The 230,686-nt window shown below is 64.6% G+C and carries 139 protein-coding genes and 28 pseudogenes (1 of these 167 only partly in view); 56 read left to right on the top strand and 111 right to left on the bottom strand.

Going from position 1 to position 230,686, the window contains the following annotated elements; all coding sequences use genetic code 11:
• The 5 genes from AADZ78_RS28800 to AADZ78_RS28780 form a co-directional block, all read right to left on the bottom strand.
• Window positions 1-4,050 carry the 5' portion of a hypothetical protein gene (locus tag AADZ78_RS28800; RefSeq protein WP_341343666.1) on the bottom strand. Its footprint begins 1,431 nt before the window's first position, so the window shows 4,050 of its 5,481 coding nt (coding positions 1-4,050); the start codon lies at window positions 4,048-4,050; its stop codon lies beyond the left edge, outside the window.
• The gene (locus AADZ78_RS28795; protein ID WP_341343665.1) at window positions 3,959-4,555 is read right to left on the bottom strand and encodes a PE family protein; all 597 of its coding nucleotides are present in this window, start codon (window positions 4,553-4,555) and stop codon (window positions 3,959-3,961) included. The genes AADZ78_RS28800 and AADZ78_RS28795 overlap by 92 nt, the downstream gene beginning before the upstream one ends.
• A gap of 272 nt (window positions 4,556-4,827) precedes the next feature.
• Window positions 4,828-5,220: a transposase gene (locus AADZ78_RS28790; protein ID WP_341343669.1), complete on the bottom strand. Its 393-nt coding sequence runs from the start codon at window positions 5,218-5,220 to the stop codon at window positions 4,828-4,830.
• Window positions 5,221-5,374: 154 nt separating this feature from the next.
• Window positions 5,375-5,788 carry a hypothetical protein gene (locus AADZ78_RS28785; protein WP_239656863.1) on the bottom strand — a complete coding sequence of 138 codons (414 nt, stop codon included), beginning with the start codon at window positions 5,786-5,788 and terminating at the stop codon, window positions 5,375-5,377.
• 34 nt (window positions 5,789-5,822) lie between these two features.
• On the bottom strand, window positions 5,823-6,104 hold the full coding sequence (locus AADZ78_RS28780; RefSeq protein WP_239656862.1) for a transposase family protein: 282 nt from the start codon (window positions 6,102-6,104) through the stop codon (window positions 5,823-5,825).
• 220 nt (window positions 6,105-6,324) lie between these two features.
• Here AADZ78_RS28780 and AADZ78_RS28775 point away from each other — a divergent pair.
• Window positions 6,325-7,619, top strand: a pseudogene (locus AADZ78_RS28775) (transposase).
• An 888-nt stretch (window positions 7,620-8,507) separates the two neighbouring features.
• Entirely contained in the window at window positions 8,508-10,043 is a 1,536-nt protein-coding gene (locus AADZ78_RS28765; protein ID WP_085253053.1) for a phospholipase C, read from the top strand.
• Between the two features lie 188 nt (window positions 10,044-10,231).
• On the opposite strand, the gene AADZ78_RS28760 is transcribed toward AADZ78_RS28765, so the two are convergent.
• Window positions 10,232-10,618, bottom strand: coding sequence for a hypothetical protein (locus tag AADZ78_RS28760; protein WP_169726415.1), 387 nt, complete (start codon window positions 10,616-10,618; stop codon window positions 10,232-10,234).
• 75 nt (window positions 10,619-10,693) lie between these two features.
• On the opposite strand from AADZ78_RS28760, the pseudogene AADZ78_RS29390 reads away from it, so the two are divergent.
• The 3 genes and pseudogenes from AADZ78_RS29390 to AADZ78_RS28740 all read left to right on the top strand — a co-directional run.
• A pseudogene (locus tag AADZ78_RS29390) lies at window positions 10,694-11,568 on the top strand (transposase); the annotation flags it as partial.
• A gap of 259 nt (window positions 11,569-11,827) precedes the next feature.
• Entirely contained in the window at window positions 11,828-13,210 is a 1,383-nt protein-coding gene (locus AADZ78_RS28745; protein ID WP_204903556.1) for a hypothetical protein, read from the top strand.
• Window positions 13,211-13,360: 150 nt separating this feature from the next.
• Window positions 13,361-13,489 carry a hypothetical protein gene (locus AADZ78_RS28740; protein ID WP_275579216.1) on the top strand — a complete coding sequence of 43 codons (129 nt, stop codon included), beginning with the start codon at window positions 13,361-13,363 and terminating at the stop codon, window positions 13,487-13,489.
• Window positions 13,490-15,354: 1,865 nt separating this feature from the next.
• On the opposite strand, the gene AADZ78_RS28730 is transcribed toward AADZ78_RS28740, so the two are convergent.
• On the bottom strand, window positions 15,355-19,326 hold the full coding sequence (locus AADZ78_RS28730) for a PE family protein (RefSeq protein ID WP_423752189.1): 3,972 nt from the start codon (window positions 19,324-19,326) through the stop codon (window positions 15,355-15,357).
• A 225-nt stretch (window positions 19,327-19,551) separates the two neighbouring features.
• Between AADZ78_RS28730 and AADZ78_RS28725 the strand changes: the two are divergent.
• Window positions 19,552-19,783: pseudogene (locus AADZ78_RS28725) on the top strand (IS1634 family transposase); the annotation flags it as partial.
• A gap of 9 nt (window positions 19,784-19,792) precedes the next feature.
• On the opposite strand, the gene AADZ78_RS29385 reads toward AADZ78_RS28725, so the two are convergent.
• The 5 genes from AADZ78_RS29385 to AADZ78_RS28705 form a co-directional block, all read right to left on the bottom strand.
• Window positions 19,793-22,936, bottom strand: coding sequence for a hypothetical protein (locus AADZ78_RS29385; RefSeq protein ID WP_423752195.1), 3,144 nt, complete (start codon window positions 22,934-22,936; stop codon window positions 19,793-19,795).
• A complete protein-coding gene (locus AADZ78_RS28720) occupies window positions 22,834-27,078 on the bottom strand; it encodes a PE family protein (RefSeq protein WP_341343663.1) in 4,245 nt (1,414 codons plus the stop codon). Before AADZ78_RS28720 ends, AADZ78_RS29385 begins: the two co-directional genes overlap by 103 nt.
• A gap of 63 nt (window positions 27,079-27,141) precedes the next feature.
• A complete protein-coding gene (locus tag AADZ78_RS28715; protein ID WP_204903554.1) occupies window positions 27,142-27,318 on the bottom strand; it encodes a hypothetical protein in 177 nt (58 codons plus the stop codon).
• Window positions 27,319-27,604: 286 nt separating this feature from the next.
• Window positions 27,605-37,642, bottom strand: a complete 10,038-nt coding sequence (locus AADZ78_RS28710) for a PPE domain-containing protein (protein WP_341343662.1) — start codon at window positions 37,640-37,642, stop codon at window positions 27,605-27,607.
• A gap of 32 nt (window positions 37,643-37,674) precedes the next feature.
• Window positions 37,675-41,994, bottom strand: a complete 4,320-nt coding sequence (locus tag AADZ78_RS28705) for a PE family protein (RefSeq protein WP_264033415.1) — start codon at window positions 41,992-41,994, stop codon at window positions 37,675-37,677.
• A gap of 552 nt (window positions 41,995-42,546) precedes the next feature.
• On the opposite strand from AADZ78_RS28705, the gene AADZ78_RS28700 reads away from it, so the two are divergent.
• From AADZ78_RS28700 to AADZ78_RS28680, 5 genes and pseudogenes are all read left to right on the top strand, one after another.
• A complete protein-coding gene (locus AADZ78_RS28700) occupies window positions 42,547-43,527 on the top strand; it encodes a DUF3419 family protein (RefSeq protein WP_249044860.1) in 981 nt (326 codons plus the stop codon).
• A 60-nt stretch (window positions 43,528-43,587) separates the two neighbouring features.
• On the top strand, window positions 43,588-44,280 hold the full coding sequence (locus AADZ78_RS28695) for a TenA family transcriptional regulator (protein ID WP_085249053.1): 693 nt from the start codon (window positions 43,588-43,590) through the stop codon (window positions 44,278-44,280).
• 6 nt (window positions 44,281-44,286) lie between these two features.
• Window positions 44,287-45,264: a GNAT family N-acetyltransferase gene (locus tag AADZ78_RS28690; RefSeq protein ID WP_239656858.1), complete on the top strand. Its 978-nt coding sequence runs from the start codon at window positions 44,287-44,289 to the stop codon at window positions 45,262-45,264.
• Window positions 45,265-45,370: 106 nt separating this feature from the next.
• Window positions 45,371-48,208: an RND family transporter gene (locus AADZ78_RS28685; protein ID WP_085249055.1), complete on the top strand. Its 2,838-nt coding sequence runs from the start codon at window positions 45,371-45,373 to the stop codon at window positions 48,206-48,208.
• 173 nt (window positions 48,209-48,381) lie between these two features.
• Window positions 48,382-48,963, top strand: a pseudogene (locus AADZ78_RS28680) (IS1634 family transposase); the annotation flags it as partial.
• 118 nt (window positions 48,964-49,081) lie between these two features.
• Here AADZ78_RS28680 and AADZ78_RS28675 read toward each other — a convergent pair.
• From AADZ78_RS28675 to AADZ78_RS28665, 3 genes are read right to left on the bottom strand one after another with little or no spacing between them, the layout of a single operon-like run.
• Window positions 49,082-50,080, bottom strand: a complete 999-nt coding sequence (locus AADZ78_RS28675) for a tyrosine-type recombinase/integrase (protein WP_085251883.1) — start codon at window positions 50,078-50,080, stop codon at window positions 49,082-49,084.
• Window positions 50,077-51,030 (bottom strand): tyrosine-type recombinase/integrase, encoded by a 954-nt coding sequence (locus tag AADZ78_RS28670; RefSeq protein ID WP_204080055.1) that lies wholly within the window; start codon window positions 51,028-51,030, stop codon window positions 50,077-50,079. Before AADZ78_RS28670 ends, AADZ78_RS28675 begins: the two co-directional genes overlap by 4 nt.
• Window positions 51,027-52,019, bottom strand: coding sequence for a tyrosine-type recombinase/integrase (locus AADZ78_RS28665; RefSeq protein WP_085251881.1), 993 nt, complete (start codon window positions 52,017-52,019; stop codon window positions 51,027-51,029). The genes AADZ78_RS28670 and AADZ78_RS28665 overlap by 4 nt, the downstream gene beginning before the upstream one ends.
• A 189-nt stretch (window positions 52,020-52,208) precedes the next feature.
• Here AADZ78_RS28665 and AADZ78_RS28660 point away from each other — a divergent pair.
• Window positions 52,209-53,141: pseudogene (locus AADZ78_RS28660) on the top strand (IS1634 family transposase); the annotation flags it as partial.
• A gap of 31 nt (window positions 53,142-53,172) precedes the next feature.
• On the opposite strand, the gene AADZ78_RS28655 reads toward AADZ78_RS28660, so the two are convergent.
• The 4 genes and pseudogenes from AADZ78_RS28655 to AADZ78_RS28640 form a co-directional block, all read right to left on the bottom strand.
• Window positions 53,173-54,354, bottom strand: a complete 1,182-nt coding sequence (locus AADZ78_RS28655; protein ID WP_204903558.1) for an IS110 family transposase — start codon at window positions 54,352-54,354, stop codon at window positions 53,173-53,175.
• 135 nt (window positions 54,355-54,489) lie between these two features.
• Complete coding sequence (gene ltrA / locus AADZ78_RS28650; RefSeq protein ID WP_085253361.1) at window positions 54,490-55,920, bottom strand: group II intron reverse transcriptase/maturase; 1,431 nt, start codon at window positions 55,918-55,920, stop codon at window positions 54,490-54,492.
• Window positions 55,921-57,582: 1,662 nt separating this feature from the next.
• A pseudogene (locus tag AADZ78_RS28645) lies at window positions 57,583-57,873 on the bottom strand (transposase); the annotation flags it as partial.
• A gap of 95 nt (window positions 57,874-57,968) precedes the next feature.
• Window positions 57,969-59,375, bottom strand: a complete 1,407-nt coding sequence (locus AADZ78_RS28640) for a WS/DGAT/MGAT family O-acyltransferase (protein WP_085248992.1) — start codon at window positions 59,373-59,375, stop codon at window positions 57,969-57,971.
• A 145-nt stretch (window positions 59,376-59,520) separates the two neighbouring features.
• Between AADZ78_RS28640 and AADZ78_RS28635 the strand changes: the two genes are divergently transcribed.
• Window positions 59,521-59,961: a hypothetical protein gene (locus AADZ78_RS28635; protein WP_085248991.1), complete on the top strand. Its 441-nt coding sequence runs from the start codon at window positions 59,521-59,523 to the stop codon at window positions 59,959-59,961.
• Window positions 59,962-60,445: 484 nt separating this feature from the next.
• Here the strand turns inward: AADZ78_RS28635 and AADZ78_RS28630 are convergent, their stop codons facing one another.
• The 15 genes and pseudogenes from AADZ78_RS28630 to AADZ78_RS28570 form a co-directional block, all read right to left on the bottom strand.
• Entirely contained in the window at window positions 60,446-61,996 is a 1,551-nt protein-coding gene (locus tag AADZ78_RS28630; RefSeq protein WP_085248990.1) for a PecA family PE domain-processing aspartic protease, read from the bottom strand.
• Window positions 61,997-62,172: 176 nt separating this feature from the next.
• Window positions 62,173-62,877 (bottom strand): aspartyl/asparaginyl beta-hydroxylase domain-containing protein, encoded by a 705-nt coding sequence (locus AADZ78_RS28625; RefSeq protein ID WP_169726219.1) that lies wholly within the window; start codon window positions 62,875-62,877, stop codon window positions 62,173-62,175.
• A 49-nt stretch (window positions 62,878-62,926) separates the two neighbouring features.
• Window positions 62,927-83,374, bottom strand: a complete 20,448-nt coding sequence (locus AADZ78_RS28620; protein ID WP_341343668.1) for an amino acid adenylation domain-containing protein — start codon at window positions 83,372-83,374, stop codon at window positions 62,927-62,929.
• A gap of 22 nt (window positions 83,375-83,396) precedes the next feature.
• Window positions 83,397-83,627 (bottom strand): MbtH family protein, encoded by a 231-nt coding sequence (locus AADZ78_RS28615; RefSeq protein ID WP_085249902.1) that lies wholly within the window; start codon window positions 83,625-83,627, stop codon window positions 83,397-83,399.
• A gap of 289 nt (window positions 83,628-83,916) precedes the next feature.
• A pseudogene (locus AADZ78_RS29380) lies at window positions 83,917-84,006 on the bottom strand (hypothetical protein); the annotation flags it as partial.
• Between the two features lie 31 nt (window positions 84,007-84,037).
• Window positions 84,038-85,192 (bottom strand): virulence factor Mce family protein, encoded by a 1,155-nt coding sequence (locus AADZ78_RS28610; RefSeq protein WP_085249903.1) that lies wholly within the window; start codon window positions 85,190-85,192, stop codon window positions 84,038-84,040.
• Window positions 85,189-85,470: pseudogene (locus AADZ78_RS28605) on the bottom strand (mammalian cell entry protein); the annotation flags it as partial. The gene AADZ78_RS28610 and the pseudogene AADZ78_RS28605, both read right to left, overlap by 4 nt.
• A gap of 44 nt (window positions 85,471-85,514) precedes the next feature.
• Window positions 85,515-85,613 (bottom strand): annotated as a pseudogene (locus AADZ78_RS29375) (hypothetical protein); the annotation flags it as partial.
• Entirely contained in the window at window positions 85,610-86,650 is a 1,041-nt protein-coding gene (locus AADZ78_RS28600) for a virulence factor Mce family protein (protein WP_085249904.1), read from the bottom strand. The gene AADZ78_RS28600 and the pseudogene AADZ78_RS29375, both read right to left, overlap by 4 nt.
• Before the next feature lie 698 nt (window positions 86,651-87,348).
• A complete protein-coding gene (locus AADZ78_RS28595; protein ID WP_085249915.1) occupies window positions 87,349-88,131 on the bottom strand; it encodes a DUF4239 domain-containing protein in 783 nt (260 codons plus the stop codon).
• A gap of 431 nt (window positions 88,132-88,562) precedes the next feature.
• Window positions 88,563-88,730 carry a hypothetical protein gene (locus tag AADZ78_RS28590; protein WP_169726265.1) on the bottom strand — a complete coding sequence of 56 codons (168 nt, stop codon included), beginning with the start codon at window positions 88,728-88,730 and terminating at the stop codon, window positions 88,563-88,565.
• A gap of 91 nt (window positions 88,731-88,821) precedes the next feature.
• On the bottom strand, window positions 88,822-91,047 hold the full coding sequence (locus AADZ78_RS28585) for an MMPL family transporter (protein ID WP_085249906.1): 2,226 nt from the start codon (window positions 91,045-91,047) through the stop codon (window positions 88,822-88,824).
• A gap of 144 nt (window positions 91,048-91,191) precedes the next feature.
• Window positions 91,192-91,398 (bottom strand): ferredoxin, encoded by a 207-nt coding sequence (locus AADZ78_RS28580; RefSeq protein WP_085249907.1) that lies wholly within the window; start codon window positions 91,396-91,398, stop codon window positions 91,192-91,194.
• A 14-nt stretch (window positions 91,399-91,412) separates the two neighbouring features.
• Window positions 91,413-92,678, bottom strand: a complete 1,266-nt coding sequence (locus AADZ78_RS28575; protein ID WP_341343661.1) for a cytochrome P450 — start codon at window positions 92,676-92,678, stop codon at window positions 91,413-91,415.
• Between the two features lie 5 nt (window positions 92,679-92,683).
• Window positions 92,684-93,040: a hypothetical protein gene (locus AADZ78_RS28570; RefSeq protein WP_085249909.1), complete on the bottom strand. Its 357-nt coding sequence runs from the start codon at window positions 93,038-93,040 to the stop codon at window positions 92,684-92,686.
• A gap of 691 nt (window positions 93,041-93,731) precedes the next feature.
• Between AADZ78_RS28570 and AADZ78_RS28565 the strand changes: the two genes are divergently transcribed.
• Window positions 93,732-95,300 (top strand): NAD-dependent epimerase/dehydratase family protein, encoded by a 1,569-nt coding sequence (locus AADZ78_RS28565; RefSeq protein WP_169726266.1) that lies wholly within the window; start codon window positions 93,732-93,734, stop codon window positions 95,298-95,300.
• 158 nt (window positions 95,301-95,458) lie between these two features.
• Window positions 95,459-95,531 (top strand): annotated as a pseudogene (locus tag AADZ78_RS29370) (hypothetical protein); the annotation flags it as partial.
• A gap of 79 nt (window positions 95,532-95,610) precedes the next feature.
• Here the strand turns inward: AADZ78_RS29370 and AADZ78_RS29365 are convergent.
• Window positions 95,611-95,772, bottom strand: a pseudogene (locus AADZ78_RS29365) (DUF1778 domain-containing protein); the annotation flags it as partial.
• Window positions 95,773-96,277: 505 nt separating this feature from the next.
• On the opposite strand from AADZ78_RS29365, the gene AADZ78_RS28555 reads away from it, so the two are divergent.
• Entirely contained in the window at window positions 96,278-96,475 is a 198-nt protein-coding gene (locus AADZ78_RS28555) for a hypothetical protein (RefSeq protein WP_341343660.1), read from the top strand.
• Between the two features lie 133 nt (window positions 96,476-96,608).
• On the opposite strand, the gene eutC is transcribed toward AADZ78_RS28555, so the two are convergent.
• From eutC to AADZ78_RS28520, 7 genes and pseudogenes are all read right to left on the bottom strand, one after another.
• Window positions 96,609-97,382, bottom strand: a complete 774-nt coding sequence (gene eutC / locus AADZ78_RS28550) for an ethanolamine ammonia-lyase subunit EutC (RefSeq protein WP_085249913.1) — start codon at window positions 97,380-97,382, stop codon at window positions 96,609-96,611.
• Window positions 97,382-98,788 carry an ethanolamine ammonia-lyase subunit EutB gene (locus tag AADZ78_RS28545; protein ID WP_085249914.1) on the bottom strand — a complete coding sequence of 469 codons (1,407 nt, stop codon included), beginning with the start codon at window positions 98,786-98,788 and terminating at the stop codon, window positions 97,382-97,384. Before AADZ78_RS28545 ends, eutC begins: the two co-directional genes overlap by 1 nt.
• 214 nt (window positions 98,789-99,002) lie before the next feature.
• A pseudogene (locus AADZ78_RS28540) lies at window positions 99,003-99,435 on the bottom strand (ethanolamine permease); the annotation flags it as partial.
• 344 nt (window positions 99,436-99,779) lie between these two features.
• Window positions 99,780-100,112, bottom strand: a pseudogene (locus AADZ78_RS28535) (FAD-binding dehydrogenase); the annotation flags it as partial.
• Between the two features lie 20 nt (window positions 100,113-100,132).
• Window positions 100,133-100,729: an IS5 family transposase gene (locus AADZ78_RS28530; protein ID WP_249044900.1), complete on the bottom strand. Its 597-nt coding sequence runs from the start codon at window positions 100,727-100,729 to the stop codon at window positions 100,133-100,135.
• 85 nt (window positions 100,730-100,814) lie between these two features.
• Window positions 100,815-100,943: pseudogene (locus tag AADZ78_RS28525) on the bottom strand (transposase); the annotation flags it as partial.
• 278 nt (window positions 100,944-101,221) lie between these two features.
• Window positions 101,222-101,452, bottom strand: a pseudogene (locus AADZ78_RS28520) (FAD-binding protein); the annotation flags it as partial.
• A 179-nt stretch (window positions 101,453-101,631) separates the two neighbouring features.
• On the opposite strand from AADZ78_RS28520, the gene AADZ78_RS28515 reads away from it, so the two are divergent.
• From AADZ78_RS28515 to AADZ78_RS28465, 11 genes and pseudogenes are all read left to right on the top strand, one after another.
• Entirely contained in the window at window positions 101,632-101,904 is a 273-nt protein-coding gene (locus AADZ78_RS28515) for a hypothetical protein (protein ID WP_169726397.1), read from the top strand.
• A gap of 68 nt (window positions 101,905-101,972) precedes the next feature.
• Window positions 101,973-102,410: a transposase gene (locus AADZ78_RS28510; protein ID WP_169726398.1), complete on the top strand. Its 438-nt coding sequence runs from the start codon at window positions 101,973-101,975 to the stop codon at window positions 102,408-102,410.
• 92 nt (window positions 102,411-102,502) lie between these two features.
• Window positions 102,503-103,519 (top strand): annotated as a pseudogene (locus AADZ78_RS28505) (IS256 family transposase); the annotation flags it as partial.
• Between the two features lie 124 nt (window positions 103,520-103,643).
• A pseudogene (locus AADZ78_RS28500) lies at window positions 103,644-104,749 on the top strand (site-specific integrase).
• A gap of 50 nt (window positions 104,750-104,799) precedes the next feature.
• A pseudogene (locus tag AADZ78_RS28495) lies at window positions 104,800-106,962 on the top strand (tyrosine-type recombinase/integrase); the annotation flags it as partial.
• 21 nt (window positions 106,963-106,983) lie between these two features.
• A complete protein-coding gene (locus AADZ78_RS28490; RefSeq protein WP_420891273.1) occupies window positions 106,984-107,403 on the top strand; it encodes a DUF6262 family protein in 420 nt (139 codons plus the stop codon).
• Between the two features lie 139 nt (window positions 107,404-107,542).
• Window positions 107,543-109,321, top strand: coding sequence for an IS1634 family transposase (locus AADZ78_RS28485; protein ID WP_276063204.1), 1,779 nt, complete (start codon window positions 107,543-107,545; stop codon window positions 109,319-109,321).
• Between the two features lie 184 nt (window positions 109,322-109,505).
• Window positions 109,506-109,742 (top strand): annotated as a pseudogene (locus AADZ78_RS28480) (transposase); the annotation flags it as partial.
• Complete coding sequence (locus tag AADZ78_RS28475; RefSeq protein WP_139829001.1) at window positions 109,739-109,933, top strand: hypothetical protein; 195 nt, start codon at window positions 109,739-109,741, stop codon at window positions 109,931-109,933. The pseudogene AADZ78_RS28480 and the gene AADZ78_RS28475, both read left to right, overlap by 4 nt.
• A gap of 388 nt (window positions 109,934-110,321) precedes the next feature.
• Window positions 110,322-110,486, top strand: a pseudogene (locus tag AADZ78_RS28470) (IS3 family transposase); the annotation flags it as partial.
• A 294-nt stretch (window positions 110,487-110,780) separates the two neighbouring features.
• Window positions 110,781-112,532 carry a PE family protein gene (locus AADZ78_RS28465; protein ID WP_085252747.1) on the top strand — a complete coding sequence of 584 codons (1,752 nt, stop codon included), beginning with the start codon at window positions 110,781-110,783 and terminating at the stop codon, window positions 112,530-112,532.
• 137 nt (window positions 112,533-112,669) lie between these two features.
• Here the strand turns inward: AADZ78_RS28465 and eat are convergent, their stop codons facing one another.
• The 8 genes and pseudogenes from eat to AADZ78_RS28425 all read right to left on the bottom strand — a co-directional run bounded on the left by eat (window position 112,670) and on the right by AADZ78_RS28425 (window position 119,199).
• On the bottom strand, window positions 112,670-114,043 hold the full coding sequence (eat, locus tag AADZ78_RS28460) for an ethanolamine permease (protein ID WP_341343659.1): 1,374 nt from the start codon (window positions 114,041-114,043) through the stop codon (window positions 112,670-112,672).
• Window positions 114,044-114,278: 235 nt separating this feature from the next.
• Window positions 114,279-115,049 carry an IclR family transcriptional regulator gene (locus AADZ78_RS28455; protein WP_204805819.1) on the bottom strand — a complete coding sequence of 257 codons (771 nt, stop codon included), beginning with the start codon at window positions 115,047-115,049 and terminating at the stop codon, window positions 114,279-114,281.
• Window positions 115,046-115,867, bottom strand: a complete 822-nt coding sequence (locus AADZ78_RS28450; RefSeq protein ID WP_085252625.1) for a 3-keto-5-aminohexanoate cleavage protein — start codon at window positions 115,865-115,867, stop codon at window positions 115,046-115,048. Before AADZ78_RS28450 ends, AADZ78_RS28455 begins: the two co-directional genes overlap by 4 nt.
• Window positions 115,864-116,214, bottom strand: coding sequence for a cupin domain-containing protein (locus AADZ78_RS28445; protein WP_085252624.1), 351 nt, complete (start codon window positions 116,212-116,214; stop codon window positions 115,864-115,866). The genes AADZ78_RS28450 and AADZ78_RS28445 overlap by 4 nt, the downstream gene beginning before the upstream one ends.
• Window positions 116,215-116,216: 2 nt before the next feature.
• The gene (locus AADZ78_RS28440; RefSeq protein ID WP_085252623.1) at window positions 116,217-117,056 is read right to left on the bottom strand and encodes a cyclase family protein; all 840 of its coding nucleotides are present in this window, start codon (window positions 117,054-117,056) and stop codon (window positions 116,217-116,219) included.
• Between the two features lie 2 nt (window positions 117,057-117,058).
• Window positions 117,059-117,810: pseudogene (locus tag AADZ78_RS28435) on the bottom strand (3-hydroxyacyl-CoA dehydrogenase family protein).
• Complete coding sequence (locus AADZ78_RS28430) at window positions 117,804-118,610, bottom strand: SDR family NAD(P)-dependent oxidoreductase (RefSeq protein ID WP_239656856.1); 807 nt, start codon at window positions 118,608-118,610, stop codon at window positions 117,804-117,806. Before AADZ78_RS28430 ends, AADZ78_RS28435 begins: the two are co-directional and overlap by 7 nt.
• 256 nt (window positions 118,611-118,866) lie before the next feature.
• Window positions 118,867-119,199, bottom strand: a complete 333-nt coding sequence (locus tag AADZ78_RS28425) for a hypothetical protein (RefSeq protein ID WP_139828979.1) — start codon at window positions 119,197-119,199, stop codon at window positions 118,867-118,869.
• Between the two features lie 330 nt (window positions 119,200-119,529).
• Here AADZ78_RS28425 and AADZ78_RS28420 point away from each other — a divergent pair, with 330 nt between their 5' ends.
• Together AADZ78_RS28420 and AADZ78_RS28415 are read left to right on the top strand one after the other, a co-directional pair.
• A complete protein-coding gene (locus AADZ78_RS28420) occupies window positions 119,530-121,221 on the top strand; it encodes a PE family protein (RefSeq protein ID WP_204079884.1) in 1,692 nt (563 codons plus the stop codon).
• A gap of 102 nt (window positions 121,222-121,323) precedes the next feature.
• On the top strand, window positions 121,324-122,451 hold the full coding sequence (locus AADZ78_RS28415; RefSeq protein ID WP_085248193.1) for an NDMA-dependent alcohol dehydrogenase: 1,128 nt from the start codon (window positions 121,324-121,326) through the stop codon (window positions 122,449-122,451).
• A gap of 257 nt (window positions 122,452-122,708) precedes the next feature.
• On the opposite strand, the gene AADZ78_RS28410 is transcribed toward AADZ78_RS28415, so the two are convergent.
• Window positions 122,709-122,939 (bottom strand): hypothetical protein, encoded by a 231-nt coding sequence (locus AADZ78_RS28410; protein ID WP_204080097.1) that lies wholly within the window; start codon window positions 122,937-122,939, stop codon window positions 122,709-122,711.
• A gap of 418 nt (window positions 122,940-123,357) precedes the next feature.
• Entirely contained in the window at window positions 123,358-123,816 is a 459-nt protein-coding gene (locus AADZ78_RS28405; protein ID WP_085248191.1) for a hypothetical protein, read from the bottom strand.
• A 369-nt stretch (window positions 123,817-124,185) separates the two neighbouring features.
• Here AADZ78_RS28405 and mobF point away from each other — a divergent pair, with 369 nt between their 5' ends.
• Window positions 124,186-130,089 (top strand): MobF family relaxase, encoded by a 5,904-nt coding sequence (gene mobF, locus AADZ78_RS28400; protein WP_085248199.1) that lies wholly within the window; start codon window positions 124,186-124,188, stop codon window positions 130,087-130,089.
• Window positions 130,090-130,223: 134 nt separating this feature from the next.
• On the opposite strand, the gene AADZ78_RS28395 is transcribed toward mobF, so the two are convergent.
• From AADZ78_RS28395 to AADZ78_RS28345, 11 genes are all read right to left on the bottom strand, one after another.
• Window positions 130,224-131,576, bottom strand: coding sequence for a PPE domain-containing protein (locus tag AADZ78_RS28395; protein ID WP_169726196.1), 1,353 nt, complete (start codon window positions 131,574-131,576; stop codon window positions 130,224-130,226).
• Window positions 131,577-131,708: 132 nt separating this feature from the next.
• Window positions 131,709-132,527: a DUF2637 domain-containing protein gene (locus AADZ78_RS28390; protein ID WP_169726195.1), complete on the bottom strand. Its 819-nt coding sequence runs from the start codon at window positions 132,525-132,527 to the stop codon at window positions 131,709-131,711.
• Window positions 132,528-132,605: 78 nt separating this feature from the next.
• Window positions 132,606-132,971 carry a hypothetical protein gene (locus AADZ78_RS28385; protein ID WP_085248186.1) on the bottom strand — a complete coding sequence of 122 codons (366 nt, stop codon included), beginning with the start codon at window positions 132,969-132,971 and terminating at the stop codon, window positions 132,606-132,608.
• Window positions 132,968-133,735: a hypothetical protein gene (locus tag AADZ78_RS28380; RefSeq protein WP_085248184.1), complete on the bottom strand. Its 768-nt coding sequence runs from the start codon at window positions 133,733-133,735 to the stop codon at window positions 132,968-132,970. The genes AADZ78_RS28385 and AADZ78_RS28380 overlap by 4 nt, the downstream gene beginning before the upstream one ends.
• Window positions 133,732-134,547: a DUF4326 domain-containing protein gene (locus AADZ78_RS28375; RefSeq protein ID WP_085248183.1), complete on the bottom strand. Its 816-nt coding sequence runs from the start codon at window positions 134,545-134,547 to the stop codon at window positions 133,732-133,734. Before AADZ78_RS28375 ends, AADZ78_RS28380 begins: the two co-directional genes overlap by 4 nt.
• 49 nt (window positions 134,548-134,596) lie before the next feature.
• Window positions 134,597-136,624 carry a hypothetical protein gene (locus tag AADZ78_RS28370; RefSeq protein WP_085248181.1) on the bottom strand — a complete coding sequence of 676 codons (2,028 nt, stop codon included), beginning with the start codon at window positions 136,622-136,624 and terminating at the stop codon, window positions 134,597-134,599.
• Window positions 136,621-139,452, bottom strand: coding sequence for an ATP-binding protein (locus AADZ78_RS28365; protein WP_239656898.1), 2,832 nt, complete (start codon window positions 139,450-139,452; stop codon window positions 136,621-136,623). The genes AADZ78_RS28370 and AADZ78_RS28365 overlap by 4 nt, the downstream gene beginning before the upstream one ends.
• 32 nt (window positions 139,453-139,484) lie before the next feature.
• Complete coding sequence (locus AADZ78_RS28360) at window positions 139,485-139,760, bottom strand: hypothetical protein (protein WP_139828454.1); 276 nt, start codon at window positions 139,758-139,760, stop codon at window positions 139,485-139,487.
• A 43-nt stretch (window positions 139,761-139,803) separates the two neighbouring features.
• Window positions 139,804-140,772: a conjugal transfer protein gene (locus AADZ78_RS28355; protein WP_085248177.1), complete on the bottom strand. Its 969-nt coding sequence runs from the start codon at window positions 140,770-140,772 to the stop codon at window positions 139,804-139,806.
• A gap of 31 nt (window positions 140,773-140,803) precedes the next feature.
• Window positions 140,804-141,790, bottom strand: coding sequence for a hypothetical protein (locus AADZ78_RS28350; protein WP_085248176.1), 987 nt, complete (start codon window positions 141,788-141,790; stop codon window positions 140,804-140,806).
• Window positions 141,787-142,221, bottom strand: coding sequence for a hypothetical protein (locus AADZ78_RS28345; RefSeq protein ID WP_085248173.1), 435 nt, complete (start codon window positions 142,219-142,221; stop codon window positions 141,787-141,789). Before AADZ78_RS28345 ends, AADZ78_RS28350 begins: the two co-directional genes overlap by 4 nt.
• Before the next feature lie 64 nt (window positions 142,222-142,285).
• Between AADZ78_RS28345 and AADZ78_RS28340 the strand changes: the two genes are divergently transcribed.
• A complete protein-coding gene (locus AADZ78_RS28340) occupies window positions 142,286-143,077 on the top strand; it encodes a hypothetical protein (protein WP_139828452.1) in 792 nt (263 codons plus the stop codon).
• A gap of 90 nt (window positions 143,078-143,167) precedes the next feature.
• On the opposite strand, the gene AADZ78_RS28335 is transcribed toward AADZ78_RS28340, so the two are convergent.
• The 24 genes from AADZ78_RS28335 to AADZ78_RS28220 form a co-directional block, all read right to left on the bottom strand.
• Complete coding sequence (locus AADZ78_RS28335) at window positions 143,168-144,538, bottom strand: type IV secretory system conjugative DNA transfer family protein (protein WP_249044851.1); 1,371 nt, start codon at window positions 144,536-144,538, stop codon at window positions 143,168-143,170.
• A gap of 153 nt (window positions 144,539-144,691) precedes the next feature.
• Complete coding sequence (locus tag AADZ78_RS28330) at window positions 144,692-145,051, bottom strand: hypothetical protein (protein ID WP_139828451.1); 360 nt, start codon at window positions 145,049-145,051, stop codon at window positions 144,692-144,694.
• Between the two features lie 295 nt (window positions 145,052-145,346).
• A complete protein-coding gene (locus tag AADZ78_RS28325; protein ID WP_085248165.1) occupies window positions 145,347-145,703 on the bottom strand; it encodes an alpha/beta fold hydrolase in 357 nt (118 codons plus the stop codon).
• Window positions 145,704-146,214: 511 nt separating this feature from the next.
• Window positions 146,215-146,619 carry a hypothetical protein gene (locus AADZ78_RS28320; protein WP_085248163.1) on the bottom strand — a complete coding sequence of 135 codons (405 nt, stop codon included), beginning with the start codon at window positions 146,617-146,619 and terminating at the stop codon, window positions 146,215-146,217.
• A 55-nt stretch (window positions 146,620-146,674) separates the two neighbouring features.
• On the bottom strand, window positions 146,675-147,457 hold the full coding sequence (locus tag AADZ78_RS28315; protein ID WP_085248161.1) for an AAA family ATPase: 783 nt from the start codon (window positions 147,455-147,457) through the stop codon (window positions 146,675-146,677).
• Between the two features lie 117 nt (window positions 147,458-147,574).
• On the bottom strand, window positions 147,575-148,873 hold the full coding sequence (locus AADZ78_RS28310) for an integrase catalytic domain-containing protein (RefSeq protein ID WP_204080106.1): 1,299 nt from the start codon (window positions 148,871-148,873) through the stop codon (window positions 147,575-147,577).
• Window positions 148,755-149,909: a hypothetical protein gene (locus AADZ78_RS28305; protein ID WP_341343658.1), complete on the bottom strand. Its 1,155-nt coding sequence runs from the start codon at window positions 149,907-149,909 to the stop codon at window positions 148,755-148,757. The genes AADZ78_RS28310 and AADZ78_RS28305 overlap by 119 nt, the downstream gene beginning before the upstream one ends.
• Window positions 149,906-151,618, bottom strand: coding sequence for a type VII secretion protein EccE (gene eccE, locus AADZ78_RS28300; RefSeq protein ID WP_239656895.1), 1,713 nt, complete (start codon window positions 151,616-151,618; stop codon window positions 149,906-149,908). Before eccE ends, AADZ78_RS28305 begins: the two co-directional genes overlap by 4 nt.
• Window positions 151,615-153,021 carry a type VII secretion-associated serine protease mycosin gene (gene mycP / locus AADZ78_RS28295; RefSeq protein WP_085253194.1) on the bottom strand — a complete coding sequence of 469 codons (1,407 nt, stop codon included), beginning with the start codon at window positions 153,019-153,021 and terminating at the stop codon, window positions 151,615-151,617. Before mycP ends, eccE begins: the two co-directional genes overlap by 4 nt.
• Entirely contained in the window at window positions 153,021-154,556 is a 1,536-nt protein-coding gene (gene eccD / locus AADZ78_RS28290) for a type VII secretion integral membrane protein EccD (protein ID WP_085253193.1), read from the bottom strand. The genes mycP and eccD overlap by 1 nt, the downstream gene beginning before the upstream one ends.
• Window positions 154,553-156,067 (bottom strand): MinD/ParA family ATP-binding protein, encoded by a 1,515-nt coding sequence (locus AADZ78_RS28285; protein WP_239656893.1) that lies wholly within the window; start codon window positions 156,065-156,067, stop codon window positions 154,553-154,555. Before AADZ78_RS28285 ends, eccD begins: the two co-directional genes overlap by 4 nt.
• A gap of 135 nt (window positions 156,068-156,202) precedes the next feature.
• Window positions 156,203-157,093, bottom strand: coding sequence for an ESX secretion-associated protein EspG (locus tag AADZ78_RS28280; RefSeq protein ID WP_139829069.1), 891 nt, complete (start codon window positions 157,091-157,093; stop codon window positions 156,203-156,205).
• A gap of 153 nt (window positions 157,094-157,246) precedes the next feature.
• Complete coding sequence (locus AADZ78_RS28275; RefSeq protein WP_085253191.1) at window positions 157,247-157,534, bottom strand: WXG100 family type VII secretion target; 288 nt, start codon at window positions 157,532-157,534, stop codon at window positions 157,247-157,249.
• Window positions 157,535-157,602: 68 nt separating this feature from the next.
• Window positions 157,603-157,914 (bottom strand): hypothetical protein, encoded by a 312-nt coding sequence (locus AADZ78_RS28270; RefSeq protein ID WP_085253190.1) that lies wholly within the window; start codon window positions 157,912-157,914, stop codon window positions 157,603-157,605.
• A gap of 68 nt (window positions 157,915-157,982) precedes the next feature.
• Window positions 157,983-159,188, bottom strand: coding sequence for a PPE family protein (locus AADZ78_RS28265; protein WP_085253189.1), 1,206 nt, complete (start codon window positions 159,186-159,188; stop codon window positions 157,983-157,985).
• A 30-nt stretch (window positions 159,189-159,218) separates the two neighbouring features.
• Window positions 159,219-159,512 (bottom strand): hypothetical protein, encoded by a 294-nt coding sequence (locus tag AADZ78_RS28260; RefSeq protein WP_239655439.1) that lies wholly within the window; start codon window positions 159,510-159,512, stop codon window positions 159,219-159,221.
• Window positions 159,513-159,726: 214 nt separating this feature from the next.
• Entirely contained in the window at window positions 159,727-162,693 is a 2,967-nt protein-coding gene (eccCb, locus tag AADZ78_RS28255) for a type VII secretion protein EccCb (protein ID WP_085253187.1), read from the bottom strand.
• Window positions 162,693-163,856, bottom strand: a complete 1,164-nt coding sequence (locus AADZ78_RS28250) for a cell division protein FtsK (RefSeq protein ID WP_264033337.1) — start codon at window positions 163,854-163,856, stop codon at window positions 162,693-162,695. Before AADZ78_RS28250 ends, eccCb begins: the two co-directional genes overlap by 1 nt.
• Complete coding sequence (eccB, locus tag AADZ78_RS28245) at window positions 163,856-165,370, bottom strand: type VII secretion protein EccB (protein ID WP_085253185.1); 1,515 nt, start codon at window positions 165,368-165,370, stop codon at window positions 163,856-163,858. Before eccB ends, AADZ78_RS28250 begins: the two co-directional genes overlap by 1 nt.
• 13 nt (window positions 165,371-165,383) lie before the next feature.
• Window positions 165,384-166,502, bottom strand: coding sequence for a C40 family peptidase (locus AADZ78_RS28240; RefSeq protein ID WP_085253184.1), 1,119 nt, complete (start codon window positions 166,500-166,502; stop codon window positions 165,384-165,386).
• Window positions 166,502-167,698, bottom strand: coding sequence for a capsid assembly protein (locus tag AADZ78_RS28235; protein WP_139829068.1), 1,197 nt, complete (start codon window positions 167,696-167,698; stop codon window positions 166,502-166,504). Before AADZ78_RS28235 ends, AADZ78_RS28240 begins: the two co-directional genes overlap by 1 nt.
• 89 nt (window positions 167,699-167,787) lie before the next feature.
• Window positions 167,788-169,305 carry a DUF4226 domain-containing protein gene (locus AADZ78_RS28230; RefSeq protein ID WP_085253183.1) on the bottom strand — a complete coding sequence of 506 codons (1,518 nt, stop codon included), beginning with the start codon at window positions 169,303-169,305 and terminating at the stop codon, window positions 167,788-167,790.
• Window positions 169,306-169,320: 15 nt separating this feature from the next.
• Window positions 169,321-169,632: a hypothetical protein gene (locus AADZ78_RS28225; RefSeq protein WP_085253182.1), complete on the bottom strand. Its 312-nt coding sequence runs from the start codon at window positions 169,630-169,632 to the stop codon at window positions 169,321-169,323.
• Between the two features lie 239 nt (window positions 169,633-169,871).
• Window positions 169,872-171,545: a hypothetical protein gene (locus AADZ78_RS28220; protein ID WP_139829067.1), complete on the bottom strand. Its 1,674-nt coding sequence runs from the start codon at window positions 171,543-171,545 to the stop codon at window positions 169,872-169,874.
• Between the two features lie 339 nt (window positions 171,546-171,884).
• Here AADZ78_RS28220 and AADZ78_RS28215 point away from each other — a divergent pair, with 339 nt between their 5' ends.
• Window positions 171,885-172,322, top strand: coding sequence for a hypothetical protein (locus AADZ78_RS28215; protein ID WP_139829066.1), 438 nt, complete (start codon window positions 171,885-171,887; stop codon window positions 172,320-172,322).
• A gap of 81 nt (window positions 172,323-172,403) precedes the next feature.
• Here AADZ78_RS28215 and AADZ78_RS28210 read toward each other — a convergent pair whose 3' ends face one another.
• The 5 genes from AADZ78_RS28210 to AADZ78_RS28190 all read right to left on the bottom strand — a co-directional run bounded on the left by AADZ78_RS28210 (window position 172,404) and on the right by AADZ78_RS28190 (window position 176,032).
• Window positions 172,404-172,718 (bottom strand): hypothetical protein, encoded by a 315-nt coding sequence (locus AADZ78_RS28210; RefSeq protein WP_085253178.1) that lies wholly within the window; start codon window positions 172,716-172,718, stop codon window positions 172,404-172,406.
• Window positions 172,719-173,024: 306 nt separating this feature from the next.
• The gene (locus tag AADZ78_RS28205) at window positions 173,025-173,264 is read right to left on the bottom strand and encodes a hypothetical protein (protein WP_085253177.1); all 240 of its coding nucleotides are present in this window, start codon (window positions 173,262-173,264) and stop codon (window positions 173,025-173,027) included.
• A gap of 153 nt (window positions 173,265-173,417) precedes the next feature.
• A complete protein-coding gene (locus AADZ78_RS28200; RefSeq protein ID WP_085253176.1) occupies window positions 173,418-173,780 on the bottom strand; it encodes a hypothetical protein in 363 nt (120 codons plus the stop codon).
• A gap of 29 nt (window positions 173,781-173,809) precedes the next feature.
• Window positions 173,810-175,510 carry a hypothetical protein gene (locus tag AADZ78_RS28195; RefSeq protein WP_139829065.1) on the bottom strand — a complete coding sequence of 567 codons (1,701 nt, stop codon included), beginning with the start codon at window positions 175,508-175,510 and terminating at the stop codon, window positions 173,810-173,812.
• A 207-nt stretch (window positions 175,511-175,717) separates the two neighbouring features.
• On the bottom strand, window positions 175,718-176,032 hold the full coding sequence (locus tag AADZ78_RS28190; protein ID WP_085253174.1) for a hypothetical protein: 315 nt from the start codon (window positions 176,030-176,032) through the stop codon (window positions 175,718-175,720).
• Window positions 176,033-176,913: 881 nt separating this feature from the next.
• On the opposite strand from AADZ78_RS28190, the gene AADZ78_RS28185 reads away from it, so the two are divergent.
• Together AADZ78_RS28185 and AADZ78_RS28180 are read left to right on the top strand one after the other, a co-directional pair.
• A complete protein-coding gene (locus AADZ78_RS28185; RefSeq protein WP_341343657.1) occupies window positions 176,914-177,939 on the top strand; it encodes a helix-turn-helix domain-containing protein in 1,026 nt (341 codons plus the stop codon).
• 176 nt (window positions 177,940-178,115) lie between these two features.
• On the top strand, window positions 178,116-178,613 hold the full coding sequence (locus tag AADZ78_RS28180; protein WP_239655436.1) for a hypothetical protein: 498 nt from the start codon (window positions 178,116-178,118) through the stop codon (window positions 178,611-178,613).
• A gap of 6 nt (window positions 178,614-178,619) precedes the next feature.
• On the opposite strand, the gene AADZ78_RS28175 is transcribed toward AADZ78_RS28180, so the two are convergent.
• From AADZ78_RS28175 to AADZ78_RS28160, 4 genes are all read right to left on the bottom strand, one after another.
• Window positions 178,620-178,982 (bottom strand): hypothetical protein, encoded by a 363-nt coding sequence (locus AADZ78_RS28175; protein WP_085253171.1) that lies wholly within the window; start codon window positions 178,980-178,982, stop codon window positions 178,620-178,622.
• Window positions 178,975-179,772 carry a ParA family protein gene (locus tag AADZ78_RS28170; protein ID WP_085253196.1) on the bottom strand — a complete coding sequence of 266 codons (798 nt, stop codon included), beginning with the start codon at window positions 179,770-179,772 and terminating at the stop codon, window positions 178,975-178,977. The genes AADZ78_RS28175 and AADZ78_RS28170 overlap by 8 nt, the downstream gene beginning before the upstream one ends.
• Window positions 179,773-181,500: 1,728 nt before the next feature.
• A complete protein-coding gene (locus AADZ78_RS28165) occupies window positions 181,501-181,644 on the bottom strand; it encodes a hypothetical protein (protein ID WP_239655435.1) in 144 nt (47 codons plus the stop codon).
• 457 nt (window positions 181,645-182,101) lie between these two features.
• Window positions 182,102-182,245 (bottom strand): hypothetical protein, encoded by a 144-nt coding sequence (locus AADZ78_RS28160; protein WP_239655434.1) that lies wholly within the window; start codon window positions 182,243-182,245, stop codon window positions 182,102-182,104.
• A 467-nt stretch (window positions 182,246-182,712) separates the two neighbouring features.
• Here AADZ78_RS28160 and AADZ78_RS28155 point away from each other — a divergent pair, with 467 nt between their 5' ends.
• On the top strand, window positions 182,713-183,426 hold the full coding sequence (locus AADZ78_RS28155; protein ID WP_085253170.1) for a ParA family protein: 714 nt from the start codon (window positions 182,713-182,715) through the stop codon (window positions 183,424-183,426).
• Window positions 183,426-184,268, top strand: a complete 843-nt coding sequence (locus AADZ78_RS28150; protein ID WP_085253169.1) for a ParB/RepB/Spo0J family partition protein — start codon at window positions 183,426-183,428, stop codon at window positions 184,266-184,268. Before AADZ78_RS28155 ends, AADZ78_RS28150 begins: the two co-directional genes overlap by 1 nt.
• Window positions 184,269-184,407: 139 nt before the next feature.
• Here the strand turns inward: AADZ78_RS28150 and AADZ78_RS28145 are convergent, their stop codons facing one another.
• Window positions 184,408-184,848 (bottom strand): hypothetical protein, encoded by a 441-nt coding sequence (locus tag AADZ78_RS28145; RefSeq protein WP_085253168.1) that lies wholly within the window; start codon window positions 184,846-184,848, stop codon window positions 184,408-184,410.
• Window positions 184,849-185,036: 188 nt separating this feature from the next.
• Between AADZ78_RS28145 and AADZ78_RS28140 the strand changes: the two genes are divergently transcribed.
• The 4 genes from AADZ78_RS28140 (at window position 185,037) to AADZ78_RS28125 (ending at window position 192,739) form a co-directional block, all read left to right on the top strand.
• Window positions 185,037-185,198: a hypothetical protein gene (locus tag AADZ78_RS28140; RefSeq protein ID WP_169726419.1), complete on the top strand. Its 162-nt coding sequence runs from the start codon at window positions 185,037-185,039 to the stop codon at window positions 185,196-185,198.
• A 397-nt stretch (window positions 185,199-185,595) separates the two neighbouring features.
• The gene (locus AADZ78_RS28135) at window positions 185,596-186,462 is read left to right on the top strand and encodes a helix-turn-helix transcriptional regulator (protein ID WP_341343656.1); all 867 of its coding nucleotides are present in this window, start codon (window positions 185,596-185,598) and stop codon (window positions 186,460-186,462) included.
• Between the two features lie 83 nt (window positions 186,463-186,545).
• Window positions 186,546-187,148 carry a hypothetical protein gene (locus AADZ78_RS28130; protein WP_239656889.1) on the top strand — a complete coding sequence of 201 codons (603 nt, stop codon included), beginning with the start codon at window positions 186,546-186,548 and terminating at the stop codon, window positions 187,146-187,148.
• 236 nt (window positions 187,149-187,384) lie between these two features.
• A complete protein-coding gene (locus AADZ78_RS28125) occupies window positions 187,385-192,739 on the top strand; it encodes a helicase-related protein (protein WP_139829063.1) in 5,355 nt (1,784 codons plus the stop codon).
• 454 nt (window positions 192,740-193,193) lie between these two features.
• Here the strand turns inward: AADZ78_RS28125 and AADZ78_RS28120 are convergent, their stop codons facing one another.
• The 4 genes and pseudogenes from AADZ78_RS28120 to AADZ78_RS28105 form a co-directional block, all read right to left on the bottom strand.
• Window positions 193,194-193,496 carry a hypothetical protein gene (locus AADZ78_RS28120; protein ID WP_139829062.1) on the bottom strand — a complete coding sequence of 101 codons (303 nt, stop codon included), beginning with the start codon at window positions 193,494-193,496 and terminating at the stop codon, window positions 193,194-193,196.
• Between the two features lie 35 nt (window positions 193,497-193,531).
• Entirely contained in the window at window positions 193,532-194,374 is an 843-nt protein-coding gene (gene istB, locus AADZ78_RS28115) for an IS21-like element helper ATPase IstB (RefSeq protein ID WP_085253164.1), read from the bottom strand.
• Window positions 194,371-195,746 (bottom strand): annotated as a pseudogene (locus tag AADZ78_RS28110) (IS21/IS408/IS1162 family transposase). Before AADZ78_RS28110 ends, istB begins: the two are co-directional and overlap by 4 nt.
• 608 nt (window positions 195,747-196,354) lie before the next feature.
• Window positions 196,355-197,287 (bottom strand): annotated as a pseudogene (locus AADZ78_RS28105) (IS1634 family transposase); the annotation flags it as partial.
• Window positions 197,288-197,476: 189 nt separating this feature from the next.
• Between AADZ78_RS28105 and AADZ78_RS28100 the strand changes: the two are divergent.
• Genes AADZ78_RS28100 through AADZ78_RS28090 form a run of 3 tightly spaced genes read left to right on the top strand, consistent with a single transcriptional unit; the run spans window position 197,477 to window position 200,414 of the window.
• The gene (locus AADZ78_RS28100; RefSeq protein WP_085251881.1) at window positions 197,477-198,469 is read left to right on the top strand and encodes a tyrosine-type recombinase/integrase; all 993 of its coding nucleotides are present in this window, start codon (window positions 197,477-197,479) and stop codon (window positions 198,467-198,469) included.
• A complete protein-coding gene (locus tag AADZ78_RS28095) occupies window positions 198,466-199,419 on the top strand; it encodes a tyrosine-type recombinase/integrase (protein ID WP_204080055.1) in 954 nt (317 codons plus the stop codon). The genes AADZ78_RS28100 and AADZ78_RS28095 overlap by 4 nt, the downstream gene beginning before the upstream one ends.
• Window positions 199,416-200,414 carry a tyrosine-type recombinase/integrase gene (locus AADZ78_RS28090; RefSeq protein WP_085251883.1) on the top strand — a complete coding sequence of 333 codons (999 nt, stop codon included), beginning with the start codon at window positions 199,416-199,418 and terminating at the stop codon, window positions 200,412-200,414. The genes AADZ78_RS28095 and AADZ78_RS28090 overlap by 4 nt, the downstream gene beginning before the upstream one ends.
• A gap of 118 nt (window positions 200,415-200,532) precedes the next feature.
• Here AADZ78_RS28090 and AADZ78_RS28085 read toward each other — a convergent pair.
• From AADZ78_RS28085 to AADZ78_RS28060, 6 genes and pseudogenes are all read right to left on the bottom strand, one after another.
• Window positions 200,533-201,117, bottom strand: a pseudogene (locus AADZ78_RS28085) (IS1634 family transposase); the annotation flags it as partial.
• 291 nt (window positions 201,118-201,408) lie between these two features.
• A complete protein-coding gene (locus tag AADZ78_RS28080; protein WP_085253332.1) occupies window positions 201,409-202,509 on the bottom strand; it encodes a methyltransferase in 1,101 nt (366 codons plus the stop codon).
• A gap of 9 nt (window positions 202,510-202,518) precedes the next feature.
• Window positions 202,519-203,856: a cytochrome P450 gene (locus AADZ78_RS28075; protein ID WP_085253331.1), complete on the bottom strand. Its 1,338-nt coding sequence runs from the start codon at window positions 203,854-203,856 to the stop codon at window positions 202,519-202,521.
• Complete coding sequence (locus tag AADZ78_RS28070; RefSeq protein WP_085253330.1) at window positions 203,853-205,076, bottom strand: DUF6545 domain-containing protein; 1,224 nt, start codon at window positions 205,074-205,076, stop codon at window positions 203,853-203,855. Before AADZ78_RS28070 ends, AADZ78_RS28075 begins: the two co-directional genes overlap by 4 nt.
• The gene (locus tag AADZ78_RS28065) at window positions 205,073-205,570 is read right to left on the bottom strand and encodes an ImmA/IrrE family metallo-endopeptidase (protein ID WP_085253329.1); all 498 of its coding nucleotides are present in this window, start codon (window positions 205,568-205,570) and stop codon (window positions 205,073-205,075) included. Before AADZ78_RS28065 ends, AADZ78_RS28070 begins: the two co-directional genes overlap by 4 nt.
• Window positions 205,571-206,032, bottom strand: coding sequence for a helix-turn-helix domain-containing protein (locus AADZ78_RS28060; RefSeq protein WP_085253328.1), 462 nt, complete (start codon window positions 206,030-206,032; stop codon window positions 205,571-205,573).
• Between the two features lie 765 nt (window positions 206,033-206,797).
• Between AADZ78_RS28060 and AADZ78_RS28055 the strand changes: the two genes are divergently transcribed.
• The 11 genes and pseudogenes from AADZ78_RS28055 to AADZ78_RS28005 form a co-directional block, all read left to right on the top strand.
• On the top strand, window positions 206,798-207,334 hold the full coding sequence (locus AADZ78_RS28055; RefSeq protein ID WP_085253327.1) for a hypothetical protein: 537 nt from the start codon (window positions 206,798-206,800) through the stop codon (window positions 207,332-207,334).
• Window positions 207,335-207,359: 25 nt separating this feature from the next.
• Window positions 207,360-209,174: a PE domain-containing protein gene (locus tag AADZ78_RS28050; RefSeq protein ID WP_204805651.1), complete on the top strand. Its 1,815-nt coding sequence runs from the start codon at window positions 207,360-207,362 to the stop codon at window positions 209,172-209,174.
• 432 nt (window positions 209,175-209,606) lie between these two features.
• Window positions 209,607-210,071 (top strand): hypothetical protein, encoded by a 465-nt coding sequence (locus AADZ78_RS28045; RefSeq protein WP_204805636.1) that lies wholly within the window; start codon window positions 209,607-209,609, stop codon window positions 210,069-210,071.
• A 269-nt stretch (window positions 210,072-210,340) separates the two neighbouring features.
• On the top strand, window positions 210,341-210,586 hold the full coding sequence (locus AADZ78_RS28040; RefSeq protein ID WP_169726425.1) for a hypothetical protein: 246 nt from the start codon (window positions 210,341-210,343) through the stop codon (window positions 210,584-210,586).
• Between the two features lie 6 nt (window positions 210,587-210,592).
• Window positions 210,593-211,165, top strand: a complete 573-nt coding sequence (locus AADZ78_RS28035; protein WP_169726424.1) for a hypothetical protein — start codon at window positions 210,593-210,595, stop codon at window positions 211,163-211,165.
• A 684-nt stretch (window positions 211,166-211,849) separates the two neighbouring features.
• Window positions 211,850-212,233 (top strand): ATP-binding protein, encoded by a 384-nt coding sequence (locus tag AADZ78_RS28030; protein ID WP_139829082.1) that lies wholly within the window; start codon window positions 211,850-211,852, stop codon window positions 212,231-212,233.
• Window positions 212,234-212,349: 116 nt separating this feature from the next.
• On the top strand, window positions 212,350-213,432 hold the full coding sequence (locus tag AADZ78_RS28025) for an IS630 family transposase (RefSeq protein WP_085251828.1): 1,083 nt from the start codon (window positions 212,350-212,352) through the stop codon (window positions 213,430-213,432).
• Between the two features lie 36 nt (window positions 213,433-213,468).
• The gene (locus AADZ78_RS28020) at window positions 213,469-214,191 is read left to right on the top strand and encodes a MarR family transcriptional regulator (RefSeq protein WP_085253218.1); all 723 of its coding nucleotides are present in this window, start codon (window positions 213,469-213,471) and stop codon (window positions 214,189-214,191) included.
• Window positions 214,192-214,584: 393 nt separating this feature from the next.
• Window positions 214,585-216,504: a hypothetical protein gene (locus AADZ78_RS28015; protein ID WP_085253217.1), complete on the top strand. Its 1,920-nt coding sequence runs from the start codon at window positions 214,585-214,587 to the stop codon at window positions 216,502-216,504.
• 222 nt (window positions 216,505-216,726) lie between these two features.
• The gene (locus AADZ78_RS28010) at window positions 216,727-219,615 is read left to right on the top strand and encodes a helicase-related protein (protein WP_085253216.1); all 2,889 of its coding nucleotides are present in this window, start codon (window positions 216,727-216,729) and stop codon (window positions 219,613-219,615) included.
• A 9-nt stretch (window positions 219,616-219,624) separates the two neighbouring features.
• Window positions 219,625-221,124: pseudogene (locus AADZ78_RS28005) on the top strand (class I SAM-dependent DNA methyltransferase); the annotation flags it as partial.
• Window positions 221,125-221,632: 508 nt separating this feature from the next.
• Here AADZ78_RS28005 and AADZ78_RS28000 read toward each other — a convergent pair.
• The 4 genes and pseudogenes from AADZ78_RS28000 to AADZ78_RS27985 all read right to left on the bottom strand — a co-directional run.
• Complete coding sequence (locus AADZ78_RS28000; protein ID WP_204080106.1) at window positions 221,633-222,931, bottom strand: integrase catalytic domain-containing protein; 1,299 nt, start codon at window positions 222,929-222,931, stop codon at window positions 221,633-221,635.
• A gap of 307 nt (window positions 222,932-223,238) precedes the next feature.
• Window positions 223,239-224,225 (bottom strand): annotated as a pseudogene (locus tag AADZ78_RS27995) (IS110 family transposase); the annotation flags it as partial.
• Between the two features lie 20 nt (window positions 224,226-224,245).
• Window positions 224,246-225,883 carry an IS1634 family transposase gene (locus tag AADZ78_RS27990; protein WP_085248516.1) on the bottom strand — a complete coding sequence of 546 codons (1,638 nt, stop codon included), beginning with the start codon at window positions 225,881-225,883 and terminating at the stop codon, window positions 224,246-224,248.
• Window positions 225,884-225,989: 106 nt separating this feature from the next.
• A pseudogene (locus tag AADZ78_RS27985) lies at window positions 225,990-226,837 on the bottom strand (IS110 family transposase); the annotation flags it as partial.
• 246 nt (window positions 226,838-227,083) lie between these two features.
• Between AADZ78_RS27985 and AADZ78_RS27980 the strand changes: the two are divergent.
• Together AADZ78_RS27980 and AADZ78_RS27975 are read left to right on the top strand one after the other, a co-directional pair.
• Window positions 227,084-227,477 (top strand): annotated as a pseudogene (locus AADZ78_RS27980) (transposase); the annotation flags it as partial.
• Window positions 227,478-228,870: 1,393 nt separating this feature from the next.
• Complete coding sequence (locus AADZ78_RS27975) at window positions 228,871-230,169, top strand: integrase catalytic domain-containing protein (RefSeq protein ID WP_204080106.1); 1,299 nt, start codon at window positions 228,871-228,873, stop codon at window positions 230,167-230,169.
• Window positions 230,170-230,686 lie beyond the last annotated feature (517 nt).

Here is a 230,686-nt window from a genome sequence, read left to right as displayed (position 1 = left end):
CAGGGCAGCAGCGGCGCCGGTGCCGCCGGTGCCGCCGGTGCCGCCGTTACCGGCGTTACCGCTGCCGGATGAGGTGCCGCCGGTGCCGCCGTTGCCGCCGGTGCCGCCGGTGCCGGCGATGCTGCCGGCACCGCCATCGCCGCCGTTACCTCCGGTGCCGCCGTCGCTGGCGTTGCCGCTGCCGGATGAGGTGGCGCCATCACCGCCATCACCGCCGTCACCGCCGTCGCCGCCCTTACCGCCTGAGGCGGTGCCGCCGTTGCCGCCGGCGCCTCCCGTGGCGCTGGTGCCCGCGTCGCCGTCGACCCCGCCGCCGTTACCGGCGCCGCCGTCCCCGCCGCTACCGCCGGTGCCGCCGGTGCCGCCTTTGCCGCCATCAGCGAAGGCGCCGGCACCTGCGCCGCCGGTGCCGCCGCTACCCCCGTCGGAGCCGGCGCCGCCGGTGCCGCTGTTGCCTCCGTCGGTGCCGGCGCCGCCGGTCCCGCCGTTACCGCCTTGGCCGCCGGTGCCGCCGGTGCCGCCGGGGCCCGTGCCCAAGCCGATGCCGCCTTGGCCGCCGTTGCCGCCGGCGCCGGCGTTGCCGCCGGCCCCGCCGGTGCCGCCGCCGCTGCCGTTGATGCCGGCCCCGCCGGCCCCGCCGTGGCCGCCGGCCCCGCCGGTGCCGCCGGTGCCGCCGTCGAAGCCGGCCAGCGAACCATCGGCGCCGGTGCCGCCGTTACCGCCGGTGCCGCCTTTGCCGCCGGTGCCGCCGTCACCGGCGGTGCCGTTGGTGCCGGTGTTGCCGCCGCTACCGCTGCCGGCGGCCCCACCGGCACCGGCCGCGCCGCCGGTGCCGCCGTTACCGCCGTTACCGCCGGCGGTGCCGTCACCGCCGACGCCGCTGGTGGAGCTGCTGCCGTCGGTGCCGTTGCCGCCGGTGCCGCCGTTGCCGGCCTTGGCCCCGTTACCGCCGGCGCCGCCGTTGCCGGCGGTCCCGCCGTTGGCTGCCCCGCCATCGCCGCCGGTGCCGCCGGCCCCGCCGTTGAAGCCATCACCGCCGGTGGTGCCGGTGGCGCCGTCGCTGCCGGCAGCGCCGGTCCCGCCGTTGCCGCCGGCCCCGCCGTTACCGCCGACACCGGCGCTGCCGGCGGTGCCGGCACCGGAGGCGGTTCCCCCGATGCCGGCGTCGCCTCCGGTGCCGCCGTGACCGCCGTCGCCGCCGGCGGTGGCGCTGCCATCGCCGCCGTTGGCGCCCTGTCCGCCGGTGCCGCCGTTGCCGCCGTTGCCGCCGTTAGCGCCGGCGCCGACACCGGCCCCGGCGTCACCACCGCCGCCACCGGCGCCGCCTTGGCCGCCGTAGCCGCCGGTATTGCCCGCGGTGGCGGCCCCGCCCTGCCCGCCGTCGCCGCCGTTACCGCCGTGACCGCCGGCACCGTTGGTGCCGCCGGCGCCGGCGGTCCCGCCGGCCCCGCCGGCGCCACCGCCACCACCGGCGCCGCCGGTGTAGCTGTCGGGGTACCCGCTGCCCCCGTTACCGCCGTTACCGCCGGTGCCGCCAGCCCCGGCGACCCCGGAGACCCCGCCGGTGCCGCCGGTTCCGGCCGCGCCGGCGTCCCCACCGACCCCGCCGGCCCCACCAGCCCCGCCGGCCCCGGCGCCGGTGGTGTCGCCGTCGGCGGCGTTACCGGCGTTACCGCCGACCCCGCCGGCCCCGCCGTTCCCGCCGCTGCCGTTGATGCCCCCAGCAGCGCTGTTGCCGCCGGCCCCGCCGGCCCCGCCGGCCCCACCGGCCCCGCCGGTATAACCGGCGCCGCCCGGGGTGGTGTTGTCATCACCGACCCCACCCTTACCCCCGGCCCCGCCTTGGCCGCCGACACCGGCGTTGCCGGCGACACCGGCGCTACCGGTGCCGGCGCCGGCGGCCCCACCGTTACCGCCGGCCCCGCCAACCCCGCCGGCCCCACCGTCACCGCCGGCGCTGTTGGCGCCGGTGCCGCCGGTGCCACCGGTGCCGGCGGCGGCGCCGTTACCGCCTTGGCCGCCGTTGCCGTTGGTGCCGCCGGCCCCGGCGGCCCCACCCGCCCCGCCGGTACCGCCGGCCCCGCCCGCGTAGCCGTCACCGCCGGCGGCCGCGCTGGCCCCGGCCGCGCCGTTATCGCCGGTCCCGCCATCACCACCAGCACCGCCGGTGCCGCCGACACCGGCGTTCCCGGCGACACCGGCGCTGCCGGCACCGCTGCCCGCGGCCCCACCGGCACCGGCGGCCCCGCCGTCACCGCCGGTGCCGCCGTTTCCGCCGTTGCTGTTGGCGCCGGCCCCGCCGGCGCCTCCGGTGCCGCCGGTGGCGCCGTTGCCGCCTTGACCGCCGTTACCGTTGGTGCCGCCGGCCCCGGCCGCCCCGCCAGCACCGCCAGCGCCGCCGGCCCCGCCCGCGTAGCCGTCACCGCCGGTGGCCGCGGTGGCCCCGTCGGTGCCGTTATCGCCGGTCCCGCCATCACCACCGGCCCCGCCTTGGCCGCCGACACCGGCGTTGCCGGCCACACCCGCGCCGCCGGCACCGCTGCCCGCGGCCCCACCATTGCCGGCGGTGCCGCCGTCACCGCCGGTACCGCCGGTGCCGCCGTTGCTGTTGTTACCGGCCCCGCCGTTGCCGCCGGCCCCGCCGGCCCCGCCGTTACCGCCTTGACCGCCGTTGCCGTTGGTGCCGCCGGCCCCGGCGGCCCCGCCGTCACCGCCGGTACCGCCGGCCCCGCCCGCGTAGCCGTCACCGCCGGTGGCCGCGGTGGCCCCATCGGCGCCGTTATCCCCGGTCCCGCCGTCACCACCGGCCCCGCCTTGGCCGCCGGTGCCGGTGGTGCCGGTGTGGGCGCCCCAGCCGGCCCCGGCCGCACCCCCAGCACCCGCGGCCCCGCCGGCCCCGCCGTTACCGCCGGTACCGCCGGCGCTGCTGGCACCGGCCCCACCGGTCCCACCGGCACCGCCGCTGCCGCCGTTACCGGCGGTGCCGCCGTTACCGGCGATCCCGATCAGCGCCTTGCCCCCGGCCCCCCCGGCCCCGCCGGTACCGCCGGTACCGCCGGCCCCACCGGCGCCACCGGCGGTCGAGGTGTCGCCGCCGGCCCCGCCGGCACCGCCGGTGCCGCCGGCCCCGCCATGGCCGCCCAGCCCGATCACTCCCGCGGCCCCGCCGGCCCCGCCGGCCCCGCCGTTGGCGCCGTCACCACCGGCCCCGCCGCTAGCCCCGGTGGTCCCGTCGTAGCCGGCCGCCCCGACACCCCCGTTACCGCCGTTACCGATCAGCAGTCCGGCATCGCCGCCGCGGCCGCCGTCACCGCCGTAACCGCCGCCCACACCACCGGCCCCCCCGGACCCGATCAAGACGGCGGCCCCGCCGGACCCGCCGGACCCGCCGACACCATCAACCCCGTTACCGGCCCCACCGGCCCCACCGGCCCCGCCCGAACCATAGAGCCACCCGCCGCGGCCGCCGCCCCCACCGTGACCGCCGTCACCGCCGGCGTTGCCGCCACCGGCCCCACCAGCCCCACCGGCTCCGAATAATCCGGTGTTGCCGCCCAGACCACCAGCCCCGCCGGTACCCGCGGTCGCGGCGGCGGTCCCGCCGGCCCCACCGGCCCCGCCCGAGCCATACACCAGCCCGCCATCACCTGCCCCACCACCAGCACCGCCGCTGTGGCCACCCGAGCCGCCCGCGCCGCCGCCGCCACCAGCGCCGAGCACCGACGCCGACCCACCACCGCCGCCACCACCACCGGTACCGCTGAGGGGATCGCCGGCCCCGCCGGCCCCGCCGGCCCCGCCGTCACCGATGAGCCAGCCGCCGCGCCCACCGGCGGCCCCGTCCCCGCCGTGACCGCTGAGGCCGGCCCCACCGACCCCGCCAGCCCCGCCATGGCCGATCAACCCGGTCGCACCACCAGCACCGCCCATCCCGCCGGTGCCCCCCACCGCCGTCGAGCTACCCCCGGCCCCACCGGTCCCACCCGAACCCCACACCCAGCCACCGCGCCCCCCGGCCCCCCCCAACCCCGCCGGCCCCCCCGGTCCCACCAGCCCCGCCGTTGCCGATCAACCCCGCCGACCCGCCCGCACCCCCGGGTGTGCCCGCATCACTGCTACTACCCCCATTGCCGCCGCTACCCAACAACCAGCCGCCATCACCACCAGCCTGACCCACCCCACCACTGGCCCCGTTGGCGCCGTTGCCGATCAACGCCCGCCCCGTCACCGCCACACTCGGCGCGTTCACCGCATCCAGCAGGCTCTGCGCCGCGGAAGCCTCCGCGCCCGCATACCCCCCCGCGCTGGCGGCCAACACCGCGCTGAACTGCTCATGAAACCCCGCCACCCGCCCCGCCAACACCTGATACTGCCGCCCATGCTCAGAAAACAACCCCGCGATCGCCGCCGACACCTCATCCTGTGCCGCACTAGCCACCGCTGTCGTCGCGCTTGCCGCCGCCGCGCTGGCCGCGCTGATCGTCGACCCCAACACCGACAAATCCGCCGCCGCCGCCAACACCACCTGCGGAGACACCACCACAAACGACGACATGACAACCCTCCCACCACACCGGCGCCACCGCCACCGACAACGACCCACCAACCCTACGACCCACACCCACCCCACCCAGCACAAACAGCGCACAACCAAGGATCTACACACCCCCCACACCACCCCCACCCCAACACCTGTACAACACCACAACCCCAACCCCCACCCACAGTCACCAACCACAACCAACACCCCCACAAAACCCCCACCACCACACCCACCAACCAACATCACCCGCTACCTAATCCGGCCGTTTGACTTTGACCGGGTAATCAATCCCCAAATGAAAACTGGGTTGCGGTCCGCTGTTTGCTGGTGCAGTGGAATGGTGTCCGGCGGGCCGAGTTGTTGGGGTTTCGGAATCCGCAAGCGGCGCGTTTGACGTGTTTGACTAGCCGGTTGTAGCCCTCGCTGCGGGCGTTGGTGATGCCGGTGGCGACGAAGCCCTGGATTTCGGGCCACCAGGCGTCGACGGTGGCGGCCAGGGTGAGCAGTTCGGGGATCTGCGAGTCGATGCACCAGGACAAAACCGGTGTAGCCGATGCCGAGTCAGGTGTGGATCGCCGCCGAGGCGAACGGTGGAGAGCAGGGTGCGTAGTTCTTCCTTGGCGATCCAGGCCGACAGGATCTGTCCACTGCATTGTGGCGAAGCTCTTGCGCGACAGGCGTTCTCGCGCCCGCAGCAGGCGGCGCCGGTTGGCCCATTCCGGATCCAGTTTGCGGCCACGACGCTCGCGCAGCTCCCAGGTGACCGTCGGCGCACCCTGGTCACAGCATCGTTGGCGAGTTTGACCAAGTGGAAATGATCGACCACGACCGCTACGTTGGGGTGCGGATCGCCGTGGCGTAGACCGCGGCCGGGTCGATGGCCACGAACTTGCCCCCGGCCCGAAATTCCTCGCTTTGTGCGGCCAGCCAGTCAATCACCTCCGCACCGGTGCGACCTTCGCGCTGTCCCAACAGGCCCTGATCTCCGACCAAATCGACAAACCCGGTATCCCACGGGTCAACCCGCATCCACCGACAGGTGGCCGGGTAGTGCTGCCAGCGGGGCTTACCGCGGCGGGTCTCGTCGATGCCGAGGGCCGGCGTGAGCGCCGGCCTTTTGAGCTGCTCGCCGGCGTGGGCGATAAAGGCGCGGTGCGCCGTCGGCCACGACACACCGTGAGCGTCGGCGACCTCGGCCACCGAGCGGGCCGCATCGCCGATCGCCGCACCGATCGCGGTGCGCAACCGAGCAGTGGTGCGCGCCCGCGCCGGGACCTGCTCAATGACCTCGGTGAACGAGCCGCGCTCGCAGTAATCTCCGACAACGCCAACACGTCTTGGACCACCGCAACACGATCGAGTCCTGACCGTAGGGAATGTCGCGCGGCGAGGTGGTTACCTGCTCCTTCACCGAAGTCGACACCACCCCACACCCTGGGCATGCCGCCGCCGTCGGCTCGGCGGTCACCACATGCACCACCCGGGTGCCCGGACCGAGCCGCTCGACACGCTCGACCCGTACTCCTGGCAGCCCTAACAACAATGTCGTACCGTCAGACACAGCCCCTTGGTTCCTTCCATTCGCCTGAAAAGTCGCAACTTCAGACTTCGGAAGGCCAAGGGCCTCCCCACGCAACGACACGCCGTATGAGGGCGAAATCACTACTGCCCGTTCAAAATTCAAGAGCCATCAAAGCGGCTCTTCGACTTTGATGGGGTCTGGTGTGACCGATTCGGATCGTGTCGGTGATTGATTAAGGGCTCGCGCCCTTGTGAACTAGGTGTTCTCACACATCCAGATCGCAGAAAGCCCGAGCTTGTCCAACGGTAGTACATTGCTGCTGGGTCTTGAGGGAATCGTCGTCGACACGGTGACGGTGGGCGGGGACAGTGTCCGCGTGGTCGTTGTCGGCACTGCCGACCAGTGGGTCGGTAAATGTCCAAAGTGCGCGACGTGATCGTCGCGGTTGCAGGCGTGGGTCACGACCCGTCCGCGCGATATCAAGATCGGCCCGGACCGCCCGCGAATCGTGTGGCGTAAACGTAAATGGCTGTGCACCAACGTGTTATGCAAGCGCAAGTCGTTCACCGAGTCGACTCCAGCGATCCCGGCTCGGGGCGCGCATGACGACGCGGGCCAAATCGGAGATGGCCTCAGCGGTGCTCGACGATGATCGGTCGGTTGACCGCGGTCGCCGCCGCCTACGGCTGCACCTGGAACACCTGCCACGAGGCGGTAGCTGCGACCGCCGACCCCGGTGCTGGGCGCCGAACCCGAACCGGTGAGAGTGCTCGGTATCGACCAGACCCGTAGGGGCAAAGCGAAATACGAGACGTGCCAATAGACCGGGAAGCGGGTCTGGATCGATCGGTTCGACACCGGGGTGGTCGACATGACCGAGACGGGTGGTCTGTTGGTGCAGGTCAACGGCCGCTCGGCGGCGCCGGTGATCGACTGGCTCGGCCAACGCGACGGGGACTGGCGCGAGTCGATCACGCATGTGGCGATCGACATGTCAGTGACCCACGCCAAGGCCGTGCGCGTCGCGCTGCTGCATGCACAGCTGATCGTGGATCGCTTTCACCTGGTCAAACGCGCCAACCAGATGGCGAGGCGGTGCGGCGGCGCACCACCTGGGACAGCCGGTGCCGTCGCGGCCGCCAACGCGCCCGCCTGATCGCCGCGTTGGATGGCGCGGACCCCAACGGCTACATCCTGGCCGCCTGGATCGCCAGGAGCTGCTACGTGACATGCTGGCCTACACCACGACCGGCGGGCTGCGCTACGACCTCGCCGCAGCGTTGTACCGGTTCTACGCCTTCTGTGCGGCAACCTCTGCCCCGGAGATCCACGACCTCGCCGAAACGATCGAAACTTGGCAGCAGCCAATGATTCTCGCGACCATCACTGGCCTGTCCAATGCTCGCAGGAAGGTGACAACCGCATCGTCAAACACGTCGGGCGCATCGCCTTCGGGTTCCGCAACCTCGACAACCAACGACGCAGGGTACAGTGGCCTGCACCCCCCAATCACGGCAGGCGCCACTCAGAACCAGGCAACTACGTCCGTGCTAAGTCGGTAGAGCCATCAAAGCCCGGTGTAGAGCCAAAGCCGTGATCCGACAGAGCTGCTCGGCGCAAACTTCCACTACCGACCAGCCCACGGCCATAGCCGTATGAACGCCTATCGAGGCAAGCGGTCGGCACGAGGAATCCTCGCAGTTCCCCCGGATTCGATCGTCCTTGCCCAATGGATTACGACTGAGCTAGCGCTAACTCCTTGTGTCGGTTAGCTTTCCGGATATATGTAGGTCCCGTGACCTTCGCGGATAAGGTCACCATCGAAAATCAAACACTTCGTTGAGGAGCCGACCCCGCTGGTTTCGATAGTTGACAACGATCGTCGCGACGCCTACATAAACGGCTTCCACCATCGAAATGCGGATCAGGCCAGATGATCAAGGCCTATGGACCAGTACTTGCGCAACTGGTGCTTACCACAGATAACGCCGCCACTTTCGGGCTGTACCTCCGCGGCGAACGGGGAAGTGAATGTGGCGTCATCGCGAAAAAAGCAAGGACCGCATCCTGTTCGCGGGCATTCCACGCTGCAGCCCACCGCCTACTGAAATCAACCGGAGTCGGTGGCATCCCTCGATGCTAACTAACTGCCGACGACCCGCCACCGGCTACCGAGCAAAAATCCCCATGCTTGCGGGTAGGCGGAGCGGCCCACAACCCATGCGCTCTAACGCAATCGAGTCACATAGGTTGAGAAACCCGTACTCAAAGATCCTCATTCGATCTGACTGCAGCAGGTCAAAACATGGATGGGCGAGCAGCAGCAAAATCTGGGCACGACACACCGGGCGCGCTTAGTGGCTGATCGCCAACGCAAATATACCGTGAACTGCAACGTGTGGCGGGAAGGACGTGGTGGTGGGCAAACATCCAGTTGATGGCATGTCTCGGCGAGAGTTTATGGCCAGGCTCGCCGCGGCAAGCAGCGCCGGCGCAGTGATGTCCTTGGTCGGCCCGGTGATCGAGAAGGCGTACGGGGCGGGTCCGTGTGGTGGCCATTTGACCGATATCGAGCACTTCGTGTTCCTGCTTCAGGAGAACCGGTCATTCGATCACTACTTCGGCTCACTGTCGGGCGTCAATGGCTTCAACACGCCCTCGCCATTATTCCAGCAAAAGGGCTGGAACCCTCAGACACAGTCGATTGACGCCGCCGGGGTCACGATCCCGTACCGTTTCGACACCACCAGGGGCCCTGTGCTCAACGGCGCGTGCGTGAACACCCCTGCCCACCAATGGATCACGATCCACCAGTCATGGAACAACGGCGCCAACGACAATTGGTTGCCCGCGCAGGCCGCAAAACAAACCGTGCACGGCAACGTCCCGGTGACGATGGGCTATTACACCCGCCAAGACCAACCGATCCACTATCTACTGGCCGATACCTTCACCATCTGCGATGGCTATCACTGTTCGCTGCTAGGCGGAACCTCGCCGAACCGGCTGTACTGGATAAGCGCATGGATCGATCCCGATGGGGTCCAGGGCGGCCCGCTGCTCATAGACCCCACCATCCAACCGCAAGGCCAATTCAGTTGGCGCACCATGCCGGACAACCTCAGCGATGCCGGCATCAGTTGGAAGCTGTACCAAAACAAGCTTCTGGGGGCGCTTAACAACACGGTCATTGGCTACAACGGGATGCTCGTCGACTTCAAACAGGCCCAAGATCCGCGCTCAAACATTGCCCGCTACGGCATCGCCCCCACTTATCCCGGGGACTTCATCGCCGACGTCGCAACCAACAGGCTGCCACAGGTTTCGTGGGTGCTGCCCGGGTTCCAGGCATCCGAACATCCCGCACTTCCGGTAGCACCGGCCGTCGGCGGCACCGCGATCGTCAATCTCCTCCGGATTTTGCTGTCCAATCCCGCGGTGTGGGAAAAGACCGCATTGATCGTCAGCTATGACGAAAACGGGGGCTTCTTTGACCACGTCACACCCACTACCGCACCGCCGGGAACTCCCGGCGAATACGTCACGGTCCCCGACATCGACGCGGTCAACGGGTCCGGCGGCATCCGCGGGCCGATTGGTCTGGGCTATCGGGTCCCCTGCATCGTCATCTCTCCCTACAGCCGTGGGCCGCTGATGGTGCATGACACCTTCGACCACACCTCGCAACTGCGGTTGCTCGAGAAACGGTTCGGTGTGCCGGTTCCCAACCTGACCACCTGGCGCAGAAGTGTGACCGGCGATATGACGTCAACCTTCAATTTCGCCGTCCCACCCAACTCATCGGCACCGTTCTTGGACCACCCCGCATTGCAGGCCGTGCCGCAACAGGTGCAGTGCGTTCCCGACACCGTCGCGACTATGGCGCAGGTAACTCCCCCCTATCGGGTGCCCTTCCCTCAGATAATGCCCACGCAGGAGACCACTCCCGCTCGCGGGATTCCCAGCGGTCTCTGCTAGGCGAAAGCCAAAATCCACAAGCTCGCGAAAACGTCTGCCCCGCGGATGAATAATCCGCATCTGTGCATGGCAATTCGATCATCGCTTGTCCTCCAATTGATCCCGCTAGCGGCGGCGCCACTTATGCGAGTCTTGAATTTTAAATTTGAACGGGGAGTTGTGATTTCGCCTCCGGATAATCATCCGTGTCACCCATCGGCGCCCGAAGCGCCGTTGGTGCCGCCGCTTCCTGAGGGGCCCTGGCCACCGGGTCCGGTACCCGGGGTGCCAGGGGTTCCGCCAGTACCTCCGGCGGCACCGGCGCCGGTACCGCCGCCTCCGTTGCCGCCGTCTCCTCTTCCTCCGCCTCCGCCGTTGCCGCCGGTTCCGCCGTCTCCTCCGCCTCCGCCATTTCCGCCGGCCCCGCGGCCCCATCGTTCCACCATCACCGCCGGCGACGCCGTAGCCCACACCGCTACCGCCGTCCCCACCGACACGACCTTGGCCACCGCCACCACCGGCACCACCGGCACTACCGTTACCGTTGACGCCGTCGGCACCGGCCGAGCCGCCATATCCGCCAGTACCACCCGCACTGCCGCTCAGGCCAGTGCCGCCAACGCCGCCTCCGGCCGCACCACTGGTGCCCACATAGCCAGCCCTACCGTACAGAGGCCCGCCATGGGCACAAGTCGCGGGCGCGGACCTTCGATTCGATGGGTACAAGAGCCACCTGGGGGTTGATCCCTTTGATGAGTGGGTTACCGCGGTGGCCGTCACGGCGGCCAACACTTCTGACCGCGAGGTCATCGATGAACTGCTCGACTAACCCGCCACGGGCGCATCTGATGGTCATGTCCGGCCCGCCGTCAGTGATTCTGGCGCCGACTCCCAACCGGCTGGCGGTGAGCCTGTCGCCGGCACCGAGACGACCGCCGGCGAGCCTGTCGACACCGCCACGGACTCTCGCAGTGGCTCACGAGACGGCGGTGAGTCGAAACATTTTGAGGGGATTCGGCCTACGCCGACGGAGCGACCCTGGATGAGCAGACCACACGAGGCCATGACATGCGCGCCAAAGTCCCCCCGGTGCGTAACGCCAACGGCTATTCCAAAGACCGGTTCAGCATTGACCTGGCAGCCGGCACGGTCACGTGCCCGGCCCAGCACACGGTGGTCATCCGCGAGGGCCGCCGGCAGCGGTTGGCCCGCTTCGACGCGCTGTGCGGGTCTTGCCCGCTGCGGTCGGCGTGCACGAAAGCCCACCGGAGACGCGTGACCAGCATCCACCCGCATGAAGCCGCGCTGCAGCATGCCAAGGCCCGTCAAAAGACCCGGACCGGCGCCAGGATTACTGGACCTATCGGCCCGTCGTCGAACGAAAAATCGGCCACTTCACCCGCCGGCCCTGGGGTGGGCGCAACGCCCGCTGCCGTGGCACAAAACGGATCCTGACCGACATCTTGACTCGAGCCAGCGCACTCAACCTCGCCCGACTGGCCCCCTGGGCCTACACCACGGACCCGGTGACTGGGCCATCGCGTAACCCAGCCATCAATACCTGCGGGTACGCCTTCAGAGGTCGCCCAAGGGGATCGCACCGCGCGCCGCTTGCGGTCAAACCTTGAATGCTGCAGACATCAACCCCACCAGGGGCCTTACATCAGCGCCGTTCTGATGTGGGACTGCCCTGTCAAGTGGCCTCTGAAAAGTTGTTCTACGCCGCAGCCGGGACTTCGCCCGGCGGCGGTGGCCCTTCGGGCAGTTTCACCTCACGTGGGCGGGTGGTTTCGTAGGTTGAGCGGGTGTCCAGCGATGAGTTCAGCCTGCGGTATTCGGATTTGGTGACCGGCAGTTATGACTGCGTGGATCGGATCGTGCTCAACGCGTTCTACCCGCTGGGATACCACCAGGGTGGGTTACGCACCTGGTGGCGGCGGCTGCACGACGGCAGCGACGACGAGTTGGACAACACGCATCTGATGCGGATGGCGGGGCGGTTCGCGCGCCGGGTCAAGGCCTGGGGCGCAGCCAACGCGGTACCGGTGATCTTCTGCAAGTCCGGAGAGCGCAAGCACCGTATCGCCGAGGAGTATCTGGCCACCCATGAGGTCGGCACCGGGGTGTTTTTGGTGCTGGTCACCAAGGCCCCGGCGCCGGTGTGGAAGGTGAAGCGCTCACCGAACACCGGCCGAATCGTCAACATCGAGAGGAGACGCGAATACGTCAACCACTATTCGTTTCACATCATCGACCCGCAATGGGGTCACGTGACGATCAAGATGAGCGGGCATCCGCCGTTCGGCGCGCAGATCATCCTCAACGGGCATGAGTTCGTGGCTCGGCAAGCTGCCGCGGCGGGGATAGCATTTACCAAGGCCGGCAACTGCTTTACCGCAATCGCCGACCCCGCAGGCCTGGCCCGGATCGCAGATGCCTTGTCGCAGGATGCGGCTGTAGGGCGGCTGGGCCAGGTCTGCCAACGATGGATCTATTCGGCGTGTTTGTGTTTTGGGCTCGATCTTGACGAGCAACAGCGCAGTGGATTCGGTTACGGATTCGCCGTCTACCAGCTCGAGTACAGCCGCAACCTGATCTTTTCCGAGGGCGCCAGGATGCAGCAGGTGTTCGATGCTGTGGTGGATCGCACCCGTTCTCGGCTGGATGCGCCCAAAATCCGCACCATCTTCGGCGCCGCGCGGCGCCCGTACCGCACCCGCAAGGGTTCCTCGGCGATCGAAGCCGCGATCGAGACACCTACGTATGACCTGACCGTGTTCAAGCTGCACTTCGGGCGGCTGACCGGCAAGGCCTATACCAAAGGCGAACGCGTGCTTCGCTTCGAGGCGATCGCGCACAATACCGCCGATTTGCGCTGCGGGCGCATGATCGAGAAGTTTCCGCAGATCGTCACTCAGCTGGCCGGTATCGCCGAGCGGTTCGCCACCGCCTTGGACTGTGTAGACACCGGATTTCTCGACGACGGCATCCTCGATGAGCTGCCCACCGGATCGACGCTGGGCGCTTCCCGCATCGGCGGTGTCGACCTCAACAGACCCCGCATGCATGAGGCGCTGCGCGGCGTGTTGGCGTTGGCGCCCGCGCCCAACGGGTTCACCGTCGCCGAGTTCGCCGCCAAAGTCCACGCCCTCACCGGGGTAGACGACAGCGCTTACAACGTCCGCTAGGCGGGCTACGACCTGCGCAAACTGCGCGGCAAACAGCTCGTTGACAAACCCGGCCGCGCCCGCCGCTACCGGGTTTCAGCGCTGGCGGCGCGCACCATCGCCGCCCTGCTCACCCTGCGTGACCAGATCATCGCCCCGATCCTCGCTGGCGTGCACAGCCCGAAGATGGGACGCAAACCCGCGCATTGGACACGCGTCGACCGTGACTACGAACGAATCCGCATCGACATGCAAACACTGTTCACCGATCTCGCCATCGAAACACCCCTAGCCGCTTGAGGATTCGGCGCAAGAAACTCATTCCACATCGCCAACAAATTGTCGAAAGTCGATCCTCAAGCGGCTAGAAACACCAGGTCCAGCTGAGTAACACTAGGCATAACGGCCGGCCCTTTCCGCAGTGGCTCTTGTCAATGGACAGCTCTGCCCCGCCACGATCGTGAGACAACCCACGACCCAACGGAACCACACGGGCCGGCCGTTCCATACATGCTAGGCGGAGCCGGTGCCGCCGGCACCGCCAGAACCGCCGGTACCGCCGGTGCCGCCGGTGCTGCCGCTGGGGCCGGTGCCGGCATTGCCGATATCACCGTCGTCGCCGGTGTTACCGGGCTGCGAGCTACTGCCAGTGCCGCCTTGGCCGCCGGTGCCGCCGGTGCCGCCTTGGCCGCCGGTGCCGCCGGTGCCGCCGGCGGTGCTATCGCCGCCCTCGCCGCCCACGCCGCCGGTGCCGCCCTTGCCGCCGGTGGCACCCTGGCCGCTGCTGTTGGGAGCTCCGGTGCCGCCCACGCCGCCGTTTCCGCCCAAACCACCGTCTCCCCCGACGCCCACGGTACCGGCACCAGTGCCCGAATGCCCGCCGGTGCCACCGGCACCGCCGGTGCCGCCGGTGCCGCCGGTGGCAACGCCGTTAATGGGGTTGCTGCCGGGGCCGCCGTCACCACCGTTGCCGCCTCGGCCGCCGTCGCCGTTCACGCCACCCGTGGGGGCGCTGCCGCCAGTACCGCCCGCACCGCCGTTGCCGCCTGATCCGCCTTGCAAAGTATCGTCCTGACCGGTACCCGCGCCAGCAAGACTGCCTGTAGCACCGTTGCCGCCGGCGCCGCCGGTGCCCCCGTTGCCCGCAGCGCCGGCACCAGAGCCGGCGTCGCCCCCGGCACCGCCGTCACCGCCATTGCCCCCGGCGGTGCCAGCGACATTGGTAGCCCCACCGCCACCGCCCATGCCGCCGGAGCCGCCGGTGCCGCCGGAGCCGTTCACGCCGCCGGCCGCGGCGGTCCCGCCGGTCCCGCCGATGCCGCCGGAGCCGCCGGTGCCGCCGTCGCCCCCGGTGTTCAGTCCGAAGCCCACGCCGCCGTTGCCGCCGGTACCCCCCGTGCCACCTTGTCCGCCACCGCCCCCGTCGCCTGCCGCCCCGGCACCGGTGCCGCTGATGCCTCCGGCGCCCCCGGCGCCGCCGTTGCCACCGAGGCCCCCGTGGCCGCCGGTGTTGGTTGAGTCGGCGTTGCCGCCGGCCCCGCCTTGGCCGCCGTCGCCGCCGGTGCCGCCTTGGCCGCCGTTGCCGTTGGTGCCGCCGGCGGCAGCCGATCCGCCTTGGCCGCCTTGGCCGCCCGTGCCGCCGGCGAAGCCGGTGCCGCCTGTGGTACCGACTGCGCCGCTGCTGCCGGTACTTCCATGGCCGCCGGTCCCGCCGGTGCCGCCGTCTCCGCCGGTGCCCGCGTTGCCGGTCGTGCCGCCGGTGCCGCCAGTGCCTGCGGCACCGCCTGCCCCGGCTGCTCCGCCGTCTCCGCCGGTGCCGCCGTCACCGCCGTCGGCCTTGGTGCCTGATCCGCCGGTGCCGCCTTGGCCGCCGGTACCGCCGGTGCCGCCTTGGCCGCCGCTGCCGTTGGTGCCACCGGCGCCGCTGTTGCCGCCTTGGCCGCCGGTGCCGCCTTGGCCGCCGGTGAAGCCGGTGCCGCCGTCTGCGCCCGAGCCTGCGGCGGCGTTGGTACCGGGGGCACCGGCGCCGCCGGTGCCGCCCTTGCCGCCGGTGCCGCCGTCGCCGAAGCTGCCGGCCACCCCGCCGGTGCCGCCGGTGCCCGCGGCACCGCCTGCCCCGGCCGCCCCGCCGGTGCCGCCGGTGCCGCCATCACCGCCGTCGCCGATCAGCCCCTGATCACCGCCCGTGCCGCCTTGGCCGCCGGTGCCACCGGTGCCGCCTTGGCCGCCGCTGCCGTTGGTGCCACCGGCGCCGCTGTTGCCGCCTTGGCCGCCGGTGCCGCCTTGGCCGCCGGTGAAGCCGGTTCCGCCGACGTCGGGGCCCTCGCCGCTGGTGCCCTGGCCGCCGTCGCCGCCGGTGCCGCCCTTGCCGCCGGTGCCGCCGGTGCCGAAGCTGCCGGCGACCCCGCCGGTGCCGCCGGTGCCGGCGGCACCGCCTGCCCCGGCTGCCCCGCCGGTGCCGCCGGTGCCGCCGTCACCACCGTCGGCACTGATGCCGGATCCGCCGGTGCCGCCTTGGCCGCCGGTGCCGCCGGTGCCGCCTTGGCCGCCGCTGCCGTTGGTGCCACCGGCGCCGCTAGCGCCGCCTTGGCCGCCGGTGCCGCCGGCCGCCGGTGAAGCCGGTTCCGCCGACGCCGGGGCCCTCGCCGCTGGCGCCCTGGCCGCCGCCACCCGCCGGTGCCGCCCTTGCCGCCGGTACCGCCGGTGCCGAAGCTGCCGGCGGCCCCGCCGGTGCCGCCGGTGCCCGCAGCACCGCCTGCCCCGGCTGCCCCGCCGACGCCGCCGGTGCCGCCATCACCACCGTCGGCACTGATGCTTGATCCGCCGGTGCCGCCCTGGCCGCCGGTGCCGCCGGTACCGCCTTGGCCGCCGCTGCCGTTGGTGCCGCCGGTGCCGCTAGCGCCGCCTTGGCCGCCCTGGCCGCCGGCCCCGCCGGCGAACCCGGTCCCGCCGTCTGCGCCCGAGCCTGCGGCGGCGCTGGCGCCGGTGCCGCCCTTGCCGCCGGTGCCGCCCTTGCCGCCGGTGCCGCCGTCGCCGAAGCTGCCGGCGACCCCGCCGGTGCCGCCGGTGCCCGCAGCACCGCCTGCCCCGGCTGCTCCGCCGGTGCCGCCTTGGCCGCCGTCACCGCCGTCGGAGGCAGCGGCGGCACCCCCGTTGCCCCCGTTGCCTCCGGTGCCTCCGGTGCCGCCTTGGCCGCCGTTGCCGTTGGTGCCGCCGGTGCCGCTGGTGCCGCCTTGTCCACCGGTGCCGCCTTGGCCGCCGGTAAAGCCGGTTTCGCCGACGCCGGTGCTCTCACTGGTGGCACCCTGGCCGCCGGCACCGCCGGTGCCGCCCTTGCCGCCGGTGCCACTGTCACCGAAGCTGCCGGCGACTCCTCCGGCGCCGCCGGTGCCTGCGGCCCCGCCCGCCCCGGCCGCTCCGCCGTTACCGCCGGTGCCGCCGTCACCGCCGTTGGCGTTGGTGCCTGATCCGCCGGTGCCGCCTTGTCCGCCGGTGCCGCCGGTGCCGCCTTGGCCGCCGCTGCCGTTGGTGCCGCCGGCGCCACTGCTGCCACCCTGGCCACCGGCCCCGCCGGCGCCGCCAGCGAACCCGGCCCCGCCGGCCGCACCCGAACCCACGGCCGCATCCGTGCCGCTGTCCCCGGCCCCACCAGCACCGCCCTTGCCGCCGGTACCGCCGTCACCGTAGCCGCCCGCGGCCCCACCAGTCCCGCCGCTACCCGCGGCACCGCCGGCGCCGGCCGCACCACCTTGACCGCCGGCCCCACCGTCACCACCGGCGGCGTCGACACCCGATCCACCAGCGCCGCCTTGGCCACCGACACCGCCATCACCGCCCTGACCACCGGCGCCGTTGACACCACCAACACCGCTGCTGCCGCCCTGGCCACCGACACCACCAGCACCCCCAGCAAACCCGACACCACCATCGGCGCCCGAACCCCCGGCGGCGTCGACACCGGCCGCACCGGCCCCACCATCACCACCATCACCGCCCTTGCCGCCAGCACCCGCGTTGCCCGCGGCCCCACCGCCACCACCGCCAGCGGCCCCACCCACCCCGGCCGCTCCACCATCACCACCGGCACCGCCGCCAGCACCCGCAGCGCTGGTACCCGCCCCACCGGCCCCACCGGCACCGCCGGCCCCACCACCACCACCGCTGCCCCCATCACCAGCAACACCGAACACCAGCGGACGCTGACCCCCAGCCCCACCGACCCCACCAGCCCCACCGGCCCCGCCATCGCCGCCGACCTCATCGGCCAACCCATCCACCCCGGCCCCACCAGCACCACCGACCCCGCCGGTGCCGCCATCACCGGCCCACCCGAACCACCCACCGGCCCCACCGCGACCACCATCACCGCCGTCACCGCCATCTTGACCCGCCCCACCAGCATGCCCGGCCCCGCCCACCCCACCACTACCCCCGGCCCCCAGCAGCCACCCACTGCGCCCACCATCACCACCATCACCACCACCGGTCCCACCGGCCCCACCGCGCCCACCATGACCCACCACCAACGCCTCGCCGCCATCACCACCATGACCACCACTAATGCCACCATCACCACCAGTCCCGCCACGCCCACCATGACCCCACACCACCGAATCCCCACCGGCCCCGCCATGACCACCGGTGTCGCCGCCATCACCACCGGCCCCACCAACACCCCCGGAGCCCACCAGCCACCCACCACGACCCCCAGCCCCACCATGACCACCGGCACTGCTACCCGCCCCACCGGCACCGCCATCACCACCTAGACCAAACACCACAGAATTACCGCCGACAGCGCCGTTCCCGGCGCTGTCACCACCGTTGCCGCCGACCCCACCAGCCCCGCCGTTACCGACAAGCCACCCACCGCGGCCCCCGGCCCCACCATCACCACCATCACCGCTGGGGCTGCTCCCACCGGCCCCACCGACCCCGCCGGACCCCAGCAACCCGGCCCTGCCCGCGGCCCCGCCGGCCCCGCCCTGACCGCCGCCACCGCTAGCGGCCCCACCAGCCCCGCCGACCCCGCCCCGACCCACCAGCGCAGAGTCGCCGCCGGCCCCGCCAGCCCCACCGCTCGTGCTACCAGACCCGCCGGCCCCGCCGGCCCCGCCACTGCCGACCAGCCAGCCGCCGCGCCCCGCAGCCCCACCAGCACCACCATCACCGTCAGGGCTGCTGCCGCCGGCCCCACCCGCACCACCGGAACCAAACACGGTGGCATGACCACCGGCCCCACCCGCCCCGCCAGCACCATCACCCGCACTGGCCGCCCCACCAGCCCCACCCTGAGCGCCCTGACCCCACAGCGCGGAGCTACCACCGGCCCCGCCGGTACCACCCGAGATGCTGCCAGCCCCACCAACCCCACCCGCACCACCGTTACCCACAAGCCAGCCGCCGCGCCCCCCGGCAGCACCGTCACCACCATGACCAACGGTGTCGGCCCCACCGGCCCCACCCGCCCCGCCATGGCCAAACAACCCCGTCGCACCACCAACACCACCCATCCCACCGGTGGCCCCCACCGCGGTCGAACTCCCACCGGCCCCACCAGCCCCACCATTGCCCAACACCAACCCGCCACGGCCCCCGGCACCACCAGTCCCCCCGGCCCCACCCGTTCCGCCGGCCCCACCATTGCCGATCAACCCCGCCGAACCCCCCGCACCCCCCGCCGCCCCCGGATCACTGCTACTACCCCCACTACCCCCACTACCGAACAACAACCCACCATCACCACCACGCTGACCCACCGCACCACTAGCCCCATCAGCACCATCACCAATCAACGCCCGCCCCACCAACACCTCAGTCGGCGCGTTGACCGCATCAAGCACCAACTGACCGACATTGACCGCCTCGGCCCCCGCATACACCCGCCCACCCACAGCCAACGCCCGAGTGAACTCGTCATGAAACCCCGCCACCCGCCCCGCCAACACCTGATAATCGCGCCCATGCTGAGAAAACAACCCCGCGATCGCCGCCGACACCTCATCCTGCGCAGCACTAGCCAACCCCGTCGTAGCCCCCGCCGCCGCCGCACTGGCCGCACCAATCGTCGACCCCAACGCCGACAAATCCGCCGCCGCCGCAGCCAACACCTCCGAAGACACGAACACAAACGCCATGGCCATCCTCCTGTCGACACAGCACGACCCGGCCCTTGCCGGCCCGACCCGTGCAGCCCAAACCCACGACAACGACGACGCGACCTTATGACCCTGGCCGACTCAGCCCAGGGCTATTGCACACACCTTGGTTCTCAACAGCTCCACTCAACGCCGCCCGGCCCAGCAAATGTTGAACACCACAACCCCAACCGCGCATATCTTGTTGCCGCTGACATTCGCGCTCGCGCCCGCGACTCGATCGACGCTCACCTGACCGTGGTGTTCGCCGCGATGGCGCTCAGTCACTGGATTGAGCGCCAAACCGGTTTGGAGTATCGAGAAATTCGTGCGTATAGCTCGCCGCTACCGCGCAGTACAGATCAGAGCCGGCCGCCAGATCCTCACCGCCGCAGACCCGCTACCCGACGATCTCGCTGAAGCACTCGCGGAGATCAACAGCCACGATGTGCACTAAAAGATGCCATTACGACCCCGGCTGCCCGTCGGCGCCGGTGGCGCCGTTGCTGCCGGGGATGCCGGGGGTGCCGCCAGAACCAGTATCGGCGGTGCCGGCGCTGCCGCCGCTGCCGCCGCTGCCGCCGTCGCCGCCGTCGCCCCCGCCGCCGCCGTTGCCGCCGTTGCCGCCGTTGCCGCCGTTGGCGCCGTTGCCCCCGTTGCCGCCCCAACAAAAAATTCCGTCCGTGGAGCCGCCGGCGCCGCCGTTGCCGCCGGTCCCGCCGCTCCCGCCGGCGCCGCCGATACCGCCGCCCGAAGCGTCGCCGCCGTTGCCGCCGGTCCCGGCGCTCCCGCCGTTGCCGCCGGTACCACCACCGGCATAGCCGGCACCGAGATTGTTGGCGCCCGTATTGCCCGAACCGCCGTTGCCGCCGACACCGCCGTTTCCGCCGTTGCCGCCGCCTGAGGCGCTGCCGCCGTTGCCGCCGTTGCCGCCGTTGCCGCCGTTGGACCCGCTGGTAGCGCTACCCTGAACCGACTGCCCACCGGTGTAGGTGGCGTTGCCGCCGTTGCCGCCGGTGCCGCCGTTGCCGCCGTTGCCGCCGTTGCCGCTGCCGCCGTTGCCGCCGTTGCCGCCGATGCCGCCGATGCCACTGGTGCCTCCGACGTTGTTGCCGCTGCCATCGTGGCCCTCGCCGCCGTTGCCGCCGACACCGCCGTTGCCGCCTTGCCCGCCCGCGCCGCCACCCGTGCCGCCGTCACCGCCGGTGCCACCGCTGCCGGCGCTACCGCCGTTGCCGCCAGCGCCGCCGGCGCCGCCGGAGCTACCGCCAGCGCCGCCGTTCCCGCCAGTCCCGGAGTCCCCGCCGGTGCCGCCCTGGCCGCCGGTGCCGGCGCCGGCGCCGCCGTTGCCGCCCCTGCCGCCGTTGCCGCCGCCACCACCTTCGCCACCGGTGCCACCGTTGCTAAAGACAGAGCCGGCTCCGCCGCCACCTCCGGTGCCGCCGCTGCCGCCGCTGCCGCCGACCCCTCCGGTGCCGCCGCCGGCACCATCAATGCCGGCTCCGCCATCGCCGCCGGCCCCGGCAACGCCGCCGGTGCCGCCATTGCCGCCGGACCAGCCAACGCCGATGCCTTTGGCGCCGCTGCCGCCGTTGCCGCCAGTGCCCCCGTCGCCGCCCTTGCCGCCGCCGCCGCCGATGCCATTGGCGCCCGCGCTGCCGCCGCTGCCGCCGCTGCCGGCGGCGCCGCCGGCACCGGCAAGGCCGCCGTGGCCGCCGTTGCCGCCGCTGCCGCCGGCAGAGCCGTCGCCGCCACCACCGTTGATGACCTTGGTGCCGGTCTGGCTGATTCCGTCGCTGCCAGTCCCGCCTTGGCCGCCGGTGCCCCCTTGGCCGCCGTTTCCACCGGCCCCGCCGGTGCCGTTGGTGCCGCCGCTGCCCGAGTTGCCGCCGGTGCCGCCGGCCCCGCCCTTGCCGCCGGCGAAGCCCGTGGCGCCGGTGCCGCCGCCGGATGCGCCCGCGGCGCCGTTGTCGCCTTGACCACCGTTGCCGCCGACGCCGCCTTGCCCGCCGGTGCCCGCGTTACCTGCAGCCCCACCGGCCCCACCGGTGCCGGCCGTCCCGCCCGCGCCGGCCGCCCCACCGTTGCCGCCGGTACCGCCGTTGCCGCCGGCGGCGCTGGCACCCAGGCCGCTGCCACCATCACCGCCGGTGCCCCCTTGGCCGCCGTTTCCGCCGGCCCCGCCGGTGCCGTTGGTGCCGCCGCTGCCCGAGTTGCCGCCGGTGCCGCCGGCCCCGCCCTTGCCGCCGGCGAAGCCCGTGGCGCCGGTGCCGCCGCCGGATGCGCCCGCGGCGCCGTTGTCGCCTTGACCACCGTTGCCGCCGACGCCGCCTTGCCCGCCGGTGCCCGCGTTACCTGCAGCCCCACCGGCCCCACCGGTGCCGGCCGTCCCGCCCGCGCCGGCCGCCCCACCGTTGCCGCCGGTACCGCCGTTGCCGCCGGCGGCGCTGGCACCCAGTCCGCTGCCACCATCACCGCCGGTGCCCCCTTGGCCGCCGTTTCCGCCGGCCCCGCCGGTGCCGTTGGTGCCGCCGCTGCCCGAGTTGCCGCCGGTGCCGCCGGCCCCGCCCTTGCCGCCGGCGAAGCCCGTGGCGCCGGTGCCGCCGCCGGATGCGCCCGCGGCGCCGTTGTCGCCTTGACCACCGTTGCCGCCGACGCCGCCTTGCCCGCCGGTGCCCGCGTTACCTGCAGCCCCACCGGCCCCACCGGTGCCGGCCGTCCCGCCCGCGCCGGCCGCCCCACCGTTGCCGCCGGTACCGCCGTTGCCGCCGGCGGCGCTGGCACCCAGGCCGCTGCCACCATCACCGCCGGTGCCCCCTTGGCCGCCGTTTCCGCCGGCCCCGCCGGTGCCGTTGGTGCCGCCGCTGCCCGAGTTGCCGCCGGTGCCGCCCTGCCCACCTGCGCCGCCGGCAAAGCCGATCCCGCCAACCGCGCCCGAACCCACCAGCGCATCCACACCGCTGTCACCGGCCCCACCGACACCACCAGTGCCGCCGGTGCCGCCGTCACCGAAGCCGCCCGCGGCCCCACCAGTCCCGCCGATACCCGCCGCACCGCCGGCACCGGCCGCCCCACCGACCCCACCAACACCACCGTCACCGCCGGCGGCGTTGGTGCCTGATCCGCCGGCCCCGCCGGCGCCGCCGAGCCCGCCGGTGCCGCCTTGACCACCGGTGCCATTGACACCACCGGCGCCGCTGCTGCCGCCGGCGCCGCCCTGGCCGCCAGCCCCGCCGGCAAATCCGATCCCGCCGACCGCGCCCGAACCCACCAGCGCATCCACACCACTGTCACCGGCCCCACCGACACCGCCCTTGCCGCCGGTGCCGCCGTCACCGAAACCGCCCGCGGCCCCACCAGTCCCACCGCTACCCGCCGAACCGCCCGAACCGGCCGCCCCGCCCTGACCACCAACACCACCGTCACCGCCGGCGGCATCGGTGCCCGATCCACCAGCACCACCTTGGCCGCCGGTACCGCCGATACCGCCCTGACCACCGGTGCCGTTTACACCACCAGCGCCGCTACTGCCGCCGGCGCCACCCTGACCACCGGCCCCGCCAGCAAACCCAACACCACCGGTCGCACCCGAACCAATGGCCCCATCCACACCATTGTCCCCGGCCCCACCGGCACCGCCCTTGCCGCCAGCGCCGCCGTCACCGAAGCCGCCCGCGGCCCCACCAGTCCCGCCGATACCCGCCGAACCGCCCGAACCGGCCGCCCCGCCCTGGCCGCCAACACCACCGTCACCGCCGGCGGCATCGGTGCCCGATCCGCCAGCACCACCTTGACCGCCGGCGCCGCCGGTGCCGCCTTGACCACCGGTGCCATTAGCACCACCAGCACCGCTGCTGCCGCCCTGGCCACCGGCCCCACCGGCCCCGCCAGCAAACCCGGCCCCACCGGCCGCGCCCGAACCCACCAACGCATCCACACCACTGTCACCGGCCCCACCGACACCGCCCTTGCCGCCGGTGCCGCCGTCACCGAAACCGCCCGCGGCCCCACCAGTCCCGCCGATACCCGCCGCACCACCGAGGCCGGCCGCCCCGCCCTGACCACCAACACCACCGTCACCCCCGTCGGCGTTGGTGCCCGATCCACCAGCACCACCTTGGCCGCCGGTACCGCCGATACCGCCAGTACCGCCGGTGCCATTGACACCACCAGCGCCGCTATTGCCACCCGCACCACCCTGACCACCGGCACCGCCAGCAAACCCAACACCACCAGCCGCGCCCGAACCGACCAACGCATCAACACCACTTCCACCGGCCCCACCAGTCCCGCCGACACCGCCGGTACCGCCGGTACCGAAGCCGCCCGCGGCCCCACCAGTCCCGCCGATACCCGCCGCACCACCGAGGCCGGCCGCCCCACCTTGGCCGCCGATACCGCCGTCACCGCCGGCCGCATCGATACCGGATCCACCAGCCCCACCTTGACCGCCGGTGCCGCCGGTACCGCCCTGACCACCGGTGCCATTGACACCACCAACACCGCTGGCGCCCCGGCGCCGCCCTGGCCGCCGGCCCCGCCAGCAAACCCGGCCCCGCCGACCGCGCCCGAACCCACGGCCGCATCCGCACCACTGTCACCGGCCCCACCGTTACCCCCAGCGCCACCCTGGCCGCCGGTACCCGCCTTACCCGCGGCCCCACCGGTCCCGCCGCTGCCCACAGCACCGCCGAGGCCGGCCGCCCCACCGGCCCCACCAACACCACCGTCACCGCCGGCCGCGTCGATACCGGATCCACCGGCCCCGCCTTGGCCGCCGGTGCCGCCGCTACCGCCCTGACCACCGGTGCCATTGACACCACCAGCACCACTGCTGCCACCCTGGCCACCGGCCCCACCAGCACCGCCCGCAAACCCGACCCCGCCGACCGCACCCGAACCCACGGCCGCATCCGCACCACTGTCACCGGCACCACCGTTACCCCCAGCGCCACCCTGGCCGCCGGTACCCGCCTTACCCGCGGCCCCACCGGTCCCGCCGCTGCCCACAGCACCACCGAGGCCGGCCGCCCCACCGGCCCCACCAACACCACCGTCACCACCGGCGGCATCGACACCCGATCCACCAGCACCGCCTTGGCCGCCGGTGCCGCCGGTGCCGCCTTGGCCGCCGCTGCCGTTAGTGCCACCAGCACCACTGCTGCCACCCTGGCCGCCGGCCCCGCCGGCGCCGCCGGCGAACCCGGCCCCGCCGGCCGCACCCGAACCCACGGCCGCATCCGTGCCGCTGTCCCCGGCCCCACCAGCACCGCCCTTGCCGCCGGTACCGCCGTCACCGAAGCCGCCCGCGGCCCCACCAGTCCCGCCGCTACCCGCGGCACCGCCGGCGCCGGCCGCACCACCTTGACCGCCGGCCCCACCGTCACCACCGGCGGCGTCGACACCCGATCCACCAGCGCCGCCTTGGCCACCGACACCGCCATCACCGCCCTGACCACCGGCGCCGTTGACACCACCAACACCGCTGCTGCCGCCCTGGCCGCCGACACCACCAGCACCCCCAGCAAACCCGACACCACCATCGGCGCCCGAACCCCCGGCGGCGTCGACACCGGCCGCACCGGCACCACCATCACCACCATCACCGCCCTTGCCGCCAGCACCCGCGTTGCCCGCGGCCCCACCGCCACCACCGCCAGCAGCCCCACCCACCCCGGCCGCTCCACCATCACCACCGGCACCGCCGCCAGCACCCGCAGCGCTGGTACCCGCCCCACCGGCCCCACCGGCACCGCCGGCCCCACCACCACCACCGCTGCCCCCATCACCAGCAACACCGAACACCAGCGGACGCTGACCCCCAGCCCCACCGACCCCACCAGCCCCACCGGCCCCGCCATCGCCGCCGACCTCATCGGCCAACCCATCCACCCCGGCCCCACCAGCACCACCGACCCCGCCGGTGCCGCCATCACCGGCCCACCCGAACCACCCACCGGCCCCACCGCGACCACCATCACCGCCGTCACCGCCATCTTGACCCGCCCCACCAGCATGCCCGGCCCCGCCCACCCCACCACTACCCCCGGCCCCCAGCAGCCACCCACTGCGCCCACCATCACCACCATCACCACCACCGGTCCCACCGGCCCCACCGCGCCCACCATGACCCACCACCAACGCCTCGCCGCCATCACCACCATGACCACCACTAATGCCACCATCACCACCAGTCCCGCCACGCCCACCATGACCCCACACCACCGAATCCCCACCGGCCCCGCCATGACCACCGGTGTCGCCGCCATCACCACCGGCCCCACCAACACCCCCGGAGCCCACCAGCCACCCACCACGACCCCCAGCCCCACCATGACCACCGGCACTGCTACCCGCCCCACCGGCACCGCCATCACCACCTAGACCAAACACCACAGAATTACCGCCGACAGCGCCGTTCCCGGCGCTGTCACCACCGTTGCCGCCGACCCCACCAGCCCCGCCGTTACCGACAAGCCACCCACCGCGGCCCCCGGCCCCACCATCACCACCATCACCGCTGGGGCTGCTACCACCGGCCCCACCGACCCCGCCGGACCCCAGCAACCCGGCCCTGCCCGCGGCCCCGCCGGCCCCGCCCTGACCGCCGCCACCGCTAGCGGCCCCACCAGCCCCGCCGACCCCGCCCCGACCCACCAGCGCAGAGTCGCCGCCGGCCCCGCCAGCCCCACCGCTCGTGCTACCAGACCCGCCGGCCCCGCCGGCCCCGCCACTGCCGACCAGCCAGCCGCCGCGCCCCGCAGCCCCACCAGCACCACCATCACCGTCAGGGCTGCTGCCGCCGGCCCCACCCGCACCACCGGAACCCACCACGGTGGCATGACCACCGGCCCCACCCGCCCCGCCAGCACCATCACCCGCACTGGCCGCCCCACCAGCCCCACCCTGAGCGCCCTGACCCCACAGCGCGGAGCTACCACCGGCCCCGCCCGTACCACCCGAGATGCTGCCAGCCCCACCAACCCCACCCGCACCACCGTTACCCACAAGCCAGCCGCCGCGCCCCCCGGCAGCACCGTCACCACCATGACCAACGGTGTCGGCCCCACCGGCCCCACCCGCCCCGCCATGGCCAAACAACCCCGTCGCACCACCAACACCACCCATCCCACCGGTGGCCCCCACCGCGGTCGAACTCCCACCGGCCCCACCAGCCCCACCATTGCCCAACACCAACCCGCCACGGCCCCCGGCACCACCAGTCCCCCCGGCCCCACCCGTTCCGCCGGCCCCGCCGTTGCCGATCAACCCCGCCGAACCCCCCGCACCCCCCGCCGCCCCCGGATCACTGCTACTACCCCCACTACCCCCACTACCGAACAACAACCCACCATCACCACCACGCTGACCCACCGCACCACTAGCCCCATCAGCACCATCACCAATCAACGCCCGCCCCACCAACACCTCAGTCGGCGCGTTGACCGCATCAAGCACCAACTGACCGACATTGACCGCCTCGGCCCCCGCATACACCCGCCCACCCACAGCCAACGCCCGAGTGAACTCGTCATGAAACCCCGCCACCCGCCCCGCCAACACCTGATAATCGCGCCCATGCTGAGAAAACAACCCCGCGATCGCCGCCGACACCTCATCCTGCGCAGCACTAGCCAACCCCGTCGTAGCCCCCGCCGCCGCCGCACTGGCCGCACCAATCGTCGACCCCAACGCCGACAAATCCGCCGCCGCCGCAGCCAACACCTCCGAAGACACGAACACAAACGCCATGTGCGACACCCCCAATCACTCCAATAGCACGGACAACGGCCAAATCAAAGCCCACCAAACGGTTTACGACCCGTGTGCGCCGTTCGTTCCGGCGGTGCCGTTGGTACCTGGACTGGGCGACCCGCCGGTGCCGGCAGCACCGCCGTTGCCGCCGGTTCCGCCGCTGCCGCCGTTGCCGCCGCCGCCGACACCACCTGCGGAGACACCACCGCAAACGACATGACAACCCTCCAACCACACCGGCCACCACCCCGGGCCGACACCGGCCCGATGACTCGCAGCCCAAAGCCACCGACAACGACGAACAAACCCTACGACCCCCACCACCCCAGCCCGCGCATTTCGCCGCACCATCTGCACGACCACTCCCCCCACCCCCCGGCCACCCCCAACACCTGTACAACACCACAACCCCAACCCCCACCCACAGTCACCAACCACAACCAACACCCCCACAAAACCCCGACACCACACCCACAATCCAACCTCGACAGAGCGTTGGCTGGGCTTGACGGTCAGCTAACGGTTACGGCCAAGTCCAGCCATTGAAAATGCCCGAAAGGTCGGTACCGATGTTGGCGAAGCCCGAGACAAAGGAATTCACAAAGGCCGCTGTGCCTGTGTTGTAGACGCCCGAGATGGAATTGCCGAAGTTGGCGACGCCGGAGTCCAATGCGCCGTAGTTTAGGTAGCCGGAATTTCCTAGCCCCCCGGCGTTGAAGAGGCCCGAAGTGTTGGCGAAGATGTTTCCGAGCCCCGATAGAGCGCCGGTACCAGAGTTGAAGAAGCCCGATGCGTTGCCGGCGCCGGAGTTGAAGAAGCCGGACGACGGGGTGGTGGTTGAGTTGAAGAATCCGGGGCGCTGCTGATATTCGAAGCCGAAGGTAAAGGGGCCCGAGGTGCCGCCGCCCTGGGAATCAAAGTCTTGGGAAATGACATAGTCTAGAGGGGTATCGGGCAGAAGAGTGCTCGAACCGAAGATGTAGGGACCAAAGCTAAAGGTCTCATCGAGTACAACGATGTGAAAGTCGCCAGTCGTCACTTTAACTGGTATGTCAATTTTAGAAATGGCGAACATATCCAGAGTAATGGCGTTGACCGTACCTGTGATCGGTACGCGTAGTAGCGCATTCAAGTCGTATTGCCAGGGAAATTCGGGAATGGTGAATGTGAAGGAGAAGCCGATTAAGCCTTGATAGTCGCCTCTCCAGAATAGGCCGTTATTATAGTTGCCCGCAATGAAGGCGCCTGTGTTAACGTCACCAGAATTTCCAATTCCTGTGTTGGAGTTTCCGGAGTTGAAGTAGCCTGTGTTGTAGTTGCCCAAGTTGAGACTGCCAGTGTTGTAGTTTCCTGCATTAAAGCTGCCTGTGTTGGTGTTGCCCGAGTTGTAAAAACCTGTGTTGTAATTACCCGCGATGGCGATGCCGGTGTTGACCGCACCGGTGTTGAACAAGCCGGTGTTGATGTTGCCGGTATTGCCGATGCCGGTGTTGAGGCTGCCGGAGTTTCCGATGCCCCAGTTTCCAGTGCCCGAGTTGCCGATGCCAATGTTGTTGGTGCCCGAGTTGAATAAGCCGATGTTGCCGCTGCCCGAGTTCAGGGAGCCGAAACCTACCTGGTTGTTGCCGCTGAGCCCGATGCCGATGTTTCCGTTTCCTGTGTTTCCGAATCCGATGTTGCCATCGCCGGTATTTCCGAAGCCAATGTTGTTGCTACCGGTGTTACCGAATCCAATGTTGCGAATGGCCGTTGTCAACGACGGACCCGAGTTTCCGAACCCGATGTTTCCGCTGCCGACATTTCCGTTACCGAGATTGTAGCTGCCAATGTTTGCGCTGCCCACGTTGTAGTCCCCCATGTTCGCGTTCCCGAGGTTGTGACCGCCGATGTTTGCGTTACCAATGTTGTAGCTGCCGATGTTTGCGCTGCCCACGTTAAGGAATCCGTCGTTGGCCAACCCGAAGTTGAAAGTTGTCCCGGTTGCAGTGGAGCGGAATGCGCCAGCCAGGTTTGCGCCGATATTTGCCATGCCGGAGACATTGGCCCCCGTCATCAGATCCGCCGTGCTTGTGTTGTAAATGCCCGAGATCGTGTTGCCCAGGTTCGCGAAGCCAGATTGCAGCGAACCATAGTTTTGCACGCCCGAGTTTCCGAGGCGTCCCAAAGAGAAGTTCAAGAAGCCCGAATTGTTGGCGCCAACGTTTCCAAGGCCCGATACGCCACCGGTGCCGGTATTAAAGAAGCCCGACGAAGGGCTGGTAGTGGAGTTAAAGAAGCCCGTTGTTGCCGGTATGTTGATGATCGGGATGCTGAGAGGACCAACGTTGGCGGTGCCGCCGATACCTATCACGGTTGAACCGTCGGGGTTGCCGATGTTGATGTTCACGGCAGGTTGCGTGCCAAAGTCAATGGTGATGGGCGTGATACCGATGGGACCAACGGAGGCCGTCAGGATGATGGGTCCGCTGATATCGAAGATTCTTGCCGACCCATTGAGGTTGATTTTAGGAATGTTGATGGCGGAGATCGAAAAATCGGTGATGGTGGCAGTGATAGGGATATTGATGGGGATCTCAACGCCGAAATATGCGGGGATTTTATCCGCAGTGATCGTGTAGTTGGCTCCGATTTGGCCGGAGTTGTCGCTGCGCCACAGGAAGCCGTTGTTGTAGTTGCCGGTGATGAAGGCGCCGGTGCCGATGTTGCCGGAGTTGGCCAGGCCGGTGTTGGTGTTGCCGGTGTTGAAGTAGCCGGTGTTGGTGTTGCCGGGGTTGTAGCTGCCGGTGTTGGTGTTGCCGGGGTTGTAGCTGCCGGTGTTGTAGCTGCCGGTGTTGAACAAGCCGGTGTTGGCCAGGCCGCTGTTGAACAGGCCGGTGTTGGTGCTGCCGGTGTTGGCGATGCCGGTGTTGAGGCTGCCGGAATTGGCGAAGCCGAAATTCCCGGTGCCGGAGTTGGCGATACCGATGTTGTTGGCGCCCGAGTTGAACAGGCCGATATTGCCGCTGCCGGAGTTCAGGGAGCCGAAACCTACCTGGTTGTTGCCGCTGAGCCCGATGCCGATGTTGCCGATGCCGGTGTTGCCCAAGCCGATGTTGTTCTCGCCGGTATTGCCCAAACCGATGTTGCCGATGCCGGTGTTGCCGAACCCGATGTTGTGGATACCGGCCGTCAACTCGGGGCCGCTGTTGGCGAACCCGATATTGACGCTGCCGATGTTGGCGCCGCCGAAGTTGACGCTGCCGATGTTGGCGCTGCCGATGTTGGCGCTGCCGATGTTGGCGCTGCCGAAGTTGAAGTCGCCGATGTTGGCGCTGCCCAGGTTGAACTGTCCGCTATCGGCGAGGCCCAGATTGAACACCGTGCCGCTCGCGCCCTCGCGCAGCAGGCCCGCGAGGTTGGTGCCCACGTTGGCGACACCGGAGACCTGGGCCGCCGTCGCCAGGACCTCGGAAGCCGTGCTGGTGTTGTAGAAACCCGAGATGGTGTTGCCGAAATTAGCCGCACCCGACATCAGCGCGCCGAAGTTCTTATAGCCCGAACTCCCGCTGCTTCCCCAGTTCTGCAGGCCCGAATTATTGGTGCCAGAGTTGAACAAACCCGAAGAGCTCCCCGAACCCGTATTGAAAAATCCCGACGACGGACCACTCGTCGAATTCCCGAACCCCGGAGCCGCAGGAATATCGATGATATGGACGCTGATGGGCCCGGCGCCGCTTCTGACCGAAATATCTATCGCCGTTGAAGGGCCGCCGATGTTGGCACTTACTGTAGGTAGGGTACCGGTAATGGTCGGGATGGTGATGGAGCTGAGGGTGGCGCTTCCCGTTAACGTTCCTGAAACGTCGAGGGTGATTTCAGGGATGGTGAAACTTTTAAGGCTGATGCTCCCGAGATTGAGGTTGATGGGGATGTTGAGGGGAATGCTTACGTCGAAGTTCAACAACGGAAATTCCGGAATATTAAGTGTGTATTCGAAGCCAATCAGACCCTGATAGTCGCTCGTCCAGAAAAAGCCGTTGTTGTAGTTGCCGGTGATGAAGGCGCCGGTGTTGACGTTGCCTGAGTTGGCCAGGCCGGTGTTGGTGTTGCCGGTGTTGAAGTAGCCGGTGTTGGTGTTGCCGGGGTTGTAGCTGCCGGTGTTGGTGTTGCCGGGGTTGTAGCTGCCGGTGTTGTAGCTGCCGGTGTTGAACAAGCCGGTGTTGGCCAGGCCGCTGTTGAACAGGCCGGTGTTGGTGCTGCCGGTGTTGGCGATGCCGGTGTTGAGGCTGCCGGAATTGGCGAAGCCGAAATTCCCGGTGCCGGAGTTGCCGATACCGATGTTGTTGGCGCCCGAGTTGAACAGGCCGATATTGCCGCTGCCGGAGTTCAGGGAGCCGAAACCTACCTGGTTGTTGCCGCTGAGCCCGATGCCGATATTGCCGATGCCGGTGTTGCCCAAGCCGATGTTGTTCTCGCCGGTATTGCCCAAACCGATGTTGCCGATGCCGGTGTTGCCGAACCCGATGTTGTGGATACCGGCCGTCAACTCGGGGCCGCTGTTGGCGAACCCGATATTGACGCTGCCGATGTTGGCGCCGCCGAAGTTGACGCTGCCGATGTTGGCGCTGCCGATGTTGGCGCTGCCGATGTTGGCGCTGCCGAAGTTGAAGTCGCCGATGTTGGCGCTGCCCAGGTTGAACTGTCCGCTATCGGCGAGGCCCAGATTGAACACCGTGCCGCTCGCGCCCTCGCGCAGCAGGCCCGCGAGGTTGGTGCCCACGTTGGCGACACCGGAGACCTGGGCCGCCGTCGCCAGGACGTCGGAAGCCGTGCTGGTGTTGTAGAAACCCGAGATGGTGTTGCCGAAATTAGCCGCACCCGACATCAGCGCGCCGAAGTTGTTGTAACCCGAGATTCCTGACGCTCCCGAGGCAAGGGTGTTGAGAAGGCCGGAGGCATTGGCGCCGGAGTTGAGGAAGCCCGAGGAACTCCCCGAACCCGTGTTGAAAAATCCCGACGACGGGCCACTCGTCGAATTCCCGAAACCCGGAGCCGCAGGAATATCTACCACAGGGATCTTGATGGGAAGGAGGCTACCGATACCAGTGATATCTATCAGAGGTCCGGGGGCATCAGCGGGGGTCCCGATGTTAGTGGCTATCACTGGAAGGCTAAGCGAGATGTTCGGGATTGTGAGTGAGTTCGTGATGCCTTTCACGCCTATGCCGAGGATCCAATCGACGGTAATGGTCACCGATGGAATGGTGAAGCTCTGCATGGTGATGGTTCCAGTTGTTGCGGTGATCGGTATGGAGAGGTAGATAGGCACGTCGAGGTTCACAGGGATCGCGGTGTCGGGAATAGTGATCTCGAATTCGGCGCCAATCAAGCCCTGGTAATCGCCCCTCCACAAAAATCCGTTGTTGTAGCTGCCGGCGTTGAAAGCCCCGGTGTTAACATTGCCCGAATTTATGACCCCGGTATTGTAGCTACCCGTGTTTAAGTAACCCGTGTTGTAGTCACCCGGGTTGAATCCCGCCGTGTTGAAGCTGCCCGTGTTGAAGCTTCCCGAGTTGTAGTCGCCGGCGTTGCCGATGCCGGTGTTCACGTTGCCGGAGTTAAAGAAACCCGTATTGACGTTGCCCGCGTTGAAGAATCCGGTATTGATATTTCCGGTATTGCCGATACCCCAGCTGTCGGTGCCCGAGTTCCCGATGCCGACGTTTCCGGAGCCCGAATTGAACAAGCCGGTGTTGTTGGTGCCGGAGTTAAAGAGACCGCTGTTACCGCTGCCCGAATTCAGCGCGCCGAATCCGACCTGCCCGCTGCCCGTGAAACCAAAGCCGATATTGTTGCTGCCAGTGTTCGCAAAGCCGATATTGTTGCTGCCGGTGTTCGCAAAGCCGATATTGTTGCTGCCGGCGTTCCCAAAGCCTACGTTATGGTTGCCGAAGTTTCCGGGGCCGATGTTGTAGTCCCCCAAGTTCCCAGCGCCAAAGTTGTTTACACCGTGGTTACCGGAGCTGACATTGAAGCTGCCGATGTTTGCACTGCCGATGTTTCCGTTGCCGATGTTTCCGAGGCCGGCGTCATAGTCACCCATGTTTCCGAATCCCAGATTCAACTTGCCATCGTTTGCTAAGCCAAAGTTGAAGGTGGTCGTGTGTGCTATGCTGTCGCGGAACAAGCCCGCCATATTGCTGCCGATGTTTGCGACACCCGAGACATTGGCCGCTGTGGCCAGGTCGAGCCGGCTTGTGTTGTACACGCCCGAGATCGTGTTGCCTAGGTTCCCCAAGCCCGATTGCAGCGAGCCATAGTTCTGCATGCCCGAGTTTCCGAGTCCGCCAAAAGAGTAATTTAACAAACCCGAATTGTTGGCGCCGAAGTTCCTGAAACCCGATGCGGTGCCGGCGCCGTTGTTCAGAAAGCCGGACGACGGGCTGCTGGTGGAGTTGAAGAAACCTGTTGAGGCAGGGATGTTAAAGAACGTCAGATCGGCGGGACCGATACTTGCGGTAATGGGGATATTTATCGCAGTCGAGCCGTTAGGGTTACCCACGTTAACCTGCACTGCGGGACCAGAAATCGTGATGCGTGGGATGGTTAAGGGGCTGATTGTGCCGGTAATTGAGAGGGGAGTGTAACCGAACGGGGTCTCAGAAGCGCTAATGCCGCTATAGACGGTGTTCGTGAAGCTAGCCGTGAGGGGGATGTTGATGGGAATGTTCACGGTGACATTCGCGGGGAATTCGGGAATATGGATCGTGTAGTTGGCTCCGATTTGGCCGGAGTTGTCGCTGCGCCACAGGAAGCCGTTGTTGTAGTTGCCGGTGATGAAGGCGCCGGTGCCGATGTTGCCGGAGTTGGCCAGGCCGGTGTTGGTGTTGCCGGTGTTGAAGTAGCCGGTGTTGGTGTTGCCGGGGTTGTAGCTGCCGGTGTTGGTGTTGCCGGGGTTGTAGCTGCCGGTGTTGTAGCTGCCGGTGTTGAACAAGCCGGTGTTGGCCAGGCCGCTGTTGAACAGGCCGGTGTTGGTGCTGCCGGTGTTGGCGATGCCGGTGTTGAGGCTGCCGGAATTGGCGAAGCCGAAATTCCCGGTGCCGGAGTTGCCGATACCGATGTTGTTGGCGCCCGAGTTGAACAGGCCGATATTGCCGCTGCCGGAGTTCAGGGAGCCGAAACCTACCTGGTTGTTGCCGCTGAGCCCGATGCCGATGTTGCCGATGCCGGTGTTGCCCAAGCCGATGTTGTTCTCGCCGGTATTGCCCAAACCGATGTTGCCGATGCCGGTGTTGCCGAACCCGATGTTGTGGATACCGGCCGTCAACTCGGGGCCGCTGTTGGCGAACCCGATATTGACGCTGCCGATGTTGGCGCCGCCGAAGTTGACGCTGCCGATGTTGGCGCTGCCGATGTTGGCGCTGCCGATGTTGGCGCTGCCGAAGTTGAAGTCGCCGATGTTGGCGCTGCCCAGGTTGAACTGTCCGCTATCGGCGAGGCCCAGATTGAACACCGTGCCGCTCGCGCCCTCGCGCAGCAGGCCCGCGAGGTTGGTGCCCACGTTGGCGACACCGGAGACCTGGGCCGCCGTCGCCAGGACCTCGGAAGCCGTGCTGGTGTTGTAGAAACCCGAGATGGTGTTGCCGAAATTAGCCGCACCCGACATCAGCGCGCCGAAGTTCTTATAGCCCGAACTCCCGCTGCTTCCCCAGTTCTGCAGGCCCGAATTATTGGTGCCAGAGTTGAACAAACCCGAAGAGCTCCCCGAACCCGTATTGAAAAATCCCGACGACGGACCACTCGTCGAATTCCCGAAACCCGGAGCCGCAGGAATATCCAGAATCTGAATGGTGCCGCCTTCAAAAGAGCCTTTGATGGTGATGCCTATGCTGGTGCTTGCTCCGCCGATCGCGAGCACCACCGTGGGTAGGCTGAGTGCCGAACTTGAGACGGTGAAGGGGCCCAGATAGAAATCTCCGCTCACGGAGTAGGTTCCGCCCTCGAACATGAGGGCGTTGCCTCCGACGACCATTGTCTCGTTGATCGGAAAGAGTATTTGTTCATCTATGGGAACATTGGGAATATTGATCGCGAGATCGATGCCGAACTGTCCCTTGTTGTCACCCGATTGCAAAAATCCGTTACTGTAGTTGCCCGTAATGAAAGCGCCGGTGTCAACGTTGCCTGGGTTCGCGATACCTGTGTTGTAGTTGCCCGGGTTGGTATTGCCCGTGTTGTAGTTGCCGGTGTTGTAGTTGCCCGTATTGGTGCTGCCCACGTTGTAGCTGCCGGTGTTGTAGCTACCCGTGTTGGCGAATCCGGTGTTGGCGGCGCCGGAATTATAGAAGCCGGTGTTGTAGCTGCCGACGTTATCGATGCCGGTGTTACCGGTGCCCGGGTTCGCAATGCCCCAGTTGCCGGTGCCCGAGTTCCCGATGCCGATGTTTCCGGTGCCCGAGTTAAACAAGCCAATGTTTCCGGTGCCCGAGTTGAACAAGCCGATGTTGTCAGTCCCGGAGTTCAAGGCGCCGAAGCCGAACCGCCCGTTGCCCGTTAGCCCGATGCCAATGTTGCCCGTGCCTGTGTTGCCAAGGCCAATGTTCCCGTTACCCGTGTTGGCGAATCCCGTGTTGTAGCTTCCTGCGTTACCGAAGCCAAGGTTGTCGTTGCCGAGGTTTCCAAAACCGATGTTGTGGTCACCTAAGTTCCCGGGTCCAAAATTGTGGTTGCCAAGATTCCCAAAACCGAGATTGTAGCTGCCACTGTTTCCGCCGCCAAAGTTTGTGCTACCGGAGTTTCCGCTGCCGACGTTTGAGCTTCCGTAGTTTCCGCTACCGATGTTCGAACTGCCGATATTTCCGCTGCCCAGGTTTGTGTCGCCGATGTTTGCGTTGCCCACGTTATGGATGCCCTTATTTGCAAAGCCAACGTTAAAGGACGACGGACCGCCAAAAAATCCCGACATATTGCTTCCAGTGTTGAAGACACCCGAGATATAAGCCGCCATGTTAACGTCCACCAAGCTCTCATTGATAAAGCCTGAGATCGTATTTCCCGTGTTCAGAAAACCTGACTGCAGAACACCGGTGTTGAGAAAACCGGAGTTTCCGATGCTCCCTAGTGAAGAGTTGAAGAAGCCCGAATTGTTAGCACCAGAGTTCAGCATACCCGAAGCGCTGCCGTCACCGCTGTTGAAAAAACCCGAGGACGGGATGGTGGTGGAATTTCCGAAGCCCGGGGAACCGAAAATCAGCCCTTCGTAATCGCCCCTCCACAGAAAACCGTTACTAAAATTACCGGAAATGAAAACGCCGGTGTTAACGTTGCCCGAGTTTAAGAGCCCGGTGTTGTAGTTACCCGTGTTCAGGTAGCCCGTGTTGTAGCTGCCGCGGTTGAAGCCGCCGGTGTTGGTGTTGCCCGAGTTGTAGTTGCCGGTGTTGTAGCTGCCCGAGTTGGCGATGCCCGTGTTGGCTGTACCGGAGTTAAAGAATCCCGTGTTGGTGTCGCCCGAATTGCCGATACCCGTGTTGTAGCCGCTGCCTGAGTTTCCGATGCCGAAGTTACCGGTGCCGGAGTTGCCAATGCCGATGTTGTTGGTGCCCGAGTTGAACAGGCCCATGTTGCCGGAGCCTGTGTTAAGAGCGCCAAAACCTACCTGGTTGTTGCCGCTGAGCCCGATACCGATGTTGCCGGTGCCGGTGTTGCCGAAGCCAATGTTGTTGCTGCCGGTGTTGCCGAAGCCAATGTTGTTGCTGCCGGTGTTGCCGAAGCCGATGTTGTGGATACCCCCCGTGGGCGCGGGGCCACTATTGCCGAACCCGATGTTGACGCTGCCGATGTTTCCGGATCCAACGTTTAAGCTGCCGATGTTTCCGCTGCCGATGTTGGCACTGCCGATGTTTGCGCTACCGACATTGCGGACGCCGACGTTTGCAAAGCCCAAGTTGAAGCCCGTAGCGCTCAAGGGGCTAATGACTGCGGCCTCGGCTACAGCTGAGCTGGCCGCGGGCGAGTTGGGTGCGGCCATGACCGCAGCGACCTGGCCCGGCAGCATCGCCAAGTTCTGCAGCCCATGGGCAATCGGCGTCAACGCCGATGCAACCGCGGAAGCCTCGCCATGATAGCCGACCATCGCGGCCACATCCTGTGCCCACATCTGCTCATACTGGGCTTCGGCGGCGGCGATCGCGGGGGCGTTTTGTCCCAGCATGTTCGAAGCCACCAGTGCCCATAGCTGCGTGCGGTTGGCCGCGACGATTGCCGGGTGCACGGTCGCGGCCTGCGCAGCCTCGAACGCGGCCGCCACCACGCGGGCTTGCCCGGCTGCCCGCTCGGCATCCACCGCCGCCGTGCGCAGCCATCCCAGATAAGACGTGGCGGCGTCAGCCATCGCAGCCGATGCCGCGCCTTGCCATGAGGAAGCCGTCAGCCCTGAAATCACGGAGCCGAACGATGCGGCCGACGAGCCCAACTCGGCGGCCAGCCCCTCCCAGGCCGCTGCCGCCATCACCATTGGCGCAGAGCCCGCTCCGAGGTACATCCGCGCGGAATTGACCTCGGGCGCCAACACTGGGAAATCCATCGACTGTCCTACCAGCAATGCCGGGTTGCGGGTCAGGACCCGTGTTGGCCGGCGCTGCCGGTTGATCCGTTGCTGCCCTGCTGGGGGTTGCCGCGGCCGCCGCCGGGAGCGCCGCCAGTGCCGCCGTTGCCTCCGGCGCCGCCGTTACCGCCGCCGTTGCCGTTGCCGCCGTTGCCTCCGGTGCCGCCATTGGCGCCGTTGCCGCCGTTGCCGCCGTTGCCGTTGTCGGCGGTGCCGCCGGTGCCGCCGTTGCCGCCGTTGCCGCCGCCGCCGCCGGTGCCGCCGGTGCCGCCGTTGGACGCATTGCCGCCGTTGCCGCCGGTGCCGGCAAGGCCACCGTTGCCGCCATTTAGGGCGTCGGCGCCGAAGGCGCCGCCCTGGCTTTCGCCGCTGGTTCCGCCGCTGCCGCCGTTACCGCCACCGCCCCCGTTGCCGCCGTTGGCGCCGTCGCCCTCTCCGCCCTGGCCGCCGTTGCCGCCGCTGCCGCCGGTGGCGCCTTGGCCGCTGCCGGTCACTCCGGTGCCACCAGTACCGCTACCACCGCCGTCGCCGCCGGTGCCGCCGTCGCCGCCCGCTCCGCCGTTGCTGCCGCCGTCGCCGCCGGTGCCGCCGGTGCCGCCATTGCCGGGGGTACCGGCAGAACCGCCGGTGGTGGTGTCGCCGGTGCCGCCATCACCGCTGGTGCCGCCGTTGCCGCCGTTGCCGGCTGTTCCGCCCGCGCCGCCAGTGCCGCCGCTCGTGGCGTCGCCGCCCGGGCCGCCGTTACCGCCCGCTCCGCCGTTGGCGCCGTTCCCGCCGGCCCAGCCGCCCAGGGCGCCGGCGACGCCGGCGGCACCGTTGCCGCCGGCGCCGCCTTTCCCCCCATTCCCGCCGGACCCGCCGTTGGCACCGTTGCCGGTGCCGCCGGCGCCGCCGGCGCCGCCGGTGCCGCCGCCGGCACCCGCGCCGCCTTGCTGTCCGGAGCCGCCCCCGTTGCCGCCGCTACCGGCGTTGCCGCCATTGCCGGCGGCACCGCCGGCACCGCCGCCGGTGCCGCCGGCGCCGCCGTTGCCGCCGCTGCCGCCATTGGCGCCGCTGCCGCCACTGCCACCAGTGCCGAGGAAGGTACCGGTGCCGCCGTTGCCGCCGCTGCCGCCGGTGCCGCCGGCACCACCTTTGCCGCCTGCGCCCGCCGCACCGCCGCTAAAGCTGTTGGCCCCGGTCCCGCCGTTACCGCCATTGCCTCCGTTCGCGGCGTTGCCGCCATTCCAGCCGGCTGTGGCTCCGCCGGCGCCGGTGCCACCGCCGCCGCCGTTGCCACCGTCGCCACCGGGGCCGCCGTCACCGCCAGCACCAGCCGTCCCAGCGTTGCCACCGCCGCCGCTGCCGGCGGTGCCGCCGGCGCCGGCAAGGCCGCCGTTGCCACCGTCACCACCGTTGCCGCCCGCGGAGCCGTTGCCGCCGTCGCCACCTGTGGAGCTGCTGCCGTCGGTCCCGGCGCCGCCGTTGGCGCCGGCACCGCCGTTGCCGCCATTGCCACCCTTGCCGCCGCTGCCGGCCGTTCCTCCGTTGGCGGGGCCACCGGCACCACCTTGGCCACCAGTGCCGCCGTCGTAACCGCTGCCTCCGCTACCGCCGGAACTGGCGGCGGCGCCGGCCCCGCCGGTACCGCCGTTTCCACCGGTACCGCCGTTGCCGGCGATGCCCGCGCTGCCGGCAGAGCCGGCGGCGCCCGTACCGCTACCCGCGGCGCCCGCGGCGCCCGCGCTACCGCCGGTACCGCCGTTACCGCCGTTGCCGCCGTTGCTGGCGTTGCCGGTGCCGCCGGCGCCGCCGGTGCCACCGCCACCGCCGTTGCCGCCGTTACCGCCGTTTCCGTTAGTTCCGCCGCTGCCAGCCGAGCCACCGCCGCCGCCGGTGCCTCCAGCGCCGCCGCCGTAGCCGGTGCCACCCGCCGCACCCGCGGTGCCGGCGGTGCCCGTGTCCCCGTCACCGCCGTTGCCGCCGGTGCCGCCGTTGCCGCCGGTACCTGCGTTGCCGGCGAGGCCGCCTGCCCCGCCGGTGCCTGCAGCCCCGCCGGCTCCTGCGTTGCCGCCGGTGCCGCCGGTGCCGCCGGCCCCGCCCGCGGTGCCACTCCCGTTGCCACCGTTGCCGCCGGTGCCGCCGAGGCCGCCGGTGCCGCCGAGGCCGCCGTCGCCATTGCTGCCGCCAGGGCCACTGTTGCCGCCGTTGCCGCCATTACCGCCGGCACCGCCGGCAGGGCCGTTGGAGCCGGCGGTGCCCGCGCTTCCGTCGCTGCCGGTGCCGCCGTTGCCGCCGTTGCCGCCGCTCCCGCCGGCGCCGCCGTCGCCTGTGGAGCCTGCGGCACCGCCCACGCCCCCAGTACCGGCGGCACCGCCCGCACCAGCGTTGCCGCCGTTGCCGCCGGCGCCGCCGGCGCCGCCGGCGGTATTGGTGCCGCCCTGTGCGCCGTTGGCGCCGGCGCCGCCGGCGCCGCCTTGGCCGCCGAGGCCGCCGTTGCCGTTGACTCCGGTGGCAGCGGCGTTGCCGCCCGTTCCGCCGGTACCGCCGGCCCCGCCGCTGCCGCCGGCACCGCCGCTGAAGCCGTTGGATTCGGAGGCACCGCCGTCCCCGCCTTGGCCCCCGGCGCCCCCGATGCCCGCGTTGCCTCCGACTCCGCCGAATCCGCTGGCCGCTCCGCCGGCCCCAGAGGTACCGCCGGTGCCGCCGTTGCCGCCGTTGCCACCGCCGACGCTTGCGGTTCCGGTGCCGCCACCACCACCGTTCCCGCCGGTGCCGCCGTTGCCGCCGCCGCCGCCGACACCTGGAAGACCGATCAGCGGACGGTGACCCGCAGCACCGCCGGTCCCGCCCGCACCGCCTGTCCCACCGGTACCGCCGGCCTGGCCGGCGCCTCCGTCACCGCCAGCGCCGCCGATCCCGCCGGCGCCGCCGTTGCCGCCAATACCGCCGGCTCCGATCAACCCGGCGTTGCCACCCGCACCGCCGTTGCCGCCGTTGCCGCCGGTGCCACCGTCCGCGCCGGCGGCACCGGTACCGCCGGCCAGTCCGGCGCCGCCGTTGCCGCCGGTGCCGCCGGCTCCAATGAGCAATCCTCCGTTCCCGCCAACCCCCCCGGCACCGCCGCCGACGGGGCCGGCACCGCCAATCCCTCCGGCACCGCCGTAGCCGATTAGTGGGGCATCGCCTCCGGCGCCGCCGTTTCCACCGCTGCTGCCATCACCGGCGCCGCCGGCCCCTCCGGCGCCGCCGGAACCGACCAGCCATCCGCCGCGGGCACCGGCACCGCCATCGCCACCGGAACCGCTGGAGTTGGCCCCACCTTTACCGCCGCCGCCGCCAGCGCCGGTCAGTCCGGCGACCCCACCTGCGCCGCCGTGACCACCAGCGACTCCACCGGTAACATCACCGCCGGCCCCGCCGGCCCCCCCGCGGCCGTAGAGTGCCCCGCCCGTACCGCCGTCACCGCCGGTTCCGCCGGTCCCGCCGGCACCGCCGGCCCCGCCAGTCCCGAAAAGCCCGGTGTCGCCGCCGGCCCCGCCGGCCCCGCCAGTCCCTCCGCTGTCGGTGGCGCCGGCCCCGCCGGCCCCGCCGGCCCCGCCGTCGCCGATTAGCCACCCGCCACGCCCACCCCCAGCTCCGTAACCGCCGTTTCCGTTAGAGCCGCTGCCACCGGCCCCACCACCTCCGCCATTGCCGAACAAACCCGTGTTGCCCCCGGCTCCGCCCATACCGCCGGTGCCCCCCACCGCAGTCGAACTCCCGCCAGCCCCACCGGTCCCACCACTGCCGAACAACGACCCACCGTGCCCCCCGGCCCCACCAGTCCCCCCGGCCCCGCCGGTGCCGCCAGCCCCGCCGTTACCGATCAACCCCGCCGAACCACCTGCACCCCCCGGCGCCCCGGGATCGCTGCTACTGCCGCCATTGCCTCCATTGCCGTACAAAATCCCGCCATCGCCACCGCGCTGACCCACCGCACCGCTGGCCCCATCCGCGCCATTACCGATCAACGCCCGCCCCAACAACGCCTCGGTCGGTGCGTTGATCACGTCCAACAGGCTTTGCTGCGCGGTGGCCTCAGCCGCTGCATACTCACTAGCACCGCCAACCAGCGCCCGGGTGAACTCGCCATGGAACACCGCCGCCCGCGCCGCCAACACCTGATAATCCCGCGCGTGCTCAGAAAACAACGCCGCGATCGCCGCCGACACCTCATCGGCGGCCGCACTGCCCACCGCCGTCGTCGCACCCGCGGCCGCCGCACTGGCCCGACTGATCGTCGAACCAAGAGCCGACAAATCCGCCGCCGCTGCCGCCAACGCCTCCGGAGACGCGATCACAAACGCCATGACAACCCTCCAAGAAGACCGACCACACCCCGGGCCAGCACCGGCCCGGGTTGCAGGGCCCACGCCCACCGACAACGACCAGCCAACCCTACGACTCGCACCCACCCCACCCAGCGCAAATGCGCATACCCAGGGATCCGCACACTCCCCACACCACACCAGGGCCAACGAATGTCAAACACCACAACACCAACCGCTAACAACAGTCAACGACCACAACCAACACCCCCCACAAACCCCAACACAGCAGCCACAATCCAACACCACCCGTTACCTAGTCCTGACTGCCTCACACTCTTCTGAATGTCGCAGGTAGAGAAAGAGGTTCAGGCCAGCCCTGGGGCGTCCGCATCCGTTGGGATTGGGCGCGGGTGGCGAAGCGAGAGGGATTGTGTAATTCATGATTTCTGAGGTGACGGTGCCATGGCGAGAATGGTTGATGGGGGCGCATCGCTTGCCGGTGGAATATGCCCAGGTCCGTGAGGACGCGCTGCTGGACGTGTGGCTTGCGTCGCGGCAGCGCCGGACGCGGGGGGGGCGTTACGGATTGCAATGACGGCCTCCGGTGGGTGTACCGCCGCCGCATTGGCGGCCTGTGATGGTGTGGGTGAGCTGCATGTGGCCGACGTCAATTCCGCTCAATTGGAGTTGACTCGGCTCAAGCTATACCTGCTGGCGACGGTCAGTAGTCAAGAGCGGATGCGATTGCTAGGGCATACGCAGATGCCGGCGGCGGAGCGTCGGATCGCATTGGAGTCGGCGTTTGCGGCCTTGGATCTCGAGCCGGATGTTTTGGGTCCCTTGCATGAGGTTGCCGAATATGGCCCGGATTTCTGCGGTCGTTACGAGTGGCAGTTCGCTGCGTTGCGTCACAATGTGGCACAGTGGCGCGACGAATTGGAAGGCGTGCTTGCACTGCGGAACCCAGACGAGCAGTCACGGCTCGTTGCTCCCGACACAGCACTCGGCGCTGCGTTGGACCGCGCGTTCGATGTGGTGTTCGATCACGATATCGTGTTGCCGCTGTTCGGTGTGGGGGCGGCGACCGCCAACCCTGTCGAGCCGTGGGGCCGGCACTTCGCCCGCCGGACCCGGCATGTTCTGGCAACCCAACCTGCGGCCGATAATCCTTATTTATGGCAGCTGCTGGCCGGGTGCTACCCGGACGTCAGGGCGCCGTGGCTTGCGCAGGAAGCACCAGTACGGCGGTTGCCTGAGGTTACTTTCGTGCGGGGCACGATGGATGAGGCGCTCACAGCCGTTCCGCCCGGCGGGTTTGACATGGTTCACCTGTCGAATGTCCTCGATTGGCTAACTCCGGAGCAGGCTCGGGTGACGTTGGAGTGTGCCTGGACGGCATTGCGACCGGATGGCATCGTAGTGGTCCGCCAGATGGGCTCGAAGTTAGATGTGCGCGATTGCGGCCCTGGGTTCCGGTGGGATCCGGTGGCCGAAGAGTTGCATAGCCGAGACCGCAGTTTCTTTTACCGGGCTCTGCACGTGGGTGTGAAGCCCGGAAGTGCCCGCTCTTAGCTTAGCTAACTAGATTGTCCGCGGAATGAACCAGCACACGATTGGGAGGAACTAATCACGATGGCACATCTCGTCAAGGCTCCGCGCGTAACGGCCAGGGCCAAGCAGATCATGACCAGTGTGGGACTCCTCGATAACCCGTATCTGACCGCATTGGCCGACGGCAGCATGTCCCTGGAGCACTTCCGCGCCACCCAGGAGCAGTTCGGCATCGCCGTAACCTTCTTCTCCCGCCCGATGGCCGCCCTTATCGCCCGAATGGAGCTACCAGGCGACCGGCTCGGCATCTTGGCTAACATCCTTGAAGAGCACGGCGATCTCCAGCCGCACGCCTTCCACCACAACACGTTCCGGAAGTTCCTGGCCAGCATCGGCAGCTACGATGCCCAACGTCTGGATACTTTGACCCCATGCCCTGCGATTCACGCGCACAATAGCGTCCTCATCTCGGTGTGCGCCCTGCAAGACGTCGAAATAGCAATCAGCTGTGTGGGCTTCCACGAGCATGCTTTCGCCGGGATCTCGGCTGCGATCGGCTCTGCTGTGGTAAAGCGCGGCTGGGTCGCCGAAGACGATTTGGTGCACTACGCACTTCACGCGGAGATCGACGAGCAGCACGCCGAGGAGTTCTTCCTGCTCGTCGAGCCCGACTACGACGACCCCCGCATCCGCTCTGCTGTCGACCGGGGACTGCGGCTGGGCGCATACAATATGAGCCGCCTTTACACTGACTTGTACACTCTCGACGGCTGAGTAGCCGTGAAGATCCACATGCTTCAAGGCCCACCGCTGTCCGACTTGGCCCGTGCCCTGGACATCTTCGAGGAACAATTCAGCTACCCGTTGGGTCCGGACAGCACTTTTCGAATCTCGCACGGTGACGACTACACACGCTTCTTCCGTGCAATGGGCGAGGCCGTCGTGTTCGTGGCAGAAAACGACGGCCAGGTGCTCGGCACCGTTGCAGCGGCCTTGCGGTCGCTGATGACCCCGGACGGTCACGAGAAGAACGCCGTCTATCTCGGAGACGTGAAGATCTCGCCGGCTGCGCGGCGCGGGTTGACTCCGCTGAGGCTCATGCGTGCCCTGCTTGCGGAGGCAGCACATCGCAGCCGAATCGAGGGCATTTTCTCTGTGTTAATGGACGGCACCGAACTTCCGCAGACACCCGAGGCCTACTCCAGGCGGGCCGCTAGGCTGGGTTTACCAGTCTTGCGCGCGGTCGGCCACATCACCATACTGCGCGTTCCCACCTCCCAGCTCACCGATGCCACCACACAAGACGGAGACCCCGCCCGCTCGGTATCTTTGGCGGCTGTTGCGGAGTTGTACCGGCGACTGACGCAAGGCCACTATGCCGTCCCTGCGGGCCAACCGATGATGCGCTCCGAGCTACCCCCGGCCGCGCTCATGCTGTCGGATGACTCGGCGTGCGGGCTGCTGGAAGACACCCGCCGCGCCAAACTTCTCTACACCGCCGCCGGCGAGTTGCGGGGTGCGCATCTGTCCAACTTCGCCTATCGCGACCCGGAACGCGGCGCGGCGCTCGTAAAGGCTGCGCTGTCGTTGGCGGCAAAGCACGGCAACCCGGAACTGACCTTCGCCATTCCCGTGCCTGACACCGCCGCCCTCGTTGCTCATCTGTGCATACCGGGAACGGGAGTATACCAGGCGACAGTCAACGGTGCAGACTTGGCTGCCGCAGAGCGGTGGAGCATCAACACCGCGGAGATCTGAGGGCTGCCAACCTGGCTGCTGGTGCATCGCTGGCCTCCGGGCTACTACGCCATCACCACCAGTGGCAACAGGTCGTCCCTACTTCCTAGAAAGGGCGGAAATGCGCATGGTTTTTAACTGCACGAACGACCCCGACACCCGCGCGCACGCCGAAGAGCCGTTGATTGCGAGGACGATTCGCGCGTTTGCCGTGCCCATCATCCTGGGCTGGCTGGCTATTTGCGGCATCCTGAGCGTCTTCGTGCCGTCGCTGGAAACGGTTCAGCAAGAGCGTTCGGTGGCACTGATCCCCGAAAAGGCGCCCACGTATAAGGCCATCATGCGCATAAACCAGGTGTTTCATGAAGGCACCTCCGACAGTTTAGCGACGATCGTTTTAGAGGGCGACCAGCCGCTCGGCGACGCGGCTCATAAGTATTACGACATTCTGGTGCGCAAGTTTAGAGCCGATAAGCAACATGTACAGAACGTGCAAGACTTCTGGGGCGATCCCCTCACGGCGACGGGCGCGCAAAGCAACGACGGTAAGGCCGTGTCCGCCCTATTGCGTCTGGTGGGCAAACAAGGTGAGACGCTGGCCAATGAATCCGTCGAAGCCGTCCGCAAGATCGTCGCGGAGACGCCTGTTCCGCCGGGGATCAAGACTTACGTCACGGGGGCATCGCCGCTCATAGCGGATATGCAGCGCGGTGGTGAAAAGTCCATGATTACGATCACCGCGGCAACTGTCACGGTGATCTTTCTTATGCTGCTTTTCGTCTACCGTTCGATCATCACCGTGATTGCTTTACTGTTCACGGTCGGCGTTGAATTAGTTGCGGCGCGGGGAGTTGTTGCGTTTCTCGGGCATGGCGCTGGTGTGGGACTCTCCACTTTTGCCGTCACTATGATTACTTCGCTGACAATTGCCGCCGGCACGGACTACGGGATTTTCCTTCTCGGGCGGTACCAAGAGGCGCGCCAGGCCGGCGCAGACAAGGAGGCTGCCTATTACACCATGTACCGCGGAGTCGCTCATGTTATATTGGGAACGGGCTTAACTATCGCTGCCGCAGCCCTCTGCTTCAAATTTGCCCAGTTGCCCGCTTTTAGCGTCCTGGCGATCCCGTGTGCCGTCGGGACATTGGTCACCGTGGCAACCACGCTGACGCTGGGGCCGGCGGTCCTGACCGTCGGCAGCCATTTTGGACTGTTCGACTCCAAGCGGCCGCTCGAGGTTCGGGGTTGGCGACGTATTGGCACTGTGGTAGTTCGATGGCCCGCGCCCGTTCTGGCAGCTACGCTGGCGATAACTCTCGTTGGCCTGCTGGCTCTGCTCGGATTTCGAATCAGCTATAACGATCGGGCATATGCCCCAACCTCCATCCCGGCAAATGAAGGGTTCGCTGCCGCGGATCGCCATTTCCCCCAAGCGCGGATGAAGCCCGATATATTGATGATCGAGGCGGATCATGATATGCGAAATCCGACAGACTTTCTGATTTTGGACAAACTAGCAAAGGGAATATTTCACGTTCCAGGTATCTCGCGGGTTCAGGCGGCAACTAGACCTTATGGAACGACGATGGACCACACGACAATACCATTCCAGATGAGCATTCAAAACGTCGGTCAGGTGCAGGTAATGAAATATCTGGGCGATCGGATGAACGACATGCTCAAACAGGCCGATGAGATCGCTACGACGAGCGCTCTCATGCAGCGGATGTATCGGCTTACGTCGCAGCTTGCCGACACTACCCATCGCACGGTTAACGACACCATCGAGATGCAGCAGATTACTCATGACCTGCGCGACCATATTGCGGATTTCGATGATTTCTGGCGGCCCCTCCGCAGTTATTTCTATTGGGAAAAGCATTGCTTCGACGTTCCGATCTGCTGGTCGTTCCGATCGGCATTCGATGCGCTGGATGGCGTGGACCGGATCGACGAACAACTAAACGCCTTCGTGGGCGACATCAAGCAACTGGACCCGTTAATGCCACAGATGATGGCCACATTCCCGCCGATGGTCGAAACCATGGAAAGCGTGCGGACGATGTTGCTAGCCATGCATGCAACCATGTCGGGCATCTTCGGCCAGATGAACGAGATGGGCGAAAACGCCAGCGCTATGGGCAGGGCGTTCGATGCGGCTAAGAACGACGATTCTTTTTACCTGCCTCCCGACGTTTTCAAAAACGAGGCTTTTCAGCGCTCCATGAGCTTGTTCCTGTCGCCCGACGGACACGCAGCTCGCTATATTATTCTGCATCGGGGAGATCCCCAAACAGTCGAGGGTATCCGCAGTATCAACGCAATACAGACAGCGGCAGAGGAGTCTCTCAAAGGAACACCTTTGGAGGACGCCAAGATCTACGTGGCCGGCGTAGCAGCCAGCTACAAAGACATGGCTGAGGGTGTCAAGTGGGATCTCGTGATAGTGGGGGTTTCTGCGTTCTGCCTCATATTCATTGTCATGCTGATTCTCACCCGCGCACTCGTCGCCGCCGCGGTGATCATCGGCACGGTGGCATTGTCCCTAGGGGCTTCTTTTGGGCTGGCGGTGCTGCTCTGGCAGTATATTCTCGGTATTGATTTGAATTACATGGTAGTTAACATGTCGCTTGCCGCCCTCGTCGCGGTGGGGTCTGACTACAACTTGGTGTTGGTTTCGCGTTTCAAACAAGAAATGGGCGCCGGGCTGAAGACGGGGATCATCCGCGCGATGGGCGGTACGGGAAAGGTTGTGACGAACGCAGGTTTGGTATTCGCCATTACTATGGCGTCGATGATCGTCAGCGATCTGCGGATTATCGGTCAGATAGGCACCACGATCGGTCTGGGTCTGCTGTTTGATACGATGCTGGTTCGCTCGTTTATGACACCGGCAATAGCGGCACTGCTGGGGCGATGGTTTTGGTGGCCGCTGGTAATGCGCAGGCCGACGCCCTTACGTTAGGTCTGAGGCTGCCGCGGTTGGTTTGGTTCTGGGGGGTTGTGGTTGTGGCCTTGATTTTGACCTGACTTTTATCACCGACGGCGGTCAGGCAATTCCGTAGGACTGTGACCTGTGTGTTCGGCTCTGCGCTGGTGCGGATGTGTGCACTAGCCGGTGGCTCGTAGGGTGCCTGGGTGGCCTATGTGCGCACGGTGAAGACGTCCTCAGGGGCGACGGCTGTGCAGGTCGTGTGGTCCTCGCGGCGCGGGTCGCGCAAGATCGAGCATCTGGGCTCGGCACATGACGAGGCGGGGGTCGCTGCGCTCAAGGCCGCGGCGGCGCAGCGCTTGGCCGCCGGGCAGGCTCAACTCGACCTCGGCCTGGCCGAACGCTCAGCCTCGGAGCCGTTGCCGATCACGTCCTCGAAGTCGGCGCTGCTGTGGCAGGCACTGTGCGCTGCCTACGACGCGGTCGGGTTCGCCCAGGCCGCCGATGAGGATGAGGTGTTTCGCCAGTTGGTGTTGGCGCGGATCATCGAACCGACCAGCAAGGCCGACTCACTGCGCGTCATCGAGGAAACCGGAGTGGTCGCAGTGTCGTATCCCACGCTGAACCGCCGTCTACCGATATTCGCCAAACCCGTGTTCCGGCAGGCACTTTCGACTGCGTGCGCAGCGCAGGCCCGGCTGGGGCCAGCCAGCCTGGTGCTCTACGATGTGAGCACCCTGCACTTCGAGACTGATGCCGGTGACGGGTTCCGGGAGCCCGGATTCTCCAATTATCCCGAGGCTGCGATTATGCCGAGTCCCGGGCAGCTGCGGTGGTGTTCGCGCTGTTCGGTAAGGGTTCCAGGGGCGGCTCGCGCGGCATAATCGGGCTCTCTGATGTTGGTCGTCATAGGTGTTCGAGAAAGTTGAGGAGATCGTCGGCTGGTCGGTAGCGGCCGGGGGTGGTGTTCGGCCCGGTGACGCGGTTGAGCGCACGTTCTTTGATGGTCATGTCGGCGTGCAGATAGATGTGGGTTGTGAGTGGGCTTTCGTGGCCCAGCCACAGGGCGATCACCGAAGTGTCGATGCCGGCGTGTAGCAGCGCCATCGCCGCGGTGTGGCGCAGCGTGTGTGGAGTGACGCGTTTGGCCGCGATCGATGGGCAGGTAATCGCCGCTGCGGCAGCGTGTTTGGCGACGAGACGTTGAACGGCGTCTGCCGACATCGGTGTCTTACGTTGCGTTGGAAAGGCTGGACTGCTGGCGGCAGTGCCGGCCTCTGGCAGCCAGGCCCGTAGGACGGCTGCGGTGGGCTTGGTCAGCGGTGTGCTGCGTTCCTTTCGGCCCTTTCCGGTGGTATGAACGGCTGGTCCTGGTGTCATGGTGGCGATGTCGCTGATGGTCAGCGTGGTGATCTCCGAGACGCGAAGACCGGTCGTGACGGCGGTGAGCAGCAGGGCGTGGTCGCGGCGTCCGTACCAGGTGGTGCGGTCTGGCGTGGCCAGTAGGGCCTCGGTCTCGGTGCTGGTCAGATACGACACAGTCGCGTGGTCATGGCGGCGTTGCGGGATCGCCAAGATCTGGCTGGCCGTGTCAGCGCGGTCTGGGATCAGTGGCAGCGCATAGCGGTAGAACGAGTGGATCGCGGCCAGCCGTGCGTTGCGGGTCGCGGTGCTGTTGTGGCGTTCGGTTTCAAGGTAATTCAAGAAGGCGCCGATCATCGTGGCGTCGAAGTCATCGAATGTCAGCTGCGCCGGGGATCTCTTTGTCTGGCCGGCGGCGAAGATCAGCAGAAGCTTGAAGGTGTCCCGGTAGGCCGCGACCGTTTGCGAACTGGCCTGCAGGTGACTTCGCAACCGATCGGTGAAGAACCCTTGCAGCAGCGAGCTCAGCGTCGGCGCGGTCATGGCGCCGGCTCCGTGACAGGGGCTTCGGCGTCGTTGTCGAGGCGGTCGGCGGCAAGGGCGAGCAGTTCGGGCACTGCGTGCAGATACCAGTAGGTCGAGGCGGGATCGACATGGCCGAGCCAGGTTGACAGCAGTGGCAGCCGCGCTTGAACGTCCTGACCCTCGCGGTACCAGTCGATCATTGTGGTCACGGCGAAGGTATGGCGCAGATCGTGCAGACGGACTGGCCGGTGACCCGGCGCGGTGGTCAACCCGGCGGCGGTGACGATCTCTCGGAAGGTGCCGTTGAGCCGGTCCGGGCATAGCGGTCCACGCCGGGCGTTGAGGAAAACCGTTGAGCTGGCGTGCGTGCTGGCCCCAACCCATGCTTGGCGGGCTTGCAGGTAATCAGCGATCACGGTGACGGTGCTCGGATGGATAAACACCAGCCGGGACTTGCCGAACTTCGTCTCCAGAATCTGGATCATTCCGCTAGCCAGGTTGATGTCGCTGACGGCCAGCCGGCACGCTTCGCCGGGGCGTAGCCCGGTGGCGGTCAGCAGACCGATCAATATTCGCCACGTCAACGCCTTGAACGCAGGCTCCAGAATGCTTGTCGCGGCCAGCAGTGCGCAGATGTCGTTCTGGTTGAGCACATTTGGCTGTTTTGGCCGGTAGCGCCGAGGGCGGAGTTCTTCGGCCGGGATCTGCGTGGCGGGGTCCAACGCATGCTGGTATCGGGCGAAGATCCGCACCGCATCCAACCGGCGAGCTACTAGCGCTTCACTAACCGGAACCTTCATCTGGGTTGTGGCCCATTGGATCACGAGGTCGTGGTTGACCCGGGTGGCTCCCCGTTGCTCGCAGAACGCGACGAAGCTCAGCAGCAGCTTGCTCAGGCCTTCGAGTTTGAATCCCAGCGCCCTGCGGGTGGCGAGGTAATCAGTGACGTTCTCACGCAGCGTGTTCATGACCGTGCCCCCGGCCACGGGCGCGCCAGTGCCCGGCCAGCGTCGGGGTCTGTCTTCGCTGTGATTGTCGGCCAGGGCCGGGCCAAGGGCCGCAGTGCGACGTCATCAACTTTGGCGTAAATCGCGGTCGAGCGCGCACTGCGGTGGCGCAGCACCTGACTCACCTCCGGCAGTGAGGCCCCAGAGCGCAGCATCTCCGTTGCCAGCGTGTGACGGAAACGGTGCGCGTTGATCCGCTCTAGCCCCGCGTCTTGGCACGCCGCAGCCACCAGATGCGCGATCGCTCCGGGCGATATCGGACGCCCCGCCGGCTTGACGGTGGTGAACACCGACCGCGTCGTGCATGCCGGCCTGCCATCGACTAGCCACGCCGCGATCGCCTCACCAGGTTCAGCCGGCAGAGGTAAACGCTCGACGTGGTTACCTTTGCCGACGATGGTGAGTTCTCCTGCCCGCCAGTCGATATCGTCGAGACCAAGAGCTGCGATCTCGCCTCTGCGGAGCCCGAGTCGGGCCAACAGCAGCAAGATCGCATAATCGCGCCGATCGGTGGCAGTCCAGCAGTGCCGCGCTGCGACATCCAACAGATGCTCAAGATCTGCCGCCGGCACCGCCTTGGGAAGCGACGCCAAATGCCAGGCCGCCGGAACCGGAACCGCCCCCGACAGATCCGCCGATATGCGGCCTGTGGCGTGGGCGAATCGCAGAAACGAGCGGACCGACCGCGCCATCGACTTGGCCGAATTCGTATTCCGTTCCCTGCAAAATTCGACCATGAACGCAGTGACCATGCCGGCATCCAAAAGACCCACCGAGGCCTCGGCGGACTGTGGCAATGCCTTGAGAAACTGCGCAACCTCCTTCCTGTAATTGACAACCGTTGTCGGCGCCAATCCACGCTGATGATCCAGCCAGCGCCCGTACTCGATGAGCAAATCAACTACCGGCGCGGCACGATCACCGGCATCGAAGCTGCGTGTGGGGTCCATGACTCCTCCTCCTGATGGGCAACGCAATGCACCATCAGGAAGACACACCACAACTTTTCGCGGGCCGATTATGCCGCGCGAGCCGCCCCTGGAACCCTTACCGAACAGCGCGAACACCACCGCAGCTGCCCGGGACTCGGCATAATCGCAGCCTCGGGATAATTGGAATTATGCCGACATCGGCATAACTCCAAGGAAAGACGGTTGGACCCGCAGATCACCCTGGGGTTGTTGACCGATGCGGCAGGGTTCCCGCTGACGGTTGCGGCCTTTGAAGGCAACAAGGCAGAGACCGCGACCATGGTGCCGGTGATCAACGCGTTCAAGGCCGCTCACCAGCTCACCGACGTCACGGTCGTCGCCGATGCCGGGATGATCTCCGAGGCCAACCAGATCGCCCTGCACACGGCCGAGCTGTCCTACATTCTCGGTGCGAGGATTCCGTTCCTGCCCGATGTGGTCCGCGAGTGGCGCGACAAGCATCCTGATGAGGCGATCCCCGACGGCCTGGTCCTCACCCAGCCGTGGCCGTCGACGAGCAGCGAGAAGGCCCGCGGCATCCCAGATCGGGTGATCCACTACCAGTACCGTCACGACCGGGCCCGGCGCACGCTCCGCGGGATCGACGAGCAGGTCGCCAAGGCCCAACGTGCCGTCGAGGGCCATGCCCCGGTCAAACGCAACCGCTACATCCAACTCACTGGGGCGACCAAGACCGTCAACCGCACCCTGGAGGCCAAGACACGCGCGTTGGCCGGCTGGAAGGGCTACACCACCAACCTGGTGGGCCACCCCGCGGCATTCGTCATCGATGCCTATCACCAGTTGTGGCGCATCGAGAAAGCCTTCCGGATGTCCAAGCACGACCTGCAAGCCCGCCCGATCTATCACCGCACCCGCGACTCCATCGAAGCCCACCTCAGCGTCGTCTTCGCCGCGATGGCGGTATCGCACTGGATCGAGCACCAAACCGGTTGGTCCATCAAGAAATTCGTTCGCGCTACCCGCCGCTACCGCACCGTCACCATCCAAGCCGGCAACCACACCCTGACCGCCGCCGAACCCCCACCACCCGAGCTCGCCGAAGTCCTCGCCAAGATCCACGACCTACGTGCGCACTAGCCTGATAAAAGACATCCCTGGAAGTTGATTGTCAAGCAGCGGCGGTGTGTCGATGGGCCCATGCCGTGTTTCGGTCGTATCGGGTTCGGGCGTTGAGGCAGCCGTGGAGGACACCGACGAGCCGGTTGGCGACCTGGCGGAGAGCGGCGTTGTGCTTGGTGCCGCGGGCGCGGAGCTGATCGTAATAGCTGCGGACTTCGGGGTCGTGCAGAATCGCGCAGGAGGCCTGTCCCTGCAGGGCGTCGACGAGCCGATCGTTGTGAATGTAGCGGGCCGCGACGATCCGCGTCTTCCCGGATTGTCGGGTGATCGGACTGGTCCCCGCATAGTTCTTGCGATCCTTGGAGCTGCGGTAACGGCCTGGGGCGTCCCCGAATTCTGCGAGCACCCGGGCACCGAGGATCGGGCCGAGGCCGGGTTGGCTGAGGATGATTTCAGCGTCCGGGTGCTGGCCAAAATGGGCCTTCACCTCCGTCTCGAGGTGCGTGATTTCCTCGAAGAGCACCGTCAATACCGCCACCGATGAACGCACGGACGCGGCATACGCCCGGGTCACCACCGGGGGTTGCCCGAGGTGTTCCCTACGCAGGATCTGCTGAATCTGCGCGGCTTTAGCGTCCTTGTTCCGGTACCCCTTGAGCATCGGAAGGATCTGCCGCGCAGTGAGTTTCGCCGCCAACTCCGGGGTAGGAGCCTTACCCAGCAGCACCAGCAAGGGGCGGCTGGTCAACGACAGGTCGACCGTGTCGCAGACCGCCAGGATCGCGGGGAAGTACTCTCGCAGCGCGGCCCGCAGCCGCAGCATGTGCCGGGTCCGCTCCCAGATCATCGTCTGATGCGCGCGGACCACGACCTTGACCGCCTCGGCGATCTCGGAGTCACCGCCGGCCTCACGCAGCTGATGGCGGCGCGTGCGGACCATGTCTGCGAGCCCATGCGCATCGCCCTTGTCGCTCTTGGCGCCCGAGTTCGACAGGATCTCCCGATGCCGATGCGCCTGCTTCGGGTCCACGCTGAACACCCGGTAGCCCGCGGCGATCAATGCGTTCACCCACGGTCCGCGGTCAGTCTCGATGCATACCAACACATCTGCAGCCTGTTCATCCTCGGAGAGGAACCGGCCGACGAGCTCACCGAACTCGGTGATACCAGCCATCCCCTCTGGCAGTCGGGCCCGCTTCAGCACCCGGCCCTGCTCGTCCTGGATCTCCAGATCGTGGTGGGGTCGACATGAAGCGCGGTTTCGGGATTACTCCCGGCCCGTTTCTTCATGCCGCCCTCCCGAACCGGACGTGCGAGTTGGCCCCGCATCCGGCTCTCCACAAGCCCCGTCGAGCAGTTGATCTGATCAGCTTGCCAACGGCCACGGTGAAGGGATCGTTGAGCCCCTGGGACGGTAACGCGTGGTGACTACCGAATCGGGATTAAACAACACGACCTCTCCGTCACGTGGCCACCAGCCACCGTCGCAGTAGCGGCGGCGCAGGTTCTTCCACCCCGAATTCGGGTGCTTGCGCCGGAGCCAGCCAAACACCTGACGCCACACGATCATGCGCAGGTACTGAAAGGCCCGGGCCGACACCCCGGCGCGGAAGTAGGCGGTCCAGCCCCGCAACACCGAATTGAGCCGGTGCAGGAGGACCGCCAGTGGCAGGCTGACATTCATCCGGCAGATCGTCTTGCACTTGGCCTTGATCGACCGCAGGGCCTTCTTGGCCGGATAGTTGTAGACGAAATACCGGTTGGTGCCCCGTTTCTGGTGACGCTGGATGCGCCAACCGAGAAAGTCGAAGCCCTCGTCGATGTGGGTGATCAACGTCTTGTCCACCGACAACCGCAGGCCGACAGTGGACAAGACAGCCGCTACTTCGGGAAGCAGCGCCTCAGTCTGCGACCGTGTCCCGGCCACCAGAATCACGAAGTCGTCCGCGTACCGGTAAAGCCGATAGTTGGGCAGACCTTTCTGGCGGCGAGTCCACCGCTGCTTGGTGGTCGATCGTGGTCCGCCGGGTGACTCGGCGAAATGCTCGTCGAGGACCGACAGCGCCACATTGGCCAGCAGCGGCGAAAGGATCCCACCTTGTGGGGTGCCGGTGACGCTCTCATGAACGGTGCCAATCTCGGTGAGAATGCCCGCCTTCAGGAACGCCTTCACCAGCGCGAGCACACGCTTATCTCCGACTCGTGACCGCACCCGATCCATTAAGGCCGAATGCGAAATTTCGTCGAAACAGGCCGCGATATCGCCCTCCAACACCCACTCGTAGCTCTTGGATGCCAGAAAACGTGTTTCAGCCACGGCGTCGTGCGCACGCCGGTTGGGCCTGAAACCGTATGAGCACGGCTGAAAATCCGCCTCAAAGATCGGCTCCAGCACCAGCTTCAAGGACGCCTGCACCACCCGGTCGGCCACGGTCGGAATACCCAACCGACGCCGCTTACGCGACCCCGGTTTGGGGATCATCCGTTCCCTGACCGGCCGCGGGCGAAAACTGCGGGACCGCAACTGATCCCGCAGCTCGACGAGGAGTCTCTCCACGCCGATGCATTCCCGAACGGAGTCGGCGGTCTTGCCGTCGACTCCGGCCGAGCGCGCGCCCTTGTTGCCCTCCACCCGCTCCCATGCCATCAACAGAAAGCTGGGATCGGCGACGAGGTTAAACAAATCATCGAAGCGACGATCAGGATCGTCGTTCGCCCAACGGTGCAGCTTGGTCTGGATCTCCAGTACCCGCTGCCGAGCGTGCAATAAGCCCAGCAGTGGTTCACTCGTATTCACCAGCGTTCTCCCGGTATTCCAGCACTTCGGCTACTGACTTGCTGGCTCCCTTCGCCATGTGACCGGCTTTCCCGGCCTCGGACTACTACGAAGCCTCCGCCCCGGCCGGTGCCATCAGCCGACGATGGACCTGCCCTTCCCCCGCGCTGGCTGCACGGGCAGTGAAGGGCGACACCGGACGGTTCCCACGTTCATCTCAAAGTCGATCGACGAGCGAGGCGTCCAGCTCTACCCCTGCGGCATCGCCACGGTTACACCGCAGGTCTTCACCGTGGCCTCCTGGCCGGTTGTCACATCGCGACCAGGAGTTCCCCGACTCCACACAACGGAGTCGGGTACGCACCGCGACCAGCCCATATCCGCCAGATTTGAGCTGGTGGGCCGTTAAGGGGCGTCAGACACTGATTTCTCGCGTACACCTTCTCGTCTTGCTGACCGGACCCGCACCGTCTGGCAGTGCCGACGCGTCCCGGCGTTGTCAGGGCTGCTCCCACCCTCACCAGCATCTCCTGGATCAGGCTGCCCCCAGCTTCACCCAGCCGCTGCGACGACAGGGCGACGAAGGTCTCTCACCTCCATTCGACTTCAGACGCCTCGTGGCGCACGTGATCTTCTGCCCAGTCATCTCCGATGAACAACATCCCCAGCACCTCCTAGCCTCGACAATCGGTGTCTGTCGTACCCGGCACCCGAGCCGAGGAGGAGTACCCGCGGACTAATGGACCAGTGCTCACACCCCCCAAACGAGCAGGGCCGGCACGACATCCCAACAGCGATCGACCTCCTGGCACACCACCGGGGGCACGGTCTTTTAAAAGGGCTCCGAACACACCCAGTCAGGAGGAGTGCTCACCCGGCAGCGGCTACCAGCGACCAAGTCTGCCGCACGCTTTGCGCCTAGCTGGCCTTGGTACTTCCCATTAGTCAGGCCTTACGTTAGGTCTGAGGCTGCCGCGGTTGGTTTGGTTCTGGGGGGTTGTGGTTGTGGCCTTGATTTTGAATTTGACGCACAATCAGATAGTTATTCGCCTGAAACACCACTAGGTAGTCGTTCTAGCCTTTCTGACTCTATCGCATTTCGCCTGGCCTGGACGAGCAACATGCGGCTGTAGGCGAAATTGCTTGCGATGCCAACGATCAAGCTCGGTGCGATTGTCAGCGCGATGTCCGATGTACCTGCCACCAGGTGGCCAAAGACCAGCCAGGACGTCGTCAGTGTAGAGTTCCCCAGCGCGGCTAACCAAAAGCCGTGTACCGGATTTGGCGGCCAGCGAAATAGCCGTTCGAGCGTCAGTGCTAGCACCAGAGTCGCGGACAGGCTTAGCGCCGCTTGCGTCAAGCCAGCGTGTAAAGCAACCTCGAGGCCGGAACGAAAGTGGGCAAACGCAGCCCAACAGCCGTAGGCGAGGCCCGCTCCCACGGCGATCAATACGGGCCGTGCATGGGGTCCAAACCGCCGACAATCTGCAACGGTACGAATTGGTGTCAAGGCATGCATTCGTAGCACGATACCTTGACGCTTCGTGCAATTCGATATCAATAGGTGGACGATGATTAGGGGGACAAGTTTATCCCTCGATCGGGGGACGAGTTACATCCCCCGATCGGGGGACGTAACTGGCTCTTCATGATTGACGGTGTAGTCAGAGCCTGAAGCACGAACTCCAAGCGCGTTCGGGCGATGCAGTTGGGGAGGTTGCGAAATCCCAGGGCGGAGCCGCGTAGGTGCTCGAGGTGTCCGTTGATCGCATCGGTGAGTCCGTTGGAACTGCCGGCGCGGTCGAATTCGGCCAGGATGCCGGCGGCCCGTTTCTTCAACGTCCGCCCGAGTGTGATTACGTCCCGCAGGGCTTTCGGGACGCCCTGGCTCTAGGTGTCGATCATCGCCGCCAGCATCGTATGGCCTTTTGCCCGGTCAGGTTCGCGGTAGGCGGCGACAGTGCGCTGATAGATCGTGCCGTGGTCACCGTGATCCTTGTGCCGAGTCACCCGCCTGCACCTCGGCTGAAGTTAAAGCACAGTCAAGACGGCGCCCACTGCCGCTCTGTTCAGGCGGGTGCCATCGCGGTCTCGACGACCGTGAGCTCTTCGGAAATCCCTGCGGCCCTGCGTATCTCAATGAAGTCCGCGATCATGGCCGCGGTCACTTCATGGGGATCACCGAGGGTGGCGCTATCCGCCAACACCGAGATGTTGAGCTGGTCGACATAGCTCCAGACGGTGATGTTCAGCCCACTCCCCGCGGTCAACGGCCCCACCGAATATATTTCGGTAACGGGCGTACCGCCGAACCAGCCGCGTTCGCGGGGCCCCGGAACGTTCGAGATGTTGAGGTTGAGGAATTTGTTTTGCTCGTCGCTGCTGGATGCCCGCCGGAAGTAAGCTTCCGCGGCCGCGGGCGGCATGTAGGCCGCCCAGCGGCTGACCAGTTCCGGCCCCATGAGCTGGTGGACCTCTTTGGCCGAGGTGGCGTTCTCGTGGCAGCCTCGTACTCTTTCCAAGGGGTCGTCCACATCGACCGGCAGCGCTACCAGTATTCCGCCGAAGCGGTTGCCGGAAATTCGGTCCGGCGAGAAGTCGAAGCTCACCGGGATCGAAGCCAATAGCGGCTCGGCCTTACCGTCATAGCGTAGCGACAACCGACGAAGTGCCCCGGTGGACATGGCCAGCACCATGTCGTTGATCGTCGCCCCGAGCCGCTTGCCTGTACCCTTCACATCCGCCAACGCCAAGGTGGCGGTAGCGAACCTGCGCTCGGGGGTGAGCACATGGTTCATGAAAGTAGGCGGCGGCGTGAACGGCTTCGTCAGCTCCGGTGAGAGCTTCCGCGAACTGCGCCGCACCCGAGCCATACCTTGCGTGGTGTAGCGGATCGTTCGCGGGAGCCGCGCGAGTTGGCGCGCGTGGTCCACCAGCGCCGAACCCATCAGCTGCCCTGTTGTAGGGGCGGGGTCAGGCACATAGGGTCCCTCCGGTCCGGGCTGCGGGTCCAAGCTGCGGGCCAGCAGGTTCGCCGAAGCAACCCCGTCGGCGAGCGCGTGATGGATCTTGCCGATCGTCGCGATCCGGTTGTTCGCCAGGCCCTCGACGAAGTACATCTCCCACAGCGGGCGGTTTCGGTCTAGCGGCGTGCTGGCAATTTGTCCGACCGCCTCGTCGAACTCGCGACGACCACCCGGAGCGGGTATCGTCCACGGCCGGATGTGGTAGTTGAGGTCAACCTCGCAGTTCTCCCGCCACATCGGGTGGTGGAACTTGAGCGGTACCTCAATGAGCTGATAGCACAACGGCTCAAGCTTCTTCAGCCGCGTGCGCATGACTTCGCGAAACGCCTCGATATCGAAGTGTCGATGGTCCTCATCGAGCTGGTGGATGGCGATTTTCATGGTGTGCATATGCACGTTCGGCGTCTCACTGTAGAGCAGTATCGCGTCCCAGCCGCTGAGCCGCTTCATTCGTTTGCCTCGCCCATGGAGCAACCCTACAGTCGCCCGGCGCTCAGATAACCCCCGCCGCGCGCTCAAACTATGTGAGGCACGTCGCGCATGTCTCCGAGGTGTCGATCACTGGGTGCATCGGCTGCTGTATTAGGCTGTCGCAATGCACTTAGCCGCATTGTTCGTGGCGGGTTCGGCCACCCTCGACGGGGCCGCGATTAACGCCACCCAGATTCCCACGACCAGCTATGACGTTGACCAGATCCCAATGTGGTTAACGGTTCCGGTTGTTCTAGTGTTGCACGCGCCGTCTGGTGGTGATTACGATCCACAGATCTATGTGGTCTGTAAGGATCCTGCCGGTGAACGGCGCGGGGCGATCCGATCGATTTGGGACTGGCCCGACCAAAGCAACAGTCCGTCGAAGTACCGGTGCTTTACCTATGACCTGTCGTTCGCGATTGAATCCGAAGGCGAGTACACCGTCGGTGTCTATCGCGACGCGGAGGCCACCGATGAGGTGGGCACACCCATACCGCTGGCAATCAGGTTGGGTGGCCCGCGTGCGGCGGCGGCCGGTAACAACGGATTCGGCACGGCTTAAGAGTTAGGCCCGGGAGCCGAATCACCAATCGCGGCAGAATCGTTACGCTGGGACTGTTCGTGGTGTGTGCCGCTAGTCATGCGGTACAGCTCGGGGTGCTGACTTTTCGGCTGGCCCCGCGACGTCCAGGAATGGGTTCCTGGACTGTTCGCGGGGCTCAACAGCTCGCATTGCGGTAGCTGTTAAGGCGTTTGAGTTCGCTAAGTCGGTCGTCATGCTGGGATGCGTTGACGGGCTTGGTAGATGGCGGGGTCGTAGGGTTGTCCTGAGTTGCCAGCAGGCCCCGATGACGCGGATCTATGCGCGCGCTACGATGCGCGGATGGCGTGGGGGTTTCGTTTTCCCCGCGCTCGGGCGTCGGCGTAGAGCCGGGCGGCTGTGCATGACGTGGCGCCGCGGTTGCCGATCGGCTACGGGCTGTGAGCCTGCGATCGTTACGCCGTTGGGTCCGGGTGCTCGCGGAACGACCGACGACCCGGGCAAGTCAGATCAGCCGGTCAAAGATTGTCGTTCCTACAGCGTCGTTGTTCGCGATATAGATCGGTGCGACTGAGAAGGGATAATTCCCGGTGTTGAACACGTAGTACGCGTCTTGGCCCGGCACGGCGTTTGGCGGTGCCGACGCCACAACGAGTGGGCTATTGGACGCGGTGACCGTCTGCGTGTAGAGGTGGACACCGTTGATCGTGTAGACCGAGATGGTTGTTCCCTCGGGAAGATGATTACCGATATTGAGGCCCGGCACCAACGATTGCGGGATAGTTCCCCCCACACCACCGGAGTCGACGAATACGCCTACGGTCTGCGGTAATTCGTTGTTGATCTGTACCTGCACTACTGTTCTTGGAGCTCCATCCATCTCCACAATCGGCGGCAGCGAATTGGGACCGAACTCCACCAAACCGCGCGGCATGTTGATCAACACACCCTGATTCATGTTGCCCGGCAACGTCCCACTGATGGGGGTGCCGAATGGAAAGTCGTTGTTGGGGCCCACGCCCAGATAGGCGGGTAACAACGAAAGGTCGTTGATAGGGTTCGCTGGGGTACCCAGATATGCCGAGGTGGCAACGCCAACGGTGGTCGGTCCGGTAACGATTCCATTCCCGAGGTTCACGGTCGTCACGTACGTGTTGTAGTTGACGAAAAGGGTGCCGCCGTAACTGACGCTACCGTTCCCGGTGGACGCACCGAGATTCGCCAAATTGACGTATTGCGGTGGAACCACAAGACCCGAGGCGCCGGAGTCGACGATGACGGGCGAACTGGGTCCGCCGCCGACCGAGATGTTGAGTATCGGGTTGCCGAATCGATCCACATAGATAAGCGTTTGGTTCGGCGAAAGGAGTGTGCTTATCCCCGCGGTCCCGGGTTGCCCCAACAACAGGCCCGCACCACCGCCCACGCCGCCAACGCCCCCAGGCCCGCTCGCTCCGCCCGTGCCGCCATCGCCGAACAGGAGGCCCCCGCGCCCGCCGGACCCCCCAGGCATCCCGCCGTAAACGCTTTTGCCGCCGGTGCCGCCATCGCCGATCAGACCCGCGGGCCCGCCGGCACCCCCAGCCACCCCAAAGCGAGTGCTGGTGCCACCGGTACCGCCGTCGCCGTACAACCACCCGCCGGCCCCGCCGGCCGTCCCCGCACCTTGAGCGTTGGTGTATCCGTTAGCGCCGTCGCCGATCAGCGGGCGCCCGGTCAGCTCTACGAAGGGCTCATTGATCGGGCCTGCCGCGCTCAACACGAACTGTCGGATGTTGGTGGTTTCCGCGGCCGTATACGCATTCACGCTGGCCATTACATTGCGCGTGAATTGCTGATAAGACGCTGCCATCTGTGCGGCAACGGTCTGAAATTGCTGACCGTACTCGGTGAATAGCGCCGCCAGCGCCGCGGAGACCTCATCGGTGGCCGCAGCCATCACCCCGGTCGTCGGAACGGCAACCGCGGCGGTAGCGGCGCCGACTGTTGAGCCGATACTGGTCAGTTCCGTTGCCGCCGTCGCCACCATCTCCGGCGCTACGTTCACGAACGACATTTCGTACCTCCCGCTCGGCCAGCGATCGCGCGGTCGCGATCGTTTAGTGGGATACGCAGCCACAATAATGAAATTATTCTGATATCGCCGCCCAGCGTAAGGTCAAATTCACCGATCTAGCGCTACAAGACAGTGTATAGTAAACTTCTACGCGGTTCGCTAGCGACCTGGGGCCGCTAGGTGCAATTTTTCTTTTCGATCATGCGGTCCCAGGCAGCCTGCTTCTTTTTTATCTTCCTTACGGTCGGTGACCGACCCATAATGGCGATGAAAATGGAATTTATGATATTGAACGGGAATTTCATCGGTCTCACGATGTCGAGAAACAGAACTACGCGGCTTTCATCAGTATCGTTCCACACCTCGTGGTCGTAGGAATCGTCGAACATCATTCCCACGCCCTCTTTATACGTGGCGGTCTGATCGCCAACTCGGATTCCGCATTGACCGTTTTGCGGAACGACGAGGGGTAGGTGGTAGCGCATTACTCCGCGGTATGGCCCTCGGTGCGGGGGGATCTTCTTACCAGGGGCCAGGATAGAGAAGAATGCGGTTTTCATTCCTGGTATTTCCTGCAGGAGGCGGGCGGTGTCGGGGCAGTCGCTGCATTGTTTCTCGAAACGCTGGCCGTAGATGTAGAAAACGTAAGTAAGCCATTTGTCATCGTCCGTGAGAATCCGTTGATCCTCCGAGATTTCTTGAAAAGCCGGAATTGTGTCGATTGCCGATAATACGATCTCCAGTTCGGCCTGGACCTTGGAATACTCTGATTCGGCAATGCCATTCCACTCAAATTGACAAGGATCGATGAATGGAGTGGTCTCGACTTTTGAGAACCGCCTTGGAATACAGAGCTCTGCGAGCTTCAGGGGCACTGTCACTGTGATCATGGGAATGACTAACCGAATGAATTGCGAAGACCGACGCGCTCTAGCAGTCATTTTTTAAATCCTTTTCTGTGACCTGATCGTTATCTCCGGCTGTTGTGGCGCGATCGAGTATCTGACCGATCATTGCCATCGGCGCGGCCAGGTCCAAGTCGGAATGCCTGCCTTCAATATCGTATGCCGTAACAGTTCCTCGCAAATATGGCTGCCAATCCGCAATGACTTCGTCCCGCGATTTAACCTGGTCAATTGTCGATATAAACAATACGGACGGGCCGTCGTAGATCGGCGGTATATAATCTTTTACCAGGACGACCACATTTTTCCACATTGCAAAACTTGTTTTGGCTATTTGCTGGTAATCTGGATTGTCAACCGAGATATGGTAGCGTTCTTGGATCCATTTACCTATTGCGTCGAACATCTCGCTTTCAGCGAGTGACCCGGGTTCGGGATGAAGTTCGGGCCGCATTATGCCACCGTCGTCATCCATAAAAGGCTTACTGTCGATCATTCCCAGCAGTGCGACTTGGTGTCCGCGGGTTTGGAGTTCTGCTGCTATTGCGTGGGCGACGACACCTCCGAAGGAATATCCCAGCAGGAAGAATGGCCCTTCGGGCTGGACGGCCAATATTTGCTCGAGATAGTCGTTAGCCATGGCGGGTACCGAGGAGGCGACCGGTGTTATGCCGTCGAGGCCGCGAGCTTGCAGGCCATAGATCGGTCGATCACGGAGGTGACCGATGAGTCTCCGATAGCCCCAACTAAATCCACCTGCCGGGTGCACGCACCACATAGGCGGCCTCGTCCCGCCCAGACGAATTGGTAACACCACGGCGAACGGATCCGCGGACTCAACTATTCGTTCTTGGGAAAGCCACTCCGCCAGTCGGGCAACGGTGGGCGCCTCAAAAACCGCCCTGATCGGAACCTCTACCCCCAACTGTGCCCGCACTCGTGCGACCAACCGCGTCGCAGACAACGAATGTCCACCCAAATCGAAGAACCCATCATCGATGCCCACCTGCGGTAACCCCAGCACCTCGGCGAACAACTCCGCCAACGTCAGCTCACGCTGATCGCGCGGCGCCCGATAAACCACCCCCGCATCGAACTCCGGGCTCGGCAACGCCTGGCGATCGACCTTGCCGTTGACAGTCATCGGCAACTCATCGAGCACTACCACCGCCGCTGGCACCATGAAGTCCGGCAATCGCGAACCCACAAACCCCCGCAGCTCAGCGACCAAGCCAGCAGGATCATCGGCTGGCGAATCAAGTACTACGTAGGCGACTAGTTGTTTGTCGGTGGTATCGCCGGTGTTGGTGGTGGGGCGGGCGATTACGATTGCTTGGGATACTTTGGGGTGGGTTGTTAGTGCTGTTTCTATTTCTCCGAGTTCGATGCGTAAGCCGCGGATTTTTACTTGTTGGTCGGCGCGGCCGACGTATAGCAGTTGGCCGTCGGTGTCCCAGCGCGCCAGGTCTCCGGTGCGGTACATGCGTGTTGCCGGCGTTGCTGGATCGCTGAACGGGCAGGCTATGAATCGTTGCGCGGTCAGCCCGGGGCGGCGCCAGTACCCGAGGCCGACCCCGGCGCCGGCGACGTATAACTCGCCGATGACGCCTGTGGGCACCGGGTGCAACTGATTGTCGAGGACGAATAGCGCGGCGCGGGGTACCGGGGAACCGATTGGGACCACGGTGTTGCCGGTTGATAGGGGTGCGCTGACGGCGGCGTTGATGGTGGTTTCGGTTTGTCCGTAGGCGTTGACCATGATCCGTTCGCCGTTGGCCCAGTTGTCTACCAGTTCGGCGGGGCAGGGCTCGCCGCATACGACCAGCACCACTGATTCCAGGCCGTGCGGGGAGAGCACGCCGGCGGCCGACGGGGTCTGTGGCAACACGTCGACTTGTTCGGCGACTAGGAGGTCGTGGAATTCCGTTGGGGAGCGGACCACCGATTCGGGTACCACGATCAGGCGGCCGCCGTGGAGTAATGCTCCGCAGATCTCGCGCACGGATTCGTCAAAGGAATACGAATGCCACTGGGTCCATACCGGTTTCCATGCCGGGGTGAAGCCGCCATCGCGGGTGGCGAAAAGTTGGGTGATGTTGTGGTGGGTGATGGCCACCCCCTTCGGAACACCGGTGGTCCCGGAGGTGTAGATGAGGTAGGCGATGTCTTCGGCGGCCGGGTAGGGCAGCCTGGTGTCGGATTCGCTATTAAGGGTGGGGTCGCCGACATCGATGATGGCGACGTTATGGTCGTCGAGGCGGGGGCGTAGCCCGGTGGTGGTCAGCACGACCACTGGTGTGGTGTCGTCGAGCATGAACCCGATGCGGGCATCGGGATAGGCCGGGTCGATCGGTAGGTATGCCGCGCCGGTTTTGAGTACCGCCAGGATCGCGGTGATGGCCTGGGCGGACCGCTCGAAGAGCAGCCCCACCACCGCACCGGGACTCGCTCCGGTGCTGGCAAGGCGGTGCGCCAACCGGTTGGCGGCCTGGTCCAGCTCGCGGTAGGTCAACGAAGTGGCCCCGCACACCAGCGCGACTGCATCGGGTGTGCGGGCCACTTGGGCATCCCACATTTGCGGAACCGACACCGACGCCGGTGGGGTGGCGTTGAGTGTGGTGCGGTTGCCCCACTCATCCACACGGGTGCGTTCATCTTCGTCGAGGAGGTCCATCGATGACAACCGCTGATCGGGATCGGCACACACCGTCTCCAGGATCCGCAGATAGTAGGCGGCGAAGCGCTTCACGGTGTCGCGGTCGAACAGGTCGGTGGCGTATTCGATGAAGCCCGGCAACGGTTGCGGCGCCCCGTCGATCGCCGGCATCTCCGTCAGGTTGATGAACAGGTCGAACCTGGCAATGCCGGTTGGTACGGGCAGTGCCTCGATACCTAGTCCGGGGAACTCCAGGGTGGGTAACGGGTTGTTCTGCAACGCGAACATCACCTGGAACAACGGATGATGTGCGGTGGAACGGGCCGGGTTGAGTAATTCCACTAACCGCTCAAAGGGGGCGTCCTGGTTTTCATAGGCGGCTAGCGCCTTGAGGCGGACTTGTTCGAGTAGCTCACCGAAACCCGGGTTGCCCGTGGTGTCGACCCGTAGCACCCAGGTGTTGACGAAAAATCCGACCAGATCGGCCAGCGCTTCATCGGTGCGTCCGGCGATCGGCCCACCAATCGTGAGATCATCACCGCCACCCAACTTGTGCAGCAGCACCGCCATCCCGGCCTGCAGCACCATCGACAGGGTGGTCCCCGACTCCCGGGCCCGCACTTCGAGGCGCTCCCGCAACCGGGCATCGATCGAAAAGTCCACCACCGCACCACGAAACGACTGCCGCGCCGGGCGGGGCCGATCGCACGGCAACACGATCTGCTCTGCAACACCGGCTAATTCGGCCCGCCAATAAGTGAACTGGCGGCTCAACACACTGTCGGGATCCTCCTCACTACCGAGGACCTCGTGTTGCCACAGGGTGTAATCGGCGTACTGCACGGGCAACGGCGACCAGCCCGGCTGCTCGCCAGCACACCGTGCGGCATACGCGATCGCCACATCACGAGCCAACGGCGCCAACGACGCCCCGTCGGCGGCGATGTGGTGTACCACCAACACCAACACGTGCTCATTGCCCGACACCCGCACCAGCTGCGCCCGCAGCGGGATCTCGCTGGCCAGATCAAACCGATACCCCGCCACCGCGGCCACCGCGGCAACCAAACTTTGCTCATCACCGGCATCTGTGAGCGTCAACGGCACCTTTACGGCATCGACCTCCAAGACCTGCTGCCAGGGCACCCCTTCAGACTCGACGTACACCGTGCGCAAACTCTCATGACGGCCGATCACATCTGCGATCGCCGCCGACATGGCCGTCACATCCAGATTGCCGGTCAACCGCACCGCCAACGGAATGTTGTACGTCGCTGAGCGGCCCTCGTACTTATAGAGGAACCACAACCGAGCCTGAGCAAACGACAACGGCACCCGATCCGGGCGCGGCCCGGCCACCAACGCCGGCCGTACCGGTGCGTCACCATGAACTGACAACCAGCCGGCCAACCCGGCCACGGTGGGCGCCTCAAACACCGCCCGGATCGGAACTTCTATCCCCAAGCGGGCCCGTATTCGTGCGACCAGTCGTGTCGCGGATAGTGAGTGCCCACCCAGATCGAAGAACCCATCATCAATACCCACTCGGCCTAGGCCCAATACCTCGGCGAACACCTCGGCCAGCACCTGCTCGTGTTGATTACGCGGTTCCCGGTAGGTGGTGTTGGTATCGAATTGTGGGGCCGGCAACGCGCGACGGTCGATCTTGCCGTTGACCGTCAAGGGCAGCTCGTCGAGTACCACGATCGCGGCGGGCACCATGAATTCCGGCAGTCGCACGCCTAGGTATTCACGGAACTGTCCAGGCCGCTGGATCGCTGAGGGATCGTTGACGTAGTAAGCCAGCGAACCAACCGCGGTGACCGGCAGATACACATCCGTTAATGCCGGCCTCTTATCAGCGGGGTCGATGGGGCGCAGGCAGATCAGATCCATCAGACCGGGTATCGGTGAGAAGGTCACCACCACCGCGTATCCCAGTTCCTGCCCGAGGCGCTCACATTCGTGTGGTAACACCGCATCAAGGGGTGCTGGCATTACGTCGAGTGCGCTGACCGGCACTTGATCGTCGGCTTGCGCCAGTGCTCGAGCCATCTCCACATCGGGCCATAGCCCGCGATGGGGTACCCCGCTCACCCGCACTCCGGCCAAATCTCGGGATTGGAGGTACCGGCCCAACGCCGCCAGGCTACCCAACTCCTGCCACGGCTGGACCGGCAGATTAGCCACAGAACGCGCTGTTGTCGGTGTCTTGTGTAGTACGACTTCGTAGCGGTGACAGCTAAGTTCGTTGACCGCGGTCATCCGCTTGAGCTGCACATCCACCCCGGCGAGATCAGAGAACCGCCGTGTCAGTGCGACGAAAAATTCCGGCGCCAGCAACAGTTCCTGCTCAGTGCGCATTTCCCGAGCTATCCGCGCCCGCGTCACTGTGGCGCCCTCGGCCCGGGCAGACAAAATCCCGGTGCTAAACGTTTCCAGCAATGTCAGGTTGCGTACGTCCCCGAGGAATATCGCTCCGCCAGGGGCCAACAACCCAAGTGCGGAGTCCAGTACGTCGAGTAGGTATCCGGCGCTGGGGAAGTATTGGACCACCGAATTGAGCACCACCACATCGAAATGACCCTCGGGCAGCCCATCAGTCACATTAGCGGGCGCTACCCGCAAGTGCACCCGATCCGCCCACGGCTGCTCGGCCACCGCCGCCCGCAGCTTTTCGATCGTGGCCGCAGATACGTCGGTACCCCAATATTCGACGCATTCGCCGGCCAGCTCGGCCAGCAACAACCCGCTACCCACCCCGATCTCCAACACCCGTACCGGGTTCAGGCCGCGGATACGCCTGACCGCAGCCGCACGCCACTCCTGCATCTGCTCCAACGGGATCGGCTCCCCGGTGTAGCTGCTGTTCCACCCACCGAAATCGGTCCCCAACACCACCGGCGCACTGGGGTCGGCATCATCCTGTGAATACAGTCCGTCATAGACCCGACGCCACTGCTCGACCAGGTCGGCTTCCTGTGCGGGTTCCCTGGCCAGCATCGCCTCTCGATCCAGCACCACGTAGCCGACCAGCTGCTTATCGCCGGCATCGACGGCACCAGGGGGCGGGCGGTCGATCACGACCGCTTGCGATACCCGGGGATGGGCCGCCAGCGCCGCTTCGACCTCACCGGGTTCGATGCGGAACCCGCGGATCTTGACTTGTTCATCGGCTCGGCCCACGAACTCCAACACCCCGGCGGCTGTCCAGCGGACCACATCTCCACTGCGGTACATGCGTGTTCCGCCTGGCCCGAACGCGCAGGCCACAAACCGTTGCGCGGTCAACCCCGCACGGCCCCGATACCCGCGAGCCACACCTGCACCCGCGATATATAACTCGCCGGCAACGCCTACCGGCACCGGTGCCAGCCGCTCGTCGAGTACAAACACCCGCATATTGCCCAACGGCGCACCAATCGGTGAACCTTGGCCCGCGAGGTGCGCACTGGTGAGCTCCAGATGTGTCACATGCACACTGGTCTCAGTGATGCCGTACATATTCATCAGGACCGGCCCGGCGGCCCGTTGCTGCGGGTACCAACCGTCCAGGCGAGAGGTATCGAGGGCTTCCCCGCCGAATACCACCATCCGCAACTGGCAATCCGCTGCCCCGGCCGGGTGTTCGCGCTCGGCGCGTATCAACTCATAAAACGCTGATGGGGTTTGACTGAGCACCGTCACATGCCTGTCGAGCACTAATTGCCACAGTTGCTGTGGTGAGCGCACCGTGTCCCAGGCCACCACCACGACCCGCGCGCCGTGCAGCAGCGCTCCCCACAACTCCCACACCGAGAAATCGAACGACGGTGAATGACACCACGCCCACACATCCGTATCGGTGAAACCACACCACCGTTGTAGACCCGCGAACAACGCCACCACATTGCGGTGGGTAACCGCGACGGCCTTAGGACGTCCGGTCGACCCCGAGGTGTACATGATGTAAGCCAGATTGCCCGGACACGCCCCCGCACCGTCGAGTTCGGGACCGCTCGGGGCGGCCGCGGTGTCACCTGCTTCGGGACTGTCCGTGATGAGCCGCGCGATCGTGGTGTTGGGCAGGCTTTCGGCGGTGGCGGTGTCTGTGATCACCAACTGCGGGGCCGCATCGGACAGGATGTAGGCGGTGCGCTCGCTGGGATAGTTCAGATCGATCGCCAAATAGGCCGCACCAGTCTTGGCGATAGCCAACAACGCGACCACCAAATCGGCTGAACGGCCCAACGCCACCGCGATCACGGCCTCCGGTCGCGCCCCATAAGCTCGCAGCCGGCCCGCCAACCGCTGCGCCCGGTTGTCAAGCTCGCGATACGTCAGCACCCGTTCTCCGTCTTCGACCGCCACCGTCTCCGGAGCAAGGGCAACCTGGGCGGCGAACAACTGCGCAATCGTGGCCTCCGGCACCGCAACAGCGGTGTCATTCCACTCGGTCAACACCCGCCCACGCTCGGCCTCGTCGAGCAGAGCTATCGACGACAACTGTCGATAGGGATCAGCGCATACCGCCTCGAGGACCCGCAGGTAGTACGCGGCGAACCGCTCTACGGTGTCGTGGTCGAACAGGTCGGTGGCGTACTCGATGAAGCCCGGCATCGGTTGGGGTGTTCCGTCAACCGGCGGCAGCTCGAGCAGGTCGAAGAGCAGGTCGAATTTGGCGGCGCCGGTGGGTGCGGGTAGTGGGTCGATGGTCAGATCGGGGAAATCCAGGGTAGGCAGGGGGTTGTTCTGCAACACGAACAACACCTGGAACAGCGGATGATGCGCCGCTGAACGGACCGGGTTAAGCAACTCCACTAACCGCTCAAAGGGGGCATCCTGGTTCTCATAGGCCGCTAACGCCTTTGTGCGGACTTGCTCAAGCAGCTCACCGAATCGTGGATCCCCCGAGGCGTCTACCCGTAGCACCCAGGTGTTGACGAAATACCCGACCAGATCAGCCAAGGCCGCATCGCTGCGCCCAGCAATCAGCCCACCGATCGACAGGTCATCACCGGCACCGAGTTTGCGCAACAACACTGCCAACCCCGCCTGCAACACCATCGAGACGGTCGCGCCGGTATCGCGGGCCAGCGCCTCGATGCGCCCGCGCAGCACCGGATTGATCGTGAACCACACCAATGCGCCACCGAAGGACTGCCGCGGGGGCCGGGGTCGGTCGAAAGGCAACCGGATCGCTTCGGGTGCCCCGGCCAGCTGCGAACGCCAGTAGGCAAACTGTTGGGACAGCACACTGTCGGCGTCCTCCGCGGTGCCCAGGACCTTTTGCTGCCACAGGGTGTAGTCGGCGTATTGCACGGGCAACGGCGACCAGCCCGGCTGCTTGCCAGCACACCGTGCGGCATACGCGATTGCCACATCACGGGCCAACGGCGGCAACGACGCTCCGTCGGCGGCGATGTGGTGTACCACCAACACCAACACGTGCTCATTGCCCGACACCCGCACCAGCTGCGCCCGCAGCGGGATCTCGCTGGCCAGATCAAACCGATACCCAACCGTCCCGGCCATCGCGGCAGCCAAACTTTGCTCATCACCGGCATCTGTGAGCGTCAGCGGCACCTTTACGGCATCGGCCGCCAAGACCTGTTGCCAGGGCACTCCTTCGGTCTCGACGTACACCGTGCGCAAACTCTCGTGGCGGGCAACCACATCTGCGATCGCCGCGGACATGGCCGTCACATCCAGATTGCCGGATAACCGCACCGCGAACGGAATGTTGTACGTCGCTGAGCGGCCCTCGTACTTATAGAGGAACCACAACCGAGCCTGAGCAAACGACAACGGCACCCGATCCGGGCGCGGCCCGGCCACCAACGCCGGCCGTACCGGTCCGCCGTCATGAACTGACAACCAGTCGGCCAACCCGGCCACGGTGGGTGCCTCAAACACTGCCCGGATCGGTACTTCCACCCCCAACTGGGTGCGCATCCGCGCGACCAACCGCATCGCCGACAACGAATGCCCACCCAGATCGAAGAACCCATCATCGATACCGACTCGCGTCAACCCCAATACCTCAGCGAACACCTCAGCCAGCGCCTGCTCACGCTGATTACGCGGCCCCCGATAAGCCGCCCCCGCATCGAATTCCGGCGCCGGCAACGCCCGCCGATCGACCTTGCCGTTGACCGTCAACGGCAACTCATCGAGTACCACCACTGCGGCGGGCACCATGAACTCCGGCAACCGAACACTTACGAACTCGCGCAATTCTCGAGGCCGATCGATCGCCGAGGGATCATTGGCATAGCCGGCCACGCCAGCCACTGTGGTTCCGGGCAGATAGACATCCGACAATGCCGGCTGCCGATCGGCGGGGTCGCTGGCGCGGGTGAAGATCAGGTCCATCAGACCGGGCGTCGGTGAGAACGTGACCGCCACCGCGTATCCGAGTTGCTGTCCGAGCAGCTCACACTCGTGAGGCAACACCGCATCAAGGGGTGGTGCCGCCACATCCAGCTCGCTGACCGGCACCTGATCGTTGGCCCGCGCCAATGCCCGCGCCAACTCCACATCCGGCCACAGCCCCCGATGAGGTGCTCCGCACACCCGGACCCCGGCCAGATCCTGAGACCCGAGGTACTGGCCCAATGCGGCCAGACTGCCCAACCGCTGCCACGGCTCGACTGGCAGATCGGCCACAGAATGCACCGCCGCCGGCGCCTTATGCAACACCACCTCGTAGCGGTAACAACTCAGCTCGTTCACCGCGGCCATCCGTTTCAGCTGCACATCCACCGCGGCGATATCAGAGAACCTATGTGGCAGTGCGATGAAAAACTCCGGCGCCAACAGGAGTTCGTGCTCGGCGCGCATCACCCGAGCCACCCGCGCCCGCCTCGTCGCGGCGCTCTCGAGACCACCGGCGGCCCCGGCGAACAACACCCCGGTGCTAAGCGCCGGCAGCAATGTGAGGTTGCGCACATCCCCGATGAACACCGCTCCACCCGGGGCCAACAACCCAAGTGCGGCACTCAGCACATCGAGCAGGTATCCCGCGCTGGGGAAATACTGGACCACCGAGTTGAGTACCACCACGTCGAAATGACCCTCGGGCAGCCCATCAGTCACGTCAGCGGGGACTACCCGTAACCGCACTCGATCGGCCCACGGCTGCTCGGCCACCGTCGCCCGCAGCTTCTCGATCGTGGCCGCTGAGACGTCGGTACCCCAATACTCGACACACTCAGCAGCCAACTCGGCCAGCAACAACCCGCAACCCACCCCGATCTCCAACACTCGTGCTGGGTTTAGTCGGCGGATACGGCCGACCGCAGCCGCCTGCCACTGCCGCATCTGCTCCAGCGCAATCGGCTCCCCGGTATAGCTGCTGTTCCAGCTACCGAAATCGGCCCCCAACGCCGGACCACGCGAGCCCGCCCCCGCCTCCAAGTACACGACGCCCCAAACCCGCCGCCCCGCCTCGACCAGGTCGGCCTCCTGCTCCGGCTCCCTGGCCAGCAACGCGTCCTGATCAAGTACTACGTAGGCGACTAGTTGTTTGTCGGTGGTATCGCCGGTGTTGGTGGTGGGGCGGGCGATTACGATTGCTTGGGATACTTTGGGGTGGGTTGTTAGTGCTGTTTCTATTTCTCCGAGTTCGATGCGTAAGCCGCGGATTTTTACTTGTTGGTCGGCGCGGCCGACGTATAGCAGTTGGCCGTCGGTGTCCCAGCGCGCCAGGTCTCCGGTGCGGTACATGCGTGTTGCCGGCGTTGCTGGATCGCTGAACGGGCAGGCTATGAATCGTTGCGCGGTCAGCCCGGGGCGGCGCCAGTACCCGAGGCCGACCCCGGCGCCGGCGACGTATAACTCGCCGATGACGCCTGTGGGCACCGGGTGCAACTGATTGTCGAGGACGAATAGCGCGGCGCGGGGTACCGGGGAACCGATTGGGACCACGGTGTTGCCGGTTGATAGGGGTGCGCTGACGGCGGCGTTGATGGTGGTTTCGGTTTGTCCGTAGGCGTTGACCATGATCCGTTCGCCGTTGGCCCAGTTGTCTACCAGTTCGGCGGGGCAGGGCTCGCCGCATACGACCAGCACCACTGATTCCAGGCCGTGCGGGGAGAGCACGCCGGCGGCCGACGGGGTCTGTGGCAACACGTCGACTTGTTCGGCGACTAGGAGGTCGTGGAATTCCGTTGGGGAGCGGACCACCGATTCGGGTACCACGATCAGGCGGCCGCCGTGGAGTAATGCTCCGCAGATCTCGCGCACGGATTCGTCAAAGGAATACGAATGCCACTGGGTCCATACCGGTTTCCATGCCGGGGTGAAGCCGCCATCGCGGGTGGCGAAAAGTTGGGTGATGTTGTGGTGGGTGATGGCCACCCCCTTCGGAACACCGGTGGTCCCGGAGGTGTAGATGAGGTAGGCGATGTCTTCGGCGGCCGGGTAGGGCAGCCTGGTGTCGGATTCGCTATTAAGGGTGGGGTCGCCGACATCGATGATGGCGACGTTATGGTCGTCGAGGCGGGGGCGTAGCCCGGTGGTGGTCAGCACGACCACTGGTGTGGTGTCGTCGAGCATGAACCCGATGCGGGCATCGGGATAGGCCGGGTCGATCGGTAGGTATGCCGCGCCGGTTTTGAGTACCGCCAGGATCGCGGTGATGGCCTGGGCGGACCGCTCGAAGAGCAGCCCCACCACCGCACCGGGACTCGCTCCGGTGCTGGCAAGGCGGTACGCCAACCGGTTGGCGGCCTGGTCCAGCTCGCGGTAGGTCAACGAAGTGGCCCCGCACACCAGCGCGACTGCATCGGGTGTGCGGGCCACTTGGGCATCCCACATTTGCGGAACCGACACCGACGCCGGTGGGGTGGCGTTGAGTGTGGTGCGGTTGCCCCACTCATCCACACGGGTGCGTTCATCTTCGTCGAGGAGGTCCATCGATGACAACCGCTGATCGGGATCGGCACACACCGTCTCCAGGATCCGCAGATAGTAGGCGGCGAAGCGCTTCACGGTGTCGCGGTCGAACAGGTCGGTGGCGTATTCGATGAAGCCCGGCAACGGTTGCGGCGCCCCGTCGATCGCCGGCATCTCCGTCAGGTTGATGAACAGGTCGAACCTGGCAATGCCGGTTGGTACGGGCAGTGCCTCGATACCTAGTCCGGGGAACTCCAGGGTGGGTAACGGGTTGTTCTGCAACGCGAACATCACCTGGAACAACGGATGATGTGCGGTGGAACGGGCCGGGTTGAGTAATTCCACTAACCGCTCAAAGGGGGCGTCCTGGTTTTCATAGGCGGCTAGCGCCTTGAGGCGGACTTGTTCGAGTAGCTCACCGAAACCCGGGTTGCCCGTGGTGTCGACCCGTAGCACCCAGGTGTTGACGAAAAATCCGACCAGATCGGCCAGCGCTTCATCGGTGCGTCCGGCGATCGGCCCACCAATCGTGAGATCATCACCGCCACCCAACTTGTGCAGCAGCACCGCCATCCCGGCCTGCAGCACCATCGACAGGGTGGTCCCCGACTCCCGGGCCCGCACTTCGAGGCGCTCCCGCAACCGGGCATCGATCGAAAAGTCCACCACCGCACCACGAAACGACTGCCGCGCCGGGCGGGGCCGATCGCACGGCAACACGATCTGCTCTGCAACACCGGCTAATTCGGCCCGCCAATAAGTGAACTGGCGGCTCAACACACTGTCGGGATCCTCCTCACTACCGAGGACCTCGTGTTGCCACAGGGTGTAATCGGCGTACTGCACGGGCAACGGCGACCAGCCCGGCTGCTCGCCAGCACACCGTGCGGCATACGCGATCGCCACATCACGAGCCAACGGCGCCAACGACGCCCCGTCGGCGGCGATGTGGTGTACCACCAACACCAACACGTGCTCATTGCCCGACACCCGCACCAGCTGCGCCCGCAGCGGGATCTCGCTGGCCAGATCAAACCGATACCCCGCCACCGCGGCCACCGCGGCAACCAAACTTTGCTCATCACCGGCATCTGTGAGCGTCAACGGCACCTTTACGGCATCGACCGCCAAGACCTGCTGCCAGGGCACCCCTTCAGATTCGACATACACCGTGCGCAAACTCTCATGACGGCCGATCACATCTGCGATCGCCGCCGACATGGCCGTCACATCCAGATTGCCGGTCAACCGCACCGCCAACGGAATGTTGTACGTCGCTGAGCGGCCCTCGTACTTATAGAGGAACCACAACCGAGCCTGAGCAAACGACAACGGCACCCGATCCGGGCGCGGCCCGGCCACCAACGCCGGCCGTACCGGTGCGTCACCATGAACTGACAACCAGCCGGCCAACCCGGCCACGGTGGGCGCCTCAAACACCGCCCGGATCGGAACTTCTATCCCCAAGCGGGCCCGTATTCGTGCGACCAGTCGTGTCGCGGATAGTGAGTGCCCACCCAGATCGAAGAACCCATCATCAATACCCACTCGGCCTAGGCCCAATACCTCGGCGAACACCTCGGCCAGCACCTGCTCGTGTTGATTACGCGGTTCCCGGTAGGTGGTGTTGGTATCGAATTGTGGGGCCGGCAACGCGCGACGGTCGATCTTGCCGTTGACCGTCAAGGGCAGCTCGTCGAGTACCACGATCGCGGCGGGCACCATGAATTCCGGCAGTCGCACGCCTAGGTATTCACGTAACTGTCCAGGCCGCTGGATCGCTGAGGGATCGTTGACGTAGTAAGCCAGCGAACCAACCGCGGTGACCGGCAGATACACATCCGTTAATGCCGGCCTCTTATCAGCGGGGTCGATGGGGCGCAGGCAGATCAGATCCATCAGACCGGGTATCGGTGAGAAGGTCACCACCACCGCGTATCCCAGTTCCTGCCCGAGGCGCTCACATTCGTGTGGTAACACCGCATCAAGGGGTGCTGGCATTACATCGAGTGCGCTGACCGGCACTTGATCGTCGGCTTGCGCCAGTGCTCGAGCCATCTCCACATCGGGCCATAGCCCGCGATGGGGTACCCCGCTCACCCGCACTCCGGCCAAATCTCGGGATTGGAGGTACCGGCCCAACGCCGCCAGGCTACCCAACTCCTGCCACGGCTGGACCGGCAGATTAGCCACAGAACGCGCTGTTGTCGGTGTCTTGTGTAGTACGACTTCGTAGCGGTGACAGCTAAGTTCGTTGACCGCGGTCATCCGCTTGAGCTGCACATCCACCCCGGCGAGATCAGAGAACCGCCGTGTCAGTGCGACGAAAAATTCCGGCGCCAGCAACAGTTCCTGCTCAGTGCGCATTTCCCGAGCTATCCGCGCCCGCGTCACTGTGGCGGTGTCCTCGGTGCCTGCGGCGCACAGCCGAGCGGTGGTCAACGTCGGCAACAACGTCAGGCTGCGCACATCGCCGATGAACACCGCGCCACCCGGCGCCAGCAGCCGCATCGCCGACTCGAGCACCTCGAGCAGATAGCTCACGCTGGGGAAGTACTGGATCACCGAATTGAGCACCACCACATCGAAATGACCCTCGGGCAGCCCATCAGTCACATTAGCGGGCGCTACCCGCAAGTGCACCCGATCCGCCCACGGCCGCTCGGCCACCGCCGCCCGCAGCTTTTCGATCGTGGCCGCAGATACGTCGGTACCCCAATATTCGACGCATTCGCCGGCCAGCTCGGCCAGCAACAACCCGCTACCCACCCCGATCTCCAACACCCGTACCGGGTTCAGGCCGCGGATACGCCTGACCGCAGCCGCACGCCACTCCTGCATCTGCTCCAACGGGATCGGCTCCCCGGTGTAGCTGCTGTTCCGGCCCCGGAAATCCTGCCCGAACCCTGCCGGGCCGGCGGCGTCGAACGTCAATCCTGAGTAGACCCCGCCCCACACCCGCTGCCAGTGTTCGACCAGATCGGCTTCTCGCTGTGGTTCCTTGACCAGCAGCGCCTGCCGGTCCATCACGACATAGCCGACGAGGTGCTTGTCTTGTGTGCCCGGGGCTATCTGGGTGGTGACGACTGCTTGAGCCACTTGTGGGTGGGCAGCCAGGACTGTTTCGATTTCGCCGGGTTCGATGCGGACTCCGCGGATCTTGACTTGTTCATCGGTACGTGCGAGGTAATTCAGCTGGCCATCGGCACGCCAGCACACCACATCACCACTGCGATACATCCGTGTGCCGGGGGTGCCGAACGGGCACGCCACGAATCGTGACGCGGTCAGCCCCGCACTGCGGTGATAGCCCCGGGCCAGACCCGCACCGGCGATGTACAACTCGCCGGGTACCCCGACCGGCACCGCTTGAAGTCCCGCGTCAAGCACGTAGAGCTGCTGGTTCGGTTGTGGCGCGCCGATGGGCACGGTGTCAGCGTCGGTGCGTTCGTGTCGCCAATGGGTGACCGATACGGCCGCCTCGGTGGGCCCATAGAGGTTGTGCAGGCCCGCGTCGCACGCCGCGGCGAAGGTGTGCGCAGTCTGTAGGGACAGCGCTTCACCGATCACGAGCACATCGCGCAATGACACCAGCGCCTCGCGCGATGCTATCGCGTTGAACACCGACAGCATCGAAGGCACGAAATCCGTCAGGGTCACGCCGCGTGAACGGATTGTGTTGGCCAGGTAGTCGGGGTCGCGCTGTCCGTCGGGAGCCGCCAACACCAGCCGGGCACCGGAGATCAGCACCCCTAGATAGCCCCATAGCGACACGTCGAAGGTCGCGGCAGTCTTCTGCAGATAGACATCGTCGGGTCCGAACCCGTACTGGGTGACAATCCACAACATCTGGTTGACGATCGCTCGGTGGGTGACCGCCACCCCCTTGGGCTGACCGGTGGAGCCCGACGTGAAAATCACGTACGCCGCGTTGTCGGCCGTCAACGGCATCAGACGATCGGCGTCGGCAAGTGGAGCAGCGGAAAACCCTGAAAGATCAACGTTATCGATGCCGTGCACCGGCAAATCGGTGTCCGCCAGGAAATGATCAGCCGAGCTGGTCAGCACACACACCGGGTCAGCGGTGCACAGCACATCGTTAGTGCGCGCGACCGGATTGAGCGGGTCAATCGGCACGAACACCCCGCCGGCGGCCAACACCGCATGCATTGCCACCACTAGATCGACGCTGCGTCGCATCGCCAAGCCCACCAGAGCCTCGGGTCCTACCCCGCCAGCGATGAGGAACCTGGCCAGCTGATTGACCCGTGCCGCCAACTGCGTATAGGTCAAAACCTGGTTGTCGTCTTCGAGCGCGATTGCGTGCGGGTTGGCGGTGGCCTGCGCGGTGAACAACTGCGCAATCGTCGCATCCGGTATCGGCGCGGTGGCGGTGTTCCATTCCGACAAGATCTGTTCACGCTCGGCCGCGTCGATGATCTCAATCGAATCGATGCGGCGACCGGGATCAGCGCACACCGTTTCGAGAACCCGCAGGTAGTAGTTGGCGATTTTCTCGACGGTGTCCTGGTTGAACAGGTCGGTGGCGTATTCGATGTAACCGGCCAGAGGTTGGGGCGCTCCGGGGGTTGCCGGTAGGTCGCTCAGGTTGAAGAACAGGTCGAATTTGGCGGTGCCGGTGGGTGCTGGAAGGGCGTCGATGGCCAGTCCGGGGAAATTCAGGGTCGGCAACGCGTTGTTCTGCAAGGCGAAACACACCTGGAACAGCGGATGGTGTGCGGTCGAACGCACCGGATTGAGTAATTCCACCAACCGCTCAAAGGGCGCGTCCTGGTTTTCATAGGCGCCTAGCGCCTTGTCGCGGACCTGATCGAGGAGCTCGCTGAAACCCGGGTTGCCCGCGGTGTCGACCCGTAGCACCCAGGTGTTGACCAAAAATCCGACCAGATCGGCCAAGGCCACATCGGTGCGTCCGGCAATTGGCCCGCCGATCGTCAGATCATCACCGGCGCCGAGTTTGCGCAGCAGCACCGCCAACGCGGCCTGCAACACCATCGAAGTCGTCGTGCCGGTATCGCGGGCCAATACCTCGATACTGGCACGCAGCCCAGGATCGATCGTCAACCACACCATTCCGCCACCAAAGGACCGCTGCGGCGGACGGGGCCGGTCAAAGGGCAACCGGATAGCCTCAGGAACCCCGGCCAACTCTTCGCGCCAGTACGCGAACTGCCGGGCCAACACACTGTCGGGGTCTTCCGGGATGCCGAGGAATTCATGTTGCCACAGGGTGTAATCGGCGTACTGCACCGGCAGCGGCGACCACCCCGGTTCGTGGCCGGCGCAGCGGGCCGCGTAGGCCGCGGCCACATCCCGGGCCAACGGCACCAACGAAGCCCCATCAGCGGCGATGTGATGCACCACCAACATCAACACATGCTCAACCGGTGAGACCGCCACCAAGTTCGCCCGAATCGGGATTTCGGTGGCCAACTCGAAGCGATGCTGGGCCGCGTGGGTCAACAACGTCACCAACTCCTGGGAGTTGGCCACATCGCTGATTGCCACCGCCACATCGACCGATTCGGGCGCCAAGATGTGTTGACAGGGGATCCCATCGGTCTCGGTAAATACCGTCCGCAAGCTCTCATGACGGGCCACCACATCAGCGATGGCGGCGCTCAACGCCGCAACCTGCAGATGACCGGCCAACCGCACTGCCAACGGAATGTTGTACGTCGCCGACGGACCCTCGTACTTATACAGAAGCCACAACCGAGACTGCGCAAACGACAACGGAATCCGTTCCGGACGTTCCCAGGCCGTCAACGCGTCTCGCACCCGCCCACCACCATGAGCCGAAACCCAGTCGGCCAGCCCCGCCACCGTCGGTGCCTCGAACACTGCCCGCAATGCAATCTCGATCCCCAGCTCGACGCGTATCCGCGCGACCAACCGAGTCGCCGACAACGAATCCCCACCCAAATCGAAAAACCCGTCATCAATACCCACCCGTGGCAACCCCAACACCTCAGCAAACAACCCCGCCAACACCAGCTCACGCCGATCACGCGGCGCTCGATAAACCACCCCCGAATCAATCTCCGGCACCGGCAAGGCCCGCCGATCAACCTTGCCGCTAACCGTCAACGGCAACTCATCAAGCACCACAACCACCGCCGGCACCATGTAATCCGGCAACCGGGCAGCCAACGCCGCGCGCACCTCTAGTGGCTGCACCATCCCGGTCACATAACCCACCAGGCGTTTGTCGCCGGGGTTATCCTCCCTAGCAATCACCGCCGCCTGATTCACGCCGTCCACCCCGACCAGAGCCGCCTGGACGTCGCCGAGCTCAATGCGAAATCCGCGGATTTTCACCTGATCGTCGATGCGCCCGACATACCGCAGCTGCCCATCGGCGCCCCAATACGCCAGATCCCCGGTGCGATACATCCGTGTTCCCGGCGCACCCAGACCGCCGAATGGGCAGGCCACATACCGCGACGCCGTCAGACTCGTCCGACGCGCATACCCACAACCCAGCCCGCCGCCGGCCACATACAACTCACCGACCACACCGACCGGCATCGGCCGCAACCACACATCCAGGACGAACAATGTCAAATGCGACAGCGGCACCCCGATGGGGCTGACAGTGGTGCCGATGTCGCTCTTCACGATCTCCCGAAACGACGCATGCACCGTCGTTTCGGTGATGCCGTACATATTGACCATCCGGGGTGGCCTCAGATGACCATGTAACCAAGGCTCCAGACGCTGTGGTTCAAGCGCTTCTCCGCCGAACACCACGGCCTCAAGCTTGAGCTGTTCGCGCAGCTCCGGCTCCAGCAAGACGGTGGTTTGCAACGCACCGAACGCCGACGGAGTCTGACTCAAGATGGTTACTTGCTCGGCGACCAGCAGGGCGTGGAATTCTGCTGGTGAGCGGGCCACCCACTCGGGTACTACTACCAGCCGCCCACCGCGCAGCAGCGCACCGAAGATCTCCCATACTGAGAAGTCAAAGGCCAGGGAATGACAATGCGACCACACCTGTCCCGATGTCATGTCCAGCTCGGCGTCCAGCGCCTGCAGAAGCTCGGTCACGTTGCGATGAGTGATGGCCACCCCTTTGGGGACGCCGGTGGTGCCCGAGGTGTAGATGATGTAGGCGATATTTTCGGCGGCCGGTGTTGGCAGGCCCGTGCATGGATAGGTGGGAATCCGTGGGTCATCGACATCGATTACCGGCAGGTCGCAGTCGTCCAGCTGCGACCGCAGGTCTGCCGTGCTGACGGCGGCGATCGGAGCAGCATCGGCAACCATGAACGCGATCCGGGCCGCCGGCGCGGCAGGGTCGATGGGCAAGTACGCCGCCCCGGTTTTGAGCACCGCCCAGATCGCCACGATTGCCTCAGCCGATCGGGAAAACAACAGTGCCACACACTCACCCGGGCCCGCGCCCTGAGCAGCCAGCAAATGCGCCAGCCGGTTCGCTACGTGCTCAATCTCTCGGTAAGTCCATGAGCTGTCGCCGCAGCTCAGCGCCACCGCTTCAGGGGCGCGGGCGACTTGCTCGGCGAAAACCGCCGGAATCGACATCGACGTCGTCGCCTGCGGGGTCAAGACTGCCCGGTTCCCCCACACATCGAGGCTGGCCCGCTCGCCGCTGTCCAGTAGATCGATCGATGACAGCCTGCGTCCCGGATCGGTGGCCATTGCCATCAGTATTCGGCCCAACCGCTCGGCTAATTCGGTGACGTCGAAACCCGAAAATGGTCGCCCACTGCCCGCCGTGATGAGAGAAAGCTGGTCGCCCGCTCCCAGGAAATACAGCCCAAAGTGGCCCACCGGGCCGAAAGTGGCAAATGACGCCCTGGCCGGAACGCCAGCGAGATTAAGGGAAAGTCTGGACGGGATGAAATTGACAACTACCCGATTTGCTGTCTGGCCCGAACGACGAGATGTGCTATCGGCCTCGAGAATCCGTACTGGAAACCGCTGATGCCGCACCGCTTCCCGTATTCGTGTGTCGACATGTTCGCTGAAATCGGCGACCGACGTTTCCGGCGACACCGTCAACATCAGTGGCACCACCCCGGCGATCATCCCGGGAATTGTCTTTGACTCTGGACGTACTCGCCTGCTGACCGGGAAGTTGAGCACCACCTCTGAGCTCTCATCGCACAGCCCACGAACCAGAAGCGCGCACGCCGCCGTGATCACCGATGATCGACGGATACCCAAAGCTTTCGACAGGCCCTTGATCCGGTCGATGACGGAAGCGTCGAGTTGGACCGGCGCGGAAGGCCACTGCGGATCACGCTCGTGCGCGGTCTCGGGCCACTGGTAATGCTCTCCGCTTTCCTGAGGGAGGTTTTTGCTCCAATAGGCGCGATCTTCCAAGTAATCGGAAGAATTTTTGTAATCTAATTCGCAACTGATTAGGTCCTGTAGTGAGCCGAAGAACGCTGGCGGAATTGCTTCACCGGAAACCATCGCTGAGTAGATGGTTGCAATCCGACGAGTTACTAACGCAATGCCGAATCCGTCTGTGACTATGTGATGACAACAGGTGAACACGTAGAACTCATCTAGCCGCGTCCGGAATAATGTAAATTTTAACAGCGGTCCGGTCAATGGCATCGGCGTGTGTTGAATCAATGATGCCATTCTATAGGCCTCTTGCATTGGATCGTGCGAACCGGTCAAGTCATAGCGGACCAGCTCGATATCCGGGTCGTCGATTGCCCTTTGGAAGACCTGGCCATCCACCTCGAAGAAGGCGGCCCTGGTTGGCTCAGCCTCTTGTATTGCTTGGCGGATCGCCTGTTCGAGCAAATCAGGCTTGACTGGGCCTTCGATTTTCACGAAATAGGCAAGCTGCCACTCGATACCGGAGTGACCTGTTTCCTGCGCAAGCCATATGTCCAGTTGTCCCTGGGTCAGGGGAAGCGCACAGACATCCTGCTCCATTTCGCGCTTGCCGGCGGCGGGCTCATGCATCGAAGGCTTGTCCCTGCGCCAGCCTGTCGCGAAGGCTCTTCGGTCGTATGTCGGTCCAATTCTGTTCGACATAGTCCAGACACGCAGCGCGGGAAGCCTCACCGTAAACGACCCGCCAGCCCGCTGGAATCTCGGCGAAGGATGGCCACAGGCTGTGCTGCTCCTCGTCATTAACCAAGACGAAGAATGTGCCGTTGTCATCATCAAATGGGTTGGTACTCACCGATTCTCCTGGCGCTCAACAAATGTAGGTGATGCTAGCAAGAGGGAGATCCCAGCGTCCCCGCGACGTCCTGGATTTCGGGATTGGCTTACCGGGTTTCGTTCTATGCTTATATGCATTTGCTGAATTGGGGCCTTATTGATGCGGATGTAAGGGCATTTTCATTCAATGGTCGTGTTGCTGGTGGTTGTGTAGTTGGTTTGTTGAATGGTGAGTGTTTGGGGTTGTTTGTTGTCGATGTTTCGTTTTCGACCCGGGTTGCGCGGGTTGGGGTGTACGCCTGTTTGGGATGCTCACATACCCCTAGCCGCACTAGCCAGGCGCCACCGATTTCAGCGATGGAAGCAAGGACGGACAGCAGAATTGAGCAGAGCGCCATCGCCAGTGACCTACGGGCCTGGTGAAGGGAGTCAGCATTGCCTATCCGCCCTTTCCACCAGCGGTCCGCCGGGAGCGTCGTTCGGGTTCGGCGTGTAGCGGACGTCGGGGATCATCGTCTCGGGATCGCGGCCGAACGACTGTTCAAGCGCGCGCAGCGCTCCGGAAAATCCGGTGCCGGTGAGCAGTGCGTTGTCCATGGCACTGTAGGTCACGTCGAGCGTCGCCGACACATTCGCGTAGTCGCCGCGGAATAGCTTCGGAATGGCCTCCATGTCGAACGGGATGGTGAGCATGAGCTTCAGCGCTCCGAGCAGGTACGGCGATGCGCGGCCGAGCTCGCGCAACGGGCATTGCAGAGACTGCAGGTCGGTATGGAGGCCGCTGCGTGCCTCCGACAGGTATTGACCGGCTTGCTGGCTGAGCCCTCCCACCGCGTCAACGGCGTTGATGAGCAGGTTTTGGGTGTCGGCGAAATGCTTGATCAGCGGCGGAAAGTCGGTCAACACCCGATCCAGGACGTCCGCGCGTTGGCCCACGTAAACCAGCAGCCGGTTGGTGGAGTCGATGGCGTGGGTGATGTCGTCGCGTTGCTCGTTGAGCTGTCGGGTGAAGGTGTCCAGCTTTGCCAGGAAGGCCCGGATCTGGTCGGCCCGCCCGTGGAAGATGTTGTAGACCTCGTTTTGCAGCACCTCCAGGTTGGGGATGCCGCCACCGCGGATGATCAGCGACAGGCTGGCCAGTGTCTGCTCGGTATTGGGAAACGCAGACGAATCCTTCAGCGGTATCGTGTCACCGTTCTTGAGCAGTTCCCCCTTATCTGGTGAGTGCAGCTCCACGTGCTGCGAACCCAGCAGGCTGGTCTGTCCGATCTTGGCGAGGGTACCCTTCCTTAGCTTGACGCCCTTGTCGATGCCGAGTGTCAGTGTTGCCACCCAGTTCCTCAGCTCGATCTTGCGTATCGAGCCCACCGTCACGTCGGCAACCATCACCTTGCTGTTGACGTTGATTCCCAGGGTGTCGGGCACCTGTGCGTAGAGGATGTAGGACCCCTTAGCGCTGCCGGGGCCGCCCGGGATAGACACGTTGGAGATGCCGCGCCAGCCACACGAACTCAGCACCATCGCGACCACCAGCAACACCAGTGCCTGCCAGCCGCGCCACCGTACTACATTGAGCGCGTTCACTGGCCCGCTCCCGCCTCTGCGGGCAGCGGCGCGCCGACGGGGGCGCGGGCGCCGGCCCTGGAGCGGGCGAGGGAGCGGGCGGGGTCCAGAACCACGCCCGGGACCGGCGGTGGCGGTATCGGCACTTGCGCCGGCAAGCCGATGGGTGGCAGCACCGGATACTCGTCGTAAGCGTTCGGCGGTCCAGGCGGAGTCTGCAGGGTCGATTGAACGGGTTCGATGTCGGGACCCCCCATCAATTCAGCCAACGATTCAGGCGTCATGAGACCGGCGGTGACGTTCACCTTGTCGCCCGCCGGCTCGATGCTGCCGATCTTGCCCACATACTGGTAAAGCTTTGGCCCGCACCGATGACCAGCAGCGTCACCATGATGCCCATGAGCCCGATTCGCAGCGGATTCGGCGGTTCCAGCGTTCTCATTGCGGCGTGCACCTACCCGTCGGCTGCGTGAAAAGCCGGACCGTGCGGACCGGGCCACCAGGCTGCAGCCCGTTGATCCTGAGGCTGATGTCGCAGGCGTAGAAGTTCACGAAGTCTCCATACGAGCCGATGGCGCGCCCGATCATGTTCAATGCGGTCGGCAGCTTGTGGAGGTAATCGTTGAGCTCCTGCCGGTGATCGATCAGCGGCTGCTGAACGGCGTCCAGATAATTGATGGTCTTGTGCAGCAGAGAGCGGTTTTCGCCCAGCAGATCGGCCACCGTTCCGGCGGCATTGCTGACGCGCGCGGTCCCGCCAGCAAGCGAGTCGTCGTGGTTGCGCAGCCCGGTGACCAGAATCTCGAGGTTGTTGACCGTCTGATCGAAATCCCTGCGGTGCCGAACCGTGGTGTCCAGGACGATGTTGAGGTTCTTGACCACCTCGCCGATCGCCTGATCACGCTCGGCGATCTGCGAGGTCAGCTGCGCGGTTTGATCGAGAATGTCGTTGATGGTGCCGCCCTCACCCTGAAACACAGTGATCAACGCCGAGGTGATGGTGTTGATCTTGTCCGGGTCCAGCGCCCGAAACAGCGGCTTAAAACCACCAATCAGCGCATCAAGGTCCAGCGCCGGCGACGTACGCGACAGCGGGATGAATCCTCCGGGCGGCAAGATCTTGTCAGAGCCGTCGCCGGTGCCGCGCTTGAGCTCCAGGTAGCGATTGCCGATCAGATCCAGGTAACGGATCTGCGCGGTCGTCGACTGATACAGCGGCGCCGAGCGGTCGACGTCGAAATCCACCCGCACCCGTTTGCCGCCGTCGACCAGCTTGACGTTTTTGACCTTGCCGATCTCCACCCCTGAGGCGCGGACGAACTGCCCGTTGCGCAGCCCGCTGACGTTGCTGAACTCGGCAGAATAGCCATTGGTGGGGTCGAAACGGAGCTGACCGAACACGATGATGATCATCACGCTAAAGAGCAGCAGCACCAGCAAGAAGATGCTGAGTTTGACGACTGTGCCGGTGATTTTCATGGGTTGATCGTGTTATCCCCTCCGTGACGGCCTCTGTTCGGGAGATTCTCGAAGTGCGGGTGCGCCCGGGATAGGTAAACAAGCTCAAGCGGGCTAAGTTTCGAAGAGATCGGCAGAGGATATATTGCTTGCCGATACGAACTTTGGCAATGTCGCCAACGACAACGCCGACCGTTGTCAAGTGTGGCGGACTACAGTGATAACGAATTGTTAGGGCTTGTGGATTGGATGTTGTCGGACGACCTCCGAATCGGCGGTCCCGCCGACATGTCAGCGGGGTCAGGTGGGGCCGTCGGGGCGTCGTTGCTGATGGCAGTTAGTCCGGTGTAGGCATTGACACCGGCCGCACCAAACACACCCGCCCACCTCGGGCCCGATATCAGCGCCCAACACCCCGACTGGGTAAAAGAAAGCCATTGTCGCCATCCAACACTCGATCCCGATCGCGGTATGGCACACGCTCACCGACGACGTTGACTACGCCGATCTCGGCGGTGACGACTTCGCACGACTGGATCCTGAACGCGCCATGCACCGCATCGTCTCGTCAAGCCAACCGCTCGGATTCACCGTCCTCCCTCTTCGACCTGATCCAAGCCGCCTGAGCACCCACACGGCCGGGTACACGACAAACACGAAATCACAACGAGAGCCGCAACTCATCCGGTTATTTTCAGACCAGGACCCTGTGTGGTGGACTACGTCCCCCGGTCAACCGCATCAAACTCAGCGAGTGATCGCTCAAACGACTCGGGCGTGATCGCCCGGTGAGTCCCAAAAGAATGGTCGAGCAAGAAGATGATGCACAGCATCTGGCTGAGTAGGACAGCGATCGTGCCGGACACAACCGTGTGACCGAGGGTGCTGCCCATGCGCAGGAAACCCGTGAGCGCTACCAGTGTGATCCCACCGAATATCAGTACCGTCCACAGCAGTGGGGGTATCCGGGGCTTGGCATCGGTAATACGTATGCTGCGGTCCGTCGCCAACCCACTTAGCTGGTTTAGAAATGCCTGATTGATCGGCTCCGGCGCGGCGCTAGGCGGCTGACTACCAATGACGCGGTACATCCCTGTGATCGCAGCTCGCGCGCTGTCGCTGGTACCGCCGCTACTTTGGAGATCCCATTCGGGAGCCACCACCGCCCTCGCGTACTGTCGCAACAACTGCCTCACTTGTGTCTGTTCCGGTTCTGGCATGGCGACGGTCTGCCGGTACATCGTCGCCACCGTGGCCGCCTCGTTGGCAACCACAGCGTGGGCGGCGTAGAACTGCTGCCAGCCGACGGCCACGGTAAACCCAAGGAGAGAGCCATAGACAAGCCCGACGACTGTGAGGAACGGGGACATCATCGCGTTGTGTTCTTTGCTGATTTCCGGCGTGACGCGATTCGCCACCAATATCGTGCCGGCCGCGATTGAAATCGCGACGACCGCTGCAACAACCAGAAATAGCCATGTGGGCAATCCGGATGCGTCCATCGCGTCATACTGCCATAGCGGAACCAGGGTCGTGAGCCGGGCGCACCGTACGCCGCTGGCGGTGCTGGTGGGGTCGGCGACGACGACGGCGCCACCACCAGCGCCGGCAGAACCAGCGGCCACGGCAGCCAACGCGGGGCCGGCGGCACCGGCGGGGCGGATGGCGGCGCCGCCGACGCTTGTTCGATGCCATGTCGTTGCTCATTCTTCCTGCCCGAAGACCGGGCAACGAAGTCGCATAACGACTGGACCATTACGACGGGCTCACCTCCCACCGACCCGGTCGTACTCCAAGCCGAACTGACAAAGGGTGCGAACGGAATAAAATTCAGTTCGGCTTCACGAAACAATCGGATATATGACTTCCGCACCCCCGACAACGAACGCCGCCGGGTACGGTGGACTGCACCCGCAATCACGGCAGGCGCCACTCAGAACCAAGCAACTACGCCCCAGCTAACTCGGTAGAGCCGGTTAACTCCCGTGACCATCTGCGCTGCCACCGTCGCCTGGTCCATCTCGACAAGCTGCAGGCCAAAGGCCGTGACGTCAACCGTTGCCTGCTCGATACTGAGCGTGTCGGTCAGGGCTGCGTCCATGCGAGTCCAACCTTGGAGCGGATCGCGCGGCCTCCCCACCGAGGATGGCAGCAGGGCCCCGGCCTTAACCCTCGGCAGTTCGAGGCTGGCCTCACTGGACGTCTCCTCCTTCGGCGATGCCGATCCGTGCGTGCAACCTGGCCAGCGGTTTAGGGGCCCACCAGTTGGCGCGACCCATTACTCGCATGAACGCTGGCAACAGCACCATGCGTACCAGTGTGGCGTCCATCACGACAGCCAGGGTAAGACCGAGACCGTACATTCTCAGGGACGACATCTGCGCCGGTATTTGGGTGGCGAACGGGATTGCCATCAGCAGCGCGGCGGCGGTCACAACCCGGCCGGAGCGGGCCAGGCCAAGCGCGACAGCCTCATCGTTATCCTCCGGGGTTTGGCTGCTGGCCAGCCAGTACTCGCGGATCCGCGATACCAAGAACACCTCGTAGTCCATTGACAGCCCAAACGCCATGCAGAACAACAGCACCGGAGTGGTGACCACCAGGGTGCCGTTGGGCGTGGTACCCAATGCAGCGAGGTGGCCGTCCTGGAAGATCCACACCAGCGCGCCGAAAGCAGCGGTCACTGATAACACATTCAGCACCAAAGCTTTCAGTGGCAGCACCACACTGCCGGTTAGCAAGAACAGCAGCACGTACATAATTGCCCCGATGAGGCACAGGACAAGCGGTATGCGCGATGTGATGGCCTGCACGCTGTCGCGATTAATCTCCGCCGTGCCAGTGAATTGCACAATACGGCCACCAGGACCTGGCACGGCGTGCATGCGATCCAACTGCTCTTGTGATGCCGCGGAGAATAGCGGTGCCGCGCTGCTTGCACTAAGGATCGCACTACCGTCGTTGATCTTGGCGAACGCCGGAGGTGGCGCGACCAGCGACCCGCTAATGAAGATCCCGCCAGGTGCTATCACCGACAAAACGTCTGGCACCTGCGAGAGCTGCGCGGCATAGCGGTTCAAGTCGTTAGGTGTCACCCCTCTTGTATCGGGGATCACCATGGTCACCTTTCGATACACGTTGTAGTCAAAATCGGAGCGCATCATGTCGCCTACCTGGCGCGCCGAGGTCGACTGCGGCAGCACCCGCTCGTCCGGGAAGCCCCATTTCGCCCCAAGGAAAGGCGCGCCCAACACCAGTAGCAATGCGGTGACCGCAACGGCGAACGGAATTGGCCGTCGCATTATGGCTTTCGTCGAGCGGTACAAGATGCTCTCTTCAACCGGACGCGGCACCGGCCCGGGCCGTCCACGCAGCCGGCCGACCAGCTGCCGCAGGTCCATTGAGTTCAGCCGATCACCGAGTACAACGATCGCAGCGGGGGTGATCACCACCGCCGCGACGGCCCCCAACAAGACCACGGCGACGCCGGCGTATGCAAACGACTTCAGAAAGTACATCGGAAACACCACCAGCGTGGCCAGCGACAGCCCGACGGTCGTTGCCGAAAAGAGCACGGTCCGCCCAGCCGAGGCCATCGTGCGAATTAGTGCATGGTCGCGGTCCACGCCCTCGGCGCGTTCGTCGCGGTATCGGCTGATGATCAGCAGGGTGTAATCAATGGCCAGCGCCAAACTCAGGGCCATCGCGATGTTGAGCGCGAAGATCGATACATCGGCTGCGAAGGTAATCGCTCGCAACGCCGCCAACGTGCCAACTGTCGTGAAGCCGCTGATAGCCAACGGTATAGCCGAAGCAACCAGGCCACCGAATACCCACACCAGCGCAACGAAACTCAAGGGAATCGCGATGGATTCCGTGATCAGCAGGTCTTTGTGCAGTTGTTTATCGCTCTGTGCGGCGATAATGGCCTCGCCACCCGCCCTCACAATGACACCGCCGCGGTCGCGCACCAGCCGATCCGCCAGCGCTTGGGCCCTCTTCGGAGCCCCCGATTCGCCGCCGGTAACACCGGCGACGATCAACCCTGTCTTACCGTCCCTGCTGGTCAGATCCTGCGTTAGCGGCGGCGAATCGGTCCAGGCCGAGTCCACCCGGGTAACATCCGGCGATGCCTTCAGCTGCGTGACGATATCGGCGGCGACGGTCCGGGCGGAGTCGGATTGGACCCCCGTGTCGCAGGTTACCGCGACAATCATCTCCATGTCGCCGTAGTTGAACTTTTCCGCCAGCAGCCGCTGAGCCTGCGAAGAGGGCGATGACGGATCTTGGTAGCCACCTGCCAACAGGGCATCGATCGACTGGAAGCCGAAAACTCCGGCGCCGAACATAATAAGCAATGCCGCACCGATTACCCTGCGGGGCGCGGCAATGGCGAGTCGAGCAATTCCTTGCAACACCTCGCGCTCTCCTTACTCAATTACTTAAGCGATTCATTTGCCGGATCGTTCCGCTCGGTCAGTCCTGCTTAGCACTTAGCCGCCCGGCGGGGGATCCTCAAGTGGCCAACACGTACCGACCCGGGGAACCGCGAAAATCGCCCATCATTTTCGGACCAACACGGTTTGCATCAACCGCAAAGCGGCGGTCGGGCATTCCGCGACTACGTCACGGACCAGTTCATCGTCGCCGTTAGCCACGCCGATGACGTGGGCCACCCCGTCGTGGCCGATGTCGAACAGTCCGGGGATTGCGTGCACGCAGGCCCGGGTCCCCATGCACCGGTTGGTATCGACCTCGATACGCCACATTAGTGTTGCCTCCTTCAGGATGCGGCCGTGGCCACCATCATCTTGGTGATGCGTCGGGCGTTGATGTGCCCGGGATCGTATTCGATTTCGCCGACAAGTTCGGCGGTCCCGCCGAAGCGCCGCTCAAATTCCTCGATCATGAGTTTGGCCTGCGCTTGTGCCAGGTTGAGCCCGAGACACATGTGTGGGCCGGCGCCGAAAATGATGTTTCCCGAATGATTCCGGGTGATGTCGAACCGCTGCGGCTCCGGCCATTTCGCCGGATCCAGCCACGCAGCCGCGGCCAACATCATTACGAAAGATCCTTTCTCCAACACCTGCCCCCCGAGTTCGATGTCCTCCAATGGGAACCGGGGAATGGACCCCAACTTGGGATGCGCGGACCAACGCAACACCTCCAAGATGGCCGCCCCCATCAACTCGGGCTGCTCGCGCAGCAACCTTCGCTGATCGGGGTGCAGCAGCAGAGCGCGGATCGCCAGAGTGTGCAAGTCCACCGCCGTATCGGCGCCAGCAACCACAAGTGCCCAAATCACCGACAGGATCTCCATGTCGGAGAGGCGTTCATCGTCGATCACGGTGGAGACCAGGGTGCCGATAAAATCGTCACCGGGATCGTCAGAACGACGGCGATCGGCGATGGTATCGAGGAGATACTGCAGACCCGGCAAACTGCCTCTGACGTAGGTATCGCGCTCGGCCGCATACATCGGGTCGATTGCACGCACGAGGTTTCGCCCGAGCCCATCTTCGAACAGTTCGTCAGCCTCGTGCGGCACCCCGATCATCTGCGCAATCGAACGAATCGGCACTTTGGCGGCTATTTCGGTTGCGACGTTGAACAGCCGCGGGTCCTCGATCTCGTTGAAGACCCCGACCACGGTGCAGCGGATGTTGTCCTCGATCTTGTCCATGACTCGTCGCGAGAACGCGGGCGCGGTCAACCGCCGAAGTCGCATGTGCTCGGCCTGCCCAACACTGAGCATTGACTTCGCAAGGCACCTGTCGAACAGGGTCCACTGATCTTCGGGAGGTGACGGTGGTGCGTGCTTCCAATCCGCATATCGTGTACTGAACTGGGCACTGCGCATCACGCGGGCCTCCAGGTCATGCCCTGATATCAACCAAGCGTTGAGACCCTTGTGGAAGGCGACCGGATACTCCTCACGCATCCGGTTGATGACCGGGAACGGATGCCTGATGAATTCAGGGTCAAATGGGTTGTAGACCGAGAAGTCGATCTCCAGCCGCCCGGTTGAGGGGGGGGGGGGTGTAGTCATTTGCCTCACCTCAGTCCTCGCGATTGACACAGCCGCTCCGCACAATTGAGATTCGCAGGAAGTTGCTTCGGTCCGATCTCATCGTCTAACCGACGAGCCGTTGGCCATACCTGTTTGCCGTGATGGACGGCCATTTCTGGGCTGTTGTCCGCAAAGTCATTGATGATGGCGTGCGCGACTTCAAGCTTGCCGATTCGGCAAAGACTTGCTTCTGTTGCCAGACCGGTGGTCGAACGCAAGCCGGTCACATCACCTTCGTGCTTGTGGCCGGCTGCGGCGTTGGCGACAATGCCCCGCTTCGAGAGTCGTTTGCGTGCAGTCGCCACCGACATCGCATCACTACGCAACATGATGGCGTTCATGTTGTCGCGGGGCCCACCAATGCGTATGCGGCGGCAACAACCCCTGCTGCTGCGCGCACTGCGTTTGGTCGCACCTTTGCAGGCGACGTAACACGTAGCCAAGATTCATACATCGGATTCTAACCATCCGCATTACGGATCGTCAAGAACTTTCATCGCAGTTGCATGCCATGTTGGCCAAGGAGGTGGCGCTGGTGTTGGTTGCATGGTCGAATTTGCTCGACTAGAGCGAATCTCTACGGGGTCGAACCGTGAAGGTTTAGCTGAAGGACATGGATGTGCTTGTTGTCCTCGATGCGACGAGGCCGAGACTGGCAGTCCGCTGATGGGCAATGGTGCTGATGGGGCCAATAGCTCAGCGTCGCAGCCCTTCGCCGGTGAGCCATGCGGGCGGGGCGTCAGATCCGCGGCCACTTCCGGAGCGGCGTGGTGGCAGTGAAGCCGCGACCGAGTAGGTCCGGCGCGGTGCTGCCATTTTGACCCTCCGTCTACAATCCTCCCTCCGGTGGAGGGGCGCGCCGCGGGAAACTCCACCTACTGAAGTCGTCAGTAATCCTCTGCGCGGTACGCTAGGCGCTCGTGGCGACGAGAATCAGCAGGTTGGAGGACATTCTGACGACAACAAATTCCTCGTCCATACCGAAGAGAAACTACACGCTACAACCGAAATCGTAAAATGAATAGGAAACAAATGCGAAAAGAAAAAGTATTGTTGCTGGGGGCGTCAGGCTCCATGGGATTTGCGGCTTTCCAGGAATTGTGGAGCCGCAAAAACGACAACGGCGAGCGAAAGTACGACATCGTGCTATTGCTTCGCCCGTCAAAAAAGAGCAAGAAAATCTTTAGAAAATATTTGAAGTCCAGCGGAATCATATCATGCAAGGATAGGCGTATTCGCGAGGACCTTCGAAATTCGTTCAAGATCGTCTGGGGGGACGCGACCATCTACGACGACGTGGTCCAGGCGATTCGTGGTGTTGATTGGGTTCTCTGTACCATGGCCATCATTCCTCCCGAGGCGGATCGGCATCCCGCGCAAGCTAAGGCCGTGAATACCACCGCGATCGAAAATATCGTGCGAGCAATCGAAGCGGAACCAAATGGCGCCGAGAACATTCGATTGGTGTACACGGGAACGGTCGCTGCGACCGGCGACCGACTGCCGCCAATCCAGCGTGGCCGGGTGGGCGATCCGCTGAAGCCGTCGATATTTGACTTTTATGCTACGACAAAGGTTCGAGGCGAATGGGCGGTCCTCGAGAGCAACATCAAGCGCTGGGTATCGTTGCGTCAGACATTCATCATGATTCCTGACATCCTGCGCACGGAAGACCCGATCATGTTCCACCAACCCATCAACAGCTATATGGAAAACAACACCATGCGTGATGCCGGCCGTGGCCTAGTGAATTGCTTGGACGTCCCTGATGACTCGGATTTCTGGCGACGAGTCTATAACATGGCAGGTGGACCATCTTGCCGGGTCGTATTCCTCGACTTCATGAAAATCGCGTATGAATTGCTCGGCATGGATTACAAGAACATCATGGAGAGAAAATGGTTTGCCCTACGTAACTTCCACATGCAATTCTTCGACGATTCCGCACTGCTCAACGAATACATCCACAATTGGGGCGATTCAATGGACGATTATTGGGACATGGTGAAAAGCGCGTTACCCCGGTCATTGAAGGTTGTCGCCACGTTGAATAAGATTTCCCCTACTTTCCAGAAATTCGCGGAGAAAACCGCTCGCAAGCGGCTCGACGCCCTTGCGCGGCATCCGGATGGCACACTAGGCTGGTATGAGGCGCATAACGAGATGCGCATGTCCGCATTCTATGGATCCTACGAGAGATTTGAGAGTATCCCTGATTGGGATGAGGATATGCCAGAAATGCGTCACGATGCGCCGTTCGAGCAATTGAATCACGGCTATGACGAAACCAAGACCGAGCTTGAACTAAACGATCTCCAAGACGCCGCGGCATTTCGAGGCGGTGAGTGTATGTCTTTATCATGGAGCGGTGACTTGTACGAGACGCTCGGCTGGCGTTGTGCGTTCGATCACGCGTTCGCCGCGAAGCCTTACACGATCATTAAGGCGGGCCACTGGTGCCCGCAGTGCCTGCCACCCCCATGGAACTACGACGAGATTGCTACGAAGAATCCCTTTTTTGCGCAGGTCTGGTACCCAAATCACGATCCCTCAGAGTCTTATTATTACCCAGAGGATTGTTACAAGGATGTAGTTTCTTAGGCCGAATTCAGCGATTCGAATTGGTGCGACGATTTTGCGGCGGGATCGTATCGAATGTTGAGCTCAAAATGGCAAAGTCAGGCTTTAGATTCGGTGTCTCGTCCCGGAAGGCCGTGGCCCCATTTTCCCGCTTCCACGGCGGCCCAGGTTTACCGACCGGTTCGATGGCCGCGGCGCTGCCCTATTGCAGATCTATGTCTGCCGGCACACTCGATGACCGGCCTCCACTAGTTGCTCTCGGTGCTGGGCGGCGATGTTTAGACAGATCCGCCAACTCGCGGGCGGGCAGGGCGTTAACGTCCTCCCACTCCTTGGCAGCCGCTGCATCGAGCTGAAAGTGGTCTCGGTCGGCAAGCAGACGCCGAGCAGCTTCGGATGCGTGAGTGATGACGAAATTTGTCAGATCGGTCCCACTGGCGGTCACGGCGCGGTCGATCAACTCACGCTCCTCAGCCGTCGTACGCAACTCCATACGCCGATCTCTGCGACGCCACTTGGGGTCCACGGAGCCATTGCCTCCTTAGCTCTTTGCCTTAGCTACCGGTGCGCGTGTCCAAGCATACGGTCGAACTTCTTTGCCAGCGCATGCACCCGGCTATCCAGAGGTGGTGGGGCATTGGCGGACCGCCAGCAGGCCGACCTAGCCGGTCAGCGGTCTCGGTGCGGCACTGGTGTTCCGAGGTCATCGCGCACAGCTGGCGCCTCTATTGTGGCCGGTTGACCAACATGGGCTCGGTTATGTCGGCGCAGCACTTAGGCGATCAGTTCAATAGTGCCGTCGGGGTACAGTTGTGATGACTTGTTCGCTACTGCACATTTGCGCATGGCTTGCCGGTGGTATATGAGCCCGTGGTGTACGGGCGGCCTCGGGCCAGTTGTTGTCTGCGAAGTTGATTGATGGCGGGCGATCTCGCCGTGCAGGAATGGCTTGTTCTTTGCTTGGCGATTGGATAATTCTCGCGCAGCGGCATACCGGGATGGCCGATGCCCAACGGCTGCTTGCCAGCGGTGGTGGCGGTCTCGATCGGCAAGTGGTGAGCGTAGCGCACGGCGACGACTGGACGGTGATGTCGGTGTCGGTGGTGACGATCGCCAACACCTTGTCTTCGCTGGAGTCGCTGACCAGCACACCGTGCGCCGTAGTCGCGGCGTCGCCCATGTCGTGGATACGGTGATCTGGAAACGGTTGGGCCAGAATCGAAATCAGCGCACCAGCGAGGCGCAACACGGCGTGCTGGCACAACACAGCTTGCCCCACATGCCGACGGCGCCGTCCAGGTCGGCGTCCCAAGAGACGGCTCCCCGGAGTCATTCGATGCTTAGTGCGTCACCCGCGGACAGCTCGGTGCGCGAAGTGTCTTTCAGGGTGACACCGGAGCGGCCCAGCCTGCGGGCTCCGGCGACGAGCACCGCGGTGGTGGCCGCAGCCGTTTTGTAATCAAGACCGTCGGGAGGGTGGATGTTGGAGATGCAGTTGCGGTCCGCGTCGGTGAGCCCTGGCGATGGCCGCTGGGTCAGATAGATGCCGAGACTGTCGGCAACTGATAGTCCAGGGCGTTCCCCGATGATCACGAGCAGTGTTTGTACGCCTAACGCGTGACCAATGTGGTCGCCGAGGGCGACGCGAGCCTGGGTTGCGATCACGGGCGGCGCGATGCGGTAACGGTTGTCGAATTCGCGCACCAGCGCTTCGGCCAATCCGGCGGCGTGATCACGCAGCGCGCGGGGCGAGAGGCCGTCGGCGAGCACGATGCCGATGTCTGCGTTGGTCTTTGGCAGTACCGACAGGTCTGCGGGACTGCGGCCGAGGTCGGGACGGCGAAGATACTCACTACGTGACGCGGCTTTGCTCTGCACGTGTAGTGGCGCGCCACTGCCTAGACCGCGGATCTGCTCGGTGAGGGTGTCGACGTCGAGCGGGTCATGCACGGCGTCGCGCGCAGCGGCGTGCGCGGCCTGGAATTCCAGGACCCGCCGAGTGGGCAGCGAGTTGCCCACACGCCCAAGCCCGATGCGTGCCTGGGTGGCTTGCCGCCACAGCGCCCAAGCGTCGTCTGTAGGTCGCGAGTCTGGAGTGTTCATCAGCGAGCTGCCAATGCGCGCAATGGCGAGGTCGCGAGATCGACGGGCAGCACGCGGCCGTTGGCGTCGACCATGCCCAGAGCGGCCAGCCAAGCTTCGAATTCCGGTGCCGGACGCAGCCCCAGTACCTGCCGCACGTACAACGGGTCGTGAAACGACAGGCTCTGATAGCCAAGCATGATGTCGTCGGCGCCGGGGACGGCGATGACGAAGGCGGCGCCCGCCACGCCTAGCAGGGTGAGCAGCGTGTCCATGTCGTCCTGGTCGGCTTCGGCGTGGTTGGTGTAGCAGACGTCGACACCCATGGGTAGGCCGAGCAGTTTCCCGCAGAAGTGGTCTTCGAGGCCGGCGCGGATGATCTGTTTACCGTCGTAAAGGTATTCGGGCCCAATGAATCCGACCACGGTGTTGATCAACAGTGGCTGCAGTGCCCGGGCTACCCCGTAGGCCCGCGTCTCCAATGTCTGTTGGTCCACGGGCTTGCCTCCGGTGCCGAGGTGCGCTCCCGCCGATAGGGCCGAACCCTGTCCCGTCTCGAGGTACATGACGTTATTGCCGACGGTGCCACGCTGTAGCGACCGGGCGATTCCGTTGGCTTCCAACAACATTGGGATGGTCACGCCAAAGCTTGAATTAGCGCCTTCGGTGCCCGCGATCGACTGGAACACGAGATCAACAGGCACACCCTTATCGATCAGCTCCATGGTGGTTGTCACGTGGCACAGCACGCACGATTGCATGGGGATATCAAAACGTTGCCGGATGTCGTCCAGGAGATAGAGCAAATCCGCCGTCGCCTGTGGCGAGTCGGTCGCCGGATTGATACCAACCACCGCGTCGCCGCACCCCATCAGCAAGCCATCGAGCATCCCTGCGGCAATTCCACGCGGGTCATCGGTCGGGTGGTTGGGCTGCAGCCGGGTGGCGAGCCGGCCCGGCAACCCGATGGTGGTACGAAACGCCGCGGTCGCGGTGCTCGCGGCAGCCACCAGAATCAAGTCCTGATTGCGCATGATCTTTGACACCGCGGCGGCCATTTCCGGTGTCAGACCGTGGGCGATCGCGGCGATGCGCGTCGCGCTGTCGTCACGGGCCGCCGCATCCAGCAGCCAGTCACGCAGACCGCCTACCGTCAGGTGGGCGATCGAGCTGAACGCCTCGCGGTCATGGCTGTCGATGATCAGTCTGGTGACTTCGTCGGTTTCGTAGGGCACCACCATGTCGTTGAGGAAGGTCGTTAGCGGCAGATCGGCCAGTACCCATGCCGCCGCGGCACGTTCGGCGTCGTGCTCGGCGGCGCAACCGGCGAGCTGGTCGCCGGAGCGCAGTGGTGTCGCCTTCGCCATCACCTCGACGAGGCCGTCAAAGGTGTAGGTGGTACCCGAAACGGTCTGCCGGTAGGTCATAACCCGGCCAGTTCTTCGTCTGGAGCGTTAGCGACCAATCGGTGCCGGCTGTACAAACCGAAGTAGAGCAGGAACGCACAAAATACGGCCAAACAACATATGGCGGCCACGCTGTCGACCAGGAATGTGGCAATGAATGCCAATGCGGCCACTACTAATGCGAAGCCCGTCGTGAGGATTCCCCCCGGAGGTCCGGTAGGGGCGGGCCAGTTCGCGCGCACCCACCAGCCGTTTCGAATACCGAAGAGCCCGAGTGATTGCACATATGCGCCGATGAACGTGGCGATTGCGGCCGGTGCGATCGAATACTCGATCAATAACGCGGTACCCGTCGTGAACCCGCCCCACGGCCCTAGCGCGCGCCGGGCGAACGTATACCCTCCGCCCGCGGCCGGCAGGGCCGACGACAGCTCGGCGATGCCCAGGACTAAAGCTAGATACATGGCGGCGATCACCCCGGCCGCAATCAACAATCCGCCGAAGCCGCCGCGGGCCAGGCCGAAGTTCCAGCCCGAATAGTCACCCGAGACGACGTAACTGATACCCAGCCCCGCCAGTAGCAACCAGCCGGCGCTACCGGTCTTCAGTTGTCGTTTCTCCAGGTATGCAGACTGATCACTTGCGACCACGTCGTTTCCTCCGCTCAACGGTTGCCGGGCGTTCAATATGATTATGGGAGTGGCGCTTTCGGTGAAGATGAATGGCCGTAGTTGGTGTTCATGCTGACTCGGTGGTGTTCATGGTGATGGCGTCTAGGCGTTGTTGGTGTTCATCGTGACCGGTGGAGCCGGGTATGCGATACCGCGGGCCCTCAATACTGCCCCGCGCCCCAAGGATCTTGTCGCGCAAGCGGTTCTTGCCACCTCACACCTCTCTCGCCCCAAACACAGCGTTCACTTTCCCAACCCAGGCGAGCAGCGCGCGCGCCAGCCCTCCTTCGCGACCGTAGAACCGTCTAATTCGGTGCCCCGAACGCCCGGTCACCGCATCACCCTTCCACAATCAAGCTGTCAACCTGATGCCGGTGCGCAAATCGTACAGTCGGCCGGCACCCCGCACCTGACGCGCAAATATCTCGACCAACGCCGGCGCGGTGGCCCCAGGTGATGTGAAACTTCGGCACCGAGGTGCCGTGTCCCTGTGCGTCGTAACCACCACGCTCGACCCAGCCCACCAGCGGAAAATCTTCAGCCCCCGCGTCCGCAACCAGTTGCGCTTCTCCCCCACCGTGAAATCGACGTGGGCGTGGGCCTATTGCTGGGGACAATAGTCCTCTGGACGATCAAAGCCGCCGCCCCAGCCAATGCAGGGCAAGTTCATGACTGAGAGCCTGTTCACAAATGGTTATGCTGCCTGCTCGATGGCCGTTGGCGGGCCGGTACGGGGGCGTCCCCATCTGGGATACGGTGGCGTACCTGATGTCGTCTGTTGGAGTTTGCGGGTCATGATTGTGACGGTGGCCCATAGCACCATGGCTTCGTGATGGTCGGGGCGGCGTTCGTAGTCGCGGACCAGTCGGCGGTAGCGCAGCATCCAGCCGAGGGTGCGCTCGACAACCCAGCGGCGCGGCAGCACCTTGAAGCCAGCCATGTCGTCATTGCGCTTGACGATTTGGACGGTAAGTGCCAGAACGGATTCCGCCCAATCGACCAGGCGCCCGGCGTAGCCGCCGTCGGCCCACACCAGCGAGATCGTGGAGAAGTGTTCCCGCACCGCGGCCAGCAGCCGAAACGCGGCGCCTTGGTCCTGCATCGATGCCCCGGTGACTACCACGACCAGCAGCAGGCCCAGCGAGTCCACCACGATATGTCGTTTTCTGCCATTGATTTTCTTGCCGGCGTCGTAGCCGCGAGTGGTGGTGCTGACGGTCTCGGCTGCCTTGACCGACTGTGCGTCGATAACTCCGGCCGTGGGCAAGTGGGGCCCGACCCCACGCGACACGCAGCCGACCGCGCAACCCGCCGACCAGCCGCTGGGGCATCCCGCGCTGGCTCCACCGCTGAAAGAAAGGCATACACAGCCCGCCACGGCGGGAATCCGCTGGCAGAGCCCGCCATTCGATGCCGTATCGGGTCACGTAACCGATCGCATCCAGGACCGCCCGCAGATCGTGGACCATCGCCCGCCCGCCTGGGCCTCGGCGCAGCTGGGCCATCACCGCCTCGACCTCCGGGGACAGCAGCTTCCACTGCTCGTCGGTCAGGTCCGACGGATACCGCTGTGTGCGGTCACGACATTGGCAACCCGCCGCAGCGCAACTGGTTTTCGGGAACTCGACAGGGTAGACAGGCATTCACGGGGCTCCGGCAGCAAGGGATGTGGTGTCCATCTGCTACCGCGAGCCCTGTCTTGTGCCATTGCGCGACACGCAATCGTTATCACATAGTTATCATCTGTCACTACAGTCACACGGGCTTGTGAACAGGCTCTGAGACGGATGACCATGCGGCTCTGCTCCGGACTATCGACGAAGAACAGGCCTCCAAACGACCAGTAGGCCTGCCCACCCGGGTTGGCACCGTTCTCCTGGTCCTGGTCCTGGTCCTGGTCCTGGTCCAGGACCCGCGAGCCGCGGCCGGCCAATTCGCATGCCGCCACCAGGCCAGAAAGACCCGTGCCGGCGATGATGCGTCGGCTGCGAACTCGGCCGACCCAGCCCCTCAACCAGAAGGTGCATCGCTCATGTTGGTTCAGAGTAGTAGGTCCGATCATGGGCGGCTGACCCGCAGCGATTGTGTCGTCCGTCGCGTAATTCCCCAGGGGTTGGCGTCACGCAATTCCCCAGGTACGGGTCTCGGTGTAGGTCGGGGCGGTTCAAGTCCGATGATCGCGACTGTTCGGCGTTGACGTACTTGGCCCGGCAGAGCCTTGGTCGGCGGTATCGGGAGCACTCGGCGGTTGAGGCGTTGCGTGCGGCGGTGCGTCATCGGCGGGGTCTGGTGGCCGATCGCAAGGTCGCCCAGCCGCGGCTGCATGATCAGCTCAACGTGCTGTGTCCGGGGTTGTCCGCACCGGCGGGCCATGGCCGGGCGCTGGCGCTGGAAACCTCGACCAGACTGGCCGTGCTGGCCTGTGCTGCGGCGTTCGCGGGCGAGCACCGAGGCCCCGGTCGTTGATCTGTCGTGCACCGGGGCGATTGATTCTGTCCACCGCGAACGACCGGATCAGTCGGTGGCAGCAGTGTTTGCCGCCACCGACCGACGCCGCTGCCCGAGCCCACCGGCTCCGACGTGACCTCCAGCGCTACCGCCAGCTGCTGGTCGCCATCACCGACCTCGATGAGGAGATTGGAGAGCTGCTCGCTGTGACCGACGGACAGATCTTGACTACGTTGCCCGGAGTTGCCTCGATCCGGGCGGCGGCCTTCGCGGCGCAGAGTCTGCCCGATCGAATGTTCCCCGATGCCGAACATCTCTACTCGGCAACAGGTTTGGCGCCCGCGCTCTACCAGTCGGCCACGCTGAACCGGCGTGGACGCATCTCGCGTCAAGGTCTTGCCGAACACCGTGATGCCCTGATGGGTATCGCCTGGGGGCTCTCCCAGCGATCCCCGTCATTCGCCGCCCGCCACGTCTGCCGACTGAGTTGCGTCCCTGATAGTGGTGTAACGCGGATCGCGTGATCGTTTCCCGGTGTGTCGTTCGGGACGAGAGCGCGGTCACCGCGTGATCCTTCGAGTGAACCTTCCAAAGCACTCTCGAGAGGAACCACACGATGACCGCTCCCCATATTGTGAACCCTGCTGTGTTGTTGGAGCAGGCTCTGTCCGACGCGTCGCCGGATCTGATGCGCACTCTGCTGGGCACGGTGCTTAACGCGCTGCTGTCGGCTGATGCTGATGCGGTATGCGGCGCCGAGTACGGCCGGCCCAGCCCGGATCGGGCGAACTCGCGTAACGGCTACCGCCACCGTGAACTGGACACGCGTGTTGGCACGATCGATGTGGCGATCCCTAAGCTGCGCCAGGGCTCGTACTTCCCCGAATGGCTGCTGGAGCGCCGCAAACGCGCTGAGGCGGCACTGATTTCGGTGGTGGCGACCTGCTATCTGCTCGGGGTCTCCACGCGACGGATGGACAAACTGGTGGCCACGTTGGGGGTCACCAGTTTGAGTAGGTCGCAGGTCTCGCGGATGGCCGCAGACCTCGATGAGCAGGTCAAGGCGTTTCGCACCCGCCCACTTGGGGAGGCGGGAGCGTTCACCTTCGTCGCGGCGGATGCGTTGACGATGAAAGTCCGCGAAGACGGGCGCGTGGTCAACGCTGTCGTGCTGGTGGCCACCGGCGTCAACGCCGACGGGCACCGGGAGGTGCTCGGAGTTAGTGTCGCCACCAGTGAGACCGGCCCGGCGTGGAACACCTTCTTCGCCGACCTGGTCGCCCGCGGCCTGCACGGGGTCAGGCTGGTCACCTCCGATGCCCACCGGGGCCTGGTCGAGGCGATCGCGGCCAACTTGCCCGGCGCGGCCTGGCAACGCTGCCGCACGCATTACGCGGCCAACTTAATGGACGTGACCCCGAAAAGCTCCTGGGGATGGGTCAAAGCGCTGCTGCACTCGGTCTATGACCAGCCCGATGCCCAAGCGGTACACGCCCAGTTCGACCGTGTCGTCGAGGCGTTGGCCGATAAGCTGCCCGCGGTGGCCGAACACCTCGATGATGCCCGCGCTGAGATACTGGCCTTCACCGCGTTCCCCAAGGAACTGTGGCGCCAAATCTGGTCGAATAATCCCAACGTTATCTGGAGTCCCTCGGTCGGTGTCTTCGATGTGCGACACGCGGAGTCGGGGTCGCTGATTCTGCGTGCTGGACGTGGTTATCTGCAGTCGTCTAGGAGGCAGAGCCTGCGGAGGGACGATGCACGTTGCGCGGGTCATCTCACCGGTCTCGTCGCGTGCGTCGTGGACGGTTCTCGGTGACGACGATGCTCCGGTTGCGGCGGTCGACCGGTATCTCGGGTATCTGACCGACATCGAGCGGTCGCCGAACACGGTCAAGGCCTATGCGCACGATCTGAAGGACTGGTTCGGCTTCTTGGCCGAGCGTGGGCTGGACTGGCGGGGCGTTCGGCTCGACGATGTCGGCGAGTTCGTGGCCTGGCTGCGATTGCCGGTGGTGGCGCGTGATGGACGTGTCGCGGCGTTGCCGTCGGTGCCGCATCAGTGCACGGAATCGACTGTGAACCGCAAGCTTTCGGCGATCGGGGCGTTCTACACCTATGCCGCGCGCGACGGCGTAAATATCGGCGAACTGCTGACATCGTGGCAAGTCGGCGGGGGTCGTGGCGGCTGGAAGCCGTTTCTGCATCACATCAGCAAGAGCGCGCCGAAGCCGCGGCGGGTGATCGCGTTGAAGGCGCCCAAGAAGCTGCCGCGGGTGCTTTCTCCGGCCGAGGTGCAGGGAGTCTTGGACGGCTGCGACCGGCTGCGGGACCGGTTGCTGTTCGCGCTGCTGTATGACACCGGGATGCGGATCGGTGAGGCACTGGGGTTGCGGCACAACGATATCGCCGCCGCCGAGCGTGAGGTGACGGTGCGGCGCCGCGAGAACGCCAACGGTGCTCGCACCAAGTCGCCGACCGCGCGCACGATCCCGGTCAGCAACGAGTTGATCCGGTTGTATGCCGACTATCTGCATGCCGAGTACGGCGACCTGGATAGTGACTACGTGTTCGTCAACCTGTGGGGACGCCCGCGCGGGTATCCGCTGACCTATGGCGCGGCGTATGACCTGGTGCGGCGGCTGCGCCGCAGGACCGGGATCGATTTCGACCCGCACTGGCTGCGGCACACGGCGGCGACCCGGCTGTTGCGTGACGGCGTGGGATCGAGGTGGTCGCGCATCTGCTCGGGCATGCGAACATGGCCACGACCTCGGCGACGTACGGGCACCTCACCGTTGAGGACGCTCGGCGGGTGTTGGAGCAGGCTGGCTGGTTCACCGACGGGCAGGTGCAGCTGTGACCGCGCCATCGCTGAAACCTGCCGGTTCGTCGGGCCTGCTGGGCAAGCTGATGGCCGCAGTGCGCAGCGAATTCCGCAATGACGTGATGGAATTCGCGCCCGAGGACCCGGTGTTCGGTACGGCCGAGTGCCGGGTCTCCAGGTGCGAGCGAGGTGCCCGCGGCCGCGGCCTGTGTCAAGGGCATCTGCAGCGATGGAACAACCAGGGACGCCCGGACTTGGATCGGTTTGCCGCATCGACTGATCCGCGCTGGCGGCGGCAACAACCGAACCAACAGTGCCGAGTGCCTGGCTGTGGTTACGGCTCTGCGCGCGGCGGCATGTGCGGGCTGCACGCACAACGATGGGAACGGGCGGGCCGGCCCGACCTGGACGCGTGGCTGGCTGAACCGCAGCCGTTCAAGCGGCCGGCCGCGGGCGCGACCTGCCGCATCCCGCACTGCGAGCTCTGGCCGCAGGCGACCTCGCCGTTCTGCCAAACCCACACCAACACTTGGAAAGTGAACGGGCGACCCGACATCGACGAATTCGCCGACCGCTTCGCCACGATCACCTCCTTGGCCGGCGAGGTGATCCGGCTCGACCGGCTGACCGGTCAGCTGAAGCTGGAGATGCAGTACGTGCTGCAACGCCGCCACGACGACCGCCAAGGCAAGCTCACGCCTGACGTAGTTATGCGTGTGGTGCGGACACTCGCCGACGCGGGCGTGGGCTCGCTGGTCGACCACGACGAAGACGACTGGCATGAGCGGACGCGGTTGCCAATCAACGACTCTTGCGCCCGCGTGTTCCTCGGCTACGCCTGCCGGGTGATTGCCGATCTGGCCGAGGCCGGCGGGTGGGAGGCTGAGTATCCGCGCGATGTCTGGCGGATGCGCCGCCTCGGCCACGACGGCGACCGCACGCTGCGATTCGCCGGGGTCGGCCAGCCGTGGCTGCGGGATCTGGCGAAACGGTGGGTGCGGTGGCGGCTGTCGACCGGGCTGGGCCTGGAAGCCGGCGGCGGCCGGCCGGTCGTGGTGCTCACCCGCTTCGCTGGGTTCCTCGCCGACATCGGGGTCGAGCGCGTCGACCAGGTCGACCGATCCGTATTGGAACGCTATCTCGCCGACCTGCGCGGCGATTCCCTTCGTGCTCAACGCCGCGGCGCCCACATCGGGCTGCTCAACCGGTTCTTCGCCGCCGTCCGCCAACACCGTTGGGACACGGCTCTTCCCGCCGATGCGATGTTCTTTCCCGAGGACTACCCTAAACGCGAAGAACGGCTGCCGCGGGCGCTGGCCGAACACGTCATGGCCCAGCTCGAAGACCCACACAACCTCGCCCGCTTCGCCGACCCGGCCCACAGGTTGATCACGATCATCCTGATGCGCTGCGGGCTGCGGATCACCGACGCGCTGCGGCTGCGCAGCGACTGTGTCGTCACCGACGCCGAAGGCGCACCGTATCTGCGCTACCTCAACCACAAAATGAAACGGGATGCGTTGGTGCCCATCGACGAGCAGGTACGCGAGTTGATCGCCGCACATCGCATCTGCACCGCACAGCGCTGGCCGTCAGGCACGCCGGGGTTGTTCCCGCGGCCGACGAAAAACATTGACGGCGCCCACCCGATCGGCAGCCCCACCTACCGGATGGCACTGTTGCGCTGGCTGTCGGTCTGCGACGTCCGTGACGAGCACGGCGAGCAAGTGCATCTGACCCCGCACCAGTGGCGCCACACCCTGGGCACTCGGCTGATCAACCGCGACGTTCCCCAAGAGGTCGTGCGACGCATCCTCGACCACCATTCTGCTCAGATGACCGGGCATTACGCCCGGCTGCACGACACTACCGTGCGCCGCCATTGGGAGGCCGCCCGTAAGGTCGATATCCACGGCGCCACAATCACTTTCGACCCCTCCGGGCCGATCGCCGAGGCAGCCTGGGCCAAGCAGCGCCTCGGCCGCGCCACCCAGGCCCTGCCCAACGGCTACTGCGGGCTACCGATGCAGCAAAGCTGCCCGCACGCCAACGCGTGTCTGACCTGCCCAATGTTCCTCACCACCGGTGAGTTCCTGCCCCAGCACCGCCAGCAGCGCCAACAGACCCTGCAGCTGATCACCGCCGCCGACGCCCGCGGACAACAACGACTCGCCGAGATGAACCGCCAAATTCTACGCAACTTAGACAACATCATCACTACCCTCGACAACCCAGAACAAGAGAAGGCCAAACTTGCCGACTACAACAGCATCCACCTCATCAGAGCAGCCCAACAGCGCCACGAACACACCCGCGCCAAGGCGATCGCGGCGATGCACGAACTCGACCGCAGCGGCGCCGCGCTGACATTCGAATCCATCGCCCGCCACGCCGGTGTCTCCCGCTCGTGGATCTACACCCAGGCCGACCTCAAAGACGAGATCGGCCGGCTTCGCGCCCAGCGCCGGCCCGAACCCAGCACAGCGTTGCCTGCCCGGCAACGCGCCAGCGATGACTCCCTGCGCCTGCGCCTGGAGATCGCCAACCGCCGCAACCGCGAACTCGTCGACGAGAACCAGCGGCTACGCCGCCAGCTCGCCTGCGCCCTCGGCCACAACCGCGACAACAGCCGAATCTCGCCAAGAGAGCAGCCGGCACATCGCGATTCGGTAACAATCGCGTCGTGCTAACCCGAAGTTGCGACGGGTTCCGATAAGGGATTAGTGGTCTGAGCTGAGATTATTGGCGTTGATCGTGTCATGATTTGTAGTCACGAATATACGTGTGTTGTTCGTATCTTCTCGACGGAATCAAGTTATGATTCTGGGTATGGCACGCGGCGGTGGAAGAGCTCATGTAGTCAGAGTGAAGAAGTCCCATGTGGATAAGCAGGGCCGCGAGCGTGTCTATGAGTCGGTGCTGCTACGGCGCACCTACCGCGACGGGCCCAAGGTGCGCAACGAGACGGTGGCTAACCTGTCGATGTTGCCGGCGGCGGCAATCGCCGCGCTGGAGGCCACGCTGAAAGGGCGCACGCTGGTGCCCGCCGACGGGCAGGTGCGGGTGGTGCGGGCCCTGCCGCACGGACATGTGGCCGCGGTGGCCGCGATGGCCCGCCGGCTCGGATTACCCGCGCTGTTGGGGCCGGCCTGCCGGTCACGGGATCTGGCGTTGGCGCTTGTCATCTCGCGGGTGATCCAACCCAGCTCCAAACTGTCCACGCTGGCGTGGTGGTCGGATTGCACTCTGGGAGCCGATCTGGGTGTGGCCGGGGCATCCACCGATGAGATCTATGCGGCGATGGACTGGCTGGTGGGTCGACAGGAGTCGATCGAAAAGAAACTGGCCGCCAAACATCTTGGGCCTGAGGTGAATCCGGGCCGGATGGCGCTGTTTGACCTGACCTCCTCATGGGTGACCGGGCGCAGATGTGAGCTTGGCGCCCGCGGGTATTCCCGCGACGGCAAAAAGGGACTGCCCCAGATCGAATACGGGGTGCTCACCGACCCCAAGGGGCGCCCGGTGGCGGTGCGGGTGTTTCCCGGCAATGTCGCCGATCCGGTCGCCTTCACCACCATCGTCGAGGTGATCCGCACCGCGTTTGGGCTGGATCGGCTGGTGCTGGTCGGCGATCGCGGGATGATCACCTCCGCGCGCATCGCCGCGCTGCGCGAACTCAACGACGCCGGCGCCGGTTTCGGCTGGATCACCGCGCTGCGTGCCCCCGCCATTGCCGCACTTGCCGCCGAGGACGGGCCGCTGCAGATGAGCCTGTTCGACACCCACGACCTGGCCGAGATCACCCACCCCGACTACCCCGGCGAGCGGTTGATCGCCTGCCGCAACCCCGCCCTGGCCGCCGAGCGCGCCCGCAAACGCAGCGAGCTGCTCGATGCCACCGAGGCCGCCCTGGCCGCCATCGCCGAACGCATCACCCGCGGCACCCTGGCCGGGGCGGGCCGCATCGGTGAAGCCGTCGGGCGAGTGATCAACAAATACAAGGTGGGCAAACACTTTCACCGCACCATCACCGACACCAGCCTCACCTACGAACGCGACGAGGCCGGCATCGCCGCCGAGTCCGCCCTCGATGGCATCTACGTACTGCGCACCAGCACGCCCAAAACCGACCTCGACGCCGCCGCGATCGTGGCCGGGTACAAGAGCCTGGCCCATGTAGAACGCGACTTCCGCAGCAGCATCAAGACTGACGACCTGGACCTACGCCCCATTCATCACCGGCTCACAGAGCGAGTCGAGGCCCACGTGCTGATCTGCCTGCTGGCCTGCTACCTGACCTGGCACCTCCGCCAGGCCTGGGCGCCGCTGACCTTCACCGACGAACATCCACCGACCCGGGCAAACCCTGTCGCGCCGGCCCAACGCTCCGATCACGCTCAAGCCAAAGCCTCCCGCCGCCAAGCCGCCAACGGCACCACGCTACGCAGCTTCCGCGCCCTGCTCAGCCACCTGGGCACACTGACCCGCAACCGAATCCACTACCAGGACACCAACATCGAACTCGACACCCTCACCGAACCCACACCGGATCAACGCCGTGCCTTCGACCTCATCGAGGCCACCATTCCCCTCTCCATCGCCGCGTAGTCAGACCCCAAACACCCAAAACCAGCAAAACCCCATGTCAAAGCCCAAAATCAGCTACCCAAGCAGTCGTAACTTCGGGCTAACCAACGACCGGCACCGACTGCCCGCCGCGTCGTAGACACCCTCCGCGAAACAAACATGCAGCTCACAGCCCCTATCGCGAGCAGCGCTCCAGATAACCAACGAACGCCTCAACCGCGAAATCCGCAGGCGCACAGACGTTGTCGGCATCTTCCCCGGCCGAGACGCCGTCATCCGCCTCGTGGGAGCTGTCCTGGCCGAACAGCACGACGAATGGGCTGAGGGCCGGCGCTACCTGGGACTGGACGTCCTGGCCCGGGCCGCTGCCGTCGGCAACACCGAACCCGCACCCACAACACCGACCACCAACGGCCTGCCCGAACTGGAGCCCGCAGCATGACAAACCCAGACACCCCGGGCGGATTCGGCCCAGGGCTGAGCCGCCAAACCTACCTCGACCAGCTCGCCGACACCGGTCACACCGGCTGGCACGACGAGCACGGCGTCCCCGCGCCCTGGCCCGAGGACTTCTGCAACCCCGACAGCGGATGGCCCCACGACAGGAGGCGACACCACCAACACCGACCCTAACCAACCCTACTAACCCCACCATCGAAGGATCAGCCGTTACACCACTCCCGGGGACTTGACCGCCGACTGGCCTATCGACTGCTTCGAACCCAACAACCCTTCGATGAACAGCGCTATCGTCGAGGAAGGCTCAGTCGCGAGCGGTGACGGCTGTACGAGCTATGCCGCACGACGGCGCAACCTAGCTTGCCGCCCGCCCGCGCTGGGCCGCCTCTACGCCGTGCACGAACGCCTGCCGCTCACGGCGGCTAATCAGCCTGCCGAAACCAGCGCCCCAGCCGACCTCCACGACGACCGTTCACCGCGCACCAGCCGGAGCTCACACTCCGGACGGTTCACGCCGCCCACCACATACCTTGACTACCGACGCGAAAGCTGATCCGTCGGCAGGGGCCCGTGGCGTGATGTCGACCACGTCGAGATCGGCCGGCACCCTGAACTGGGTCGACTGGTTAAACAATGAACGGCCCACGAGTACCTCGCCGACCTCACTCCGGCAGAGGCGGAGGCATTGCACTACCGTCACAAGAGTTCCCTGGCAACAGTCGGGTGACCCAAGAAATCGAGCCTCAGGACTCACCGGGACAGGTCACTGTCCCGGCCTGTGCCCGGGTTTCCACCGGCGTTGCGATGTGATAGTTCACTGCGCACAGCGGCCGGTGTTGTCATGTTCCACGTTTGGCGGGCCGGGAATCGCGTGGTGAAAGTGCGGAACACCAGCATGTGGGTCAATGCGCTGAGCCAGGCCAACAGATCGCCATAGCGTCGCGTCGTCGTTGTCGTTATTGGTGCTTCGCGAGTGGGGTCACGAATAGCCCGTTCGCGGTGAGTCTGCGGGAGTATGGCCATGGCGTCTGTGATTGCGTCCCCGGAGGTGGTGGCTGGGGCGGCGGCGGATTTGTCGGCTCTGGGCTCGACGATCAGTCGGGCCAGCGAGGCGGCAGCGGGGGTGACGACGGCGGTGGGCAGTGCGGCCGCCGATGAGGTATCCGTGGCGATCGCGGAGCTGTTTTCGCAGCACGCGCGGGATTATCAGGTGTTGGCCGCGCGGGCAGCGGAGTTTCATGATGAGTTCGCTCAATTGCTGGCCGCCGCGGGTAATGCCTACGGGGAAGCCGAGGCGGCCGCATCGGATGCATTGGGGACGCTCACCTCGCAAGCCCGGGCACTGCTGGTGCCGGTAGTCGGCAACGCTGAGACCGGCGCAGCAGGAGCAGCCGCGACTCCCGTAGCTGTTTCGCTAATCATGGGCGCTAGCGGCGTACCGACACCTTCACCAAGCTATGTGAGCAACGCGTACAACAAGTACATCGCCCCTTATTTCACTGCTTCGAATCTCCAAGTTTTGTCCACGCCCGAAGGGTTGTATCCAATTACCGGAATTAAGGATTTGACGCTGAACATATCAGTGGCCCGGGGCCTCCAAATCCTGGATGGTGCGATTCATGAGGAAATCGCCAAGGGCAACACTCCTATAAACGTTTTTGGCTACTCACAGGCCGCTATCCTCGGTGCGTTGGAACTGCCGAAACTCCAGGCCGAAGGCGTGCCGACGTCCGATGTAAATTTCGTGTTTGTCGGCAATGAGATGACCCCAAACGGGGGCATGCTCGCGCGTTTTCCCGGCCTGAGCCTCCCCAGTCTGGGCATAACGTTCTACGGTGGCATGGATGCAAACACAGGGTACACAGTGGAAAATTACACATTAGAATACGATGGCTTCGCCGATTTCCCGCAGTACCCGATCAACATCTTGGCTGACCTCAACGCCTTTGCGGGCATCGCATTTGTGCACACCACATATCTGGAGATTCCGCAGTCCCAGATTGATTCAGCAGTTGTCTTACCAACAAGTCCAGGCTACAGCGGCGGTACCACGTATTACATGATTCCAACCAAGAACCTGCCGCTGTTGGAGCCCGTGCGGTGGATCCCGTGGATTGGGAACCCGCTGGCAGACTTGGTGCAGCCGAATTTGCGGTATCTGGTCAACTGGGGCTACGGCGACATAAACTATGGCTATTCGACAGGTCCGGCCGATGTGACCACTCCTTTCGGGTTCTTGCCACCCCTCAGCACAACCATGGCTCTGGGTCCTGCTCTGGTTAGCGGGACGCAACAGGGAATTTTTGATGCCTCCAACACCTTGTACGCGCAGGGCCCGCCAACCCTGCCGAACCTGCCATTACTGGACATATCGCAGCCCTTAACTTCAGGGTCCACACTACTGACCTCGTCCAGCTCCACATCCATTCAGTCCGCAATCACTGATCTTCTGATGAAGCTGCAGACGGGAAACAGCAATATCGTCAACGACTTGACGAATGACTTCTCGACGACTTACGCCACGCTACTCCCGACTGCAGATATCGCGACGGCTGTCCTAGTTACCCTGCCGGCATATGACGTCAACTTGTTCTTGAGCGGGATTATCCAAATGGTAAATGGTCAGCCTCTTGAGGGGCTTGTCAATGCGATCGGATTACCGATCGCTGCCACCATTGGTGGGGGTACCCTCGCCGTCGCCGTCGAGTTCTTGGTTCTCCTAGCAGCAGCACAAACAATCTTAACTGGGGCCCAACACCCCTCGCCCGTTTAAGTTTAACTAGCTTTGTCCGCGCCAGCTGCGTCGTTGTCGCGTTCGGCGTCTCAGCTCCTGTTATCCCAGCCGTCAATTCGGTTTAGTGAGCTCAAGTGGCTTCGTCGCTTGAGTTCACTAAACAGTCTGCCGGTAGCTCATAACCCGGCCAATTCTTCGTCCGGGGCATGAGCGACCAATCGGTTTCGGCTATGTAAAGCGAAATAAAGCACAAATGCGCAAAATACGGCCAGGCAACATACCGCGGCGACGCTGTCGACCAGAAAGGTAGCAATGAGCGCTAGTGTGGCGACAATCAATGCGAAGCCCGTCGTGGCGATACCTCCCGGAGTTCGGTAAGGGCGGCCCATTTCGGGCGCTGTTCTCCGCAACACAATATGACTCACCATCATCAATACGTAGCTGAGGGTGGCGCCGAAGACGGCGATGTTCAGCAAGAGCTCACCTTTGCCGGTTGTGGACAGCGCGAACCCGATCATGCCGGGCACGACCAGTGCCAGTGTCGGTGCTTTTCGCGAATTGGTGACCGACAGCGCCGTCGGCAGGTAGCCCGCGCGCGACAGCGCGAATAGTTGCCGAGAATACGCGTAGATGATGGAGAAGAAGCTGGCGACCAGGCCAGCCAATCCGATGTAGTTGACGAGTCTGGCGGCGCCGGTCTGTCCCAGCGCAGCCACCAGCGGGTTGCCCGATGTTGACATCGCCTGGGCCCCGCCGGCGCCGGTGGTCAGCAGCAGCACGAGCACGCACGTCGCCAGCAGGACGGTGAATGCCGCGGTGATTCCGCGCGGAACATTGCGTGCCGGATCCGTGGTTTCCTCGGCGGCCAGCGGCACTCCCTCGACCGCGAGGAAGAACCAGATGGCAAACGGCAAGGCCGACCACACGCCGAGGTAGCCGTGCGGCAGAAAGGCCGACGCGCCTACAGCGCCGGACGGCGCGATGTCCGTCAATCTTGCCAGCGTGAAATGGTCAATGGCGGCAAAGACGAAAATCGCGATGCCCACCAGCGCTATTGCGGTGGTCGCGAACATGACTTTTAGTGCCTCACCCACGCCGGCTAGATGAATACCGATGAAGACTGCGTAGATCGCCAAATAGATCCACCAGCCGTTTCGAATACCGAAGAGCCCGAGTGATTGCACATATGCGCCGATGAACGTGGCGATTGCGGCCGGTGCGATCGAATACTCGATCAATACCGCGGTACCCGTCGTGAACCCGCCCCACGGCCCTAGCGCGCGCCGGGCGAATGTATACCCTCCGCCCGCGGCCGGCAGGGCTGACGACAGCTCGGCGATGCCCAGGACTAAAGCTAGATACATGGCGGCGATCACCCCGGCCGCAATCAACAATCCGCCGAAGCCGCCGCGGGCCAGGCCGAAGTTCCAGCCCGAATAGTCACCCGAGACGACGTAACTGATACCCAGCCCCGCCAGTAGCAACCAGCCGGCGCTACCGGTCTTCAGTTGTCGTTTCTCCAGGTATGCAGACTGATCACTTGCGACCACGTCGTTTCCTCCGCTCAACGGTTGCCGGGCGTTCAATATGATTATGGGAGTGGCGCTTTCGGTGAAGATGAATGGCCGTAGTTGGTGTTCATGCTGACTCGGTGGTGTTCATGGTGATGGCGTCTAGGCGTTGTTGGTGTTCATCGTGACCGGTGGAGCCGGGTATGCGATACCGCGGGCCCTCAATACTGCCCCGCGCCCCAAGGATCTTGTCGCGCAAGCGGTTCTTGCCACCTCACACCTCTCTCGCCCCAAACACAGCGTTCACTTTCCCAACCCAGGCGAGCAGCGCGCGCGCCAGCCCTCCTTCGCGACCGTAGAACCGCTGCGCCGGAACCGGCACACTGATGGCGACCAACTCCGAGCTCACCCCTTGCAGCACCGCACCCACCGCACAGATGCCCTCGGTCTGCTCTTCCCGGTCGTAGGCGACGCCTTCTACCCGAATGCGGTCGAGTTCCGCACGCAACGCCGCCGCGGTCGTGACGGTGTTGGCGGTCAGCGGCGCCAATCGACGGGGCAACGCCGCAGGCAGGCGCTCGGGCGGCAGCGCTGCCAACAGCGCCTTGCCATTGGCGCAGCAGTACAGCGGGAACGACTCGCCAACCGCGCTCATGGCCCGCAACCGGCGCGGCGGAACGACCTGGTCGATGAAGTCGGCCCGGTCACCGTCCAGAATCGACAGGTCCACGGTCTCGTATAGCTCACGCGACAGCTGCGTCAGGAACGGGTGCATGTCGGTCACGACACCAAGTCGAACCGTGGACGCCATGCGCGCTATCTCCGGACCCAGCCGGTAGGGCCCGCGGGCCTCACGCGCGGCTACCCAACCCTCGTCTTCGAGCGCATTGAGAATCCGGCTTACCGTGGAGCGAGCCATGCCTACCCGTTGGCAGATCTCGGTCTGGCTGAGCCCACCAGGGTGTGCCTGCAGCACTCGCAACAGCTCGGCCGCGCGGGCAATGACTTGGACGCCGCTACTGCGGTCTTCGGAGTTGACGCTCACGAGTGATCTCCCGCCAAACACAGCAGCGCCTCGGCTTCCTCGACGGAGGCCACCGGCAAGTCCAAGGCGTCTGCGAGCCGCATCGTGCGCTGAACCAGCGCCAGATTGCTCGGCGCTAGCTCACCCTTGCGCAGGTTCAAGGTGTCCTCGAGCCCTACCCGCGCGTTACCGCCCAGGGCAAGTCCCATCGCCGTCAGCTCCAGGTTGGCCCGGCCGATCGCAATGACTTGCCACACCGCTCCAGGCGGGAGCCGGTGCACCATCGTCAGCAGATTGTCGGCGGTCGCGGCCATTCCACCCCGCACACCGAGCACGATGCTGAACTGCAAAGGTTCGATCAGCAGACCCTCCGCCCAGAGTCGCAGACAGGCCTCCAGATGTCCGGTGTCATAGATCTCGAGTTCCGGTTTGATGTCGAGTTCGCGCATCCGCGCCGCCAGCCGCCGGACCGCATCCGGCGGGTTGCGGAATTCGCCGGCGCCAAAGCTCATCGAGCACGGGTTGAGGGTGGCCATCCGCGGCCGCAGCTCGACCAGTTTCTCGCGCTCCTCGAACGGCACCGTCAGACCGACCCCGGTCGACATCTGGATCAGGATCGGGCAGCGCTCGCTGATCAGATCCATGACACGGCGGGCAATACCGAGATCCGCTGTGGGCCTTTCGTTTTCGTCTCGTAGGTGGATGTGCGCCACCGCGGCGCCAGCCCGATACGCCTGCTCGACGGCGGTCGCGATCTCCTCCGGAGTCGTCGGCAGGGCTGGGTTGTCGGCTTTGGTGGCAATGGGCCCGGTCGGGGCGATGGTGATGACGACGCTCATAACTCCTCCGTGGATGGGTGTGCGACGGTGACCAGCAGCAGCGCCCCGCGATCCGACCGGTTATATACCGACCGCAATTCACCTTTGGCCAGATGCATGCTGTCCAGCCGGCCCAACACCGTCTCGGCGCCCTCGGTGGTGACAACGAGCTCGCCGTCGAGCACCACGTAGACCGTTTCCTCGCGGATTGGGGCCTTCTCCACAAGGCCACCAGGGTGGTAGAGCGATACGCCAACCCAGAATCGCTCGGTGTGCCCCGCTTCGTGTCCCTGCAGCCGTATCGGACACACATCATGGTGCCCCGGTGCCGAATACGTTGGGGCTTCGCATGCGCGAGTCACGTTCATGGTCAGCCCGCCTGTCCGGTCTCGAGTCGGTAGGTGCCGGCAGGGTCGACGATCGCCACCAGCCGCACGATGCAGCCGTCGCCGCCTACCCAGCGCCACGGGAACGCGGCGAAGGTGACGCGCTTGCCGGTTGCCTTGTCCAGGTCGCCGCCGACGTTTTCGAACCCGTAGATGCCCTTGGACAGAATCGCCCGGTGGCAGGGCTCCCATTCCGGGAAGTCATCGAGCACCTTGCGGCCGGTCAGCTCCTCGTATTCGCGCACCGCCCAAGGCAACAGGCCGCCCTGCGCTGCCGCCGGGCCGTGCGGGGCGATGGCCGTGGCCAGCGGGTGGTCCAGGGCCTGGGTGTCGGTGCCGACGGCTTTAACCCCTTTGGCCGCAAACCATTCGCCGGCTTCTTTGTAGAAGCCCGGCGAGTAGGCGTAGTACTCGGCGCTGTCGGCGTAGTTGTGGTGCCAGCCGGTGTTGACGATGACGATGTCGCCGGGTCGGATTTCGGGCCCGGCATCACTGGCCTTTTCGAGGTCCTCGGGGGTGACGACCTCCCACTTGTTCTTCGGGATTGAGACGACGACTCCGGTGCCGAAGAAGGCACTCAGCGGGATTTCGTCCAGGAACGGCGTGCCCTCGACCACGTGTGCCGGCGCGTCGATGTGGGTGCCGGAATGCATTACAGTGGTGATCTTTTGGGTAAGCACACGGCTTTTGGCCATACCGTGCAACCGCTCGATCTTGACGTCTTCGAAGTATGGCCACGCCGGCACACCGTGCCCCCACGGGTGCGACAGGTCGTAGAACTCCAACTGTGCCTCGGCTTTACCGAGTGGCCACGTGAGACTCATGGCTATGTCTCCCTTCTATTTTCAAGCTGCGCGGTAATGTGGTGGGCAAGCCGCGCGGTGGTGGCCTCGCGGGGCCCGGCGGGCCAGTCGATGAAGCCGTGACCGGTGCGCGCCCCGTGTTGGCCAGCGGCGACCAGTTCACGCAGCAGCGGGCTGGGGTGCGGATCGTGATTGAGGCTCGGGATCACCGCGTCGTGGATCGCCAGGGTGAGGTCCAAGCCGATGTAGTCGGCGTTTTCCAGCGGGCCAAGGGTACCCAGTCGCAGACCAATGGTGTTGCGTACCACCAGGTCCACCGTCTCCGCGTCGCACACTCCTTCGGCCACCAGTGCCATCGCTTCGCGCCACAGCGCATGCTGCAGACGGTTGCCGATAAAGCCCGGCACATCGTGCCCGACCCGCTCACCGACGCCGCCAATCGGAAGCACCGACGTATTCGTCGCGAGCACGGCCCCAGGCGCCAGCGCGGCCAGTCGCTCGAAGAGTTCTTGCTTGATGGGCAGGTTTTCGACCATGGCCTCGATAACGAGGTCGGCGTCCGATACCGCGGCTGCCAGGTCGGCGACGGCGTGACCGAACCACGCCCGGTGCCCGTCACCGCGGAAGCCTCCATGGCCGCAGCGTCAAGGATTTCGGTATTGGTGTCGGTGACGACGACATCCAGACCCGCCGACGGCAGGACGCCAGCGATCCGGCGACCCATGAGACCGGCTCCGACGACCGCCGCGCGGGAAAACCCGTGGGAGCTCAACATGCGGTATATCCCCCGTCCAGATACATCACCTGGCCGGTGTAGAAGCTGGACGCGTCGCTGAGCAGATAGATCAGCGGGCCGACGAAGTCTTCGGGCTCGGCGAAGCGCCGCAACGGGATTCGGGCGAACATCGCATCGCGGGTCTTTCGCGCCTTTGCGTCGTCGGCGTACATCCACTCGGTCAATTCCGAACGGAAAACCGTTGGGGCAAGCGCATTTACCCTAATACCCGCTGCGCCCCACTCGGCGGCCAGACTTTTTGCCAGCAGATCGGTGCCCGCCTTCGACGGGCAATATGCGCTGTAGCCGGCCCCGTGGCCCAGCGTGCCACGCACAGAGGAAACGAGTACCACGCTGCCGCCGTGGCCCTGCTCGATCAGAACCCTTCCGGCCGCCTGACACACCAGCCACGCGCCGCGCAGGTTGGCGTCCATCACCTTGTCGAAGTCTTCGACGTCCATCTCGGTGATGGGTGCGACGCTGTTCATGCCCGAGGCGACCAGTACTCCGTCGAGACGGCCGTGGCGCGCGACCGCCGCCTCGACCATGGCCCGCGCATCCGCCGGTGTTTCGGGCCGCCGTGTAACGATCGCGGCGTCTTGGATGCCGGCGTCCTCGACCACTTCGGCCAGACCTGCGGCGTTGCCGCCGGCCAGGGTCAGCCGGGCGCCCGCGTCGGCCAGCGTCCGGGCCGCAACGCTGCCGAGTGAACCGGTAGCGCCGGTGATCAGTATCGACTTGTGCTCGACACTGAACCGCGTCTTCGCCCCCGCCTGCCCTGTCGCCGCCGCCGTGATCACGATCCACCACCTACTTCCGCAATACGGGCAGAGTCGCCCATTATCCGAGAAACCATAAGGACGCGTCGATCGACATGTCAACGAACTATTCCTGTGATATAGCTTGTTTTGCCTGCATCGTCGGAGTTTGTCGGCGCATCGGCATCGAGGGTGACGCCCTGGCTACACTCCCAAAGCCCCGAGCTCACTCTCGAAGCGGCGGCGGATCTAGAGCGAGGTCTAGAGCACCTCGCGGCCGACACTTTGACGGTTGTCTTCAGGTGGACTCGGCGACGTGAACGTCGATGCCTTGCTTAATGGTGGCGTCGGCGGCTGGTCTGCGGCGAGCAGTGAACGCAGCAGCCGGGTCGTGCAATTTGGTGTAGAAGTTCTTGCTGGGAGTGCGGGTGATGAGCCCGTTGACGCGCAGCCGCGCCAGGTCGTCGCTGGCCTGATTCATGGTGTAGGGGCCGGCGCCGAGCAGTCCGGTCATCAAGGCGCGCAGGCTCCTGTTGGTGATGCCGATGATGTGGATCGTCATGCATAGGGTGCCGGCCAAGGCCGGTACCCGCGGGTCGCCCGAACCGTAAGGACGGGGCTCTCTCGCCATCCTCGGTGAGGGTGGGTCGTGCGTTCCGCTCATTGGCTGAAATCGCAAGGAACCTGGCCGGCGCGTTCGGTATCCAGCGGCGTCGGATTGACCGCACCGGGGGTTTCCAGGTATTGCGCTGTGGTCGTTGACTGTGGAAACCGGTCGGTGTTGTTGTGTTTCACATTTGCTGGGCCGGGGTGCTGTGTTGGGGGGTGTATGGAGCCAAGGTGTGTGCAGTTGGGTCGGTGAGGACCGTAAGGTTTGGTCGATCGTTGTCTGTGGGTTCGGGATGCACGAATCGGGCCAGCAATCGCCCGGGTTTGTGCTCGGTCTTGTTGGAGGGTTGTCATGGCGTTTATGATCGCGTCCCCGGAGACGCTCGCTGCGGCGGCGGCGGATTTGTCGGCTGTTGGTTCGACGATCAGTCGGGCCACCGCGGCGGCCGCGGATGCCACGACGGCGGTGGGCAGCGCGGCCGGCGATGAGGTGTCGGCGGCGGTCGCGGCGTTGTTTTCCCAGCACGCGAGGGATTATCAGGCGTTGGCGGCGCAGGCCGCGGCGTTTCATGGCGAGTTCACCCGGACGTTGACTGCGGGTGCCGGGCGGTATGCCACGGCCGAGGCCGCGAACACATCGCCGTTCGAGAGCCTTGGGCAGAACCTCCTGAACGTGGTGAATGCGCCCACGGAGGCCCTCCTGGACCGTCCGCTGATCGGAAACGGTGCCGACGGTACGGCGGCTAGCCCAAATGGCGGGGCCGGTGGGCTGTTATACGGCAACGGGGGCAACGGCTTTTCACAACCGTCTAACTCCGGCCTAACCGGCGGCAACGGTGGTTCTGCCGGGTTGATCGGCAATGGCGGCGCCGGTGGTGCCGGCGGAACCGGCGTTGCCGCCGGCGGAGCCGGCGGAAACGGCGGCGCCGGCGGCCTGGGCGGCGTGCTTTACGGCAGTGGTGGGGTCGGCGGAAACGGCGGTGCCGCCACGAGCACCGTCAGTTCCGGCGGTTACAACGGCGGCATCGGCGGGGCGGGCGGCAGCACTGGGCTATGGGGCAGCGGAGGGGCCGGCGGAAACGGCGCAGCTGGCTCGGTCAGCAATGCCGCGACGATCGCAGGTGGCGCCGGCGGGGGTGGTGGCACTGGCGGGGACAGCGGGTGGCTGTTCGGCGATGCGGGGGCTGGCGGGCATGGTGGGCATGGCGGGGGCGTCGGCGTGCTCGGCAACGCCGACGGCGGCACCGGCGGAGACGGCGGGGCCGGCGGAAACAGTTGGATATTCGGCAACGCCGGGGCGGGCGGCGCCGGCGGAGACGGCGGGGCTACCGTCGGCAATAACACTGGCGGCAACGCCGGTAACGGCGGCGACGGCGGCAGCGCAGGACTGTGGGGCAACGGCGGTAACGGCGGTTCTGGTGGGCTCGGCGCAAACGGCGGCACCAACGTCGGTGACACCGGCGACAATGGTGGCAACGGAGGCCAGGGCGGGAGCGGCGGAAACGGCGGTGATGGTGGGTTGCTGTTCGGCAAGGGCGGCGATGGTGGTAACGGCCGCGCCGCTGGCGACGGCGGCGTCGGCAGCAGTGGTACGCCCGGCACTTCCGGAACTGCCGGCGGCAACGGCGGCAACGGCGGCAACGCCGGCCACGGTGGCAGGGGTGGTGACGGCGGCCACGGCGGGTTACTGATCGGCAACGGCGGTTCGGGCGGCCAGGGCGGCAACGGCGGCAACGGTGCCAACGGCGGCAACGGCGGTACTGACGGCGGCGCCGGCGGCGGAACCGGCGGGGTCGGCGGCCACGGCGGAAACGGCGGTTTCGGTGGAAACGGCGCGCAAGGCGGGATACTGATCAGCAACGGCGGAAACGGCGGGAACGCCGGGAACGGCGGGAACGGCGGAAACAGCGGAATTCCTAACAGCGACGGCGGCAACGGCGGAAACGGCGGTTTCGGTGGGGCCAGCGGGCGAGGCGGGATACTGATCGGCAACAGTGGCAGCAGTGGCAACGGCGGGAATGGTGGCAATGGTGGCAATGGATAACGGCCCGGTGGCACCCGGCACTACCGAACTGCCTGACATGACGGAGTCAGGCACTTCTGGTCAATTCAAGTTCATTCAAAGGCGAAACGGGCCAGGTACAGCGTGAAGACAAAAGGCGCGCTGCTCTGGGAGTTCAACCAGCCCTGGTCCATCGAAGAGATTGAACTGGGCGAGCCCGTCAAGGATGAGGTCAAGATCCAGATGGAAGCGGCGGGCATGTGCCACTCCGACCACCACCTGGTCACCGGTGGCATCCCGATGGCGGGTTTCCCGGTCCTCGGCGGACATGAGGGTGCAGGCATCGTCGCCGAAGTTGGCCCCGGCGTAGAGGACATCGCCCCTGGTGACCACGTGGTGTTGTCGTTCATCCCATCTTGTGGGAGCTGTTTAACATGTCAGGCCGGCATGCGCAACCTCTGCGATTTGGGCGCGGGGTTGCTGAACGGCGTGGCCGTCTCCGACGGAACTTTCCGTATCAAAGCGCGAGGCCAGAACGTCTACCCGATGACGTTGCTGGGCACCTTCTCGCCGTACATGGTGGTGCACAAGAGCTCGGTGGTGAAGATCGACCGGTCGGTGCCGTTCGAGGTCGCCTGTCTGGTCGGGTGCGGCGTGACCACCGGCTACGGTTCCGCGGTCCGCACTGCCGACATCCGGCCGGGCCAAGACGTGGCCATCGTCGGCGTCGGCGGGCTCGGCATGGCCGCGCTGCAGGGCGCCGTGGCCGCCGGCGCGCGCTTCATCTTCGCGATCGACCCGGTGGAATGGAAGCGCGACCAGGCCCTCAAATTCGGCGCCACCCATGTCTACCCCGACATGGACGCGGCGGTGGCCGGCATTGCCCAGGTGACCTACGGCCTGATGGCCCACAAGGTGATTCTTACCGTCGGCGAACTCGACGGCTCCGACATGGATGCTTACCTGACGATTACCGCAAAGGGCGGCACCTGCGTGGTGACAGCGATCGGCAGCCTGCTCGACACTCAAGTGACCCTCAACCTGGCGCTGTTGACCCTGTTGCAGAAGAACTTGCAGGGCACCATTTTCGGCGGGGGCAATCCGCAATACGACATTCCCAAGCTGCTGGCCATGTATAAGGCCGGCAAACTCAACCTTGATGACATGGTCACGACCCAGTACACGCTCGAGCAGATCAACGACGGCTACCAGGACATGCTGGACGGCAAGAACATTCGCGGCGTCATCCGGTACACGGACGCCGACAGATAGGAGGTAACGTGGGTGCGCGGCGACCCGTTCTTGCTGGGCAGTCGCACACATACCTTGCTTGAAGCTTGGGCCGCATCGATTGCCTCCCGCTGAACCGCTCCCGCTCGGAGTCGACAATCCTCTTCTGTGCCGTGATGCAATCCGCCTGCCCTCCAATGGTATCCACTGAACTACATGGGCGGGATCGTCTCGAGGCCTCGGTCAAGGGAAGCGAAACTCCCGATCGGTGCGCTCGAAGCAACAGTGTGTAACCCAACTCAAGCTGGGCCCGGCGCAGCTCGGGTGCGCATTTGCCGGAACAGGATGCCGCCTGAGCCCGTTTGGCACCGTCGTGAACCCAGTTCAGTGCGATCGGCGGCCACCTGTTCTTGATCCCATCCGTCCTTAACCGCCGCCCTGATGGCGCGCGCCCGTTCCACCCGCGCCGCAACGCCGGCGCCGCGCGCGAGAATCGCGCGCCGGCCGCCGCCGCGGCGCATCCTCGCCATGCGAGCCATGTTGGCTCGTTGATCGCTACCGATCACGTGTGCTGGCACCCCGCGGAGCACATCTGATGCGAGGACCACGCGTACGCAGATGGTGTTATCGCATTCGTGCAGTCCCCATGACATCGGGTGCGAGTTCATGTCCTGGTGATGCCAGTGCGAGTGCGTACCGCGATGTTCGTACGACACGACTCACCCCGTCGCGTCGTATCCGGAAGACTCCGTATCCGTCATCGCTTATCCCACCTACCCAGATCCAACAGTCAGTGATCAATGGGCCCGCAACGATTCGCCGCTGGAACCTTTCAATTTCTTGCGCGTGTTCATCGATGTCCATGCGCAAAGGTAGCGGTTGCGACCGCTGCTTGAGTCCTGGGAATTTTCCGATATCCGCGTCGCCCACCATCGTTCGCAAGTCCGACTATTGGGTTCCCGCTATCGCCGCGGCCGGCTTGTGCCCATCAATCGATAGACCCTGATGGTTGGGCATCCGAACAACCTGCGCCCCAACAACACTCGACTCCTGATCTTCGTGAGGTTCAGCGTCTGCAGCCACACGCAAGAACTCGCGAACCCGACCCAGTGACAATCCCGTCTGCGTCGCGATCGCCGATACGTTCTCGCCGCGCAACCGCATCGCCTGCAAGGCCTTGCCCGCGGCCACCTGGTGTGCCTGGCGCCGGCGCTCGCCCTCAGCTTTGAGTTTCTCGATACGCCCGGCCAGCCAGGCATCGACTTCGTCAGCCTGGGCCGCGCGCACCGTGAACTCGGTCAGATCACCAATGTTGGCCCGCTCGCGCGCTTCTCGGGCAGCAGCAGCAGCCTGTTGGCGCTCCAGCAGCCGCGCACGCGCCAATTTCCGGCTAGTCGTCTTCTCCATGCGTCAGATGCTAACCCCGACTGCGAACACATTTCCCGATCCTAAGTTCCACGCACCCGCCATCACGGTGCCGCACCTCGCACGAGACTCGTCGCCTCAGCCCATCACCCTCACCATTGCTGTTTGCTACCAACCGATTTTGCACCCCCAGCTCCTCTGTGACCTTCCTGACCTCTCAGCACCACTTTCGTCTCCTGCCCCAATCACCTAGTCCTCTACCTGCTCCCTCTCGTTTTGGCCCTCGTTCGCACCACACACCTCATGCACTTAGGTCACGTTTTGGTAGAGCCCGGTCGCGAGGTTGCTGCTTTCTAGGATCGCTGGAAGTGTTCGCACTCTGACTTATGGTCGGGCGGTGATGCGGCCATGATGAGCGTCCACAAGCTCACCGCCGGAGACGGATACCTGTATCTGATCCGGCAAACCGCCGCGCACGACGCCGAAAAACGTGGGCGCACAACGCTAGGCGACTACTACACCGAAAAGGGCGAATCACCGGGCCGCTGGGTGGGCCGTGGACTTTCCGGTTTGGCCGAGCCGCCCTCGCGGACCTGGGTCACCGATCTTGAAGAGTCGATGTGGCGAATCCAGCCTGGCGCGCAAGTCAGCGAGCATCACATGAAGGAGCTTTTCGGTCTAGGCCTGCACCCCAACGCCGGGGCGATCTCCGAACTGTTGATCTCCCAAGGCGTTCCGAAAGCTGCCGCGCACCAGGCTGTGCGACTGGGCCGGCCGTTCGTGATCAACGACGCGTCCACCGAACTGCAGCGACGGCTCGCGGTGGCCTACCGCGACCACAATCTGAGCAACAGTCGGGCGTGGAACGCGCCGATCGATGAGACGCTGCGCGCCCAGATGCGCACCAGGATCGCGCGAGAACTCTTCGCCGAAACCTACGGTCGCCCACCAGCTGATGAGCGGGAACTAACCGGATTCATCGCCACGCAGTCGCGTGATCAGACCACGTCGACGGCGGGCTACGACTTGACATTTAGCCCGGTGAAAAGCTTTTCGGTGCTATGGGCATTGGCGCCGGAGGACCTGCGGAAAATTCTTGAGGAATGCCACGAACGGGCCGTTGCCGACACCCTGGAATGGCTGCAAGACAACGCAGCGTTCACACGGATGCGCGCCCAAGGAGTCGCCCAAATCGATGTCGACGGGTTCATCGCAGCCCAATTCACCCACCGTGACAGCCGCGCTGGGGATCCCGATCTGCACACCCACGTTGCGATCAGCAATAAGGTTCGCGGCCGCGGACCCGACGGGATCACCCGGTGGTTAGCGCTAGACGGACGGCCCATCTTCAAAAGCAATGTCGCGGCCTCGGAGTTCTACAACACGCGCATCGAGGCCTATTCCGTCGAGCTCGCCGGACTGGTCTATGCCGAACGCCCCGCCCCCGAACGCGGTAAGCGTGCGGTCCGTGAGATCGTCGACATTCCCACCGATTTGTGCGAGGAGTTCTCCTCGCGGCGGCTGATGATCAACGACCGATATACCGGGTTGGCCAAGCAGTTTCAAACCGACCACGGCCGCGAGCCGACGACCGTCGAAGCGCTCGCTCTCTACGAGCGGGCCAACCTGGAAACCCGCACCGCCAAACACGAACCACGGTCGCTGGCCGAACAGCGGCAGATGTGGCGCACCCAGGCCATCGCGCACCTAGGCAGCCAACACGCACTGTCGGCGATGCTGGTCAATGCGCGCACACCCAAGCGCCGCCACGTCCCTGATGTCACCGACGAGTGGATCGCTGGGCAGGCCGGCATCGTCGTCGACACCGTGTGCGAGACACGTTCGAGTTGGCAACACACTCACATCTACGCCGAAGCGCAACGCCGCGTACGTGCAGCCGGGTGGGCGACTGATCGGTCGCTGGCTGACCGCATCACCGCAGTGGCGTTGTCGGCGCCGCTGAGCCTGCCCCATGCCCGCGTGCGCGACAGCGACCTAGGTGAACCGGAGATCTTGCGTCGCCGCGATGGCGCCAGCGTCTACAGCACCCACGGCACCCACCTGTTCACCAGCACCGCGATCCTGTCCGCGGAAAAACGTGTCCTGGATGCCGCCGGCCGCGCTGATGGGCGACGCGCCTCGGCCAACGCCGTCGAAATGGCGCTCCTTGAGCACAAAGCGACCCGCGGCCGCGCGCTAAACCCCGGGCAAGAGGCCGTGGTGCGGGAAATGGCGTGCTCAGGTGTGCGTGTCCAACTGGCGTTGGCTCCCGCCGGTTCGGGCAAAACCACCGCGATGGCGGCCCTGACCCGTGCCTGGGAGGAATCCGGCGGGCGCGTGATCGGACTCTGCCCTGGGGCCAACCAAGCCCAACTGCTGCGCGATGACATCCACACCGACACCGACACCGTCGACAAATTCATTTGGCTGCACCGCAATCCCGACGCCACCGACGATCCCGCCCGCGCCTGGTTCGATGCCATCGACGAATCCACGCTGATCATCGTCGACGAAGCCGGCAAGGCCTCAACCCTGCAACTCGACGCGGTGATCACCACCGCCTTGGCCCGCGGCGCCAGCGTGCGCCTGGTTGGTGACGATCAACAGCTCGCCTCGGTCTGTGCTGGCGGCGTCCTGCGTGACCTCGACACCACCTACGGGGCGTTGAACCTCACCGAAGTCGTGCGGTTCAAGTCCCGCGCCGAAGCCCAAGCCGGGCTGGCCCTACGCGAAGGCGACGCTGCAGGTTTGGCGTTCTACGCCGACAATCACCGCATCCACGTCGGCTCCGACGACACCATCATCGACATGGTCTACCAGCGGTGGGCCGCCGACAAAGCCCGCGGATACGACACCGCCATGCTGGCCCCCACCAACGCGATCGTCGCGCAGCTCAACGAACGTGCCCGCCTCGACCGACTCCTGGCACAAACGCGCGCCCCCGAGCGGGTCTGTCCCGCCGACACGCGCGAAGTCGCCCTCTGCGACGGGCTGCGCGCCTCAGTCGGTGACACCGTGGCCACCCGGCGTAACAAGCGCAGCCTGCGCCTGGGCGGTGGGCGTGATTTCGTCCGCAACGGCTACCGGTGGCGCGTGGACAAAGTCAGCCGCGACGGCGCGCTGACCGTGTCCCGCCTGGACACCGGGCACAAAGCCACCCTGCCGGCCTGGTACGTGCGCAGCTACGTCACTCTCGGCTACGCCTCGACCATCGACTCCAGTCAGGGCATGACTTTCGGCAATAAGACGACCACCGGGACCTGTTATGTCGTCGGTGCCGACAATCTGACCCGCCAGCAGCTCTACACCGCGCTCAGTCGCGCCACTGACGAAAACCACATCTGCATTTCGACGGCCGAAACCGACGCCCACCGCGTTCTGACCCCTAAAGCCACCCACCCCAAAACCGCGATCGACGTCCTCGAGCGCGTCTTATCCCACGACGGTTCGCAGGTATCGGCCACCACCGAGCAACGCCACGCCGAAGATCCCTTCTTGCGCCTTGGCCACGCGGCACGGGCCTACGTCCACGCTGTGGGCGCGCTAGCTGAAAATCGGCTCGGACGCGTCGTGATGGCGGCCATCGACGCGAGCGCCGATCAGGTCTACCCGAACCTGACGAGTATGCCGGCTTGGCCGATCCTGCGCCTGCACCTGGCGATTCTCGCCGTCAACGGCCACGACCCCATCCCGCGGCTTACCCAGGTCGCCGAACGAAGAGAACTCGACACCGCGCTAGATCCTGCCGCGGTGTTGGACTGGCGCCTCGACAACAGCGGTGAACACTGCACCGGAGTCGGGCCGCTGCGCTGGCTGCCCGCCATTCCTGAGGCCCTCACCGAGAATCCCGACTGGGCCGACTACCTGCAGGCCCGCCACGATGTCGTGGCGACCTATGCCGAATTCATCCGTCACACCGCCAAACACTGGGACGCCACGACCGCGCCGCGCTGGGCGCGTCCCCTGCTGGCGGGCACACCCGGGGTCCGCGCCGAGATCGCGGTATTCCGCGCCAGCCATGACATCGCCGACGCCGACACCCGCCTGACCGGGCCCGAGCAATATGCCGCCCGAGACCGGCGCGCACAAAAACAGCTCGACCAACTCGCTGCCCAACACCTCGGGCGCCGCGACCCCGACACCACCCGGTTCAACACCCTCGTCGACGCCATCGACCCCCGCGTACGCCGCGACCCCTACTGGCCCCAACTCGCTGCGCATCTGGCCTGCGTCGCACGGACCGACGTCATCCTGCCCCAACTTCTCGGTGACGCCGCCTCTGACGGTCCGCTTCCCGATCAAATGCCCGGCGCCGCGCTGTGGTGGCGACTGGCCGGCCGACTGCAACCAGCCGCGCTCGACAAGTCCACCCACTACCTGCGTCCTGCCTGGCTGCCCGACCTGCACCGCGTTTTTGGCACCGCGATCGCTGAATCCATCGCCGCCGACCCGGCATTCGGCCGCCTGGTGGCCGCCATCGACGCCGCCGACCCCGCCCGCTGGACACCACTAGACCTGCTCCACGTCGCCGCCGAACATCTGCGCGACGTCGACGACGACCACGACCACCCGTTACGGCCCGACGAATACGCCCAACTGCTGACCTACTCGATCGACCTGTTCGCGAGCCAGAGCCCTTACGACCACTTCGACATTCCCGTCCCCACAGATATCCCGCTCTCCCCTGATGAAGACGAGGCGCTACGCCACCACGTCGCTGATCCAGAACACCCCGTCCATCACCTCAGCGATGACGCGCTCCTCGACAAGCTCGGACTGGGCTACGGCGGCAGCCTCATTCCTGCCGATCAGATCCAGACCCCGCCCCCCGACCCTCTCGACTACTTCACCCGCAGCGACGACGACGGCCTCACCTTCGAAGACCTCCTCACCGAGCGCCCCTTGGCCCGCCCTGTCGGACCCGCCGTCGCCAACGTCAACGCCCTGCGCGCCCAATACCACCAAGCGCTTGCCGACGAGAAAACCCTGCGCGCGCAAGTGGTTATCGGTGATGGACCCGCGATGCGCCGCGCCACCCCACGCATCGCAGAGTTGCGCCAACGCGCCGACGCCGATCGCCCCTACCTGATGGCCGTGCAACACGTCATCGCCGAATGGGCCGACGTGGACGTCGGATACGAGGATTCACTGCGCAACCTCGAGTGGGCACGCGAACAGCTGCGTGAACTGCAGGCCCAGCCCGATGCCGACCCCCTGGACATCGCCTCGGCCAAACTTGACATCCAAACGTGCCAACTCGCCGTCCCCACGACCTCGCCAGCCGAGCGCTACCAGGTTGCCTTGAGCGAAGCCCTCGCCGCCCGAGCACACGCCGCGGGCGGGGTAGACAACATCATCAGCGGCGAGGACGTCGACAAAATCATTGCCGAGGCGCAAGACGAAGACGACCAGGCGCTCATCGCCGCGCGCCGTCGCACCAACCAACTACACCGCGACCTCGATGCTGCCGAAGCCGCCGCAGCCGCCGCGTTCGCCGAAGCCGAAACCCGCAACGCCGACCACATCCTCGACCAGCTCGAGGAGCTGCGCACCGAAATCGACATGCTGCGCGCAGCCGGGGACTACCACATCCAACGCGGATTCATCATCGAGCCCGACGCCAGCGCTCACCTGCCCGAACTGACCGCACGCAGTATCACCAAAGCCGCCCGCAATGGCTTCACTGTCACCGCTTTACACGCCAGCGATGGCCAAGCAGCCCTAGCTGCCCTACGCGTTTTCAACACTGCCGCAGCTGCTAACGGCCACGAGACCATCTGGTGCAGCCCACTGCAAGAAGGAATCGATCGGCTTCAAAACGCCAACATCACCGATCACGCCCTCACCCTGACCGACATCCATGAGCAAATCGCCCGCGGCCACAAGGAACTCAGCCCGACCACGACCATCGTGGTCGACCGCGCCGCAACGGCAGATCCTGCCGTCCTGACCGACCTGGCCGAACACGCAGCACAACACCAGGCCCGGCTGCTGCTCATCGACGGTGACCATCCTGGGTGGCCGCCCCCGCCCGCTGCTCGGCTCCTCAAGCTCCTGCACCGTGACCTACCCTGGTCATCGGTGCTCAGCCTCAACACGCGCATACCGCAACACCGACACCAACCCGACCGAGACCCTGTACTCGAACAAGCCGATCGCTGCAACCCTGACATCCTTCCCGACGACGTCACCCAAGCCCTCGCCGAACGCCGCCGCCTACGCACTCAGCACGACACCAGCTTCCGGGTACACAACGAGCTGTCGCGCCGAATGACCGACTCCGACCAAAGCCACGACACGGGCCGCCAACGCTAACAAGTCAGGGCAAACGAAAAAGCCCGGCCTGGACGGTGAACAGTCGCTCCGATGGTTGCTTCTCCACGGGTAGGCCCCCGTCATGAATCTCGTTGACGACGGCACCGCACGCCGCGACCGAATGTGCGGCCGCTCTACTGTGGGAATGTCTGAGGCGGCACCAGCGGCGCTCTCAGGTTGTATGGTTCCGGAACCATATCCCCGTGCCACAGGTAGATCCCCGAACCGGGAATCCATTCGTCGTAGCCATACGGCGGCAACGCATCCGACCCCGGCGGATAGATTTTGGCACCAGGAAAATCCGACTGCGGCGCCCACACACCGGTATGTGGACCCAATTCGATGTAGGCGATCTCGTTGCCGTGTTCGTCGTGGACCGGTGCCGGCCTGATACCGTTCGGCTCCATCACTTTCACACCGGGCAATTCATCGGAACGCACCCAATTCCCCGAGTATTGCCCGATCTCGATCCACGGTGGGGCGTCTGGAGGGTTCGGCGGCCCCACCCCACCGCGCCCCGCAATGTACGGCATGTGTCGTTTGTCGCCGGGCTTCCACTTCGTCGAATCCAGCGGTCTGGCCGGCGGCGGCGAATCCTTGCCGCCGCCGGCGATGGGGGGTGCGTCTTTGCCGGTGGTGTCGGTGTGGATGGAGGCTGTGGTGATTTGGCCGTGGTAGCCGGTGACGGCGTGGGTGGCCTGGGCTTGCTGGTCGGCGTATTGCTGGGTCAGTTGTTGGACTTCGGTGGCGTTGGCGCCTTTGGTGGCCGCGTAGTGCTGCATGGCGTTGGTCAGCTTGGTGCGGGTCTGGCCGAATTCCTCGGGGCTGGGGGTGTCGGCTTTGGCCCGGTCGAAACTTTCGGCCACGATGCGCGCATACCCGGCCAAACTGCGGGCGTGCTGGCTCATTTCGGCGACCCAGCTCGCGTGGCGCACCGTGTTAGCGCCGGCCTGCTGTCGGCCGCGGTCCCAGTGCTGATCGATGGCCTCGGCGGTGTTGTTGAGCGTGTCGGCCAGGGTGCTCAGTTGATCGCCGTGGCGTGACCACTGCTGGGCGAACTGGTAGACGCTGCTCGATCCCGGCCCGCCGTAGAGCGCGCGCGAATGGGCCTCGCCGGGCAAGGGTGCCAGCGCGGCGGGGATCTGCGGGATGTCGGGCACCGGGGGGGCCGGCACGTGCGGCACGCTCATCAGCCCGCCGACCGCGTCGGTGGTGATGCTTGCGTTGGCGATCGCTGCGGCGTTGTCGTCGTCTTGGCTGGCCAGCATCGTGGCCGTGTTGATCACCGCTTGCCCACCGAGCTCGCGCAACACATTGGCGTGGTTGAGCCGGGCCACCAACCCCGCCGACACCGCGTTGAGATGCTGCGCCGCACTCACCGAGGTCATATCCACACCCGGGGCCAGCGCCACCGCCGGCACATAGGTCTGGCTCGTCCGCGCCAACCGCGCACCCGCGGCCGACAACCCCTGCTCATCAACCCACACCATTACCATCGTGTCCCGTGGCTCACTGCTTGGTTGAGCCGTCGCGTTGTGCTTCTCATAATCTGTGGTTAAGCATCCCAAATGTGAGGCGCCTGAGTCCGTTTCCGATCATCAGGGATGGTGCCTGCGACCTTAGGACGCTGCGAGCATCCTTTCGTGGTGTTCCCGCCGTACGAGTGCGTCCGCAGCGCGCACGATCTTGGCAACTGTGTGGTGGTCGAGGCCGAGCGTGCGCCCAATTTCACGATCGGCTCGAGCGCGCTCATAGCTCAAATACAGCACTTGTGCGACCTCTGTTTGGTCGACATTCCGCAGCTTCAACTCGTCGAGCACGCTGGCTGCTACTGCGGGCCACCGGCTGTCCGCGGGAGTGTCGAACACGTCCTCATCTGCCCCTGTCGGCGGCCCGGTGGGACTGGCGCAATGCGCGTCCGCAGGTTGGTCGAGCTGGCCTGAGCGGGCTACTGAGGCGCTGCTGGTGTCGCCGACGACTGAGTCGGCTATCAATTCGCGGTTGTGATCGTCGACGCGACGTCGTGTCGTTGGCGTGGACCGTCGGCGCATCCGCGTCAGCAACAAGGTCAGCCCGTGGGTGGTGACCAACAACCAGACCGGGGCTACAGCAGCCAATAAGCCCCGAAGCCAGGCGTTGAGCGGTTGATCGGGCGCAAGAACCGCGTGTAGCGCATTGCAGGCGATACTCACGGCCGCGCCGGCGCACAGCACCAGCCAAAAGAATCGGCGGTCGTTGCGGCTCTGAGGATCTCCTGCCATCACCACGACCCCAAGAGTGGCTAGCAAGATTGCCCCATCGACCATCAGCGGGAACAGCCAGGCCTGCCCAGCGGGGATGTGACCTCGCGCGTACAGATCGCGTAGCGCGGTGAACGACAGCGCAAAACTTGCCGCACCCACACTGAAGGTAATGCTCACTGCCAGAACACGAGTCATGACCATCGACCAACCTGTGGAGGGCATAGCCATTGTCATTTCCTTCCCTAAACCTAAAGCCACTTTGTCCCACCTGAATTACTTGGTTATCTCCACCGATGGCCGATCGGCGTCGACGCAAACCCAGCACACTCGTTTGCGTCCCTGTCGCAGGGCGCGCCGGACCAACCCCTGCTGTTCGAGGCTGCGTAGATGCCGGTAGATGCCGGTATAGCCGTGAGCGGTCCGCCGGTACTGGACAACATGCCAATCGCGATGGCATTCAACCACTTCCATGCCCGCAATCGGCCTGCTCGGATTGCGTAGAACCGTGCAGTTGTATTCGCTGCGTTCGACTTTCCATGGCATGCGGGCAGCCAGTTCTGTCGTCGACACCGGGCGCGGGCTTCGGCGCAGAGTAGCGAGCAACTGCTCACGCAGCTGCAGCGTATCGGCGGTGGTCATCGCTGCGCGGTGGCCGCGAAACCGCCCGGCTGGCAAGCCTCAGGCTCGACCCCGCGGCCGCGGCGACGTTTGAGCAGCTTGGTGCGCCGCGGGATCATTAACGCCAGCCCCCGCTCCCGACTACCTGGCTGCCCTGGCCGTGTGGACACTTCACACAGGTAGCGACCCACCCCCTGCTGATCGTCGGGCACCATGGCCGCCAAAGCGATCACCAGGGCTTGCAAATCGTAGCGGGGCGTGTCCTGAAGGTCACGCCAAATCTCGGCGGGCCCTTGGTCGCCGTGCACATCTCCGACCACGGTTTGGGCCTTCTCGTAGAGCCTCGCGCACTGGGCCAGACGCGAATCGCTGATGGAAAACGCCAGCGGCAGCCGACCACAGCCCAGGTGGTATCGGATTTGTTCTGCCACTTCGGACTTGGCGCCCACCCCGGTGTCTAACAGAAGCGCAGCGCGAAGCATCGCTTCGTCGGTCCACAGGTCACACCCGGGCTTGTCTGGGTGAATCGGCTGCCAGCCATCCTCACGGAATTCATCGCCGAACCGCCGGACAAGAGTCGTCAGCGGGCCGCTGTCAATCCCGAAAAACGCTGCGACATCAATAATTGTCGGCTGCGCCGGCTGCCTTGGCGCACCGGCGGCGTAGAGCTCATCAAGTACATCGACACGCAACACCAGCACACTTCGGCGCTGACGCTCGCGCCGACGCGCGACGTGCTCGGCGGCTTCTTCACGCCGCTTCTCATCAGTAATTGCAGTCGTCACGGCTGTAGGTCTCCCCTCGACTGATGGTGCTGCAGGAGGCTGCGGCGCACGAGAACCGACCACGACGTCGGTCGTAGACCAACAAACCCACGACCCCACGTTCGCTCTGCCAGCCGATGCGGGTGTGCAAACACCCAGTGGTAGACCGACGTATCGCGACGGACCTGCCGCTGGCCCCATGGCTGGCAGCAGTGGTTACGGGCCGGGTGCACGTCAACAAGAACCGCCGCTCCCAACCAGCCCTGCTGGTGGGTGTGCCAGTCGGCGTCAAGACCTGCACGCTGTGCCGCGCCAATACCGATCGTGTCGATGCGCGTGCCCCCGTAGATCAGGATCGGCCCCCGGTAGTCGGTCGCCCACGTGCGGTTTTCGATCGTCTTGCCCCCCAGTTCTTTTGGCACCAGCAGCAGCGACGCCCAGGGTCTGCGCAAGGTCAGCGCCATCGCGCGCCCGTCCGCCGCGAATGGCGACGTTGGCGGGTTAGCGACGTCTAGCAACACGTTGCGGTGGCAGGCAGGATCATCAAGGGCGCAGGTGCAGGCAAGATCTCGCCCGGCCAGCCTGCGCACGTCCGCCAAAAGCTCACGCCGGCGGGCCAGCCACACGGCGAACTCAACCAGCCCGCCCAGACGTGCCACCGGGTTGGCCGATTCTGATTCGAAGGGATTGGCGAAACGCCCGGCAGCGGCTACCGATGCGGCCCCGCGCGGGGCATCGCGCCCGCGACGCTGAGTACGCGGTTGGGGATCTAGATCGGTCACCTCTACGGTGGCCCAGCGAGCGCGCCGGCCCAACACAAACGTTGATGTCATGGTCAATACCCTCCTTGCGTGTTGACGCGGCCCGTGTGTAGTCGTGGTGCTATTCATGGCGATCCGGGCGCGGCGGGGTACGGCCCGGCGGTGTCGGCGGCGTTCGGTCTGGTCGCCTCGCGGCGGACTGGCCGTTGCTCGGATCTGGTCGCGCCCCACTGCGCCCGGGCGCGCCATTGGCGGCGGACTGACTGTGCTGCGCCGCTGCGGGGTGTCGGTGTCGGGAGGCGCCCATCCGTCTGGCTAGGGCACCGGCGGCCGCCGCGGGCACTTCCAATTCGGGGGCGGCCACCGCTGCCGCGCTGCGCGCTGTCTCGGCCACAGCCGCCCTGCCCCCGGCGGCCAAAGGGCGTGGCCCGTTGTTGGCCGCCGGGGCTGCTGCGCCGGCATGGGCCGGGGACGCCGTGCGCCCAGGCGGATTACCGGCAAAGGTGCTCCCACCAGAGCTCCCCGGGCCCCGTCCTGGTCCTGACGGGCCCGGACGTGTCGGCGCGTTGCCGGCGCGCCCGGAGGGCGGCCGGCCCGTTGAGGTGGGCGGGTGCGGCTTGCGCCCTGGCGCTTTTTGGCTGACACCCCCGGTTTCTGCTTGCCCTTGCCCGGGCTGCTGGCTGTCGCGGTTGGCCAGCCGCGAGCGCACATCGTTCATCTTGCGCCCGGTGTAGTCGATACCTTCCAGGGTTCGCCCGGTGCGCCACGCGGTGTTGAGCGCTGCGCGGCTCATCCGGATCGGGCCGGGGATGCCGGCATCGCCAAAAGCACGCAGCATGTGACGAAATCCCAACGCGCCAAATACTGAGATCAACAGCATCACAAGAAGTTTCGGGAAGGGATTGGTCATCCCGATCATCCCGGCGAGAGTGCCGCGTGTGGCTTGGGCCATCAGAATCACCAAGATCCCCAGGCCCCCGGTCGCCGCGATCATTTCGGCTGCGTGCACCAGCATCCGCGTTGCCGCCTTCTTGGCGAAGCGCCGGGTCGGTCCGGGGAATAGCGCCAATGCCGCGGCCGGCACGATCACCAGGACATTCCAGAAAGCTTTAAACCCAATACGGAACGCTTCACAGCCGATGTAGTCCAACGCCGCCAGGACGACCATCGTCAAGAAGATGACCAACGCGAAAAGACCGACAGTGACCGCCGAGAGTTGTTGGGAGTGCGCATAGGCCGAAGGCGCGCACGACTTCATCGCTTGCGCTGGCGCTGAGGTGATCCCGGATAGGATCGCGCGATTGAACAGCTCCGCGCAGCCGGGAATGTCGTCGACGACTTGCCCGAACGAAATCAGTTCGATGATGTCGCGTGTGAGCACGTCACACAGCCAGCTGGTCAGGGTGTCCAATTGCGCGCTCGTTCCACCCGCTGCGATGGGCCCGTTGTGGATCACGCCCTGCGACAGTGTGAAGCCCAATGAGCGGCCCATCCCGAGCAGGCCGTTGTCGCTGACCAAGTCCCCAGCTGGGTCGCCCAGCAGCGTCCACATCAGTAGCGCCACGAGCAGGCCGCCTGCGATGACTCCCATCCCTGTCCCGTAACCGACTGTCAGACAGAGGATTCCACCGGCGACTAGCGAAACGGTGATCCCGCCAGCAACCAGATGCAAACGCGCCACCAGCGCCTGGATGTTGGCCACGATGGGCGAGGCAACGGCGGCCAACCAGCCCAGCCAGATCGCGCCAAGCGCGAATTTGATGAACCAGATACCGATCGCGCACACGCACAGAAAAAAGGCGCATTCCAGGCCGAGCCATCCCGCGAGCTGACTATAGGTCAGCGTTGTCGTCAGGGCGTCGACAAGCGCCGGCGTCCACGTCTGCGGCGAAACCCCGAATTGCGGATGGCCCTGGGCGCCGATCACTTCATCGATGGGCAGGACCGACACGAACAAGGAACCGATGGGAAGCCCGTAGGTGTCGTGCAGCCCAGTGAACGACAAGCTGGTGGTGATGCTGTCGGCCGCCGCGCGTGGCGCTGTCAGGACGGCCAACAAGGAACCACCCCACAGGAGCTGGAACATCACCCAGACACGCCGCAGCCGTGGGTGGGTGTACATCCACGCAGCGAGCAGATCTCGAGTCATGCCGCTTGCCCACTTGCGCGATCGTTGAGGTAGCGCGTGTCGAATGCCTGGGCGAGTTCGGGTTGCACGGGATGCAGCAAGTCGACGAGCCCGGCGCGGCCAAGATCATCGAGGAAGTAGGCATATCCGTGGCCGTCGACCGTGCGGGTATCGAGCACCTCGGGGTACTCCGCGGGGTCGATCCCTAGCTTCTTAAATGACTCCCGGGCGTACTCGCGTTCGGTGGGTTTGAACGGCGTAATTACCCGCATCGGCAGTTCTTGTCGCCCGATAGCATCGAAATCCTCTACGTGCTGGGAGATTCCGATCAGACCGTAATGCTCTTTGCGGCCCTGCGTGGCGATACGTTTGGCGTCCTTGCGGCCGACTGGCGACGCGAAATACGTGCGGGCTTCCTCGGCCACAAACCAGCCAAACGCGTTAGCCCGTCGTCGAACCGGGTCGGTGTACGTTAGCCGCGTCAGCGATGCGATCATCCCGTAAATCGCCAAACCTGCCCGGGCACGGGCGGTCTGGCGCTTGTACAAGTGCAGCTCGTCGGTTTCGGCGATGTCGGGCAGCTCCAGATCAGCCGTGAGCCAGATGATCGCGTCTTTCTCGGCAATCGGCGGAACAGGCAACGATTCGTCGAACATCGCCCGCAGGTAGTCCATCTCTGACCAGTAGGTCAACGTATCGGCCAGCTCCGCGTACTCGGCGTAGTCTTGTCGGCCCAATCCGTTGAGGTAACGCACCAACGCACCCAGGGTCTCGGCAACACGCTGATCGGGGCGCAACAGTCGGCGCATCTGGCGCGCGACCGTGGAGTTGGCCTCTTGACCCATCATGGGCAGCAAATGATCAAGGGTGTGCTCTACGGCGGTGTCCCGTGGGAAAATTCGCAACCCGTCCATCGACCACTCGGCGCCGGCGGGATCGATCACCGCGATCCGATCGCCATGATGGGCCAGCGCGGGCACCCACTCGCGCATCGTTCCCGAATCAATGATCGACGCCTGATGTCCACGCTTGAGCAACCCGTCAGTGATGCGTTTGGCTGCCTCGGATTTGCCACCACCGGAGGCCCCGATGAACAGCATCCCCGGTGCAACACGGCGGTCGACGCTTCCCTCCAGATCGACGAAGACCGGGCTGGGTAAGCGGGTCGCCAGATTGCGTGCCAATAAGATTCCCGTCTTGTGGCCCAGTTCGGCCGACACCAGTGGCGAGAACCGCGACCACTGATCGGTCGTGGTGGGCTGCTTGAACTGGCTCCGCGGGGCTCGCGCCTCACTGCCTGGATGACCCAGCTGCCACAACGCGGTCTGCGTGCCCCGCCGGCAGGCTATCGCGGTGTCTAGCTCCTCGGCGAAGTGTGTTTTGAGCTGTTGCACGGCATGGGCGGTGTCGGCGGAGCTCGTCGACCCGATCGCGATCACCGTAGTCGATTCCGTGGCCCGTTCAAGCTGGCTCTCATTGAGCGCGGCCGAATACCGTTCGGCTGCCGCAAACCGCCGCGCCAGGTCGGCATTGCTTGCGCGCCGCCCCGACAAATGAAACGCCTGGTCCTCCATATTGCGCTGCGCGCGATCCACCCGCGCAAGCTCCTGTTCACGTGTTCGGGTACAGACGTGCTGGTACCAGTCCACTTGCGCATTCACATCGACGTCGTAGGGCGAGAGCAAGATTTCGGCGCGGGGATAGGCCAGTCCCCCGCGCGGCAGCTGCGATACGACCAGGCACGCTTGGTAGCTGTCGGCCAGGCCGGCTGCCTTGATGCGCAGGATCGCCTTCCAGGTGGGAAGGTGCCGACGCGGCCACGAGCGCAATTGTTTGCGTCGGTGTTGGTCGCCTTCGTCGAACTCGGCGGGTATGCAGGTGAAGTCCTCGGGCCCAAGTCGTCGCTGCCCGCCCCCGCCGTGGGGGAAGGGGCGGTCCTGGGCGCCGCGGGTCCAGTGTCGCTCGTAAAGCCATTGGATCTGGCGTGCCGTTGCCGGTTTGGCGTGGAATTGCTCGGGGATCTTGGCCAAGATCTCCTCGACAATGGCTCGGTAACCGTCGAGTGTTTCGGGTGCATCGTGGTCACGGCCGATCACCACCCGCGTGGCCTTAGCCATGGCGCCCGCGCCACTGCGTCCGGCCATTCCGGCATCAACGGGAATGCGCACCCCGAAAACCTGTTCGTAAAACGCGGTCTGGTCAAAGTACTGATCCCATTGGCGGGCTTCTCGCACCCAGGTGTCGTGGTGAGAAAACTCGCCCAGCAGGCGCTGCTTCATCCGCATCGGGTCGACGCGCGGCGACATGCCCCAAAACACCATGCCCGAGGGCAGTTGACGCACCAGGGGGCGATGGGCTTTGGCCACAGCGCGTTTGACCTCATAGGGCATCATCCCGCCGGGCTGGCCGGCCAGAATGAACTCCGCATACACCCCCGCCCGAGTGAATACCAGGTTGTCGATCACCGCTTTCGGCGGCGAGACCCATGGGTCGCGCTGGCCCCGTGTCGCTGCGCGACGTTGTGTCCCGATGGCACAGTTCAGTAGCCACCACATCCGATACCACGGGGATGGTCGGCTGATCGGGATCTGTCGTGCCAGATAGGTCAGGCCGGCGGTGGCCGCGACGCCGAACACCGCGATCCATGCCGCATACCCCGACTCGAAACCGAAATAGATGCCCGCGCAGGTCAGCCCGACGCCGATCAACGCCGTCGCGAAATCCCATCCGCGCCACGGCCCGAACAGAATTCGGGTGGTGTCGTCGAGATGCGACACATAAATCGGGAAGTCGAGCACATCGGCGAAGACCTGTGCTGTCGAGTCGATCCCCTCGTCTGTGATCGTCACGTCCGGCTCCTGCTGGTTATTCCTGCGCCTACCTAACTGCCGTACTGACCTGTCGTCACGCCACCGGTATGGCGATCGAGGGTGGCCTTGAACGAATGCATCAGACCCGCCCCGCCTAAGACCAATGCTCCGAGCGCCATTGCGCCGATGAGCTTGCCCGCAGCGGTGCCGATGCCTCTGTGCAAACTAAAGATTGCGCTTGCGGTTCCCGTCATGAGTAGCGCGATGGAGGCCGGCACCTTGATCGCCTCCCACAGTGAGGGGATGGCGTTCACTAAATCCGCTGAAGCAACGACCGTTTCGATCATGATTGTTTTTCCTTAACGTGAGAGTTGCCGGGTCGCGGTTTTGCTACCTGGACGCTTGTGCTGAGGCGGCGGCCACGATCGGTACTAGGTCATCGGCCTGCGACATCACCGGTGCCCGGTCGATGGCAGCCACCGACCAATGGCCACCCACGCCGCGCAGTGTGAGGGGATAGACCAGGTGTACCTCGGCGTATTGCGCTGTCACCGCCACCACTTGCGCCAACACGCGCATCGCTTGGCCTTCTGCTGGTGTGGTCGGCGGCGTTGAGGTAGCGCTCACCCCCGTGACCAAGGGAATCCGATGCCCTTGGGTGTCGGTTTGCTCCTGGTATACCTTGCCCAGACCGACCAGCTTGGAGTCCGACGTCACGTAGCGGTCCACGCTGCCGTCGCCGGTCAGGTAGGCCGAGATGAATCCCGACACCACTTGAAACGCATTGTCCGAGGCAGCCAGCGTGGCTGGATAGGCCATCGGCAAGTCGGCGCCCGGGCCTGGACCCTCCACCCGGGCCGGCAAACTCGCAGCGCGCGGCCCAAGCTTAGACCACAGCACCGGCACCCGATAGAGCGCGCGGGCGGGCGACGCAGATTCGTAGGGACGTTCGTTGACACCGACAACCACCGAAAACACCTCACAGTTACCGTCTTTGGCCGCGTCCCCTTCATAGGTCACAGCCACCACCGTGGGTGCGCTAATCACCACTGCCTGGGTCGAGGGCAGCCTGAGATCGTTGACGTTGACCGAGACGAACTGTGTGAGCGCCGCAGAGTTGCTCGCAGTCGCTGTCAGCCACGTCGCGACATAATCTTGGGCGAATGCGCTGACCACCGAAGATTTGTTGACGACCGAGCGCGCTGGGGTCACAACATCAGGGGGCTGCCCAAACATGAACTGCCAGAACACATGTAACCCGCCAAGGGCCGCCAAACAGATCAGTGTCAAGCGGCCGACTTTCGTGGCTGTCGATGCCGACGTGGACAGCCGCGAGCTCCAGGTGTTGTTCAGCCTCATCGCAGCCGCCCCCCGCGTGGTGTACTCACCATCACACCGCCTCGTGCCCAAGGATTTTCAGGCTGCTGATAGCAAACGTCGCATCGACTGGATCGGAGTTGCCATCAGTTGGCTGGCCAGTGACCGGATCTAGCGTTAGCGCTGGCGTGGGCGCGCCGTCGCTGAAGATGGGCCCCAATCCGGGTGCAACTGGTGCGGGCGCAGCCGAGGGTTGCGGCGGTTCAGCGGGCGGACGCGACGTCTGTCGAATCAGAATCTGAATCTTGGACGCCAGCTGATGTTTGATCGGCTGAACCGCCTCGCCGTGGACATTCTTTGTGTCCTGGGTAACCAATGACGTCGGATCGTTGTCGAACATGTACTGCACCAGGGTCACGACGCGATGCTGCGACCACTGCGACACACCGCTCGCGTCCTTGCCGATCCAGCCCGGGGTAATTGATATCGCGGTGATGACGTACGTGCGGCCAAGATCGATGGAGATCGTCTGGCCGTCACCGCCCGCGCGTACGCACTTGAACGCATTACGCGGATCATTTCCCGACATTGTTTGTGCAGGAGTCGATCCCGGCGCGCATGAACCCTGCGCATCCGCGGCGTACGGCAACGCACGGTCAACGCCGGCCGCTGCACCCGCTGCGGTGGGGGGCGCCGGTTTGGCGACCGCTACCGCCTGGGGCTCACCGAGGGACCCCCCGATCGGCGGCCCGGATCTCGAGTCGGGCCAGTAAAACACCACCGCACTGACCAATGTCGCGATGACACCGGCGGCCACGAGTCCTCCAAAGCGCCAAGCCACCTTGTGGTCAAAGCGACTGCCCTTGTCGACCGCTTTGTCGGACACGTCGAGGTCGACTGGCTCGTGCGCCGCAGTCCCAGCGCCACAGTCATCCTCGGCCATCAGGTCGGCAACGTTGATCTCGTCGTCGATCACGGCATCACCGGCATCGGCGCCGTCATCACGGCCGAAATTGACCACTTTGGCCGCCCACGCATCGTCAGACTCGACCGCGCTCATCTGCGACCCCCATGCACAATCACGCGGTGCCCGCGCTCACTGAGCTGGCGCCGCTGTTGCCTCGGTGCCGACTCCCTCGCTAAAGCGGCCTGCGGCACGACCGCGCGTCCCTGCACGGCGGATCCGTACACGTGGCCGGCCCGTATGCCCGGCCACGCCGGCGTCGAGGCGGCCAGCACCTGCAACGCCGGCCCGGTGCCCGAACTGTTCCAGTGTTGCTCATATCGGGTACCTGGCCAGCCCGGGCTCCGAGACGGCCCTGGCCCGATCTGCGGGCATGTCCGCGGCGCACAGCCCAGGATGCCGCAGACCACTAGCACGATAGCTAGCTGGGTAAATAGGGCGGCGAGCAGCCCAGCCATCATGATCATCACGGTCCTTGTCCCCAAGGGGGCGGCCAGTGCGCCGCCAGCCATTGCTCCCTGCTCCATACCAGCCGTATCATGCCAGACTAAAGCAGCTAAGACAATAGGAGTACAGATAATGGTTCGTGAAATGCCTGATCGCTACGACGAGCTGCGCCGCGAATGGATCGCCGAGTACGCCGGGATCTCGAACATCCAGAAGCGGCGCGCCGAGCTACTGAACCGGCAAATCCGCAAACGGATCCGCAGAACAGCCGGGGCCAGGCCAAACCCCTACGACGACAACCCGACCCACCCGCTGTGGGCGCGTGAGGGCACCACCATCGAGGTGGTAGGCGAACGATTCATAGTGCTGCTGTGCGCCCTGGCCGCACCCATCGGCTGGCCGCTCGGCCAGCTGCTCTACCGACAAATCGTCACACTCATCCCCGACCGACTGCGCGCCTACCCGGTCCCGGCTCTGCTGTGGACTGCCTTCGGTATCGGGACTCTGACCGCACTGCTCTACACACCCGATAATTCACTCAGCACGACCCTCGTCGCGCCCTACCTGACCGCCCAAATCCCCGCCACGTTCGCCGCAGCCGGGATCTACGGAGTCCTCAACGGCTGGCTTGCCATTGACGGCTCTGCAAGCTGGTGGCCCCTAACCCCGCCGCCACTTGCCGTCGACTTCAACCTCGCCCTCGAACCCGATGACCTCACCGCGCCGGCGGTGTTCGAAACAGCCGACCCCGAATCGGTCGCCGACCTCAGCCCAGCCACCCAGATCAGCCAATCCATGCAGTCAACCAAAAACGTCTTGATCGCTTTAGCGTCCTGCCTCATTGGATCGGTATGGATGGTGGGCGCGGTCGCGGTCGGCATCACGAGCGCCGCTGTGCAACCCCTTAGCGCGCCGGCGGCCACAACGTTGCGTTGATGCCGAGCACTGTCCCGCAACATCCGTTACGGGCGCTTGCCGCGTCGGCCTGTACTCGGTAACGGGTGGGAATGTCACTCGAAACCACCGCTATGGCAGCGGTGTTGGGATGCGAGGGTTCGTCGCCTTAGCTGCCCGAGCCAGCAAGGCACTAGCCGCTGCGTCATATCTGGTTCGGAAGACAGTCCAATCAGGGATCTCTACACAGTGTCCCAGGCCGCCTTTGATGATGAGGCGCGCGTGTTCACGATCGGGCGGTAGCAGTTCTTGCCAGCGTAGCCCCGATCCCAATTCACTGTTGAGGCCCTTGTGCCCATCTGCTTGTCCGTAGCTTTGTGGGCGGCGCAGCGTGAGCCCAGACCAGTCCTCAGCCGGCGCGAGTAGTTCTTCTTCGTGCGCGCCGTACATAATCACATTCACCGGGAAAATGTGGCGCAGTTCGTGGGCGTAGAGCGGCCCGTAGACGGTATCGAGTTGGCAGGATGCCTGCACCGCAGCCACCATGTTGATCCCCAAGCCGCGGCCTTCCCCGACGATACGTCGCAAATTGGGAATCGGGGCGGTATTGGGCAATTCGTCGATGACCATCAACAGCCGGTGCATCTGCTCGCGGCGGGAAGTCTTCTCTCGCCATCGCCTCACCAGGGAGTCAAGAAGGGTGACCGCCGCCCCGGCCGCGGTGCCATCTGCCGGGGCAAGGACGAATAGCGTCGCTTGTGGATCATCAAGGAACGCCGGATCGTATGCTGCGGTGAAATCGGCGACGTCGGCGGCCAACAAACTTGTTCTAAGCCACGGAGTGATGGCCTTACGCATCGTGATTGCCACCGAATCGCGCTGACGTGGCTCCATTTCCAAGATACGGGTCATACCCATGGCCAACACTTCGTAGCGGTGGCAGATCGCGGCAGCCTGTAACCAGCCAGGTTTCTTGCCGGCTTCCTTGCTGGTGGTGTCGATGTTGTCCACCGCACGCAGCACCCAGTCCATGCCCTCGTTGTTGCCCATCGGTGACGCCGCATACAAGAACGCGGCAAGCGGGCCAGCAGCTTGCGACTCCCACACCCCGCCGTCAGAGACCTGGTCGGCCCCCGACCCCAGACCGACGGTGGCCATCTGCATAATCGTCTCTGCCACCGTCAGCGCCTCAGTCGGAGTGAAGATAGTGGCCGTGGGGTCATAAACTGCAGGTTCCACCCCGTGCGGGTACGCCGGACTCGCGATCGGTCGCAGATCAACGACTGCCTTGGGCCCATACCGGCGTTGCATCACCAGTTGCATCAGGTCGTCTTTCGATGAGACCACCACGGCTGGGCCTCCCCACAAGACCGCCGCAGGCGCTAACAGCCTCCGCGTCTTACCAGTCTCAGTGGGCGCGGTGACAAGAACGTGCGGGCCGGTCCGCGGCAGATACAGTTGCCGTGTTTTGCGTCCCTTAGCGCCTTTGACAATGCGAGTCATAAAGCCGCAGTAGGGCGTTCCAGGCTTTGCGTGCATCTAGCTATCCCGTCGTTGACGATTCAAAAATGGGCTCCCCGAGGCCATGTCCCGCGTGACGGAAGTGCTGAGGAGCGTTCCACCCACGTGGCGCCCGCGGTGGGCAGCTCGTGGCGGTCACCATTGGACCTCATGGCCTGCACCCGATTTCGCAGATTTCCGCCGCAGTGTTAGAACTCTGCACAGCGCCGCCCGGGTGCCCTTGACGTCGTCGGCTGCCCACAATGCAAGCGCGGCGTTCATGATGTAGACGATCGAGCTACGTTGCCGCGGATCGAATGTCGCGATTCGCAGCAGGGTCTCCCCCAAACTCTGGGCGGACTGGCGGGTGGGGCGTCGGCAGATTTCGGCGGCCTGGCGCCAGCCGGGCAAGCTTGCATCGGCATCGACGTTGCTGATTGCGCGGCGGACCCATTCGATCCCGCTCGTCTCATTTTGGATCGAGGCCGCGAACAGCAGGGCCGCCAGTGGAGTCACGGCAACACTAGCCCATAACTTGTCGGAGATGTCTTGTCCCGGTATCGATGCCAGCAGTGTTTCGGCGATGTCGAGGGCAACGCTGGGCGACCCGATCACACTCGTCGGGTCTGTCCCAAGTCTGCGACGCAGTCTGCGCCGGCGTCGCCGTTGGCGCATGTCTTGAACGGGCCGCGATCGCCGTTTGTGTCGTCGCCGCGGCGTCGTCGCTGCGCCGCGACCCAGGTGTGTCCTCGGGTCCTGAGAGATGTTCATTTGGGGCGGTGGTTCATGCTGGCTCCTGATCGGAGGGTATTTAGAAGTCTCGCGCGTGCACGCTAGCGCCGAGCAGCGCAAGCAGCAGATCGGCAGTGGCGCTCCATGATTGGCTCGACAGGCACAACCCATGTAGCAGCACAATCGTCTGGGCAGCATCCGCCGGCCCGCTATCGTATGCCGCGATCCTGACGCCATCGCGGGTGTACACGACACGATGCACCATCCGGGACTGACCCACCGCCCGATCGGAGGTCTCCGCCCGATCTCCGATGCCGCCTGCGCATGGCTTCTGCTCTGATATCGATGCCTGCCCAGCATGTTTCCCTGTCTCGCCGACGGCGGGCACTAGCCGTGTCCGGGCGATGCCGGCGACGCTCCGCAGGCCTACACTCACCGCTTCATCCTGTCGGAACAAAGCAATATAATCAATACCGGAACATTATAACGTTCTCGTTATGCTCTATTTCGGAGGTTGTGATGATCGACCCCACCCCAGCAGAGGCTCTCGACGACGCCCGATCAGACATCATCAGCGCCAGAATTGCCGCACACGACGGCAACGAGGACCGCCGCAGCTACTGGGCCTGCGCCGCCATCGACGCCGCCGCGACCATACTTGTCGATCCCACCGCCAGCGCGCGCCAAGTCGTGGCCGCGCGGTCCTTCCTTGCCGAAGGCCTCGCCCTGGACGGCCGCGCCAACACCTGCGGCGCCGAGACCATCGACACCGACGAAGAAGCGCGTGCCTTAGGCGATGCCGACCAGCGCTGGCTCGATGACTACCTCGCGAATCGTCCCGCTGCTCAATCAGCAAGCTACGGCGCTAGAGGGCACGTCGACCAGAGCGTCGCGCAGGGCCGGGCACAGCTGGATGACGCCGCGACGTGGGGGACACATCCTGCGTTTTACCGACGCCGGCGCAGCTTCACCCGCAGCTCGGCCACCAACCCATCCAGACTCGGCGGCACCGGCCGTCGTGCTAAAGCCCGCATCTGCCGCGCCTGTCGCCACGAGAACCAACGGTCGGCCGCCCACTGCACGATTCGCGGAACGCGCGCCGACGCCTCCAGGGCGCGCAAATCCCCGCGAACCCGCCGCGCGAGGTATTCCATCACTGTCTCCTCGGGCGCTGGCTGCGAATCAAGCTCGACTCCCGATGCCTCGAGGGAGTGCTCGCGGTGGTTGTCGGCGATGCCCGCCAGCAATTCGATCACAGCGGCTACGCGCGGCTCGTCATCGGGGATGTTCGCGGCATCCGCCGCCGCCGACACCTGCCGCAAACCGGCTATCCGCAGCGCCGTCGTCCACACGCCGCCAGTCGTCCTTCCGTGAGTACCGTTGACCCGGGGACCTGTCAACCGGCGCCTATGCCCGCAACCCAGGCGGCAAGGCCTGCTGCAGCCCGGTGGAAACGTCTTCGCGGGTCAGCAACACCAGCTTCTCTACGGAGATGTCGACGTTGATGTTTTCGTCGCTGAGGTCACTGCCGTCAAGGTCGGATTCGCTCATGACACGCAGGTCGCGGACCCGTTCCGCGGCCTCGACGATGTTGCGCACGAACCGCCCATTGTTGAGCACGTCGATGGTGCGAATGGTGTCACCGTCTTCGGTGTGGTGTTGTTCGGTGTAGAACCGCGTGAATGGCGCCATCGGAACCTCGTGTAGCGCACCGGCTTCCACGGTGCTGTGGTTGTGTTCGATGATGGCTTCTGCGATTTCGATCAGCTTGTCCGGCGGGTACGAGGTGAACTCGATCACGGTGGAAAAACGCCCGTGCAGGCCGCGGTTGGATTCCAACACCCGTTGGCAGGCCCGCGGATACCCCGCAGCAATCACCACGGCCTTGTCGCGATTGTTTTCCATCCACGGAACCAGCACACCGATGATGGCCTGTCCGACGGGATCACCTCCGGCATACCCGCCATGGATTAACTCACCGAACTCGTCGAAGAACACCGTCCCGCCCAGCGCGTCGGCCAGGAATTCGCGGGTTTGAGTTTCGATCTGCCCGACATACTGCCCAGCCAGCCGATCTTTACTCGTCTCATACACATCGGCCAACGGCAAGATCCCTAGCCCGCAAAAGATTTTCGCGACCGCACGCGCGGTTTCGGTTTTGCCAACCCCGGGTGGGCCGACCATCAGCATGTGGTTGCTCGTCGAGGGCGTCGGAATTCCTTTGCGCTGCCGCAATATCCGCGCCGCGGTGCTGGCTTTGAGAGTGGCGACTGTAATGCCTCAGATCAAGATGCCCGCGAAAATTAGTCAATGCCTCACATAAGAATGCCCGCGAAACCGAGGGGCGGTTCGGCTGGCCTTGATCCGGACGCCTTTGCGGATGTCGGGCAGGGCGGTGCGGATGCTGGCCAGGTAGAGCTGCTCGGTTTTCTGCTTGGCTAGCAGGACAAGCCGGTTCTGCAGGTCGGCGATCTCACGGCCGATCTCCGCGGGGTTGAGGCTGTCACGGTAGGCGATCAACTCGGCCCGCTGAGCCGGGGAGAGCACCTGGGCGGCCAGCAGCCGGTCCAGCGGCGTTTGCGGGGCGTCGTAGCAGCGTCGGCGGCGCCCGTCGGCAGTGCTGGTGTATCCGATGGGTTTGATGGTCGGAGTCAGGTAGTTGAGCCGGTCATTGACCAGGCGCCATAGGCGGTTGAGCACAGCGCGTTCTTCGGGCGTGTCGTAGCGGTAGTAGAACGCGTACTTGCGGACCAGGTGGTTGTTCTTCGACTCGATAGTGGCCTGGTCGTTCTTCTTGTACGGGCGCGAGCGGGTGAAGTAGATCCCTTTGTCTCCGGCCCAGTTAATCACTGGTTTGTTGAGAAACTCGGTGCCGTTGTCAAAGTCCAAACCTGTTACCGCGTAAGGAATCTCGATGACAGCTTTACGCAGCGCGGCCAGCACATGGGTGTGGGCATTGTTGCGCATCGTGCGGGTGAACACCCACCCGGTGTGCACATCGGTCAGATTCAAGGTGCGGGCGAACTCCCCTTTGAGGGTCGGCCCACAATGGGCGACGGTATCACCCTCGAAGAACCCCGGCTCCGTGTCCACCTCATCCCCAGCTCTGCGGACCTTGATCGAATTCCGCAGCAGCGGTGAGGGTTTCGTTGTCGACACACCCGATATCTGATCCTTGGCCTTCGCGGTCTTCAGATAACGATCGATGCTGGCCGCACTCATCGCCAGCAGTTCCTGGCGCACTTTGGGACTGTAGCGGTCACGCCCGAACACCAACTCGCCGTGCCGTTGCAACCCGTCGAGCTGCAACGCCATCGAGGCGGCCAGGTACTTCCCGCACTGCCCACCCGAAGCGGCCCACACCCTCTGCAGCACCTTCAACGCGTCATAGGAGTACTTCGGGGTCCGCGGCTTACGGGGCCGTGCAGCGACCCCGCGGCCCGTCCCGGCCCGCCGTTTCGCCGCTCCTGTAAGCCGCCGGCGGGCGTTATCGCGTGACCAGTCCGTCACCGACATCACTTGATCCAAAATCAGCCCCTTGTCCTTTTTCGACGCCTTCACATACGCCTTGGCGTACTTCGTGGTGATCTCGCCCCGAGACGCCATCGACAACCCACTTCCCATGCCTGACGAGGGTCACCATTTCGCGGGCATTCTTATCTGAGGCACCGAGGGTGTTTCGCGGGCAGTTTTCGTGAGTCAAGCCGGCGACTTGACGTTTGACTTCGTCGAGTGCCACCATCTTGCTCAGCGTCTTTTCGGCCTCGGCAAGCTGTTCGCGCGCGGCGCTAGCATGCTCGGCGGCTTGGCGCTGCGCAGGTGTGGTGCCAGTCGCCGGATCCCAACGATCACTACGACTTTCGATGCTCGCGTGGTCGACAATGTGCAGACTGTATGTCGGGTCAGCTAACGCGTCCTTGGCCAGCTGGTACTCAGGCCAGCGCGCCACCACATCGGCCAACGTCTGGCGGGCAGTGTCCTCATCGCCTTGGCAGCGCGCAATCAGCGCACGAAGATGCAGCCCATCGCGCATAATCGCATCGCCATTGGGTAGCGCCGACTCCGTAGCGCGCCCCACCGCGCCCACGGCACGGTCGAACAAGCCAAGATTGGCTGCCGCCTTGGCCTCAAGCAGGCTAGCCGCCCGCCGCAGAATCTCGCTGTCCAGGCCCTGCCACGCCTCACAGCCGGCCACGGCCGAAAGCAGGTCAGGCCAGCGTTGGGTGTCGTTCATCAATTGCGCCCGCGTGTAGAGCACACGCCGATCGGTGCAACCCAGCCCCTCCAAGAGGTTGTTGGTCTGTGCGAACTCGCGCACGGTGAGCAAGCGCGCGGCATAGGCCAGGCGTGCCGATGTCTGATCGGCGACGAGCCAGCGAACGTAACCCACATCGAAGGCGACATCGAGATCCTGGGCTCGATAACCCATCGTGCGGAGGTCGTGCTCGAGACGCGCTGCGGCCGCCGACAACCCCGCCAGCGTGCTCACGGATTGATCGCCCGCGGCGATGCGGGCCAGCCACGCATCAGCCATGCCCGCATCGTCATCGGTGGCCAACCGCAGCACCTCAAGTGCTCGTTTGCGGTTGCTGGACAACGCTTTGACGCCGGCACGCAGGGCCTCCACGGCTCGCGCGCTCACTGCTGGGGACCTTCTATTCTCAGGTGGGCCAGTGACTGAGCCTCGTTGCGGGGCCGCATGATCCCCAACGTGATCGACGAATTGCGCACCGGGGTCTGCACACTGATGTGATGTGGCGAGACCTGCTTGATCATGATGTCGGCGTCTTGGGGCATCGACTGGCCTGCCGCCGTCACGCTAACCAGGGCATGCCCTCGTGCCCCGCTTGCGGCCAGCGCTTGCTGGGCCTCGGCGCCATCGGCGACGACCAGGGTGACGTCGTCGGACCGTTTCCCCTCGCGCCCCAGGCTGATCCTGACCTCGTCACAGATCGGTTGCCACAGTTGCGGTCGCCTGGTGTGGATTTCGGCGGTGGCGCCAGCGGCGCTGGCCCGCAGGATCAGCGAGGCCACGACATCGACGTCGGCCGCGATGGCCACCCGGATGAACTTCTGCGGGTCTATCCACGACATCAAAAACGGCACTCCGGCGCGTTCTGCCATACCGTGCAAGAATCCCGATGGCCCCACCGGAACCTGCAGGGCTGCGCTGGCCAGCGGACGCGGCGATAGTTGGACCTGCACGGATCGGTCGCCCAGCGGCAGCGACGCCAGCATCGCTGAAAACGCTTCTCCAGCAACCGAATGCAGCGTCGACATTGGCGGGTGATGTTGAGGCTTGGTGGTGTGGACCCGCAACAGCGCGGCCACCATCAACTGCTGGGTGTCCTGATCGCGGGTCAATCTGAGTACAACCACCGTCTTTTTGGCCCGAATCGTCCAGAAGTCATTCAGTGCCCGGGTGCTCAGCTCTGCCCCGGCGATGCGATACAGCGACACATAGTCGTCGCCGAGGCGTAGATCAGTCCAGCGCTGTTCGTAGGTGTCCAGATCCTGATAGTCCAGCAGCGCCTGCGTGGCCTCGGTGATCTGCTCAGGGTTGCACGTCAGCGCGCGACATCCCTGCCGCGCGGCGGCTTGACGGATCCGCTCGGTGGCAGCCGCGGCGGCTTGCGCGACGCTGCCGCGGTAGGAAATCGCATCCAGGCAGGCTTGCGGACGCAGCCGAAGCACCAGCCACGTGCGCCGCATCCCGACAGCCGAACGGTCACTGATGATCTCGTCGTAGCGCGGTGTGAACCTGCCGTTGGGTGCCGTGCGCGTGCCATCGGAGACCACATCGATCGAATGCAGTTCCAGCCCACCGAACTGTTCCAACAACGCCCCGATCGCCTGCAACGGAACCCGATCACGAGTATCAACGCCTTCGGGGATCAGCACGCTTTCGCTGTATTGGCGCCCATACAGGGTGATCACGGTGATCGCGTAGTGGCCGTCCCAGCGCATCCCAATGGCCCCCACCCCGGGCAAATCCACGCTAAACGGTGCCGGTATGTACGCGTAGTGGGCACGCCTGCGCAGGCTGCGTCGGGTGCGCCGCGCCGCGTAGGCTCGCCGCGCCCACCGCGGGGCCGCTGCGCCTTGGTAGGTCAGTGTCGAGATGACCAGCACGGCCACCACGACCGCAATCAGTGCCCACCACGCGGTCGCTGCCAACGTCGCCACCGCGGTCAACGCGGCTAGCTCTGCGATCAGCACCGTGCGCAGCGCGAACCGGAATTGCCAGCGCGGCAGCTGTGCTGAGCCGGCGGCGCTTTGGGCAAGGCGCCGGCCCGTCCGGTTCGCTGCGGGCGACGGGTCATCAAGCGGGTTGTGGACGGTGATTGTCACGATCTGCGTTCCCGAACGAGGTTGGACACAAAGAACACCACCCCGATCACGGCCACGGCGATCGCCGAACCGGCCACGGCCACGATCATGGGCGCGCGATCCGGTGGTGGTGGGGGTGGTGGGGGATGCAAAGGTCGTGAAAGGTTTTCGTGGCCCTGTGTGGGTCCCAGCGGAACGTCGTTGTTGAGCGCAGCCGCTGGATCAATGGTGCCGTAGCCCACCCGGTTATCGACCAGTGCAGCTGGGGAATGGGCGGTCAGTTCGATGCGCCGGATCACCTGGGCTGCGGTCAGATTCGGGTATTTGGCGCGCACGAGCGCCGCCAAGCCCGAGACGTAGGCGGCCGAGAAACTGGTGCCGTTGATGGCCCGCAGCGTGGCCGCGGTCGGGTCGAACGTCGCATTGATGACACCGCCCTTGTCGTTGAAGCCCTGCACGAACACCCCAGGTGCCGCCGCGCCTACCCACGGCCCGGACAGACTGATTTCGCGGCCATGATCATCCACGGCGGGCTTGCCGTTGCCGTCGACCGCACTCACCGAGAGCACATAGTCGGAAAACCAGCTCGGGGTCGATACCGTGACCACCCCGTTCCAGTTGCGGGGGTCTTTGATATTGGTGGCGTCGATATCAGGGTTTTGGGCGCAGTCTTGGTTAGCCAAATTACCTGCGGCGGCGACGATCACGACGTCCTTGTCGACCGCGGCATAGCGCAGTGCGGCGCCCAGGGTGGTTTGGTCCACCGGCTTGAGCACCGGGATGCAGGCCACGATCGACATGTTGATGACCCGCACGCCCATATTGGCGATGTGCACCACCGCTTTAGCCAAAGACGACACGGTGCCGGCACGTCGGTCGCTTTGGAAATCGCCCGGTGACGGGTTGGCTGGTACGAAAGCTTCCGAGGATTGGCGCACCGAGATGATATCGGCGTCTGGCGCCACCCCGGATAGGCCATCGGTCTCGGCGGGTGATCCGCCGATGATCGCAGCCACCACCGTTCCATGGGAGTCGCAGTCCGACAGCCCGTTGGCCTCTGGCACGATGTAGTCGCCCCCGCCATGCACGTGCGGCAGTCGCGGAGAGGGATTGACCCCGGTGTCAATCACCCCCACCGTCACCCCAGCACCCCGTCCCGCTGATTTCCATAGGCTGGGCAAATCCATGAACGCCTGCGACGGATTCGGGGCTCCCAAGTCCGTGCCGGGCAGCAACCCAGTGATCATGCACGCGTGCTCCATGCGCAGCGCCTCGTCAGGCGCCGGTGGTGTGTCGGGGGGCACCGCCCCCGGATCGACGGCGGGCGCAGTGATCGCGGCCGCGGTGCCCGCCACGAGCGGACTCATCATCACCAGCGCGCTCGCGCCCGCCGACGCCAACACACGCTGCCCCCAGCCGGTCATCACAGGGCGTTTCTGGTCAGGAAGTACAGATTCAGCAGCCAGAACACCAGAGGGGGAATCAGCACCTGCATGCCGTAGTCCAGCCACTCCACGCCTTTGCGGAACGGCGCCGAGAACACCCGTCGAGGCACCACCGCAGCGACCAGCACCGCAGAAAGGCCCAGCGCCAACACGACAGCGGCGATCACCAGGCTCATCCGCGAATCATGTGAGCCCAGCGCATATTTGAGGGCCAGCGCGGTGGTCATCGCAAACGCGGTGGACACCACGATGAGCGCGGTGGCGCGGTCGTCGAAGGAGCGACCGCGAAAGACCAGGATCGCCGCCAAGGTCAATACGTAGATAGTGCTCAGCCACCACCGGCCCTGGCCCACGGTCACCGCCCCGGCCGCGCCGACGATGAAAAACGGTGCCGTGGCAGCCACGATGGCCTGCTGATAGGTGTTGGCCGCGGCGGCAGCGTACTCGAGCTCGGCAACGCTGGGGGTGCCTTCGGTCTCGGCGGCCACCAGCGCCTCGGCCGCGATCTCCTCGGCATCATCGAAGACGAGCTTGCCGGTGACGGTGGGAAACGGCGGCATGGGCACTCGGGCCAGCACCTGTGCCAATGATTCGGTCGATTTGAGCACCAACAGCGCGACGAAGAGTGCACCAATCCACAAGTAGGTCATCTGGATGCCGATACCGTGCGACGCCGCGATCCCGAAGACACCCCCACCGACCAGTGCCAGCCAGGACACCACCCCGCGCGGGGCCGGCGAGAGCCGCCACAGCAGCATCGCCAGCATCGCAGCGATCGCTGCGGCGAACACGACATGCCACGCTCCAGGTTTGCCCGGCACTGCGATGAACGCGGCGGTGCTCGCGGCGATCACTGCGCCCATCCACAAACCATTGGCCACCACCGTTGCGCGCCGGCGCCACCACACCAGCGCCGCCCCGGCCAACAGCACCGCCGACAAACCTACGGCGACCAAAGCGGGCACCAGGGCGGGCAGCGGGGCACGCTGGGTCGCTGCTTGATCAAGCCGCCACGCGTTGACCAACAGCCCGACCGCCACGACACTGCCCAATCCGGCCGCGACGCCGGAAAACTGTAACGCCGTTTGCGGGGTGACCGAGCTGAACCGGGCGGCGTTGAACTGCGCGATCGCCGAGGAGGCATTCTCGATCACCGGCGTGAACGTCACCTCGGCGTCCTCGACATCGAGAACCAACAGATCCCCATCGATGACACCCTGATCAGACAAGCTCTGCCCGCGGTTAAGTACCGTTCCACCAACCGTTTTGAGCACGACCTTGCCGGGCGCGATCATGTCGCGGCCGTCCGGGCCACGCAGCGCCTGGCCCGGTTGGAGCTCACGTAACACGTCTGTGGCTAGGGTCGCCACGGTCTCGGTCGCCGGCAGCGCCATATCGGTTTGGCGGCCGTTGAACAGCACCGCCACCCGTACCTGTTCACGCAGCCGCACCCGGTCGCTGGCGCGTACTCCGTTGACCCGGGTTGCGTTTGTGCGTTCGCTAAGCGCTGTCACCGCTGCCCTCCGCGATCAATCCAGCCGCCGGTGCCTGCTTCTCGGTCGGCGGCAGCGGCGAAACCGTCGACCAAGGACGCCGCGGCTTCGATGTAGGCTTTCTGCGTCTCAGTGCGCATCCGCCAGAACTCGATGGCCGTGGCATCGCTGAGATGTCGGTCGAACGGCACATCGTGGACCGCGCGCACAGCTTTCTCGAAATCTTCGTGCAGCCGCTGCACTCGAGCGCTGGCGTTGATGTTGTTGATGTTGCTGACCACGACCACCGCTTGACGCACCAAATGTGGATAGCCATGCTCCATAAGCCAATTCAATGCGTCAGCGGCGGCCAGCGCCCCATCAAGGCGGGTTGTGGAGGGCACCACGATCGCGTCGACCGGCAAGTCGTTGAGGATCGACTTGGTGATGTCATCGCGCATCTGATTGCCGCAATCGATGATCGCGATCGGGTACTGCACCTGCAGGCGTTTCCACGCTTCGACTAACTGCTCGCCTTTCAGCATTTCATCGCCACGATCGCTGGCCAACACCTCCAGCCCGGTCTCCTTGTCTTTGCCCATGTACACCCGAAAATCTCGGTACTGCTTGAGGCCTGCGTCATTGATCAGCCCGCGCCAGGACAGCGTTGAGGGCTCTTGGATGCGTCTGGCCAGGTTGCCGCTGGCCGGGTTGGCGTCGATGGCGACGATCTTTTCATCGCGATACTTTTTGAGCGCCATCCCCAGGCTGATCGCGGTGGTGGTTTTGGTGACGCCGCCTTTTTCGCCCATCACCGCGATCACGTAGTTGCCGCGCAGATCGACTTTCAGGCGCCGATCCAAGTCGTTCCAATGCCGTTCCTGTGCCGACAGGCCGAGGTTGATGCGCGTGGTTCGGTAAAACGTTTTTCGCCAACCCATTTTGGGCACAGGCTTGTAGGGCGGGGCCACGTGCGACTCTCGGATTTGGGCGCGCAAATCACCCACTGAGGCGTCGTGTCGGCTATGGGGTTGCCGGTCACTGCGCGCCCGTTCTGCGGCGGGTGGCTCAAACGCGTAGGCATCCAGCTGGCGGGGTGGATAGCCTGGCGGCCCCTCAGCTGGAAAGCCCGCGCCGGGCTGCGGGTGCGGAGAGTTCGGTTGGGCTGGCCGCTGTGCGGGCTCATCGGGGAAAGCGGGCCCGTTGCTGTTGGGCGCAGGCCCCGGTGGTGGCTGTGCCGGCGGGGGCCCGCTGGGTAGGTGACGTCGAGAAGCGCCGCTGTAGTCGGCGTCGGCGCGTTCCCAAGGTGGGGCTGCTGCAGCGTCGAGCGGCGGCGAGGGGGTTTGCTGGTGGGCCGCTGCTGGCGGGGCGGTGTCGTATCCGTGTCGCCGCGTGCCGCCTGTCGGCGAGGGTGCCCGGTAGTTTGCGGGCAGCGGGACCCGGCCGTATGCGGCGAAACCCCTGTTGTTGTCGCGGAATCCGTTGTCGGCGGCCTGTGGCGCGTCGTCGCCGTCGTCGAAGTACCGCGAATCGAAGTCGTTGTCGTCGCTCACCGGGTCTCCCATGGTTGCCTGGTCTCCGTCATCGTCGCCGGGGGACTTTTCCCATGCGCGGTACTGCACACCGCGTACCACAATATAGCACAATCAAAGCAGATAAGGCATTACGTGAACATACGAATTGCGTGTTTATTGGAACCTGGAGTGGTTCGCCCAGGAGGTGCCCATCGTGGCCACCAAAGATCGCAGCGCACGGGCTCCGGCGTCGACGGTTCCCGGCACAATCTGGGTCCACCACGTGCCGTTGTCACCGCGAACCGGCCCCGTCACGATGCGCCCCTCCTCGGTGTCAATGACCGCTGCGGAGGCCAGCGCCACATGATCGCCGCGTGCATCATGGACCAATAGCGCAAACGATGCTTCCAGCAGCGCTGACTCGGCCGCCAACATCACGATCCGGCGCTGCTCGGCAGTCAGCGCCAAACCACGCAACGCCACCGCCGGAGTGTGATCGCCGCGCGCAACTTGCCCGAGGCCGGCAACGAAATCCGCCGAGGGCACGGTGATCGGTTCCAACCGGGCTGGGTCGAGGGGTTCGCGCGAGCGTTGGCACAATTCCAGGATCCGCTCGTAGAGCGCCCGCAGCGAGGGCACCGTGCCGACATCCTCGATGGTCACGTTGTCGGCGTCGTTGTCACCGCTGCGCGAAATCGCGGCATGCATGCTGTCGCGGCGGGCTACCACCAGCCGCATGAACTCGCCACCGCGGCGCACGTCGACACACAATGCAATGTCGGGGGCGCCCAGGGTTTCCAGCCACCGGGCCACCGTCGGGTGCACGGTTAACTCGTCATCGAGCAGCACTCCTGCTTTGCGCAGGACCGGGATGCCCGGATGGCCGCCAGGCACACCGGAGGCGGCCACATAGGGGCGCAGCAGCAGCGGCGAAGGCAACATTTCCACCCCGCACAGCGCCTGCAACAGCCACGCCCCTTCGCAGGTGGTCTCGATTGCCGTGACCGGCGGCGGACCGCTATGACGAGGCGCTTGGCGCCGAATAAACGATGGTGAGCTAGCCACGGGTGACCATTCCTCCTTTCCGGGCCCGGTTTCCGCAACGGGCGCGCCGCCGAGCGTCCCGCTCTCACCACAGCGGCCCGGCAGGGCACCGGCACGCGAACATCGTGAAAACGCATACCGGCCATGCCGGGCCGCAGGGCTGCGGTGACGGGCTCAGATGTACTGTGCCTTGGCGGCCAGGTCGCCCTGGGTCATCTGGGCGTTGGCCGCGCTCAACGCCGCCGAAGCCCGCTGAATCGTTTCCTGCGACTGCGCGTAGGAGTGATTCACCTGTGCGATCACCTGCTGGAATGCCTCCGAGCCCTGCCCGCCGAAATTGGCGGCGTTGGCGTTGACGATCTGCAGCGACCGCTGGTGGTTCGCCTCGGTCTGTGCAGACGCCTGCTGAATCTGGGCGGCTACCTCATCGATGATCGGGGTGTTGTAGTGAATGAGCGACATCTATCAAGTCCTTTCAACAAAGAGAGTCTGTGCCCTCACCTGCGGGTGGTGACGGCACGGGGTGTGGCTTAGCTGATCAGCCCGGCGACCTGCGAGATGATGTTGGTGCTGTCGTCGTCGTGGCTCTGGAAGATCTGGCCGTTGTTGCCCATCATGTGGCTGTGGTCAGCGAACGTCGTGCTAAACCGCATGCCCTGCTGGTGCAGCTGCTCACCGACGTTTTGCATCATTGTGCCGGCTGAACCCTGCATCGCTGGAGCGAGGCTTTCCATCGCGGCAGCCAACGAGTGCATGATGCTGGCCTGGGTGTCGGAGACCTCCTGCAGGCCTTGCGCGTCGCGGGCGATCCCGTCGAGTTCGCCGTGAATGACTCCACTCATAATCCGGTGTCCTTTCCTACCGTCGAGTCGGTATGTGCTTGATTCCTGGGATAACTGGTCGGGAGGTACTAGGCGTTGGCGCCCACCTCCTCCCGGTGGAACACTGCACCGCCACTTCCAGTGATCACCGGCACCCCTGCGGGGGCACGGTATAACGCGGCCAGTGACGTCAGAGGACTCGTTTTACGCTGCTTGGCTTCTTCCTTGGATTGGTCGCCAGCACCGTGGGCCATCGGGCCCATCATGCCGCCGGTGCCGCCCATGCCGGCGCTGTTGGCCGGCGCACCCGTGGCGGCTTTGGCCTCAGCCACCCGCGATACGTTGGCCGCCTCAGCGCTGTCGGGTGCGGCCGCGTTTACGGTCGGGCTTGACGCCCAACCGACTGGGCCACGCAAGCCACCTAAACCACCCACCCCGGCACTACCACCGCCGGAGACCATGTTGGCGGCCACCGGCCCACCGGCGGCCGGCGTTGCGGTCAGCCAATCAGCCGAGTTTGCACCCGACAGAGAACTAGCAGGATTGCCCATGGCGCCCATGGACGACATCAACGATTGCAACGGGCTGATTACCTGGGTCAGGCCCTGCGTGGGACCACCGCCGCCGGCCAGTTGACCAAATTGCGACCCCACCTGGGTCAGCGGCTGCATAAACTGCATCGCCATCTCAGGCCCGCTCGACGCTAGCGAATCGGCGGGGTTTTGCGACGATCGCCCCATGGCCGACGTCGGATTCCCTCCGCCGGCGACTGTCGTCGGCGGCGGAGGGTCAAGGGGAGGGATTGCCTGCACCCCTGAGGCGCTGGCCGCCGCGTAACTGTATTTGTTGCCCGCCGCGGTCACCCACATCCGTGAGTAGTTCGCGCGGTTGGCCACAATCGCCGGTGTCAGCATGCCCAGGAAGTTGTGCGCCTGCAGGGCTACGTGCTCGGTCTGGTTTTCCCCAACCTCAAAGGGCGTCGGTGTCGCGGCTTTGAGGGTTTCAAAGGCGCTGCCGGTGGCCTCGATGCGTGCCGCTGCGTCCATGAGCATGCCCGCAAGCCGCGCCTGCCACAGCAGATGCGGAACATTGGCCAACACGGCGAATTCGCCGGTGGGGTCGGGCCAGGCCGCCGCCAGCGCCGCTGCCACCGCCTCATGACCGCCGAGGTTAGCGATCATGGCCGCGGCGACCTCCAACAACTGCGCTGCGGACTGAAGAAACGAACTCGCTCCAGGTCCAAACCAAAACCCTGCCGAGTTCTCTTCTGGAGGCAACATCCCCCACTCTGGCATCTACTGACCGTCCTTGGCCCCGAGCGATCTTTAGATGACGTCCGCGAGGCCGGCCGCGCTGAGGGCATCGGTCAGCGTCGTGATGGCCGCCGAAGTGCCCGTCGCCACGCCGTAGGCCGCATGGTTGGCTGCCGACGCTTCGACCATCGCCGCCACCTCCGCGGTGTAGGCCGCGATCTTGGCGGCATTGGCGGCGCTGATCTCCTCGATACCCGGTGGTACCACCGCCCCTGCCGCGGCCGCCGAGGCTCCGTGGCCGCTGGCCTCACCAGCCAAGCCCGCGGTCATGGCCGAAGCTCCCGTCACCGCGTCCGTCTCCCGCATGATGAATCCCATCACAACCCCTAACTCGAGTAGATAACGTCGTGGCAGTCTGACACAGTTCCAAATATCCGTAAACACGGAAATGTTCACGCGATGCGGCAATCCTAACCCCACAATGCGACAGCTTCGGACCGTTTAACACAAACGCAGGCAAACCCCTGGTTGCGCCGGCCGGTGATGACCCGACGCGGTGCCCAGCCCCCGCCTAGCGGCCTCATCGGTGGTCGTCTTCGGTTGCTCTTGTCCATCCCGTCGGTAAGGCAATTTGGATGAGCTGTCCGCCATCCTTGCGGCTATACAGTTCCCCGCGCCCGGGAATACGCGCGGCCGGACGGACATCTTCGATGATCTTTTCCCGCTTGTCACCGTCGAGCACCAGCACGCTGGCGCCAGCGCCATCCATCGCCCCAATGATCTTGTTCTGCTGGCTCGTTGAGTACCAGCCCTCAACCTTGCAGGTGACAAAGACGTGAAGGTCGAGGTGGCGCGAGGTGGCGATCGCACCCACCAACGGCTGCAGCAACGACTGCATCGCTCCTACTGGCGTGCACAGATGCAAGTCGTCGATCAGGATGAACCACTTAGGCCGCACCGGGTTCCACTGCGCCAGCTGCTGGGGGGTCAAACCACTCGGAGGGCGCCGATCCGCCTCGATCTTCTTGGCGATCGCGTGGGCAGCCTCACTGATTTCCTGCTGGGTGGTCACGTACACCTTGCGATAGCGATCATCAAGGGAATCTGCCAGCGAATAATTCGGGTCAAACTGAATCACCTGAGCCTGCTCAGGGGTGTAGGCCTCCTTGATGGCCTCACACACTGTCCGTAGAAACACGGTGCGTCCTGAGTCCACCGTTCCTACGCAATACACATGTGGGGTGTCTCGTAGATTGATCCCGACTGTGCTCATTTCACGCTCACCCATGCCCAGCTTGAGGACGCCGCGACTCGCTGCCGGCAGCCGCGGATCTTTGTAGTAGATCTCGGCGGGCAGCTGCTGCAGCTTGGGTGCGGGTTCAAAGCCCAGCTGTTTCCAGCGCTCAGCGACGACTTGAGTGGTGGCTTCGGTGGCCGCGACCTCGTTGGCAGCCTCGGCGAATTCACCCAGATATGGAGCGGCGACCAGCAAGTGGTTGCCGTCTCTGACCAGCCCGCGGCCCTTCTGCGAGTCCGGGACATGTTTGGCTGCCTCACGGTTGCGCATCTTGCTATCCGTGGGCTCGGCCATCCGCAGTTCGATCTTGGCGCCCAGCTGCGCCTCGCATTTGATCGTGTGCCACTGATCATTGGAGATGATGACGTGCACACCAAAGTTCAGCGACTCGTTAGCCAGCTTGGTCACCCGTTGATGAATCGCGAACAGCGTGGTGTCGTTGTCGGTGTCTGTCCTCAACGCGTTGATGTTGTCCACGATCAAAAAGACATCGCCATGGCCGTCCTCGGGCACCTCCCCTGGGGCCGACCCGAACTTGCGTGCGCGAAACTCCATCAGATTGATGCCGTTTTCGCCCCACTTCGCCCACCTGCGTTGACGATTGGTCACGATGCGTTCTACCTCAGACACCACCCGACGGATCTTTTCGATGTCGCCTTGGGCGGCAATGCCGCACACGTGCGGCAGACCCGCCAAGCTTTGCAGTTTCCCACCGCCGCAGTCGATTCCGTAAAACTGGACTCGCCGTGGGCTGTGCGACATCGCCAGTGCCATCATGACAGTCCGAATGGCCGTCGACTTGCCGGTCTGCGGCGCCCCCGCCACACCCAGGTTGGTGTCCTCGAGCTTGACACTGACAACATTTTGGGCGTGACGCAGCGCATCGTCCTCGCGCCCATAAGGAACCACCAGACCAGCATCGTGGCTGACCTCGCTCCACGGGCGGCCCCAGAATTCCTCGACGATCTCATCGATCGGCATCGCCCCGATTTCCTCGAACGCCGGCAGCCACAACTTGTGCCGCGGACGGGCATATCCCGCGGCGCGGATGCGATCAATGAGCACACTGGCTAATTTGGGAGCGTCCGCGCTAGGTACCGCATCGTCGAGGCCGTCCTGTTCGGCGTCACCTTCCTCGACTACCGTGTCGGGCAGCGCAACCACCTCGGCGGTGAACTTCGAGACCCCTAGATAATGGCCCTCAGTGCGATCGCGCTGCGACCCTTTGAATTTCGGCGCAACGAACGGCCCGGACACAAAAAACGAGCGGTATCGGGTGTGCTCATCATCGACCACCAAAAACGCCGACCCGGGCGGAGCGCTTTTGAACTCCTCCCACGCCCGCGGTGACCCGATCGCCGCCCGCGATTCGCCAGCACTTCTGACCTTCAACCCGATCGCAAAGCCTTGCTGGGCGATCATACCGGCCATCTTGCCGGTTTCTGCACGCTGCGAGGCGTTTAGGATATGGATCCACAGCGAGCGTCCCAGGCGCGCAACCTCATCCATCACCACCGCCATGCCTGGACGCAGCTGCAACAGCTGCGTGAACTCGTCCAACACCAAGATCAGTGCGCCGATCGGTTCACCCTGGTGCTTGCCGGCCGCGCGAGCCTCCTCATACTGGCGCACCCCGGGAAATCCGTACTTGTTCAACAGCTCTTGGCGCCGAATCAGCTCACCGCGAAGCACCAGCTCCAACCGCTCCAGCTTGTGTAGTGATTTCTCCAAGTTCGACACGACACCCACCACATGCGGAATGATCTCTAGGCCGCTAAAGGCCGATTCTCCCTTGAAGTCTCCCAACAGGATTTGCACCATCTCGGGCGGAAACTTCGCCGCCAACCCCAGCACAAGCGCCAGGCAGTGCTCGGATTTGCCCGAGCCCGTCCATCCGGTCATCGACCCATGCGGGCCCATCCCGTTTTCGGCGCTTTCCTTGAGGTCCAAATACACCAACTCGCCGTTGAGCTTCTTGCCGATCGGTAGCCGCACCCGTTCAGCAGGTGTGACCTGACCCCACGCGATCGTGGGATCCCACAGACGGGCATCAGTAATGCCAAACGCGTCGAGGAAGTCCTGCCCTGCCCGCGCCTCCCCGGCGCGTTCGGCCAACACCCGCTCGGCGTCATCGGTTGGGGCATACCGCGACAACATCCGCGCCAACGCCGCTGCCTCATGCAACGGCATCACGTCCGGTGTTGCGGCAAAGCGCAGCCCGTGGCGCACCGTGCTCGATACGGCAACCATCAGTAAGCCTCCCGCTGGTCGTCTGGCGCCTTGAGCAGATTGCCGATGTCATCAAGAAGATAGGCTGATTGCGCGTTGGCGAGGACACTGTTCTCATTGCCTGTGGCCTCGAGTAGCGAGACACCCAATCGCCCAGTCTTGCCGGTAATTTCGGCGCAGTCGGCACCGGGCAGATCCACCACCACCACCAGCCAGCGCTTCGGGCCTTGGGTGCCTTCGGTCATCGGCGCAAACGGGCGAAGCGCGCTGATCTCGGTGCCGAAGCGGTCCATGAACGACTTGACATCACCGAAGATCAGCCGTAACGGACCACAGGCGTCAACATAGGAGCCATCGGCGGTGTGCGGCAACCATTTCGCCCACTCCCACGCCAGCCTATCATCGGTGATGATGGCAAGTTGCACATCATCAGGACCATGAAATACGCACAACTGACATACCAGCGCCCGCAGCACGCCCTGGATAATCTCGCGCTGGTGCGGCTCGCCGAAAAAACTCCAACCAATCTGATCGAACAAGTGCACCGGACGCGGCACATCATGCACCACATTTTGGGCCTGCAGGAACTCGCGCGCAGCCACCGTGGTCACCGTCTCCCGAAACTCGGGAGGTGGAACCTTGGTCGGCGGAGTCAATTTCGTTCGCAACCGCGTCACTCCCACCCCCACGCGCACATGCCCCCAGTTACCCCGCTTGGCTGGAGCCCGCTCCCACATCCGCGGTGTACCAATCAGTGTCGCCAACGAGCCGTCCACCGGATTGGGGTGGTGATAGGAAATCTCATTGGCTTGCGCCTTGGCTGCCTCGTGCACATCGGCGCGCAATTGGTCAAGTTTGCGTAAATAGTCCGCGCGTTCTTGGTTTTTCGCCGATCCCCGATTCTTCTTATCGCCGCCTCCCATGCGGCTACGCATCATCATCACCATCGAAATCATCATCACCGGGAAGATGAAAAACGATCCCGTGGAAAACTGACGCACGCCGGACTTGTAGAGCATCCACATCAGCGCCACTGCCGCGGCGACAAACAACACCACCCACACCCACGTCGGGGGTCGCGACTGGGTTGGTCGACTGATTTCGCTGGGATCCTCCAGCACAATCGCCTTCTCCGGTACCGTCGGCGCGGCGCATTCTGCGCGGATGAAACCAACCCTGCTCATCAATGCGCTCCTGACACTTGGGCTTTCGGTGTGGGCAACGGGGCGACAAAGGGATCGGGCGGCAGTGTGTCATGCTGCGATAACGCAGCAGCCTTGGACAGCGCCGGCCCCGCGGGCAACCAGCGGATCACCGCCCAGGGCGCCGGCGTGGGCGAGATGTCCTTGAACCCCAGTGACTGCAGCGTCTGCTCATCGCCGTTGCCCGCGGTAGGTATGCCATAGCGCACTCCGTTATCGCCGATGAACCACAGACTTTCCCCGCGCGTTGAGATCGGCTGCATTCCGGTCACCTGGACGAAATTGGCCGCATCGGCGCGCACGAACACTTCATCAGCGGTATCGATTCCCGCTGACACCAACGGTATTCCGCGGCGCTCATCGCCGACCGGGATCGGCAGCCGCCGCCCCGAGATCGTCGTCACCTGCGCTTGCGGCTCACCGTTGGTCTTGCGCCACATCACACAGGTGACCGGCTCAACCGACTTATCCAGCAATTGCACCGCGCCACGCGGATACACCGACACATCAAACCCGGTAGCCTGCGGCAGCGTCGCCACAGCCGACGACGCCGCCGCAATCGCCTGCGCTGCGGGCACCACACCGGCATTGACGATCATCGTGGCCACGGTCTGTGGAACCCGTTGCATCCCTGCGGGCAACGCCACGAAAAACTCTGGCTCACCGGTCACATCCGAGACGCGCACGACGCTGCCCGACACCAACGGCAGCGAGGGACTCGCGTAACTGACCGGGGCACCCGGATCGGGCACACTGGGCACCCGCAGGGGCGCGCTCGGAGTTAGCGCCTCATACAACGCCCGCGACATCGCCGCCGGATGTAAATCCCCCACCGGCAGGCCCAGCGCCAAGGTGACCGGCTTGTCCGCCAGATCGATCTCCGAGCGATGCCCGTCGCTGACCACGAACACCGCTGCGCCATAGGTCATTAGCGCAGCCTGCGGTGCCACCACTTGGTGGGCCCACTCCCCCAGCGTGGCCATGCCGTCGATCACCGTAACCTTGGGCACCACCAGTGAGCCGCTGGACCCCAGGCGATCACACAGCGCCCACCCGGTACCGCCCGGTGTGCGCGCCGACAGATCATTGGGCGCACCCAAAATCCCCACCATCGGCCCGATCGGGTTTTTCAGGATCTCACTCATCGGTACCATCGTCGGGTTATCCGCGGTGCCGGCGATCAGCCGCGCCGAGGCCAAGTTCAGCGCCGGATGTAGCACCCCACCGACATTGACATAGATGGCACCGCTGGTGCGGTCGGCCACAATCTGCGAACGCCCAACCTGCCCAACCGGTTTGATCCACGCAACGATCGCGCAAATCCCCAAAATCAGCACCGCCGCGACCGAGCCGACTACCAGGGATGCGGTGGCGTTTTTTGACGGATCGTGCACCAGGCGCACGTTGCGCCGCCCAATGGCGACTTTGACCCGATGCCGCAAAAACCGCCACGCACTGACTTGCTCGAGCGAGGCGTAGTTCAGCCCGGCTGCCATCTAGAGTTCTCCTTTAACCATTGACGAGCCGCCGTATTTCGAAATGCCCTGAGGGCCAATGCCCAATCCGCACCGCCAAACCGCGATCCGGCGCCTCAACGGTCTGGCTGGGCGACATCACGATCTGCACATGCTGCGGAACGCCCGGACCTGAGTAGTTACACAACAAGATATCTCCCGCGCGCGCCTGGCCCGGCGGGACTGCGACCCCGCAATGCTGCAGCTGATAGGTGGTGCGCGGCACATCGATGCCCGCTTTGGCGAAGGCGTACTGCACCAGACCCGAGCAGTCCAACCCGACCCCATCCTGCCCAGGTCCGGGACCGTTCTTGCCGCCCCCGCCAAAGGAGTACTTCACCCCCAGCTGCGACAACGCGTTCTTAACGACCTGATCGCCCACGCTGCCGTTACCGCTGCTGAACCCGGGCGAACCCACGAACAACCCGCCCGGAGTTGGGGTTTGGTGGTTTTGGGTGAACAGGCTGGCAAGCCCGGCCAACGGCGCTAACGGCAGACCACCACCACCCATCGGTATCCCGACACCACTCATCGGCATCGCGGCCATGGCCGGCAACGCTGACAGCGCCGACATCGCCCCCATCGGCGAACCCATGGCCGCCATCGGGGCGGCCGCCGCACCACCGGGGGCCTGCTGGCCGATACCGTCATAGCCCGCCGCGGTCACGTTGGCTGCCGCCGCGCGGGTCTGAGCGTCTGCCCCAGCGTGATCCAACATCGCTTGGGTGTCATGCAAATGCCGTTTGATCGCGGCCACCAACGCACACCGACCAGCCGGGGTATCCGTCGAGGCACCCATCGCCGCCACATCCGCCTCGGCGGCCGCGATCACCGAATCCATCCGATCGCGCCCAACACCGGCAGCCGCCAACGCATCGCGCAGCTGCTGCTCGCCCGCCTCGTCGTGCTCCCCCAACGCCACAATATGACCGCGCACCACGCCAGACTCCGCGGCGAACCCGTCTGCCGCCCGACCAGAGCCGCCACCAAACACAGTCGGTGACCCCGCCACACCCGCAGCCGGTGACACCATCACCCCACCACCGGAGCCAAACGACTCACGCGCATACCCCATCGCCGCACCCGCAGCCCGCACAAAACCCTCAATACTCATCAGTACCCCTGCGGTGCATGATGCGGGTTGAACTGTCCAACAACCGCCAGATTCGAGCCGTCGCGCTGCACGTGATAGCGGCGCATCAAATAATTCATCGCCGCCGCAATGTTGGCGACCGGGTCATAGATCTCGGTGCTGGTCCCCGGCTGATGATTGGCAGCAAACGTCGCCGGGATGGTCTGCAACCCCCCGCGCGAGGACCCCGCCGGAGCGCCATCGGCCATCAGCGGGCCATGGGCATTCGAATCAGATCGATTGACCGCCATGGGATTAAATCCCGACTCACGGCCCACGCCTGTCTCCAGTCCGCGTGTCCAGTTCGCCCGCGCGATCGGATCGTGAATCCCCATCACATCAAGCGCTTTCGCAATGTAGGTGCTGTAAGGGCCCCGCCCGCCGGGCGCCGCTTGTGGGTCATAGCGCACATCACCCACTGGGATTGCCGCTGCACCAGAGGTTGGCTCGTCAACGCCCAGGATCTGCCCACCAGCACCGCCAGATTGCCCGCCCGGAGTTGGGGTTTGGTGGTTTTGGGTGAACAGGCCGGCAAGTCCGGCCAACGGCGCTAACGGCAGACCACCACCACCCATCGGCAACCCGACACCACTCATCGGCATGGCGGCCATGGCCGGCAACGCTGACAGCGCCGACATCGCCCCCATCGGCGAACCCATGGCCGCCATCGGGGCGGCCGCCGCACCACCGGGGGCCTGCTGGCCGATACCGTCATAGCCCGCCGCGGTCACGTTGGCTGCCGCCGCGCGGGTCTGAGCGTCTGCCCCAGCGTGATCCAACATCGCTTGGGTGTCATGCAAATGCCGTTTGATCGCGGCCACCAACGCACGCCGACCAGCCGGGGTATCCGTCGAGGCACCCATCGCCGCCACATCCGCCTCGGCGGCCGCGATCACCGAATCCATCCGATCGCGCCCAACACCGGCAGCCGCCAACGCATCGCGCAGCTGCTGCTCGCCCGCCTCGTCGTGCTCCCCCAACGCCACAATATGACCGCGCACCACGCCAGACTCCGCGGCGAACCCGTCTGCCGCCCGACCAGAGCCGCCACCAAACACAGTCGGTGACCCCGCCACACCCGCAGCCGGTGACACCATCACCCCACCACCGGAGCCAAACGACTCACGCGCATACCCCATCGCCGCACCCGCAGCCCGCACAAAACCCTCAATACTCACGCCGACCACCCACAGCGGTCAGCCGGCAACGATAATGCCCACAGCCATGCAGGGCGCCCCTCACCGCGACCATCATCATCGGTGTGCCTTTATGACGGCTGGCTGCTCGGCGGGTGCGCGGCCGGTGGCGGTGAGGGCTGACCGAGGGCGGCGTTTTGCCCCCCGCCCTTGCCAGAGCCCGCGCTGGGATCCATCCAGCCCAGGAAATCCGGGCCCGAACCCACACTTGTCAGCAGCTGAACCTGCCCCGATACCAGCACCTTGTTGTTCCCCAAGGCCATCACGAGATGGTCTTTCCACACACCGATATCACCGGCCTTGAGCAACGTCGGCGGTATCGGTGCGGTCACCGGCGTTCCCGGCGGCGGCACCGTCACACCAGCCTGATGCCAGGCGTCGGCCACCGGGGCTCCGCCCAAAGCCGCCCGCGCCGCGGTGGCGCCCAGCGTGCTGCGCGCCTCTGCGGTGGTCCCATCTGGCAGCGCCACGTGGGTGCCCCCGTCTCGTCCAGAACCTGCATCGCCGGCATTGCTCACATGGCTAGCGGGCGGCTCTGTAGGGTCACCGGTTGATCCGTGATCGGCGGCCGGTGTGGTCCCCGCATCGGAGAGGTTCGAACCCTTGTCCGAGCCTGAACCCTCACCACTCTGGGCGTCCTGCAACGTCGGCGAACCGGAATCACCATGTCCAGAGCCGTCCTGGAAGCCGGCGTCTGTTCCGTGATTGCCTAATCCGCCCAGTCCACTCAACGCCCCCAACGGATCACCGCCCCCTAATCCCGGCATGCCGCCCCCGCCGAACGACGGCAATGACGGCATCGGCATACCCATACCCGCGGGCATCATCCCGGCGCCCGGCATGGCAGCCTGCATACCCTGCCCGTACGGCGAGGCCGGCATCGTCCCCGCGGCCCCAGCGGGGGTCGTGCCTTGATCAGTGCCACCCGAGCCGCCTCCCGACGATCCCGTGCCCCCACCAGCGGCTCCGCCCCCATCACCTGGCTTACCGCCGTGGCCACCCCCAGCGGCGTCGAGGTACCGCTGTGTCATCTCGCGAGTCTGGCGAGCCTTGGTCTCGGCATCCGCGATCTGGTCGTCAATGATCTTTTTGGCCGACGACAACTTGTCTTTCAAAAACTCGCGCAACTCCCGTTGACCATCAGGAGTGCTTAAGCGAGGCCCCAGCTCCACGATCTTCGCATCGACGTCTCTTTGGATTGCCTCCAACGCCTGTTGACCCGCCGCGCCGGCGGCGCGGATCGCCTCAACCGTTGCCGCGGCGCTGCTGTCGAGCTGTTCCAAATGGTCAATGATCTGCGCAAGGGCCTTAGCCTCGCTGCCCGCAGCATCAGCGGCACCCCCGGTCCCGGGCGCGTTAGCTCCCGGCGGCGGCGCCAAGCTCGGATAAGGCGGCACACCCGGAACAGAGCCAGGATACGGCGGCGGCTTTGCCCCCGCGCGGGCCTGCGGCCCAGGCGAATCATCCAACGCCCCGGCCCCTAGATACCCGCTCGCAGCACCCAACACCCCACCAACAGGTCCGCCCACCACCGTCCCAAGGACACCACCGATCACCGACCCGATGACGTCCCAGCCATCACCCGACATGCCACAACCTTTCTGCTAAAAATTCAGCGCCCGCTCAGCAGCGGCGACATCGTCTGGTGACGGGTACTGGCCACGGTAGGACTGCGGCAAATTGGACAGATACCGGTCATGGGCAACGTCAGCCACCGAAACGCAGCGACGACCCAGCGTGTAGGCATCCCAGTGCCGCACGGCATCCTTCAAAAAGCGCACCGCAACCACATACCCGTGCTCACTCACCTCGGCGCCCATAGAGCGCTTGACCGACATCGCCGAGGCCACCACCCGCACCTCGCCGAGATCCGGTTCATCCGCAGCCAGATCCACCACCGATAGCCCTTTCCGCATAGACCCAGTCATGCTCACATTACGCAATAATAAGCAACAGTGAACAGTAATAAAGCAATGCGTTCTGGTGCACGGCGTATCAACTGGTTGTCGCGCTCTCCATGGGCCGCCCATACTGCAAACCAGCCAGGTGTGTGTCCTAGACAGCCACCCCGGCAAGCGGCCGGTCATGTGTCACAACGGGTGGTTACGAAGCGTCAGCCTCCTAGGGCTGTTCGACGCCTAGTCTTACCTGTTGATCAATGCGCTGCTGATTGCCGTCGTTGGGTGACGTGCGGTTCCATTGCGGCGATCGTCGTCACCACGGTCGGCCCGAACCCGGCCTTAATCCCGCAGTAAGCCAACTCGGCCAAGCGTGGTGTACCGCCCTTCCACGACTGGATTAACTCGATCATCCGGCCGATCCGATAGTAGTGGGTGTACCACAGGATCGCAGCCCGCGCCGCATCCGAATCATCGTTGTCGCGAGGCGCGAAGCCAGACGGCCACGCCACAGCACCGTTGTGCCGTTGCTCAACGGATCGATCGTAGGACGCCCACATCGCGGGGGTGGCGGCCTCGCTGCCGACCGCCTGCAGCATTTCGGCATCAGCATGCTCGACCAGCGGCGACCCCGTGCCGTCGGCGTTGCAGGCCTCCTGAAACACGGTGCGCGTCAACGTCGCCGCCGCCCACACCGAGACATCCCCACCGCGATCCAGTCCGTTCACTCGCTGAAATAAGCCTGGGTCCAGCACCGCCAACCGATGCTGGTGCGCCGCATCTAATTTCGGTGTAGACACTTCGTTCACCAAACGCAAGGCGTCGCGATGATCCATCCCCACGAAATCACCAGTGAAACCGGCGGGCGGGTCGGCCCATAACTCGGTGGTCACTAGAGCCGAAACCGACACTCCCGCACTCACTTTGCGCAACCGGTCGCAGTAGTCGATCAGAATTTTCGATGGGAACTGGCAGCCCATCCACACATCGGCCCACCCCATCGGCAGCGCGGCATCACTGACCGCCAAACGCACAGTGCTCGGCAGATACACCGTCGCCGGCAGATATCCGCCGCCTCCGACGTTGTTGGCCACCGCGATGTGCAATCCGACTGGGGATCTCAGTACCACAACAGCCCACAAGACCAGCATCTTTGACTGCTCGCTACCATGGGCCAGCTCACCCAAAATCCTTTGGGCGGTAATAAGATTCGGATTGACGTCGGTCGACGAAGCTGCCAGTGCGGACATCGCGCCCGACGCCCCCGGGTTACCGGCGAGCATCGGCGGCGCGCCAGGAGGCCCGGAACCCCCACCGGGACCTCCCACACCGGCACCGCTGCCACCAGCCGGTGATGTCAGGGCGCCCGGCACCCCACTGCCAGCCCCAGGGGCACTTGCGCCCGGCGGACTATACGGAGCCAACGGCTGTGCGGCCATCCCGGCAGGGGGAATCAACGCTCCACCACCGCTGACCGGCGCGCCACCATGGCCGCCCGACAGCCCCGCGGAATCCACCGGCTGAGCGGCCCAACCCGTACCCGATCCGACACCAGCTTGACTCATCCCCGCGCCCACCGCATTCGGCGCAGCCACCGGCGGCTGACTAGCCCCCCTAATCGGTGCTGTTGGCTGCTGCGCCGGAGGGGCGACCGGCGCCGCCATTCCACCCGTGACGCCCATCCCCGACGCCAGTCCCGATTGGAAGCTCGAGCCCGTATTGGCCAGCGATGACGCCGACGCCGGCGACACAGTGCCAGCAGAAGGAGCCTGGGGCACCGCCGAGGCCGGCAACGTTCCCGCACCCGTGCCTCCCATCGAACCAAGCTGCGACGGGAAGCCAGAGCCCAAACTCGGCACACGACCACCACGCCCGCCGGCGCCGGATCCAAGCCCACTCCCGCTTCCACTTGGTCCGAAATTGGTGGGCATGAACGGAGTCTGTCCCGGTCCCGGCAACAAATCCGAGTGAGTGCCGTCGCCTGTGGGTTGTACTGACACGGGAGGGTTGTCATCTCCTGGAGTCAGATCGCAGTGAGTGCCGTCTGTCCCGTCGCCCGGCAGATCGCTGTGAGCGCCGTCCTTGTGATGCTCATTTGTTGCTGGCTTAACCTTCGGTTTCTTGTCGTCCTGGTCAGTGTGTGTGCCGTCCCCCGGTTTCGGCGGCGTGTCCAGCGGGATATCAAAATCTGCCTCACGCAGTACACGCGCCACCGTCGGGGCAGTCCTTGTCACCACGCTATCTGCTTGCCCGCTATAGGTCCGCCAAACTTGAAGCGCACCAACAGGATCATGGCGCTGAACTGCGTCATAAAATTTCTGTTCGCCATCTTCGGCGATACGGTCGATCTCCCCTTGCGCGTTTTGCACTATTGCAGACACTTGATACGAGGCGAGCCCGGCGGCTTGATGTTTATCCGCGTGAGCACCCCAAAGCTGGTGATTGTCGCGAAGTTTGGCTTGCAACGCCTCCCCGGCTTCCCCTTGGAGAGCTTGCGCGAACAGCTGACTGTGGGTATTTTTCGACCGCTCAATTGCCTCATTGAGGTCCTGGTGAGCGTCTGTGTGAAAGTCGTACCAGGAGTCGAGGTGTTGCCACACCGAGTCAGGCGGTCGCCGCCCGTCTTTGATCGCATGCGCGAAAGCGCTTTCGCCGACCTCAGATTGAAGGGTTCCCGCCGCACCCCGAGCCACTCTCGAGGCGCCTAACGCTTGGGCGTAGAGCTGTCTTCCGATATGTTCGACAGCATCGACCCCACCCGCGAGCCCACTACCCGTGTCCGCCATTGCCTATCCTTCGTAGGCACGGCACAAGTCCCAGGAACGCTGGTCCGCCGTGTTCGCAGGAGCGGCCTTCCAGTCCTGAGGGATGTGGATCGCGCCCGCCGATGGTTCACGGCTCAGTGCTGCTGCCTGATCGCGGAGGAACTCAAGACTTTTCGTTATGGCGTTGCGGATGCTTGGGTCGGCGATCGGATTGTCGCGCAGCGCATCGGCGATGTAGTTCGCGGTGGGGACTACATCGAAGCCTCTGTTCTGCGGTGAAGGCATCGCCCGATAGCCAGCGGCGAATCGCGTACACAGGTCGACCGTTGCGGCGCGCACCTGCTCTGCTGTGGGTGGCGCACTCGTCGGTGATGCCGGCGCAGCCTGAACTGCCTGCTGATCCTTTGTGGCGGTTAGGCTCCCGACGTAGACGCCCACGATGCCGGCGACCAAGACTGACAGACACGCAGCCAGGACACCCGCCACAACGAGACCCCGGTGAGACCTCCTGTCGTCATGACGCGCCGGCGGAGGAGGCCAAGGAATCGGGGCTCCGGGTGGAGGAGGCACCGAGCCACCAAACCCCATTCCCACCTCAGGATGCCTGGGGCTTAACGCTGTCGGTGTGTATCGATACGGCATGATCTACACCTCTACGCTGTCGTTGATAAGCACGGTATTGCCGGCCTCGGTTTCACTGAAGATCGTGATCGTCGCGCTGTTATCACCAGTGAATTCGGTGGCGTTAGAGGCGCGCATCGACGTGAAGGTCTCGTGAACTACTGGCCAATCCGCCACTGCTGCCAGGATCGCGGTGGAGATCGGATCGGCTGGTGCAGCGATCGGCGCGGGTAGCGTCGTCGACGCGGTGGGAGTGTCGCTCATCCAACGACCGCTCGTCTGGCCCAATTCGGAGGTATCGGTCCTAATGTTCGGCACTTGCGGGTCCGCCTGCCTGTCGTCTTTTAATCAAGATGGTAGTTGCCTGGGGTGACATTTCGCCTGCTCTTACGCAGGGCTGGCTGGTGGCTAGCTGAGCTATTCCGCGGCGCGCAGCGCCGTCGCGAACCGAGCCGCCACTGGATGGTTGGCCATCTCCTCAGGGATGTGAGCGAATTTGTTGAGGAATTTTTGGCCGATCGCGTCAAGGGCTCCTTGTGCGCGTTTGGCGTTGTGCGCGATCTCGGCGTTGACCGCGTCTTCGAGTTCACTGACGGTTAATTCCTCTTGCAGCCCCGGCCGGATCGTCACCTCGATCATCCGGCCGCGACCGTCGTGGGTGACGACAACGTCGGCGTCATCGTCGCCAGTGCTCGTAAAGGCGTCGACCTCGGCCTCCCACTCGTACACCGCGTCGAGCAGCGCGCCAATCGTTTCTGATGCCCGTTCGGCTCTGCTCATCGGCCCTCCTACCGCCTGATCGACTAGCCTCATCGTTCCTCCTTGCCCCGACGCTGCGCTGAACGCTGGCGCTCCGCTGCGCCGAATACCGGCTCACTGTTGACGACAGGTCGCAGAACGACCCGTCGTTTCTCAGCGGCCTTACGTTCGTCCTCGTTACCGCGGCCCATCCCGCCCATCATCGGCGGGGCGATCATCCCTGACCCACCGGCGGCGGTCGGGACACCGCCGCTAGGTGAGGTACCGACTGGCGGGCCGACGGCGGGGTTCGCCGCTGACACCGTGCCGCTCACCGGCGGCGACACGGGCGCGCCACCGCCGCCGTCGCCCCCACCACCGCCGCCTGCCGGTGTGGTGCCACCTGAGCCGTAGTCGTGATCGTTCTCCAGGTCAGGCATCGAGTCAGCCCCGGAGCCGTCACCGCCAGACGGTGCCTGCGGCCCACCCATGTGGGGCATCCCGCCCAGCCCTGACGGCGATGACAAACCCGACAAAGCGGACAGCGGCGAACCTGAGACGCCATGCATGCTGTTGGCCAGCTGGCCAGCTGTTCCCAGGCCAGCGCCCACAACCTCGCCGGCGATGCTGGCCATCACCGGCGCCCCGGCAGTAGCTGGTGACGTCGTGACCGGCTGCTGCTGTGCCGGCGCGATAGGCGGTGTCCCCGACTGCCCTAGCGGCGGACCGATGTCGGCCGTGCTCGGTCGCTGCGTGTCATCGCCAGCTCCCTTGCCGGCATCATTGCCATCGCCGGCGTGGTCGCCGTGGGCTCCTGGGTTGAGCTGATTGGCATTCGTTTCACTAGAGTCCCCGGGGCCGGTTCCGTGGACAATGGGTGGTGCAGGAACGGGTGGGTTCGCGGCAGCGCCCGTCGTGTTGGGCACGGCCGCCGCGTATGTCTGATAGCCGGCTACCGCCGTGGTCCGCTTCTCGCGCAAGTGCTGGGTTAACGCAATTGCCTCGGTGGGATCACCACTGACCTGATAATGCTTGACCGCGGTCTGCAGACGTGCGTGGATGTCGTGGAACTCCTGGGGCGTTGGCGTGTTCTGGATGATGGTGTCGGCGTGGCCGGCCGCCTGCTCGGCTGCCTGAGCTAACTGCAGCGCACTGGAATGCAAACTCGACTCCAACCAATCCGCGTGCTGTAACAGGTTGTCCGAAGCCGGTGCCGTCCCGCTATCCCACGCCTGCGCAACGCTATTGCCGTAGCGGCGGGTGTGATCGGCGGCACTCAGAATGCGCGGGGCGATCTGAGTGCGCCACTGATTGGCAAACTCGCGCAGGCGGGCTGGGTCAGGCTGGGCGTGCACGAGCGCGGCAACTTGCTCACCGGTCATTGGCGGCGGGGACGGTATCTGCGGAATGTGCGGCAGCGTCGGGGCGGGCACCGCACCCGGCGTCGCGGGCGGTAATGACTCCGGGGTCGCTGTGCTCCGCGAGCTCCCCAGCACGCTGGCGATTCTGCTCGCGCCCGCGTCATCGAGCGCCCCGAGATAGTCAGCGGTACGGGCCAGACTCATCCCCCCCGCCTCACGCTGCTGGCCTGCGTGTTCCATCAACGTCCACAACACCTGCGACCATTGCGTCAACGTTTCAGCCACCGACACCGACACCGGGTCTGTGGCCGCTGGATCACACCGCGGAGCGCCGCCGCCAGGACCGGCCGTGTTCGCCAAACCCGTACCGGCAGAGTGCAGCCCGTCTGTGTCGACACTCACCTGTGCCATCAGCACCTCCGTGCGTGCGAAACGATCGGCAGCTGCGTCATGATTTGCGCACGGCTGTCAATGCCGGCGGGTAGCGCCGTGACCGACGCTGGGCGTGCACCTCGTGGTGCAGTATGGGGACTCGCCGGGCAGGCATTAACAAACTGAGGCTGGATAAGGCCCCGGACGGCGATGGCTTGAGCCATCATAACCCCCATGATCAGACAACTACACGTCTAACACGTGGTTAATACGTGTTGCCTGTTCGTCGTCGGTGCTGGTCAAGATGCGGCGCGTCCCTTCCAGACGCTCCGCATGCCCACGGGCACGGTCGGCCACTCGCTGATAGGCGGCGTGTCGTGCGTGGTATTCATCGCCTTTAGCCTGCACAAAGTTTCCGTAGACGTCTCCCAGCGCGGTGCTGAGCTGGTCGAGCGGAACGTGACGATGACTGCCGTGCTGCTCAAGTTGGTCGGCGTAACCGCGCCACTCAGCCGCAGTTGCGGCCGCAGCTTCGGTGTCTAGTGAAATCGGCTCGGGCATGTCCCCGCCACCACCCTTGCATTATTCTAGTTCACTCATTGCATGGTCTGCCTGTTTAGTGTGCCCGATTCCTCGGCGCGGTGCAAGAGCAGATTTCGCGGGCATATTGACTTGATGCACTACGGAGCATGGAGATCTTCATGCGCGCGAAGGCACGGCAGACTGGGCACCACACCGACACCCCGAACACCACCGACCCCGCCGGGCAGCCGCCGGCGGGGGGCATTTCATGCACGGAATCCTCACCGTCAACGCCGCCATCCTGCTCATCCTGAGTGCAGGTCAACAGTTCAGCCCTGCTGTGGCCAGCCTGCTTACCGGGTGTGGCTGCGCGGAAAACCGCGCGGCGTGCCGGGGCACCGCACGTGCGACACGGCCGTGGCCGCCGTGACAGTTGTGTCGGATGTTGCGGCGTGTCACCGCGGCATTCGTGTCGCGGTACGGCATCCTCTCCACAGGCGGATATCCGCCTGTGGAGTACCTGGCGGATATCCGCCGTCGGTAGGCAGTTGCAGGACCTAATGAAAGGACCACACCCGGGCCCGCCCCGTCTGACCCACATCTCACACAGCGCGCGATAGCGCCGTAAACGGCGAAACCCCCGGCCCGAAGGCCGAGGGCGCGGTTCGAGCTGCAACTCGAACCGAATGGGTGCTCTCGCGAAAATCCCCACCTCGAAGGGAATCGTCATGAAAGACGCATTCCACGGTAGCGCATACCCTGCGCACGGTCTAGTTGCCATTCCCCGTGGATCCACCGACACGCTCGTTCATCCCTATCGCGGTAGCAGCCGATTAACCCGGCGCCGCGGGACCGCCCGAACCGCGCCGGTCTGGATCCAGCGCGCCGCCGCCGGCTGCCTCGACCGCCTCCCGCGGATCGTGCTGGACGTCGACGCCCCCTGGGCCGCCATTCCCTGCTGGAGTGGTCGGGCCCAGCACTGGACGCAGTCGACCGTGCCCCAGGCGTACCTGCTGCGCTATGACACCCATGTCCGGCCGGTAATGCCGAACAACCCCGTCAGCCTGAAGTCCGTTGTGGCGGTGGCCGCGGCGCGCGCCTCGTTCGCCGATTACCGCACCGGACGCGACTGCAGGCCAACCAACGACCGGCTCGCCGAGATCACGGGCCTGTCGGTGCGCACGGTACAGCGCGCCTCCACCGCGCTGCGGCTGCTAGGTGTGGCGACCGAGGTGATGCGCGGCCGGCAGCGTACGAAGGCCGAGCGATTCGCAAGCTGGCGGGTTGGGGATAAAGGCCGGGGATGGGCGTCGGTGTGGGCTCTGCACGATTGCCGAATTCGCCCGCTGTCACCCCATCCCGGAGGGTCTCAGTTAAGCCCCCAAACCTCACTTAAATCAATCCTCACTACCGAAACCCGGCGACAAGCCGCCGGTAGCAGCGCCGCTACGCGGCGCTCAGGCCCCGACAAGCGCGCCCTAGCCCTGGCAAACAAATGGATCCGCAACGAGCAAAGCCCGCCGTGGGCGAGGCGCTATCGGACCGGCACACCATGGGCGCCGCTATTGACCGGGCCGGCCCGACACGACTGGACACCTCGCGATATCAATACGCTGATCGGTGAGTGGGTGAGTACCGGGCATTGGCTGCCCGAAGATCCGCACAAGCCGATCGGGCTGTTGGGAGCGATGCTCGCCGCGCACGGCGACCTTAACAACCGCCCCTCGGCATATGAAGTGGCGCGCGAAGCCGAAGAGCTCGCGCAGGCACGTGCCCGTGTCACCGCGCAGCTCGCCGCACGTGAAGCCAACCGCGCTGCGCGCGAAGCCGGCCGCGCCGCGCTGTCGGGCCCCGGGCGCCAAGCGGCTCGAAAAGCGCTGCAAGACATTGCAGAACGCGCGCGGTGCCGACGGCACCAGAACCCCGATACGGAGGGCTGGCGATGACCGACGCCGCTGCCCCATCGCCATGCAGGACGTTGCCATGCCAACAAGATCCGCAGCGTTGGCTCGAGCGAGGCCACCGCCGCGATGCACTCGCGGGGTGCCTCACGTGTACGGCGCGGCCGTGGTGCGCGCAGGAGGCGCTGACATGCCGCGCGTCCTGGGGGATGTGGGCCGGCGTGTGGATCGACGGACGCCACAGCGCCGCCGTGCCCTACCTGCAAGCCATCGCCGCCAACGATGCCGCACCGATCGATCGGGCGCTCGCGGCCATCACCCCCGGCCGGCCTCGCCTGGCGCCCGCACCGCTGCGCCGGCCATCGGCGCCCGTCCCGCCACGGATGCTGGCCGCCGCGGTGCTCGCCCGCAGCTGCGGAAACTGTGAGGTTCTCGCCCAGGGCTGCCGCTACACGTTCGACCGGGTGGTGTGCCGGTGTGGCAGCGAAGCGGCGCGCGAAAACCGCTGTCCTGCAGACCTGTTCGCCGCCTGCGCGGTATGCGCTGAGATGGTGGAAGGCTTGGACCCGCAACTGGCAACCCGACTAGGCTACGTGGTCGACACCGGGCGCGATCCGGCATCCGTGCCGTTTCACTGGCGGGGATCTCGATGGGTACTGCTTGAGCGCGACGGGTGGCTAACCGAGATGCGCCAGGACGCGCCGAGCGGAGCGACTTAACCGCGGTTAAGTCTGGGCGGCTTGGCGGCGCCGGCGCCGGACTAGCGCCTCGTCGACGAGGGCCGACGCGAAATCCTGTGCGCTCAGCAGCACGTCGTCGCGCTTGGCCTCCAGCCACGCCTGGCGCAGCCGCTGTGCGGTTGCCGGGCGCAGCCGCACGGTGCGCGGCGCCCCAGCAGCAGCAGCGGTGACGGGGCGCTGCGGGGTGGGAAGCGTGCTTACCGACGCCGGGACCTGTTGCGTCACTGTGACGGTGGGCGGCGCCGAAGCCTCCTCGACCGGCTCGGCGCTTTCGGGTGCCCGCCGGGTCTGGGCGCCCGCGGTCGAGAGCATGCCGCGAACCACGGCGGCGGTGTCTTTTTTAGGCATGATGCTTCCCTCGATTCCGTCGGCCCTCATCGACGAGGGTCATGACTTCAACGGTGAAACTCGCATACGCCTTTGCGAGATCCGGATCGGCCTCGGGGTCGCCCAACACGACCCCATCGCTGACCATCCGCTCGGCGGCGGTTCGCTTCGGGATGATCGTGTCGAAGATCGGCAGGCCGTCATTGCGCAGCGCGTGCAGGGTGTCGCGACTGATCAGTGTCTGCGACTCGTACTTGGTCAGCAGCACTCCCAGAAAGGTGGCCGACAGCACCCGATGCGCTCGCAAGGTGGACGACCATTCCAGGAACATGTTGACTCCGCGCCTCCCCCACTTGCTGGCGTCGGTCGGCACGATGAACCAATCGGCGGCGTTGAGGGCGGTGATCACCAGTTGACCCAGGTTCGGCGACAGGTCGAGCACGACTGCCTCGTAATGCTGGTAGACCGGCGCTAGCGCCATGGCGAGCTGCTCCTCGCGCCGGTGCATAGTGACGAGTTCCTGGTCCAGCTTGGCGACGGCGAGCGTGGAGGGCACCAGGTCCAGGTTGTCCAGCCGGGTCTTGCGGATCACCTTGCTGATCGGGACATCCGGAGCGGCGATCAGGTCGTAGATGTCGAACTCGACGTCGTCATCTGGATCGAACATCGACGTCGAGTTGCCCTGCGGGTCGCAGTCGGTCAACAGGGTGCGCCACCCGGCCTGCGCCAGGCCGGCGGCCAGGTTCACCGCGGTGAACGACTTGCCCACCCCACCCTTGTGATTGGCGACCGCGATCACTTCTGCTTTCACGTCAATCACTCCTTTAACTTCGGTCACATCAATTAGAGCAGGGTGATCCGGGCGTTTCGGTGACGCGGCGACGGTGTGTTGAGGTGATGTGATCGCTGCGTGACGCTGCGATCGGGGCGACGAAGCCACGGCCTGATCACGCGACCGGGCGATCAGGCGATCCGAAAACGGTGCGATTGCATCGCGGCGTCACGTCGTCTGCAGGTGACAAGGCCACCCGGTGACACCGCAACGACAACACCGCGTGTCGCTGTGACTCCGTGACGCAACGATCCGATCACCGCGTCATGCCGGCGATCGTGTGATGCGATCACCGGCAGGCGGCGTGATGACGCAACCGGGTGATTTGGCGACCCAGTGATGTGGTCGCGGTGTTTGCCGAGTGATGTGGTGATCGGATCGTCCGATGACCTGGCAACGGTGACACGAAGTCACCCGGTGATCAGGGCAACGGTGTGACTGTATTGCGGTGTCACGTCGTCTGCAGGTGATAGGGCCACCCGGTGACCCGGCAACGGCATCGCCCAGTGTCGGTGTGACGCCCGTGACGCAACGATCCGATCACCACGTTATGCCGTCCGATCCCGTGATGCGATCAACCCCTACGACGACCCCTATTGGATCACCCGGTGATCACGTCATCCGGTTGCGTCGTCATGCGGTGCTGGTGGAGTACGGCCATGGTCACCGTCACTCCACACGTCCGTCGTCGGGACGGGTGATCCTCTCGCTTGACTCGGCGCGGTCAGCCAACCGTATCGCCCCCGATACCAAGCTGATGGCGGAGGTGAGCACGCCGGGCGCGGCCATCGCGTGCGCGGTGGCGTCAGCAGCCTCCAGGTATGCAGAACCCCGGACTGCAGCATCTTCGAGAGTCTGGTGGCCTTCCCCCGTCCCTTGCCCAGAAAGAACTGGTCAGCGATCCCGGGGGGCGGAACACGGCCCGGGGTGTGGCACAGACAGCGCAGATACCCGTTGCAAGGGCGGTCACGCATCGCTGCTGCGACACCCCGCGGCACGGGTGGCACCTCAGTCGTGCCCGACGAGGTGCACCCGTTGCGCGCCGCTTTCGTCGATCAGCGCGCGGACGTTCTCAATGAGTTCGGGTATGCGATAGCCCCTGGGGCGCGTCGGCCGTGCGCCCGGGGGTAGCCCCCGGTGGTTGGGGGCCCGACAGCGGTAACCCTTGCCGGGGGGATTCCAGCTCGTTGAGCTTCAGCAAGGCCATGCAACAGCACAACTACGGCGCCGTCTGTCGGGCCGGCTTTGATGACGTTGAAGACAAGTCAGAACGAAGCCGCCTACGCGACCTCCGAGGCGTACGCGTTTTCAACAGATGGGCCGATGCCCGCCGACGCCGCGCACGCTGCTGGACCGTGTCCGGCTGTCGCGGTCATCGGGGGGAGACCCGACAGCTGCGCCCCAAAAGGTCAGCCAAAAGCGCAACGCTTGCGCAGCGTCGCGACGCCCTGGCTGGGCTGATTGTTTGCCACTTAACCGCGGTTAAGTCTTCACCGCCGGATCTCGGTCCGAAATCCCCGGTAATGCGGCAACAGCTTCCTACGACGTGACGCAGTGGCATTTGCTAAACGATTCGCAAGAACAAGAACCCGTCGAGTCGCCGTCCATGCGAGGCTTTCCCAGGCCCCATGTCGCCCGCATCGGCCCGGCCCGCGCGGTGGCGTCGGCTCCGGTCGTCTGACGATGCGGCTGTGCAGCGTAGGGGCCTTAGAGCCCAGCTCGGGCGAATTGGCTGAGTACATCATCGGTGCGGCGCAGTAGGGTGTGCACCGCATACGTGCGCGAGCTGTCCGAGCCGAGCATCGCCGGTGCCGTGCACAGCTCCGCGGACGCCAGAGCCACGATCACCATCGTGGCAGGGTGATGTCGTCGTCACGTCCATCGATGTCCAGCTCGTCGGCCCATTCCCGCTGCTCGACGTCAAAACGGGCGGCCTGGTCAACCAGACCCAGTGATGACCGCACGCAATTCGTCGCGGCGAGCGGCCAAGCCAGGCCTGTTCGACGGGAAACCGCCGGCAGCGCTCGCGGTCGGTGCGCCGCGCCGCAGGGGCGATACTCTCGTCGCTGGGCCGGTCATAGCGCAGCAACGCCTTCCAGCCGGCTGATTCGGTCGAGGAACCCTTGTTAGCCGACACCGACCTGGGTGCCGAGCCGGGATAGAAAAGGCCGCGGTCGCGGCAGGCTTCCAGGAGTGCAGTTCGCGGCGCCGATCCTCCCACCACAGCCAGTCGTTCAAGGTCAGCGCGTAGTACACATCGGGCCCGAGAAACCCACCGCGGAATGTCGGGTCTGCTATGTCTGCTCAGCTAGTCGAGCACGTCACGAGGATCCGACTTCGGTGAGTCGGGCAATTTCTCGGGGTGGCGGTCATCGACTTTGGTGCTTTGGCGCGCGATCGTGACGATGGCCAGCCGCAGCTCGCACCGTTGCACTTTGGGTCGGGTGGCCACCCTGTCAGTACTTCACTGACGGATAGGCGCGGCTCGGTTCGGCACGTAGGGCATTGCGTTGGTTCACAAGCCGATTGAGGGCGACCCGGGATGCCGCGACGTGGGCGTTGCGGGGAGAAGATCCGGAGCGCGGGTCAGCCGATTTCGTGTGCAGCACAACGCCGTTCGATCTCGTCGCGTCCCGGCATTCTTCGTGGTGTGAGGCGTGGCCCGTCGCCGCCGAGTTGTTAGCCACTTAACCGCGGTTAAGTCGTCAACGATGAATACTATGTCTCATAGCAGGACTTTCACCACGCCAACCCGTCCGCTGCACCGGATTGACCGGTTTGCCCAGGCCCGCTTTCCGGTAGGAACGCGGACGGGCCTGCGCGTGTCGAAGGCGACAGTTCGCGGGCGCCACCGTAGACTGCGGCTGTCGCATCCGAAGTACCCCGCGCGGCGGGGGAAGCATACGGAAAGGCCCGCTGATGCCTGTCCACGTAGTTCTCAATCAGAAGGGCGGCGTCGGTAAAAGCACGATCGCGGTCAATTTGGCCGCCGTGACCGCCGATGTCCTCAACCACGATGACGATCCGGAGGCGAGCTCACCTGTCGCCGCGGTCTCCGTCGACCCGCAGGGATCGGCGATCTGGTGGGCCGCGCGCATCAACGATCTGCCTTTCCACATCGTGCAGGCCCACGACGATCTCGACGGCCTCAAGTGCCTGGGCGAGCTGCCCGGTATCGCACATGTCTACGTCGACACCCCGGGATGGATCGACCTGGAGGCCGGCAACGACACCGCCGACCCGCTGGGCCGCGGGCCGGCCGCCGACGCTCTGCGGGTGGTGCTCGACATCGCCGACAGCGTTATCGTTCCGATCGAAACCGAGCCGCTTAGCTTCGACCCAACTGCGCGCACCATAAATAGAGTGCTCGCACCACGAGGGGTCCCGTACGTGGTGGTCATCAACAATTGGGATCCGCGCGACGGCACTCATGACCTCAACGAGACGAAGGAATTCGTGAAGGCCAACGGATGGCCGCTGGCCCACACGGTGATTCGCCACTACAAGCTGCACGCCCGGGCCAGCGCGGACGGACAGGTGGTGACCGAGTACCCGGTCAATCGTGTTGCGCTGCAGGCACGCGAGGATTTCTACAAATTCGCCCTGGAGCTCAATGTGGGAGGTGTGCGCTGATGGCCCGCGGACAGCGAACGAACCTGGCCAGCCTGGCCAACTCGACTGGCGACAACTCGCCCGTCGACCAGATCATCGGCACGCCCAGCCGCACCGCGCCGCTGACGGATCTAACTCCCAATCCGCGCAATCCGCGCGAGGATCTCGGCGATCTGTCCAACCTCGAATCGATTGCCGACATACAGCTGCAGCCGGCCGTCGTGGTCACCAAGAGCGCCTATCTCAAGCTGTATCCACACGATTCGATCACCACCCGCTTCGTCGTCATCAACGGGTGCCGCCGCCTGGCCGCGGCCCACAAGTACGGGCGCACCAACCTGGCCATCGTCGTCAACGATGAGATCGCCCGCGACCGAGTAACGCTGAAGGTGGCCTCGATCGCCGAAAACGTCGACCGCCAAGGCTTCGACGTCATCGAAGAGGCCAAGGCCGTAGAGGCTCTGGTGACCGAATGCGGCAGTGCGGTCGAGGCGGCCAACCGGCTGCACAAGACCCAAGCCTGGGTCTCGCAACGGCGGGCGCTGCTGGCACTGGCCCCGCAGCTGCAAACCGCTTTGCGCCGAGGCGAACTCGCGATCCGTGACGCCCGCTCCCTGGCCCGCGTGCCGCTTGAGCAGCAAGTCGTGCGTTGGCAGGTCGCCCAAGACAAAAAGAAGGACGACGCCCAGCGCAACAGCACGCCCGACAAACGCTCGCCCAGGCCCTCTCGGATCATCGCCAGCGCACTGCACGAATTCCATGCCAACCCGCAGCTACTCGCCGACGCGCTGCGCACCCACCTGGGTCCAGACGGCGTGAGAACACTGCTGGCGGTGCTGGCCGACGAACGCGCGCGGCTGTAGACCGCCAGCCACATCGTCACGTGACGATTCGACGCTCTAGGGAGATTTTCAATGGTCGGTCGAATACCCAGGCGTCGCAATCACATTCGGCCACGAAATAGTTCGGAGGGGTATCGCCGCACAAACGTGGCTGCCCGCGCTACAGCTGATCGGCCAGCGCGCCCAAATTGCCGGGTGTCATGAACTGCGCCAGCGCGTCGAGGTAATTACGTGCGACGGCGCGGTACTTGTCGGCGGCCTCGTTCGTGGAGCGATCGGCGTCGAGCAGATCCTGCTGTGCGGCGATGAGCAACCGGTTCGCTTCGGTCAGCGAAACGATCTGTGCGCGAAGGTCATCGACGTCGGCACCCGGTGGTGGGAGAGGGGCGGCGCCGGGCAACGGCGGCAGCTCGTCGGCGTAGACATACCAGCGCAGGCGCTCGGGGCGAGGCATGGCGCCGCCACGCATTTCGCCGGCCGTGATGGCGCGGATGATGGTGCGAGGGTCCTTGCCAAGCCGCTTGGCCGCTTCCGATAACGACACGACCGCAGCGCCCGGTGTGGTTTCCACGCCCGGCGGCGGCTGCTTGGGTTGTGTCATCGTCGGTTACTCCGGCCGCGAGGGTCGCACTGCTCCCGGTAGGGCAATATGCTGCTAATTAGAAACATGATAACGACATGGCGACACTGTATGTGGGCCGATGCGCTTATTTAACGGCATCAATGTCGTAAACTAACGACATCGCGACGAGGTGAGGTCGACGCTCGCCCGAGGTGCCGGAGGAAAACGTGAGCAACAGCGAGCAGCGAAAGCTGACGGGCAAGGTCCTGGTGCGCTTCACCGAAGAGGACCTCGAAGCGCTGCAGCAAGAAGCCAGCCGACAGGGCGTAAGCCTGCCGGCGCTGATGCGCGACCTCAGCCTGCGCACCCTGGTGTCCCAGGTGTCCTGATCCGCCGCGCGCAGACAACACAGCCGGTTCGGGACAAATGACGCAGACGTGCGCACCATTGGCTCGCGTGTTATTCGTCTCACGAACAACTGCAGCCTTCAACACGATCAAGACTAGAGCTCTCGCAAAGACTCGGGGCGCCGCACTGCGCATGCGGTATGGCTGGCCAAGATTTCGCAGGAAATCGTGGGACTGCGGGTGCTGAGCTTCACCCGCACCGGCTGCCCATACTCGTAAACACCTTTTTGTTGTCGCGGTGCCGTTGTTGTTCTAGGAGTGCGATGTTGGCGCATGTAAGATTTATTGAACAACCCGGGGATGACAGGGGCAGCGCGGGAGGCAGATCATCACGGCCGAGCAATCAGACGAGGATGCCGCGATCATGCGGGCACGGTGCTTGCTTCGCGAAGGTCAGGACGTGAAAAGCGTGGTGGCCCAGACTGGTCTATCGCAGCCCCATGTTGAATCGATAGCGCAAGCTGAGCGCAAGGCCGACGTGCAGCGCCTCGGCAAATACATGAATACCCGGCTTCGTGAACTCGGGTTGAGTCAGCTTGAAGCTAGCAAGCTCGGCTTTGTGTCGCGGTCCACTTTGAACTCTCTGGGCAAAGATTCACGGGTGCCGGGCCGCAATACCCTTGAGCGCCTCGATGAGCTGTTGTCGTGGGAGCTCGGATCGTCCTGGGCGGTCATGTACGGCTCGGAACCGACCGCACGTGAGGAGGAAAACGCGGGTCCTTGCGGTAAACGACCGGTGATTGACCGCGGGGCAGAAGACGATTACACCAACCTGGCGCACTGGATTGACAAACGGCTGCGCGAGCTCAGTATGAGTAAATCGCGGTTCGCGGCAATCGGCGGTCCCGGCCGCACCACGCTGGCCACTTTGGGCACACGGGGCTACCGGCCCACGCCAGAAACACTCGATCGCATCGACACCCACCTCATGTGGGAGCCAGGCTCGGCGATGGCGGCGCTCAAAGGCGGCGTCCCGATCAACCGAGGGCCGATATTTACCGCGCACCCCGGCCTGGTGCCATTGAGCGCGATCAAAGATCGATTGAAGGTGCTCAAGGCGCGGGCACAACGTCAGCAGGCCGCTAACGAGCAGATGGTGCGTGACATCGACGACGCAATGCTGCACGTCAACTTGCTGGCCGACGATTTAGGTGACCCACGGCGGCGTTTCGCCGCCCAACTGGGGTCATCGGGCACGGGCACGGCCAGCGACGCCGATGCCGCAGATCAAGAGGACACCTCATGACCAGCGGTATAGGGAGAATGTTATGGCGCGCCCGGACGAGCAGCAGCCGGATTTGTTTAGCTTCGAGGAGACCAACGACACCCGTGACCCAGTGGATGCGCCAGGCCGTCGACGACGTGTATCGCCAGCTGCCTTTGCCCGAGGACTGGAGCCCGGAGCACAAGGAGCGATACCTGCAAACACTGACCAGTGGACTGGACCGGATAGCAGCCGAGCTGGCCGACACGCTGGCGGCCGCGGCGATCACGGAGTGGAGCACACGACACGGACAGCATCCGGACTATCTGACGACGGTCCGGCTGCGGGAGACCGCGCTGCAGAACGCCCGCGAGACGATCGTGCGACAGGAACTCTACGATCTGATACCCCAGGACGACAGCGAGCAGACGGTGGAATTCGATCCACCGCTGCAGCGACCGGTTCCGGCGAGTCAAGTCCCGTGGGATCAGCGGTGGAAAGACGCCCGGTATCGCAGCGACCCGGGGGAGCGGATCGAGGCATTGGCCGAGATGGTGTGGCCGGCCCCGGCGTTTTCGGTGATGTTCCGGATCAAGGCGGCCTACCTTCTGATCGCCCGCGTCGAGGACCAGTTGCCGATACCCGACGGCCCCCAGCATCCCCTGGCCGCCCAACTAGCCTCGATGGTCTACGAGGATCTTCGCGCAGACGGCTACCCCGAGAAGTAGAACCCACACCGCAGCTCTCGCTGTTCGACAACTTCGACCAACCCACCGACCCGCGCATCATCGACCCCGGCGGCAGCCCGCTGCCCCCGGTAGCCAGCCTTTCGGCTCCCGTTACCCACACCGCGCCCGCTTCGGCGCCAACGCCCCACCCAGCGGTTGAGCCACCAGCACCGCCAGGCTTTCCTGCCAGCGCTGACCCAGTCGCGGAAGTCCCACCACCGTCACCGGCCCCGGCTATGCTCGTTGAACCCGCTGAGCCGACCAACTTCGTGCCTGGCACCGCGGTGCGGGTCCCGTCCGGGGCCAAGGCGCGGGTGCGAGCCAACCTGGCCGCCCTCGACGTGGTGCAACGGCTGCGCGCCCAAGCAAGGCCCGCCACGGCCGCTGAGCAAGAAATCCTGGTCTGCTGGTCGGGCTGGGGAGCGGTGCCCGAGGTATTCGACCGCCGCAACGACACCTATGCCAGCGAACGGGAGTACCTGCAGACCACGCTGGATCCTGATACCTACGCCGCCGCCGAAGCCAGCGTGCTCAACGCCCACTACACCGATCCCGCCATCGCCGAAGTCATGTGGCAAGCGGTGCAACAGGCCGGATTTCGCGGCGGACGAGTCCTCGAACCTGGCTGCGGGTCCGGCACATTCATCGGACTGGCTCCACCGGATGCCGTCATGGTCGGTGTGGACAACGACCCCCTGACCGCGGCCATCGCCGCCGCGCTGTACCCCAAAGCGCAGATCCGCGCTGAAGGCTTCGAGACCACCCGAGTCCCGGCCAATTCTTTCGCCGCGGTGGTGGGCAACGTGCCGTTCGGGAACTTCGCCGTCTATGACCCCGCCCACAACCCCAAACGTTTCTCCATCCACAACCACTTCATCCTCAAATCGCTTGATCTCACCGCACCCGGCGGCTACGTCACCGTGCTGACCAGCCGCTACACCCTCGACAGCATCGACCCCCGGGCCCGGCGCGCCATGGCCGAACGCGCCGATCTGATCGGTGCCGTGCGCCTGCCCTCCACCGCATTCAAACGCGTCGCCGGCACCGAAGTGATCACCGACATCCTGGTGCTGCGCCGCAAAGACACCGACCAGGCCACCGGCATCGATCTCAGCGGCTGGATCAACACTGAAAGCCTGTCCCGCCAGGACATCGACCACCTCGTTGACACCGACTTGTTCGATTCCGCGCCCATCGACGACGTGATCAGCGTCAACGAATACTTCAGCGACCACCCCGAAAACGTGTTAGGCCGATTCGCCTTAGGCCAGGGCATTCACGGATCAGCCACCCTCAAAGTCGTCGACGACACCACACACACGCCCGCCAACCTCGCACGCGCTATCCACGCGCGCCTATCCGAGATCATCACTACAGCCCAGCAACGCGGGCTGGGCCTGACCGCCACCCCGGAATCCCTCATCGACGTCGAGGAGAGCTTCTTTGACCCCGGTCTGCTCACTGCTGCCGACCGCGCCGAGCAGATTCCCCTGGACACGCTGCGCTATCACCCGCCGACCAGCAGCATCCAGCGCTGGACCGGGCATAACTGGGTCGAGCAGCGCACACCGAAAAGACAGATCAGCGAAACCCGCTCGCTGATCGACCTACGCGACGCCGCAACCGCGGTGATCGCCTCCCAACGCGATGCCCAGCCCCTTGACGTCCGCGAACAACTGCGCGCACACCTCAACCGGATCTATGACACCTATGTGTCCAAACACGGCCCTGTCAACCGATTCACATGGATCCACCCCGCCCCGCCGACGCAGGAAAGCCACGACAAAAGAGTCGCCCAGCTCGAGGAACGCTGGCGCAAACAGCAAGGTGTCGACGGGCAGGCATACCGCGGAGCGGTACCGCAGCGGCTGGCCCAAAAATGGGACGAGGACGCGTGGCTGCCACGCAGCTCCTACAAACGCCGCCCGCACCTCGACGGCGGTATGAAAAACGACCCCGGCTGGGCCATCGTTGCCTCACTGGAAATCTTCGACGAACAGACCGCAGAAGCCACCAAGGCAGCGATCTTCTCCGTCGACCTGCTCACCGCCCGCGCCGTCCCAACGACGGCGGCCACCATCGACGAAGCCCTGGCGATGAGCCTCGATCAACGCCACGGCATCGACATCGACTACATCGCCACCCTTTTGGGCATCAGCGCCGACGCCGCCCGCCAACAACTACACGGCAGAGTCTATCCCTGCCTGCACGATGCCGACGAACTCGTGCTCGCAGTGACCGCGCTGTCGGGCAACGTCCGCGACAAACTGGCCACCGCCATCCTGGCCGCCGAAACCAACCCCGTCTACGAGGAATACGTCGCCGCGCTTCGCGAGGTGATGCCGGCCGATAAGGAAGCCTCCCAAATCAAAGCCCGCCCAGGCGCCCCCTGGATCGACCCAACCTACCTCGCCCAGTTCGCACGTGAAACCTTCGGGGCTAACACCGTGGTCGCTGACCACATCAGCGGCATCTGGAGCGTGGAATGCCCCAACCACGAACGCGGCACCGTAGCCATGACCGAAACGTGGGGTACCGAGCACAAAGATGCGATCGACATCCTCGACGCGGTCTGCAACTCCAAACCCGTCCTGGTCAACCGTCCCGCCGAGGAGATCGCCCGAACTGGCGGCCCCACAGTGGATTTCGAGGCCACCTTCGCCGCGCAAGCCAAAGCCGCCAAGATCACCGAAGCATTCCAGAATTGGATATTCGCCGACGACACCCGCCGCGAGGCCTTGGTTACCGAATTCAATCGGCGATTCAACAGTCTGGTAGCCCCCAAGCATCGCGGTGACTATCTGACCCTGCCTGGCCTGTCCGACAAATTCGAACCCCACCCCTACCAACGCGACGCCGTCGCGCGGATCATCGCCGAGCCGACCGTGCTGCTCGACCATGTCGTCGGTGCCGGCAAGACAGGTTCAATGCTGATGGGCGCCAACGAATTACGGCGCCTGGGGCTGTGCACGCAACCGTGGATCGTGGTTCCCAACCACATCATTGAACAGATCGGACGCGAAGCCAAACAATGGTATCCCGCGGCGCGGATCCTTGTGGGTGCGGCCGGCACCGATCCCGACGGGCGGCGGCGCTTTGTCGCCCAATCCGCGGCCAGCGACTGGGATATGGTGATCGTGCCGCAAAGCCTGTTCATCGCCATCGGCGTCAGCGCAGACACCCAAACCCGCTACATACAAGGGCGACTCGCCGAACTAGCCGCCCAGCAGGACCGCGCCGTCACCCAGGTCAGCAAGAAACGCGTCGAGCAACACAAGAAGAAACTCGACACCCGCCTCAAAGAGATGACCGAACAAGCAGGCAAAGACACCGGGCTGCGGTTCGAACAAACCGGCTGCGACTACCTGTTCATCGACGAGGCGCACATGTTCAAAAACAAAGGCCGCCTGAGCAACATCGAAGAACTGTCCTGTCCCAACGCCGCCCAACGCGCCGAGGATCTAGCCATGAAACTCGACGTGTTACGCCAACGACGCCACGACGAAGGCATCGCCGCCGGACTAGCAGGCCACCAAATCATCGAACGGGTCGCAACATTTGCCACCGGAACACCCGTGGCCAACTCCCTGGGCGAGCTGTGGGTGATGCAGAACTACCTACGCCCCGACCTACTGGCAGCCGCCGGCGTGGCCGACATCAACGACTGGGGCGCCACCTTCACCGCCACCGTCAACACCGTCGAAGTCAACCCCACCGGCACCGCCCTGCGCCCCGTCACCCGCGTCGGCAAATTCTGCAACCTTCCTGAGCTACTAGCCATCTCATCGGTATTCACCGACGTCGTCACCCGCGACCAAGTCCCTGTCGAACTTCCCCAACTGGCCGCAGGCCGACGCCGCGTCATCACCATCACCCCCAGCCAAGAGGTCAAAGACTTCATCACCGACCTGGCCTGGCGACTCGATCACCTCGACCCGCGCCGACCCGACATCGACAACCAACTCAAAATCGCCAACGACGGCCGCAACGTATCCCTTGACCCACGACTGGCCCACCTCGAGGCACCCGCAGTCGCACGACCCACCGCCGTCGCTGACGACATCATGCGAATCCACAACGCCAACGCCCACAACGTCTACCGAGATCCCGACACCGGACACGAAATGCCCCGACGTGGCGCATTCCAGCTCGTATTCTGCGACCGAGGGACACCCTCGAAAGACTCGAGCCAATTCAGCATCTACAGCGCCATCCGCGATGAACTCATCGCCCGCGGCATGCCCGCCCAAGCCATCCGGTTCATCCATGACGCCATCAAGCCCGCCGACAAACTCGCCCTGCAGCACCAATGCCGCACCGGAGAAGTTTCAGTGCTCATCGGATCGACAGAAAAAATGGGCACCGGATTCAACGTCCAAACCCGTCTACGAGCCCTGCACCACGTCGATGTGCCCTGGCGGCCAGCCGATCTCGAACAGCGCGAAGGACGCATCCTGCGCCAGGGAAACCAAAACCCGCTCATCGACATCGTGTCGTACGTCACCGAAGGCGCCTACGACACCGTGATGTGGCAAAAGGTCGAAGCCAAAGCACTTTTCATCGAACAAACCAAACGAAGCAACGCCAGCGTCGATGAAATCGAAGACCTCGGCGGCGACATCAGCGCAGCGGCCGCAGAAACCAAAGCCATCGCCACCGGTGACCCCCGCTACATCAAACAGGTCCAGCTCGACGACGACGTCAAACGCCTCACCGCCCTCGAGATCGCCCACCACGAGGCCGCATCCCGCCGTGACCGCCAACGCCGCGACACCGAACGAGAACACACGACCGTCACCGCCCAGCTACACACACTGAGCCCACTGATCGACGACATCGCCGCACGCGCACAGCGACCCGCACAAGTCAGCGTCGGCGAGCGCACCTACGCCGAACGCAAAGACGCCGCCGAACCATTCGCCGCCGCCTGCCGGCGTGCATTCCTGTCCCTCAAAAATGTCTCCAGTTTCCAGACCCGCCCCCTCGGTGCCACCATCAACGGCATATCCATCACCGCCCGACGCGACTACGTCCAAAACGAACTCCAACTCACCTTCGACGTCCCCTCCACCACAGTGCGCATAGAACAAACAGAGCTGCTCGCCACCGCACCCACCGTCAGCGGCGACACCGGCGCCGCCAAGGCACGAGGCCTGCTGCAGCGAATGGAAAACGCCTACAAAGACATACCCCACAACCACACCCGCCTACAGCGCCGCCACGACCGCCTCCAAGGCGACCTCGACGACTTCGACAACACCGCCCTCGGAGACTTCGAACACGCCGACGAACTCGCCGACAAACGCCATCAACTCCATGCACTGACCGCACAGCTACGCGCCGAAGCACAAAGCGAAACCGCCCGGCACGCCGCGGCCGCCGCCGAGCAACGCCTACGAAAAGTCGGCCGCCAGCCAGGCTGGACGCTGGACCTAAACCCCACCCCAGCCCTGATCGCAGAATCAGGCCTACCCGACGCCGACAGCTACCGCGCCGCCCACCGAATCCTCGAAAAACACCGCGCCGCCGAATACGACAACCAACACCGCGCCAACGACCAGGGCAACCAAGGCCCAGAATTGCAACGCTAACGCTAACCACAACCAAAGGTGAGGCCGGCGAAATAGCCTGCTGGCCGGGATGCCCACGCCATCAGGTCGCATCCGGGGATTAGTGCCAGATGCCTGAAGCCGAGTCGTGAGTTTGATCAAGTTCGCGAGTTACGTCGCTAGAAGGATCACCCCTTGATAGAACGGCGTGCTGCGGTGCCGGTGATGATCTCGGCGCCGAACGCGATTGCGTCTGCGGAGTTTTCCAATACCAGGCCGATGCCCCCCCGGCGCCTTGCAACGATTGGCGTATCGGGGACTCGCCAGGAGTACCTGGTCGGGATGCACCTGGGCTGAAGCGTTTACGACTTCGCCTGTTTCGATCTTCACTTCGCCGAGGGTGCGGCCGGGATTGACGACGTGGTCACCGTGGATGATGGCGCTCATCGGAAATCCCCAGGTGTGCTCATTGAAATTCCCCACCTGCGGGCCGTGGTTACTGTAGCGGTTTCCGGCGGTGGGCACGCAGGCTGTGGGCGGTGAAGCTGACCTGGTCGATGAGCAGGTTGGCGTTGTAGCCCGCCCAGTCGGGGGGTTGGGGCTGGTCGCGTCCGGTGGCGTGCAGGTAGTCGGCCAGGCCGGTCGGCGATGCCGTCGGTGCGGCGCCAGGAACCCGTCGAGGATGTCGAGCAGCTCGGCGATGTGGGCGAGCTGTGCGGTGTTGATCGGCACGGCCGCGTGGTCGGGGTTGGGTTGCTGGCCCGTTTCCCGGAATCGGTTGGGCGGGTTGGGTATTCATCAGATCATCCTCAGAGTGCGTTTGGGGTTTTGGCTTCATCGGCTGGTGGCTGTGGTTGCCCTGCGTAGGGTTTCGGCGGCGGCGTGGTGGTCGCGCAGCCGGTAGGACTCGCCGTCGAGGGTGAGCACCACGCAGCGGTGCAGCAACCGATCCAGCAGGGCGGCCGCAACGGTGGTGTCGCCCAGGATTTCTCCCCACGACCCTACTGGCCTATTGGTCGTCAACACGATCGAGGATTTCAAATACCGTTGTGAGACAACCTGAAACAACGCTGAGGCGGCCTCATTCGGCAGCGGCAGATAGCCGAGTTCGTCGATGGCCAACAGGGTCGGCCCGGCGAAGAAGCGCATGGTGGTGGCCCAGCGGCCCTCGATCGCGGCGCGGTGACAGCGCGCGGCCAAATCGGCGGCGGTGGTGAAGTAGGTGCGGTAGCCGGCGTGCACTGCGGCCCGGGCCAGCCCCACCGCCATATGCGTCTTGCCTGTCCCGGGCGGGCCGACCAGCAAAATGTTGGTGGCCGACTGCAGGTAGCGGCAGGTGGCGAGCTCGTCGATGAGCTTGCGGTCTACCCCGGCGGCGGCGTCGACGTCGAACCCGTCCAGGGTGGCCGGGGTGGGCAGGCTGGCAAAGCGCAGCCGCCCGGCCAGCCGGCGGGCCTCGGTGGCGTCGACCTCGATGGCCAGCAGCCGCTCCAACGCCACGGTCAGCGAGAGCTGCTCGGCGGCGGCCTCATCGAGCACGGCCGGCAGCGCTTCGGCGGCGGCGTGCAGTTTTAGCGCGGCCAAATGCCCCCGCAGGCGCTGGTAGCGGCTGGCGGCCTCGGCGCTGGCCGGCTGGGTCAACGACGTGGTCGTGGTGGTGTGCTCGGTGCTGCTCATTTCAGGGTGGTCCTCTTCTGTGCGGCCCGCTCATAGACGGACAGATCGATGATCGTGGAAGTGGTTGTGTTGGTGCATGATTCGATGACAGCGCCGCCGGTCTCTCCGACGGCGTCGATGCGTTTGCGGAGTTCGGCGGCGGCGGCGCGGGCCTCGGGTCCGGGTGGGATGCGCTCCTTGCGCCGGTGCGGGCGCCCGCTGTTGGCCGCGGCCATCGCCGCGGCATCCAGCGCGATGACATGCCCGGCGTCGCGCACGGTGGCGCCTAGCCCATCGGCGAGTCGCCGGTGCCGGCGATGACGATCCCGCTCGTGGTGGCGATGTCGATGAACTCCCCACCGATCGGGTGGCTGACCGTGACGGTTGCCATGGCCAGCTCCGGGGGCACCGAGTAGCGGTTGCCGCGGTAGCCCACCAGCGCCTGGCGCGACGCGGTGCGCTGTTCGGCCACGATCACCGGATACGGTGTGGCCGGCACCGGCGCCAGCGGCTCAGTCTCGGCGAGGGCCGCGACGGTGCATTTACCCTCAGGCGTGGCCCGCATCCGGGCATCAGCACGGGTCCTGCAGAACCGGTCGAGGTCGGCTTGGGCCTGCTCGGGTGTGACATCATCGGGCAAGGTGCGCCACCACCGTTGCGCCGCAGTGAGATTGGCTTTCTCCACCACACCCTTGCGGTTGCCGCGCCGCGGCGGGCATATGCTCACCGACACCGAATAGTGCTTGGTTACCCCGACGAAGGAGGCGATGACCCGGCCCGAACCCGGATCGCATACCGTGGCCATCCGGTCGAACCGCCAGGTCCGGGTCAACCCACCCACGGCCCGGACGACCCGGTCCAGGCCTTCCGCCAGATGCGGCTGATCGGTCGCTGGCTGCAGCCACCCGCGCCACTTGCTCGAATACGCCAGCGACCCGACCAGCAGATGCGCGGTCTTACCCCACCCCCACGAGGCCGGTGGATCTGGCAAATCCAGCCAGTCCCACTGGGTTTCGTCACCGGGCTCGTGCGGAATGATCGCATTGGGCCGCTCCGTCGCCGACCGACAGACCGCACAAACTGGCCGCAGGCCGCGGGCACGGATGTTGCGGGTCAGGCTCTGATACGACAGCGGAAACCCCAGCTCCTCCAGCTCGTCGCACAGGGTGCGCGCCCACAGATGCGGGTCCTCGCGCAGCCGCGCGGTCACATAGTCGATGAACGGTTCGAACGGATCCGGCGACGACCGCGCCCGCACTCCAGGCGTTCGCTTCCCGGACAAATAATCCCGGATGGTCTTGCGGTCCCGGCGGGTGTGACGGGCGATCGCCGAGATTGACCAACCACGTTTGCGCAGGGCATGTACTTCCACATCGTCCTCCCATGTGAGCATGAGAAAGCGGGCCTCCTTCGACTGGAGCTGTTGGCGTCAGACACCAGCAGCATCGAAGGGAGGCCCGCCTTCATCGGCGGAGCCACGCGGGTGGGGAATTTCGATGAGCGTCAGTGGGGAATTTCAGTGAGCGCGATCATGGACGCTGAGGACCACCATCGTCGGTTCGACGGATACCGCCGATGTTGACTCTGATGAGCTTCTCGGCCCGCAGGCCAGCCAACAGGGCGCCACCCGAAACGTCACAGTTACGAATCGACTTCGTTATTGAAACCCCCCGCTCGGGACTCGATGATTGAAGGCAGCAGTCGGCCACCAATCCACGACAGTGATTCGCAGCTGCCAGTACGTGATGCCCTCGACGCGGGTAGCTAAGCAGTTGCTCGGGAAACAAACCTTCATCGGGTTAAGGTCAGCCCTTCACGGGGCGATGGCCTCGACCAGCATCGTCGGCCCGAAGTGGCGGACACGTCCGGGTCTGAGCCCGGCCTCACGCATCAGAGCGTGCACCTGATGCGGCGAACGTTCCCGACCGCCCTCGCAGGTGGTAAGCATGTGCGCGTCGAGCATTGCTGTCACAGCGTTCGGCCGGCCCGACTTAGGACAATTTAGTGTGCAAGGCCCGCGTTGATCTTGGCGATGGCGTCGCGGAGGTCGTCGGGTAGAGGGTCGACGGCGGTCAGGAGTTGTCGGCCGGCTTTGATTTGGACCCTGCGGCAGCGGCGTGCGGTTCGCACGAATTTCTTGATGCTCCAGCCGGTTTGGGTCTCGATGTAGTGGCTTACGGCCAGTGCGGCGAACACGATGGTCAGGTGTGCGTCGATCGATTCGCGCTTGTGGTGGTAGACCGGGCGGGCCTGCAGGTCGTGCTTGGACATCCGGAAACTCTTCTCGATGCGCCACAGCTGGTGATAGGCGCCGATGATGAACTCCGGGGTCTGCTCGACCAGGTTGGTGGTGTAGCCCTTCAATCCGGCCAGGCCCCGGGCCTTGGCTTCCAGCTCGCGGTTGACGGTCTTGGTAGCGCCGGTGAGCTTGATGAACCGGTTGCGTTTCAACGGAGCCCGTCCGTCGACGGCTTTCTCGGCTTTGGCGACCTGCTCGGCGATGCCGCGCAGGGTGCGCCGGGCCCGATCGGCGCGGTACTGGTAGTAGACGACGCGGTCGGGGATGCCGCGGGTCTTCTCGCCGCTGGTCGCCGGCCAGGGCTGAACGAAGATCTGCCCGTCGGTGATTTCCTGATCGGGGTGTTTATCGCGCCATTCGCGGACGACGTCGGGCACGAACGGGATCCGGGTGCCCAGGATGAATGACAATCCGGAGGCTTTTAGTGCGATCTGGTTGGCTTCGGAGATCATGCCGGCGTCGGCGACCACGACAATATCGGTCAACTGGTGGGCGGCCTTGAACGCGTTGATGACTGGCAGCATGGTCGCGGTCTCGGCCTTATTGCCCTCGAACGCCTCCACGGCCAGCGGGAAACCCGATGCGTCGGTCAGCAAGCCGATGGTGATCTGGGGTTCCAAGCGGCGTTCCTTGGAGTTATGCCGACATCGGCATAACTCAAATTATCCCGAGGCTGCGATTATGCCGAGTCCCGGGCAGCTGCGGTGGTGTTCGCGCTGTTCGGTAAGGGTTCCAGGGGCGGCTCGCGCGGCATAATCGGCCCGCGAAAAGTTGTGGTGTGTCTTCCTGATGGTGCATTGCGTTGCCCATCAGGAGGAGGAGTCATGGACCCCACACGCAGCTTCGATGCCGGTGATCGTGCCGCGCCGGTAGTTGATTTGCTCATCGAGTACGGGCGCTGGCTGGATCATCAGCGTGGATTGGCGCCGACAACGGTTGTCAATTACAGGAAGGAGGTTGCGCAGTTTCTCAAGGCATTGCCACAGTCCGCCGAGGCCTCGGTGGGTCTTTTGGATGCCGGCATGGTCACTGCGTTCATGGTCGAATTTTGCAGGGAACGGAATACGAATTCGGCCAAGTCGATGGCGCGGTCGGTCCGCTCGTTTCTGCGATTCGCCCACGCCACAGGCCGCATATCGGCGGATCTGTCGGGGGCGGTTCCGGTTCCGGCGGCCTGGCATTTGGCGTCGCTTCCCAAGGCGGTGCCGGCGGCAGATCTTGAGCATCTGTTGGATGTCGCAGCGCGGCACTGCTGGACTGCCACCGATCGGCGCGATTATGCGATCTTGCTGCTGTTGGCCCGACTCGGGCTCCGCAGAGGCGAGATCGCAGCTCTTGGTCTCGACGATATCGACTGGCGGGCAGGAGAACTCACCATCGTCGGCAAAGGTAACCACGTCGAGCGTTTACCTCTGCCGGCTGAACCTGGTGAGGCGATCGCGGCGTGGCTAGTCGATGGCAGGCCGGCATGCACGACGCGGTCGGTGTTCACCACCGTCAAGCCGGCGGGGCGTCCGATATCGCCCGGAGCGATCGCGCATCTGGTGGCTGCGGCGTGCCAAGACGCGGGGCTAGAGCGGATCAACGCGCACCGTTTCCGTCACACGCTGGCAACGGAGATGCTGCGCTCTGGGGCCTCACTGCCGGAGGTGAGTCAGGTGCTGCGCCACCGCAGTGCGCGCTCGACCGCGATTTACGCCAAAGTTGATGACGTCGCACTGCGGCCCTTGGCCCGGCCCTGGCCGACAATCACAGCGAAGACAGACCCCGACGCTGGCCGGGCACTGGCGCGCCCGTGGCCGGGGGCACGGTCATGAACACGCTGCGTGAGAACGTCACTGATTACCTCGCCACCCGCAGGGCGCTGGGATTCAAACTCGAAGGCCTGAGCAAGCTGCTGCTGAGCTTCGTCGCGTTCTGCGAGCAACGGGGAGCCACCCGGGTCAACCACGACCTCGTGATCCAATGGGCCACAACCCAGATGAAGGTTCCGGTTAGTGAAGCGCTAGTAGCTCGCCGGTTGGATGCGGTGCGGATCTTCGCCCGATACCAGCATGCGTTGGACCCCGCCACGCAGATCCCGGCCGAAGAACTCCGCCCTCGGCGCTACCGGCCAAAACAGCCAAATGTGCTCAACCAGAACGACATCTGCGCACTGCTGGCCGCGACAAGCATTCTGGAGCCTGCGTTCAAGGCGTTGACGTGGCGAATATTGATCGGTCTGCTGACCGCCACCGGGCTACGCCCCGGCGAAGCGTGCCGGCTGGCCGTCAGCGACATCAACCTGGCTAGCGGAATGATCCAGATTCTGGAGACGAAGTTCGGCAAGTCCCGGCTGGTGTTTATCCATCCGAGCACCGTCACCGTGATCGCTGATTACCTGCAAGCCCGCCAAGCATGGGTTGGGGCCAGCACGCACGCCAGCTCAACGGTTTTCCTCAACGCCCGGCGTGGACCGCTATGCCCGGACCGGCTCAACGGCACCTTCCGAGAGATCGTCACCGCCGCCGGGTTGACCACCGCGCCGGGTCACCGGCCAGTCCGTCTGCACGATCTGCGCCATACCTTCGCCGTGACCACAATGATCGACTGGTACCGCGAGGGTCAGGACGTTCAAGCGCGGCTGCCACTGCTGTCAACCTGGCTCGGCCATGTCGATCCCGCCTCGACCTACTGGTATCTGCACGCAGTGCCCGAACTGCTCGCCCTTGCCGCCGACCGCCTCGACAACGACGCCGAAGCCCCTGTCACGGAGCCGGCGCCATGACCGCGCCGACGCTGAGCTCGCTGCTGCAAGGGTTCTTCACCGATCGGTTGCGAAGTCACCTGCAGGCCAGTTCGCAAACGGTCGCGGCCTACCGGGACACCTTCAAGCTTCTGCTGATCTTCGCCGCCGGCCAGACAAAGAGATCCCCGGCGCAGCTGACATTCGATGACTTCGACGCCACGATGATCGGCGCCTTCTTGAATTACCTTGAAACCGAACGCCACAACAGCACCGCGACCCGCAACGCACGGCTGGCCGCGATCCACTCGTTCTACCGCTATGCGCTGCCACTGATCCCAGACCGCGCTGACACGGCCAGCCAGATCTTGGCGATCCCGCAACGCCGCCATGACCACGCGACTGTGTCGTATCTGACCAGCACCGAGACCGAGGCCCTACTGGCCACGCCAGACCGCACCACCTGGTACGGACGCCGCGACCACGCCCTGCTGCTCACCGCCGTCACGACCGGTCTTCGCGTCTCGGAGATCACCACGCTGACCATCAGCGACATCGCCACCATGACACCAGGACCAGCCGTTCATACCACCGGAAAGGGCCGAAAGGAACGCAGCACACCGCTGACCAAGCCCACCGCAGCCGTCCTACGGGCCTGGCTGCCAGAGGCCGGCACTGCCGCCAGCAGTCCAGCCTTTCCAACGCAACGTAAGACACCGATGTCGGCAGACGCCGTTCAACGTCTCGTCGCCAAACACGCTGCCGCAGCGGCGATTACCTGCCCATCGATCGCGGCCAAACGCGTCACTCCACACACGCTGCGCCACACCGCGGCGATGGCGCTGCTACACGCCGGCATCGACACTTCGGTGATCGCCCTGTGGCTGGGCCACGAAAGCCCACTCACAACCCACATCTATCTGCACGCCGACATGACCATCAAAGAACGTGCGCTCAACCGCGTCACCGGGCCGAACACCACCCCCGGCCGCTACCGACCAGCCGACGATCTCCTCAACTTTCTCGAACACCTATGACGACCAACATCAGAGAGCCCGATTATGCCGCGCGAGCCGCCCCTGGAACCCTTACCGAACAGCGCGAACACCACCGCAGCTGCCCGGGACTCGGCATAATCGCAGCCTCGGGATAATTGGAGAATCCGGGCTCGCGGAACCCGTCACCGGTGTCGGTTTCGAAGTACAAGGTGGAGACGTCGTAAAGCACCAGCGACGTCGGCCCCAATCCCGCCCTGGTCGCACACGCCTTTGACAGTGCTTGGCGCACAGCCGGTTTAGCGAACTTCGGTAGCCGACGGGTGAGCGTGCGGTAGTCGACGGTGTCGATGCCGGTTTCGGCCAGGACCCGCAACGAGTCAGCCTTGCTAGTCGGTTCGATGATGCGGGCCAGCACCAGATCCCCGAACACCCGGTCGCCGCCGGTGGCCGCGTCGAAGCCGAGGACCCGGTAGGCCGCACTCAACGACTCCCATAACGGTGTCGACATCGTGGACACGATCTCGAGCGGCTCACCGTCGACGCCGGTGGTGCCCAGCCGGAGGTCAAGGGTGGTTTGACCTTCAGCCAGACGCTGGCGTGCCGCGGCCTTGAGTGCTTCGACCTCGCCATCGTCGTGCGCCGAGCCCAGGTGCTCGATATTGCGCGACCCACGCCGCGTGGACCACACGATCTGCACGGCGGTGGCACCCGAGGCGGTCTTCACGGTGCGCACATAGGCCACCACAGCACCGTAGAGCCCCGGGTTTAGTGTGCAAATTTCAACCTGACACCCAGAGAACTCACAGTTCAACGCCCTGCATGCCTAGGCCACCACAGAAAATGTCCTAAGTCGGGTCACAGTTACGAATCGACTTCGTTATTGAAACCCCCCGCTCGGGACTCGATGATTGAAGGCAGCAGTCGGCCACCAATCCACGACAGTGATTCGCAGCTGCCAGTACGTGATGCCCTCGACGCGGGTAGCTAAGCAGTTGCTCGGGAAACAAACCTTCATCGGGTTAAGGTCAGCCCTTCACGGGGCGATGGCCTCGACCAGCATCGTCGGCCCGAAGTGGCGGACACGTCCGGGTCTGAGCCCGGCCTCACGCATCAGAGCGTGCACCTGATGCGGCGAACGTTCCCGACCGCCCTCGCAGGTGGTAAGCATGTGCGCGTCGAGCATTGCTGTCACAGCGTTCGGCCGGCTTGATTCGTGGTGCAGATCGATCGTGACCAGCTTGGAACCGGACGGCATGGTGGCGCGGACCCGCGTGAGGATGTCGCGACAGGCATCGTCGCTCCAGTCGTGGAGGATCCACTTCATCGTGTAGACGTCAGCTCGAGCGTCGAGCTGACCGAACAGGTCCCCGGCGCGGCACTCGATCCGCTCGTCCAACCCTCGGTCCCGCAGAAATCCTTCTGCCTGCTTGATCACCTCGGGAGAATCGAGCAGGATGCCGCGAGCCTCAGGCCGGTGTTCGAGGATGGCCGCGAGCACGTGCCCGACCCCTCCAGCGATATCGCAGATGACTCCATGGCGTGGCCATGGATAAGCCCGCACAATACCGGCCAGGTCGAACTCGGTGAGCTGGCGCATTGCATTTGCGAATGTGGCGCCCATATCTGGGCGATCGCCGAAGTAATCCCACAACGACTTGCCGAATGACCGCTGGTATCCCGAGGGTTGGGCGCCGTCGCGTAGCTGCGCGTCGAGGTGCGCATATACCGCTGCGGTGTCGGGGTCCGCGCAGTAGGCAATCCAGGAGGCGACCGAATTAGGATGTTGGCAGCTTAGCGGTGCGCCGACCTTCGTCATGCGCACACGTCCCTTACGGTCCCGTTTTATCAACCGCAAGGTGATCGCGGTGTTGACGATTCTGATCGTCACGTCGGGGTCTAATCCCAGCTCGTGTGCCAATTCGACGGGAAAGCGTTCATCTTTGCCGAGAGCATCGGCCAACCCCGAGGAGACGAGCGCGCCCGCGATCTTCGTCCTCTGCAGCCCCAACGCGACGTCCAAAAAAAGCGCGATCTCTCCCGGCACCATGGCATCGGCGAGATCCAACACACGGCGTCGAGCACCGATCATGCCGCGGGCGATCGACAGCGGAAGTGGTACGGCAAGGAAGCGCATCGGCAATGCCTATCGTCGGTCGCCAAGATGGCGGCGTGGGTGCAGGCGAAGCTGGAAGTCGGCCGGTTTGAGGGTCAGGGTTTCAGCAATCTCGAGTTTATATCCCGGCTTGGACTCCAGGTTGTATTGGTGCAGGATCGTGGCCAGTGTCAACATAATCTCGTGCAACGCGAATTGACGACCAATGCAGGACTGGGACCGCCAGGCCGCGGAGCGATGAGCGGTTGGCAGGACGACTACGACCCAGTCGCCTTGCCGAAAGCGGTATTTGCCGTTGCCAAGGGTGGTGTCACGCCGGGCTTGCCGGTAGTAGCCCGGGGCTACGGGCCACAGGCGCAGCGTTTCGTCGACGACACGGCGCAGGTACCGCAGCTTGGCGATATCGTCGAATTCGATGGAGGGAATGTCTGAGCCGGGCCAGCGTTGGTCGATCTCAGCTTGGGCCTCGGCTGCCACGTCGGGGTTAGCGGACAGATAGTGCAAAGCGAACGAGATTGTGTTGGCCGAGGTTTCACTACCGGCGGCCATCAGCGTGAGGATCTGGCCGACAATGTTGTCGGAGTCGAGCCGCTCGCCGGTATCGGGACCGGCGCTATGGAGCATGATGTCGAGCATGTTCCGGGGCTGGCCTGCTTCCGGGTTGCGCCGGCGGGCCTCGACAATGTCGCAGACCAGTCGGCGGATGAATTTCCTGTCAGCTAGATGTTGTCTATAACTCTTTTTCCCGAAGAGTTGGTTGTAGAACGGTATGGGATCGACACGCATAACGCGCCGGACGTAGCCCAATTCGCTTGTGATCGCCGCACTGAACCCATTCCCTCTGGGCTCACTGAGCTTGCCAAACGAGTGCCCCAACCCGGCTCGCGCGGTGATTTCCACGGTGAGCCGGTTGGCTTGGGCCGGGGTGTCGATCCAGGATTGTTTGACGCTATGGGTGTTCCATGCCTCGATGAGTTCTTGCACGGTGTCAGCCATGGCATCGTGGTAATTCTTCATCGCTGCTTTGGTAAACGCCGGCAGCAAGATGTTGTGGGCCTTTTGCCAGTTGGGCGCATCGTTGCAGGCGGTGAACAGGCCGTCGCCGAGCGTCAGCCGCAACTTGTCCACGAGTGGCCCGACATGCTTTTGCCATCGGGTTTCGTCACTCACCTCCTCAATCAGAGCGGCGCCGGACAGCGCGATCGCCGACAGAGCAAAGATGCGTTGCTGCAAGGTTCCGTCGCCGGACTTGCGCAACTTGTCGGTCGTACCGAGTACGGGGCTGGCGAAGTCGATCGTGAAGAGATCACCGAGGACAGGCAGCCGGAAGCGAGGGTGCGGGATCGGCGTGGCGGTCGGCCGGCTCATATAGTCGAGTTCGCTTGCGTGTGGATCGCAGATTCCAAGATGCTCTCGGCGGCGGCGTAGGCGGCTGGCCACCATTTCGCCAGCGCTGCGAGTTCGGCTGCTTCCTGCGTAAGGGTTGCCGCGCGCGACGCGACGATCAGTGCCGAGTCGGCGGCGAGGGCGGTTGGCGTGGCGCCGGCAGCTTTGGCTCTGGCGGCGTGAGCCAGCCGAAGGGTTGCGGTGGCCGCGGCGTGCTCGCACGCTGGTATCGCGTGGGGCTCGTCGAGGAAGCGGCTCAGATCATGCTGGGGAATTTCACGGGAGTAGGGGCGCAGTCGCAAGATGGCGTCACGGATCTCGACGACGGTGTGGTGGAGCTGGAGCTCCGACTTTCGGCGCCCCGGCTCGTCATCGTCAAAGCCGAAGACGCCTTCTGGAACAACGGTTCTCATGGCCTGTCGGAGCGGTTGTAGTTTGCACCAGCTGCGGCTGATGGGATCCAATCCCAGTGCGCCGAGGAGCTTCCTCACGAGAGGGATAGCAGCGACCCCGAACGGGGCCGCTATTGCGAAGAACAGGCCGTTGGCGTGAGACTGCCGCCGATATTCACCTGTGTCAGTCCAGCCAAGAAGGTCGCAAATCAGGAGGGCCGCCTCGTGGAGCACAACCCCGCTGCCCACTAAACCCATCGATAAGAGGCTCAGCGCGATCCAGCGTTCCCGCCGCGTGCGCACATTGCGCAGCTCACGCAAGGAATTCGATATGGTTCGCGTCGCTAGGACCATCAACATGGTCGTCATGCAACTCAACACCACCACGGATTCCCAGCCCCGCATTAACTCAAAGGGCTGTTCGTCGAGTCGAGCATGACTACCAAAGACCAGTATTCCGGCAATAAGGAGCACGCCCGCTAGGCGGTAGTACCGGTGCTGTCGGCGGGTTTCTGCTTCCGACATACCCGACCACAACAGGATGAACCCGACGAATTCAGTGAAGCTGTAGCCCAACACAGCGCTACTCAATTGCCACGTGCCGGGCAAAGTGGTGAGGGCCGTTCTCGCGAGCATGTTCTGCACTAGATATTCACGGAGGATCTGCGCCGCCAGCAAGAATGCCAACGTATTGTTGAAGTATTTCTCAGAGAGATTGTTGTTGAACCATCGGTAGCGTCCGACCAGCACCAGCGTCATGAATACGATCAATGGCCAGGCGATGATGCCTGGTACGGCGGAGGCGCTCACCGGCGGAAGAACACGCGACGCAACATCGATCGGCGTTCAGCGGCCTCTGCAGCGGCCATCACCAGCGCGGAAGCGAACATCTCGGCCTCGCGTTCCTGCTCGCTGCCATAGTCGCTACGACCCAACATCGCTTGTACGAAGCTAGGATCAAGGTCGCCCAGGTATGTGCTACACAGTTGGGCATAGCGTGTCGTGCTGGCGCTTCCCCGCGAACCCTTGTCGTGCTCGAGGACCATATGGCCAATTTCGTGGCACACTATTTGATCGATGTGATAATCGGACGTCCCGGCCTCGTGAAGGATGACGTCTTCGTCGTCATAAATCACCCATAGCCCACACGGGCCATCAGTAAATGCCGCCGTATCCGCGGCAACCAGGCGGATTGGCCGGCCTCTTTGACGAGCCACATTATCAATGAAGACATTCCTATCCCACGGGACGGGAATGGGCAGCTCGCGCGCGAGCGCGAGCATGTCAGCGTTCGATTTACCCATCTAAACCTCGCCGGAAATCTGAGCGATCGGCGGCAAGTGCTCCATTTTACGGGCCGCATCGATCATGGCGGCCACGCCCCGAAGCGCCTCCGGTGTCAGCCCAGATGCGCGCGCTGCCAAATCCCGCACACCGCTATCGCGAAGATTGACAAGCAATCCAAGCTGCGCTTCGATTTTATGGTCACTCTCGTTGTCAACCAAATACGCGGTCGGCACACCGAAAAATTTCGCAAGAGCGCGCACGTGCTGCACCGTAGGGTTAGTCCGGGAACCATTCCTGAGCTGCCACAAGTACGTCGCGGAAATCGCGACACCAGTCTTGTCCTTGATTTTCTCCACAGCGGCTTGATTCGACATTGGTGGTTCATTCGGCCTGCGAACGATGTCAAACAACCTTCTGAGTTTCACAGCCAGATCAGAACTGGCCTGAGCATCACCGTTGCCCGGTGCACCGCCTGACACTTAATCGACTCCCTTTTTCAAGTATGCCGCCGCCGTGGCCTGAAGTTCCTCCCCCTTGCTGCTCGGAAGAGCACCGCCGGCGTGCGCTAGCTATCCCGAGAAGGGAGGGATCACACTGGTCAGCGGATCGAACCCCTCGGTCGCAATCTACATCAGCAACGCCCAAAAGCGTAGCTGCGGGCTCTCGGTGGCGAGCGCAGACACGGTTGCGAATCGGCCGAGGGTCGGTCGCACGCGCCCGTTCCTGATGCGCTTGAGGTCGCGACATGGGAAGCATCTGCGCTTGCAAGCATCACCTGCCAGCGCGTCGTGATCGCGACGAATCGATTGCACACCAACACTATTCGCCTAGCCTGTGGTGCTCGAAACATGCGCGCGGCTTCGGAAGCCCGCTGTGCGTTGTTGCACCCATCTCGTTGAGCGCCGGCCGAGGCCACCGACTCCCGTCCCCGCAGGGCATGTCCACACCGCTGATTGCGACTCCGCGCGGGGTCCTCTGAAATAAATGTTTACATACGTGTATATTAGCTGATATAAATCCCGAGTGTCCGCGGAGCACCCTGGCGGTCACGTACTGACTGATGAAGCACAGCGCGACGCGGGAGGCAGACGAGATGCAGAACACCAGCGAAGTCGATCCCCAGACATGGCGACTTGCCAGGGCCATCTACAAGACCGGCCCACGTGTTTCGCGGCTGCGGATAGTCGTCCCCGCACGGTCATGAGTCCCCACTTCACCCAGCTACGCAACCGAAGGATAGGGCTATGAGCCTTGCTGTATTCGAAGACGGCGCCCGGGCCCACTTCTCCAACCCGCCCACCACCTGGTACATAGTTCCGGCCGAAGACGTCGGGTTTCACCTCGTCGACAACCACGGTGCCGTCGTCGACCGCTGCGCCACCAAAGCACAGGCCGAACGACTGCGCCACAGCTGCCCTGCGGCTACACGCTGGCATTCCCGCACCGACTGGTACCTGGGCTACGACCCCCAAAACAGGGGCCTCACCGCAACACAACAGCTCATCATTGCCGACATCGTCGAGCGCATCGCGGCCGCCGCCGCCGTGTTCAACGACCATTCCGCCGCCATCCGACCGGCGCAGTTCCGTGACCAAGGGGCCGACGACGATCGCATCTGGGCGACAGCCGCGCTCCCAGACGGCCGCTACCAGGTGCGCGGCGACTACCTCCACACCTACGACCCAGACGACCTCGAATTCTTGGACGACAGGTCCGCCAACGACCTCACCGCGTTGCTCTACGACCTGCTGGGCGTAGACGCCGTACCAAGTTCGGGTTGATCACGAAACCAGGAGACATACCCCCATGCCATTTGTGAATATCGTGCCAGAAGCGATGACCAGTGCGGCGGCCGATCTCGCTTCGGTCGGCACCGCGATCGGTGAGGCTAACGCTGCCGCGACTCCCATCACGAACGTGGTAGCTGCAGGCGCCGATGAGGTGTCTGAGGCGATCACGGCGCTGTTCAACGCACACGGCCTGGCCTACCAGCAGGTCAGCGCCCGAACAGCCGCCTACCACCAACAGTTCGTTGAGACGTTGACCGGCTCCGGAAACGCCTATGCCTCAGCCGAGGCCGCCAACGTTAACCCGCTGGCAGAGGTGCAGAAAGGCGTACTGCAGGTCATCAATGCACCTACCGAGGCGTTGTTAGGTCGTCCGCTGATCGGGTCTGGGGCTGATGGCACCGCGGCCAACCCCGACGGGCGGGCAGGTGGTCTGCTGATCGGCAACGGCGGCAACGGCTTCAACGGCATGCGCGGGAACGGCGGTTCGGCCGGCCTGCTTGGCAACGGCGCCAACGGCGGCACTGGCGCTCCGGGCTGGGCCAACGGCGGCAATGGCGGCCGAGGCGGCAACGGCGGCTCCGGTGGTCTGCTGTTTGGCAACGGTGGCGATGGCGGCACCGGCGGGGCTGGGGTGAGCGGTGCTACCGGCGCCGACGCGACGGGAGTCTGGATACCCAACCCAATCACCGGAATTCCGATACTGGGACCGATAGTCGGACCGATACTGGGCCCGGGCGGCAGCCTGGCCCTCAACACCAATGCCACGGGTGGCGGCAGCGGCTTGTCTGGTGGCGACGGCGGCACCGGCGGCAGCGCCGGGCTGTTCTTTGGTCACGGTGGCGATGGCGGTGCCGGCGGTGCCGGTGGCAACGGCGGCCACGGCGGCTCGGCCGCCACTTTCTCGCTTGCCGGTGGAGTCGGTGGGACCGGCGGTACAGGCGGGTCGGGCGGCGCCGGCGGCGCCGGTGGTCATGGCGCTGGGCTGTACGGCGATGGCGGCACGGGCGGTGACGGCGGTACGGCGGGCACCGGAGGTAACGGCGGGGCCGGCGCTCAGATCGGGCTGCAAGGTCAGGGCGGTGGCCCCGGCTACAACGGGTCTCCGGGACTGGGCGGGCCCGGCGGCGGCCACGGCGCGATAGGGGGCTACGCCGGCGCGACCGGGGCAATCGGTCACGGCGGCGGTGTACCCCACGCCGGTGCCAACGGATACTTCACACCAGCGGGCGTGAACCAAAACATCAGGTTCTTCACCGACCCGATCACATTGCCCGTCAGTCAGGGCTTCGGGGATGCGTTGGCAAACGTCGCCGGCATGCAGCAGAGCTTCGACATCTTCCGAAATGACCTCGGCGCCAACATTTACCGGTCGATCTTCAACCCATTCGGCCTGTTTGTTGACAGCACCGTCGATACGGCGGCCTACGTCGTGAGCGACGTCCCAGTCGACTTCGTGAACTCGATACTGCACAACTCCTCGATCACCAATATTGGGTACGGCAACACCGGCAGCTTCAACGTCGGAGTCGGCAACACCGGCAACTACAACATCGGCCTGGGCAACTACGGCACCGCCAACTTCGGTGTCGGCAACTCCGGCAACTCCACCTTCGGATTCGGCAACACCGGCGAAAACCTCGTCGGGTGGGCCAATAAGGGCTCCTACCTCCTGGGCTTCGGGGTGGAAGGCAACGGCGGCTTCGGCTTCGGTCCGATCTTCTACACCAGCGAGGGTGTGGTCAACCCGGCCGCGCCGATCTTTGATGCCCTCATGGACGCGGGACAGAGCATGCTCGCCGCCGTGCCGGTCGTCGAGCCGCTGGGCAGCTAAGCAACGAGGAGAAACGGAACCAGTGGGCGTGGCATACCTGAGCGAGGACCCAGTCAACCTATTGGCAGTCGCCAACGCGTATTTGGAGCAGTTCGCCCGCGCAGCGATGACCAATTTGCAGGAGGCGCTTGACATTTAGCGCTTCGCCGAATCATCTGGCCCGGTCGGTTCACGCGGCGGGGTGATCCGCGCCCACCTCAGTATTGCCCCGCTACCGCCCAGCGCCCTGCGCCGCGATCTGGTGAGCGCCGATGCGATGTAGCGCGCGCTGGCCAAAACCCCGACGAGCGGTTCGAGCACCGCCGCGCTGACTTCGCCGTGGCTCTGGCCGCACAGCTACAACACACCCATGCCCCGGGTGTTGTGCCAAACCTGGGTGCCCCGGGCCGCCAACCTGAATAGGGCCCCAAACCCCCCCAGATTGGAGACGATGTGCTCGGCACCACCACCGCTACCGCACCGGGCGTCCCATACGGCGCTCCGGCCTTTGCGGTCACTGCTCACGGCACCCCCGTGCCGTTCAGCATCGACGAGGACGCTTTCGCGGCCTGGGTTGCTGACGAAAGCGATGAGCTGCCACACCAGCTGCCCGACCCAACCGATGCCTCCCCAGGATCGACCTTGTCAGAATTGGTCTATCGGGCACTCAGTGCTGGTGTACTCGTCGGCGACCCAGGTCTCGAACTGAATATTCACGGCCACGCTGACGAGGCCGGGTATTTTGTACGAGTCAACAACCTTGCCGGTCAACAGCTTTCGGTGGGCCTGACCAGAGGACGGCACGAACTGCACTGGCCGCCAAAAGATCTCGCTCCAAGCGAAGGTGCTCACCACTACCTCTTGGAGGTGTGCTGCAACGCCAACACACTACTCAACGACCTGCTGGCTTCACTTTAACTTTCCGTGATCACACTTTGCGAGCACATTCTCGTGAACGAGGTTGAGCACTTCGCGAAGGTTCCGGCCGAGCCGGTCGAGGGTGTAGGAACATTGCCTTATAGGTCTCCCCGGCCCGGGCTCGGTGATTTCTTCTCCGCGCGTGATCCCTGTCCGCGCGCTGCTCGTTTCCCTGGTGGGGGAGGGGGACTGGTTGGAGCCGCTTGGGGGAGTTGGGCGCGGTACGCCTCGGCGGCTTCACGGGCGAGCGTCAAGGCCTCAGTCAGGGTATGCACACGTTCGTCGGCGCTACGTTGAGCGTGTGCGAGCTGCTCAGCGTGGTCGATGCGAAGCCTTTCGCGCTCCGCCCGCGCGTCGTCGCGTTGCCGCTCGAGTTCTTGGCTGAGGGACGCCAAGGCTTCTTTTTCGGTTTCTACCGCGTGTTGCGCGGCCGTAGCTTCAGCGCGCGCGGCGGCGAGATCGGCACGGAAGACCGCTGTTTCGGTCGCCGCCTGCTGCGCGGACTGGCGCGCTGAATCGACTTGGGCTTGCAGCCGCTGGCGTTCTTCCTCGGCCTGCCGGCGGGTTTGATCGAGTTCACGGCGCAGCTGGGCAGCGGTCTGGCGGTCACGCTCGGCCGCCTCGTCGGCAGCGCGCTGCGCGGCCCGGGCGGAAGCGGCCTCGAGTTGGGCCGCATTGGCGTCCTGGTGTGCTTGGTCAACTTCGGAGTCGCGTTGCGAGAGTTCATTTCGGTGTTCGGCCTCAGCCTCTGCCAACTGCTGTTGCGCCCTCGCTACCGCGGCGTCGGCCTCGGCGCGACTGTGGGCGATCCCGGCTTGCATCTCTTCGCGCACGCGCGCCGCTTCGGCGATCGCATCTTCGACGAGCGCATCGGCTTCTTCACGTTCACGTTCGGCGGTCTGTGCGCGCTCATCGGCCAGGCGCGCGGCCCGCTCAGCGGCTGCGCTACGTCGCTCGGCCTCGGTCACCTTGGTGAGCGCGTCGCGGTGTGCATCCTCAACCTCCGCACCCGCAGCCTCGACGTCGCCAGCCGCCCGGAGCTGGACCACCAAGTCGTCGAGGTACCCCCGCAGGTCTGCCACTTTCCCTGGTAATTCGGTTAAGCGCTGCTCTAGCGACGCACGCGCCAGGGACACCGGAGCTGCGAGCCCGGCGTCCTCCTGCGTCGCCACGCCGGCACCCTGTGCGCGCCGGGCTCGCCAGGCGTTGGCACGGTTATGCACCGGCCCGCCAGCGATATCGGTTTGTTCGCAGTATCGGGAGGGGCGACCCGTGGCGGGGTCGGGACGGCTGGGACGGGTGCAGCCCGGGTAGTTGCAGCGATCCCGCGGTTGGCCGCTCTCCGGGACAGTTTCGCTCATTCACCAATCCTATGACTTTCGTCGTGACAAATCAATACGAAACGAAACGTAACTAGTACAAAACGAAAGATACGAAAGAGACGAAAGTGCGATGAGCCCCCGGTGTGGCCGTGTGGGGGAGGCGCGTGGCGGGGAGGGGGGCTGGTCGAAGGCCGACTGGCCCCAACTGAGCCGCTGCCAGGCGCGGGGGTGATGTGCATAGGGGAGTGGCGCCGCGGACAGTTCACAACAAGTCGCCGGAAGCCCCCCCGGGCCGGCAACAACTAGGGGAGGACGATGCCCCGCGCATGAAGAATCTCGTCCGCCGGTTTGATGCCGCGGGCGGTAGTTCTTCGTATCCGATGAACTACCGCAGGTCTATAAGCTATTCTCAACGCGTATAACAGAGCCTGTTATACGGTCAGATAGAATCTGATTATGGATCCAGTGCGTAACCCTTACCGGCCCGGTGCTGGGCGACGGCCGCCGGCGCTGGCTGGTCGTGATGCTGTCCTGACCGCATTCGACGTGGTGATGCGGCGTTCTGAAGACCTGGGGGAAGGCGATCGCGGGTGGATTCTGAACGGATTACGCGGGGTCGGCAAAACCGTGTTGCTCAACGAGCTGCTGAGACGGGCAGGCGAGCGGGATTGGATTACCGCGAAGGTTGAGGCTGGCGTCGGCGGATCGCTACCGGCAGCGCTGTCGCACGCGCTGGTGCGGGGATGCGTACGGCGACAGGGCGGCATCCAGAATCACGCATACGCCGCATGCTCGGGGTCTTCAAGGCATTCAGCATCAAGGCCGACGCAACCGGGATGATGTCACTGGGTGTGGAAGTCGACCCGATCCGTGGCGTAGCGGATTCGGGGCGCTTCGCCGAGGATCTAGTGGTGTGTCCCGCAAATAATTGACAGTTGTCGGCTATGATTTCGGGTATGAGCAAACCCGTGCCCGCTTTGGTGGTGACTGATGGACAGCGCAAGATGTTGGAATCGTTGGCTCGGTCGCAGTCGGGGGCGCATCGAGAAGTGGTGCGGGCCAAGGCTTTGTTGATGGCTGCCGACGGTGTGGCCAACGCGGCGATTGCTGCCAGGGTGTCGGTGTCGCCGGCCACGGTGGCGAACTGGCGTACTCGGTTCAGCGAGGATGGTCTGGTCAAGTTTGGGCAAGTCCGGCAGGGTCGTGGTCGTAAGCCCTCCATCCCGGATGCCACGATCGAAAAGATCGTGGCGCTCACCAAGGGATCCCACCCACCAGGCCAGACGCATTGGAGCACACGAACGATGGCCCGCGCGGCTGGGGTGTCGAAGAGCACCGTGGCGCTGGTGTGGAAAGAGTTGGGTCTCAAGCCGCACCGCATCGATACGTTCAAGGTATCCAATGACCCCAAGTTCGACGAGAAGCTCGTCGATGTCGTGGGTTTATATCTGAACCCGCCGGACAACGCGATCGTGCTGTGCGCCGATGAGAAGTCCTCAGTGCAGGCCCTCGACCGCACCCAGGCATCGCTACCGATGACCAAGGGCCGTGGGCAGACGATGACTCATGACTACAAGCGCAACGGCACCACCACCTTGTTCGCCGCGCTTAACGTGTTGACCGGCATGGTGATCGGCCAATGCCTACCGCGACACCGCCACCAAGAGTTCCTCAAATTCCTGCGCACGATTGATCGAGAGGTTCCCAAGGGCCTACAGATCCACATGATCCTGGACAACTACGCCACCCACAAGCACGCAAACGTCAAACAGTGGCTGGACAACCATCCCCGCTTCCACCTGCATTTCACGCCGACCTCGTCGTCGTGGCTCAACCAGGTCGAACGCTGGTTTCGCGAGATCACCGACAAAGCGCTGCGACGCGGCGTCTTTGGTTCAGTGCCTGACCTCATCGCCGCGATCCAGGACTACATCGACACCCACAACCAAGATCCCAAGCCCTACGTATGGACCGCCACCGCCGAATCGATCCTGGCCAAAGTCGCTCGAGCCCGGACCACCCTAAACACCATCAACTAATTCCGGGACACACCACTAGCGGCGCTGTTCGAGGTGATGGGGGAGACGGCGCGCGAGCTAGGCATCGGCGTGCTGATCCTGGTCGACGAACTGCAGGAGGCCAACGCAGCCGAGCTGGCGGCGATCAACACGGCGGTGCACCAGCTCGGCCAGGCAGAGGTGCCATTGCCCTTGATGCTCGTCGGTGCCGGTCTGCCGTCGTTGCCGGCTCTGCTTGCCGATGCCACCAGCTATGCCGAGCGGCTCTATGACTACCGTGCGGTCGGACTGCTCGATCGATCCGGCGCGGCGGATGCCTTGACGATTCCCACACGTGAGCTTGGAGTGGACTGGCACGAGCAGGCGTTGACGATGGCTATCAACATGGCCAGCGGATATCCATACTTTCTGCAAGCGATTGGAAAACATGTGTGGGACAACGCGATTAGTTCCCCGATCAGTGCTGACGACGTGCAGGTGGGACTGCACGAAGCTCGTCGGGAGGTCGACGACGGCCTCTACCGCTCCAGGTGGGAGCGCGCCACCCCCGCACAGCGCGACCTGCTGCGCGCGCTGGCCGACCTAGCCGGCGACGGGCCGGCGACGGTGTCCGCCTTGGCTTCTCGGATGCATAAATCGCGCGCGAGCGACCTGTCAGTTGCCCGCAACGAGCTTATTAAGAAGGGCTTGGTCTACCCTCCCGAACGCGGCATGTTGGCGTTCACCGTGCCCGGTATGCATGAGTTCGTCCTTCGACAAGATGCGCAAGACGTCGAATAAGGTCCGCAACTGGGCGCTCCCAGTATTCCGACCACATATGGCATGCGGTCACCCCCGGAGCGCTGGGCGAAGGCACGCAGCACGCCGTCGGCGCCGAGAATGAACTCGTCGTACGGTGGCCCGGTGAAGCGCCCCGCGTACCAGTCCCCAGAGCGCGGGGCCACCAAACGCCGACGAGATCCCCGCTGGGGTGTGCCCATCATCCCAACACCCCGAATAAACGTTCGAACGATGTCACTCCTCTCACCTAGCCTGGACCCATACACACCCGCGATGACATCGACTGCCGAGCTGCGGCTGCTGGCCGCGGTTCGGCAGTCGATACGCGAACGGGTGGCGAACTGTCGAGCCATCAGGTCGACGAGGTGCTAGGCGAGAGGGGTATGGCCTGCGATGGGTAAAGGAGCGCGAATCCGACGAGAGCGCGCCGCGAAGTACGAGCAGGAAGGCCCCCGCAGCCCGGGGCGCAGAGCCGGTGCGAATGGCGGTTCGATGCCGCCGACCGCGGCAAGCGTCGGTGGTGAGGGTGACATGATTTCCCAGCTGATGCAGTTCCTCGGCCAACAGCCGCAGCTGATGGTCTGCGGGCAGCTCGGGCTGAAGCCACTGACCGATGACAAACGGCGCGACCTGCTCGACAGCGTCAAGCTTTACGACGCACTCGAAACCGTCGCTTGCGTACAGGGGCAGTGGGACGTGGCATACACCACCACCCATCGCGTAGACCTCGTTGAGGGCGATTTCCTCGCCGGCGGCGGCACCGGGGGTGTGTGCGAGAAGGCCCGCAACCGCATCGTCGCCTACGGAGACCACCTCATCTCGCCGCGTGCGACCGCTCAGCTGCAGCGCGAGATCATCGAATACGCGTCCACCGATGAGGCCGCGCCGTCGATCGACCTTGACACGTTGGTGCACATGCTGCTCTCGATCACGTCCGAACAGAACTCGGCACCGGAGTTCACGGGCGACGTGCCCACCGCCGACGAAGTGCGAAGCTGGCAACGCAAGCTGCCGAACATGGGCCTTGAGGAAACGCACGAATACGCCAAGCCGCACATCCAGAACGAGATCGCGTCGTCACTGTTCAATCACCCGCTGAAGTACGAGATCGTGCTGTCGAACACCGACGACTTGTGGTTCACCACCTGGCATCCCCGATCGGAGACCACCGGCCTGGGTGCGACGCCCGCCGAGGCCTTCAAGATCGCCACCGGAGTCGACCTGCTCGACGTCATGCGCCTCGGTACCCGAATCGTCAAGCGCAGCACCGACTCCCACCAGGTCCGGTTTACCCGCGATGAACTGCTCGCCGACGGCGCCACCCAGGGCGCGATCGACCTGCTGTTCGCCAACATGGCGAGACTGCTGGACGATTACAAGGTCGAGTTGCAGGGCGATCGAGACAAGGGAGCGATCGGCAATCAGCGGTACACGCTCACGCGGTTCCCGTTCCTGGCCGTCGACGACAACACGTTCGTCATGCTGCGTCATCAATGGGCGCTCGATCGGCTGTGCGGCGGGCAGCTCTACTTCGAGGCGTGGGCCAGCTTCAGCTCTGGGCGGCTCAGGAATCGGTTCAAGATCGCGATGTGTGACGCGTTCGAGGTCTTCGCCGGCGGGATTGTGCACCACATCTTCGACAAGAGCCCGCATCTGTGTGCAATTGCCGATGAAGACGAAATGCAGGCGGCCTGGACGGAGAAGAAGGGCGAGAAGCCGTCGGTGTGCGACTGGATGATCTTCGGCAACGGCCACTGCATCGTGATCGACGCAACCGATCGTGCGGTGAAAGAGGATGCGGCACAGGGGTTGGCGAGCTGGGATGAGTACAGCGCCGACGTCGAGAAAATCTTCACCGACCCCAACGACGGGAAGTTCGGGCAGCTGCTCTCGACGATCGACCTCGTCAAGAAGCACGGCGGCTGGGGCAGCGAAAGGGTCGACACGAAGACGATGTTCGCCCCACTCGTCGTCGTGCCCGACGCCGGCGTGGTCAATGGACTGCTGACCCAGTTCGACATCAATGTCCGTGGTTACAAGGTGTTTAAGCATCTCCAGCCGCAGGTGTATGCCCCCGGCATCGTCCCGATATCAGACATCCAGCTGCTTGAAGGGTTCGCCGACGTCGGGCAGAAGTACGGCAACAATCCCGACATGATGGACATGATCGCCAAATGGCGTACTGGGGCATCCAAATACGGCCTGGCGTCTCTGCAGTTGTTCCTCCTTAGCCAAGGGGCACCCATCCTGCCGATCAGCGACCACATTTTTACCAACAGCGGCAAGGTGATGGAGCTTCTCGACGGCAGCTAATCCAGTCGCAAGATGTTGGTCGGACGCCGAGCGTGCGGCAGTCCTCGGCTCCGCAGTTCTCGGAAAGTCTGGGAGGGCCATAGCGACAATTGCGGCGCAACGATTAGCAAAGCGGTGGTAGGCACGCGAATCGAGTGGGACAGCGTACCCATTCGCCCCCACTGTGTCGGGGCCGACCGTTAACATGGCCGTCCAAAGCAAACACTAGGAAGGCTTGATCGCGTGACCACGGCAGTCGCAAAGTCGCGACCTGCGTCAGGCGCGGCAGTATTCACCGCTGCGCCGGGTTCGGTCGTGCTCGTGCGCGACGCCGAGTGGCTTGTCAGCGCAGTCGAGCAGGCCACGGACGGCTACTTCGTCCACGTCATCGGCTTGTCCGAGTTGGTGCGCGATAGCGAGGCGACGTTCTCCACCGCCATCGACGAGGTCGTCACGGTCGACCCTGCTCATGTCCGTGTGGTGCCCGACACCTCCCCGAGTTTTCGCCGGTCCCGCCTCTGGCTGGAGGCCACGCTGCGCAAGACACCGATCGCCGCGTCGGATCCAGACCTGTCGGTGGCCAGCGGCGGGTTAAGCGACCCGCTCGACTACCAGTTCAAGGCCGTCCGCAAAGCTCTGGACCCCGGCAAACTGCGGCCACGGATCCTGCTGGCCGACGCGGTCGGGCTGGGCAAGAGCATCGAGATCGGGATGATCCTGGCGGAGTTGGTGCGCCGGGGTCGAGGTGATCGCATCCTGATCGTCACCCCCAAACATGTGCTCGAGCAAATGCAGATGGAGTTGTGGACGCGCTTCGCGTTGCCGTTTGTGCGGCTGGATTCCACCGGCATACAACGGATCCGGCAGATCCTGCCAGGCAACCGCAACCCGTTCACCTACTACAAGCGGGTGATCATCTCGATCGACACGCTGAAGAGCGATCGCTACATCTCGCATTTGCGCAAGCAATGGTGGGATGCGGTCGTCGTCGATGAGTCGCATAACGTCACTAACACCGCCTCCCTGAACAACCGATTGGCGCGGTTGCTGGCCGAACGCACCGACGCGTTGATCCTCGCGTCGGCCACTCCGCACAACGGTGAGGCAGAGTCGTTCGCCGAACTGGTCCGCTTGCTCGACCCCAGCGCGGTCGATCCGGCCGGTGAGTTGGATCTCGACCAGGTAGCCAAGCTGGTGATCCGCCGCCACCGCCACCACCCTGACGTGGCCGCCGAGGTGGGCTCGGACTGGGCCGACCGGCAGCCTCCTCGCAACATGATCGTCTCGGCCTCGCCCGCCGAGGATGAGATCGCCCGTGAACTCGAAGACGTGTGGCTGTGGCCGGCGTCAGGCGCATCGCCGTACTCGGGGAGCAACGCGGGCCTGTTCCCGTGGGTGTTGGCCAAGGCGTTCCTGTCGTCGCCGGCCGCGCTGGCCGAATCCATCAAGGAGCGGATGCGCCGCCTCGACGACGACGAGGCCAAGGCCGCATCGGAACGCGACGCCCTTCAACGGCTTGCCGAGTTGACCGACAAGGCTCTCACCGCCGGCTCGGCCAAGTACGATGCGCTGCTGAAGTATCTGCGCGAGATCGGGGTGGCGCGCACCAGCGACCGCTGCGTGGTGGTATTTGCCGAGCGGGTCGCCACGTTGAACTGGTTGGCCAAGGCGATCGTTCGCGACATGAGACTCGCTGACGATCAGGTCGCGATCCTGCACGGCGGCCTCAGCGACACCGACCAGCAGGACATCGTGGAGTCGTTCAAGCTCGAGTCGTCACCGATCCGCGTGCTGGTCACCGGGGACGTCGCCTCCGAAGGTGTAAACCTGCATACCCACTGCCACCACCTCGTGCACTACGACATTCCGTGGAGCCTGATCCGAATCGAGCAGCGTAATGGGCGCATCGACCGCTACGGGCAGCGGCACCGCCCGGAGATCACCGCGTTGCTGCTCACCCCGTCGACTGAGCGATTCAGCGGCGACGTCCGGGTGCTCACCCGCCTGGTGGAACGTGAGCACGAGGCCCACACCGCGCTGGGGGACGCCGCCTCCCTGATCGGTACCTACGATGTCAAGGCCGAGGAGGAAGCCATCCGCCGGGTGCTGGAAGGCAGCGCCGAACTCGACACCGTCGTGCGCAGGGTGGACGAGGTCACCCAGGGTGGCGGGCTGGACGCTTTCTTCGCGGGCTTGTCCACCGGGTCCCTCGGGAAGCCCGCCGAGGATCCGGTCGAAGAATCCGATCCGGACAGCCGTGCCGTCTACGACTCCGAGTTCGATTTCCTCGCTGACGCGATCGAGCAGTTCGTTACGACACCGCGCCTCGACCCACCCAATGGCGTTAAATGGCAAGTGCACGAACTGCATTCGATCGCCTCGATGGTGCCGGCGGCGGACCTGCGCCAACGCCTTCAGGTGTTGCCTCAGTCGTATCTGCGTGAGCGCAAGGTCGTCGAGACCTTCAAACTCGCGCTGACACCCGCGCGGGGCCGCGAGGAACTCGTGCAGGCCCGCTCGGGGACGTCGCAGTCGACGTGGCCGGAGGCGCACTTCCTGGCGCCGCTGCATCCGGTGATCGAGTGGGCCGCCGACCGCGCGCTCGCCGAGCTGAGCCGCGACGAGATCTTCGCGGTTCGCGGCGGCGTAGCATTTCCGACGGTGCTGGTGCTGGTGACCCAGTCGAACCTGCGCGGCCAGATGGTGGCGGCGTCCTACTACACCGTCGAGTTCCCCGACCCGACACAACCATCGGTCGGACTGGCCACACCGTACGCCAGCTCCCACGGCGCCATTGGCCAGCTGCAGCTGGGCACTGTGAACGCCGGCGACCTCGCCGACGTCAGTGATCTGCAAAAGCTGGTGGCCACGGCGGTGTCGGTCACCGATGCCGCAGCCGACCAGCACGCCGAGGCGATTCGCGCCGAAACCGCCCAACGCATCCGGGATTGGTTGGAGCGCACTCAGCGGTGGAAGCAGCAGGCGCACAGCATGACTCAGCGCAGCAGCCTTCGGCAGCGCAGCCGTCGCATCGACGACGAGCAGGCGCTCGCCCAAGACATGAACCCCGACCGCAGGCTGGTCCGGCCGCTGCTCGTTGTAGTTCCGCCGGATTCCAGCGGCCAGGACTAGGAACGCGACATGGCTACTACAGACGCACTCATCCTCGGCGAGGAATTCCTCAGCGAGCACTACTTCACCACCGAAGGTCGGTCACCGTCGTTTTACGCCAAGGTAATTGACCGTCGCAAGCTCTGGGACAGCGAGCGTGAGGCAAGCCGGCGGACACCGCGGTCGCGCTACACCGAGCAGCGTGGCGCGCTGGCCCGCGTGTTCATCGGGTTGGCGGAGAACGCCGACGCCGAAGTGCTCGACGCGCTGTACACCCAACTGCGCGAGATCCTCGGCTTCGACAATGAGATCCGTTGGGAAACCGAGCGAGTCGGCGGAATAGGCAATGAGCCGGGGCCCGCCATCGCGATTAGCACCCGAGGTCTTACCGGCCCCGCACCGCTGGTGATCATCGACGCGCGCGGCGGATTGGCACTGGAACAGCTCCTCACGAAGGACGAGAAGACGTTGCTGCGCAGCTTCCATACCGAAGACGAGGAGATCGTCTCGGCGGCGCGGCTGCTGTCGCATCTGTTTGTCGCCGACGACGGACCGCAGTTCGCGCTCGTGCTGGCCGGCGATCTGGCGTTGATCACCGAGCGGGAACGCTGGCCCGAGGGCCGCTATCTGGCGGTCAACCTGCAATTGGTCGGTGAACGCAACGATGACAAGCGCGGCGGCGAAATCGACCGGGCACTAACGTGTCTGGCCGGCGATTCCCTGGCTCCCGACGCCGAGGGCAACATCTGGTGGTCGACAGTGATCGACGAGTCGATCAAGCACACCGTCGGAGTATCCAAAGACCTGCGCGACGGCGTGCGGCTATCCATCGAGATCATCGCCAACGAGGTGGTGGCCCGCCGTGCCGATCAAAGTCGGCCGCCGCTGCCGGCCGATCGGGCGCAGCCGCTGGCCCGGCAGGCGCTGCGTTTCTTGTATCGCATCCTGTTCCTGCTCTATGCCGAAGCATCACCCGAACTCGCGCTGCTGCCCGTTGGTGACCCGAACTATGAACGCGGCTACAGCCTGGACCGCCTGCGGGAACTGACCCTCACCGAACTCGTCACCCCCCGCGGACGCAGCGGCACCCATCTCTACGAGTCCCTGCGGGTGCTGTTCGAGCTGGTGGACCGCGGACACGACGGTAGCGGCGACGACCCCGCGGCCGCCGAAGGATTGACCTTCCGCTCACTACGCGCTGATCTGTTCAAGCCAGAAGCGATCGCGCTTATCGACGAGGTGAAGCTCGGCGACGCCGCGCTGCAGCAGGTGCTGCGACATCTGCTGTTGAGCAAGGAGGCCAAAGGCCGCGACCGCGGCTTCATCTCCTACGCGCAGCTGGGCATCAACCAGCTCGGCGCGGTCTACGAGGGCCTGATGAGCTACACCGGGTTCTTCGCCACCGAACACCTCTACGAAGTGGCCAAGAACGGCGACGCATCAAAGGGGTCATGGGTGGTGCCGGCCACCCGCATCGAAGGTATATCCGAGAGCGACTTCGTGCGCGTCGTCGACGAGGACACCAGAGAGCGATCAGACGACGTTGCCTTCGCTTCTCAGCGTCGCCCGCGCCGAGCGGTGGCTCAAGGTCGACATAGCGGCCACCTACCGGTGACCGACCTTGTGCGGCTTCGGATTACGATGCGCGGCGTTGAACCCTAGGGGAGTTGGCGCAACGCGCTTCCTTCGCTGGCCGCAAGTCGCAATCCCTCGCCGGGGGAGAGGGCGGCCCGGCCTGACTGGCATACGCCAAGTCGCGGTTACTACGCGTCAGTTCATCTAATGAATATCGACAGCTGTCGCCTGCGTATAGCGGTTAGTCGAATAGTGTTGCACTACTGCATCATACTCGACGCTGATCGACGCTGATCGACGCTGATCGACGCTGATCGACGCTGGCGACGCGAATTACGACGACGAGAACCGGGTAATTCAGCTGACGAATCATGTGTTATGCCGCTCGGTCCAGACGCGCGTCGCGCCTCAAATTGCTTGGAACCATTGTAATGCCTCAGATCAAGATGCCCGCGAAAATTAGTCAATGCCTCACATAAGAATGCCCGCGAAACCGAGGGGCGGTTCGGCTGGCCTTGATCCGGACGCCTTTGCGGATGTCGGGCAGGGCGGTGCGGATGCTGGCCAGGTAGAGCTGCTCGGTTTTCTGCTTGGCTAGCAGGACAAGCCGGTTCTGCAGGTCGGCGATCTCACGGCCGATCTCCGCGGGGTTGAGGCTGTCACGGTAGGCGATCAACTCGGCCCGCTGAGCCGGGGAGAGCACCTGGGCGGCCAGCAGCCGGTCCAGCGGCGTTTGCGGGGCGTCGTAGCAGCGTCGGCGGCGCCCGTCGGCAGTGCTGGTGTATCCGATGGGTTTGATGGTCGGAGTCAGGTAGTTGAGCCGGTCATTGACCAGGCGCCATAGGCGGTTGAGCACAGCGCGTTCTTCGGGCGTGTCGTAGCGGTAGTAGAACGCGTACTTGCGGACCAGGTGGTTGTTCTTCGACTCGATAGTGGCCTGGTCGTTCTTCTTGTACGGGCGCGAGCGGGTGAAGTAGATCCCTTTGTCTCCGGCCCAGTTAATCACTGGTTTGTTGAGAAACTCGGTGCCGTTGTCAAAGTCCAAACCTGTTACCGCGTAAGGAATCTCGATGACAGCTTTACGCAGCGCGGCCAGCACATGGGTGTGGGCATTGTTGCGCATCGTGCGGGTGAACACCCACCCGGTGTGCACATCGGTCAGATTCAAGGTGCGGGCGAACTCCCCTTTGAGGGTCGGCCCACAATGGGCGACGGTATCACCCTCGAAGAACCCCGGCTCCGTGTCCACCTCATCCCCAGCTCTGCGGACCTTGATCGAATTCCGCAGCAGCGGTGAGGGTTTCGTTGTCGACACACCCGATATCTGATCCTTGGCCTTCGCGGTCTTCAGATAACGATCGATGCTGGCCGCACTCATCGCCAGCAGTTCCTGGCGCACTTTGGGACTGTAGCGGTCACGCCCGAACACCAACTCGCCGTGCCGTTGCAACCCGTCGAGCTGCAACGCCATCGAGGCGGCCAGGTACTTCCCGCACTGCCCACCCGAAGCGGCCCACACCCTCTGCAGCACCTTCAACGCGTCATAGGAGTACTTCGGGGTCCGCGGCTTACGGGGCCGTGCAGCGACCCCGCGGCCCGTCCCGGCCCGCCGTTTCGCCGCTCCTGTAAGCCGCCGGCGGGCGTTATCGCGTGACCAGTCCGTCACCGACATCACTTGATCCAAAATCAGCCCCTTGTCCTTTTTCGACGCCTTCACATACGCCTTGGCGTACTTCGTGGTGATCTCGCCCCGAGACGCCATCGACAACCCACTTCCCATGCCTGACGAGGGTCACCATTTCGCGGGCATTCTTATCTGAGGCACCGAGGGTGTTTCGCGGGCAGTTTTCGTGAGTCAAGCCGACCATTAGCGATATTTGATTGGGGTGATATCATCGGTAATGAATCGGAGCGTTGTTAATTGTGTTGCTACACACCATGTTTCGGAATCCAGCGGCTTTCACTGGATATCGGTGGTATCAAGATGTGTCGAATTCCTCGACACCGAGGCGGCCGGACCTGGACTGTCTCTGCCAACGGTGATAAAAGACATCCCTGGAAGTTGATTGTCAAGCAGCGGCGGTGTGTCGATGGGCCCATGCCGTGTTTCGGTCGTATCGGGTTCGGGCGTTGAGGCAGCCGTGGAGGACACCGACGAGCCGGTTGGCGACCTGGCGGAGAGCGGCGTTGTGCTTGGTGCCGCGGGCGCGGAGCTGATCGTAATAGCTGCGGACTTCGGGGTCGTGCAGAATCGCGCAGGAGGCCTGTCCCTGGAGGGCGTCGACGAGCCGATCATTGTGAATGTAGCGGGCCGCGACGATCCGCGTCTTCCCGGATTGTCGGGTGATCGGACTGGTCCCCGCATAGTTCTTGCGATCCTTGGAGCTGCGGTAACGGCCTGGGGCGTCCCCGAATTCTGCAAGCACCCGGGCACCGAGGATCGGGCCGAGGCCGGGTTGGCTGAGGATGATTTCAGCGTCCGGGTGCTGGCCAAAATGGGCCTTCACCTCCGTCTCGAGGTGCGTGATTTCCTCGAAGAGCACCGTCAATACCGCCACCGATGAACGCACGGACGCGGCATACGCCCGGGTCACCACCGGGGGTTGCCCGAGGTGTTCCCTACGCAGGATCTGCTGAATCTGCGCGGCTTTAGCGTCCTTGTTCCGGTACCCCTTGAGCATCGGAAGGATCTGCCGCGCAGTGAGTTTCGCCGCCAACTCCGGGGTAGGAGCCTTACCCAGCAGCACCAGCAAGGGGCGGCTGGTCAACGACAGGTCGACCGTGTCGCAGACCGCCAGGATCGCGGGGAAGTACTCTCGCAGCGCGGCCCGCAGCCGCAGCATGTGCCGGGTCCGCTCCCAAATCATCGTCTGATGCGCGCGGACCACGACCTTGACCGCCTCGGCGATCTCGGAGTCACCGCCGGCCTCACGCAGCTGATGGCGGCGCGTGCGGACCATGTCTGCGAGCCCATGCGCATCGCCCTTGTCGCTCTTGGCGCCCGAGCTCGACAGGATCTCCCGATGCCGATGCGCCTGCTTCGGGTCCACGCCGAACCTGAGTTTGGACATTTGGCTTAGTACCCGGGTTTGAAGCCGAGGTCGGTGAGGATTTTGCGCTCGGCCTCGGGGATCGCTGGTGGGAAGGTCTGAGTGGCGCCGTTGATGGTGATGGTGGCGCTGCGTAGCGGGCGTAGTTGTTTGACGACTTTGGCGATGGATACCCCGGTGCGCGATTGGATGACGTGAGAGACGGCAAGGGCGGCAAAGACGAGGGTCAGGTGAGCTTCGATGGCATCGCGCATCCGGTTGAACATGGGCCGCGCTTCGAGGTCGCTCTTTGACATCCGAAAGGACTTCTCCACGTGCCACAGCTCGTGGTACTTCGCGATGACTTCGGTGGCTGGCATCACTGTGACCGGCACATTTGTCACATACCCTTTCAGACCTACGAGGGATTGAGCCCGGGCGAGGCTGGCCTCGTCGATGGTGCGGTCATCGCCGCGGACCGTCACAAATCGGGCGGCCTTGGCCTGCCTCGTGCCGTCGACGATGGCCCGGGCGCGGGCTTCCTGGGCGGCCAGGGTTTTCTGGTCGCGGCGGGCTCGCTTGGCCGAATACGCCCAGACTGCCCGCCAGGCGCCCGGATGAGCTTCGGGGTCCCAGACTGGTTCAGCGCGCTTGTTGCAGTCGTTGACAGTGTTGTTGCCGTGCCGTGGTGTGACGGTGTCGATGATCTGCCCGTCGGTGAAAACATCGCCGTTCCAATGGAAATAGGACTCCAGATCTCCAGGGGCTTTGGTCATCCGGGACCCGACGATGAACGACAACTCCAAATCGTCGAGGGCCTTGAGGTTTGTCGCAGAGAGCATCCCGGCGTCAGCAGCCACCACCATCGGAATGCCGGCCAGGCGGTGGCGTTCGACGAAGCTGCCGATGATCGGAACGATGGTGGTCGTCTCAGCGGTGTTGCCCTCGAAACAGCCGATCTCCAAAGGCATCCCCATGCGGTCCACCAGCAGTCCGACGACAATTTGCGGGTCGACGCGGCGGTCCTTGCTATATCCGACCCGTCGCAGCTCATCTTCGTGCTCGGCCTGAAAATGAAGCGTGGTCGTGTCATAGAGCAACAGCGACAGGCCACCGCAATCACGGGAGTGCTCAAAGCATTTCGCGGCGACCACATCCCGAGCGGGACCGGCATGGATGCTGCGGACGTGGCGGTCGATCGTCTTATATGACACCAGCGCTGCCCCGAGATCGGCCAGCACCCGCAACGCGTCGATCTTGCTGGTCGGCTCCACGATCCGGGCGATCACCAGATCCCGGAACACCACATCGCCGACTGCGTCGAAACCCAGCCAGTCATACACATGGGCGAGCACGTCATAAAGCAGCCGCGAGTTCGTGCCCAGCGTGCGACCTGGCGGCACCACGGGTGCGGGGGCTGTGGGCTTGGGCTGTTCTGCGATCAGCGACTGCGCCCGGAAGTCGGCCACATCGGCCACCGATTGGGCGCGGGCGGAGACTTCGAAATCCAGGGCGGCCTGGCCATCGAGGACCATCTGCTGGGCCGCATCGAGCAGAATGCCCAGCTCAGCATCGGTATGCGCTGAACCCAGATGCGCCAGGATCACTACCCGGCCAAGGTCCTTGTGCGCCACCTGCACCGCCACCGCACCCGAGGCAGTGCGCACCTTCCGCACGTACGCCACCGCACGAACCTACCCGGTTAGTACCCCGAAACACCCACCCTCGCGGCCAAAATGCCAGGTCAGGGAACTACGCAGCGTCAAAATCATCGGAGGTGTCCAAACTCAGGAGGCCGGGTTGGCTGAGGATGATTTCAGCGTCCGGGTGCTGGCCAAAATGGGCCTTCACCTCCGTCTCGAGGTGCGTGATTTCCTCGAAGAGCACCGTCAATACCGCCACCGATGAACGCACGGACGCGGCATACGCCCGGGTCACCACCGGGGGTTGCCCGAGGTGTTCCCTACGCAGGATCTGCTGAATCTGCGCGGCTTTAGCGTCCTTGTTCCGGTACCCCTTGAGCATCGGAAGGATCTGCCGCGCAGTGAGTTTCGCCGCCAACTCCGGGGTAGGAGCCTTACCCAGCAGCACCAGCAAGGGGCGGCTGGTCAACGACAGGTCGACCGTGTCGCAGACCGCCAGGATCGCGGGGAAGTACTCTCGCAGCGCGGCCCGCAGCCGCAGCATGTGCCGGGTCCGCTCCCAAATCATCGTCTGATGCGCGCGGACCACGACCTTCACCGCCTCGGCGATCTCGGAGTCACCGCCGGCCTCACGCAGCTGATGGCGGCGCGTGCGGACCATGTCTGCGAGCCCATGCGCATCGCCCTTGTCGCTCTTGGCGCCCGAGCTCGACAGGATCTCCCGATGCCGATGCGCCTGCTTCGGGTCCACGCCGAACACCCGGTAGCCCGCGGCGATCAATGCGTTCACCCACGGTCCGCGGTCAGTCTCGATGCATACCAACACATCTGCAGCTTGTTCATCCTCGGAGAGGAACCGGCCGACGAGCTCACCGAACTCGGTGATGCCAGCCATCCCCTCGGGCAGTCGGGCCCGCCGCAGCACCCGGCCCTGCTCGTCCTGGACCTCCACATCGTGGTGTGATCTTCTGCCCAGTCATCTCCGATGAACAACATCCCCAGCACCTCCTAGCCTCGACAATCGGTGTCTGTCGTACCCGGCACCCGAGCCGAGGAGGAGTACCCGCGGACTAATGGACCAGTGCTCACACCCCCCAAACGAGCAGGGCCGGCACGACATCCCAACAGCGATCGACCTCCTGGCACACCACCGGGGGCACGGTCTTTTAAAAGGGCTCCGAACACACCCAGTCAGGAGGAGTGCTCACCCGGCAGCGGCTACCAGCGACCAAGTCTGCCGCACGCTTTGCGCCTAGCTGGCCTTGGTACTTCCCATTAGTCAGGATGAAGATCGCCCTGACCGATCGCCAGGGACTGACCGCCTATCTGCGGTTTCCCGCCGGAACTTCATCACCGTATCCGGCACTCAAACTTCAGCGAACGCACCTTCGGCGAAACCCGTCGCCGCGCAATGGTTATCGGCCGCTTCCCGGGTGAAACCAGTTGTATCGGCATCGCCTGGGCCGTGCTCGACCGCGCATCGCGCGGCTGGCGCCGACTGACCATGGCCCCCGCCGGGCTGCGCCAGCTCCAAGACCTACGCTGCAACCTGCTACCCCCACCCCGACAACTACGACCCCACCAGACCCCGGACCCCGCAAACAGCACCACCGGAACCATCAGCGCCACGGCGTAACATCACCACCGAAGCCAGAACCTGCACCCCCCGATTTACACCGGATTCTGGACGCCACCAGGAGGATCGGGGAGGGGATTAAGTGTGTCCGCATCCCAGGTTATCCGCTGAGTGCTCGTGACCAATACGGCTTCCAAGGCACTGCTAGCTGCTATAGCTTCCATGCATTGCGCGCTGCCACCGACATATGTGGTCAACAAGTCGATGTCTGTGGCTACACACCATTGATGATCGGTTGCCCACCATAGATTCGCGGTACGACCCGGTATCCCGAATGGCTCAGTGGCATCGTCGATCGACCCATTTATCACGGCCATCGGACGAAGCGGAAGTTCAAATAGCTCAGCACTGTCTATTTCAATCCCGGCGTACCCTCTCCATAGCGCGTACATCACACTTTTGACGCCAGAGCATTGCTGTAATACGCGACTGAGCTCCTCAGCGGCCTCGGTGGGAAGCCGACCATGATTTGGCGGACGATCCCATAGCCCTGGTTGACTCCGGGCACTCCATGAGCCGACGATCGATCCCCATTCCATGGCTGGGTGTGCGACTCGACCATTAGCCTCTGCCACCGCGTGCCATGAGATGGTGGTACCACCATTATCGGCTGGCGTTTGTCCGCCACGATAGGCGGGATGAAACACCCGGGCATATGATTCAAAAACTGGGGGTATCAGGGAACCAACGTCATACTTAAATTCAGGGATGGCGTCTACTACCCACTGATAGGCGGCGTTCATGTCAACAGAAAATCTGACGGGTATTGCCCGTATTCGCGGCACCGGTAACCGGCGGAATATATCCTGGCGGAGCTATAATCACACCAATACCCGTGCCGTAATATTGGCCTGGGACGCAGATTGTACTCGAAAATGCCTCGCACTCAGTTGCATTGAAAGCCTCCCCTGGGAGACCAACTCCTATAGGGACTGGTGGAAGTGGCCAAGGGTTTACACGCCAAAGCTGCGCGGTTGTGGTAATTGACGGGACTGGGGATGACGTGGTTGTAACTACCTTGACATTTATTGTGCCGGGAACATGGCTTGAGTTGTGGGGATCGTCAACCCTGACAAAACCCGTTATAGGGGGGAGGTCTTGTTGTGCCCAGCTAGCCGCCGAGAAGGCGGAACGGTCTGCCTCGGCTCGGGGAGCGTGAATATCTGCCATTGCCGTTGGCGCGCTAGTAGAACCGAAAAGATCCATTAGTAGCACCACCACCAACCGGCGGTGAGTACGGGAACCGACATGCGTTCACGGTACAGGATCGATGCCCAGGAGGGTCAAGTCCTCGGCTTGACTCACGAAAACTGCCCGCGAAACACCCTCGGTGCCTCAGATAAGAATGCCCGCGAAATGGTGACCCTCGTCAGGCATGGGAAGTGGGTTGTCGATGGCGTCTCGGGGCGAGATCACCACGAAGTACGCCAAGGCGTATGTGAAGGCGTCGAAAAAGGACAAGGGGCTGATTTTGGATCAAGTGATGTCGGTGACGGACTGGTCACGCGATAACGCCCGCCGGCGGCTTACAGGAGCGGCGAAACGGCGGGCCGGGACGGGCCGCGGGGTCGCTGCACGGCCCCGTAAGCCGCGGACCCCGAAGTACTCCTATGACGCGTTGAAGGTGCTGCAGAGGGTGTGGGCCGCTTCGGGTGGGCAGTGCGGGAAGTACCTGGCCGCCTCGATGGCGTTGCAGCTCGACGGGTTGCAACGGCACGGCGAGTTGGTGTTCGGGCGTGACCGCTACAGTCCCAAAGTGCGCCAGGAACTGCTGGCGATGAGTGCGGCCAGCATCGATCGTTATCTGAAGACCGCGAAGGCCAAGGATCAGATATCGGGTGTGTCGACAACGAAACCCTCACCGCTGCTGCGGAATTCGATCAAGGTCCGCAGAGCTGGGGATGAGGTGGACACGGAGCCGGGGTTCTTCGAGGGTGATACCGTCGCCCATTGTGGGCCGACCCTCAAAGGGGAGTTCGCCCGCACCTTGAATCTGACCGATGTGCACACCGGGTGGGTGTTCACCCGCACGATGCGCAACAATGCCCACACCCATGTGCTGGCCGCGCTGCGTAAAGCTGTCATCGAGATTCCTTACGCGGTAACAGGTTTGGACTTTGACAACGGCACCGAGTTTCTCAACAAACCAGTGATTAACTGGGCCGGAGACAAAGGGATCTACTTCACCCGCTCGCGCCCGTACAAGAAGAACGACCAGGCCACTATCGAGTCGAAGAACAACCACCTGGTCCGCAAGTACGCGTTCTACTACCGCTACGACACGCCCGAAGAACGCGCTGTGCTCAACCGCCTATGGCGCCTGGTCAATGACCGGCTCAACTACCTGACTCCGACCATCAAACCCATCGGATACACCAGCACTGCCGACGGGCGCCGCCGACGCTGCTACGACGCCCCGCAAACGCCGCTGGACCGGCTGCTGGCCGCCCAGGTGCTCTCCCCGGCTCAGCGGGCCGAGTTGATCGCCTACCGTGACAGCCTCAACCCCGCGGAGATCGGCCGTGAGATCGCCGACCTGCAGAACCGGCTTGTCCTGCTAGCCAAGCAGAAAACCGAGCAGCTCTACCTGGCCAGCATCCGCACCGCCCTGCCCGACATCCGCAAAGGCGTCCGGATCAAGGCCAGCCGAACCGCCCCTCGGTTTCGCGGGCATTCTTATGTGAGGCATTGACTAATTTTCGCGGGCATCTTGATCTGAGGCATTACAGTCCTGTACATGGTGTGCACGGCATCGTAGGGCGATGTTCCACTCTTCGTAATTCACAGTGCATTGACGGCTCCTGCACGCCGGTGTGGCCACGAGTCGGCGGTGACCACTTCCGCCAGTTTCATTACCTCAGAACGCCACCGACCTACGGCTCACACTATGACGTTCGGCCGCTATTGACAGGTGCTCCTCTGGACGGTGAAACCATCATCCGCCGGCGGCTCCGGCCAGCGGCCGAAACCATCAATCCCCCGGTGGGGGAGCCGCGCACTGGTCGACGGCCCCTGTCATCGTCTTTGCCGTCGTCTTTCTTGTGCAGCGGCTCGGTAACTAGGTTTGCATGCGGTATGAGGGCGAGGTCGTTTCGAAGAAACGCCAAGACATATTCGGCTGTTATTAGGTACTCGTATCTGACACCGAAGGCTGCGATTCCGCCGCCGCACAATACGACCATTTTGTCCCCGTCTTTATCAACTATTTG

The organism is Mycobacterium riyadhense, assembly GCF_963853645.1.
GTDB lineage: Bacteria > Actinomycetota > Actinomycetes > Mycobacteriales > Mycobacteriaceae > Mycobacterium > Mycobacterium riyadhense.
The sequence above is the reverse complement of the archived record's forward strand: the minus strand, read 5'-3'. Positions and strand labels throughout refer to the sequence as shown.

What these genes read in the sequence shown, in the direction of transcription:
- AADZ78_RS28150 (WP_085253169.1), top strand. Translation starts at nt 183,426, where the DNA reads ATGGCCCGCGGACAGCGAACGAACCTGGCCAGCCTGGCCAACTCGACT.
- AADZ78_RS28055 (WP_085253327.1), top strand. Translation starts at nt 206,798, where the DNA reads ATGAGCCTTGCTGTATTCGAAGACGGCGCCCGGGCCCACTTCTCCAAC.
- AADZ78_RS27975 (WP_204080106.1), top strand. Translation starts at nt 228,871, where the DNA reads ATGGCGTCTCGGGGCGAGATCACCACGAAGTACGCCAAGGCGTATGTG.
- AADZ78_RS28640 (WP_085248992.1), bottom strand. Translation starts at nt 59,375, where the DNA reads ATGAAGCGGCTCAGCGGCTGGGACGCGATACTGCTCTACAGTGAGACG.
- mycP (WP_085253194.1), bottom strand. Translation starts at nt 153,021, where the DNA reads ATGACCGGCTGGGGGCAGCGTGTGTTGGCGTCGGCGGGCGCGAGCGCG.
- AADZ78_RS28015 (WP_085253217.1), top strand. Translation starts at nt 214,585, where the DNA reads ATGGGTAAAGGAGCGCGAATCCGACGAGAGCGCGCCGCGAAGTACGAG.
- istB (WP_085253164.1), bottom strand. Translation starts at nt 194,374, where the DNA reads ATGAGCAGCACCGAGCACACCACCACGACCACGTCGTTGACCCAGCCG.
- AADZ78_RS28265 (WP_085253189.1), bottom strand. Translation starts at nt 159,188, where the DNA reads ATGCCAGAGTGGGGGATGTTGCCTCCAGAAGAGAACTCGGCAGGGTTT.
- AADZ78_RS28370 (WP_085248181.1), bottom strand. Translation starts at nt 136,624, where the DNA reads ATGACTCGAGATCTGCTCGCTGCGTGGATGTACACCCACCCACGGCTG.
- AADZ78_RS28700 (WP_249044860.1), top strand. Translation starts at nt 42,547, where the DNA reads ATGACGGCCTCCGGTGGGTGTACCGCCGCCGCATTGGCGGCCTGTGAT.
- AADZ78_RS28630 (WP_085248990.1), bottom strand. Translation starts at nt 61,996, where the DNA reads ATGTCGTTCGTGAACGTAGCGCCGGAGATGGTGGCGACGGCGGCAACG.
- AADZ78_RS28575 (WP_341343661.1), bottom strand. Translation starts at nt 92,678, where the DNA reads ATGACTACACCCCCCCCCCCCTCAACCGGGCGGCTGGAGATCGACTTC.
- AADZ78_RS28675 (WP_085251883.1), bottom strand. Translation starts at nt 50,080, where the DNA reads ATGACCGCGCCGACGCTGAGCTCGCTGCTGCAAGGGTTCTTCACCGAT.
- AADZ78_RS28120 (WP_139829062.1), bottom strand. Translation starts at nt 193,496, where the DNA reads ATGAATACCCAACCCGCCCAACCGATTCCGGGAAACGGGCCAGCAACC.
- AADZ78_RS28030 (WP_139829082.1), top strand. Translation starts at nt 211,850, where the DNA reads ATGGATCCAGTGCGTAACCCTTACCGGCCCGGTGCTGGGCGACGGCCG.
- AADZ78_RS28425 (WP_139828979.1), bottom strand. Translation starts at nt 119,199, where the DNA reads ATGGCGAGAGAGCCCCGTCCTTACGGTTCGGGCGACCCGCGGGTACCG.
- AADZ78_RS28090 (WP_085251883.1), top strand. Translation starts at nt 199,416, where the DNA reads ATGACCGCGCCGACGCTGAGCTCGCTGCTGCAAGGGTTCTTCACCGAT.
- AADZ78_RS28225 (WP_085253182.1), bottom strand. Translation starts at nt 169,632, where the DNA reads ATGCGGAAAGGGCTATCGGTGGTGGATCTGGCTGCGGATGAACCGGAT.
- AADZ78_RS28270 (WP_085253190.1), bottom strand. Translation starts at nt 157,914, where the DNA reads ATGAGTGGAGTCATTCACGGCGAACTCGACGGGATCGCCCGCGACGCG.
- AADZ78_RS28580 (WP_085249907.1), bottom strand. Translation starts at nt 91,398, where the DNA reads ATGTGGCGTATCGAGGTCGATACCAACCGGTGCATGGGGACCCGGGCC.
- AADZ78_RS28695 (WP_085249053.1), top strand. Translation starts at nt 43,588, where the DNA reads ATGGCACATCTCGTCAAGGCTCCGCGCGTAACGGCCAGGGCCAAGCAG.
- AADZ78_RS28335 (WP_249044851.1), bottom strand. Translation starts at nt 144,538, where the DNA reads ATGACTCGCATTGTCAAAGGCGCTAAGGGACGCAAAACACGGCAACTG.
- AADZ78_RS28100 (WP_085251881.1), top strand. Translation starts at nt 197,477, where the DNA reads ATGGACCCCACACGCAGCTTCGATGCCGGTGATCGTGCCGCGCCGGTA.
- AADZ78_RS28315 (WP_085248161.1), bottom strand. Translation starts at nt 147,457, where the DNA reads ATGCTGATGGTCGGCCCACCCGGGGTTGGCAAAACCGAAACCGCGCGT.
- AADZ78_RS28355 (WP_085248177.1), bottom strand. Translation starts at nt 140,772, where the DNA reads ATGAGGCTGAACAACACCTGGAGCTCGCGGCTGTCCACGTCGGCATCG.
- AADZ78_RS28545 (WP_085249914.1), bottom strand. Translation starts at nt 98,788, where the DNA reads ATGACCTACCGGCAGACCGTTTCGGGTACCACCTACACCTTTGACGGC.
- mobF (WP_085248199.1), top strand. Translation starts at nt 124,186, where the DNA reads ATGAGCGTCCACAAGCTCACCGCCGGAGACGGATACCTGTATCTGATC.
- AADZ78_RS28165 (WP_239655435.1), bottom strand. Translation starts at nt 181,644, where the DNA reads ATGGTGATCGTGGCTCTGGCGTCCGCGGAGCTGTGCACGGCACCGGCG.
- AADZ78_RS28450 (WP_085252625.1), bottom strand. Translation starts at nt 115,867, where the DNA reads ATGAGCGTCGTCATCACCATCGCCCCGACCGGGCCCATTGCCACCAAA.
- AADZ78_RS28375 (WP_085248183.1), bottom strand. Translation starts at nt 134,547, where the DNA reads ATGACATCAACGTTTGTGTTGGGCCGGCGCGCTCGCTGGGCCACCGTA.
- AADZ78_RS28620 (WP_341343668.1), bottom strand. Translation starts at nt 83,374, where the DNA reads ATGGAGCAGGATGTCTGTGCGCTTCCCCTGACCCAGGGACAACTGGAC.
- AADZ78_RS28595 (WP_085249915.1), bottom strand. Translation starts at nt 88,131, where the DNA reads ATGGACGCATCCGGATTGCCCACATGGCTATTTCTGGTTGTTGCAGCG.
- AADZ78_RS28600 (WP_085249904.1), bottom strand. Translation starts at nt 86,650, where the DNA reads ATGAAAATCACCGGCACAGTCGTCAAACTCAGCATCTTCTTGCTGGTG.
- AADZ78_RS28410 (WP_204080097.1), bottom strand. Translation starts at nt 122,939, where the DNA reads ATGGCGAGGATGCGCCGCGGCGGCGGCCGGCGCGCGATTCTCGCGCGC.
- AADZ78_RS28200 (WP_085253176.1), bottom strand. Translation starts at nt 173,780, where the DNA reads ATGAGCAGAGCCGAACGGGCATCAGAAACGATTGGCGCGCTGCTCGAC.
- AADZ78_RS28465 (WP_085252747.1), top strand. Translation starts at nt 110,781, where the DNA reads ATGGCGTCTGTGATTGCGTCCCCGGAGGTGGTGGCTGGGGCGGCGGCG.
- AADZ78_RS28485 (WP_276063204.1), top strand. Translation starts at nt 107,543, where the DNA reads ATGGCACGCGGCGGTGGAAGAGCTCATGTAGTCAGAGTGAAGAAGTCC.
- AADZ78_RS28445 (WP_085252624.1), bottom strand. Translation starts at nt 116,214, where the DNA reads ATGAACGTGACTCGCGCATGCGAAGCCCCAACGTATTCGGCACCGGGG.
- AADZ78_RS28025 (WP_085251828.1), top strand. Translation starts at nt 212,350, where the DNA reads ATGAGCAAACCCGTGCCCGCTTTGGTGGTGACTGATGGACAGCGCAAG.
- AADZ78_RS28420 (WP_204079884.1), top strand. Translation starts at nt 119,530, where the DNA reads ATGGCGTTTATGATCGCGTCCCCGGAGACGCTCGCTGCGGCGGCGGCG.
- eccCb (WP_085253187.1), bottom strand. Translation starts at nt 162,693, where the DNA reads ATGGTTGCCGTATCGAGCACGGTGCGCCACGGGCTGCGCTTTGCCGCA.
- AADZ78_RS28275 (WP_085253191.1), bottom strand. Translation starts at nt 157,534, where the DNA reads ATGTCGCTCATTCACTACAACACCCCGATCATCGATGAGGTAGCCGCC.
- AADZ78_RS28065 (WP_085253329.1), bottom strand. Translation starts at nt 205,570, where the DNA reads ATGGGTAAATCGAACGCTGACATGCTCGCGCTCGCGCGCGAGCTGCCC.
- AADZ78_RS28175 (WP_085253171.1), bottom strand. Translation starts at nt 178,982, where the DNA reads ATGCCTAAAAAAGACACCGCCGCCGTGGTTCGCGGCATGCTCTCGACC.
- AADZ78_RS28795 (WP_341343665.1), bottom strand. Translation starts at nt 4,555, where the DNA reads ATGTCGTCGTTTGTGGTGGTGTCTCCGCAGGTGGTGTTGGCGGCGGCG.
- AADZ78_RS28385 (WP_085248186.1), bottom strand. Translation starts at nt 132,971, where the DNA reads ATGACCACCGCCGATACGCTGCAGCTGCGTGAGCAGTTGCTCGCTACT.
- AADZ78_RS28555 (WP_341343660.1), top strand. Translation starts at nt 96,278, where the DNA reads ATGGCCGATGCCCAACGGCTGCTTGCCAGCGGTGGTGGCGGTCTCGAT.
- AADZ78_RS28440 (WP_085252623.1), bottom strand. Translation starts at nt 117,056, where the DNA reads ATGAGTCTCACGTGGCCACTCGGTAAAGCCGAGGCACAGTTGGAGTTC.
- eutC (WP_085249913.1), bottom strand. Translation starts at nt 97,382, where the DNA reads ATGAACACTCCAGACTCGCGACCTACAGACGACGCTTGGGCGCTGTGG.
- AADZ78_RS28240 (WP_085253184.1), bottom strand. Translation starts at nt 166,502, where the DNA reads ATGAGTATTGAGGGTTTTGTGCGGGCTGCGGGTGCGGCGATGGGGTAT.
- AADZ78_RS28075 (WP_085253331.1), bottom strand. Translation starts at nt 203,856, where the DNA reads ATGAGCCGGCCGACCGCCACGCCGATCCCGCACCCTCGCTTCCGGCTG.
- AADZ78_RS28390 (WP_169726195.1), bottom strand. Translation starts at nt 132,527, where the DNA reads ATGACTCGTGTTCTGGCAGTGAGCATTACCTTCAGTGTGGGTGCGGCA.
- AADZ78_RS28350 (WP_085248176.1), bottom strand. Translation starts at nt 141,790, where the DNA reads ATGAGCGCGGTCGAGTCTGACGATGCGTGGGCGGCCAAAGTGGTCAAT.
- AADZ78_RS28340 (WP_139828452.1), top strand. Translation starts at nt 142,286, where the DNA reads ATGCCTGATCGCTACGACGAGCTGCGCCGCGAATGGATCGCCGAGTAC.
- AADZ78_RS28710 (WP_341343662.1), bottom strand. Translation starts at nt 37,642, where the DNA reads ATGGATTTCCCAGTGTTGGCGCCCGAGGTCAATTCCGCGCGGATGTAC.
- AADZ78_RS28050 (WP_204805651.1), top strand. Translation starts at nt 207,360, where the DNA reads ATGCCATTTGTGAATATCGTGCCAGAAGCGATGACCAGTGCGGCGGCC.
- AADZ78_RS28190 (WP_085253174.1), bottom strand. Translation starts at nt 176,032, where the DNA reads ATGCCCGAGCCGATTTCACTAGACACCGAAGCTGCGGCCGCAACTGCG.
- AADZ78_RS28475 (WP_139829001.1), top strand. Translation starts at nt 109,739, where the DNA reads ATGACAAACCCAGACACCCCGGGCGGATTCGGCCCAGGGCTGAGCCGC.
- AADZ78_RS28705 (WP_264033415.1), bottom strand. Translation starts at nt 41,994, where the DNA reads ATGGCGTTTGTGATCGCGTCTCCGGAGGCGTTGGCGGCAGCGGCGGCG.
- AADZ78_RS28250 (WP_264033337.1), bottom strand. Translation starts at nt 163,856, where the DNA reads ATGAGCAGGGTTGGTTTCATCCGCGCAGAATGCGCCGCGCCGACGGTA.
- AADZ78_RS28205 (WP_085253177.1), bottom strand. Translation starts at nt 173,264, where the DNA reads ATGAGCGACACTCCCACCGCGTCGACGACGCTACCCGCGCCGATCGCT.
- AADZ78_RS28260 (WP_239655439.1), bottom strand. Translation starts at nt 159,512, where the DNA reads ATGCGGGAGACGGACGCGGTGACGGGAGCTTCGGCCATGACCGCGGGC.
- AADZ78_RS28040 (WP_169726425.1), top strand. Translation starts at nt 210,341, where the DNA reads ATGCACACGTTCGTCGGCGCTACGTTGAGCGTGTGCGAGCTGCTCAGC.
- AADZ78_RS28145 (WP_085253168.1), bottom strand. Translation starts at nt 184,848, where the DNA reads ATGACACAACCCAAGCAGCCGCCGCCGGGCGTGGAAACCACACCGGGC.
- AADZ78_RS28570 (WP_085249909.1), bottom strand. Translation starts at nt 93,040, where the DNA reads ATGAACGCCATCATGTTGCGTAGTGATGCGATGTCGGTGGCGACTGCA.
- AADZ78_RS28360 (WP_139828454.1), bottom strand. Translation starts at nt 139,760, where the DNA reads ATGATCGAAACGGTCGTTGCTTCAGCGGATTTAGTGAACGCCATCCCC.
- AADZ78_RS28080 (WP_085253332.1), bottom strand. Translation starts at nt 202,509, where the DNA reads ATGCGCTTCCTTGCCGTACCACTTCCGCTGTCGATCGCCCGCGGCATG.
- AADZ78_RS28125 (WP_139829063.1), top strand. Translation starts at nt 187,385, where the DNA reads ATGCTCGTTGAACCCGCTGAGCCGACCAACTTCGTGCCTGGCACCGCG.
- AADZ78_RS28720 (WP_341343663.1), bottom strand. Translation starts at nt 27,078, where the DNA reads ATGGCGTTTGTGTTCGTGTCTTCGGAGGTGTTGGCTGCGGCGGCGGCG.
- AADZ78_RS28220 (WP_139829067.1), bottom strand. Translation starts at nt 171,545, where the DNA reads ATGCCCACCAATTTCGGACCAAGTGGAAGCGGGAGTGGGCTTGGATCC.
- AADZ78_RS28155 (WP_085253170.1), top strand. Translation starts at nt 182,713, where the DNA reads ATGCCTGTCCACGTAGTTCTCAATCAGAAGGGCGGCGTCGGTAAAAGC.
- AADZ78_RS28590 (WP_169726265.1), bottom strand. Translation starts at nt 88,730, where the DNA reads ATGGACGCAGCCCTGACCGACACGCTCAGTATCGAGCAGGCAACGGTT.
- AADZ78_RS28670 (WP_204080055.1), bottom strand. Translation starts at nt 51,030, where the DNA reads ATGAACACGCTGCGTGAGAACGTCACTGATTACCTCGCCACCCGCAGG.
- AADZ78_RS28095 (WP_204080055.1), top strand. Translation starts at nt 198,466, where the DNA reads ATGAACACGCTGCGTGAGAACGTCACTGATTACCTCGCCACCCGCAGG.
- AADZ78_RS28310 (WP_204080106.1), bottom strand. Translation starts at nt 148,873, where the DNA reads ATGGCGTCTCGGGGCGAGATCACCACGAAGTACGCCAAGGCGTATGTG.
- AADZ78_RS28345 (WP_085248173.1), bottom strand. Translation starts at nt 142,221, where the DNA reads ATGGAGCAGGGAGCAATGGCTGGCGGCGCACTGGCCGCCCCCTTGGGG.
- AADZ78_RS28020 (WP_085253218.1), top strand. Translation starts at nt 213,469, where the DNA reads ATGGGGGAGACGGCGCGCGAGCTAGGCATCGGCGTGCTGATCCTGGTC.
- AADZ78_RS28230 (WP_085253183.1), bottom strand. Translation starts at nt 169,305, where the DNA reads ATGTCGGGTGATGGCTGGGACGTCATCGGGTCGGTGATCGGTGGTGTC.
- AADZ78_RS28730 (WP_423752189.1), bottom strand. Translation starts at nt 19,326, where the DNA reads ATGGCGTTTGTGTTCGTGTCTTCGGAGGTGTTGGCTGCGGCGGCGGCG.
- AADZ78_RS28665 (WP_085251881.1), bottom strand. Translation starts at nt 52,019, where the DNA reads ATGGACCCCACACGCAGCTTCGATGCCGGTGATCGTGCCGCGCCGGTA.
- AADZ78_RS28765 (WP_085253053.1), top strand. Translation starts at nt 8,508, where the DNA reads ATGTCTCGGCGAGAGTTTATGGCCAGGCTCGCCGCGGCAAGCAGCGCC.
- eccB (WP_085253185.1), bottom strand. Translation starts at nt 165,370, where the DNA reads ATGGCAGCCGGGCTGAACTACGCCTCGCTCGAGCAAGTCAGTGCGTGG.
- AADZ78_RS28565 (WP_169726266.1), top strand. Translation starts at nt 93,732, where the DNA reads ATGCGAAAAGAAAAAGTATTGTTGCTGGGGGCGTCAGGCTCCATGGGA.
- AADZ78_RS28195 (WP_139829065.1), bottom strand. Translation starts at nt 175,510, where the DNA reads ATGGCACAGGTGAGTGTCGACACAGACGGGCTGCACTCTGCCGGTACG.
- AADZ78_RS28000 (WP_204080106.1), bottom strand. Translation starts at nt 222,931, where the DNA reads ATGGCGTCTCGGGGCGAGATCACCACGAAGTACGCCAAGGCGTATGTG.
- AADZ78_RS28685 (WP_085249055.1), top strand. Translation starts at nt 45,371, where the DNA reads ATGGTTTTTAACTGCACGAACGACCCCGACACCCGCGCGCACGCCGAA.
- AADZ78_RS28635 (WP_085248991.1), top strand. Translation starts at nt 59,521, where the DNA reads ATGCACTTAGCCGCATTGTTCGTGGCGGGTTCGGCCACCCTCGACGGG.
- AADZ78_RS28405 (WP_085248191.1), bottom strand. Translation starts at nt 123,816, where the DNA reads ATGGAGAAGACGACTAGCCGGAAATTGGCGCGTGCGCGGCTGCTGGAG.